The 181,664-nt window shown below is 59.1% G+C and carries 169 protein-coding genes, 2 tRNA genes, 2 rRNA genes, 1 other RNA gene, 4 pseudogenes and 1 riboswitch (2 of these 179 running past the window's edge); of the genes and pseudogenes, 95 read left to right on the top strand and 83 right to left on the bottom strand.

The window, feature by feature from the left end; translation table 11 throughout:
- The 5 genes from ACYZT6_RS22625 to ACYZT6_RS22605 form a co-directional block, all read left to right on the top strand.
- A 23S ribosomal RNA gene (locus ACYZT6_RS22625) occupies positions 1-482 on the top strand; it begins 2,410 nt to the left of the window's first position.
- 174 nt (positions 483-656) lie between these two features.
- Positions 657-772, top strand: a 5S ribosomal RNA gene (rrf, locus tag ACYZT6_RS22620).
- 147 nt (positions 773-919) lie between these two features.
- Positions 920-1,579: a paraquat-inducible protein A gene (locus ACYZT6_RS22615; protein WP_462028699.1), complete on the top strand. Its 660-nt coding sequence runs from the start codon at positions 920-922 to the stop codon at positions 1,577-1,579.
- On the top strand, positions 1,566-2,189 hold the full coding sequence (locus ACYZT6_RS22610; protein WP_462028698.1) for a paraquat-inducible protein A: 624 nt from the start codon (positions 1,566-1,568) through the stop codon (positions 2,187-2,189). Before ACYZT6_RS22615 ends, ACYZT6_RS22610 begins: the two co-directional genes overlap by 14 nt.
- Positions 2,182-4,485, top strand: coding sequence for a PqiB family protein (locus ACYZT6_RS22605; protein ID WP_462028697.1), 2,304 nt, complete (start codon positions 2,182-2,184; stop codon positions 4,483-4,485). The genes ACYZT6_RS22610 and ACYZT6_RS22605 overlap by 8 nt, the downstream gene beginning before the upstream one ends.
- Positions 4,486-4,685: 200 nt before the next feature.
- Here the strand turns inward: ACYZT6_RS22605 and mksF are convergent, their stop codons facing one another.
- Genes mksF through mksB form a run of 3 tightly spaced genes read right to left on the bottom strand, consistent with a single transcriptional unit; the run spans position 4,686 to position 9,491 of the window.
- Positions 4,686-7,526, bottom strand: coding sequence for an Mks condensin complex protein MksF (mksF, locus tag ACYZT6_RS22600; RefSeq protein WP_462028696.1), 2,841 nt, complete (start codon positions 7,524-7,526; stop codon positions 4,686-4,688).
- Complete coding sequence (gene mksE / locus ACYZT6_RS22595; RefSeq protein WP_077749032.1) at positions 7,523-8,224, bottom strand: Mks condensin complex protein MksE; 702 nt, start codon at positions 8,222-8,224, stop codon at positions 7,523-7,525. Before mksE ends, mksF begins: the two co-directional genes overlap by 4 nt.
- Positions 8,214-9,491 (bottom strand): Mks condensin complex protein MksB, encoded by a 1,278-nt coding sequence (mksB, locus tag ACYZT6_RS22590; RefSeq protein WP_462028695.1) that lies wholly within the window; start codon positions 9,489-9,491, stop codon positions 8,214-8,216. The genes mksE and mksB overlap by 11 nt, the downstream gene beginning before the upstream one ends.
- 219 nt (positions 9,492-9,710) lie before the next feature.
- Here mksB and ACYZT6_RS22585 point away from each other — a divergent pair, with 219 nt between their 5' ends.
- Positions 9,711-10,463 carry an energy transducer TonB gene (locus tag ACYZT6_RS22585; protein ID WP_462029999.1) on the top strand — a complete coding sequence of 251 codons (753 nt, stop codon included), beginning with the start codon at positions 9,711-9,713 and terminating at the stop codon, positions 10,461-10,463.
- On the top strand, positions 10,456-10,908 hold the full coding sequence (rimI, locus tag ACYZT6_RS22580) for a ribosomal protein S18-alanine N-acetyltransferase (protein WP_403028632.1): 453 nt from the start codon (positions 10,456-10,458) through the stop codon (positions 10,906-10,908). Before ACYZT6_RS22585 ends, rimI begins: the two co-directional genes overlap by 8 nt.
- Positions 10,909-11,035: 127 nt before the next feature.
- On the opposite strand, the gene ACYZT6_RS22575 is transcribed toward rimI, so the two are convergent.
- Positions 11,036-11,440 carry a serine kinase/phosphatase gene (locus ACYZT6_RS22575; RefSeq protein WP_462028694.1) on the bottom strand — a complete coding sequence of 135 codons (405 nt, stop codon included), beginning with the start codon at positions 11,438-11,440 and terminating at the stop codon, positions 11,036-11,038.
- Between the two features lie 142 nt (positions 11,441-11,582).
- Between ACYZT6_RS22575 and can the strand changes: the two genes are divergently transcribed.
- Positions 11,583-12,227, top strand: coding sequence for a carbonate dehydratase (gene can / locus ACYZT6_RS22570; protein WP_131063236.1), 645 nt, complete (start codon positions 11,583-11,585; stop codon positions 12,225-12,227).
- Positions 12,228-12,233: 6 nt separating this feature from the next.
- Here the strand turns inward: can and ACYZT6_RS22565 are convergent, their stop codons facing one another.
- The 5 genes from ACYZT6_RS22565 to ACYZT6_RS22545 all read right to left on the bottom strand — a co-directional run bounded on the left by ACYZT6_RS22565 (position 12,234) and on the right by ACYZT6_RS22545 (position 19,301).
- Complete coding sequence (locus ACYZT6_RS22565) at positions 12,234-12,758, bottom strand: SET domain-containing protein-lysine N-methyltransferase (RefSeq protein WP_462028693.1); 525 nt, start codon at positions 12,756-12,758, stop codon at positions 12,234-12,236.
- A 179-nt stretch (positions 12,759-12,937) separates the two neighbouring features.
- Positions 12,938-14,110, bottom strand: coding sequence for a hypothetical protein (locus tag ACYZT6_RS22560; RefSeq protein ID WP_462028692.1), 1,173 nt, complete (start codon positions 14,108-14,110; stop codon positions 12,938-12,940).
- 74 nt (positions 14,111-14,184) lie between these two features.
- Entirely contained in the window at positions 14,185-15,858 is a 1,674-nt protein-coding gene (locus ACYZT6_RS22555; RefSeq protein WP_462028691.1) for a J domain-containing protein, read from the bottom strand.
- An 11-nt stretch (positions 15,859-15,869) separates the two neighbouring features.
- A complete protein-coding gene (locus ACYZT6_RS22550; protein WP_462028690.1) occupies positions 15,870-17,567 on the bottom strand; it encodes a molecular chaperone HscC in 1,698 nt (565 codons plus the stop codon).
- Between the two features lie 315 nt (positions 17,568-17,882).
- Positions 17,883-19,301: a short-chain fatty acid transporter gene (locus ACYZT6_RS22545; RefSeq protein ID WP_462028689.1), complete on the bottom strand. Its 1,419-nt coding sequence runs from the start codon at positions 19,299-19,301 to the stop codon at positions 17,883-17,885.
- Between the two features lie 200 nt (positions 19,302-19,501).
- Between ACYZT6_RS22545 and ACYZT6_RS22540 the strand changes: the two genes are divergently transcribed.
- The 4 genes and pseudogenes from ACYZT6_RS22540 to ACYZT6_RS22525 all read left to right on the top strand — a co-directional run bounded on the left by ACYZT6_RS22540 (position 19,502) and on the right by ACYZT6_RS22525 (position 22,902).
- Positions 19,502-20,815: an MFS transporter gene (locus ACYZT6_RS22540; RefSeq protein ID WP_462028688.1), complete on the top strand. Its 1,314-nt coding sequence runs from the start codon at positions 19,502-19,504 to the stop codon at positions 20,813-20,815.
- Positions 20,816-20,880: 65 nt separating this feature from the next.
- Positions 20,881-21,705: pseudogene (locus tag ACYZT6_RS22535) on the top strand (PAS domain-containing protein); the annotation flags it as partial.
- On the top strand, positions 21,685-22,245 hold the full coding sequence (locus ACYZT6_RS22530; RefSeq protein WP_462029998.1) for a methyl-accepting chemotaxis protein: 561 nt from the start codon (positions 21,685-21,687) through the stop codon (positions 22,243-22,245). The pseudogene ACYZT6_RS22535 and the gene ACYZT6_RS22530, both read left to right, overlap by 21 nt.
- 57 nt (positions 22,246-22,302) lie before the next feature.
- Positions 22,303-22,902 carry a flavin reductase family protein gene (locus tag ACYZT6_RS22525; RefSeq protein ID WP_462028687.1) on the top strand — a complete coding sequence of 200 codons (600 nt, stop codon included), beginning with the start codon at positions 22,303-22,305 and terminating at the stop codon, positions 22,900-22,902.
- A gap of 11 nt (positions 22,903-22,913) precedes the next feature.
- Here ACYZT6_RS22525 and ACYZT6_RS22520 read toward each other — a convergent pair whose 3' ends face one another.
- Together ACYZT6_RS22520 and ACYZT6_RS22515 are read right to left on the bottom strand one after the other, a co-directional pair.
- A complete protein-coding gene (locus ACYZT6_RS22520) occupies positions 22,914-23,282 on the bottom strand; it encodes a cupin domain-containing protein (RefSeq protein WP_462028686.1) in 369 nt (122 codons plus the stop codon).
- Positions 23,283-23,359: 77 nt separating this feature from the next.
- Positions 23,360-24,169 (bottom strand): AraC family transcriptional regulator, encoded by an 810-nt coding sequence (locus tag ACYZT6_RS22515; protein ID WP_462028685.1) that lies wholly within the window; start codon positions 24,167-24,169, stop codon positions 23,360-23,362.
- A 153-nt stretch (positions 24,170-24,322) separates the two neighbouring features.
- Here ACYZT6_RS22515 and ACYZT6_RS22510 point away from each other — a divergent pair, with 153 nt between their 5' ends.
- Genes ACYZT6_RS22510 through ACYZT6_RS22500 form a run of 3 tightly spaced genes read left to right on the top strand, consistent with a single transcriptional unit; the run spans position 24,323 to position 26,447 of the window.
- A complete protein-coding gene (locus ACYZT6_RS22510; RefSeq protein ID WP_462028684.1) occupies positions 24,323-24,964 on the top strand; it encodes a LysE family translocator in 642 nt (213 codons plus the stop codon).
- 10 nt (positions 24,965-24,974) lie between these two features.
- Positions 24,975-26,069, top strand: coding sequence for a D-alanine--D-alanine ligase (gene ddlA, locus ACYZT6_RS22505; protein ID WP_462028683.1), 1,095 nt, complete (start codon positions 24,975-24,977; stop codon positions 26,067-26,069).
- A 33-nt stretch (positions 26,070-26,102) separates the two neighbouring features.
- Entirely contained in the window at positions 26,103-26,447 is a 345-nt protein-coding gene (locus ACYZT6_RS22500; RefSeq protein WP_462028682.1) for a gamma-glutamylcyclotransferase family protein, read from the top strand.
- 96 nt (positions 26,448-26,543) lie between these two features.
- On the opposite strand, the pseudogene ACYZT6_RS22495 reads toward ACYZT6_RS22500, so the two are convergent.
- Both ACYZT6_RS22495 and ggt read right to left on the bottom strand, forming a co-directional pair.
- Positions 26,544-26,702: pseudogene (locus ACYZT6_RS22495) on the bottom strand (transcriptional regulator); the annotation flags it as partial.
- Between the two features lie 193 nt (positions 26,703-26,895).
- Positions 26,896-28,728: a gamma-glutamyltransferase gene (ggt, locus tag ACYZT6_RS22490; protein ID WP_462028681.1), complete on the bottom strand. Its 1,833-nt coding sequence runs from the start codon at positions 28,726-28,728 to the stop codon at positions 26,896-26,898.
- Positions 28,729-28,893: 165 nt separating this feature from the next.
- Between ggt and ACYZT6_RS22485 the strand changes: the two genes are divergently transcribed.
- Entirely contained in the window at positions 28,894-30,003 is a 1,110-nt protein-coding gene (locus tag ACYZT6_RS22485; RefSeq protein ID WP_462028680.1) for a DUF2817 domain-containing protein, read from the top strand.
- A gap of 71 nt (positions 30,004-30,074) precedes the next feature.
- Here the strand turns inward: ACYZT6_RS22485 and ACYZT6_RS22480 are convergent.
- Positions 30,075-30,151 (bottom strand) — tRNA-Met (locus ACYZT6_RS22480).
- Positions 30,152-30,267: 116 nt separating this feature from the next.
- Positions 30,268-32,325 (bottom strand): methyl-accepting chemotaxis protein, encoded by a 2,058-nt coding sequence (locus tag ACYZT6_RS22475; protein WP_462028679.1) that lies wholly within the window; start codon positions 32,323-32,325, stop codon positions 30,268-30,270.
- Positions 32,326-32,648: 323 nt separating this feature from the next.
- Here ACYZT6_RS22475 and ACYZT6_RS22470 point away from each other — a divergent pair, with 323 nt between their 5' ends.
- A complete protein-coding gene (locus ACYZT6_RS22470; protein WP_462028678.1) occupies positions 32,649-33,866 on the top strand; it encodes an MFS transporter in 1,218 nt (405 codons plus the stop codon).
- A gap of 172 nt (positions 33,867-34,038) precedes the next feature.
- Here ACYZT6_RS22470 and ychF read toward each other — a convergent pair whose 3' ends face one another.
- From ychF to ACYZT6_RS22430, 8 genes are all read right to left on the bottom strand, one after another.
- The gene (ychF, locus tag ACYZT6_RS22465; RefSeq protein ID WP_461988467.1) at positions 34,039-35,139 is read right to left on the bottom strand and encodes a redox-regulated ATPase YchF; all 1,101 of its coding nucleotides are present in this window, start codon (positions 35,137-35,139) and stop codon (positions 34,039-34,041) included.
- 22 nt (positions 35,140-35,161) lie between these two features.
- Positions 35,162-35,746 carry an aminoacyl-tRNA hydrolase gene (gene pth / locus ACYZT6_RS22460; RefSeq protein WP_008153430.1) on the bottom strand — a complete coding sequence of 195 codons (585 nt, stop codon included), beginning with the start codon at positions 35,744-35,746 and terminating at the stop codon, positions 35,162-35,164.
- A 170-nt stretch (positions 35,747-35,916) separates the two neighbouring features.
- Positions 35,917-36,519 carry a 50S ribosomal protein L25/general stress protein Ctc gene (locus tag ACYZT6_RS22455; RefSeq protein WP_131059496.1) on the bottom strand — a complete coding sequence of 201 codons (603 nt, stop codon included), beginning with the start codon at positions 36,517-36,519 and terminating at the stop codon, positions 35,917-35,919.
- Positions 36,520-36,660: 141 nt separating this feature from the next.
- On the bottom strand, positions 36,661-37,602 hold the full coding sequence (locus ACYZT6_RS22450) for a ribose-phosphate pyrophosphokinase (protein ID WP_003208392.1): 942 nt from the start codon (positions 37,600-37,602) through the stop codon (positions 36,661-36,663).
- A gap of 45 nt (positions 37,603-37,647) precedes the next feature.
- A tRNA-Gln gene (locus ACYZT6_RS22445) sits at positions 37,648-37,722 on the bottom strand.
- A 36-nt stretch (positions 37,723-37,758) separates the two neighbouring features.
- Positions 37,759-38,610, bottom strand: a complete 852-nt coding sequence (gene ispE, locus ACYZT6_RS22440; RefSeq protein WP_131059510.1) for a 4-(cytidine 5'-diphospho)-2-C-methyl-D-erythritol kinase — start codon at positions 38,608-38,610, stop codon at positions 37,759-37,761.
- 2 nt (positions 38,611-38,612) lie between these two features.
- Positions 38,613-39,230, bottom strand: a complete 618-nt coding sequence (gene lolB / locus ACYZT6_RS22435) for a lipoprotein insertase outer membrane protein LolB (RefSeq protein ID WP_131059495.1) — start codon at positions 39,228-39,230, stop codon at positions 38,613-38,615.
- A 4-nt stretch (positions 39,231-39,234) separates the two neighbouring features.
- A complete protein-coding gene (locus ACYZT6_RS22430) occupies positions 39,235-40,959 on the bottom strand; it encodes a tetratricopeptide repeat protein (RefSeq protein WP_462028677.1) in 1,725 nt (574 codons plus the stop codon).
- A 182-nt stretch (positions 40,960-41,141) separates the two neighbouring features.
- Here ACYZT6_RS22430 and hemA point away from each other — a divergent pair, with 182 nt between their 5' ends.
- The 6 genes from hemA to ACYZT6_RS22400 all read left to right on the top strand — a co-directional run bounded on the left by hemA (position 41,142) and on the right by ACYZT6_RS22400 (position 46,506).
- On the top strand, positions 41,142-42,431 hold the full coding sequence (gene hemA, locus ACYZT6_RS22425) for a glutamyl-tRNA reductase (RefSeq protein ID WP_462028676.1): 1,290 nt from the start codon (positions 41,142-41,144) through the stop codon (positions 42,429-42,431).
- Positions 42,428-43,510: a peptide chain release factor 1 gene (gene prfA, locus ACYZT6_RS22420; protein WP_462028675.1), complete on the top strand. Its 1,083-nt coding sequence runs from the start codon at positions 42,428-42,430 to the stop codon at positions 43,508-43,510. The genes hemA and prfA overlap by 4 nt, the downstream gene beginning before the upstream one ends.
- Entirely contained in the window at positions 43,511-44,341 is an 831-nt protein-coding gene (prmC, locus tag ACYZT6_RS22415; RefSeq protein WP_462028674.1) for a peptide chain release factor N(5)-glutamine methyltransferase, read from the top strand.
- Positions 44,335-45,090 (top strand): molybdopterin-synthase adenylyltransferase MoeB, encoded by a 756-nt coding sequence (locus ACYZT6_RS22410; protein WP_462028673.1) that lies wholly within the window; start codon positions 44,335-44,337, stop codon positions 45,088-45,090. Before prmC ends, ACYZT6_RS22410 begins: the two co-directional genes overlap by 7 nt.
- Positions 45,083-45,874 carry a glutamate racemase gene (gene murI, locus ACYZT6_RS22405; RefSeq protein ID WP_462028672.1) on the top strand — a complete coding sequence of 264 codons (792 nt, stop codon included), beginning with the start codon at positions 45,083-45,085 and terminating at the stop codon, positions 45,872-45,874. The genes ACYZT6_RS22410 and murI overlap by 8 nt, the downstream gene beginning before the upstream one ends.
- Positions 45,875-45,987: 113 nt before the next feature.
- Positions 45,988-46,506, top strand: coding sequence for an acyloxyacyl hydrolase (locus ACYZT6_RS22400; protein ID WP_462028671.1), 519 nt, complete (start codon positions 45,988-45,990; stop codon positions 46,504-46,506).
- A 128-nt stretch (positions 46,507-46,634) separates the two neighbouring features.
- On the opposite strand, the gene ACYZT6_RS22395 is transcribed toward ACYZT6_RS22400, so the two are convergent.
- The 12 genes from ACYZT6_RS22395 to ACYZT6_RS22340 form a co-directional block, all read right to left on the bottom strand.
- Positions 46,635-46,940 (bottom strand): YkgJ family cysteine cluster protein, encoded by a 306-nt coding sequence (locus ACYZT6_RS22395; RefSeq protein ID WP_131059487.1) that lies wholly within the window; start codon positions 46,938-46,940, stop codon positions 46,635-46,637.
- A 53-nt stretch (positions 46,941-46,993) separates the two neighbouring features.
- Entirely contained in the window at positions 46,994-47,497 is a 504-nt protein-coding gene (locus ACYZT6_RS22390) for a DUF2878 domain-containing protein (RefSeq protein ID WP_462028670.1), read from the bottom strand.
- A complete protein-coding gene (locus ACYZT6_RS22385) occupies positions 47,490-48,761 on the bottom strand; it encodes a class I SAM-dependent methyltransferase (RefSeq protein WP_462028669.1) in 1,272 nt (423 codons plus the stop codon). The genes ACYZT6_RS22390 and ACYZT6_RS22385 overlap by 8 nt, the downstream gene beginning before the upstream one ends.
- The gene (locus ACYZT6_RS22380) at positions 48,748-49,563 is read right to left on the bottom strand and encodes a DUF1365 domain-containing protein (protein WP_462028668.1); all 816 of its coding nucleotides are present in this window, start codon (positions 49,561-49,563) and stop codon (positions 48,748-48,750) included. The genes ACYZT6_RS22385 and ACYZT6_RS22380 overlap by 14 nt, the downstream gene beginning before the upstream one ends.
- Positions 49,560-50,807, bottom strand: a complete 1,248-nt coding sequence (locus ACYZT6_RS22375) for an NAD(P)/FAD-dependent oxidoreductase (RefSeq protein ID WP_462028667.1) — start codon at positions 50,805-50,807, stop codon at positions 49,560-49,562. The genes ACYZT6_RS22380 and ACYZT6_RS22375 overlap by 4 nt, the downstream gene beginning before the upstream one ends.
- A complete protein-coding gene (locus ACYZT6_RS22370) occupies positions 50,804-51,586 on the bottom strand; it encodes an SDR family NAD(P)-dependent oxidoreductase (RefSeq protein WP_462028666.1) in 783 nt (260 codons plus the stop codon). Before ACYZT6_RS22370 ends, ACYZT6_RS22375 begins: the two co-directional genes overlap by 4 nt.
- The gene (locus tag ACYZT6_RS22365; RefSeq protein ID WP_462028665.1) at positions 51,583-52,005 is read right to left on the bottom strand and encodes a nuclear transport factor 2 family protein; all 423 of its coding nucleotides are present in this window, start codon (positions 52,003-52,005) and stop codon (positions 51,583-51,585) included. The genes ACYZT6_RS22370 and ACYZT6_RS22365 overlap by 4 nt, the downstream gene beginning before the upstream one ends.
- A complete protein-coding gene (gene phrB / locus ACYZT6_RS22360; RefSeq protein ID WP_462028664.1) occupies positions 51,998-53,443 on the bottom strand; it encodes a deoxyribodipyrimidine photo-lyase in 1,446 nt (481 codons plus the stop codon). Before phrB ends, ACYZT6_RS22365 begins: the two co-directional genes overlap by 8 nt.
- A gap of 20 nt (positions 53,444-53,463) precedes the next feature.
- Complete coding sequence (locus tag ACYZT6_RS22355; RefSeq protein ID WP_462028663.1) at positions 53,464-54,405, bottom strand: MerR family transcriptional regulator; 942 nt, start codon at positions 54,403-54,405, stop codon at positions 53,464-53,466.
- The gene (locus tag ACYZT6_RS22350; protein WP_462028662.1) at positions 54,405-55,367 is read right to left on the bottom strand and encodes a YbgA family protein; all 963 of its coding nucleotides are present in this window, start codon (positions 55,365-55,367) and stop codon (positions 54,405-54,407) included. Before ACYZT6_RS22350 ends, ACYZT6_RS22355 begins: the two co-directional genes overlap by 1 nt.
- 109 nt (positions 55,368-55,476) lie before the next feature.
- On the bottom strand, positions 55,477-55,692 hold the full coding sequence (locus ACYZT6_RS22345) for a TIGR02450 family Trp-rich protein (protein ID WP_462028661.1): 216 nt from the start codon (positions 55,690-55,692) through the stop codon (positions 55,477-55,479).
- On the bottom strand, positions 55,689-56,675 hold the full coding sequence (locus tag ACYZT6_RS22340) for an NAD(P)/FAD-dependent oxidoreductase (RefSeq protein ID WP_462028660.1): 987 nt from the start codon (positions 56,673-56,675) through the stop codon (positions 55,689-55,691). The genes ACYZT6_RS22345 and ACYZT6_RS22340 overlap by 4 nt, the downstream gene beginning before the upstream one ends.
- A 196-nt stretch (positions 56,676-56,871) precedes the next feature.
- Here ACYZT6_RS22340 and ACYZT6_RS22335 point away from each other — a divergent pair, with 196 nt between their 5' ends.
- Entirely contained in the window at positions 56,872-57,774 is a 903-nt protein-coding gene (locus tag ACYZT6_RS22335) for a TIGR01777 family oxidoreductase (RefSeq protein ID WP_462028659.1), read from the top strand.
- 13 nt (positions 57,775-57,787) lie between these two features.
- A complete protein-coding gene (hemH, locus tag ACYZT6_RS22330) occupies positions 57,788-58,813 on the top strand; it encodes a ferrochelatase (RefSeq protein ID WP_462028658.1) in 1,026 nt (341 codons plus the stop codon).
- A 102-nt stretch (positions 58,814-58,915) separates the two neighbouring features.
- Here the strand turns inward: hemH and ACYZT6_RS22325 are convergent, their stop codons facing one another.
- Both ACYZT6_RS22325 and upp read right to left on the bottom strand, forming a co-directional pair.
- Complete coding sequence (locus ACYZT6_RS22325) at positions 58,916-60,190, bottom strand: uracil-xanthine permease family protein (protein ID WP_131059474.1); 1,275 nt, start codon at positions 60,188-60,190, stop codon at positions 58,916-58,918.
- A 2-nt stretch (positions 60,191-60,192) separates the two neighbouring features.
- Positions 60,193-60,831: a uracil phosphoribosyltransferase gene (gene upp, locus ACYZT6_RS22320; protein ID WP_461955678.1), complete on the bottom strand. Its 639-nt coding sequence runs from the start codon at positions 60,829-60,831 to the stop codon at positions 60,193-60,195.
- 164 nt (positions 60,832-60,995) lie between these two features.
- Here upp and ACYZT6_RS22315 point away from each other — a divergent pair, with 164 nt between their 5' ends.
- From ACYZT6_RS22315 to ACYZT6_RS22300, 4 genes are all read left to right on the top strand, one after another.
- The gene (locus ACYZT6_RS22315; protein WP_462028657.1) at positions 60,996-61,553 is read left to right on the top strand and encodes a hypoxanthine-guanine phosphoribosyltransferase; all 558 of its coding nucleotides are present in this window, start codon (positions 60,996-60,998) and stop codon (positions 61,551-61,553) included.
- A 4-nt stretch (positions 61,554-61,557) separates the two neighbouring features.
- Positions 61,558-62,031 (top strand): WbuC family cupin fold metalloprotein, encoded by a 474-nt coding sequence (locus ACYZT6_RS22310; RefSeq protein WP_462028656.1) that lies wholly within the window; start codon positions 61,558-61,560, stop codon positions 62,029-62,031.
- 172 nt (positions 62,032-62,203) lie between these two features.
- Positions 62,204-62,689, top strand: coding sequence for a hypothetical protein (locus ACYZT6_RS22305; RefSeq protein WP_462028655.1), 486 nt, complete (start codon positions 62,204-62,206; stop codon positions 62,687-62,689).
- 62 nt (positions 62,690-62,751) lie between these two features.
- Entirely contained in the window at positions 62,752-63,039 is a 288-nt protein-coding gene (locus ACYZT6_RS22300; RefSeq protein ID WP_462028654.1) for a PA4642 family protein, read from the top strand.
- Between the two features lie 121 nt (positions 63,040-63,160).
- On the opposite strand, the gene mqo is transcribed toward ACYZT6_RS22300, so the two are convergent.
- Positions 63,161-64,669, bottom strand: coding sequence for a malate dehydrogenase (quinone) (gene mqo, locus ACYZT6_RS22295; RefSeq protein ID WP_462028653.1), 1,509 nt, complete (start codon positions 64,667-64,669; stop codon positions 63,161-63,163).
- A 738-nt stretch (positions 64,670-65,407) separates the two neighbouring features.
- The gene (locus ACYZT6_RS22290; protein WP_131059469.1) at positions 65,408-65,641 is read right to left on the bottom strand and encodes a hypothetical protein; all 234 of its coding nucleotides are present in this window, start codon (positions 65,639-65,641) and stop codon (positions 65,408-65,410) included.
- A gap of 205 nt (positions 65,642-65,846) precedes the next feature.
- On the opposite strand from ACYZT6_RS22290, the gene ACYZT6_RS22285 reads away from it, so the two are divergent.
- Positions 65,847-66,431, top strand: a complete 585-nt coding sequence (locus tag ACYZT6_RS22285; protein WP_462028652.1) for a YajG family lipoprotein — start codon at positions 65,847-65,849, stop codon at positions 66,429-66,431.
- Positions 66,432-66,626: 195 nt separating this feature from the next.
- On the opposite strand, the gene ACYZT6_RS22280 is transcribed toward ACYZT6_RS22285, so the two are convergent.
- On the bottom strand, positions 66,627-66,833 hold the full coding sequence (locus ACYZT6_RS22280; RefSeq protein WP_010458215.1) for a hypothetical protein: 207 nt from the start codon (positions 66,831-66,833) through the stop codon (positions 66,627-66,629).
- Positions 66,834-67,025: 192 nt separating this feature from the next.
- Between ACYZT6_RS22280 and ACYZT6_RS22275 the strand changes: the two genes are divergently transcribed.
- Complete coding sequence (locus ACYZT6_RS22275; RefSeq protein ID WP_462028651.1) at positions 67,026-67,304, top strand: hypothetical protein; 279 nt, start codon at positions 67,026-67,028, stop codon at positions 67,302-67,304.
- Between the two features lie 277 nt (positions 67,305-67,581).
- Here ACYZT6_RS22275 and ACYZT6_RS22270 read toward each other — a convergent pair whose 3' ends face one another.
- The gene (locus ACYZT6_RS22270) at positions 67,582-68,748 is read right to left on the bottom strand and encodes a 1-acyl-sn-glycerol-3-phosphate acyltransferase (protein WP_462028650.1); all 1,167 of its coding nucleotides are present in this window, start codon (positions 68,746-68,748) and stop codon (positions 67,582-67,584) included.
- 139 nt (positions 68,749-68,887) lie between these two features.
- Between ACYZT6_RS22270 and ACYZT6_RS22265 the strand changes: the two genes are divergently transcribed.
- Genes ACYZT6_RS22265 through ACYZT6_RS22255 form a run of 3 tightly spaced genes read left to right on the top strand, consistent with a single transcriptional unit; the run spans position 68,888 to position 69,999 of the window.
- On the top strand, positions 68,888-69,070 hold the full coding sequence (locus ACYZT6_RS22265) for a CPXCG motif-containing cysteine-rich protein (protein ID WP_214378625.1): 183 nt from the start codon (positions 68,888-68,890) through the stop codon (positions 69,068-69,070).
- Positions 69,071-69,079: 9 nt separating this feature from the next.
- Positions 69,080-69,340, top strand: a complete 261-nt coding sequence (locus ACYZT6_RS22260; protein WP_462028649.1) for a putative signal transducing protein — start codon at positions 69,080-69,082, stop codon at positions 69,338-69,340.
- Positions 69,341-69,375: 35 nt separating this feature from the next.
- Complete coding sequence (locus tag ACYZT6_RS22255) at positions 69,376-69,999, top strand: SOS response-associated peptidase (protein ID WP_462028648.1); 624 nt, start codon at positions 69,376-69,378, stop codon at positions 69,997-69,999.
- 96 nt (positions 70,000-70,095) lie between these two features.
- Here the strand turns inward: ACYZT6_RS22255 and ACYZT6_RS22250 are convergent, their stop codons facing one another.
- Positions 70,096-70,839, bottom strand: a complete 744-nt coding sequence (locus tag ACYZT6_RS22250; RefSeq protein WP_371916308.1) for a methyl-accepting chemotaxis protein — start codon at positions 70,837-70,839, stop codon at positions 70,096-70,098.
- A gap of 111 nt (positions 70,840-70,950) precedes the next feature.
- A pseudogene (locus tag ACYZT6_RS22245) lies at positions 70,951-71,148 on the bottom strand (HAMP domain-containing protein); the annotation flags it as partial.
- A gap of 1,360 nt (positions 71,149-72,508) precedes the next feature.
- Here ACYZT6_RS22245 and ACYZT6_RS22240 point away from each other — a divergent pair.
- Positions 72,509-73,327 (top strand): M48 family metallopeptidase, encoded by an 819-nt coding sequence (locus tag ACYZT6_RS22240; RefSeq protein ID WP_462028647.1) that lies wholly within the window; start codon positions 72,509-72,511, stop codon positions 73,325-73,327.
- Positions 73,328-73,475: 148 nt separating this feature from the next.
- On the opposite strand, the gene ACYZT6_RS22235 is transcribed toward ACYZT6_RS22240, so the two are convergent.
- From ACYZT6_RS22235 to ACYZT6_RS22225, 3 genes are all read right to left on the bottom strand, one after another.
- Entirely contained in the window at positions 73,476-74,060 is a 585-nt protein-coding gene (locus tag ACYZT6_RS22235) for a TMEM165/GDT1 family protein (RefSeq protein ID WP_462028646.1), read from the bottom strand.
- Between the two features lie 89 nt (positions 74,061-74,149).
- Positions 74,150-74,274: riboswitch (yybP-ykoY riboswitch) on the bottom strand.
- A 39-nt stretch (positions 74,275-74,313) separates the two neighbouring features.
- Positions 74,314-75,312: a class I SAM-dependent methyltransferase gene (locus ACYZT6_RS22230; RefSeq protein ID WP_131059460.1), complete on the bottom strand. Its 999-nt coding sequence runs from the start codon at positions 75,310-75,312 to the stop codon at positions 74,314-74,316.
- A 33-nt stretch (positions 75,313-75,345) separates the two neighbouring features.
- The gene (locus ACYZT6_RS22225; RefSeq protein ID WP_462028645.1) at positions 75,346-76,311 is read right to left on the bottom strand and encodes a 2-hydroxyacid dehydrogenase; all 966 of its coding nucleotides are present in this window, start codon (positions 76,309-76,311) and stop codon (positions 75,346-75,348) included.
- 301 nt (positions 76,312-76,612) lie between these two features.
- Between ACYZT6_RS22225 and ACYZT6_RS22220 the strand changes: the two genes are divergently transcribed.
- The 7 genes from ACYZT6_RS22220 to ACYZT6_RS22190 all read left to right on the top strand — a co-directional run bounded on the left by ACYZT6_RS22220 (position 76,613) and on the right by ACYZT6_RS22190 (position 87,266).
- The gene (locus ACYZT6_RS22220; RefSeq protein WP_461976691.1) at positions 76,613-77,242 is read left to right on the top strand and encodes a LysE family translocator; all 630 of its coding nucleotides are present in this window, start codon (positions 76,613-76,615) and stop codon (positions 77,240-77,242) included.
- Between the two features lie 163 nt (positions 77,243-77,405).
- The gene (locus tag ACYZT6_RS22215; protein WP_462028644.1) at positions 77,406-79,088 is read left to right on the top strand and encodes a fatty acid--CoA ligase; all 1,683 of its coding nucleotides are present in this window, start codon (positions 77,406-77,408) and stop codon (positions 79,086-79,088) included.
- Between the two features lie 337 nt (positions 79,089-79,425).
- Complete coding sequence (locus ACYZT6_RS22210) at positions 79,426-81,312, top strand: DUF1302 domain-containing protein (protein WP_462028643.1); 1,887 nt, start codon at positions 79,426-79,428, stop codon at positions 81,310-81,312.
- Positions 81,313-81,340: 28 nt separating this feature from the next.
- Positions 81,341-82,705, top strand: a complete 1,365-nt coding sequence (locus ACYZT6_RS22205; protein WP_109634739.1) for a DUF1329 domain-containing protein — start codon at positions 81,341-81,343, stop codon at positions 82,703-82,705.
- Between the two features lie 286 nt (positions 82,706-82,991).
- Positions 82,992-85,730, top strand: coding sequence for a LuxR C-terminal-related transcriptional regulator (locus tag ACYZT6_RS22200; protein ID WP_462028642.1), 2,739 nt, complete (start codon positions 82,992-82,994; stop codon positions 85,728-85,730).
- An 85-nt stretch (positions 85,731-85,815) separates the two neighbouring features.
- Entirely contained in the window at positions 85,816-86,457 is a 642-nt protein-coding gene (locus ACYZT6_RS22195; RefSeq protein WP_010458191.1) for an MBL fold metallo-hydrolase, read from the top strand.
- 101 nt (positions 86,458-86,558) lie between these two features.
- On the top strand, positions 86,559-87,266 hold the full coding sequence (locus ACYZT6_RS22190) for an OmpA family protein (protein WP_462028641.1): 708 nt from the start codon (positions 86,559-86,561) through the stop codon (positions 87,264-87,266).
- A gap of 266 nt (positions 87,267-87,532) precedes the next feature.
- Here the strand turns inward: ACYZT6_RS22190 and ACYZT6_RS22185 are convergent, their stop codons facing one another.
- Positions 87,533-87,967 (bottom strand): Z-ring associated ZapG family protein, encoded by a 435-nt coding sequence (locus ACYZT6_RS22185; RefSeq protein WP_462028640.1) that lies wholly within the window; start codon positions 87,965-87,967, stop codon positions 87,533-87,535.
- Between the two features lie 144 nt (positions 87,968-88,111).
- Between ACYZT6_RS22185 and ACYZT6_RS22180 the strand changes: the two genes are divergently transcribed.
- The 3 genes from ACYZT6_RS22180 to zapE all read left to right on the top strand — a co-directional run bounded on the left by ACYZT6_RS22180 (position 88,112) and on the right by zapE (position 91,306).
- Positions 88,112-88,741: an alpha/beta hydrolase gene (locus tag ACYZT6_RS22180; protein WP_462028639.1), complete on the top strand. Its 630-nt coding sequence runs from the start codon at positions 88,112-88,114 to the stop codon at positions 88,739-88,741.
- A gap of 24 nt (positions 88,742-88,765) precedes the next feature.
- Positions 88,766-90,121: a tryptophan--tRNA ligase gene (locus tag ACYZT6_RS22175; RefSeq protein ID WP_462028638.1), complete on the top strand. Its 1,356-nt coding sequence runs from the start codon at positions 88,766-88,768 to the stop codon at positions 90,119-90,121.
- Positions 90,122-90,211: 90 nt separating this feature from the next.
- Complete coding sequence (zapE, locus tag ACYZT6_RS22170) at positions 90,212-91,306, top strand: cell division protein ZapE (protein ID WP_131059449.1); 1,095 nt, start codon at positions 90,212-90,214, stop codon at positions 91,304-91,306.
- A 183-nt stretch (positions 91,307-91,489) separates the two neighbouring features.
- On the opposite strand, the gene ACYZT6_RS22165 is transcribed toward zapE, so the two are convergent.
- Positions 91,490-92,386, bottom strand: a complete 897-nt coding sequence (locus ACYZT6_RS22165; RefSeq protein WP_461959384.1) for a GlxA family transcriptional regulator — start codon at positions 92,384-92,386, stop codon at positions 91,490-91,492.
- A 245-nt stretch (positions 92,387-92,631) separates the two neighbouring features.
- Here ACYZT6_RS22165 and ACYZT6_RS22160 point away from each other — a divergent pair, with 245 nt between their 5' ends.
- Complete coding sequence (locus ACYZT6_RS22160) at positions 92,632-93,768, top strand: acyl-CoA dehydrogenase family protein (RefSeq protein WP_461976673.1); 1,137 nt, start codon at positions 92,632-92,634, stop codon at positions 93,766-93,768.
- A 103-nt stretch (positions 93,769-93,871) separates the two neighbouring features.
- Here the strand turns inward: ACYZT6_RS22160 and ACYZT6_RS22155 are convergent, their stop codons facing one another.
- The gene (locus ACYZT6_RS22155) at positions 93,872-94,912 is read right to left on the bottom strand and encodes an NADP(H)-dependent aldo-keto reductase (RefSeq protein ID WP_462028637.1); all 1,041 of its coding nucleotides are present in this window, start codon (positions 94,910-94,912) and stop codon (positions 93,872-93,874) included.
- A 245-nt stretch (positions 94,913-95,157) separates the two neighbouring features.
- Here ACYZT6_RS22155 and rplM point away from each other — a divergent pair, with 245 nt between their 5' ends.
- The 7 genes from rplM to ACYZT6_RS22120 all read left to right on the top strand — a co-directional run bounded on the left by rplM (position 95,158) and on the right by ACYZT6_RS22120 (position 100,045).
- Positions 95,158-95,586, top strand: coding sequence for a 50S ribosomal protein L13 (rplM, locus tag ACYZT6_RS22150; RefSeq protein ID WP_007905295.1), 429 nt, complete (start codon positions 95,158-95,160; stop codon positions 95,584-95,586).
- 14 nt (positions 95,587-95,600) lie between these two features.
- On the top strand, positions 95,601-95,993 hold the full coding sequence (rpsI, locus tag ACYZT6_RS22145; protein WP_002555064.1) for a 30S ribosomal protein S9: 393 nt from the start codon (positions 95,601-95,603) through the stop codon (positions 95,991-95,993).
- Between the two features lie 267 nt (positions 95,994-96,260).
- Positions 96,261-96,854, top strand: coding sequence for a ubiquinol-cytochrome c reductase iron-sulfur subunit (gene petA, locus ACYZT6_RS22140; RefSeq protein ID WP_007905300.1), 594 nt, complete (start codon positions 96,261-96,263; stop codon positions 96,852-96,854).
- Entirely contained in the window at positions 96,854-98,065 is a 1,212-nt protein-coding gene (locus ACYZT6_RS22135) for a cytochrome b (RefSeq protein WP_462028636.1), read from the top strand. The genes petA and ACYZT6_RS22135 overlap by 1 nt, the downstream gene beginning before the upstream one ends.
- A complete protein-coding gene (locus tag ACYZT6_RS22130) occupies positions 98,065-98,847 on the top strand; it encodes a cytochrome c1 (RefSeq protein WP_461955650.1) in 783 nt (260 codons plus the stop codon). The genes ACYZT6_RS22135 and ACYZT6_RS22130 overlap by 1 nt, the downstream gene beginning before the upstream one ends.
- A gap of 150 nt (positions 98,848-98,997) precedes the next feature.
- Positions 98,998-99,615 (top strand): glutathione S-transferase N-terminal domain-containing protein, encoded by a 618-nt coding sequence (locus ACYZT6_RS22125; protein ID WP_027922678.1) that lies wholly within the window; start codon positions 98,998-99,000, stop codon positions 99,613-99,615.
- 16 nt (positions 99,616-99,631) lie between these two features.
- Positions 99,632-100,045, top strand: a complete 414-nt coding sequence (locus ACYZT6_RS22120; RefSeq protein WP_008155980.1) for a ClpXP protease specificity-enhancing factor — start codon at positions 99,632-99,634, stop codon at positions 100,043-100,045.
- A gap of 120 nt (positions 100,046-100,165) precedes the next feature.
- On the opposite strand, the gene ACYZT6_RS22115 is transcribed toward ACYZT6_RS22120, so the two are convergent.
- The 4 genes from ACYZT6_RS22115 to ACYZT6_RS22100 form a co-directional block, all read right to left on the bottom strand.
- Positions 100,166-100,744: a BON domain-containing protein gene (locus tag ACYZT6_RS22115; RefSeq protein ID WP_462028635.1), complete on the bottom strand. Its 579-nt coding sequence runs from the start codon at positions 100,742-100,744 to the stop codon at positions 100,166-100,168.
- Positions 100,741-101,334: a phosphoheptose isomerase gene (locus ACYZT6_RS22110; RefSeq protein WP_008025961.1), complete on the bottom strand. Its 594-nt coding sequence runs from the start codon at positions 101,332-101,334 to the stop codon at positions 100,741-100,743. Before ACYZT6_RS22110 ends, ACYZT6_RS22115 begins: the two co-directional genes overlap by 4 nt.
- Positions 101,335-101,438: 104 nt before the next feature.
- The gene (locus ACYZT6_RS22105) at positions 101,439-101,801 is read right to left on the bottom strand and encodes a YraN family protein (protein ID WP_007904371.1); all 363 of its coding nucleotides are present in this window, start codon (positions 101,799-101,801) and stop codon (positions 101,439-101,441) included.
- Positions 101,801-103,612, bottom strand: coding sequence for a penicillin-binding protein activator (locus ACYZT6_RS22100; RefSeq protein WP_462028634.1), 1,812 nt, complete (start codon positions 103,610-103,612; stop codon positions 101,801-101,803). The genes ACYZT6_RS22105 and ACYZT6_RS22100 overlap by 1 nt, the downstream gene beginning before the upstream one ends.
- Before the next feature lie 175 nt (positions 103,613-103,787).
- Here ACYZT6_RS22100 and rsmI point away from each other — a divergent pair, with 175 nt between their 5' ends.
- From rsmI to lpxC, 18 genes are all read left to right on the top strand, one after another.
- The gene (rsmI, locus tag ACYZT6_RS22095; RefSeq protein WP_462028633.1) at positions 103,788-104,693 is read left to right on the top strand and encodes a 16S rRNA (cytidine(1402)-2'-O)-methyltransferase; all 906 of its coding nucleotides are present in this window, start codon (positions 103,788-103,790) and stop codon (positions 104,691-104,693) included.
- Between the two features lie 76 nt (positions 104,694-104,769).
- Positions 104,770-105,123, top strand: an RNA gene (rnpB, locus tag ACYZT6_RS22090) — RNase P RNA component class A.
- A 355-nt stretch (positions 105,124-105,478) separates the two neighbouring features.
- Entirely contained in the window at positions 105,479-105,934 is a 456-nt protein-coding gene (gene mraZ, locus ACYZT6_RS22085; protein WP_008147486.1) for a division/cell wall cluster transcriptional repressor MraZ, read from the top strand.
- Positions 105,931-106,878, top strand: a complete 948-nt coding sequence (rsmH, locus tag ACYZT6_RS22080; protein ID WP_462028632.1) for a 16S rRNA (cytosine(1402)-N(4))-methyltransferase RsmH — start codon at positions 105,931-105,933, stop codon at positions 106,876-106,878. The genes mraZ and rsmH overlap by 4 nt, the downstream gene beginning before the upstream one ends.
- Complete coding sequence (gene ftsL, locus ACYZT6_RS22075) at positions 106,875-107,168, top strand: cell division protein FtsL (RefSeq protein ID WP_462028631.1); 294 nt, start codon at positions 106,875-106,877, stop codon at positions 107,166-107,168. Before rsmH ends, ftsL begins: the two co-directional genes overlap by 4 nt.
- Positions 107,168-108,907, top strand: coding sequence for a peptidoglycan D,D-transpeptidase FtsI family protein (locus ACYZT6_RS22070; protein WP_462029997.1), 1,740 nt, complete (start codon positions 107,168-107,170; stop codon positions 108,905-108,907). Before ftsL ends, ACYZT6_RS22070 begins: the two co-directional genes overlap by 1 nt.
- Positions 108,907-110,370, top strand: a complete 1,464-nt coding sequence (locus ACYZT6_RS22065; RefSeq protein WP_462028630.1) for a UDP-N-acetylmuramoyl-L-alanyl-D-glutamate--2,6-diaminopimelate ligase — start codon at positions 108,907-108,909, stop codon at positions 110,368-110,370. The genes ACYZT6_RS22070 and ACYZT6_RS22065 overlap by 1 nt, the downstream gene beginning before the upstream one ends.
- Positions 110,363-111,730 (top strand): UDP-N-acetylmuramoyl-tripeptide--D-alanyl-D-alanine ligase, encoded by a 1,368-nt coding sequence (locus tag ACYZT6_RS22060; RefSeq protein WP_462028629.1) that lies wholly within the window; start codon positions 110,363-110,365, stop codon positions 111,728-111,730. The genes ACYZT6_RS22065 and ACYZT6_RS22060 overlap by 8 nt, the downstream gene beginning before the upstream one ends.
- On the top strand, positions 111,730-112,812 hold the full coding sequence (mraY, locus tag ACYZT6_RS22055) for a phospho-N-acetylmuramoyl-pentapeptide-transferase (protein WP_131059435.1): 1,083 nt from the start codon (positions 111,730-111,732) through the stop codon (positions 112,810-112,812). Before ACYZT6_RS22060 ends, mraY begins: the two co-directional genes overlap by 1 nt.
- Positions 112,813-112,817: 5 nt before the next feature.
- Complete coding sequence (gene murD / locus ACYZT6_RS22050) at positions 112,818-114,164, top strand: UDP-N-acetylmuramoyl-L-alanine--D-glutamate ligase (protein WP_462028628.1); 1,347 nt, start codon at positions 112,818-112,820, stop codon at positions 114,162-114,164.
- Positions 114,161-115,378 (top strand): putative lipid II flippase FtsW, encoded by a 1,218-nt coding sequence (gene ftsW / locus ACYZT6_RS22045; RefSeq protein WP_462028627.1) that lies wholly within the window; start codon positions 114,161-114,163, stop codon positions 115,376-115,378. Before murD ends, ftsW begins: the two co-directional genes overlap by 4 nt.
- A complete protein-coding gene (gene murG / locus ACYZT6_RS22040) occupies positions 115,368-116,438 on the top strand; it encodes an undecaprenyldiphospho-muramoylpentapeptide beta-N-acetylglucosaminyltransferase (RefSeq protein ID WP_462028626.1) in 1,071 nt (356 codons plus the stop codon). Before ftsW ends, murG begins: the two co-directional genes overlap by 11 nt.
- Positions 116,431-117,891, top strand: a complete 1,461-nt coding sequence (gene murC / locus ACYZT6_RS22035; protein WP_462028625.1) for a UDP-N-acetylmuramate--L-alanine ligase — start codon at positions 116,431-116,433, stop codon at positions 117,889-117,891. The genes murG and murC overlap by 8 nt, the downstream gene beginning before the upstream one ends.
- Entirely contained in the window at positions 117,888-118,844 is a 957-nt protein-coding gene (locus ACYZT6_RS22030) for a D-alanine--D-alanine ligase (protein ID WP_462028624.1), read from the top strand. Before murC ends, ACYZT6_RS22030 begins: the two co-directional genes overlap by 4 nt.
- A gap of 4 nt (positions 118,845-118,848) precedes the next feature.
- A complete protein-coding gene (locus tag ACYZT6_RS22025) occupies positions 118,849-119,718 on the top strand; it encodes a cell division protein FtsQ/DivIB (protein WP_462028623.1) in 870 nt (289 codons plus the stop codon).
- A 15-nt stretch (positions 119,719-119,733) separates the two neighbouring features.
- A complete protein-coding gene (gene ftsA, locus ACYZT6_RS22020; RefSeq protein WP_128873758.1) occupies positions 119,734-120,993 on the top strand; it encodes a cell division protein FtsA in 1,260 nt (419 codons plus the stop codon).
- Positions 120,994-121,087: 94 nt separating this feature from the next.
- Positions 121,088-122,281 (top strand): cell division protein FtsZ, encoded by a 1,194-nt coding sequence (gene ftsZ / locus ACYZT6_RS22015; RefSeq protein ID WP_007943486.1) that lies wholly within the window; start codon positions 121,088-121,090, stop codon positions 122,279-122,281.
- Positions 122,282-122,393: 112 nt separating this feature from the next.
- The gene (gene lpxC, locus ACYZT6_RS22010) at positions 122,394-123,305 is read left to right on the top strand and encodes a UDP-3-O-acyl-N-acetylglucosamine deacetylase (RefSeq protein ID WP_017340679.1); all 912 of its coding nucleotides are present in this window, start codon (positions 122,394-122,396) and stop codon (positions 123,303-123,305) included.
- 197 nt (positions 123,306-123,502) lie between these two features.
- Here lpxC and ACYZT6_RS22005 read toward each other — a convergent pair whose 3' ends face one another.
- The 7 genes from ACYZT6_RS22005 to ACYZT6_RS21975 all read right to left on the bottom strand — a co-directional run bounded on the left by ACYZT6_RS22005 (position 123,503) and on the right by ACYZT6_RS21975 (position 133,486).
- Positions 123,503-124,999, bottom strand: coding sequence for a diguanylate cyclase (locus tag ACYZT6_RS22005; RefSeq protein ID WP_462028622.1), 1,497 nt, complete (start codon positions 124,997-124,999; stop codon positions 123,503-123,505).
- Positions 125,000-125,150: 151 nt separating this feature from the next.
- Entirely contained in the window at positions 125,151-126,470 is a 1,320-nt protein-coding gene (locus tag ACYZT6_RS22000) for an OprD family porin (RefSeq protein WP_462028621.1), read from the bottom strand.
- A 195-nt stretch (positions 126,471-126,665) separates the two neighbouring features.
- Positions 126,666-126,890, bottom strand: coding sequence for a hypothetical protein (locus ACYZT6_RS21995; RefSeq protein ID WP_462028620.1), 225 nt, complete (start codon positions 126,888-126,890; stop codon positions 126,666-126,668).
- Between the two features lie 296 nt (positions 126,891-127,186).
- The gene (locus ACYZT6_RS21990; protein WP_462028619.1) at positions 127,187-128,551 is read right to left on the bottom strand and encodes a heavy metal sensor histidine kinase; all 1,365 of its coding nucleotides are present in this window, start codon (positions 128,549-128,551) and stop codon (positions 127,187-127,189) included.
- Positions 128,541-129,218: a heavy metal response regulator transcription factor gene (locus ACYZT6_RS21985; RefSeq protein WP_077044915.1), complete on the bottom strand. Its 678-nt coding sequence runs from the start codon at positions 129,216-129,218 to the stop codon at positions 128,541-128,543. The genes ACYZT6_RS21990 and ACYZT6_RS21985 overlap by 11 nt, the downstream gene beginning before the upstream one ends.
- A 9-nt stretch (positions 129,219-129,227) precedes the next feature.
- A complete protein-coding gene (locus ACYZT6_RS21980) occupies positions 129,228-132,329 on the bottom strand; it encodes a multidrug efflux RND transporter permease subunit (protein WP_462028618.1) in 3,102 nt (1,033 codons plus the stop codon).
- Positions 132,326-133,486: an efflux RND transporter periplasmic adaptor subunit gene (locus tag ACYZT6_RS21975; RefSeq protein WP_462028617.1), complete on the bottom strand. Its 1,161-nt coding sequence runs from the start codon at positions 133,484-133,486 to the stop codon at positions 132,326-132,328. The genes ACYZT6_RS21980 and ACYZT6_RS21975 overlap by 4 nt, the downstream gene beginning before the upstream one ends.
- 1,228 nt (positions 133,487-134,714) lie before the next feature.
- On the opposite strand from ACYZT6_RS21975, the gene ACYZT6_RS21970 reads away from it, so the two are divergent.
- The 3 genes from ACYZT6_RS21970 to ACYZT6_RS21960 all read left to right on the top strand — a co-directional run bounded on the left by ACYZT6_RS21970 (position 134,715) and on the right by ACYZT6_RS21960 (position 136,858).
- Positions 134,715-135,086, top strand: a complete 372-nt coding sequence (locus ACYZT6_RS21970; RefSeq protein WP_462028616.1) for a DUF6124 family protein — start codon at positions 134,715-134,717, stop codon at positions 135,084-135,086.
- A gap of 233 nt (positions 135,087-135,319) precedes the next feature.
- Complete coding sequence (locus ACYZT6_RS21965) at positions 135,320-135,577, top strand: hypothetical protein (RefSeq protein WP_462028615.1); 258 nt, start codon at positions 135,320-135,322, stop codon at positions 135,575-135,577.
- 141 nt (positions 135,578-135,718) lie between these two features.
- On the top strand, positions 135,719-136,858 hold the full coding sequence (locus ACYZT6_RS21960; protein WP_462028614.1) for a transporter substrate-binding domain-containing protein: 1,140 nt from the start codon (positions 135,719-135,721) through the stop codon (positions 136,856-136,858).
- A gap of 54 nt (positions 136,859-136,912) precedes the next feature.
- On the opposite strand, the gene ACYZT6_RS21955 is transcribed toward ACYZT6_RS21960, so the two are convergent.
- From ACYZT6_RS21955 to norR, 5 genes are all read right to left on the bottom strand, one after another.
- Positions 136,913-137,662 (bottom strand): YkgJ family cysteine cluster protein, encoded by a 750-nt coding sequence (locus tag ACYZT6_RS21955; protein WP_462028613.1) that lies wholly within the window; start codon positions 137,660-137,662, stop codon positions 136,913-136,915.
- 83 nt (positions 137,663-137,745) lie between these two features.
- Entirely contained in the window at positions 137,746-138,072 is a 327-nt protein-coding gene (locus ACYZT6_RS21950; RefSeq protein ID WP_462028612.1) for a hypothetical protein, read from the bottom strand.
- A gap of 153 nt (positions 138,073-138,225) precedes the next feature.
- Positions 138,226-138,684, bottom strand: a complete 459-nt coding sequence (locus ACYZT6_RS21945; RefSeq protein ID WP_462028611.1) for a GNAT family N-acetyltransferase — start codon at positions 138,682-138,684, stop codon at positions 138,226-138,228.
- Positions 138,685-138,711: 27 nt separating this feature from the next.
- A complete protein-coding gene (locus ACYZT6_RS21940; protein WP_461955629.1) occupies positions 138,712-139,614 on the bottom strand; it encodes a chemotaxis protein CheW in 903 nt (300 codons plus the stop codon).
- Between the two features lie 293 nt (positions 139,615-139,907).
- Positions 139,908-141,461 carry a nitric oxide reductase transcriptional regulator NorR gene (norR, locus tag ACYZT6_RS21935; RefSeq protein WP_462028610.1) on the bottom strand — a complete coding sequence of 518 codons (1,554 nt, stop codon included), beginning with the start codon at positions 141,459-141,461 and terminating at the stop codon, positions 139,908-139,910.
- Between the two features lie 156 nt (positions 141,462-141,617).
- Here norR and hmpA point away from each other — a divergent pair, with 156 nt between their 5' ends.
- From hmpA to cyoE, 7 genes are all read left to right on the top strand, one after another.
- Positions 141,618-142,799: an NO-inducible flavohemoprotein gene (gene hmpA, locus ACYZT6_RS21930; protein ID WP_462028609.1), complete on the top strand. Its 1,182-nt coding sequence runs from the start codon at positions 141,618-141,620 to the stop codon at positions 142,797-142,799.
- Positions 142,800-143,074: 275 nt separating this feature from the next.
- Positions 143,075-143,584 (top strand): disulfide bond formation protein B, encoded by a 510-nt coding sequence (locus ACYZT6_RS21925; protein WP_462028608.1) that lies wholly within the window; start codon positions 143,075-143,077, stop codon positions 143,582-143,584.
- Positions 143,585-144,397: 813 nt separating this feature from the next.
- On the top strand, positions 144,398-145,342 hold the full coding sequence (gene cyoA / locus ACYZT6_RS21920) for a ubiquinol oxidase subunit II (RefSeq protein WP_462028607.1): 945 nt from the start codon (positions 144,398-144,400) through the stop codon (positions 145,340-145,342).
- Positions 145,343-145,345: 3 nt separating this feature from the next.
- On the top strand, positions 145,346-147,376 hold the full coding sequence (gene cyoB / locus ACYZT6_RS21915) for a cytochrome o ubiquinol oxidase subunit I (RefSeq protein WP_462028606.1): 2,031 nt from the start codon (positions 145,346-145,348) through the stop codon (positions 147,374-147,376).
- Positions 147,377-147,379: 3 nt separating this feature from the next.
- Positions 147,380-148,006, top strand: coding sequence for a cytochrome o ubiquinol oxidase subunit III (locus ACYZT6_RS21910; protein ID WP_461955624.1), 627 nt, complete (start codon positions 147,380-147,382; stop codon positions 148,004-148,006).
- Complete coding sequence (gene cyoD / locus ACYZT6_RS21905; protein ID WP_084320724.1) at positions 148,007-148,342, top strand: cytochrome o ubiquinol oxidase subunit IV; 336 nt, start codon at positions 148,007-148,009, stop codon at positions 148,340-148,342. It abuts the gene before it with no gap.
- Positions 148,343-148,353: 11 nt separating this feature from the next.
- On the top strand, positions 148,354-149,241 hold the full coding sequence (gene cyoE, locus ACYZT6_RS21900; protein WP_403100034.1) for a heme o synthase: 888 nt from the start codon (positions 148,354-148,356) through the stop codon (positions 149,239-149,241).
- Between the two features lie 273 nt (positions 149,242-149,514).
- Here the strand turns inward: cyoE and ACYZT6_RS21895 are convergent, their stop codons facing one another.
- The gene (locus tag ACYZT6_RS21895; RefSeq protein ID WP_461976608.1) at positions 149,515-149,793 is read right to left on the bottom strand and encodes a DUF3077 domain-containing protein; all 279 of its coding nucleotides are present in this window, start codon (positions 149,791-149,793) and stop codon (positions 149,515-149,517) included.
- 541 nt (positions 149,794-150,334) lie between these two features.
- On the bottom strand, positions 150,335-151,747 hold the full coding sequence (locus ACYZT6_RS21890) for an aminotransferase-like domain-containing protein (protein ID WP_462028605.1): 1,413 nt from the start codon (positions 151,745-151,747) through the stop codon (positions 150,335-150,337).
- Positions 151,748-151,880: 133 nt separating this feature from the next.
- On the opposite strand from ACYZT6_RS21890, the gene ACYZT6_RS21885 reads away from it, so the two are divergent.
- On the top strand, positions 151,881-152,363 hold the full coding sequence (locus tag ACYZT6_RS21885) for a RidA family protein (protein ID WP_462028604.1): 483 nt from the start codon (positions 151,881-151,883) through the stop codon (positions 152,361-152,363).
- Between the two features lie 186 nt (positions 152,364-152,549).
- Here ACYZT6_RS21885 and ACYZT6_RS21880 read toward each other — a convergent pair whose 3' ends face one another.
- The 4 genes from ACYZT6_RS21880 to ACYZT6_RS21865 all read right to left on the bottom strand — a co-directional run bounded on the left by ACYZT6_RS21880 (position 152,550) and on the right by ACYZT6_RS21865 (position 156,398).
- A complete protein-coding gene (locus ACYZT6_RS21880; RefSeq protein WP_462028603.1) occupies positions 152,550-153,254 on the bottom strand; it encodes a hypothetical protein in 705 nt (234 codons plus the stop codon).
- Between the two features lie 116 nt (positions 153,255-153,370).
- On the bottom strand, positions 153,371-154,114 hold the full coding sequence (locus tag ACYZT6_RS21875; RefSeq protein WP_462028602.1) for a DUF72 domain-containing protein: 744 nt from the start codon (positions 154,112-154,114) through the stop codon (positions 153,371-153,373).
- A 53-nt stretch (positions 154,115-154,167) separates the two neighbouring features.
- Complete coding sequence (locus tag ACYZT6_RS21870; protein ID WP_462028601.1) at positions 154,168-155,685, bottom strand: sensor histidine kinase; 1,518 nt, start codon at positions 155,683-155,685, stop codon at positions 154,168-154,170.
- On the bottom strand, positions 155,682-156,398 hold the full coding sequence (locus tag ACYZT6_RS21865) for a response regulator transcription factor (protein ID WP_462028600.1): 717 nt from the start codon (positions 156,396-156,398) through the stop codon (positions 155,682-155,684). Before ACYZT6_RS21865 ends, ACYZT6_RS21870 begins: the two co-directional genes overlap by 4 nt.
- Before the next feature lie 152 nt (positions 156,399-156,550).
- Between ACYZT6_RS21865 and msrB the strand changes: the two genes are divergently transcribed.
- From msrB to msrA, 3 genes are read left to right on the top strand one after another with little or no spacing between them, the layout of a single operon-like run.
- A complete protein-coding gene (gene msrB / locus ACYZT6_RS21860) occupies positions 156,551-157,069 on the top strand; it encodes a peptide-methionine (R)-S-oxide reductase MsrB (RefSeq protein WP_461955616.1) in 519 nt (172 codons plus the stop codon).
- Between the two features lie 43 nt (positions 157,070-157,112).
- The gene (locus tag ACYZT6_RS21855; RefSeq protein ID WP_462028599.1) at positions 157,113-158,876 is read left to right on the top strand and encodes a cytochrome c biogenesis protein DipZ; all 1,764 of its coding nucleotides are present in this window, start codon (positions 157,113-157,115) and stop codon (positions 158,874-158,876) included.
- Between the two features lie 31 nt (positions 158,877-158,907).
- Complete coding sequence (gene msrA / locus ACYZT6_RS21850; RefSeq protein ID WP_462028598.1) at positions 158,908-159,615, top strand: peptide-methionine (S)-S-oxide reductase MsrA; 708 nt, start codon at positions 158,908-158,910, stop codon at positions 159,613-159,615.
- Positions 159,616-159,652: 37 nt separating this feature from the next.
- On the opposite strand, the gene ACYZT6_RS21845 is transcribed toward msrA, so the two are convergent.
- On the bottom strand, positions 159,653-160,666 hold the full coding sequence (locus ACYZT6_RS21845) for a sensor domain-containing diguanylate cyclase (RefSeq protein WP_462028597.1): 1,014 nt from the start codon (positions 160,664-160,666) through the stop codon (positions 159,653-159,655).
- A gap of 75 nt (positions 160,667-160,741) precedes the next feature.
- Entirely contained in the window at positions 160,742-161,647 is a 906-nt protein-coding gene (locus tag ACYZT6_RS21840) for a LysR family transcriptional regulator (protein ID WP_462028596.1), read from the bottom strand.
- Between the two features lie 102 nt (positions 161,648-161,749).
- Here ACYZT6_RS21840 and ACYZT6_RS21835 point away from each other — a divergent pair, with 102 nt between their 5' ends.
- Positions 161,750-162,925: an acetylornithine/succinylornithine family transaminase gene (locus ACYZT6_RS21835; protein WP_462028595.1), complete on the top strand. Its 1,176-nt coding sequence runs from the start codon at positions 161,750-161,752 to the stop codon at positions 162,923-162,925.
- A 52-nt stretch (positions 162,926-162,977) separates the two neighbouring features.
- On the opposite strand, the gene ACYZT6_RS21830 is transcribed toward ACYZT6_RS21835, so the two are convergent.
- From ACYZT6_RS21830 to ACYZT6_RS21810, 5 genes are all read right to left on the bottom strand, one after another.
- Complete coding sequence (locus ACYZT6_RS21830; RefSeq protein WP_462028594.1) at positions 162,978-163,178, bottom strand: hypothetical protein; 201 nt, start codon at positions 163,176-163,178, stop codon at positions 162,978-162,980.
- Positions 163,179-163,291: 113 nt separating this feature from the next.
- Complete coding sequence (locus tag ACYZT6_RS21825) at positions 163,292-163,780, bottom strand: shikimate kinase (protein WP_462028593.1); 489 nt, start codon at positions 163,778-163,780, stop codon at positions 163,292-163,294.
- A 14-nt stretch (positions 163,781-163,794) separates the two neighbouring features.
- On the bottom strand, positions 163,795-165,717 hold the full coding sequence (locus tag ACYZT6_RS21820; protein ID WP_462028592.1) for an alkaline phosphatase D family protein: 1,923 nt from the start codon (positions 165,715-165,717) through the stop codon (positions 163,795-163,797).
- Between the two features lie 152 nt (positions 165,718-165,869).
- Complete coding sequence (locus tag ACYZT6_RS21815; RefSeq protein ID WP_462028591.1) at positions 165,870-166,133, bottom strand: hypothetical protein; 264 nt, start codon at positions 166,131-166,133, stop codon at positions 165,870-165,872.
- Positions 166,123-166,914, bottom strand: coding sequence for an MlaA family lipoprotein (locus tag ACYZT6_RS21810; protein WP_462028590.1), 792 nt, complete (start codon positions 166,912-166,914; stop codon positions 166,123-166,125). Before ACYZT6_RS21810 ends, ACYZT6_RS21815 begins: the two co-directional genes overlap by 11 nt.
- 168 nt (positions 166,915-167,082) lie before the next feature.
- Between ACYZT6_RS21810 and ACYZT6_RS21805 the strand changes: the two genes are divergently transcribed.
- From ACYZT6_RS21805 to ACYZT6_RS21795, 3 genes are read left to right on the top strand one after another with little or no spacing between them, the layout of a single operon-like run.
- The gene (locus tag ACYZT6_RS21805; RefSeq protein WP_462028589.1) at positions 167,083-167,793 is read left to right on the top strand and encodes a response regulator; all 711 of its coding nucleotides are present in this window, start codon (positions 167,083-167,085) and stop codon (positions 167,791-167,793) included.
- Positions 167,790-169,130: a HAMP domain-containing sensor histidine kinase gene (locus ACYZT6_RS21800; RefSeq protein WP_462028588.1), complete on the top strand. Its 1,341-nt coding sequence runs from the start codon at positions 167,790-167,792 to the stop codon at positions 169,128-169,130. The genes ACYZT6_RS21805 and ACYZT6_RS21800 overlap by 4 nt, the downstream gene beginning before the upstream one ends.
- A 29-nt stretch (positions 169,131-169,159) precedes the next feature.
- Entirely contained in the window at positions 169,160-169,528 is a 369-nt protein-coding gene (locus ACYZT6_RS21795) for a PH domain-containing protein (protein ID WP_461976566.1), read from the top strand.
- A 138-nt stretch (positions 169,529-169,666) separates the two neighbouring features.
- On the opposite strand, the gene ACYZT6_RS21790 is transcribed toward ACYZT6_RS21795, so the two are convergent.
- The 5 genes and pseudogenes from ACYZT6_RS21790 to ACYZT6_RS21770 all read right to left on the bottom strand — a co-directional run bounded on the left by ACYZT6_RS21790 (position 169,667) and on the right by ACYZT6_RS21770 (position 175,823).
- On the bottom strand, positions 169,667-169,888 hold the full coding sequence (locus tag ACYZT6_RS21790; RefSeq protein WP_462028587.1) for a formate dehydrogenase subunit delta: 222 nt from the start codon (positions 169,886-169,888) through the stop codon (positions 169,667-169,669).
- Complete coding sequence (fdhF, locus tag ACYZT6_RS21785) at positions 169,885-172,767, bottom strand: formate dehydrogenase subunit alpha (RefSeq protein ID WP_462028586.1); 2,883 nt, start codon at positions 172,765-172,767, stop codon at positions 169,885-169,887. The genes ACYZT6_RS21790 and fdhF overlap by 4 nt, the downstream gene beginning before the upstream one ends.
- Positions 172,764-174,326 (bottom strand): formate dehydrogenase beta subunit, encoded by a 1,563-nt coding sequence (locus tag ACYZT6_RS21780; RefSeq protein ID WP_462028585.1) that lies wholly within the window; start codon positions 174,324-174,326, stop codon positions 172,764-172,766. The genes fdhF and ACYZT6_RS21780 overlap by 4 nt, the downstream gene beginning before the upstream one ends.
- On the bottom strand, positions 174,323-174,799 hold the full coding sequence (locus tag ACYZT6_RS21775) for a formate dehydrogenase subunit gamma (protein ID WP_461976558.1): 477 nt from the start codon (positions 174,797-174,799) through the stop codon (positions 174,323-174,325). Before ACYZT6_RS21775 ends, ACYZT6_RS21780 begins: the two co-directional genes overlap by 4 nt.
- Before the next feature lie 732 nt (positions 174,800-175,531).
- Positions 175,532-175,823 (bottom strand): annotated as a pseudogene (locus ACYZT6_RS21770) (DUF3077 domain-containing protein).
- Between the two features lie 154 nt (positions 175,824-175,977).
- On the opposite strand from ACYZT6_RS21770, the gene ACYZT6_RS21765 reads away from it, so the two are divergent.
- The 6 genes from ACYZT6_RS21765 to ACYZT6_RS21740 form a co-directional block, all read left to right on the top strand.
- Positions 175,978-177,192 (top strand): hypothetical protein, encoded by a 1,215-nt coding sequence (locus ACYZT6_RS21765; protein WP_462028584.1) that lies wholly within the window; start codon positions 175,978-175,980, stop codon positions 177,190-177,192.
- On the top strand, positions 177,182-178,471 hold the full coding sequence (locus ACYZT6_RS21760; RefSeq protein WP_462028583.1) for an HD domain-containing protein: 1,290 nt from the start codon (positions 177,182-177,184) through the stop codon (positions 178,469-178,471). Before ACYZT6_RS21765 ends, ACYZT6_RS21760 begins: the two co-directional genes overlap by 11 nt.
- Complete coding sequence (locus tag ACYZT6_RS21755; protein WP_462028582.1) at positions 178,468-179,748, top strand: DNA methyltransferase; 1,281 nt, start codon at positions 178,468-178,470, stop codon at positions 179,746-179,748. The genes ACYZT6_RS21760 and ACYZT6_RS21755 overlap by 4 nt, the downstream gene beginning before the upstream one ends.
- A gap of 19 nt (positions 179,749-179,767) precedes the next feature.
- Entirely contained in the window at positions 179,768-180,154 is a 387-nt protein-coding gene (locus tag ACYZT6_RS21750; protein WP_462028581.1) for a hypothetical protein, read from the top strand.
- Positions 180,155-180,282: 128 nt separating this feature from the next.
- Positions 180,283-181,116: a dCTP deaminase domain-containing protein gene (locus tag ACYZT6_RS21745; RefSeq protein ID WP_462028580.1), complete on the top strand. Its 834-nt coding sequence runs from the start codon at positions 180,283-180,285 to the stop codon at positions 181,114-181,116.
- 6 nt (positions 181,117-181,122) lie between these two features.
- Positions 181,123-181,664: the 5' portion of an LOG family protein gene (locus ACYZT6_RS21740; RefSeq protein ID WP_462028579.1), read on the top strand. Its footprint extends 19 nt past the window's final position; the window shows 542 of its 561 coding nt (coding positions 1-542); the start codon lies at positions 181,123-181,125; its stop codon lies off the right edge, out of view.

Genomic DNA, 181,664 nt, shown 5'->3' with positions numbered 1-181,664 from the left:
TCAACGGATAAAAGGTACTCCGGGGATAACAGGCTGATACCGCCCAAGAGTTCATATCGACGGCGGTGTTTGGCACCTCGATGTCGGCTCATCACATCCTGGGGCTGAAGCCGGTCCCAAGGGTATGGCTGTTCGCCATTTAAAGTGGTACGCGAGCTGGGTTTAGAACGTCGTGAGACAGTTCGGTCCCTATCTGCCGTGGACGTTTGAGATTTGAGAGGGGCTGCTCCTAGTACGAGAGGACCGGAGTGGACGAACCTCTGGTGTTCCGGTTGTCACGCCAGTGGCATTGCCGGGTAGCTATGTTCGGAATAGATAACCGCTGAAAGCATCTAAGCGGGAAACTAGCCTCAAGATGAGATCTCACTGGGACCTTGAGTCCCCTGAAGGGCCGTCGAAGACTACGACGTTGATAGGTTGGGTGTGTAAGCGCTGTGAGGCGTTGAGCTAACCAATACTAATTGCCCGTGAGGCTTGACCATATAACACCCAAGCAATTTGACTACTCGAAAGAGCATCAGATTGCGGTGTGTGAAGACGAAACGAACCGAAAGTTCGACTGTACTCACAAAAGCAGCACAAAACACCGAAAGCTATCACATACCCATTCGCTGGAGCGTGAACCTGCAAAGGCCCACGACCTGGCTACCGAATTTCTTGACGACCATAGAGCATTGGAACCACCTGATCCCATCCCGAACTCAGCAGTGAAACGATGCATCGCCGATGGTAGTGTGGGGTTTCCCCATGTGAGAGTAGGTCATCGTCAAGATTAAATTCCGAAACCCCAATTGCGAAAGCAGTTGGGGTTTTGTTTTGCCCGTAGGAAAGTACTCCTCTCGTTACAACACAAATTTGCACAGTTATTTTCGACTCATGACACTAGAATAGGTCCAACTTTTTCGGAGCCAGAGCCCTTATGCCAGATTCGGTTGACGCCCCAGGGCTGTCAGAATTACCGCTGGACGATTTGGTGGCGTGCCATGAGTGTGACTTGCTGATGCGCAAGCCCGAACTCGCCCATGGCGAGAAAGCCCTGTGTCCGCGCTGCGGTTACGAGCTCTACGCCCATCGGCACAACGTGGTGCAGCGCAGTCTCGCATTGGTCATCGCCGCTCTGTTGTTGTATATCCCGGCGAACTTTTTACCCATCATGCAGCTCAATCTACTCGGGCAATCGTCGCAAGACACTGTCTGGACCGGCGTCGTCGGTCTGTTCGATACCGGCATGCAAGGCGTCTCGGTGGTTGTGTTCCTGTGCAGCATGGGAATCCCGCTGCTTAAACTGCTCTGCCAGTTGGCCGTGCTGTTGAGCATTCGCTTTGATATCGGACGTAGCTACGGCTTGTTGCTTTATCGCATTTATCACCATCTACGCGATTGGGGAATGCTTGAGGTTTACCTCATGGGTGTACTGGTGGCGATCGTAAAACTGGCAGATATGGCAGCCATTACCGTAGGTCTGGGTTTGGCATGCTTTATCAGTTTGTTGTTGGTCCAGGTCTGGCTGGAGGTTGTGATGTCGCCTCATCAGATCTGGCAGGCTTTGTCAGGAGAGGATGCCCATGCGGGCGATTGATGCAGGCATTCTGATTTGTACCGAATGCCATGAATTGAACAAGCAGGAAGCTGACACCGACGAGCAGACCTGCACCCGTTGCGGTGCGTTGGTACACGCCCGTCGCCCAAACAGTCTGGTGCGTACCTGGGCGCTGTTGGTCACCGCAGCGATTCTGTACATCCCGGCCAACGTACTGCCGATCATGACCGTCAGCTCACTGGGGCAAGGCGATCCGAGCACCATAATGTCCGGTGTTATCCAACTGGTTCAGCACGGCATGATTCCTATCGCCGCCGTGGTTTTTATCGCCAGCATCCTGGTACCAACGTTCAAACTCGTGGGCATCGCGCTGCTGTTGTTTTCAGTACAACGCCGCCAGCCACTCTCGGCACGTCAACGAATCTGGATGTACCGCTTTATCGAGTTCATCGGCCGCTGGTCGATGCTGGACATCTTTGTGATCGCCATCCTGGTGGCGGTCGTGAATTTCGGACGGCTTGCCAGCGTCGAAGCCAATCTTGGCGCCATCGCCTTCGCCAGTGTGGTGATTTTGACGATGCTTGCCGCAGTAACTTTCGATCCCCGACTGATTTGGGATAACACGGAGTCGGACGACGACCATGACTGATTTGCCTACAGCTAAAACCCGACCGGCCTCGAACTGGTCTGCCATCTGGGTGTTGCCCCTGATCGCCTTGATCATCGGCGGCTGGCTCGGTTGGCGTGCCTACAGCGAAACCGGCATCGAGATTCAGGTGCGTTTCGAAAGCGGTGAAGGCATTCAGGCCAACAAGACTGAGGTGGTCTACAAAGGCATGTCTGTCGGCAAGGTGAAAACCCTCAAGCTCGATGACGAAGGCAGCTCAAAAGGCGTGATCGCCACCATTGAGATGAACAAGGACGTTGAGCAATACCTCAAGACCAGCACGCGCTTCTGGCTGGTCAAACCGAGCGTGACCCTGGCCGGTATCACCGGGTTGGAAACCCTCGTGTCGGGTAACTACGTAGCCGTCAGTCCAGGCGAAGGTGAACCCACTCGCAAGTTCAAAGCCCTGGCCGAAGAGCCTCCGCTGTCAGACGCCAAACCCGGTCTGCACCTCACCATCAAGGCTGATCGTCTCGGTTCGCTGAACCGTGGCAGCCCGGTGTTCTACAAGCAGATCAAAGTCGGCCAGGTCAAAAGCTACTTGCTGTCGGAAGACCAAAGCACCGTCGAACTCAAAGTATTCATCGAGCCCACCTACGCCAATCTGGTGCGCAAACACACACGTTTCTGGAACGCCAGCGGCATCAGCATCGACGCCAACCTGTCCGGCGTGAAAGTGCGCAGCGAATCGCTCGCCAGCATCGTCGCCGGTGGTATCGCGTTCGCCACGCCGGAGAACCGCAAGGACAGTCCTCCCACCGATCCGAGCCTGCCGTTCCGTCTCTACGAAGATTTCGATGCTGCCGCGGCCGGTATTCGGGTCAAGGTCAAACTGAGCGATTTCGAAGGCCTGCAAGCCGGCCGTACGCCGGTCATGTACAAAGGCATCCAGGTCGGCAACCTGAAAGCGCTGAAGGTCGATCCGGACCTGAATGCCGCCACTGCCGAATTGACCCTTGATCCGCTGGCCGAGGATTACCTGGTCGAAGGCACTCAGTTCTGGGTGGTCAAACCGTCGATTTCGCTCGCGGGTATCACCGGTCTGGAAGCCTTGGTCAAAGGTAACTACATCGCCGTGCGACCGGGCGATAAAGGGGCCGCGCCGCAACGTGAATTTGTGGCCAGACCCAAGCCGCCACCGCTGGACCTGCGTTCACCCGGCCTGCACCTGGTGTTGTTCACCGAAAACCTGGGCTCACTGGAAGTCGGCAGTCCGATACTCTACAAGCAGGTCAAGGTCGGTTCGGTGCAGAGCTATCAGTTCTCCAAGAAGAAGAAACAGCTGGTGATCGGTGTACACATCGAGAAGGAATACGAAGGTCTGGTCAATGCGTCGACACGCTTCTGGAATGCCAGCGGCATCACGCTCACGGGCGGATTGACCGGCGGAATCCAGGTCAAAAGCGAGTCGCTGCAAAGCCTGATGGCCGGCGGCATCGCCTTTGAAACCCCGGAAGCCAAGGCGCCGTTGCAGAAGCGCATTCCGCGTTTCCGCTTGTTTGCCAACCATGAGGAGGCCAATCAGAAAGGCACCGTGGTCACGATCAAGGTTGATCGCGCCGATGGCTTGCACAGCGGCACTCCCGTGAGATTCAAAGGCCTGGATGTCGGCAAGATCGAAGACGTCGACCTCAGTGATGACCTGCAATCGGTGATGCTCACCGCACGAATCACCGAAGTGCCGGAGCGTATTGCCCGGGTCGGCAGTCAGTTCTGGGTGGTCAAACCTGAGCTGGGCCTGATCAAGACCTCGAACCTCGAAACGCTGGTGACTGGCCAATACATTGAAGTGCAGCCTGCGCCGAAAAACCTCGGCCCGCAGAAGAACTTCGTCGCCTTGGCCACTCCACCGGAGTCGGCCAAACAGGAAGCTGGCTTGAGTCTGGTCCTGAGCGCCGCGCGCCGTGGTTCGCTGAAGACCGGTGTGCCGGTGACGTACCGCGAGGTCACCGTGGGCAAAGTGACGGGTTATGAATTGGGCCAGACCGCTGACCGTGTGTTGGTACACATTCTGATCGAGCCGAAGTACGCGCCATTGGTGCGCAGCGGCACGCGCTTCTGGAACACCAGCGGTTTTGGTTTTGACTACGGTTTGTTCAAAGGCGCGACGGTACGAACTGAATCCCTGGAAACACTGATACAGGGCGGCATCGCCTTCGCTACGCCGGACGGTGATCGCATGGGCAGCCCGGCGCGACCTGAGCAAACGTTTCCGTTGTTCGACAAGTTTGAAGATGAATGGCTGACTTGGGCGCCGAAGATATCGCTGGGTAAATAATCTGTTGGCGGCTGTGAGGACGCCTTCGCGGGCAAGCCTCGCTCCTACAGGGTTCGGTGTCGATCACAGCCAATCCCTGTAGGAGCGAGGCTTGCCCGCGAAGAGGCCCTCAAGTTCACTTGAAGTCTCAGGTCAGCCCACAAAAAAGGCCGCGATCCATTTGGATCGCGGCCTTTTTTATTGCCCTGAATTAAGTCAAATCAAACCGCATCCAGCTCCGGCTCATCGGCTTCAACGTTAACCACAGCCTTCACCTCATCATGCCGACGAATGTACTTCCAGTCCGCCTCATCGATGTAGATGCCGTTCGGCCCGCTGCCACCTTCCAGGTCAATCGCCACACTGGCGCAGACCTGCGGTTTCACACTCGCCAGGATCGGCACGAAGCCCAACTGTAGGCTGGTTTCCAGCAACGCCGCCTGGTTCTTCTCGTCGATGTCCGCTGCCTCGTCGAGGTAGTACGGCAGGCGCACGCGACCGGCCTGGTCGCGGTCCATCAAGTGCAGCAACAAGTACATGTTGGTCAGCGCCTTGATGGTCATCGTCGTGCCGTTTGAAGCCGCGCCGTCGATGTCGGTGTGGATAACCGGCTGACCATTGACCTTGGTGATCTCGAACGCCAGTTCGAACAAGTCCTTGAGACCGAGCTGGTTGTGGTTCGCCGCCACCAGACGCGCCAAGTACTCTTTAGCTTCTTCGTTCTTGTTGTCCTGATCGGCGCTTTGGCTCAGGTCGAACACGGAGAGGGTCTCGCCTTCTTCGTACTGGCCGGCGCTGTGGATGATCTGGTCGATGTGCTTGAGCGCTTCCTTGTTCGGCGCGAGCACGATGCGGAAGCTCTGCAGGTTGGAGACCTGACGCTTGTTGATCTCGCGGTTGAACAGCGCCAATTGATGCTCGAGGCTGTCGTAGTCGCTGCGGATGTTGCGCAGGGTCCGGGCGATGTCGGTGACCGCCGCACGGCGTGCTTTGCCCAGAGTCAGCGCTTCGTCGGTACGGTGCGCATAGGCGTTGATCAGCAATTGCAGGCGACGCTCCATATCGTCTTCGCTGTCGAACTTGGCCACGCCTTTGAGGCGGACCTGAGCGTACAGCGCCTCGATCTGGCCATCGCTGCGCTGCAAACCCTGCCAGCTGTCCTGATAGTCGTTGAGCAGTGGCAAGAGGTTGTCCATGGAATCGTCAATCGGATCCATGAACGGCGTGCCGAACGGCATGTCAGCCGGCAGCAACTGACGGCGACGCAAGGCGTCGTCGAGGGTGCGTTGCTTGGCTTCCATGTCGCCGATTTGGCGGCCGACCAACTGCAGCTTGGCCGACAGTTGCTGGACGCGTTCGGTGAAGGCGTCGCTGGAGCGCTTCAACTCCTCCTGAGCCGCTTCCATCTGCGCCAATTGCTCAAGCTTGTCGTCTTCCTCGGCGCTCAGGGTTTGCGCGCGACGGAAATCTTCCAGGGCTTTCTGCGCGTCCAGCACTTGCTGATACAGCGCTTCGGTCTGGGTTTTGCTCGCGGCGCGGTCGGCGACCACGGTCGCTTGGGTTTTCAGCTGCTTGAGTTCTTTTTCCAGACGCTCTTTCTGATCGCGCAATGCCGCACGGTCAGCCAGGGCTTGCAGCGCTGGAGGCTCGATGTGCGAGATGTCGATGGACAGGCCCGGCACGTCGAAACGCTCACCTTTGAAGCCATCGAGGATCAGCTCCAAAGATTTGACCCACTTGCCGTCCTCGTCCAGCGTAATGCCGTGCTCACCCAGCGGCAGACTGAACAGCGCACTGTTGAACAGGCGCATCAAGCGCTCGACGTCCTGCTGCGAGAACTCTTCGCGCAGACGGGCGTAGCTGTTGTTGTCGGCGTGATCGAGTTGCTGCTTCACCGACTTCAGGCGTTTTTCCAGATCCCGCAGACGTTCTTCCAGGTCTTCGGCGCTGAACTGCCGCGATTGGGCCAACGCGCCGGCCAGTTCATCGTGCGCGTCTTTAGCCGCGAGCAGTTGCTGCTCCAGCACTTTGACGTCAGTGACCAACGCGAAGCGATGCTTGAGCACCGACAACTCGCCGAGCCAGCGCTGGATGCCGGTGATTTCCCGCTCCAGACGCATCAGCTCCTGAGTGCCGCCACGCTGATCGTTTTGCAGCGCGTCCTGCTCGTTGCGGTAGTGCTCGGCCTGAATCGTCAGCTCTTCCTTGCGCGCACTGGCGTAGTCCGACCAGGTGCCGAGCAACGAATCGAGCAGCGGCGAGATCCGGTGCAGTTTGCCGCGCAGAATATTGCGCTGGGTAACGCCTGCCGCGAGGGCTTCAACCAACGGGCCGGCGGTGACCAGCGAGTTGTAGTCCTGCTCCATGCGGCGTACATCGCGGAACGCTTCTTCGCACGCGGCGATGTAATCGACGCTGCCGGAACGCAGGCTGTGTTCGAAGGCGTCGAGGAACAGCTGCTTGAGCTTGGCCGCGGTGATTTCGCGCATGTGCAGCAAGTTGATGAACAACGCGCGGAAGGTTTTCAGGCTCTGCTCGCTGGTAGAGCGCAGCGGAATCAGCGTCAGGTCCAGCGGGATCGAGGTGTGACCACCGACCAGCAAACGACGCAGTTCATCCGGCTTAAGCTCATAGGCTTTCAGGCCCTCGCGCTCAAGGTTGGTGAACAGCTCTTTCTGCCGCAGGCAGGTGTCGTTCTTCTGGTAATGCGCCAGGTCCAGTTTGCCGGCATAGGCAAAGAACTGGTGACCGAATCCACCGCCCGGGCCGCGACCGACCACGCCGATCACGTGAGGACCGTGGGGCAGCGAGACTTCGACCAGGATGTAACTGGTGTCCGAGGCGAAGTAGAAACGCCGGGATTGTTCCAGGCTGTACTTGCCGAAACTCATGTCCGACATGCGCGCCAGAATCGGGAACTGCAACGCGTTGATCGACGCGGATTTACCGAGGTTGTTCGCGCCATAAACCGACAGCGGTTCTTCCAGCGGAAACAGGCCAAGGCTGTAACCGGCGGTGTTCAAAAGGGCAAAGCGGCGAATGCCGTAGCGTTCCTTGCTCATGCGTCGGTCTCCTGTTCTTCGGCAATGGCGCGGGCCATGGCGTCTTCTTCGCTTTCTTCTTCGAAGTCACTGAGGTCCAGCGGATCATCGGTTTGCAGCAGTTTTTCGTCGCTGTCGTCATCGATCAGCACCGGAACCGGCAGCGGCAGCACGCTGTGCAGGCTGGCTGCCAGATCGCGGTCCTGCTGAACGGACAGGCAGACATCAAGGAAACGGTGCATCGGCGGCAGGAAACGGTAGATGCCGTTTTCTTCGCCGGCGAAACCGAGTTGGGTCATGCGGCGCATGATTTTTTCTTCAAGTTCTTCGACGGTCTGCACTTCGGCCTGGATGAACAGGTCGCGGTACTTTTCCAGCAAGGACGGCAACTCATCGCGGCCGAGGCTACCACCGTCGAGCACGGCGACCGGGTCGCGGCCCTGGTCGGCCAGATGCTCAACGAGGATGAAGGTGAACAGCGCCAGGCGTTGCGCAGTCTTATTCACCGCCGCCGCAGCGAGGTCCGGCACAAAGTAGTAGAAACCACGGGTGTCGCAGACCAACTCATAGCCCAGCGCCCTGAACAGCGTGCGGTACTGGTCCTGGAAGTTCGACAGCTGCGCGTACAGCTCCGGGTCGCGGCGGCTGACGTGGTAACCCTTGAACAGCTCACGAAAGATCGGCGCGAGTTGGGACAGTTCGGATAGATCAAGATGCATGGGGGTTGCTCGCAGAATCCTCGGCGGCGCTGTCGCGGGCCGAGAGCAGGGCGAAGGAGCGCAGGCTGACCTGATGCTCGTGAGTGTGGTAATCGCGGCGTTCCAGACGCTCGCGTTTGAAGCGTTTTTCCCGCGACAGGCGCGAGAACCAGTAAAGCAATTCGTCGGTCGCGCCGTCCGGTTCTTGCTCCAGCAACCAGGTCATCAGGTCCGGCATCGGCAGGGCGTCTTCGCAGCGTTCGAGCATTTCGCGAACGGTACGTGGCGCGCGCGGTGCTTCGCCTTTCTGGGTCTTGTGGGCCTTGGGAAAGCGCGCCGGTTTCGGCTCGAAACGGGCCAGCGCGTACACGTAGGCTTCGACCTGACTGGCGCTGCCGAGAAAGGTGCTTTGCGGTCGGGTGAACATCGGCATCGCGGCTTGCGGCACCGCATCGATGCCTTTGCGACGGATCGCCGACAAGGCCAGCGCCGCGCCACGGGTCACGGCGTTGTGACGGCGCGCTTCTTCACGCAGCGGCAGCAGCAATTCACGGGCGTGACGCAGGGTCAGCTGGGCGCTGGTCTGCATTTCGAGGATGCGCGCGTGGGTACGCAGCAGCATGTCGTCGTCGACCAGATGGCCAAGTCGCTGCTGCTCGGTGAGCATCTTCAGCAAGACGTTTTCGACCTTGCGCACGCCTTGCTCGAAGGCGCCGTCGGCGTTCACCAATTGAATCATCGGCTCGACGTATTCGTCCCAGGTCGCCAGCACTTCAGCGTAACGCTGACGCAGCGGAATCTGCCGGTCGCTGGTCTTGGCGCGTTCGGCGACGGCCACCAGGGCCTGTTCGTCGTTGGCGAGTTTCTTCAGAACGTCACGTACGCGCATGTCGAGCAGGCGCAATTGACGGGCAAGGTCGTGGCCGTCGCGGATGTCGAAGGCGTCCTGAATGTAACCGGCCAGGCGTTCGAGATGGCGCAAATAGGCTTCGATCTCCAGGCACAGGCCCAGACGGTGCTCACGGCGCAGGTAAGCGAGGAAGTCGTGGATCTGCGCGTTGAGCTCGAAACGGTTCGGGCTTTTCGCCACGGGAACCAGAATGTCGAGGCGGATCCACACATCCAGCAGGCTGGTGATGTCCTGCGGCGTACTGTCCAGTTGCTGGGCGGCTAACTGTGAACGCAGTTCGTTGAGGCTCAAGGTGCCTTGGTCGAAGTGCTCGCACAGTGGCTCCAGAAGTGCCCAGTGTTCAGCGAGGGCGCGCAAGACGCGCTTGGGTTCGATCATCGGAATGGCCGGCTGGTTGGCGATTAAAAGCCGCGATTGTACTGCATCGGGACCGATGCGATTCACTCTCGGGACGGGCTGTAGCTGTTTCTAAGGGAAAGAGTATCGATCAAGCGCGGGCGATCTTGAGCGAAGGGCGGTAGAATCAGCGCACTTTAGTTATCCACAAGTGGCCGACCTTTGCTAATCGAGTCCCGTCGCCGCGCCTATTTGACCGCCATGCAGGTGGTCAACTGGCTGCCGCGCACCGAATTGCCCTTTGCCGCGCCCTCGCGCCCCGAGTTGCTGGAGGTGCCTGAGCCGCTGGTCGTCGCGCCGGTGGTGCCGGCCTCTGCGCCTGAGCCCGCCGCTAAAGCTGCCGCTGCACCGGTGGTAGCGCCGACGGAACGGGTCAAGATCGAGGTGCCGCGCCCCTCGTTGGCCAGCACGCGCACGAACGCCAAGGTCGAAGAAGAGGCCGCGCCGGTCGTGGCCAAGGCGCCGGTCGTGCCGCCACCGCGTTTCTCCCTGCAATTGCTGCGCGCCGGTCGTTGCCTGCTGTTGGTCGAGTTACCCACAGGCGAAGCGTTCCAGACCCGCGATCCTGCTTATCTGTTGCTCAAGGACATGCTGCGCGCCGCAGGTCTGCCGGACAGCCCGCAGATCATCGGCGAGCCGGTGCGCTGGCCGCTGCTGGTCCGGGGCAACATGGACCAAGGCCCGGAAGCGGCTCGGGACTTCGTGCAAGGATTCCTTTCGGCCCGGCTGGAAGATGCGCCGTGCGTCTGCGTGTGGCTGATCGGCCTGCCGGCGGTGCGTTTTGCTGGTGAAGCGAACGCCGAATCCTTCAACCGTGAACTCCAGGTCGAAGGCCTGGGCCCGGTCTGGGCCCTGCCGGGCCTGGAATTATTAATGGAAGAGCCACAGCGTAAGGCTGATGTCTGGCAAGCCATGCGTCGGCTGATGGCGCGCTGGAAAGAATCGAATGAGTGACGCTGTATCGTTCCGCCCGATGACCGAGGCGGACCTCGACGCTGTACTGAAAATCGAATACGCGGCGTACAGCCATCCCTGGACCCGCGGGATTTTTCTGGATGGGCTGGGCAAGTACCAGATCTGGCTGATGTTCGAAGGTTCGCAACAGGTCGGTCATGGCGTGGTGCAGATCATTCTGGATGAAGCGCACCTGCTGAACATCACCGTCAAACCGGAGAATCAGGGCCGTGGCCTGGGTTTGACGCTGCTGGAGCATTTGATGTCCCGGGCGTATGACGCCAAGGCGCGGGAGTGTTTTCTGGAAGTGCGCGACAGTAACCGTGGCGCATTCAAGTTGTATGAGCGGTATGGGTTTAACGAGATCGGACGGCGGCGGGATTACTATCCGGCGGTGGGTGGGCGGGAAGATGCCGTGGTCATGGCCTGCACCCTGGTTGACTGAGCCATTTTAAAAGCTTCGCGGGCAAGCCTCGCTCCTACGGAATTGGTGGCGTACACAAATGTGTGATCACCACTAATCCTGTAGGAGCGAGGCTTGCCCGCGAAGGCGTCCTGACTGACATCAACGATCAACGATTACCATCCATCGGATCCCGCCGCGCCAGTTCCTCTTCATCCAGCCCATTGCCCCCGCCAATATCGTCTTCATCGACAATGCTCAGATCCCAATCCGCCTGATTGCCTTCACCGGCCTCATGAGCATCCCGCGCGCCGTCTTCACGAATCAATGTTTCCGGGCTCATGTCATCGTCGGTAGACTCATGGTCATCGGTCGAGGCGCCAGTCATGCCTGCTTCACTCACGCGTTCCCGAGGCATCAGCCGTTCGCGCTCGTTTTGCGTCAGTTCGTCGCCGATTTTCGCGCTGGGCTCTTCCTCGTCGAAATCCAGCTCATTCATTGATCCCATGCGGTCTTCGTTGTCATCGATGGGCTCGGGTTGCGCCGCATCGTACGGACGTCGTGAATCAGTCATGGCAATTCCTCATACTGTGGGCCTTACTAGGGTGGACCCACTGGGCTCCCGAGAATTCCACCGGTCATACTTGCATCAAGCGCGTGACCCCGACGGGCGGTTGTCTGTCAAACCAGCGCATCATTCTTGAGGCTTTAACAGCATGAACGAATTACAAGATCTGATTGATAACAACGAACGCTGGGCCGAAGCGATCAAACAGGAAGATCCGGACTTCTTCTCCAAGCTGGCCCGTCAACAGACGCCGGAGTACTTATGGATTGGCTGCTCCGACGCCCGGGTGCCGGCCAACGAGATCGTCGGCATGCTGCCCGGCGACCTGTTCGTCCACCGCAACGTGGCCAACGTGGTGTTGCACACTGACCTCAATTGCCTGTCGGTGATTCAGTACGCGGTCGACGTGCTCAAGGTCAAACACATCCTCGTCACTGGCCACTACGGCTGCGGCGGCGTGCGCGCCTCGATGCAGGATCGTCAGCTGGGGCTGATCGACGGATGGCTACGCTCGATTCGTGATCTGTACTACGAAAAACGCGAAGAACTGGCCGAGTTGCCGACCGAAGAAGAACGGGTCGACCGTCTCTGCGAACTCAACGTGATCCAGCAAGTGGCCAACGTCGGCCACACCAGCATTGTGCAAAACGCCTGGCATCGTGGGCAGAACCTGTCGATCCACGGTTGCATCTACGGCATCAAGGACGGCCGCTGGAAAAGCCTGAACACGACTATCAGCGGTTTTGAGCAATTGCCGCCGCAGTACCGACTGCGTCCGGTCGAGACGCTGTAAAGCCGTTCAACAGAGGCTGCGCCGACGCCAGTGGTCCAAAAACAACAGGCCGCCGGCGTTCGGCGGTTCGTCGTACCCGCGGATCCAGCCTCGGCACTCTGATGACCCGCACTGACAGGCGAACTGGCGCAGCAGTTTGTCTTCGGTCGCGGCGTAATCCATCGTCAGGTTGTCGCCTCTTTTAATATCCTTCAGTGCCCACAACCACAGCTCGCTCATGTCGAAAAAGACGTTGGGGTCGCAGGAGTGCCGCAGCAGTCCGCTGAAATGTGGGTCATAGACGTGGATGCCAGGCGCCAGTTGCCGGGTATGTCGAAGGCGATAAGGCAAGAGATGGCCTGACACGCGGCAGATTCGACTGATCCGTGGGAAATCGCGCAGGGCCGCAACGGCCACCGCCGATCCACTGGCGTTGTAGATGATTTCGAAGTCGGCCCGGGAGGGAAATCCAAGGCTCAGCGCAAGCTCTGCGAAGGGGTAGATTCCATCGGGAGGTTGCGCAACGGTCCCGTGCAGGGGATGAGGTTTCATAACGATCCTTGTCGGCAGCGCGTTGCGACTTCCAAAACTGACGATCCTGTCAGCCCTGCAACACAGGGTATGCCTCAAGATTCTCGCAATTGAAACGACGGGTCTACTGTCAGAACTGACAGGAGGAAAGTGCGCGTTTGCGCGTAAGCCATCGCTCACACGCAAACGTGCAAGGGCGATTACAGCGCAGGCACAGGGATCGCAGTCACAGGCGCCGGGGCTTGCAGCTGTTTGAGCTGGGACTGGATCGGCGTTGTCGCACACTTGGCCACGGCTTGTTCAGGCGGCAGGTTGCGGATCGAGGTGTAGAACAGCTCGCAGGTTTTTTCTTTCTGGGTCACTTGCCACGTCTGCGTGCAGCTTTTCAGCTGAACGGTCGGATCGCTCCCCGGTTTGCTGCCCATGCCGGCCTGCCAGCAGGCGGCACTCAGGTCCTGGCCCATGACTTTCAGGCCCGCAGCGTCGGCTTGGGCCTGAGCATCGTCGCCGGTGTAGCTGTCCGGGTTGGCGGCGTACCAGATGTAACTCGGGTGGTTGGAGCCCAGCACCGGCACGTTCACCCCGGCGCTCGGGCTGATGGTGGCCAGCCCCAGCACATTAACCGTCGGCCCGTATTGCTGTTTGATCCAGTTTCGCACCGGTGCGCCGAACGCAACCATCGGCAACGCCGCACCGCGGGCGTTCTGGCTGACTTCCTTGACCATGGTGGTCTGGTAGTCCTTGAAGTAGTCGTAGACGCCTTCCAGATCCTTGCCTGCACTGGCCGGCGCCGCGATGGGTGCAATGTCGATGATGGTCTGATAGCCCGGCGTCTGATCGGCGGGGATACCGTTGTCCGTCAGCAGCGTGGCCCAGCGATCAGTGGTGGCGGAGCGCAGGTAATCCTGGGCCTGAGTCAGAGAGTAATCCGGCGGGAAATGCAGCAGTTCGACGCTCTTGCGGTTTTCCAGGGCCATGCCCAAGGGCAGGAACAGGTACCAGCTGTAGGCCCACTTGCCATCAATGTTGAGTTTTTTGGCGCCGGTGTAGGCCATATCGCCCGCATTGAGCAGCGCGGACAACGGTTTTTCGTAACCTTTTGGCACACCGCTAATGTCAGCGTAGAGCTGACCGTTATCGGTTTTGACCCGCACTTTCGCGGCGCTGTAACCGTCGCGTTGCACGCTTTGGGTCAGGTAATGCTCCACGGTCTGTTCAAGCGTCCAGTTACGGAAGCAGACCACGTTGCAGTTGTTGGGGTAGGCAAACAGCCGCGTGACGCGTTCGGTGCTGCCCAGTTTCAGATCGACATTGGCGTGGGCGGCGGCGCTCAGGGTGAGGGCCGCGAGGGTAAGTCCTGTCAGTTTGAACATGCTCAGATCCTTTTCAGCGTGGGACCGCGTTGATCGCGGGCGATAGTTACTTAAGCAGATCGGCCGGCAATCGCTCATCTGAACATCAAATGAGTCAGGTGATACTCCGGAAAATACATCCGGCACACGAAGATGACGCCGACCATCACCAGCAAGAACACCAGCTGCAACGGACTGAAGTGCGCCCAATGCAACGCGGTCAACCATGGGCGCCGAGCGGCGAGTTGAGGATCAAGCTGACCGATACGGCGCTTGTGCAAGAGACCGATCAGCATAAAACCGACATAAGTCGCCATGCCCGGCCAACCCAACACAAGCCCGAACAGCAGCGTGAGGACGGCTTGCGGAATACCATGTCGCATCACCAGCCAGCGGGTATCCGGGTTCCAGTGGCGGGGGACCAGGCCCTCGGTCAGCCACAGGTCCTGGACAATGAAATGCGAGGTGTACGGCACCCACCAGCTCATGGCGGAACGGAAGAACCAGACCGGCACGCAGGCGAATATCAACGGGATGCTGATGCTGAAACCCAGGGATTTGCGCTCAGTCGGGAAATAAAACAAAAACAGCGCCAATGCGATGCCCGCCCAGACACGCACCCAGGTGCCGTCGGTGATGGGGCGCGGCAGAAACCGTCGCCAGTGAAAAACATCGGCGTGGGGCAACCGCAAACGCAATTCCGGGTAACGCCACTTAAGGGTTTGCGCAAGGTCATGACAGGCCTGCCATTCGTTTTGGCCAAAGCCATCGATCATTTTCTTCTGTTGCCCGGGCTTCATCGGGTTCATCAGCAAATGGGCGGCCTGAACGTCAGCGGCCCAAGTCCGGTTGTCTTGCGCCTTGGCCCGCAGGCTTTCGTAGAAGCTTTCCTGATTGCAGCGCTCGATCAATGCCTCCCACGTCGACGCCGGTTCCGGATGAATGCCTTTTTTATCGTCCCAGCCAAACACCTGCCCGACGCGGTCGAACAGCGGCAGGCTCCATTCGGTGTCGTTGAACAGTTGCAGGAGGATTCGCTGCCATTCCTGGCGCCGATCGAACACCTGCAGCCAGGGTTGTGCGGTGTAACTTTTGAGCAGGGTAAGAAACTCACGTTCTTTCTTGTCTTCGAGCAGTTCCTGCAACGCCTGCCGATAATCCTGCAGCAAACCGCTGGCGAGCGCGTCTCGCTGCCAATCGGTTATGTCGACGTTTTGCCAGGGCGCGAGCCAATCGAGGTGTTGGACCGCCCAGGCGGCAATCGAATTGCGCAGGCCCGGGTGATCGAAGCACAACGCAAGCAGCAACTGCTCAAACGCTCGGGCGCAGCGCTGTTGTTGCGCCTGCGCCCAGCGTTCGGACAGGTTCTGCGCCGAGAGCCCGTCGAGCAATGCACGCGCAGCCAGCTCGTCCGGCGCGATGACCGGATCGTGCAGGGGCTGGGGATTGGACGGCGCAAGGTTCAGTGAGCGAAGAGGGGGCGGACTATCAAGTTTCAACGGACGCAGGTCGAGCACATCGGACCACGCCTGGAGGTTGGCGTGATTCGGCTGTTCGATGACTTCGGCCGTTGCGACTTCAAGTTCTTCGGCGGCGTATTCAGCCCTCCATTGCGCAACACCCAGCGCCTCCTCATAAGCTTCACGCAAGCGTTGAAAGCCTTCCGGGTCTTCATCAGGCCTGAAGGTTTTCAGCAGTCGCGCATAGCTTCGCTTGACGGTGCGCGCGTCGGCGTCTTCGGGCAGTTCCAGTACAGACCAGCAATCCATGTTGCCGCTCCTTACTGCCAGAGGCCGTTGTCCAGCGTGCCCAGTTGCTGGGTCAGTTCACTGCGCGCTTCACGGATCCGGCGTTCGTCCTGGGAATCAAGCACGTGCTGAAACTGTTTGGCCCAATGACCGATCTGCTCACGCATCTGCCCCAGGCTTTCCTGATAGAGACGCTCAAGACGTGCGGTCAACACCGTGTTGACCTGCTGGTCGCGCGGATGAATCTTCAGCAGCGCCAGGCCCTCCAATCGCTGCTGAATCTCCTCGGGTGTGAGCACGCCGGGATTGTTTTCGATGACCAGCGAATGCTTGTCGCCCGTCAACGGGATGACCACCTGGGCTTCGAGCAATCCGTTATTGTCGTAGGTGAAGCGCACGTCGAGGGCGACTTCGCCGGCCTTGCGTTTCGGCACCTTGATGTCCAGCTCGCCCAGCGCGACGTTGTCTTTGACCAGGCGGCTTTCGCCCTGAAAGATCTTCAGCAGCACGTGCTCCTGATTATCTTGCAGCGTGTACACGGTTTTCACCCGGCTCACCGGCACAATGCTGTTGCGCTCGATGATCGGCAGGTAATGCCCGCTTTCATATTGCTGGCCGATCTGGGTAGTCGTCTCGATGCCCAATGTGTAGGAACAGACGTCCGTCAGCACCACTTCTTCCAGCGCGGCGGAGCGAGCTTTCAAAGCCGCCTGAATCGCCGCACCGTGGGCAACCACTTCGTCCGGGTCGAGACTGATCGAAGGGAAACGCCCAAACAGGCCGGCTGCCAGTTTGCGAATCAGCGGCATGCGCGTCGTACCGCCCACCAGCAGGATTTCATCGAGATCACTAACGCGTATTCGCGCATCTCTCAGGGCCCGTTCGATCGGTGTGCGCAGGCGTTCGAGCAACGGCGTGTAGAGTGTCGCCAGTTGAGGTTGGGTGATGGTTTGCGTCCATTGCTGGCCGTCGACCCGCAGGCTGAATTCGGCGCTGCTGTCCTGGCCCAGGGCTTTGCGCACGCGCTCGGCCTCGCGACGCAACGGCTGGATGATGCCGGCGCGGTCAGGAAAGTTATCGGTGTTGCGATGGTGCTCGAGAAAGTGCTCCAGCAGCACGCTGTCGAAATCTTCGCCGCCCAGGAAGTTGTCGCCCGCGCTGGCGCGCACCTCCATGACGCCGTCGAAGAGTTCCAGGATCGACACGTCGAAGGTGCCGCCACCGAGGTCGAAAACCAGGAACGAAGTTTCCTTATCCCGTTGGTGCAACCCATACGCCAATGCAGCAGCGGTCGGCTCGTTGATCAGTTTTTCAACCTTCAAACCCGCCAGTTCACCGGCAATGCGCGTGGCTTTGCGCTGGGCGTCGCTGAAGTAGGCCGGCACGCTGATCACCGCTTCATGCACGGTCTCGCCGAAGGCCCGTTCGACGTCTTCTTTAAGGCTTTTGAGCACCAGCGCTGAAAGCTCCTCGGGACGGAATGACCTGTCTCCCAGGCGTACTTCCGTGGCGCTGCCCATGTGCCGCTTGAACAGCGAAGCGGTCTGGCGCGGGTGGGTGTGCAAACGCTCGCGAGCGGCCTGGCCGACCAGAACGCGGCCCTGATCATCGAGACCGACCACGCTGGGGGTGAGGAACTGGCCCAGGGCATTGGGCACCAACTCGCTGGACTCCCCACGCCAGACGGCGACGAGGCTGTTGGTGGTCCCCAGGTCAATCCCTACGATCATTGAAATGAACTCCCTTTCCAGCCTGCAAAAAGTTGAAACAGATAATATTCGCGCAAGGATATTACCGGAGCAGCGGGGCGGTAAAGGAAAGTGATGGCACTGAGCTATTATTTACGACGAGACGTGGTGTAACCCTCAGACATTGACGGGTTTCGGTTCTGAATACAGCCGAATTCATAAATGTGGGAGTGAGCCTGCTCGCGATGGCGGTGTATCAGTCAACATTATTAGTGACTGATACACCGCCATCGCGAGCAGGTCGAATCGTCGCACCGTCACTCCCACATTGGTTTTGTGGTGTTTTTTAGGTTGGGATTACGGCATCACCGGCGGCGTATACGTCAGCGTCGTCCCCAGCGCCCACAGCAGGAACAGCACCAGCGGCGTGTGCACCAACAACTGCACGAATGAAAAGCCAATCAAGTCCCGCGCCTTCAGCCCGAGCACGCCCAGCAGCGGCAGCATGTAGAACGGGTTAATCAGGTTCGGCAGGGCTTCCGCCGCGTTGTAGATCTGCACGGCCCAACCCAGGTGGTAGTTCAGGTCGGTGGCCACTTGCATGACGTACGGCGCTTCGATGATCCACTTGCCGCCGCCGGACGGGATGAAGAAACCGAGGATCGCCGAGTAAACGCCCATCAGCACCGCATAGGTGTCGTGGGACGCAATGCTGACGAAAAAGGTCGAGATGTGGTGCGCGAGGGTCTGAGCGTCGGAACCTTTGACCGTGGTCATCAGCGCGGCGATCGAGCCGTAGAGCGGAAACTGAATCAGCACGCCGGTGGTGGTCGGCACCGCCCGGGACACGGCATCGAGGAAGCTGCGCGGACGCCAGTGCAGCAGCGCGCCGAGCATGATGAACAGGAAGTTGTAAGTGTTCAGGCCCGAGATCGCGCTGATCGCCGGTTTGGTCGAAAACTCGTGGAACAACCATCCCGCCGCCAGCAGCACCAGCAGAATCGTCAGCAGCGGACTGTGCTCCAGCCATTCGCCGGGACGGGTGCGCGGTTGCAGCGGCGGTAAGTTGAAACTCGGATCGACGCCGCAGGCTTCGGCGTCGCGGGCTGTGTTCGGGCCTGGCGCGGTGGCGTAGGCAATAACCAGCGAGATCACAATCAGGGCCAGCAACATGACGCCGGACTGCCAGAGAAAGATCGTTTGAGTGAACGGAATGACACCGGTGATCGACAGAATCGATGGCGGCAGGCTGGCCGGGTTGGCCTGCAATTGCGCGGCGGACGACGACAGGCCCAAGGCCCACACGGCACCAAGGCCCAGATAGGCCGCAGCACCGGCGGCGCGGTAATCCATTTTCAGGTCGGTGCGGCGGGCGAGGGCACGTACCAGCAGACCGCCGAACACCAGCGACAAGCCCCAGTTCAGCAGTGACGCAACCATGGAAATCAATGCGACCCAGGCCACGGCCGAGCGACCGTTTTTCGGGATCCGGGCCAAGCGGTCGATAAGCTTCACCGCAGGCGGAGAGCTCGCGACCACATACCCGCCGATCACCACGAACGCCATCTGCATGGTGAACGGGATCAGGCTCCAGAAACCGTCACCAAACGCCATCGCCGCATCGGTGGGTTTGGCGCCCATGAACAGGGTGGCCACTGTGACGATGATCACCGCCAACGCAGCAAATACCCAGGAGTCGGGGAACCAGCGTTCAGCAAAACTTGAGCAGCGCAGGGCAAAGCGGGCGGAGCGGGTATCTTCGATATCAGCGGCCACGGGAGTACCTCGAATTTTTATGTTTATTGTGGTCTTTGGGGCCGCAAAGGCCCGTCTGGACAGGTGCCAACAGTAAATCAATCAGTCATATTTTGTGACGAAGATTAACCAGTCTGAGACTTTGGTCTAACGGGTTGTCCGTGGGCGCGTTTGCGTAGACCATGGGCGCCTTGGTTTTTTGCCCATGCCAGAGTTCTTTCATGACTGCCGACACCCACTCGCGCCCAGCGCCGTTCAGCCGCTCGGACTACAAGACCCTTGGCCTGGCGGCCCTTGGTGGGGCGCTGGAAATCTACGACTTCATCATTTTCGTATTTTTCGCGCTGACCCTCAGCCAGCTGTTCTTCCCGCCGGACATGCCCGAGTGGCTGCGCTTGCTGCAAAGTTTCGGGATCTTCGTGACCGGTTACCTTGCGCGGCCGTTGGGCGGGATTCTGATGGCGCATTTCGCCGATCGGCTGGGGCGCAAGAAAGTCTTCAGCCTGAGCATCCTGATGATGGCGCTGCCGTGTCTGCTGATCGGGATCATGCCCACCTACGCCCAGATCGGCTATTTCGCACCGTTGCTGCTGTTGGCTTTGCGAGTCCTGCAGGGCGCGGCAGTCGGCGGAGAAGTGCCGAGTGCCTGGGTGTTCGTCGCCGAGCACGCGCCGGCCGGGCATCGCGGTTATGCCCTTGGCTTCCTGCAGGCCGGGCTGACCTTTGGTTACCTGATCGGCGCCCTGACGGCGACCTTTCTGGCACAGGCGTTCACCCCGGCAGAAATCCTCGATTACGCCTGGCGCTACCCGTTCCTGCTGGGCGGTGTGTTTGGCGTGATTGGTGTCTGGCTGCGCCGTTGGCTCAGCGAAACCCCGGTGTTCATGGCCATGCAGGCTCAGCGCGATGCCGCTGTCGAGCTGCCGTTGCGCACCGTCTTGCGTGAACATCGTTTGGCGATATTGCCGGCGATGATCCTCACCTGCGTACTGACGTCCGCGGTGGTGGTGTTCGTGGTCATTACCCCGACCATGATGCAGAAAACCTTCGGCATGACCGCCAGCCACACCTTTGCCTTGAGTGCCTTGGGCATTGTGTTCCTGAACATCGGCTGCGTACTCGCCGGGCTGCTCGTCGATCGCATCGGTGCCTGGCGCACGGTCATGCTCTATAGCTTGCTGCTACCGCTGGGTATCGGTGTGCTCTATACGTGCCTGATCACCGGCGGCCAGTGGATTGGCTTGGCGTACGCGATTGCCGGGCTCGGTTGCGGGGTGGTCGGCGCGGTGCCGTCGGTGATGGTCAGCCTGTTTCCGGCGCGGATTCGCGTCTCGGGGATTTCCTTCACCTACAACATTGCCTACGCGGCGTGGGCAAGCATCACACCGCTGTTGCTGATCGGTCTGATGCCGTGGAGCCCATGGATTTGCGTGATCTTCAGCGCGGTAATGGGCGCGGTGGGCGTGAGCAGCGCGGCGTATTTCGGTGCGCGGATGCCACGGATCGAACGCTGCCCGGCCGCTGGCGCGGCATGAATGAACGCGCAACTATTTTTGTAGGACAACCCTGAAACACTCTTCAGAAAACATCCGCAAGGCCGATGGTTAGGCTGCATGCCGCTTTCTATCCCTGTCCATCGGTGCTTTCCATGTTCAACAAACGCTTGAAGCAGGAGCTGTCGGCTCTTCGCGAAGAACTCTCCAGCCTTCAGCAAGTGAAGGAAAGTCTGGAAAGCGAGATGCTGGTCCTGACCCTGGATCCTGATGGACGGATTCAGTCGGTCAACCAGAACTTCCTCGGCGAGATGCTCTACAAAAGCAGCGATCTGATTGGCCGGCACCTCGAAGACATTGTCCCGGCCCATGTGAAATCGGACGAATTCCACCGCCGCTTCCAGACTGCGCTGACCCGTGGCGAGCACTTTGCTGGCGCCGTGCGTCTGTTACGCGGCAATGGCCAGGAAGCCTGGCTGCGCTCGATCGCGCAGCCGGTGCGGTCTTCGGAAGGTCGGATCAAGCACTTTTCGATTTACTCCAGCGACCTGACCCGCACCATCGAGGCGTCCCGCGAACATGAAAACCTGATCGGCGCCCTGGTGCGTTCGACGGCGGTCATCGAGTTCGACCTCAATGGCAACGTGCTGGCGGCCAACGAGCGGTTCCTCAGCGGCATGGGTTACAGCCTGGCGCAGATCAAAGGCAAACATCACCGTACTTTCTGTGACCCGGAAGAGTACAACAGCGCTGAATACCAGAATTTCTGGCGCCGCCTGAACGCCGGCGAGTTCGTGGCTGGCCGGTTCAAGCGTGTGGACAACCACGGTCGTGTGGTCTGGCTGGAGGCGTCCTACAACCCGGTGGTGGACGCCAACAATACCCTCTACAAAGTGGTGAAGTTCGCCACGGTGATTACCGATCAGGTCAATCAGGAGCAGGCGGTCGCCGAAGCGGCCAACATTGCCTACAGCACCTCCCAGCAAACCGATCAAAGCGCCCAGCGCGGCACCGCCGTGGTGACTCAGGCGGTGGATGTGATGCGTGACCTGGCCAGGCACATGCAAACCGCCGGCGAAGGCATCGAAGCACTGAACGAGCAATCGCTGGTGATTGGCACCATCGTCAAAACCATCAGCGGCATTGCCGAACAGACCAACCTGCTGGCGCTCAACGCGGCCATCGAAGCGGCGCGGGCCGGTGAACAGGGCCGGGGTTTTGCCGTGGTCGCAGACGAAGTCCGGCAACTGGCTTCGCGCACCAGCCAGGCCACCGATGAAATCGTTGGCGTAGTGCGCAAGAACCAGGACATGGCGCGCAATGCCGTGGCCCTGATGACCGACGGTCAACTCCAGGCTGAGCAAGGCCTGGCGCTGGCGGCGGAGGCGGGCACGGTGATCGTCGAGATCCAGGACGGCGCGCAGAAAGTGGTGAACGCGGTCGGGCAGTTTGCCAATCAACTGGCGACTTGATAACTGACCTCCTGGTGGAAATCGCTACAATCGGCGTTTTCCCCAGGAGCAGCCCTCATGAGCGTTTCCCATCGCCGTCCGGTTCCGTTGTCCAAGGCTTATCGCCTGCTCAATCACGGGCCAACCGTGCTGGTCAGCGCGGCGCATGACGGCCAGCGCAACATCATGGCCGCCGCCTGGGCCATGCCGCTGGACTTCGAGCCGCCGAAAATCGCCGTGGTGCTGGACAAGTCCACCTGGACCCGACAGCTGCTGGAAGCGTCGGGAACGTTCGTGTTGAACGTTCCCTGTGCCGCCCAGGCCGATATCGCACAAACCGTTGGCTCGACGTCGGGGCTGGAACTGACTCAGGGCCAGGGCCTGGACAAGTTTCAGGTGTACGGCCTGCAGACGTTCAACGGTGAACTGATCGACGCACCGATGCTTGAAGGTTGCGTCGCATGGCTGGAATGCCGACTGCTGCCAGAGCCCAATAATCACCAGCAATATGACCTGTTTGTGGCCGAGGTAATTGCCGCCCAGGCCGATAAGCGCGTGTTCAGCGAGGGCCGTTGGCACTTCGAAGGGCACGATGCATTACGCACCTTGCACCATGTCGCTGGCGGGCATTTCCTGACGATCGGCGACCCGGTGGACGGCAAGACTCTGCAGCCGTAAGCGCTTGCCGTTCACACCCATACGTCATTCTGCGCCGTGCGTTCGCCACCTTCGCTGCCCGTGTTCAGTACACCCTTGGGTTCGATCAGCAGCAGTTTCACTTCCTGCGCGGCAGAGGGCTTGTGCTCGACACCTTTTGGCACCACATACATTTCGCCCGCGTTCAGCAGAACGTGGCCATCGCGAAAGTCGATGCGCAGCTGCCCTTCGAGCACGATGAAGGTTTCGTCGGTATCCAGGTGATCGTGCCAAATGAAATCCCCCAGCAGTTTCACCACTTTGAACTGGTAGTCGTTCATCTCGGCGATGACCCGGGGGCTCCAGTGCGCGTCGATCCGGGCGATTTTTTCAGCGAAGTTCAGGCTTTGATAAGCGGTCATGACGCAAGCTCTCGTGGTTGATCGTGACTCCACGATAGTCAGCGCGACAGCAGGCTTCTTGTACGATTGTGCGCGGCTCAGCGGCGGTGCATTTTCATCCACCGGGCCGGCGACAGACCGTAGGTCTTGCTGAATTGCCGGGTCATGTGGCTCTGGTCGGTGAAGCCGGCGATCAGCGCGGCACTGACCAGTGACTGGCCTTGGATCAGCATTGCTCGGACCAGGTCCAGGCGGCGCATCGTCAGGTATCGATAAGGGCTGGTGCCGAACAACAGGCGAAAATCCCTCGACAGACTCCAGCGATCCCGGCCGCTGTGGTGCGCCAGTTCTTCCAGGGTCACGGTGCGATCCAGGGCGCTGTGGATGAACTCCCGCGCGCGCTCCGCCGCCACGTAGTCGAAGCGCTGGCGTTTACCGGGCGCGCCGGAGACGGTGCTCAAGGCGTGTGCCAGATCGAACAACGCGTCCTGTTCTTCCAGCGGGTCGAGCGGGTCATCCAGGCTTCGCATCAGCACATCGGTGGCGGCGAACAAGCGTGGATCAGTGGACAGGCCTGCCTTGATAAACGGCAATGGCTGACCGCCGAGTATCTGTTGGATCAGCGCCGGCTCGATGTACATCATTCGGTAGTGAAAACCGCTGTCGGTGCCGGCCTCGCCATTGTGGAGTTCATCCGGGTGCAGGACCAGGGTGCCGCCCGGCAGGCTGTGACGCCAACCATTGCGGTACTGAAAGCTCTGCACCCCGGCCAGCGTGCGGCCGATTGCATAGGTGTCGTGGCGATGAAGGTCGTAGCCGTGACCGGCAAAAAACGCCTCGATACGCTCCAGCCCGCCGATGTTGGGCGCGCGGTGAAACCAGTCGATGGGAGGCGTGTGCTTGGCCATGGTGTCGTTGTCTTGAACTCAATATAAAACACGATAACCCAGTGACCGGCCACCTGTCTGCCGGCCGATAAAACCCATGAGGCTGGTAGAAAACAACGTGTAAATGTTGCAAGGTATCGAGCATTCTCTGAAGCCACGAAGGCGCCTCACACCATGGAAATGACTCCTCTGAGCTACGCTGCACCGCTGTTGTCTCTGGCGCTGTTATGGACGGTCGCGGTAGTGACGCCGGGGCCCAACTTCTTCAATACCGCGCAATTGGCCGCCAGTTGCTCCCGCCGTCATGGCGTGGTGGCCGCATTGGGCGTGGCGACTGGCACCGTGCTTTGGGGGCTGGCGGGAGGCTTGGGCATCAAGTCTTTGTTCAGTGCAGCACCGACGCTGTACTTAAGCTTCAAGATTGCCGGTGGTTGTTACCTGATCTATCTGGGCTTGAAGCAGTTCAAGCGCACTCCGGCGGTGATGCCGGGCGACAGCGTCTCGTTGAACGGGGCGGGGCGCACGCTGCTCTCGGCTTATGGTCGGGGCTTTGTCGGCAACATGACCAATCCCAAGGCAGCGCTGTTCGTCGCGACGATTTTCGCTACGGCCATGCCTGCCTCTCCGCCGCCGATGTTGCTCGCGCTGGCCGTGCTGACGATGGCGACCTTGTCGTTCAGTTGGTATTGCAGCGTCGCACTGCTGTTTGCCAGCCGTCGGGTCGCGGGCGCCTATGAGCGTTCGCGCAAATGGCTGGATCGCTTCGCCGGCAGTTGCTATCTGTTGTTCGGCGCGCATCTGGTGGCCAATCGTTGAGGTGTATGGAATGAGCAAACTGCGGGTAGGCATTATTTTTGGTGGTCGTTCGGCGGAGCACGAAGTGTCGCTGCAATCGGCGAAAAACATTGTCGATGCGCTGGACCGGTCGCGCTTCGAACCGGTGCTGATTGGTATCGACAAGCAAGGCCATTGGCACCTCAACGACCCTTCTAACTTCCTGCTCAACCAGGAAAACCCGGCCCTGATCGCCCTCAACCAGTCCAACCGGGAACTGGCCGTGGTGCCGGGCAAGGCCAGTCAGCAATTGGTCGAAACCTCCGGCCAGGAACTGCTGGACCACGTCGACGTGATCTTCCCGATTGTGCACGGCACGTTGGGTGAAGACGGTTGCTTGCAAGGCTTGCTGCGCATGGCGGATTTGCCCTTTGTCGGCTCCGACGTGCTCGGCTCGGCGGTGTGCATGGACAAGGACATCAGCAAGCGGCTGCTGCGTGACGCCGGGATTGCGGTCACACCGTTCGTGACATTGAACCGCGCCAGCGCCGCGCGCACCGGGTTCGCTGAGGTCCAGGGCAAACTCGGCCTGCCGCTGTTCGTCAAACCGGCGAACCAAGGGTCGTCCGTAGGCGTGAGCAAGGTCAACGACGAAGCCGAGTACATGGCGGCAGTGGAACTGGCTCTGGGTTTCGATGAAAAAGTCTTGATCGAATCTGCCGTCAGCGGCCGTGAGATCGAGTGCGCCGTACTCGGCAACGAGGACGCCATCGCCAGCGGTTGTGGCGAGATTGTGGTGCGCAGCGGCTTCTATTCCTACGACAGCAAATACATCGACGCTCAAGCGGCAGAGGTCGTGGTGCCGGCCAACATCAGCCTTGATGCCAGTGAGCGCATCCGTGCCTTGGCCGTCGAGGCGTTTCAGGTGCTGGGCTGTTCCGGGTTGGCGCGGGTCGATGTGTTCCTGACCGATAGCGGCGAAGTGCTGATCAATGAGATCAACTCGTTGCCCGGCTTCACCCGCATCAGCATGTACCCCAAACTTTGGCAAGCCACCGGCATGACGTACAGCGAGCTGGTCAGCCGCTTGATCGATCTGGCGCTGGAGAAGCACAAGGCACGGCAGGCGCTGAAGATCACTCGCTAAGCGGGGCGCAACTATTCAATCAAGGATTTATGGATGAGCGATTCAACGGTGTACCTGTTTTCCTACGGCACCTTGCAGGACAAAGCCGTGCAACTGGCCAACTTCGGGCGCGAGCTGACCGGCAGTGCTGACGCAATGCTGGGTTACGAACAGTCCTGGGTGGAAATTACCGACCCTGAGGTGTTGGCCACCAGTGGCAAGACCCACCATCCGATTCTTCGTCCGGGCGGTGACAGCAGCGCGCCGATTCCAGGGATCGTGTTCCAGATTACCCCCGACGAACTGGCGGCCGCCGATAGCTATGAAGTGTCGGATTACAAGCGTGTCAGTGTGGTCCTTCAATCCGGGATTGAAGCTTGGGTGTACGTGAGCGCCTAGTTGCGTAACACGACGTTGTGCCGGCTTGATATCAGATTAGTCGGAGAGGAGATTTCCGCGTCAGCCGGATGAATTTTTTGACGCTTCTGCAGGAATCTCTTCGACCAGAAATTGCTTCGATTCATAAGCTTCGATAAGCGTGATCATGATGTCGAAATAGTCCCCTTCAGGGGTGCCTGGCTCTGGCTCATTGTCGAATAGCGCAGATACATTCCTGAGGGCTACGTGATAGTCCTCGTCGGTTTGAATGCTCATTGATTACTCCATCTCGACGGTATCGGCGTTGATCGCTTCGTACTTGCTTGTGAGGATCGACAGTTTCCCAACTCTATCGAAAAGGCAGCTTTTTGCGGATAGGAAACGGCAGCGTGAGATAGCCGATCAGGACTCATTACATGTAAAAAAGGGCCTACCTTCCGGTAAGCCCTTGCTCATTCACTCGTAGGACTCAATCCCCCAGCGCCGCCCCCTCACGCCGAGGATCGGCCCCTCCCGCCAACGACGCTTTCCCCTGTGCGTCCTTCACCCGAACAATCGCCTGGGTGCCGCTGGTCATGTCGATCTCGTTCACGCTGTGCCCTTTGTCCTTCAACGCCTGAATCAACCCGGTGCTGAACTGGCCGTCTTCGAGCTCCGTCGGGCCGTTGCGGCTGCCGAAGTTGGGCAGGTTGATGGCCGCTTGCGGGTCGAGGTTCCAGTCGAGCAGACCGATGGTGGATTTGGCGACGTATTCGATGATCTGCGAGCCGCCGGGCGAACCGAGGGTGGCGAGGAATTCGCCGCTCTGGCGATCGAAGATCAGCGTCGGCGCCATGGACGAACGAGGGCGCTTGCCGGGTTCGACGCGGTTGGCGACTTTCTGGCCGTTTTCTTCGGGGATGAACGAGAAGTCGGTCATCTGATTGTTGAGCAGGAAACCCTGCACCATCACGTGCGAACCGAACGCGGATTCGACGGTGGTGGTCATGGACACCGCGCCACCTTCGTCATCGACCGCCACCACTTGCGAGGTGGAGATGCGCAGCGGCGAGCGGTCCGGTGCGTAGGCGACCTTGATGCCCGGCGGGGTGCCGGGTTTGGCCGTGCCCATGCTGCGATCGCCGATCAGGGCGGCGCGGCTGGCCAGGTACGTCGGGTCCACCAGGCCTTTGACAGGGACGGGCACGAAGTCGGCGTCGGCCAGATAGAGCGCGCGATCGGCGTAGGCCAGTCGCTCGGCTTCGGAGATCAGGTGTACAGCTTCTGGTGTCGGTTCGGTGCCGGCGGGTTTATCCGTCCTGACCGGTTTCATTGACGCCAAGGCAAAGCGCGGATCGCGAGCCTCCAGCGCCTGGAGCGTGCCGAGGATCTGCGCCACGGCGATCCCGCCCGACGACGGCGGCGGCATGCCGCAGACCTGCCAGCGTTTATAGTCGGTGCACAGCGGCGCGCGCTCCTTGGCCTTGTAGCCCAGGAGATCGTTCAGCGACAGGCTACCGGGGTTGGCGTGGCCCTGAACCTTGGCGACGATTTCTTGCGCTACCGGCCCTTTGTACAGCGCATCCGGACCTTCTTTGGCGATGCGTTTGAACACCGCGGCCAGTGCCGGGTTTTTCAGCTGCGTACCGGCGGCTTTCGGGCTGCCATCAGCATTGAGGAAGTACGCCACCATGTCTGGCGAGCGGCGCATGGACGAGTCTGAAGCGATCAGCTGATGCAGGCGCGGCGAGATGGCGAAGCCTTGCTCCGCGAGTCTGATGGCCGGTTCGAATAATTGCGCCCACGGCAGGCGACCGTGTTTCTGATGAGCCAGCTCAAGCGCCCGCAACACCCCTGGTGTTCCCACCGAGCGACCACCAATCTGCGCCTGGGTGAAGGCCATCGGTTTGCCGTCGGCCTGTAGGAAAAGCTTCTCTGTTGCGCCGGCCGGTGCGGTTTCGCGACCGTCGTAAGTGCGCACGTTCTTGCCGTCCCACAACACAATCAACGCGCCGCCACCAATGCCCGAGGATTGTGGTTCCACCAGGGTCAGCACTGCCTGCATCGCAATCGCGGCATCAATCGCCGAGCCGCCCTGACGCAGCATTTCCCGCCCGGCTTCGGCTGCCAGTGGATTGGCCGCTGCGGCCATGTGGTTTGAGGCGTATTGGGTTTTCAGGTCGGTGCGATAACCCGAGGCGACTTCCGGTGCGACTGGCAACGTTGAAGTCGGCGGGGCGTTGCAGGCAGTGAGGGTCAGCGCGGTGGCGATCAACGGCAAGGCTGACAGGCGAAAGCGGCTCAAGTGGAAGGCTGAGAACACGTGGGGGCACTCCGTCCGTGGGAAAAGATCAGGGGACTTTATCGGCCGACAGTGCGAGGTGCAAACCACGGACTACAGCAAAGACGCTTTTGTCCTTCATGAGTCAACGGATTTTCTGTAGGGTCGAGGGAACAGACGAGCCAGAAGAATCAACAAGAGGCAGCCATGCAGACCGAGTTTCCCACCCAGCCGAGTTACCGCACTCAACGTGAGCAATTCCTCGCGGCAGCGACGGCGACCGGAGCGACACTGACCGCGTATACGCATCCACTCAAAGGGCCCTTCGGCGAGACCCTGAGCACCGATGTGGCGGTGTTGGGCGATCCGGGTGCCAAGCGACTCCTGATCGCGTTGAGCGGCACCCACGGGGTGGAAGGCTTCTATGGCTCCGGTTGTCAGATCAAGTGGATGCAGGAGTTGGGCAAGCGATCACTGCCGGCCGATGTCGCGGTGGTGATGATCCACCTGATCAACCCGTGGGGCACCGCGTGGCTGCGCCGGGTCAACGAAGACAACATCGACCTGAACCGCAATCACCTGAACTTTACGCGTCCGCTGCCGGACAATCAGGCTTACGCAGCGCTGCATGAAATCTACGCCTTCACTGAGTTGCGAGGCCCGAAGCGTGACCGCGCCGATGCTTTGCTCGACGGGCAGATTCGCGAACACGGCTGGCCGACGGTGATGTCAATTGTCGAGGGCGGCCAGCACAGTCATCCCGATGGCCTGTTTTATGGCGGGCTGGCGCCGAGCTGGTCGAACCGCACGCTGCACGAAATCATGCAAAAGCATATGTCCCACGGCGAGGTCGCGATGTGTTTCGACTTGCACACCGGTGCTGGCGAGTACGGTCATCCGATGTTGCTGACCATCACCGAGGCCGCTTATCCAACGCTTCCCGAGGCGCAGGCCATTTACGGGCCGTGGCTCTACACGTTGCTGACCGGTGCCGATACCTTGAGTGAAACCGGTGTTGCAGCCACCGCGACTGGCTACACCTCGCAGGCACTGATCAATGCGCTGCCGCAGGTAAAACTGATGCCCTTTGTGATCGAGTGCGGGACGTATCCGGGGGCGGACGTTCATCGTCATTTGCGCGATGACCACTGGCTGCACCTGCACGGCAATCCGAGTGATGCGGTGGGGCGTGAGATCAAACTGAATCTGCTGGAGCAGTTCTATCCCGCCGACAGCGACTGGCAAGCGATGGTCTGGCTGCGGACCTGGCAGATTTGGGAGCGAGCGTTGTCGGCGTTGCCGACGATCCATTCTTGATGTGCTGTTCCAGGCACTTTTCTCGAGGCATAAAAAAACGGCCTACCTTTCGGTAAGCCGTTTTTAGTACTTGGTGGCTACACAGGGACTTGAACCCCGGACCCCAGCATTATGAATGCTATGCTCTAACCAACTGAGCTATGTAGCCAAGTGGCGCGCATTATTCACCGGTAATGCAGATGCGTCAAGCGTAAATCTAAAATATTTCTCTACGCTTTCAACCGCTTATCCACCGGAGCCGAAAATTCGGACCGGGGGAGGGCGTCAACTGAGCTGAAATCTCCCGGTATTGGCACTCAGGGCCTTGCTGCCCTGGCTCAAGGTGTCCGCTGCAAGGTTCACCGCCCGCGCGCCTTCGAGCAATCTTACCGCTGCCTGATCGACCTGCTGGATGTTGCCGCTGACTTCATCGGCAGTACTGGCCTGTTCCTCTACTGCCGTGGCGATTTGCGCCAGGGTGTCGGTAACGCCTTGCACCGCGTGGGCAATTTCGCCAAGGCGTTCACCCAGGCCGGTGACCGACTGGGCATCACTTTGTGCCTGGCTACAGGCCGCTTCCATCAGGCTGACTGCCTCATTCACCGTGCTGCGCAGGCTGTCGACAGTGCCGGCGATCTGCGCCGTAGAGGACTGCGTGCGTTGCGAGAGGCTACGTACTTCATCTGCCACGACCGCAAAACCGCGACCCTGTTCGCCAGCGCGAGCCGCCTCGATCGCCGCGTTGAGTGCCAACAGGTTGGTCTGCTCGGCCACGCCGCGAATGGTGTCGACCACCAATTGAATCTGTTGGCCTTGTTCGCTGACCCGGCCGAGTGCCGCTGCCGTGTCATTCAAACGTTGGTTGAGCTGCTGAATGCTCGCCGTGGTGCGCTGGCTGTCGCGACTGCTGTCGGCCGCAATCCTTTGGGTGTGTTGAGCGCTGCCGGACGCCTGTTCACAACTCTGAGCGACCCCTTGAGAGGTCGCCGCCAATTGCGTGGCCGCAGCAGCGATCTGGCTGATCTGCAGTTGCTGCGCTTCAACTTCGCCAAGGGCACCGCTGGAATGATGATTGAGGGTGCGCACCGCATTGCTCACCTGCAAGGTTTCGTGATCGACCCCCAGCAAGCTGTTACGCAGTTGCACCACCGCGACATTCAGGGCGGTGCTGATGGCCGCCAGTTCGTCGCGCCCCTGTACCGGCACTTGCAGGCTGAGGTTGCCGTCGCGCAACGCTTCGGCCAGCAGGGTGATGCCGCTGGCGCTGCGACGGATCGAGGCCTGCAAGCAGATGAACAGGTACAGCGCCGCCAGCAGCAGGCAACCAAAGATCGTTGCCACCAGAATGAACTGGCGGATCGCCGAGCCGTGGTAGTAATCCAGGCGCTGATCCAGCGAAACCAATGACTGCTGGCGCAACGAGGCGAGGTCGGTGAGCAGGCTGTCGAGGCTGCGTTCGAACTCTTCCGGCTTGAGCTTGATGCTGCCGCCGAACACACCGTCATCGAGGACTTTCAGTTCGGCATCAAGATGCTTGAGGCTGTCGTGGTATTGCCCGGCCCAGCTTTGCAAGGCGCTGGGCAGGCGTGCTTCCAGAAGGCTGGCGGTTTTCGCCAACTGTTCCCGGGCATCGCCGATACGGCTACGCAAGTCGCGCAATTGCAGACGGCTTTGCAGGGTGAACTGCCCGGACACCACCGACGCCTGACCGACACTGGCCAGGCGGCCGACCCGTTCAATCAGGTCCGGCGCGTGTTGTGTGGAAATCTGTGTCAGCAGGTACGTTTCCAGCCACGGCGCGAGCGTCAGGCGATTGTCCATGGCGATCTGCTCGCGCAAGGCTTGCAGCGCGCTCAAGGCATTGGTGAAACGATCGTAGCCATCCGGCCACCAGCCGACGCTGCTCAGGCTTTTCGAGTCGAGGCCGTTGAGCGCGGTTTGCAGGGCCTGGTAACGGGTCAGGGTTTCGCCCTCGGCGCCTTCGGTTTTCAGCGCATTACCGAGGTCCGTGGTGGCTTGGGCGACGGCAGGTTGTACCGCGTCGAACGCGGCCATCGCGGCTAGGGTCGCAGGGGTGGGCTGGCGATTGGTTTCCGTCGCGCGCCAACGTGCAGCGCGATCACGTTGGGCGGCGAGCAGGTTATCGAGCGCATCCAGGGCCAGCAGTTGTCGAACGCCGGCACGTTCGCCGGAGATCAAATTAAGTTTGGCCCGATAGTCCTGACCGATCATCAACAGGCTGCCCGCCAGCGGCAGGATAAACAGCAGAAACAACAACTGAAATTTGCGTGCGAAGCCAAAACGCCCCAGCAATCCGATCCCCGGTGATAAAAAAGCCTGCATGCCCCATGACTCCTCTGGACACCACGCACCATTGGCGTGCGTCGGGGTCGTTGCGACCGCGACTTGTGCCCCTTTAAAAGGCCTCGAAAGTTCACCCTTGTCAGCTCTGTAGGCCGACTCTGTGGCGAAACTTCCCATTCTCGGTCCCCTTTGTAAGGGGCCGCGTTGAAGCGGATTAACAAGGCAAGATTCAGACCATGGCGTTGAGCTATCAACGACTGAATTTAGTTCGTTAGCTGGCTAAGGGGATGGCGCTGCTGCACTGAAAAATGGCACATTGACTCACCTGCCCGTGTGCACCCATCCGCTGTACGGAAATTCTCATGGCTATTACGAACGCTCAGACCGGCGCGACGTCGGCACCCGCGACTCAACAAAGCAGTCCTCTGGTCATGCGCATCATCGGCGCGGTGGCGCTGGCGCATTTGATCAACGACCTGATTCAGTCGGTGCTGCCTTCGATTTATCCGATGCTCAAGGCCAACTATGGGCTGACCTTCACCCAGGTTGGCTTGATCACGCTGACTTTTCAGCTGACCGCTTCGCTTTTGCAGCCGTGGGTCGGTTACCACACTGATCGTCATCCCAAGCCGTGGTTGCTACCGGCCGGGACGGTGTGCACGTTGATCGGCATTTTGATGATGTCGGTGGTCGGCAGCTTCCCGATGATTCTGCTGGCGGCGGGGTTGATCGGCATCGGCTCCTCGACCTTTCACCCGGAAGCTTCTCGTATTGCGCGGTTGGCCTCGGGCGGGCGATTCGGCTTGGCGCAATCGACCTTTCAGGTGGGCGGTAATGCCGGTTCAGCCTTTGGCCCTTTGTTGGCGGCGGCGATCATCATTCCTTTCGGCCAGGGCCATGTGGCGTGGTTCGGATTGTTTGCCGTGTTTGCGCTGTTCGTGCTCTATCGAATCAGCCGCTGGTACGCGAACCACTTGAACCTGTTCAAGCTCAAGCAAGGTCAGGCGGCGACGCACGGCTTGTCAAAACGCCGGGTCATCAGTGCGCTGGTGGTGCTCGGGCTGCTGGTGTTCTCCAAGTATTTCTACATGGCGAGCTTCACCAGCTACTTCACGTTCTACCTGATCGAGAAGTTCGACCTGTCGGTGGCCAGTTCGCAGCTGCATCTGTTCCTGTTCCTGGGCGCAGTGGCGGCGGGGACGTTCTTCGGTGGGCCGATTGGCGACAAGATCGGGCGTAAGGCGGTTATCTGGTTTTCGATCCTTGGCGTTGCGCCGTTCACCTTGATCCTGCCGCACGTTGATCTGTTCTGGACCAGCATTCTCAGCGTGGTGATCGGCTTTATTCTGGCTTCGGCGTTCTCGGCGATCGTGGTTTATGCGCAGGAGCTGGTGCCGGGAAATGTCGGGATGATTGCCGGGGTGTTCTTCGGCTTGATGTTCGGTTTCGGCGGGATTGGCGCGGCGTTGCTGGGGCATCTGGCGGACATTCACGGCATCGAATACGTGTACTTCCTGTGTTCGTTCCTGCCGTTGTTTGGCGTGTTGGCGATCTTCCTGCCAAGAACCCAAAAGCCTTGAACACCGCCGACCCTGTAGGAGCGAGGCTTGCCCGCGAAGCTTCTTGAGCCGGTGATGACGCCTTCGCGGGCAAGCCTCGCTCCTACAGGATTAGGTATCGCCCGGATTCAGGCACAAAAAAGCCGCGTATCAAACGCGGCTTTTTCTTGTGCGGCTGCTTCGTTCTGAAAACTTAGACGTTGAAGCGGAAGTGCATCACGTCGCCGTCTTTAACGATGTATTCCTTGCCTTCCAGACGCCATTTACCAGCTTCTTTGGTGCCGGCTTCACCCTTGTACTGGATGAAGTCGTCGTAGGCGATGACTTCGGCACGGATGAAGCCTTTTTCGAAGTCGGTGTGGATCACGCCGGCTGCTTGTGGCGCGGTAGCACCCACGCGGACGGTCCAGGCGCGGACTTCTTCGACACCGGCGGTGAAGTAGGTCTGCAGGTGCAGCATTTCGTAGCCGGCACGGATCACGCGGTTCAGACCAGGTTCTTCCAGGCCCAAGGCTTCGAGGAACATGTCTTTCTCTTCACCGTCATCCAGCTCGGCGATTTCGGCTTCGATCTTGTTGCAGACCGGAACCACCATGGCGCCTTCTTCTTCGGCGATGGCCTTGACGATGTCCAGCAGCGGGTTGTTCTCGAAACCGTCTTCAGCGACGTTGGCGATGTACATGACCGGCTTGGTGGTCAGCAGGTGGAAACCACGAATCACCGCTTTATCGTCGGCGCCCATGGTCTTCATCAGGGTGCGCGCAGGCTTGCCGAGGGTGAAGTGAGCGATCAATTGCTCCAGTAGGCCTTTCTGGACCACGGCGTCCTTGTCACCACCTTTGGCGTTGCGGGCGACTTTCTGCAGTTGCTTCTCGCAGCTGTCGAGGTCGGCGAAGATCAGTTCCAGGTCGATGATCTCGATGTCGCGTTTCGGGTCGACGCTGTTGGAGACGTGAATCACGTTCTCGTCTTCGAAGCAGCGGACCACGTGAGCGATGGCATCGGTCTCGCGGATGTTGGCGAGGAATTTGTTGCCCAGGCCTTCACCTTTCGAGGCGCCGGCTACCAGGCCAGCGATGTCGACGAATTCCATGGTGGTCGGCAGGATACGCTTTGGATTGACGATGGCCGCCAAGGCTTCCAGACGCGAATCCGGCATTGGGACGATGCCGGTGTTCGGCTCGATGGTGCAGAAGGGGAAGTTCTCGGCCGCGATCCCGGATTTGGTCAGGGCGTTGAACAAGGTGGACTTGCCGACGTTAGGCAGACCGACGATGCCGCAATTGAATCCCATGGTGTTTCCCCTCGGATTAGAGTCAGGCCTTCTGGCTGTGCAGGTTTTTCATCGCGCGGTTCCATTCACCGGCGAGAATATCCGGCAGCACGCCGAGGGCAAAGTCGATGCTGGCATCGAGTTTTTCCTGTTCGGCGCGTGGCGCACGACCCAGGACGAAATTTGAAACCATACTGGCAACGCCCGGGTGGCCAATGCCAAGCCGCAAGCGGTGAAAGGTATTCTGATTGCCCAGTTGCGCAATGATGTCGCGCAACCCGTTATGACCGCCGTGGCCGCCGCCCTGTTTGAGTTTGGCAACGCCCGGTGGCAGGTCGAGTTCGTCATGCGCCACGAGGATTTCTTCAGGCGTGATGCGGAAGAAACCGGCGAGTGCCGCGACGGCCTGGCCGCTGCGGTTCATGTACGTGGTGGGAATCAGCAGACGAACATCCTGACCCTGATGCGAATAGCGCCCGGTCAGGCCGAAATATTTGCGATCGGCCACAAGGTTTACGCCCTGTGCGTTCGCGATGCGCTCAACAAAAAGGGCCCCTGCGTTATGCCGGGTCTGTTCGTATTCGGCGCCTGGATTTCCCAGGCCAACGATCAGTTTGATGGCAGTCACGATAGGGGCCCTTCCTTGGAGTGGTGGATAACATCGCCGCGATCAGTGTGTGCGGCGAAAGTGGACGACAAGTGCTCATTTACCATTATGTAAACTCCGCGTTCTCGCCCGCTTTCTCGCTACGTTCCAGTCCGCGATGTTACTTGATCACTCCGGCATGACAGAGTGAATTACTCTGCTGCGCCTTCTTCAGTAGCTTCTGGAGCAACACGTGGAGCGTGGACGTTGGCAACAGCCTTGTCATCGCCGTGTGCAAGAGCAACAAACTCAACGCCTTTAGGGGCTTTGAGGTCGGACAGGTGAATGATCGAACCGATTTCGGCGTTAGCCAGGTCGACTTCGATGAATTCAGGCAGGTCTTTTGGCAGGCAGGTCACTTCGATTTCCGAAACAACGTGCGAAACTTCGCCGCCTTTCTTGATCGGAGCTTCTTCACCAACAAAGTGTACAGGCACGATAGCGGTCAGTTTCTGGCCAGCTACAACGCGTACGAAGTCGGCGTGCAGCACGTGGCCTTTGGCCGGGTGACGCTGCAGAGCTTTGATGATTACGTTTTGCTTGGTGCCGCCAACGTTCAGCTCGATGATGTGGCTGTAAGCCGCTTCGTTTTCGAGCAGTTTGGCAACTTCTTTAGCCAGCATGCTGATGGATTCAGGGGCTTTTTCGCCACCGTAAACTACAGCTGGAACCAGGCTTGCGAGACGACGCAGGCGGCGGCTCGCACCTTTCCCCAGGTCGGAACGCACTTCAGCATTCAGAGTAAAATCGTTCATGTTGTATCTCCAAAATAACCACATTCGCCCAAGCGGTTGCGACCAGCGCTAAAGGCGATATGGGCAAAAAAGCCCCGCCCCGACAGGAATGCCGGGGCGGGGCGCTTTTCGTCAACGAGACAGTCGAGAAGGGCAGGGCCCTTAACGGAACATCGCGCTGATCGATTCTTCGTTGCTGATGCGGCGGACCGCTTCGGCAACTACCGGCGCGATATCCAGTTGACGGATACGCGAACAGGCTTGAGCAGCAGCGGACAACGGGATGGTGTTAGTCACCACCAGTTCGTCCAGCATGGAATTTTCAATGTTTTCGATCGCCCGACCGGACAGCACAGGGTGTGTGCAGTAGGCGAAAACCTTGGCAGCGCCATGCTCTTTCAGGGCCTTCGCCGCGTGGCACAGAGTGCCGGCGGTATCGACCATGTCATCGACCAGAATACAGGTACGCCCTTCGACATCACCGATGATATGCATCACTTCAGAGTGATTGGCTTTCTCACGGCGTTTGTCGATGATCCCGAGATCCACGCCCAGGGATTTGGCAACAGCACGTGCACGCACGACGCCGCCAATGTCCGGGGACACGATCATCAGGTTTTCGAAGCGCTGATCTTCAATGTCATCCACCAGAACCGGGGAGCCGTAGATGTTATCTACCGGAATATCGAAGAAACCCTGGATTTGGTCAGCATGCAGATCAACCGTGAGAACACGGTCGATGCCGACTACGGTAAGCATGTCAGCAACGACTTTCGCGCTGATAGCCACACGTGCGGAACGCGGACGGCGATCCTGACGGGCATAACCAAAGTAAGGAATAACAGCAGTAATACGAGTAGCCGAGGAGCGGCGGAAGGCATCAGCCATCACTACCAGTTCCATCAGGTTATCGTTGGTCGGAGCGCAAGTCGGCTGAATAATGAAGACATCTTTACCGCGGACGTTTTCATTGATCTCGGCAGTAATTTCGCCGTCGGAGAACTTACCGACAGAAATGTCACCGAGAGGGATATGCAGCTGACGTACGACACGCCGAGCCAGATCGGGGTTAGCGTTCCCCGTAAAGACCATCATCTTGGACACGCGCAGTACCTAGAGGCTGAGGGTAACCTGGATGAGTATAGAAAATGGCAGGGGCGGCTGGATTCGAACCAACGCATGGCAGGATCAAAACCTGCTGCCTTACCGCTTGGCGACGCCCCTGTATCTGTTGCAACGATTACCCAGTAATCGGTTCCTTTAGAGCAGACTTTGCAGCTTGCGATGCAACATCGAAACGTTGCTTCCTTTTGCTACAAACCCTGTAAGGGTCTCTGTAAGAAGGGCCGAGACTTTATCAGCTTCAGCTTTGCTTGGGAAGCCCCCAAACACACAACTTCCAGTTCCGGTGAGTTTTGCTTCGGTAAATTTACCTAACAAATTCAATGCGTTACGTACATCTGGATAACGCCTTGCTACCACCGGCAAGCAGTCATTTCGACTGTTTCCCTTGGGAACGGGGCGCACTTTAATGGGAGAAGAGTTACGTGTCAACAACGGATCTGAAAAAATTTCTGCTGTACTTACAGAGACTTGCGGCACGAGCACGACATACCACGGTTCTTCGGGGTCTACAGGGGTGAGTTTCTCCCCTACGCCTTCGGCAAAAGCCGCGTGACCACGCACGAAAACCGGGACGTCGGCCCCCAGTGTCAGGCCCAGCGCAGCCAGTCGATCCTCATCCCAGTCCAGTTGCCAGAGGTGATTCAGGCCGAGCAACGTCGTCGCGGCATTTGAACTGCCGCCACCGATTCCCCCGCCCATGGGCAGAATTTTTTCGATCCAGATGTCGATGCCGAGCGAACAACCGGATTGCTCCTGAAGTTTTTTCGCGGCTTTGACGATCAGGTTGCTGTCGTGAGGAACGCCGACGAATTCGGTGTGCAGCTGAATCACGCCGTCGTCGCGCACGGCGAAGGTGATTTCATCGCCGTAATCGAGAAACTGAAAAATGGTCTGCAACTCGTGGTAACCGTCTTCACGGCGACCGAGGATGTGCAGCATCAAATTGAGTTTGGCCGGGGAGGGCAGCGTCAAGCGTGGTGCAGTCATGTTCACTGCCCCAGTTTGCGTGGTTGCCATTCCTTGATCACCAGCGTGACATCAAGGTCGGTGCCGTGCAGTTTGATCCGCTCGGGCAGCCAATAGCCGTTTTGCTCGGCGTAACTGAGGTATTCCACTTGCCAGCCATCCTGCTCGAGGTTGGCCAGGCGGCTGTCGGCATCCAGGGTCAGGCGACTTTTGCTGTCCGGCGCCGGAAGCCCGCGAACCCACCACGCCAGATTGGACACCGGCAGTTTCCAGCCGAGCTGTTCTTCGACCAGCGCTTCGGGAGTCGTTGCGTCATAGCGGCCCTGATTGGCCACTTCCAGCGAGACTTTGCCGGGGCGACCGGTCAAACGAGCCGCACCGCGACCCAGCGGGCCGGAGAGGCGAATATCGTAGTAGTCCTGTCGTTGCAGCCAGTACAGCGTGCCGCTGCCCGAATCTTTTGGCGCGCGGATGCCGATCTTGCCGTTGATCTGCCAGCCATCGAGGCCGGTCAACTGTTGTTTGTACTCGCGCCATTGGGCCGGGTTGCCTTGACCCTGGACCGATTCGCGGGCGCCGAAGCCCGCACAACCGGCGAGCAGGGCGATGAAGCTGAAAACAATAAGGTGGCGCAAAAACATAATCTTAAAGAGTCTCTGATCCGGTCAGGCGCTTGATGGTGCTGCGCAGGATTGGGCTGTCGGGTTGTTCCTTGAGGAACTTGCCCCAGATTTGCCTGGCTTCGCGTTGCTTGCCATTGGCCCACAGGACTTCGCCCAGGTGAGCGGCAACTTCCTGATCGGGAAAACGCTCCAGGGCCTGACGCAGGTAGCGTTCGGCTTCATCGAGATTGCCCAGGCGGAAGTGCACCCAGCCGAGGCTGTCGAGGACCGCCGGGTCTTCCGGGTTGATCAGGTGCGCTTGTTCGATCAGGGCCTTGGCTTCGGCGTAACGCGTCGTGCGGTCAGACAGGGTGTAGCCGAGGGCGTTCAACGCCATCGCATTGTCCGGGTCGCGCTTGATGATCAGGCGCAGGTCTTTTTCCATCTGCGCCAGGTCATTGCGTTTTTCCGCCTGCATGGCGCGGGTGTAAAGCAGGTTCAGATCGTCCGGGTATTTTTGCAACGCGGTTTGCAGAACCTTCCAGGCCTTGTCGGGTTGATTATTGGCAGACAAGGTCTCGGATTCGATCAGGTACAACTGAATCGCGTAATCGGGTTGCTCATCGCGTTCGGTCGCCAGACGGCTTTGGGCTTCTGCGGTCTTGCCGTTGTTGATCAGAATGTCGGTCTGGCGCAGTTGCGCGGGCAGATAGTCGTTGCCGGGCCCGACCTGGGCGTACTCGATCAGCGCGCCTTGTGGATCGTTGCGTTCTTCAGCGATACGGCCGAGGTTCAGGTGTGCCGAATCGACGTGGCTCTCCCGGGCAATCAAATCTTCCAGGTAACCCTTGGCCTCATTCCAGGCCTTGGCTTCCAGGCACACCAGCGCCAGGGAATAACGCAGTTCGTCGTCTTCCGGGTATTGCTGAACCAGGCTTGAGAACTCGACTTTGGCGTCGTCCATGCGGTCCTGTTCAACCAGCATGCGTGCATAGGTCAGGCGCAGGCGTTTGTCGTCCGGGTACTTCTTGATGCTTTTTTGCAACAGCGGCAAGGCTTCGTCGCCACGGTTAAGCCCTTGCAGCAAGCGCGCACGCAGCAGGATCGGGGCAATTTCGCCGTCGTCCGGTGGATTGTCCTCCAGCAGAGTCAACGCGCCTTTGGCGTCACCGTCCTGTTGCAGCAGCAAGGCCTTGCCGAAAATCAACTGGCTGTTATTCGGGTGGCGCAGCAATAAACGGTCAAAACTTTTCATCAAACCGTTGCGCGTGTCCTGGTCGGTATCGGCCGCGGACAGGGCGAGGAAGTCGAAATGCGTGTCGCCCTTGCCGAGCAGGACTTTCTCCATATAGGCCATGGAGTCGTCATAACGCCCGGCGCGAGCCAACTGCACGGCGGCCGCCCGTTGCGCCTCGAGATCGTCCGGGGCGTTTTTTGCCCAGATCAAAGCGGTATCCAGCGCAGCCTGATCGGCGCCCAGGTACTCGGCGATGCGGAAGGCTCGCTCGGAGATGCCCGGGTCCTGGGTATTGATGGCCTGGGTCACGTAGTTGTCCAGGGCAATGTCGAAACGATTGCGCTGGCCAGCCAATTCGGCGCTCAACAGGCTGAAGACGGTTTCTTCGCTGAATGAGCTGTAAACCTTGGGCTTTTCAGGGGCCGGAGTGCTGTCTTCGACCGGCGGCGTACCGTCCGACGAAACGGGTGCCATGACCTGGCAGCCGCTGAGGAAGACAAAAGCGAGGAGCAACGCGGAAGATCTATTCATATAGGAAGAGGACGACTAACCTGCGGTCGGATCATCATGACACAAGCCTTCGGCCAAACATAACCGAGTCTCGATGGATGCCTTTATAGAGGCAAGTCATTGGGACAATAGTCAGCGGTAGTTGTTCTGGCTCTGTCGAAGTAGGACAATTGCCGGCTTCACGTCACCATCAGCGACCTTGAATGGCCTTCCTTGCACTCGGTATCAACCACAAGACTGCGTCAGTAGACGTCCGCGAGCGCGTGGCCTTTACCCCTGAGCAGCTGGTGGAGGCCTTGCAGCAGCTCTGCCGACTCACCGACAGCCGCGAAGCTGCGATCCTCTCCACCTGCAATCGCAGTGAACTGTATATAGAACAGGATCACCTTTCAGCTGACATCGTGCTGCGCTGGCTGGCCGATTATCACCATTTGAGCCTCGAAGAGCTGCGCGCGAGCGCTTATGTGCACGAAGATGATGCGGCAGTTCGTCACATGATGCGGGTCGCCTCCGGGCTCGACTCGCTGGTGTTGGGCGAACCGCAGATTCTCGGCCAGATGAAATCGGCTTATGCCGTGGCCCGTGAGGCCGGCACCATCGGGCCGCTGCTCGGGCGTTTGTTTCAAGCGACGTTCAATGCCGCCAAGCAAGTGCGCACCGATACGGCCATCGGCGAGAACCCGGTGTCCGTGGCGTTTGCCGCGGTCAGCCTGGCGAAACAGATTTTCAGTGACTTGCAACGCAGCCAGGCTTTGCTGATCGGCGCCGGCGAGACTATCACCCTGGTCGCTCGCCATCTGCATGAACTGGGTGTGAAGCGCATCGTGGTCGCCAACCGTACCCTGGAACGCGCGAGCATCCTGGCTGAGCAGTTTGGCGCCCATGCCGTTTTGCTCTCGGACATTCCGGCGGAGCTGGTGCGCAGCGACATCGTTATCAGCTCCACCGCCAGCCAGTTGCCGATCCTCGGCAAAGGCGCCGTGGAAAGCGCCTTGAAACTGCGCAAGCACAAACCGATTTTCATGGTGGACATCGCTGTCCCTCGGGATATCGAGCCGGAAGTCGGCGAACTGGACGACGTTTACCTGTATAGCGTCGACGATCTCCACGAAGTGGTCGCCGAGAACCTCAAGAGTCGTCAAGGCGCTGCACAAGCGGCGGAAGAGATGGTCTCGGTCGGCGCCGAAGATTTTATGGTCCGCCTGCGCGAACTGGCGGCGGTGGATGTGCTCAAGGCCTATCGCCAACAAAGCGAGCGCATGCGCGACGAAGAATTGCAGAAGGCCCAGCGCATGCTGGCCAACGGCAGCAGCGCCGAAGACGTGCTGGTGCAATTGGCGCGCGGCCTGACCAACAAACTCTTGCACGCCCCGAGCGTGCAGTTGAAAAAGCTCTCTGCCGAAGGCCGCCTTGATGCGCTGGCCATGGCCCAGGAACTCTTTGCCCTGAATGAGGGCTCATCGGATAGCTTTTCGGATAAGAAACCGCAATGAAAGCGTCACTGCTCAATAAGCTGGACATCCTCCAGGACCGTTTCGAGGAATTGACCGCCTTGCTTGGCGATGGTGAAGTCATTTCCGATCAGGCCAAATTCCGCACCTATTCCAAGGAATACGCGGAAGTCGAACCGATTGTCGCCACCTATAAACAGCTGCTCAAAGTGCAAGGCGACCTCGAAGGCGCCCAGGCACTGCTCAAGGACAGCGACCCGGACATGCGCGAAATGGCCGTGGAAGAAGTTCGCGAAGCCAAAGAGCAACTGATCGACATCGAAGCCAGCCTGCAACGCATGCTGCTGCCCAAGGACCCGAATGACGGGCGCAACGTGTTTCTCGAAATCCGTGCCGGCACCGGCGGTGACGAGGCGGCGATTTTCTCTGGCGACCTGTTCCGCATGTATTCGCGTTACGCCGAACGGCGTGGCTGGCGGGTGGAAATCCTCTCCGAGAACATCGGCGAGCACGGCGGCTATAAAGAAGTCATCGCCCGGGTCGAAGGCGAGAACGTCTACGGCAAACTGAAATTCGAATCCGGCGCGCACCGCGTGCAACGGGTTCCGGCCACCGAATCCCAGGGTCGCATCCACACCTCGGCCTGCACTGTGGCGGTGTTGCCCGAGCCGGACGAACAGGAAACGATCGAAATCAACCCGGCGGATCTGCGGGTCGATACGTACCGCTCCTCCGGTGCCGGTGGCCAGCACGTCAACAAGACCGACTCGGCGATCCGCATCACGCACTTGCCGTCCGGCATTGTCGTGGAGTGCCAGGAAGAACGTTCCCAGCACAAGAACCGCGCCCGGGCGATGTCCTGGCTGTCGGCCAAACTCAACGATCAGCAGACCAGCGCCGCCGCGAACGCCATTGCCAGCGAGCGTAAGTTACTGGTCGGTTCGGGCGATCGCTCCGAACGGATCCGCACGTATAACTTTGCCCAGGGACGGGTGACCGATCACCGGGTCAACCTGACGCTGTATTCCCTCGACGAAATTCTCGCGGGTGGTGTCGAAGCGGTGATCGAACCGTTACTGGCCGAGTTCCAGGCCGATCAATTGGCAGCGATAGGTGAGTAAATGACGATCATTGCCAGTTTGTTGCGCGCCGCCGATTTGCCCGACTCGCCCACGGCGCGCCTGGATGCCGAATTGTTGCTGGCCGCTGCCTTGGGCAAGCCCCGCAGTTTTCTGCACACCTGGCCGGAACGCATTGTGCCGAGCGAAGCGGCGTTGAAATTCTCCGAGTACCTGCAACGTCGTCGTGGCGGTGAGCCGGTGGCGTACATTTTGGGTCAGCAAGGGTTCTGGAAGCTTGATCTGGAAGTCGCGCCACACACGCTGATCCCGCGCCCGGACACCGAATTGCTGGTGGAAGCCGCGTTGGAATTGTTGCCGGCAACACCGGCCAAAGTGCTCGACCTCGGCACCGGCAGCGGCGCCATTGCGTTGGCTTTGGCCAGTGAGCGTCCAGCATGGAAAGTGACTGCGGTGGATCGCGTACTCGAAGCCGTGGCCCTGGCCGAGCGCAATCGCCAGCGCCTGCACTTGAACAATGCCACCGTGCTCAGCAGCCATTGGTTCAGCGCCCTGGAAGGTCAGGGTTTTCAACTGATCATCAGCAACCCGCCTTACATCGCCTCCGCCGATCCGCATCTGGTGGAAGGCGATGTGCGCTTCGAACCGGCCAGTGCCTTGGTGGCTGGCATCGACGGGCTCGACGATCTGCGTCTGATCGTCGATCAAGCGCCGGATTATCTGGAGGCCGGTGGCTGGTTGATGCTCGAACACGGCTACGATCAAGCGGTGGCAGTACGCGATTTGCTGCTGACCCGCGGCTTTGAAGTAGTCCATAGCCGAACTGATCTGGGCGGTCACGAACGTATCAGCCTGGGGCGCCTGCCGTGCTGAATGATCAGGAGTTGTTGCGTTATAGCCGGCAGATTCTGTTGCAACACGTCGACATCGACGGCCAGTTGCGGCTGAAAGAAAGCCGCGTGTTGATCGTCGGCCTCGGCGGTCTCGGCTCACCGGTTGCGCTTTATCTGGCTGCGGCCGGTGTCGGCGAGCTGCACCTGGCGGACTTCGACACCGTTGACCTGACCAACCTGCAACGCCAGATCGTTCACGACACTGACAGCGTCGGCCTGAGCAAAGTCGATTCGGCGATTCGCCGTCTGAGCGCGATCAATCCCGAGATCCGATTGATCGCCCATCGCACCGCGCTGGACGAAGACTCCCTGGTGGCCGCCGTGGCTGCGGTGGATCTGGTGCTGGACTGCTCCGACAATTTTTCCACCCGCGAAGCAGTCAATGCTGCGTGTGTTGCCGCCGGCAAACCTCTGGTCAGCGGCGCGGCGATTCGCCTCGAAGGGCAATTGTCGGTGTTCGACCCGCGCCGCCCAGAGAGTCCGTGTTACCACTGTTTATATGGTCACGGCAGCGAAGCCGAGTTGACCTGCAGTGAAGCCGGCGTCGTCGGTCCATTGGTTGGGCTGGTTGGCAGCCTCCAGGCGCTGGAAGCCTTGAAGCTGCTGGTGGGTTTCGGCGAGCCGCTGGTCGGGCGCCTGTTGTTGATCGATGCCTTGGGCTCGCGCTTTCGTGAATTGCGGGTCAAGCGTGATCCGGGCTGCAGCGTCTGTGGTTCGAAACATGCGTGAAGCGCCTATCGGCGTGTTCGATTCCGGTGTCGGTGGGCTTTCGGTGCTGGCCGAGATCCAGCGCTTGCTGCCCAGCGAGTCTCTGCTGTACGTCGCCGACTGCGGCAATGTTCCCTACGGTGAGAAAACCCCGGAATTCATCCAGCAGCGTTGCAGCGTGATGGCTGAGTTTTTTCAGCAGCAGGGCGCCAAGGCCTTGGTGCTGGCCTGCAACACGGCGACCGTATCCGGTGTTGCGGATTTGCGCCGCGATTTCCCTGAGTGGCCCATCGTCGGCATGGAACCCGCGGTCAAACCTGCCGCTGCCGCGACCCGCAGTGGCGTGGTCGGCGTACTCGCCACCACCGGCACGTTGCAGAGCGCCAAGTTTGCAGCCTTGCTCGACCGATTCGCCACCGATGTACGGGTCATCACTCAACCGTGCCCCGGCCTGGTGGAGCTGATTGAAAACGGCGATCTGCACAGCGAGGCATTGCGTCAGTTGCTGGCCGGGTATGTCGGCCCGCTGCTCGGCGCCGGGTGCGACACGATAATTCTCGGCTGCACGCATTATCCCTTCCTAAAGCCTTTGCTTAAGCAGATGATCCCGGATGACATCAGCTTGATCGACACGGGCGCCGCTGTAGCGCGGCAACTTCAGCGTCTGTTGGCCGAGCGTGAATTGCTCGCCGAGGGGCCTGCACGTGCTGCGCAGTTCTGGACGAGTGCCGATCCGGAGCATTTCAGAAATATCTTGCCGATCCTGTGGCATACCGCTGGCGATGTGCAAAGCTTCAAGGGATAAACAATATCCTGGGGCAACGAATAATTGGGGTGAACTTCTGATTAAACGTCGACTTCTATAGCGGTGAGCAACAAAAAAAACCTTACGAAATCGTTCGGAAAAGGATGTTTCTAATGAAGCGACTATTCTGCTTGGCCGCGATTGCGGCCGCACTGATGGGGCAAAGTTTTACCGCACAGGCGGCAGGCGTGGAGTTCGCGGTCGGCCAGACCAGCGAGTCGACCATGACCTATCGGCTGGGCATGCAATTCGATTGGGACAAGAGCTGGTTGCAGAGTGATGTCGGTCGTTTGACCGGGTACTGGAGCGGCGCTTACACCTACTGGGATGGCGACAAGACCTCCAGCAACCACAGCCTGTCGTTCTCGCCGGTGCTTGTTTACGAGTTTGCCGGCCAGACCGTCAAGCCCTACGTGGAGTTGGGCGTTGGCGTTGCGGCGTTCGCCAATACCGAAGTCGAAAACAATCAACTCGGCAGTTCCTTCCAGTTTGAAGACCGCTTCGGCTTTGGCCTGCGCTTTGCGGGCGGACATGAAGTCGGGATTCGTGCAACGCACTATTCAAATGCCGGGCTCAGTAGCCCGAACAACGGTGTAGAAAGTTACGCGCTGCACTACACGATGCCGTTGTAAGACTCGGTGAGCTAAATGTGGGAGCGGGCTTGCTCGCGAATGCGGTTTAACATTCAACTTTGATGTTGACTGACAATCCGCATTCGCGAGCAAGCCCGCTCCCACAATGGATCTTCAATGATCTGAATTCAGCGATACGCCGTAGTAATCCCCTGGCGCTCTTCGATGCATTCCGGTGCGCCCATCTCGAACTCCCGGCAAATCAGCGGACGTTTTTCGTAAATGGTGCACATCATGCTGTTGCGATCCAGCGCAGCGCACCAGCCGTCATCCAGACGCAACATGACTTCCCCGCCCCAATCATCGGTATCGATAAAACGCTCGGGCACGCCCGTGTCGGTGATCAGCATGACTTCGAGCTGACAGCAGCAGGCTGCGCAGGTCGAGCACGTGACGGCCGGCTCGGTGATTTGCGTGTGGGGAATGGTTTTCATGGCGCGCAGTGTAAGGCAGTGGGTCGATGCTGTGTGAAAGGCCTGACGGACGCTTAGCGGCGGGTGTCCGTCGCCAGTCGTTGAGCCATGAAATGCAGCGCGGGAAACAGCAAGGCCCAGAGCAGTCCGATGCCCACCAGCGTGGGCACCTGACCGTAAGGAAATTGCACGTCCGCCAGTTTCCCGCCCGCGAAATACGACACCGGTCCACCCACCGCACCCAGCAGGCTGCCGAGCCACCAAGGGTTGGCGGTCCATTGCAGGCAATGGCGCAAGGTCGTTGCCAGTAACGCCCACAACAGCATCAGCCACAGCGGAATCAATGGCGCGACATCGGTGAAGTCAAACACCCCGAGCCAGCGCAACGAACTGTCGACGGTGGTGCCCAGCAGCACAACACTGAGGATCAGTCGGCCTTCATCCGCCCAGCGACTTATCCACAGCAGATGAATCACCAGAACCGCCAGCGCCACCAACAGCCACAAACTGTTGCCGCCCGCCACACAGGCAAACCAGCCGAGCTGAAACAGCGCGGCATTGGCCACCCGCTCAAGCATCGAAGCGGCCCAGCAGCGGCGCGGGCATCGCCGACGGTTTGGCCAGCAGCAACTGCGCGGTGCCGATGGTGCGCTCCAGGAATCCCCCTTCGCAGTAACACAGATAAAATTCCCACAACCGCAGGAAATAATCGTCGTAGCCCAATTCGCTCAAGCGGCCGTGGGCTCGGCGAAAATTCTCATGCCACAGGCGCAGGGTTCGGGCGTAGTGCAGGCCGAAATCCTCCATGTGCAGCAAATTCATGTCGGTGTCGCGGCTGATGACTTCCAGCATCTTCTGCACACAGGGCAGGGCGCCGCCGGGGAAAATGTAACGCTGAATGAAATCGACACTGCCCTTGGCCTGTTCATAGCGCTGTTCGCGGATGGTGATCGCCTGCAACAGCATCAAGCCGTTGCTTTTGAGCAGGTGCGCGCATTGTTTGAAATAGACCGGCAGAAAGCGATGGCCGACCGCTTCGATCATTTCGATCGACACCAGTTTGTCGTACTGCCCGGTGAGGTCGCGGTAATCCTTGAGCAGCAGCGTGACCTGGTTTTGCAGGCCGAGGGTTTCGATGCGTTGCGCGGTAAAGGCGTACTGTTCTTTTGAAAGCGTGGTGGTGGTGACCTTGCAGCCGTAATGCTGCGCAGCATAAAGCGCCATGCTGCCCCAGCCGGTGCCGATTTCGAGCAGGTGATCGCTAGGTTTCAACGCGAGTTTCTGGCAGATCCGTTCCAGCTTGTTCAACTGCGCCTGTTCCAGTGTGTCTTCGTCCGTCAGGAACTGCGCGGCGGAATACATCATGGTCGGGTCGAGAAACTGTTCGAACAAGTCGTTGCCCAGGTCGTAGTGGGCCGCGATGTTTTTCTGCGAGCCCTTGCGCGTGTTGCGATTGAGCCAGTGCAGCCCTTGAACGAAGGGGCGGCCGAGTTTCGCCAAGCCACCTTCCAGTGCATCGAGCACCTCAAGGTTGCTGACGAAAACGCGAACCACCGCGGTCAGGTCCGGCGAACTCCAATAGCCGTGGATAAACGCTTCGCCAGCGCCGATCGACCCGTTACCCGCCACCAACCCCCACGCAGCAGCGTCGAGGATATGGATCTCTCCGATCAATGGGCTGCCTGCGGTACCGAAGACATGCCGTTCGCCGTTTTCGATGACCACCAATTGCCCATGTTTGAGCTGCGTCAATTGCCGCAGCACGCCACGGCGAAGCAACGATCCGGTCAGGCCGTTGGTGCTGAGCAGATTGACTTTGGCCGAGGCACTAGAGGATTTCATGACGGCGATCCTTGGGCGGAACCATGACGGTTTGAACGCTGCCATCGGCAGCCTGATGAGCAAAAAGCGGTACGCGTTTGAGCAAAAGGCGCAGGGCCTGCCAATAGATCGCGAGGCAGGTTTTCGCCGTCATCCACGGAAAGCGCCGCAAGTAACGGTGCAGGCTGGCGCGATCCAGTGCTTCGCGTTTCAGGCTGAGCGTGGCGTCGAACAATTTCTGTTCGCCTTGCCAGTCCGCCATGTGCACGCCGAGCTTTTGCGCCGCAGGACTGAAACTCATGCGGTATTCCAGATCCGGCGGCAAAAACGGCGAGACGTAAAACGCCTTCGCCACCGCGAAATGTTGGTGGAAATCGGACAGATTCACCGGGGCCTTGGCCGGCAATACGTAGTGATAACGCTCGCGCCACGGGGTGTTGGTGACTTCGCAAAGAATCGCAGCCAGTTGCCCGTCAGCCTCATGGCAGTAGAAAAAACTCACCGGGTTGAACGACAGCCCCCAACTGCGGGCCTGGGTCAGCAGGCAGATCGAACCTTGCGGTGCATGGCCGATGGCCTGACTGACGAGTTGGCGCACCGCGTCGATCAGGCGCGTGCCGTTGCCGGTATAGGCTTTGAGGTAATCGCTCTCGCGAAACGAGAACGGGGCGAAGCGACTGTTGCCCGAGAGCGGCGACAAACCGAGCACGGCATCCTGTTCGTCGAGGTCCAGGTACAACAGGCCGATCCGGTAACGGAAGGCATGAGGCTTAGGAGCGAACCGCCGATGGGCGATCCAGCCGCTGTAGAGGGCGCTGTTCATAACACTTCGCCAAACGAGCGAGCGACGCGTAACGCGCTGACCACGCCGTCTTCATGAAAACCGTTGGCCCAATAGGCGCCGCAATAGTAAGAATGTTGCGCGCCGTCCAGTTCTTCCCAGCGGCTTTGCGCGGCGACGGCCGCCAGGCTGAATTGCGGATGGGCGTACGTGAATTTGGCGAGCACTTTGCCCGGTTCGATGCCTGCGCTCTGGTTGAGGCTGACGCAGAACGTGGTATCGCTCTGGATGCCTTGCAGGATGTTCATGTCGTAGGTGACGGCTGCCCGCGTGTGGCCCGGGCCACCGAGGCGATAATTCCAGCTGGCCCAAGCGAGTTTTCGGGTGGGCAGCAGGCGTGAGTCGGTGTGCAGCACCACTTCGTTGTCGGCGTAGGGCAGGGCGCTGAGGATTGATTGTTCGGCATCGCTCGACTTGGCGAGCAGCTTCAGGGCCTGATCGCTGTGGCAGGCAAACACCACTTTGTCGAATCGCTCGCTGCCGGCGGCACTGTGGATAACGACGCCATCCTCATCACGTTCGACACGGGTCACTGGGCAGCTGAGACGGATTTTCTCTTTAAAGGTCGCCGTCAATGGCCCGATGTAAGCACTCGAGCCGCCTTCGATCACCCGCCATTGCGGGCGATTGCTGACTGAGAGCAGGCCGTGATTCTTGAAAAACCTGACAAAAAACTGCAGCGGGAAACCGAGCATGTCTGCCATGGACATCGACCAGATCGCTGCGCCCATCGGCACGATGTAATGCAAGATAAAGCGCTCGCCGTAGCGGCCGTTTTTCAGGTAGTCGTCCAGCGTGGTGTCGATGGCGATCCGTCCTTCATCCAGGTCGCGCCGCGCTTCTTTATTGAAGCGCTGGATGTCGCGCAACATGCCCCAGAATCCTGGCGACAACAGATTTCGACGTTGGGCGAACAAACTGTTGAGGTTATTGCCGTTGTACTCCAGACCCGAGTCCGGGTCCGTCACTGAAAAACTCATTTCAGTCGGTTTGAACCCCACGCCGATCTGGCCCAGCAGGCGAATGAAATTCGGGTAGGTCCAGTCGTTGAACACAATGAAACCGGTGTCCACGGCGTAGCGCTGGTCATCGACGGTCACGTCCACGGTGTGGGTGTGACCGCCGATCCAGTCTCTGGCCTCGAACAGGGTGATCTCATGCCTGCGGTTGAGTAGGTAGGCGCTGGTCAGTCCCGAGATCCCGCTGCCGATGATGGCGATGTTCACGGCACATCCCGGATCGGCGGACTGCTGCGCACCATGCGTTTGCCGATCGCCAGTTTCACGCAGTTGGGCATTTTTGACAGCGGCCAGAGAGCCGCCATGAACAATCCCGGAAAGGCGATCTCCAGTGGACGGTTCTTGAGCTTGGCGAAGATGTGCCGGGCGGCCTTGGCCACTGGCCAACTGAGCGGCATCGGGAAGTCGTTTTTCGCTGTCAGCGGTGTCTCGACAAACCCGGGACTGACCACCGTGACTTCGATGCCTTCCGGCGCAAGATCAATGCGCAGGGATTCGAACAGGTAACGCAGCCCGGCCTTCGACGCGCCATAGGCTTCGGCCCTTGGTAGCGGCAGGTAGGTCACCGAACTGGCGACGCCCACCAGATGCGGCGCCGTGCCCTTGCGTAGCAGGGGCAACGCGGCCTCGATGCAATAGGCGCTCGCAAGCAAATTGGTGCGCACCACGTGCTCGACGATCGACGCATCGAACTGCTGAACGTCGACATATTCGCAGGTGCCGGCGTTGAGGATGACCGTGTCCAGAGAGCCCCATTCATGAGCGATTTGTTCGCCGATTTCGCGCACCGTCTGACTGTCAGTCAGGTCGCCAGGCACGACCAGCACTTGCCCGGGATAACGCTGGGACAAGACTTTCAGCACCGCTTTCGAGCGCGAGCTCACAGCCAGATGTGCGCCGGTTTTCAGTATTTCTTCGGCCAGTGAAGCGCCAATGCCACTGCTGGCGCCCGTCAACCAGTATCGCCGTGGAGGTGTAAGGCTCATCCCATTCTCCTTTTCAGCCAGGCGATCGCCCGGCCCAATACGGGTAAATGTTCGTAAAGCAGTGCCCCGGCATCGAAGTAATCCCGGTGGCAATAAACCTTGTCGCGCCAGCGCAGGTGCGAGCACCCGTCAACGCGAATCAACTGGCCACCGCTCAGGCGCGGATGGCGGTAGCTCATGACCCAGCGCAGATACCCTTCGCCTTCGCCGGTCTGGTCGAAGCCATGAAAATCGAAACGCAGTTCGCTGACGTTGGCGTAGAGCTCGGCGAAGTAATTGCGCAACTGTCCGATTCCTTGCACTTCGTGCAGCGGATCGGTGAAGCGCACGTCTTCGGTGTAGAGCTCACCGAGGCGTTGCAAATTGTCTTTGTCCAACTGGGCGAATTGCCGGGCAAAGTGCCGCAGGAAATCACTCATAAGCACCTCCTGCGCTCTGTCGCGATGGCAGGTTCTTGAACGCGGCCAAGGCCCGCTGGCGTGAGGTGCTCAGGTTGACGATTGGCGATGGATAATCCGCAAGCCCGAACAAGCCGCCGAGGTTCGCCGGGTTGTGCACGTCTTTCTTGTTCAGCCCGGCCAGTTCCGGTAGCCAGTGCTTGATGAACACGCCTTCGGCGTCGAACTTTTCCGACTGGCTCAACGGATTGAAAATACGGAAATAGGGTGCCGAATCAGTACCTGTGGAAGCACTCCACTGCCAGCCGCCGTTGTTCGCCGCCAGGTCGCCGTCGATCAAGTGGCGCATGAAAAAGCGTTCGCCTTCGCGCCAGTCGATCAGCAGGTTTTTGGTCAGGAACATCGCCACGACCATGCGCAGGCGGTTGTGCATCCAGCCGGTTTCGAGCAATTGACGCATGGCCGCGTCGATGATCGGCAGGCCGGTACGGGCTTCCTGCCAGGCCAGCAATTCTTCCGGTGCGTCGCGCCAGGCCAGGGCTTCGGTTTCCGGGCGGAAGGCGCGATGACGCGAGACCCGTGGGTAGCCCACCAGAACGTGTTTGTAGAACTCGCGCCACAGCAACTCGTTGATCCAGGTGACCGCGCCAACCTTGCCGCTTTCGAACTCGCCTTGATTACTTTGCAGGGCCGCGTGCAAACACTGGCGTGGGGAAATCACCCCGGCGGCGAGATAGGCGGAGAGCTGGCTGGTGCCGGGTTTGGCCGGGAAGTCGCGCTCGTTTTTGTAGTAGTCGATTTGTGCATCGGCGAAGGTGTCGAGGCGGCGCCGAGCTTCGGCTTCACCGGCCGGCCAGAGCTTGCGCAAGCTGTCGCTCGGCATTTCGAAACCTTCAATGCTCGACGGGATGTCGTCGCTGCTGATGTTCAAAGGATCCTGGACGGCCGGTGCAGCAACCCGTCCCGGAAGAGAGCGGTGCAGGCGTTCGTAACAGACTTTGCGGAACTGGCTGAAAACCTGAAAGTAGGTGCCGGTCTTGGTCAGCACGGTGCCCGGTGTGAACAGCAGTTGATCCAGGTAGCTAAAGAAGTCGATGCCATGAGCCTTCAGCGTTTCGGCTACCGCCGTATCGCGACGGCTTTCATGAATGCCGTATTCCTCGTTGACGTGCACCGCGTCAATGTTCAATTGCTGACACAGTTCGAGCAGAACATTCGGCGCCTCATCCCAGCGTGGGGCCCGGCGGATCAACAGGGGAATGTTCAGTTCACCCAGGGCGCGGTTCATTTCACCCAGGTTGCGCAGCCAGAAATCCACTTTGCAGGGCGCGTCATCGTGTTCCAGCCATTGTTCCGGGCTCAACAAGTAGACCGCCACCGACGGGCCGCGCGCTGCGGCAGCCGAGAGGGCGGTGTTGTCGTGTAGGCGCAAGTCGCTGCGCAGCCAGATCAATTGCATGGTGGTGTCCGCACGTTTCATTAAATAAGCCCACGCTTGACCAGTTCCTGATGAGCCGATAACGGGTCTTCAGCCAGGAACAAATCAGCGATCTCGGAAGTTCTTACACACAACTCGGCGTGGTGGATGCATACCGTTGGTCCGGCAATCATTTTTGGGCAACTGACGCCATTCAAAAGTTTCGGCAACTGCGAAAGATTCATGGCTTTGCTGGAGTACAGCAGTACGCCGCGGGCTTTCAGGTGATCGACCGCCAACGCGAGTTCGCCCGCCGGCAGCGGCCAGTCGAAGACTTCCACCGGGCAATCGGCGCTGCTGATCAGCCACGCGGTCAGCCACAGGCAAGGTTCCAGTGGCAGGTCCGAGTGATTGATCAACAGCAATGGCGCGGTGCGTAACTGACGATTGTTATGGTAGATGCGTGCGCCGAATTTGCTGCGCAGCCAGGAAAAGAAAAACACCCGCTCCATCTGCGCGCCGAACTGGCCCTGCCAGCGTTGTTCGAGTTCCGCCAGCAACGGCATCAGCAGTTGTTCGCACAAAGTGCGTGGCGGATACAGCGCCATGGCTTGATTGACGGTGTCATCAAGCGTGCGTTCATTGAGTTGGGTCACCGCTTGCAGCAACGTCTGGCCCAGCACCTGCCAATCGTTTTCGACGGCTTCGGTAAAGGCCTGAGGCGTGTCGAGCAGTTGCTTGACCTGGCTGACGGCCACGCCGCGATTGAGCCAGGTGAGGATCGTCAAGATTCGTTGCACGTGTTCGGCGGAGAATAGGCGATGCCCCTTGGGCGTGCGCTGGGGCACGATCAGCCCGTAGCGTCGTTCCCAGGCACGCAGGGTCACGGCGTTAACGCCGGTCTGCCGCGCCACTTCACGGATCGGCAACCAGCCTTCGTCCAGGGCTTTCTTGAAGTCATCGCCGAGGTCTTCCTGGGCGCTGGTGTCGATTGGGGTCTTCATCAGATTGTGTTTCGCAGGCTGAGGTTTTCCGGGTGCGGCTGAAGGTAAACCTGCTGCGCAATGTACGGATCCGGGTGTTGGCGGAAGTAATGTTTGAGCAGCGTCATTGGCACGACCAGGGGCACGATGCCGTGTCGGTACTGGCCGATGACGTGCTGCACTTCCTGCTTGTCTTCAGGGCTGATGACCTGTTTGAGGTAACCACTGATGTGTTGCAGCACATTGGTGTGAGTGCGACGTGTGGCACATTTTTTCAAAGCGACCATCAACTCACTGAAATAGCGCGGGCCGAGTTCGTCGGGATCGGTCTGGCCCATGTTGCCCAGCAGGTTGCCGAGGGTTTTGTATTGCACCGGGTTGTGGGCCATCAGCAGGTATTTGTAGCGCGAGTGGAAGTCCGTGAGGCCGCGTCGGGTCAGGCCTTCTTGCCGTAACTGCTGCCAGGCGCTGTAGGCGAACACGCGGGTGAGGAAGTTTTCGCGCAGCACCGGGTCGTTGAGGCGGCCAGCTTCTTCCACCGGCAAGTCGGGGTGCAAGGCGCAGAACGCCTGGGCGTAGATGCCGCGTCCACCACCGTCTACCGGCGCTCCGTTAGCGTGGTATACCTTGACCCGATCGAGGCCGCAGGAAGGGGATTTCTGCATGAAGATGTAGCCGCAGATATCGTTCAGTTCCGCGGCCATTTTCTGACCGTACTCGGCGAGCGGCCGGGTCACGTTGATCTCAGGGTGGACGGTGCCGACCGCCTCGGGATGGTCGGGGTCGCCTATCAGGCGGATCGGTTCGCGAGGAATACCCAGGCCAATGGCGACTTCAGGGCATACCGGGACGAAATCGAAATAGTCGGTGAGGGTGCGACTGCACAGCCGTGATTCCTTGTGCCCGCCGTTGTAACGCACCTCGGCCCCCATCAAGCAGGCGCTGATGGCGATTTTCGGACGGGTCGTTGGCTGTTCACGCATCGGAGCACCTCGAATCTAAACCTGTACAGAGTCGTGGCTCTGTACAACTTGATCTTCATCATAGATTCAAAGGTGTACAAGTCAAATTGTTTGTATAAGTTTTTTGCCTCTATTTCCAGCCGAGTATCCAGGCGTCGCTATCTTTCAGGGACTGCCAGGCGAAACGCTGATTGCGTTGGGTCAGCACCGCCTGCAACTCGACATCCAGCACCGTGCCGTCCTCATCGCGGAACAACTCGGTCACCAGAAAATGTTTTTCGCGGTTTTGCGGATGGGCTGCTGTCCATTTCGACAGCAGCAATTTACTCGGGGAAATGCGATTCACTGCAAGTGCTCATGCAAGCGGCGCGCAGCTTCCTGGCCGCTGAGCCAGGCGCCTTCGACGCGCCCGGACAAGCACCAGTCGCCACACACATACAGGCCCAGATCGGCATCGGCCAGGGCGCCCCATTCGTGACTGCTGGCGGGGCGTGCATAGAGCCAGCGATGCGCGAGGCTGAAGGTCGGGGCGGGCATGGCGCTGTGCAACAGCTCGGCAAATGCACCGTGCAATTGCTCGATCACCGCCTCCTTGGGCAGGTCGATATGTTGCCGACTCCAGGCACTGGTCGCATGCAGCACCCACGTGTCGAGGGTGTTGTCGCGCCCGGGTTTGCTGCGGTTGCGCGCGAGCCAGTCGAGTGGGCTGTCCTGCACGAAGCAGCCTTCCATGGGGGTATCCAGCGGTGTATCGAACGCCAGCGCTACCGCCCAGGTCGGCTCCATTTTCACCCCGGCGGCGGCCCCGGCGAGTTTCGGTGCGGAGGCCAGCAATGCAGTGGCTTGAGGCGCCGGCGTGGCAATCACCACGTGACTGAACGGACCATGGGTGAAGCCTTCGGCGTCTTGCAGGTGCCAGTGTTCTTCACCGCGATACACCTCGGTGATCCGGCAGGCGAAATGCACTTCCAGATCTCCGAGCAAGCCGCGAGTGATGGCGCTCATGCGTGGCGTACCGACCCAGCGCGTCTGTTCGTCTGGCGACAGGTTGAGTTGGCCGCCGTGGAAGGTGTAAAGCTGCGGTGTCCACTCGGCGACCCAGCCATTGGATTGCCAGCGCTGGACCTCGGTGACAAACCGACGGTCGCGGGCAGTGAAATACTGGGCGCCCATGTCCAGGGCACCCGCATCGCTGCGCTTGCTCGACATGCGTCCGCCACTGCCGCGGCTTTTGTCAAAAAGTTGAACGATATGCCCGACTTCTGTCAGGGCCTGGGCGGCTGAGAGCCCGGCGATGCCGGTGCCGATGATTGCGATAGGTAAAGTCATAGGGGCCTCGTTTACCTTTCTGTACAGACTACGCCGTGGTTTAAACCTGTACAATATTGTTTTTCGGTATAACTTTTAGCGTTCTCGATCTGACAGCTTGGCCTATTGTTAAACACAGAGCCTGCCCGATACCAAAGATCCCTGCTTATAAAAATAGACTAGTGAACAGGGTAAAACGCCACGCGAGGAAGAAGTCATGCACATATTGCTGACCGGCGGTACTGGTTTGATAGGACGTCAACTCTGCCGACACTGGTTGAGCCAAGGACATCGCCTGACAGTCTTGAGTCGCACGCCGGGAAAAGTCGCAAAAATTTGCGGTGCCCAGGTTCGAGGCGTTGCGTTGCTCGAGGACCTCGGACAAGAGCCGGTGGATGCAATTATCAATCTGGCGGGCGCGCCCATCGCTGACCGGCCATGGACCTCCAGACGCAAAGCCTTGCTCTGGAGCAGTCGCATCACCCTGACCGAGACCTTGTTGGCGTGGATCGAAACCCGTGAGCAGAAACCGCAGGTATTGATCTCGGGATCCGCCATTGGCTGGTACGGCGACAGTGGCGAGCGGGAGCTGACTGAAGCATCTCCGCCGTCCATCGATGATTTCGCCAGCCAGTTGTGCATTGCCTGGGAAGAAACCGCCCAGCGCGCCGAGGCCTTGGGCGTTCGGGTGATTCTGATTCGAACCGGGTTGGTGTTGTCCGCCGAGGGCGGCTTTTTGTCGCGGCTGTTGCTGCCGTTCAAGCTGGGACTGGGCGGGCCTCTGGGCAGTGGTCGGCAGTGGATGCCATGGATTCATATCAACGATCAAATCGCCCTGATTGATTTTCTTCTGCATCGCAACGACGCCAGCGGTCCTTATAATGCCTGCGCGCCTAAACCGGTGCGCAACAGCGAGTTCGCCAAGACCTTGGGCAGCGTGCTGCACCGCCCGGCGTTCATGCCGATGCCGGCCCTGGCCTTGAAAGTGTGCCTGGGCGAGTTGTCACTGCTGTTGCTGGGCGGCCAGAAGGCCGTACCGGCGCGCTTGCTGGAAGCGGGTTTCACTTTCCAGTTCACTGATCTGCGTGCGGCCCTGGACGATCTGTCCAGCCGCCTTTGAAATAGGACGTTGCATGACCGATCACGCATTGCTTCTGGTTAACCTGGGTTCACCGGCCTCCACATCGGTGGCGGATGTGCGCAGCTACCTCAATCAATTTCTGATGGATCCGTACGTGATCGATCTGCCATGGCCGGTGCGTCGCTTGCTGGTGTCACTGATCCTGATCAAGCGTCCGGAGCAGTCGGCCCACGCCTACGCGTCGATCTGGTGGGAGGAGGGCTCGCCGCTGGTGGTGCTCAGCCGTCGCCTGCAACAGGCCATGACCGCCCAATGGACCCACGGTCCGGTAGAGCTGGCGATGCGTTACGGCGAACCGTCGATTGAGACGAAGCTGGTTGAGCTGGCGGCGCAGGGCCACAAAAAAGTCACCCTCGCGCCGCTTTATCCACAGTTCGCTGACAGCACCGTGACCACTGTGATTGAGGAAGCCAAGCGGGTCGTGCGCGAGAAGCAGCTCGACCTGCAGTTCTCGATTCTGCAGCCGTTCTACGATCAGCCGGAATACCTTGATGCGTTGGTCGCCAGCGCCAAGCCTTACTTGCAGCAGGATTACGATCACTTGCTGCTGAGCTTCCACGGTTTGCCAGAGCGCCACCTCACCAAGCTCGATCCGACGGGCAAGCATTGCTTCAAGAATGAGGATTGCTGCAAGAATGCCTCACCAGAGGTCTTGGCCAACTGCTATCGCGCACAATGCCTGCGCACGGCGTCGGAGTTCGCCAAGCGCATGGGGCTGGCGAATGGCACGTGGTCGGTGTCGTTCCAGTCGCGTCTGGGTCGTGCGAAATGGATTGAACCCTATACCGAGGCGCGCCTCGATGAATTGGCCGGAATGGGCGTGAAGAAAGTCCTGGTCATGTGCCCGGCGTTTGTCGCCGATTGCATCGAGACGCTGGAAGAAATCGGTGATCGCGGGAAGGAATTGTTCCGCGAGGCAGGGGGAGAGGAGTTGGTGCTGGTGCCGTGCCTCAACGATGATCCGCAGTGGGCGCGGGCGTTAAATACCCTGTGTGAACGAGCGCCGTTGGCGCTTTAAAAGCTTCGCGGGCAAGCCTCGCTCCTACAGAGGCGTGTCGCTCAACATAACGACGCACTCTGTAGGAGCGAGGCTTGCCCGCGAAGGCATTCTCAAGGCTGACTACAACAACGGCTCATCCGCCTTCTTGTGCTTCCAGCTGTCATTCCCCGGCAGCAGCAGATTCAGCCCGATCGCCACCACCGCGCACAGCGCGATGCCTTTGAGGCCGAAGTCGTCCGGGCCAGTGCCGGTGCCGACCAGCACACCGCCAATCCCGAACACCAGCGTCACCGAGACAATCACCAGATTGCGCGCTTCGCCCAGGTCGATCTTGTGGCGAATCAGCGTGTTCATCCCCACCGCGGCAATCGAACCAAACAGCAGGCACAGAATCCCGCCCATCACCGGCACCGGGATGCTTTGCAGCAGCGCGCCGAACTTGCCGACGAACGCCAGGCTGATGGCGAAAATCGCCGCCCAGGTCATGATTTTCGGGTTGTAGTTCTTGGTCAGCATCACCGCGCCCGTCACTTCGGCGTACGTGGTGTTGGGCGGACCGCCGAACAGGCCCGCCGCGGTGGTGGCAATGCCATCGCCGAGCAGGGTGCGGTGCAGGCCGGGTTTCTTCAGGTAATCGCGGCCGGTCACGCTGCCGACGGCGATCACGCCGCCGATATGCTCGATGGCCGGCGCCAGGGCCACCGGAACGATGAACAGAATCGCCTGCCAGTTGAATTCCGGCGCGGTGAAGTGAGGAATCGCGAACCACGGTGCCGCGGCAATCTTCGCGGTATCCACCACGCCGAAATAGAACGCCATGGCAAAGCCGACCAGCACGCCGGAAATGATCGGCACCAGGCGGAAAATGCCTTTACCGAACACCGCGACGATCAGGGTGGTGAGCAGCGCCGGCATCGAGATCAGCATGGCGGTCTGGTAATGAATCAGCTCGGTGCCGTCGCCCGCCTTGCCCATCGCCATGTTGGCGGCAATCGGCGCCATGGCCAGGCCGATCGAAATGATCACCGGACCGATCACCACGGGTGGCAGCAGGCGATCAATGAAACCGGTGCCTTTGATCTTCACGGCCAGGCCGAGGAAGGTGTAGACGAAGCCCGCCGCCATCACGCCGCCCATGGTCGCCGCGAGGCCGAACTGGCCCTTGGCGAGAATGATCGGAGTGATGAAGGCAAAGCTCGACGCCAGGAACACCGGCACCTGACGCCCGGTGACGATCTGGAACAGAATCGTCCCCAGACCCGCGGTGAACAGCGCCACGTTCGGGTCGAGGCCGGTAATCAGCGGCATCAACACCAGGGCGCCGAAGGCCACGAACAGCATCTGTGCGCCAGACAGCACCGTGCGCCAGAGCGGATCGTTGAACTCTTGCTGCATGCTCAAGCGTCCTTCTGCTTGGTACCGAAGATCTTGTCACCGGCATCGCCCAGGCCTGGGATGATGTAACCGTGTTCGTTAAGTTTTTCGTCAATGGAGGCGGTGTAAATCATCACGTCCGGGTGAGCTTTTCCTACAGCCGCGATGCCTTCAGGCGCGGCAACCAGCACCATGGCGCGGATGTCGCGGCAACCAGCCTTTTTCAGCAGGTCGATGGTCGCAACCATGGAACTGCCGGTGGCGAGCATCGGGTCGATGATCATCGCCAGGCGTTCGTCGATTTCCGGAACCAGTTTTTCCAGGTAAGTGTGAGCTTGCAGCGTCTGTTCGTTGCGAGCCACACCGACGGCGCTGACTTTGGCGCCCGGGATCAGGCTCAGCACGCCTTCGAGCATGCCGATACCGGCGCGCAGGATTGGCACCACGGTGATTTTCTTGCCGGCGATTTTCTCGACCGACACGGTGCCGCACCAGCCTTCGATGTCGTAGGATTCCAGCGGCAGGTCTTTGGTGGCTTCATAGGTCAGCAGGGCACCGACTTCCTGAGCGAGCTCACGGAAATTCTTCGTGCTAATGTCGGCGCGGCGCATAAGGCCGAGTTTATGACGGATCAGCGGATGGCGGATCTCGAGGATGGGCATGGGAAAGGCTCCGGCGGCGGGCAAAAAAACCGGCCTAGATTAATCTATCCGAGGGTGTTGTCCTATAGACATACAGTACGTTAGTCCACAAACGCTTGATCTGGCCGTGCGGGATGCGTACCTTTGCCCGCTTTTCCTGAATCCCGCCACCCTTGGAGAGCGCCATGTCCGCTGATCTCGAGCATATCCGTCAAGTCATGCGAGAGGCTGACTGCCTGTACACCGAAGCTGAAGTCGAGGCGGCCATCGCCCGCGTCGGTGCACACATCAACGAACAGCTGGCTGACACTAACCCGGTGGTGTTCTGTGTGATGAACGGTGGCCTGATTTTCGCCGGCAAGCTGCTCACCCATCTGCAATTCCCGCTGGAAGCGTCCTACCTGCACGCCACCCGTTATCGCAACGAAACCAGCGGCGGCGATCTGTTCTGGAAAGCCAAGCCGGAAGTCTCGTTCATTGACCGTGACGTGCTGATCATCGACGACATCCTTGACGAAGGTCACACCCTGGGCGCGATCATTGACTTCTGCAAACACGCCGGCGCGCGCAAAGTGCACACCGCCGTGCTGATCGACAAGGACCACGACCGCAAGGCTCGCCCGGACCTGAAAGCCGATTTCGTCGGCCTGCCCTGCATCGACCGTTACATCTTCGGTTACGGCATGGACTACAAAGGTTACTGGCGTAACGCCAACGGGATTTTTGCTGTTAAAGGAATGTAAGAACATGACCGCGCCAAGCTTTCTTGATCAAACACTGTTCGCCGGGTTGGCCGAGAAAGCGGCGGCGAATCCTCGCGGGCGTCAGCATCACAACTTCCATCAGATGGAAGAGCCGTGCCATCGCATGGCGGTGGGTTTGCAACCAAACACGTATATCCCGCCTCACCGGCACTTGGGCGATAACAAGGCCGAAACCTTGTTGGTCCTCAAAGGCCGGCTCGGTTTGCTGATTTTCGATGAGTCCGGCGTGGTCGTGAAGAAACAAATCCTCGTAGCGGGTGGTGACTGTGTCGGCGTGGACCTGCCAAGTGGCGTATTCCATGGCCTGGTGGTGCTGGAAGCCGACAGCCTGATGTTCGAGTGCAAAGCCGGTCCTTATCGCCCGGTGGGTGAGGGTGAGCTTGCTCCGTGGGCTCCACGTGAAGGCGAGCCGGGTGTGGCCGAGTATCAGGCGTGGATGCGTGCGCAGTTTGATTAACATCCGCCTGTTGTAGGAGCGAGGCTTGCCCGCGAAGGCGGTGTATCAGTCAAACAGTTATCGACTGACACACCGCCTTCGCGGGCAAGCCTCGCTCCTACAGGGACCGTGCACACCGAATCACCTCGGTCAGCCATGCTAGAGTGCTCCGCCCCGCCCTTCGGAGCCCGTCATGAGCCTTTTGATCCGCAGTTGCGCCGCTCTGTTGCTGACTCTCAGCCTGCCACTGGCGGCCGCTCCGGCGCCGATGCACGCGCAGTTCCTGCCGCCTGACGACCTGACCCTGCGTGACGCAGAGCCCGAGCAGCAACAGCTGTTGCAGGTCACCGAGTATTCGGTGGTAATCGGCAGCCAGCGTCAGTCCAATCAGCAGCCGATTCCGGTCACTTCGCCATTACTGATCCGCCTCAAGGGCAAATCCTTGAACAAGGGCGCGACCATCAACCAGGTGCTGGTCAACTTCGATGGCGAAAGCAAAAGCCTGAAAAAGCCGATCTACGACGAAAAGAGCAAGACCCTGACGATGTTTTACCCGATGGCGCAGTACCGGGTGGTGATCGACTTGTTGCGCAATGACACGGTGTATTGCCAGTTCCTCAGCTACGCCAACGGCCATATCTGGGCCGATCTGCATACCGGGGCTGTTCGTCCGCGTTGAGCCCTGTGCCCGGGCAGGGGTAAACTGCCCGCCCGTGAAATGTCTGCGATCTGGAGTCGGCAATGCGTAAAGATAAGAAACAAGTGATTGGTGACGAGATCGGCGATGAGCAGATCAAGTTGTTTCTCGATTTCGAGCCGGTCGACGCCACTTCGCCGTCCCTGCACAAACTGATCAAGGCCTACCGTGGCCTGCGCATCGATGACTTCGAGCGTTTTCTGACATTCTTCGTCGAAGCCGGTCTGGACCTGGACGGCAAGGATGAGCACGGCAATGACTTCGTCGCCCTGATCAAGGATCAGCGAAATGCGGCGGATTACATTGAGTTGATCGAAAAAGCCCGCGGCTGAACCCGCTTTTGTAGGAGCCGGCTTGCTGCGGGCGGCTCCTACAGGATCAGATTTGTCGTGACGCGGCCATAAAAAAACGCCCCGCTCTCACTGAGAACGGGGCGTTTTTTGTGAGACCGAATCAAGCGTAGCTTTCAGTCTCGTTACTGGCTTCCACCAGTTCCAGCGCGACGTTGTTGTGCGCATTGATCTTGCGATACAGCGCAGCGTCGGTTTCCAGAACCTTTTCCCGAGCCGGGAAGATTTCCGCCAGCTTGGCAGCCCATTCACCAGAAGCCTTGTTCGGGAAGCATTTTTCGATCAGCTCAAGCATGATCGAAACAGTCACCGAAGCGCCTGGGGACGCACCGAGCAGGGCGGCAAGGGAACCGTCCTTGGCCGCGACCAGTTCGGTACCGAACTGCAGAACGCCGCCCTTTTTCGGGTCCTTCTTGATGATCTGCACCCGCTGGCCGGCCACTTCGAGGCGCCAGTCTTCGGCTTTCGCTTCAGGGTAGAAGCGACGCAGGGAATCGAGACGCTGTTCCATCGACTGCATCACTTCGCTGACCAGGTACTTGGTCAGGTCCATGTTGTTTTTCGCCACGGCCAGCATCGGGCCGATGTTGCCGGCGCGAACCGACATCGGCAGGTCCATGAAGGAGCCATGCTTGAGGAACTTGGTGGTGAAACCGGCATACGGTCCGAACAACAGGGACTTCTTGCCATCGACCACGCGGGTGTCCAGGTGCGGCACGGACATCGGTGGCGAACCCACCGCCGCCTGGCTGTAGACCTTGGCCTGGTGGTGTTTGACCACTTCCGGGTTGTCGCAACGCAGCCACTGGCCACTGATCGGGAAGCCGCCGAAGCCTTTGCTCTCTTCGATGCCCGAGGCCTGCAACAGCGGCAGTGCCGCGCCGCCTGCGCCGAGGAAGACGAACTTGGCGTCGACTTCACGGGAGTTGCCGCTGTTGACGTCCTTGATGCTGACGGTCCAGCCGCTGCCGTTACGCTTGAGGCTGGTCACGCGCTTGCAATACTTGACCTGGGCATCGGGTGCGCTGGTCAGGTGCTTGAGCAGTTGATTGGTCAGGGCGCCGAAGTTGACGTCGGTGCCGTTCATCACGCGGGTGGCCGCGACGACTTCGTCGGCTGGGCGGCCCGGCATCATCAACGGCATCCACTCGGCCATGGTGGCCTTGTCTTCGGTGTATTCCATGTCCGAAAACGCGTGGTGCTTGCTCAGGGTCTTGAAGCGTTCCTTGAGGAAGGAAACACCATCATTGCCTTGCACGAAGCTCAGGTGCGGCACCGGGCTGATGAACGTCTTGCACGAGCCGAAGGTGCCTTTTTTGGTCAGGTAGGACCAGAACTGCTTCGACACTTCAAACTGAGTGTTGATGTGCACGGCTTTCTTGATGTCGACGTTGCCGTCGCCAGCCTGCGGCGTGTAATTGAGCTCACACAGCCCGGCGTGACCGGTACCGGCGTTGTTCCACGGGTTCGAACTCTCCGCGGCACCGGAATCCATCAGCTCGACGACTTCCAGCTTGATCGCGGGGTCGAGTTCTTTGAGCAGTACGGCAAGGGTGGCACTCATGATGCCGGCCCCAACCAGTACTACGTCGACTGCTTCGTTATGCGCCATTTAACGCGTCTCCAAAATCTGCAGCACCAAATTGTCGGCATGGCTGCCAGGCGTTCCGGGGCGTGTCAGTGATGCCCCAGGTACTCATGGCCAGTGTCGCCATGTCCGAATCTTCGCAATTTTTCGCAACTTCGACGGATGCATGCGGCCGGGCCTAAAGAGTTACATGAACTCATCTCAGCGCGCGGCTGGCAATTCGACTTATGGTCGAGACATCCGTTTGTGCAACCAAATCCGTAGCGGACAGGCTTCAGGCTCCGGTGTTCGAGGCGTACTCGGGCCTGTGTCGTTGGGCTGTTTCAGACGCTAATGGTGCATGTTCAGACGCAAAACTATTCATTTGCTCGCCACACTCTTGTGAAGTTGTGAAAACCCGTTTTTTTCACGCTCTTTTGAAACGTGAACCTCAAAAAAGGGCTGTCCCAGCCTGGCACCGTGCCCGGATGGATTGCCGTCATGGGGTACATGACAGGCAAAACGGGCAAACAGCTCAGTTACCGAGCGTAATGACAGCTCTGCAGATTCGCGAAAAGTGGGTTTTTTGCTCAAGGAACAGCAAGCGCGCCAGCTTCACTCGATCTGTGTGGGCGGCTCTCTGTGGGCGGTGCGGGGTGCCAATACCGAAGCATTGACGATGCTGCGAGGCCCGATCAGGAGACGTCCTTATAATCGGGGGGAGATTGTATCTAAGAAACGCAGGGAAATGGACGTGTTTAATGACTTTTATTAGGCGTCTGGTCAGGTGGTCAACAGATGTTGCACCCGTGCACGTGGCTGGCGCTGGCTGACACGGGCGCTCGGGGGCAGGGGATGATGCAGCCAGTTGAGGCGGATTTCTTCAATTTCGACCCAGCCATCGCCCATCGGCTGGAGACTGCACTGCTTGAACGCCTGGCAGTGGCCATTGCGGTCGAGCAGGGCAAAGCTGCGGTGCAACGGACGTGGCGCGAATAGCGAGATGAGATAACGCATGGGGAAGTACCTTGTGGGTGACCTGCTGTGAAGGTTGCCAGCGAGCCGTGACGTGAAAGTGTATGGGCGATGACAGATGTGTGACACGAGGCGGTTTCTGGTGGGTTTGTAGGAAATTACTTCAATCATTGCGCTGCCCTAGTTAGCTGCAGTGGCGCACAGCTATACTGCGGGCCTGTTTGTGCCTGATTCTGGAGAGAAGAGCATGTTGCAACGCCTGTTGTTCGGTTTGATCACTGTGACCAGTTTGACCCTAGTCGGCTGCGCCCACAGCCCGCAACAACTGAACCCTGAACCCAAGCTGACGACTCAGCTGGCGCCGGTCGGCCATGGTCAGCCGGTGGTGGTGCGTGTGGTGGACGGTCGTCCGTCGCCAACCCTGGGCACCCGTGGTGGCTTGTACCCTGAGACCAGCGCGATCACCGTGCAGGGCGCGCAAATCCTGCCGAAGTTGCAGGCTCAGGCCGAGGCGGCCGTGCGGCTGCTGGGCTTTACCCCGACGTCGAATGCGCTGAATGCTCCGCAGTTGACGGTGACCTTGGCCGAGCTGAAGTATCAGTCGCCCAAAGAAGGCATGTACGTGACCGAGGCGACCATCGGCGCGACGTTCCGCTCTGATGTGCAGAATGCCAACCGTCGTTACAGCGGTCGTTACGGTGCGTCCCTGGATCAGCGTTTTGGTATGGCGCCGAATCAGGAAACCAACACCAAGCTGGTCAGTGATGTGTTGAGCGATGCGTTGACGCGTCTGTTCAAGGATCCGACGATTGGTCAGGTTCTCAGCGAATAACGGTTCGCGAGATTCAAAAAAGCCCGGTGCCAGCAATGGTCCCGGGCTTTTTCATGCTCACCTATTTTGCGGCTTTACGCGTTCCACCTGTAGGAGCGAGGCTTGCCCGCGAAAGCGGTGTGTCAGGCAACATCAATGTTGAATAGGAGACCGTCTTCGCGGGCAAGCCTCGCTCCTACAAGGGATCAGTGGTGGTCAGGCAGCTTGCGAATAAAAATCCAGCACACTCACACCTGTCAGCAAATCCGTCTCCGGCAAATCCGCATGTTGATGCCCACCCAACGCGCAATAAACCAGCCAGTGGCGGTCTTGAACGTTAAAGGCGAGGCTTCCTACGAGGTTTTGTTGTTCGTCACTCTGGGCGATGAGGTAGAGGCGGTCCTGGTTTTCAGCGTGCAACATGACAATTTCCGTGTCGGTTTCGAGGGCCGCCAGACTGGCGTATGCAGATGACGGTACCGTGACACAGGACAGCATTTAGTCAGATGTTTCGTTATTTGTCGGAAAGGCAGGGCAGGTGGACAGGCTTTCGGTAGAATCCGCGCCGCAATCGTCGGTTCGGCGTTTGTCACACCTGTTTTGCCGAGGTCCGTGATGTCGTTGCATTTGATTTCGCTGTTCACCAACCACCCCGCCAAGCTGATCAACCTGCTGGCCTTGCTGCTGGCGTTCCCGGGCGGCTGGCTGCTGCATGCTACTCGTCGCCGAGAACAACGCGCCATGGCCAGCCTGGCGGCCCAGCGCCAGAGCCGCCCGAGCGAAGAGCCCATCCTGGATTGGGCGACCTTGCGCATGAACCGGTTCTTCTACCGTTTCGGTTTCGCCTGCCTGGGGTTGGCGTTGCTGGTGTCGTGGATCAGCACCCGGTTTTGAATCTTTAACACCAACCCCTGTGGTGATGGAGCTTCTGTGGTGAGGAGCTGCTGAGGGGACTCTGTGGCGAGGGGACTTGTCCCCGTTGGGCTGCGAAGCGGCCCCAAACCCTGCAACCCGTTTTCCTCTGACACACCGCGCTTGCTGGATTTACGACTGCTGCGCAGCCGAACGGGGACAAGTCCCCTCGCCACAGAGTCCCCTCGCCACAATGATGTTGTGTCAGGCAAATAGAAACGGCGCCCAAAGGCGCCGTTGTCGTATCCAGTCGAAAAACCTACAGCGGCAATCCCGCTTTCACCCGGTACTGATTACGCACCGGCGTCGCATATTGCAGCACCATGAACGGGCGATGTTCCTCGGGGCAAGCCTCCAGGCGACGCCGCCATTCTTCCTGTGCCTTGGCCAGTTCGTCGGCCGCAAACACTTCGGCGGCTTTCGGCACCTGCAGTTGCGGGTCGGCGTCTTTCCACTGGGAGTAAGCCAGGTAGTGCACCGGGAACAACCGGTAGCCACCAAGGATCTGCCGGTCCATCTCGATCGCCAATTGCTTGGTGTCGTCGAACAGTTCGGTGATCGGCGCAGCGAAGTTCACATGCACCCGGCCTTTGTAGCCGGTGATGCCCTTGGCGATGCTGACGTCGTCTTCACCCGGCACTTTGGTGTAGCTGCCGGTGGTGGCGCGGATGAACAGTTCGCGGGCCTTGGCCTGGTCGCACGGGTCGTATTCGTAGCTGATCGACACGGGGCTGACGTTCAACGAGCGGATGACTTCGCCGAACGGCTCGTCCTTGCGGCTCATGTGAAACATTTTCAGGATCGCCGACTCGGTACGGTCGTCGCCGTCCTTGGCCCGGCCCTCGGCCTGGGCGATCCAGATAGAAGCGCAATCGTTGCGGATCGAGTGGTTGATGTAGGCCGACAGCAGCTGATACGCCGCCATCTTCTCGCGTCGACCGGTGATTGAACGGTGCACGATGAAGCTCTTGTTCAGGCGCATCAAATCGCTGACGAAGGGCTTTTGCAGCAGGTTGTCGCCGATCGCGATGCGCGGTGTCGGCAGGCCGGCGTGGTACACGGCGTAGTTGACGAAGGCCGGGTCCATCACGATGTCGCGGTGGTTGGCAATGAACAGGTACGCGCTGCCGGACTTGAACTGCTCGACGCCGGTGTACGTCACACCGTCCGTGGCCCGTTCGATAGTGTGGTCGACATACATCTCGACTTTATCCTGCAACGTGGCCACTGACGTGACGCCAGAGAACTCACGGCGCAGCCGATGAGCTATAAGAGGTTTGAGCGCCCAGCCGAAAGCACCGGCAAAGCGCGGGAAGCGGAAGTGGATGAGGATGTCTAGAAACGCCTTGTCGCCGAGCAGCCGGTCCAGCACCGCTGGGACTTCGCTATCGTCGTACGGTCGGATGGCATCGAATTCGCCCATCATGCTCTCTTGTTAGAAACGGCTAGGGTAAGTAAAGGTTTTGCTCGAAAACCAACGGGGCACGGTCTGAAAAGGTAGCCAGACAAAAATAGCCCTGCAAATAGACCGGCGATTATACGCACAAGTCACCTGGGAGACCGCGATGCTGGAAACTGCGCAGTATGAATGTCCGTATTGTGGTGAAGAGGTTGAGACGACCGTGGATCTGTCCGGAGGCGATCAGACCTATATCGAGGACTGTCAGGTGTGCTGTCGGCCGATAACGTTTGTGTTGCAGGTTGACGGAGAGGAATGGCATCTCGAAGTGTTCAGCGAAAATGAGTGAGGGGCGTCTATGCAGCGAATCTATGATCCGGAGAACCTGATGGAAGGTGAGTTGCTGCGAGGCATGCTGGCCAGCGAGGGCATCGAGGCGCATCTGGTGGGGCGCGATTTGCTTGGCGGGACCGGCGAATTGCCGGTCTATGGCCTGCTGGGCTTGTCGGTGGATAACGACCAGGCCGAATACGCCCGCGAACTGATCACCGCGTACAATGCCGCGCTGCCACTGCCCGGTGATGAGCCGGAGAGTTTTCCCGGCACGCTGGTCTGTTAGGCTGGCGTTCGTTTTATTGAGAGTCGTGTTGCCCCATGTGTGGACGTTATGCCCTGTTTCGCTGGAACCCCGCCTTCGCGGCCCTGCCTGGCTTCCCCGCCGATCAGCAGGCCCAGTGGAATATTTCTCCCAATGATTCGGTGCTGATGCTGCGTGCCGGCGTTGACGGTCAGCGTGAGCTGGCTCGAGCGCGCTGGGGTTTGACGCCGCCGTGGCTGACGGATCTTTCGCGCACCCCGGCCCATGCCCGGGCCGAAACCGTTGCCGAACAACCGATGTTTCGCCAGGCCCTGCGCGAACGCCGTTGCCTGCTGCCGGCCAACGGTTTTTACGAATGGCGTGGCACGACCCGCAAGCGACCGTATTGGCTGACGCCGGGGGAAGGCTCGACATTGTTTTTTGCCGCAATCTGGGAAGCGTATCCGGTGCAGGAGCAGGTGTGGTTGAGCACGGCAGTGATCACTCAGCCAGCGGCGAGTCAGCGTCGGCCGCTGATTCTGGATGCGGCGGGGCAGGAAGCGTGGTTGAATCCTGAAACGCCATTGCATACGTTGCAGGCGTTGCTGGCCAGTGAGCCCGCCGCATTGCGCGAGCGGGTGTTGGCGAATCTGGTGAATGATCCGAAGCTGAATGGGCCAGAGTGTTTGACCCCCGGTTGATTCGGCGCCTGTACCGACGCCTTCGCGGGCAAGCCTCGCTCCTACGGATCACTCTGTCCTGTAGGAGCGAGGCTTGCCCGCGAAGGGGCCCTCGGATCAGACCTTGAACTGATTGATCAACCGCCGCTGCTGCTCAGCCAGCTTGGTCAAATCCGCACTCGCCGCACTCGATTCATCCGCCCCGCCAGCCACTTCATTGGCCACTTGTCCAATGTTGATCACGTTCCTGTTGATGTCGTCAGCCACCGCACTCTGTTCCTCGGCCGCGCTGGCAATCTGCGTGTTCATGTCATTGATCACCGACACCGCCTGAGTAATGGTCTCCAAGGCCTCGGCGGCTTTCGCCGCATGTTGCACGCTTTCGTCAGTGCGGTTCTGGCTGTCCTCCATCACCCGCACCACATCGCGGGTGCCTTGTTGCAACTGCTGGATCATGGTCTGGATTTCTTCCGTGGCCTTCTGGGTTTTCTGCGCCAGGTTGCGCACCTCATCGGCCACCACCGCAAAACCACGGCCCTGTTCGCCAGCGCGGGCGGCTTCAATGGCCGCGTTCAAGGCGAGTAGATTGGTTTGTTCGGCGATCCCGCGAATGGCGGTCAGGATTGCGTTGATGTTCTCGCTGTCCTTGGCCAGGGTCTGCACGACGCCAACGGCCTTGCCGATTTCCACCGCCAGCACGCCAATCGAGTTCGACGTATCGCGCACGATTTGCATGCCCTGGGCCGCTGCCTGATCGGCATGGCTGGCGGCTTGCGCAGCCTGGGTCGCGTTGCGTGCCACGTCTTGCGCGGTGGCGGTCATTTCATGCACCGCGGTGGCCACTTGATCGATCTCGGCCATTTGCTTCTGCACGCCGATGTTGGTGCGGATCGCAATGTCGGCGGTGTGTTCAGACGAATCGCTGACGCTCTGCACCGACGTCACCACCTGGGTGATCATCGCCTGTAGTTTGGCCAGGAACGTGTTGAAGCCTTTGGCGATCGAGCCCAGTTCGTCGGCGCGGTCACTGGTCAGGCGGCGCGTCAGGTCGCCTTCACCTTTGGCAATATCGTCAAGCATCGCGACCATTTGCTTGAGCGGGCGGGCAATACCGTGGCCCACCAGCCAGATCACCAGCAAACCGATACCGGCGATCAACAAACCGACCATGGCCATACCGAAGGTGTCGGATTTGCGTTGAGCGTCCAGGTCACGCTGGAGTTTTTGCAGGTCGGCCATCACTGCGTTCAGCGGCAGTTGCAGCATCAAGGTCCAGCGCGCATCGGTCTGGCCGATGCCGAACGGCAAGTACAGCTCGATCCGGCCCTGGGCCTTGTCGACGGTGTAGGTCACTTCGCCGCGCTTGAGGTTGGCCATGTTGGCGATCTGCTTGCTGTCGAGGATGTCGCTGACCTTCTCGCCGAATTTGCTCGGGTCCTTGGTGTAGGCAACGATTCGGCCATTACCGCCGATCAGCGCCATTTCCCCTGCGCCGCTGTACAGTTTCTGATTCGCGCCCAGCAACATTTCCTGGATGAAGTTCACCGACAGATCGGCGCCGACGATGCCTTGGAAGGCGCCGTTGAGCATGATCGGTTCAATGAAGGAAGCGAGCATGACGATCTTGTCGCCGACCTTGTAGGGCGCCGGATCTATCACACAGGATTTTTTGGTTTCTTTCGAGCACAGGTAGTACTCGCTGGCGCGGACCCCGGTGGACAGGGTTTTCTGGTCATCAACGTCCACCAGTTTGTCCAGGCCCAGGGTGCCGTCCTCGTTGCGGAACCACCACGGCAGGAAGCGTCCGTTGCTGGCGTCGATGCCGACCACCTTGGTGTCGACGTAGGCTGCGTCGTTGTGGTCGAGCGCGTCTTTTTCCCAGCCTATATAAGTGCCGAGAATTTTCGGGTTCTTGACCACGTTTTCCTTGATCAGGCTGATCAACTGCTCACGGCTCAGGCTCAGCTGCGGCTGGCCATCGGCGCCCGGTGTGCCGATCAGCGCGTTGACCCGCACCAGGCCGCCGGCGATCAGCAGCGGCGCTTCGAGTTCACGCTGGATCTGGCTGACCTGGGTTTGCGCCAGAGAGGTCAGCCGCTGCTCGATCACTTGCTCGAATTGCGCCTGGGTCCGCTCCTGGACCATGTCTTGCGTCCGGGCGCCGGAAAACAGTGCGTACAGCACCAGCGCGGCGACTACGCTAAGAACGATGGCGCCGGCGAGGGCTGCCACGGAAAACTGGATCGACTTGAATTTCATGGGTGCTCCGCACGCAAGAGGACGTCTGCGGTGGTGTATCGGCAGGAGCCCGGAGGGCCATGAGCGGGGTCGGGCGAAATGGCTGTTTTGGAGTGTTGGATGTCGCAAATGAATCATTGCGGGCCGTTGTCGGCCGTGGCGGGCGTCGGTATGTGAATTTTTTCCTACGGCCATGAGAGTTTTGGCTGAAATGTGCGTCTACTCATTTGCGTAACTGGCGTCGAGACCATTCCCGCCCAGGATACGCGCCATGTTTCCAGGGAGTTTTTTGATGAACAAGACATTGGTTGTGTGTGCGCTGAGTGCAGGTTTGCTGCTTGCCGGTTGTCAGTCGGTCAATACCACCAGCGGTGGCGCCGTGGGTGTTGAGCGCAAGCAGTACATGTTCAGCATGTTGTCCACCGACGAAGTCAACCAGATGTACGCTCAGTCGTATCAAAAGACTGTCGGAGAGGCGAACACCAAAGGCGTGCTGGACAAGACCAGTAACGACGCCAAGCGCGTTCAGTTGATTGCCGATCGACTGATTGCCCAGGCGCCGGTTTTCCGCCCGGATTCGGCCCAGTGGAAATGGGAAGTCAACCTGATCAAGAGCGACGAGCTCAACGCCAACTGCGGGCCTGGCGGCAAGATCATTTTCTACACAGGGCTGATCGACAAACTGCAACTCACCGACGATGAAATCGCCGCGATCATGGGCCATGAAATCGCTCACGCCCTGCGCGAGCATGGTCGTGAGGCGATGTCCAAGGCGTACGGTATCGAAATGGCCAAGCAGGGCGCTGGCGCGTTGCTCGGTCTGGGCCAGGACAGCCTGGCCCTGGCGGACACCGTGGCGAAATACGGCATGACCTTGCCCAACAGTCGTGGCAATGAAAACGAGGCGGACCTGATTGGCCTGGAACTGGCGGCTCGTGCCGGATACAACCCGAACGCCGCGATCACGTTGTGGAACAAGATGAGCAAAGCCTCGGAAGGCGCGCCGCCGGAGTTCTTGAGCACTCACCCGGCTTCGTCCAGCCGGACGGCGGCGTTGCAGGGGGCGATTCCGAAGGTGATGCCGTTGTACGAGAAAGCGCCGAAATCCTGATAGTAGGCGTTGACGGCACTGACGCCTTCGCGGGCAAGCCACGCTCCCACAGGTTTTGTGTTGTACACAAATTTTGTGATCGACCAGAAACCTGTGGGAGCGTGGCTTGCCCGCGAAGAACGATAACGCGGTCTACCGACCTACCGCATCAAACCCACCCACTGCTCTGCATCGCCTTGTACACCGCAACAATCGCCAGGATAAAAAACGCCGACGCCGCCAGTCGACGGATCAGGGTGAGCGGCAATTTATCCGCCGCAAAGTTACCCGCCAACACCACGGGCACGTTGGCAATCAACATCCCGGCGGTGGTGCCGATGATCACCAGCCACAGTTCCGGGTATTGCGCGGCGAGCATCACCGTGGCGACCTGGGTTTTGTCGCCCATTTCGGCCAGGAAAAACGCAATCAGCGTAGTCAGGAACGGCCCGAACTTGCGGGCGGTGCCGGCTTCATCGTCGTCCATCTTGTCCGGGACCAGGGTCCACAGCGCAGTCGCGGCGAAGCTCGCTGCGAGGATCCAGTGCAACACCGCATCCGAGAAGAAACTCCCGAACCAGGCACCTACCGCGCCGGCTGCCGCGTGGTTGGCCAGGGTCGCGGCGACGATGCCGGCGATGATCGGCCAGGGTTTGCGAAAGCGGGCAGCGAGAATGAGCGCAAGCAGTTGTGTCTTGTCGCCGATTTCGGCCAAGGCAACGATTGCGGTGGGAACGAGCAAAGAGTCCAGCATCAGGGGTTTTCCTAAGGGGCGGGTCGACACGGCTATGACACGTACAGCCTTCCCGCCCCGGGTAAGGTGTTCGTGTCATAGGTCTTGTCAAACCCTGCGATCCGTCTGATGCGGACGCTTGGGTCGCATACGCCATGGTCTGTTGACCAAGTATGTTGACGTATGCCGGACGAGCATGGCGCTCGTGGGAGACTACTCCCCTAGGACGGAGCGGATTCTGCCTAGGCAAATCCGATTGGGCAAGCAGAAAGTTTTATCCGCGTTTGGCCCGGTAAATCCTGAATCCCTGGCCTTCAGCCTTGATCGCGCACACGCCAAGGTGCTCTTCGATCAGCGGTTGATACTTCAGGAAGCTGTTGGCGACAAGGCGCAGTTCGCCGCCGTTTTTCAGATGTTTGGCTGCTTTTCGCAGCAAGTTCTCGGTGGCGAAGTAATCTGTGTGGACGCCGACATGGAACGGAGGGTTGCTCAGAATTGCACTCAAACCCATCGGTGCCGCGTCGATGCCGTCACCGGTGATCACATCAGCTTCCAGACCGTTGGCGGCAAGGGTCAGGCGACTGCTGGCGGCAGCGAACGCATCCACGTCGAGCAACGTAACCTGATTGTGCGGATAACGGCGTTTCACCGCGGCGCCCAACACGCCCGCACCGCAACCGAAGTCGAGCAAGTGGCCGCTTGGCAACTTGTCCAAATGCTCCAGCAGCAACGCGCTGCCGCGATCCAGCCGACCGTGACTGAACACCCCCGGCAGGCTGATGACTTTCAGTGGACCTTCGGCCAGCGGCAATTCATACGTCTGGGCCAGGCTTTCCAGCGACTTGGCTTCTGGCGCGTTGGCCACGGTGACCAGCCAGAGCTGGCAATGCCGCGCGCTGTCGAGCTTGCGTGGCTTGCCGAACGGGTTTAGTTGCTTGGCCGCACCTTCGATGCCGCTGCGTTTTTCCCCCACCAGATACAACTCGCGACCGGCCAGGCGCGAGGCGAGGGCGTTGAGGATGTAGTCGGTCAGGTCCTTGGACTTGGGCAAAAACACCACGGCCGTCTCGAACTCACGCTCGGGTGCGTTCACACCAAAATGGCTGCGCTCGGCAAAACGCGCGTCCAGCGCCGCTTGATCGCCGGCGTGCCAGCACCAGCCGTGGGCATCAGGCAGTCGGCCCAGCAAATCGTCGGCGGGCAAACCGGCCAACAACACCGAACCCTGGAATAACTCGGCCTGACGAAGCAGTACTTCACTGCGCGGATCCATAACTGCTCCTGTGAAAAAAAGTGCCGCAGTCTATCAACTGACGACCCGCAGCGCTTTACCGCTGAAGTAGCCCTTCGCGTTTTCGGTCAACTGACCGACGATCCGCTGCCGCGCCTCGCGACTGCCCCAGGCGTTGTGCGGTGTGACAATCAGCCGTGGGATGTCGTGGGCCAGCAAGGGATTGCCGGCAGTCGGTGGCTCGACGCTCAGCACATCGGTGGCCGCGCCGCCCAGATGACCGTTGCGCAAGGCATCGGCCAGCGCCTGTTCATCGATCAAGCCACCGCGCGCGGTATTGACGACGAAAGCGCCGGGTTTCATCGAGGCCAGTTCTGGGGCGCCGATGAAGTGGCGGGTGTGTTCGTTGAGTGGGCAATGCAGGGTGAGGGCGTCGATCTGCGGCAGCAGTTCATCCAGCGGCAAGCGATCCGGCCGGGCAGGGCGCCCCGGAATCTGGCCCAGCAGCACGCGCATGCCGAATGCTTCGGCAAGTCGTGCGACCGCGCCACCCAGTTCACCATGGCCGAGCAGGCCGAGGGTTTTTCCCTCAAGTTCGACAATCGGGTAATCCAGCAGGCAGAACTGTTTCGCTTGCTGCCAGCGGCCTTCACCGACGGCTTTCTGATAATCGGCCAGGCGCGTGGCCAGGTTGAGCAGCAACATGATCGTGTGCTGCGCCACCGATGGCGTGCCGTAACCCTGGCAGTTACAGACCGTGATGCCGTGTGCGCGAGCGGCCGCGAGATCGACATTATTGGTGCCAGTGGCGGTGATCAAAATCAGCTTCAGGTCGGGGCTGGCGGCGATGGCGGCGGCGTCGATCAGGATTTTGTTGCTGATGGCCACGGTGGCGCCGTTGAGGCGTTCGATCACCTGCTCCGGCGTGGTTTGTGCGAACAGCTGCAAGTCGTCGAAGCAGTCGCGCAACGGGCTGAGGTCGAGATCGCCCAAGTCCAGGGACGGATGGTCGAGGAAAACGGCGCGGCGAGAGTTCGTCATCAACTGTACCTTTTATGCATTGAACTGAAGGCGTAATCTGCCGAGCCTACCAGATGAAACAAATGGTTACGCAGTGCACCAAATTGTTCGCGAGTTGATGAAGCAGCGACGCCCCTGTAGCAGCTGGCGAAGCCTGCGTTCGGCTGCGCAGCAGTCGTAAAACCTGAGCACGCAGTTTTTCTGAAAGACTGCGGTGCCTGATTTCACGACTGCTGCGCAGCCGAACGCAGGCTTCGCCAGCTGCTGATGATGTTGTTGCCTGGATTTTTTATTTGACCGATCTGCCCCAGAGGAGCCCCCCATGTACTGGACAGAGTTCTTGACCGTTGCCCTGATTCACTTGCTCGCCGTCGCCAGCCCCGGCCCGGATTTCGCCGTGGTGGTCCGTGAAAGCGTGACTCACGGCCGTCGCGCCGGGACCTGGACAGCGCTGGGCGTCGGTACGGCGATTTTCCTGCACGTCGGTTATTCGCTGCTCGGCATCGGCCTGATCGTGTCCCAGTCGATCGTGCTGTTCAACGCCTTGAAATGGGCGGCAGCCGCTTACTTGCTGTACATCGGCTACAAGGCCTTGCGCGCGCAACCGGCCAAACCGGTTGCCGACGATCTGCACAAGGAAGCCGGCGAACGCACGCCACGCGGCGCCTTCACCTCAGGTTTCGTGACCAACGGTCTGAACCCGAAAGCCACGCTGTTCTTCCTGTCGTTGTTCACCGTGGTGATCAACCCGCACACACCGTTAGCGGTACAGGCGGGCTACGGGATCTATCTCGCGGCGGCGACGGCTGTTTGGTTCTGCCTGGTGGCGCGGCTGTTCAGCCAGCAACGCGTGCGCGCCGGTTTCGCCCGCATGGGCCACTGGTTCGACCGGACCATGGGTGTGGTGTTGATCGCCATCGGCGTCAAACTCGCCTTCACCGAAGCGCATTAATCGCGAAGCGCCTTTCGGATAATGAAATCCCTCAAATGCTGGCGCAAAGCTAGCATTTGTATGGCTCTGCAAATCATTCCTTTGGCTGATTTGGCCGGCGTATAAGGGTTCTAGAGTGGTTGCCTCTAAAAGCCAACACCGTGCAGTCAGAAAAGGGATTCTTATGTTGCAGACTCGCGTTATCCCCCCAGCCGAAGGCGCTTACCAGTATCCGTTGCTGATCAAGCGGCTGCTGATGTCCGGCGCTCGTTACGAGAAAACCCGCGAGATCATTTACCGCGACCAGATGCGCTATAGCTATCCGACCCTGATCGAGCGAGTCGCGCGGCTGGCCAACGTGCTCACGCAAGCTGGCGTCAAGGCCGGTGATACCGTGGCGGTGATGGACTGGGATAGCCATCGGTATCTGGAATGCATGTTTGCCATCCCGATGATCGGTGCGGTGATTCACACCATCAACGTGCGCCTGTCTCCCGAACAGATCCTCTACACCATGAACCACGCCGAGGACCGCTTTGTGCTGGTCAACAGCGAGTTCGTCGGGCTGTACCAGGCGATTGCCGGGCACCTGACCACGGTCGAGAAAACCCTGCTGCTGACTGATCTGCCGGAAAAAACTGCTGACTTGCCGAACCTGGTTGGCGAGTACGAGCAGTTGCTGGCAGCCGCGAGCACGCAATACGACTTCCAGGATTTCGACGAAAACTCGGTCGCGACCACGTTCTACACCACGGGCACCACCGGTAACCCTAAAGGTGTGTACTTCACCCATCGGCAACTGGTGCTGCACACCATGGGCGTGTCGACCATCATGGGCGCCATCGACAGCGTGCGCCTGCTGGGCACCAACGACGTGTACATGCCGATCACGCCGATGTTCCACGTGCATGCCTGGGGTTTGCCGTATGTGGCGACCATGCTCGGGCTCAAACAGGTTTACCCCGGGCGTTACGACCCGGAATTCCTGGTGGAGCTGTGGCGCAAGGAGAAGGTCACCTTTTCCCATTGCGTACCCACCATTCTGCAAATGGTCCTTAACTCCAAGGCCGCGCAAGCCACTGACTTTGGTGGCTGGAAAATCGTTATCGGCGGCAGTGCGCTGAACCGCGCGCTCTACGAAGCGGCCAAGGCCAAGGGCATTCAGTTGACCGCGGCTTACGGCATGTCGGAAACCGGACCGTTGGTGTCCTGTGCTCACCTCAACGATGAGCTGATGGCCGGCACCGAAGACGAACGCACCACGTATCGAATCAAGGCTGGCGTGCCGGGGCCTTTGGTGGAGGCGGCGATCGTCGACACCGACGGCAACTTCCTGCCCGCCGATGGCGAGACTCAGGGTGAACTGGTGCTGCGTGCGCCGTGGCTCACCGAGGGCTACTTCAACGAGCCGCAGAAGGGCGCCGAGCTCTGGGCCGGGGGTTGGCTGCACACCGGCGACGTGGCGACGCTGGACAGCATGGGCGTGATCGACATTCGCGACCGGATCAAAGACGTGATCAAGACCGGCGGGGAGTGGATCTCCTCCCTGGACCTTGAAGATTTGATCAGTCGCCACGTGGCGGTACGCGAAGTAGCAGTGGTGGGCATCGCCGATCCGCAGTGGGGCGAGCGCCCGTTTGCGCTGTTGGTGATCCGCGAAGGGCATGAGATCGGGGCTAAGGAGCTCAAGGAACACCTCAAGCCATTCGTGGAATTGGGCCACCTGAGCAAGTGGGCGATCCCGAGCCAGATCGCCCTTGTTACTGAAATTCCCAAGACCAGTGTCGGCAAGCTCGACAAGAAGCGTATCCGCCTCGACATCACTGAATGGCAGGCCAACAACAGCACCTTCCTTTCGACGCTTTAAGCGTCTTCTGGCGTGCCTAAAAGGGCACGCCAGCCCCACCAAGCAAGCGCTTGGCTTGTGAAATCCGAATTTTCAGCCATCCTTGCCGTGCCGACATGTGTCGGACTGGCGAAAGGACTGTTCCAGAGTGGCCGGCAGCTGCAAATCACACTTTAGAGGGATCAAGCTCTACTACCTGCTGGCTATAGTCCGCTCAAGGATTTTTAAGAACGGAGCAAACGCACAAAACGGGGCGATGCAATTTTGGAGTGACTTCGGGACGCCTTGGCTCCTCGTCACCCACAACGTTTTTAGAAGTGCTAACTGCCATAACAATAATGCACATGGAGTAGCGTCGATGACATCAGTAAACAAGTTCTGGCGCCGGGCGAAATTGCCCCTGGCGGTCAGTCTCGCCTCTTCGCTCGCCGGGCCTGCATTCGGCGTCAGTTTCAACGTTGGTGAAATCGAAGGTCAGTTCGATTCTTCCCTCTCGATCGGCTCGAGCTGGTCTACCGAGAGCGCCAACAAGAACCTCATCGGCGTGAACAACGGTGGCCGCGGCCTGTCCCAGACCTCTGATGACGGTCACTTGAACTTCGAGAGCGGGAAAACCTTCTCGAAGATCTTCAAGGGCATCCATGACCTTGAACTGAAATATGGCGACACCGGCGTTTTCGTCCGTGGCAAATACTGGTACGACTTTGAACTGAAGGACGAGAGCCGTCCGTTCAAGGACATCAGCGACAGCAACCGCAAGGAAGGCGCCAAGTCCGCCGGCGGTCAGATCCTCGACGCCTTCGTCTACCACAACTATTCCGTTGCCGATCAGCCGGGCTCCGTGCGTCTGGGCAAGCAGGTCGTGAGCTGGGGTGAAAGTACCTTCATCGGCGGCGGCATCAACTCGATCAACCCGATCGACGTGTCCGCGTTCCGTCGTCCGGGTGCCGAGATCAAGGAAGGCCTGATCCCGGTCAACATGTTCTATGTGTCTCAGAGCCTGACCGAAAACCTGTCGGCTGAAGCGTTCTATCAGCTGGAATGGGACCAGACCGTTGTCGATAACTGCGGCACGTTCTTCTCGCAGCCGGACATCGTTGCCGATGGTTGCGACAACAACTTGCGCGTATTGAACAAGCGCTCGCAGATTCCAGCCGTTGCGTTGGGGCCGTTGGCCGCCAACGGCGTTGATGTCAACGAGGAAGGCGTCCTGGTCCGCCGCGGTGGCGATCGCGACGCTCGGGATAGCGGCCAGTGGGGCGCGTCCCTCAAGTACATGTTCGAGCCGCTGGACACCGAGTTCGGTGCCTACTTCATGAACTACCACAGCCGTGCGCCGATCTTCAGCGCCACGGGTGCGCCGCAGTCGGTCTATAACACCGCTGCTGCACTGCCAGGTCCTTTCGCGGCACTCGCGCCGCTGCTGGTGGCGGGTAACTCGAAGTACTTCATCGAATACCCGGAAGACATTCGCCTCTACGGTTTGAGCTTCTCCACCACCCTGCCTACCGGCACGGCGTGGAGCGGTGAACTGAGCTACCGTCCGAACGCACCGGTGCAGCTCAACTCCACTGACATTCTGTTCGCCGGTGTGCGTCCTCTGGGCGGCGCTCTGGGTAACGCTTCGTTGCTCTCTGCCGGCCCGGGTCAAGATCTGCACGGCTATCGTCGTAAAGAAATCACCCAGTTCCAGACCACCCTGACGCACTTCTTTGACCAAGTCATGGGCGCGAGCCGTCTGACCCTGGTGGGCGAAGTGGGCGTGACACACGTTGGCGGCCTGGAAAGCACCTCCGACGTCCGTTATGGTCGCGATCCGGTCTACGGCCCGGGTTCTTTGCCAGCCACTGGCGCTGTAGACACTTGCGTGGCGCTCAACACCAGCACCATCAACGGTGCCGGCCCGGGCACTCCGACCAACAACCGCAGCCGCAACTGCAATAGCGACGGCTTCACCACGTCGACTTCGTGGGGCTACCGTGGTCGCGCCATCTGGGAATACAACGACGTGTTCGCCGGTGTGAACCTCAAGCCGAACGTGGCTTGGTCCCATGACGTAGACGGTTATTCGCCTGGCCCTGGCGGCAACTTCGAGGAAGGCCGCAAGGCAGTGAGCCTGGGCGTCGACGCCGAGTACCAGAACACCTACACCGCGAGCCTGGCCTACACCAACTTCTTTGATGGCAAGTACACCACCGTCGATGACCGCGACTTCGTTGCGCTCAGCTTCGGCGTGAACTTCTAAGCACTGTTTTTTCAGGACGAACGCACATATGAAAATAACAAAGAGTCTGTTCCACGCCGGTGTTCTGGGGCTTTCGCTGCTGGCGACCAGCGTTATGGCGGCAGTGCCTGCCGCCGAAGCGGACAAACTGGGCAAGAGCCTGACGCCGATGGGCGCCGAAATGGCGGGCAACGCCGATGGTTCGATCCCGGCCTGGAAACCGATGGCGAAAAACGCCGGCACCGTCGACGGCAAAGGCTTCCTGTCTGACCCGTTCGCCAGTGAAAAGCCGCTGTTCACCATCACGGCGCAGAACGTCGACCAGTACAAAGACAAACTCGCTCCGGGCCAGTACGCGATGTTCAAGCGCTACCCGGAAACTTTCAAGATGCCGGTTTACCCGTCCCATCGCGGCGCGACCGTGCCGGACGCAGTGTTTGCCTCGATCAAGAAAAACGCCACCAGCACCAACCTGGTGTCCGGCGGCAACGGTCTGGAGAACTTCGAAACCGCCGTGCCGTTCCCGATTCCTAAGACCGGCGTTGAAGTCATCTGGAACCACATCACCCGCTATCGCGGTGGCAGCGTGACCCGTCTGGTGACCCAGGCCACGCCGCAGCCGAACGGCTCGTATAGCCTGGTGTACTTCCAGGATCAGTTCGTGTTCCGCGACAAGATGAAGGATTACGATCCGGCGAACCCGGGCAACATCCTGTTCTACTTCAAGCAGAAAGTGACCGCGCCGGCACGTCTGGCCGGTGGTGTGCTGTTGGTGCACGAAACCCTCGACCAGGTTAAAGAACCGCGTTCGGCGTGGGTCTACAACGCCGGTCAACGTCGCGTGCGTCGCGCGCCACAAGTGTCCTATGACGGGCCGGGTACTGCGGCGGATGGCCTGCGGACCTCCGACAACCTGGACATGTACAACGGCGCGCCGGATCGCTACGACTGGAAGCTCGAAGGCAAGAAAGAGATGTACATTGCCTCCGACAGCTACAAGCTTGACTCGCCTCAACTCAAGTACGACGACATCATCAAGGCCGGTCACATCAACCAGGACCTGGCTCGTTACGAGCTGCGCCGTGTCTGGCATGTGGTCGCCACCCTGAAGGAAGGTCAGCGCCACATCTACGCCAAGCGTGACTTCTACATCGACGAAGACACTTGGCAAGCTGCGGTGATCGACCACTACGACGGTCGTAACCAACTGTGGCGTGTGGCGGAAGCTCACTCCCAGAACTACTACAACGTTCAAGTGCCTTGGTACACCCTGGAAACCTTGTACGACCTGCAATCGGGCCGTTACCTGGCACTGGGCATGAAGAACGAAGAGAAGTCGGCCTATGACTTCGGCTTCACCGCGACCACCAGCGATTTCACACCCGCTGCACTGCGTCAGGACGGGGTTCGCTAACCTGCACTGAACAGAGGCTGCATCCTCTAAAACGCCCCGACTGGTTCGGGGCGTTTTTTTTTGCCGGGCCATCCATGCATCCGTAGGAGCGAAGCTTGCTCGCGAAGGCGTCCGTATCTACATCGCATGTTTTCAGATACACCGCGTCATCCCCGATCGCGGGCAAGCCTCGCTCCTACATTCTTTTTGTAGCCATTTGTAGCAATAACCTTCATTCCCTCTTCGTTTACCGATAGTCTGCGGACATCTGCAACGCCGCCACCCGCAATTCAAACAAGAGCCGGCCATGACTGATCTGTCCCCACTCCCGGGCCCTGCAAGCGTTGCCGTCGCGGCACTGGACGGGCGCTTTTTTCGGCCCCCGTTGCCCGACGGCCATGTGCTGCGGCCTCGTCTGTGCGAGCGCCTGAGTGCTGGCCTCGGTGGCAGGCTGTTGCTGGTCAGCGCGCCCGCCGGGTTTGGCAAGAGCTCATTGGCGGTGGAGTTCTGCCAGGGGCTGCCGGCCCATTGGCACAGTCTGTGGTTGGGGTTGAGTCCTCGAGACAGCGATCCGGGCCGTTTCCTCGAGCGGCTGCTCGAAGGTCTTCAGGATTACTTTCCGAAACTCGGCAGCCAAGCCTTGGGCCTGCTGAAAATGCGCCAACGCCATCAGCCATTCGCCTTCGAAGAATGGCTCGACGGTTTGCTCGATGAGCTGGCCATCCACCTTTCGCCAATGAAGCCTTTGCTGCTGGTGCTGGATGACTATCATCTGGCCCAGGGCCCGGTGCTCGATCGCTGCCTGCAGTTTTTCCTCAATCATTTACCCGATGGCTTGCTGGTCATGGTGACCAGTCGACAGCGTCCGGACTGGCACCTGGCGCGTTTGCGCCTGTCGCGGCAATTGCTCGAGTTGCATGAGCAGGACCTTCGACTGACCCACGATGAAGCCCTCACGTTGCTTGATCGACACAGCAGTTCCTTGCGTGGCGAGGCGCTGGAAAACCTGATCCAGCGCAGTGAAGGCTGGGTCGCCGGTCTGCGCTTCTGGTTGCTGGCTGCCTCGGAGGCGGGCACCGACGGTGCGTTGCCGCAGTCGTTGCATGGCGGGGAAGGGCTGATTCGCGACTACCTGCTCGAAGAAGTCATCGATTGCCTGCCCGCCGAAGTGCAGTCATTCCTTTACGACACCGCGCCTCAGGAACGTTTTTGCAGCGAGCTCTGCGATGCGGTTCGCGAGGCCCATGACAGTGCCGAAATTCTGCGTTTCCTTCAGGCGCACCAAGTGTTCCTGGTGCCGTTGGACGAACACGGCCACTGGTATCGCTATCACCATTTGTTTTCCGACCTGCTGCGTACCCGGCCCACCGCTCAGTCGATTGTGCCGGCCGCCAGCCTGCACCTGCGCGCCTGTCGCTGGTTCAATGCTCAGGGGTTGCTCGACGAGGCGGTGGAGCAGGCGTTACGCGCCGGGCACCTGGACGTTGCGGCGAACCTGGTGCAAAACCTCTCTGAAGAACAACTGCTCGCCGAACAGAACGTCGGCATGCTGCTGCGTTGGAAAATGGATTTGCCCGACAGCCTGCTGATCAGCACGCCGCGGTTGATCGTGCTTTACAGCTGGGCGTTGGGGCTGGCCTGTCAGCTGGACGCTGCCGAGGAGCTGGCGGCCCACTTGAGCCGCTTCCTGCCAGCCCCGTCGGCCACCGCGCAGAAGTCCATGCTGGCGCAATGGCTGGCCCTGAGCGGCATCATCGCCCGGGGCCGAGGTAATCGCGCGCTCACGCAACTCTATTGCACCGAAGCACTGGAGAGCCTGCCGGCCAAGCGCTACGGGCAACGGCTGATGTGTCTTTCAACCCTGTCCAACCTGGCGATCGCCGACGGCGACTTGTGGCGTGCACGCAGCTTGAACCGCGAGTCGCTGGAATTGGCGCAACGGGTCGGTAACCCGCTGTTCGAAGCGCTGGCCCATTACGACCGCGCGCGCGTGCTGCAAGCGCGGGGGGAAATCATGCGCTCGCTGCAAGAAGTCCGACAGGGCCTGCAACGTCTGCAAGGGTTATCCCCGCAACGGCTTTACGCCGTGCGCGCGCGCCTGACCTTGTACGAGGGCTTTTTGCTGGCTGTGCGCTTGCAACCGCAAGCCGCGCGGGCGCGTTTAAAAGCCGGGTTGAGTGAAGCCCGAGCCTGTCGTGATATCAGCGTATTGATCGGCCACTGCGTGATCGCCCGGCTGGAGGGCAGCAGCGGCGAGTTCGCCAAAGCCTTCGCCGAACTCGCCGAAGCCGAACGCCTGATGCACATCTGGGACGTGCCGCCGATCTACTATCTGGCGATGATCACTCTGGTCAAATGCGAACTCTGGCTGGCCCAGGGACGCACCGATCTGGCCGAAGCCTGGCTGGCGCGACTGGGCCAGACCTATAACGGCGAGCACGCGGCAGCGCCGCCGGAATTCCATCCACAGCTGCCGCTGCATATCGAATTGCAGCAAGCCTTGCTGGAGGTGATTCAGGGGCAGCCGATGCTGGCCGAAGGCCGTTTGAACGCGCTGCTTGAACATGGGCAGAAATCGGGACGGCAAATGCTCAGCGTGATGGCGCTGACGCAGAAAATTGCCTTGTTGCTGGCTGGCGGCCGTGAGCCAGAGGCTCGCAAGGCGCTGGTCCAGGCTCTGGAAGCGGCAACCGGCGGCGTCCTGCAACCGTTCGACGGATTGCTGGCTGAACACCCGGACTGGCTGCGCGGGCAATTGCAACTCTGTGCACAAACCGCGGTTTCGCAAAACCTTGTAGAACAACTTCCTGCCGCCGCCTCGCGTCCGGCGCTGGAGTTATCCCCAGGCGCGGAAACGCTCAGCGCCCGTGAGCTGGCCGTCCTGCGCCTGATTGCCCAGGGCTGCTCGAACCAGGAAATCAGCGATCAACTGTTCATCTCGCTGCACACGGTCAAGACCCACGCCAGCCACATCAACAGCAAGCTTGGGGTTGAGCGGCGTACGCAGGCGGTGGCGCGGGCTAAAGAGTTGGGGGTGCTGGGGTAGCGCATTTTCAAGATCTACAGGGTCCACAAGACTTGATACGGTTTTGTGCCAAAATTGCCCATCCCAGTTTTCCGAGCATGCCCAGATGTCCCAGCAGCCCACCCTGATTCGCGAAACCTTCCCCGTCGGCCCGTTGCAGTGCAACTGCACGATCATCGGCGATCCGATCACCAAAAAAGCGATCGTGGTCGACCCGGGTGGCAACCACGAACTGATCCTTGCGCGCCTCGACGCCTTGGGTCTGAAAGTGGTCAGCATCATCCACACCCATGCGCACCTGGATCACTTTCTGGCCTCCGGTCAGCTCAAAGAGAAAACCGGCGCGACCCTGCACCTGCATAAAGAAGATCAATTCCTTTGGGACAATCTGGAGATGCAATGCCAGATGTTCGGCGTGCCTTATACGCCGGTGCCGTCGCCGGACCGCTGGTTGGCCGACGATGAAGAACTGGCCTGTGGTTGCGGCGTGGCGTTGCACACGCCGGGCCATACACCGGGTTCCATGAGCTTCTGGTTTTCAGAGGCCAAGCTGCTGATTGCCGGTGACACGCTGTTTCGTCGCGGGGTAGGGCGTACGGATTTGTGGGGTGGCGATCAGGCGACCATCGTGCGGTCGATCAAGCAGCGGCTGTATACGCTCGACGAAGAAGCGACGGTCGTGACCGGGCATGGTCCGGACACGCGCCTGGGCGATGAAATGCGCGAGAACCCGTTTGTGCGGGCTTAAATGTAACCGACGGAATTTTCGTCGGCCAAAATGATCCAACGCCCGCAAAGGTTCAATGCTTTAGTCCGTTGCACCCCAGAATGAAAAATCAGGAGCTCTTCATGTTCACCAAGCAGCGTTTGATTATTGTCGCTACGGCTGTGGCCTTGCTGTCTGGCTGCGCCTCGCCTAACCCTTACGACAACCAGGGCCAGGCCGACGGTGGCTCCACGGGCATGAGCAAAACCGCAAAATACGGTGGCCTCGGTGCGCTGGCCGGTGCGCTGGCCGGTGCCGCCATTGGTCACGACAACCGTGGCAAGGGCGCGCTGATTGGCGCTGCCGTGGTCGGTGCTTCCGCTGCCGGTTACGGTTACTACGCTGATCAGCAAGAGAAGAAGCTGCGTGCCAGCATGGCTAACACCGGTGTCGAGGTGCAGCGTCAGGGCGATCAGATCAAGCTGATCATGCCGGGCAACATCACGTTCGCCACTGATTCGGCGAATATCGCCTCCAGCTTCTATCAACCGCTGAACAATCTGGCAGGCTCGCTCAAGGAGTTCAGCCAGAATCAGATCGAAATCGTCGGCTACACCGACAGCACGGGTGCCCGCCAGCACAACATGGACCTGTCCCAGCGTCGTGCCCAAAGCGTGGCGACTTACCTGACCTCGCAAGGCGTCAGCGGCGCCAACCTGTCGGCGCGCGGTGCCGGGCCGGATAACCCGATTGCCAGCAACGGTGATACCAATGGTCGGGCGCAGAACCGTCGGGTCGAGGTCAACCTGAAGGCGATTCCGGGCCAGCAGTATTCGCAACCGACCCAGTAGTGACAGCAAAAGCCTGACTGAACCCCAGGCGTAAAAGAGCCCGCCCCGATCCTCAGCAGATCGGGCGGTTTTTTTGTCGCCAGCACTGGCCCCATCGCGAGCAGGCTCGCTCCCACAGGTGACCGCGAACCGATCCAATACTCGGTCCACTGTGGGAGCGAGCCTGCTCGCGATGGGGCCAGAACTGGCGATAAAAACTTCAGAATTTAAAAAAGCCCCCGGACAATCACTCGTCCGAGGGCTTTTTCATATCGCGCAGAACCTGATTACTTCTTCAGGCCGTAATGCTCATCGAGCATGCCCGGCGCGTTCGGGGCTTTGGGGGCGTAGTCGCGAGGCGGCTCCTGATTGCGCGGTGGCGTCAGGCGTTCCCGTGGAGCCACGGCAGCGTCGGCGTGCAGGGCGGCCAGCAAGCGTTGGCGGGTCTGTTCGTCCAGGGCCAGGCGGTTGGCACCCTCGGCGAGGTGATCCTGCACTTCCTGATAGCTCGCAGTGAGTTTCTTGACCAGTGATGCAGTGCTGTTGAAGTGGGTGACCACCTCGTTCTGATAACTGTCGAAACGTTCCTGAACGTCATCCAGCTGACGTTGTGTGCTGCTCGGCGCAGCATTCGGCACCAGGCGAGCGATCAGGAAACCAATGGCGACACCCACAACCAGGGCAAGAGTCGGCAACAACCAAACTAAGAGCGAGTGTTCCACGAGTCCTTCCTCTATAAACGGCTTTGCTTTACGTTAACGGCTCGAACCTGCGCTGTATACCGCGATTCACTCGCAATAGATTGGCACAGACAATTTGCTAGACGAGTCGACCCGATTTGAGGTCACGGAGTTCCTTCCTTGCTTATGCGCGAAACCCCTGTAGTGATTGATGGCCCGGTCGGCCAACTGGAAGCCCTTTACCTCGACAATGAGCAGCCGCGCGGCATTGCGCTGATCTGTCATCCGAACCCGGTGCAGGGCGGCACCATGCTCAACAAAGTGGTCTCGACCTTGCAGCGCACCGCGCGCGACGCCGGTCTGATTACTTTGCGTTTCAACTACCGTGGCGTCGGTGCCAGCGAAGGCACCCATGACATGGGCACCGGTGAAGTCGATGACGCTCAGACCGCCGCCGAATGGCTGCGAGCCAAGCACCCCGGCTTGCCGCTGACCCTGTTCGGATTCTCCTTCGGCGGTTTTGTTGCAGCAAGTCTCGGCGGACGCCTGGAAGCGAAGGGCGAACAGCTGAAACATCTGTTCATGGTCGCGCCCGCGGTCATGCGCCTCGGCGATCAGGATCAGCTGCCACAAAACGGTGCGCTGACCCTGATCCAGCCGGAAACCGACGAAGTCATCGATCCGCAAGCTGTCTACGATTGGTCCTCGACACTCGAACGCCCCCATGAGCTGCTGAAAGTGGCAGAATGCGGACACTTTTTTCATGGCAAGCTGACCGATCTCAAGGATCTGATCCTGCCGCGCCTTTCGAATTGATTGCAGTCTGACAAGCGATTACCCATGACGACTCGTACCCGTATCCTCACCGGCATCACCACCACCGGAACGCCGCACCTGGGCAACTACGCCGGTGCCATCCGCCCGGCGATCCTCGCCAGCCGTGACAGCAACGCCGATTCGTTCTACTTCCTGGCCGACTACCACGCCCTGATCAAATGCGATGACCCGCTGCGCATCCAGCGCTCGCGTCTGGAAATCGCCGCGACCTGGCTGGCCGGCGGCTTGGACGTGGACCGCGTAACCTTTTATCGCCAGTCCGACATCCCGGAAATCCCCGAGCTGACCTGGTTGCTGACTTGCGTCGCCGCCAAGGGCCTGCTCAACCGCGCCCACGCCTACAAGGCCTCGGTGGACAAGAACGTCGAAACCGGCGAAGACCCGGACGCCGGCATCACCATGGGCTTGTACAGCTACCCGGTGCTGATGGCCGCGGACATTCTGATGTTCAACGCGCACAAGGTGCCGGTCGGTCGTGACCAGATCCAGCACGTGGAAATGGCCCGCGACATCGGCCAGCGCTTCAACCACCTGTTCGGCCAGGGCAAAGAATTCTTCACCATGCCTGAAGCGCTGATCGAAGAAAGCGTCGCCACGCTTCCAGGCCTCGACGGTCGCAAGATGTCGAAGAGCTACGACAACACTATCCCGTTGTTCAGCAGCGCCAAGGAAATGAAAGACGCGATCTCGCGGATCGTCACTGACTCCCGTGCGCCGGGTGAAGCGAAAGATCCGGACAACTCGCACCTGTTCACCCTGTTCCAGGCGTTTGCTACTCCGGCGCAGTCCGATGAATTCCGCAGCGAACTGTTGCAGGGGCTGGGTTGGGGCGAAGCAAAAAATCGTCTGTTCCAGCTGCTGGACAGTGAACTGGGCGAATCCCGCGAACGTTATTACCAGCTGATCGAGCGCCCGGCTGATCTGGAAGACATCCTGCAGATCGGTGCCAAAAAGGCGCGTTCGGTCGCCACGCCGTTCCTCCACGAACTGCGGGAAGCGGTCGGCTTACGCTCTTTCGTCGCCCAGACCCAAGTCGCTGCCACCACCAAGAAGAAAGCCGCGAAAGCTGCGCGTTTTGTCAGTTTCCGCGAGGAAGACAGCAGTTTCCGTTTCCGTCTGCTGGCGGCTGATGGCGAGCAACTGCTGCTGTCGCGCAACTTCGTCGACGGCAAAACGGCCGGCCAGGTGACCAAGCAATTGCAATCGGGTCAGCCGTTGGATGTGCGCAGTGAAGACCGCAGCTTCAGCGTCTGGCTGGAAGGCGAGTGCGTCGCCGACAGCCCGACGTTTGCCGACGACACCGAGCGCGACCTCGCCATCGAGACCTTGCGGGTTGCTCTGACGCCAGTTCAGGAATAATCAGCGGCTCGGTCCGACCAAGGGCCGATTGCCATTCTTACGGGCCGTCGCTACAGTGACGGCCCGTTTTTGTTGCCTTGCTAACGAATTATGACGCCCCTAGAACGATATCAAGCTGATCTGAAACGCCCGGAATTCTTCCATGACGCCTCGCAGGAAACTGCAGTGCGCCATTTGCAGCGCCTGTACGACGATCTGGTCGCTGCGTCGAACAACAAACCGGGCCTGCTCGGCAAACTGTTTGGCAAGAAAGAACAGGCACCGGTCAAGGGTCTGTATTTCTGGGGCGGCGTTGGCCGCGGCAAGACTTACCTGGTCGACACCTTCTTCGAAGCGCTGCCGTTCAAGGAAAAGGTCCGCACTCACTTCCACCGCTTCATGAAGCGTGTGCACGAAGAGATGAAGACCCTCGGCGGCGAAAAGAACCCGCTGACCATCATCGCCAAACGCTTCTCTGACGAAGCCCGGGTGATCTGTTTCGATGAATTCTTCGTGTCCGACATCACCGACGCGATGATCCTCGGCACGCTGATGGAAGAGCTGTTCAAGAACGGCGTGACCCTGGTCGCGACCTCGAACATCGTGCCGGACGGTCTGTACAAGGATGGCCTGCAACGTGCGCGCTTCCTGCCGGCCATCGCGCTGATCAAGCAGAACACTGACATCGTCAACGTCGACAGCGGCGTCGACTATCGACTGCGTCACCTTGAGCAAGCCGAGCTGTTCCACTTCCCGTTGGACGAAGCCGCGCATGAGAGCCTGCGCAAGAGCTTCCGCGCCCTGACACCGGAATGCACGGCCGCCATCGAGAATGACGTGCTGATGATCGAGAACCGTGAGATTCGCGCGCTGCGTACTTGCGATGACGTGGCCTGGTTCGACTTCCGCGAACTGTGCGACGGCCCGCGCAGCCAGAACGATTACATCGAACTGGGCAAGATCTTCCACGCCGTGTTGCTCAGCGGTGTCGAGCAGATGAGCGTCACCACCGACGACATCGCCCGACGCTTTATCAACATGGTCGACGAGTTCTACGACCGAAACGTCAAGCTGATCATCTCGGCTGAAGTCGAGCTCAAGGACCTCTACACCGGCGGTCGCTTGAACTTCGAGTTCCAGCGCACGCTGAGCCGTCTGCTGGAAATGCAGTCGCACGAATTCCTGTCTCGGGCGCATAAGCCTTAAACAGATTCGGCATACAAAAAGGGCCTGCAATTGCAGGCCCTTTTTTATGTCCCGAGTTCACCGCAAACCTTGTAGGAGTGAGCCTGCTCGCGATAGCGGTGTGTCAGTCACATCAAAGCTGTATGGACGGGCGCGATCGCGAGCAGGCTCACTCCTACATGGGTTTTGTATGTGGATAGAGAACTAAGCCGCTTGCTGAAACTGCTGCCGATACTGGTTCGGCGACAATTCGGTGTGCTGGCGGAACAGCCGCGCGAAGAAGCTCGCATCGTCGTAGCCGACTTCATAACTGATGGTCTTGATGCTCTTGCGGCTACCTGACAACAGCCCCTTGGCGGTTTCGATACGCAGGCGTTGCAGGTAATGCAGCGGCTTGTCGCCGGTGGCAGTCTGGAAACGGCGCATGAAGTTGCGGATGCTCATGCCGTGTTCGCGGGCGACGTCTTCGAAGCGGAATTTGTCGGCGAAGTGTTCTTCGAGCCAGTGCTGGATCTGCAGGATGATCACGTCCTGGTGCAACTTCTGCCCACCGAATCCGATGCGTCCCGGCGAATAGCTGCGCTGCACTTCGTAGAGAATGTCCCGGGCCACGGCTTGCGAGACGTTGGCGCCGCAGAAGCGTTCGATCAGGTAGATGTAGAGATCGCAGGCAGAGGTGGTGCCGCCTGCGCAATACAGGTTGTCGGCGTCGGTCAGGTGCTTGTCCTGATTGAGCTGAACCTGTGGGAATCGCTCGGCAAAGGCATTGAAGAAGCGCCAGTAAGTGGTCGCTTCCTTGCCATTGAGCAGCCCGGCCTCGGCCAGCCAGAACACTCCGGTCGCCTCGCCGCAAAGCACGGCACCGCGAGCATGTTGCTGGCGCAACCAAGGCAAGACCTGTGGATAACGCTGGCAAAGGGTGTCGAAATCGTCCCAGAAGGCTGGAAGGACAATGATGTCGGCGTTTTCCAGGCCGCCGTCCACCGGCATGATCACATCGCTGAAGCTGTTCACGGGTTTGCCGTCAGGGCTGACCAGTCGGGTTTCGAACGCCGGAGTCAGGCCCTGACCCAGTTGTTTGCCATAGCGCAGGCTGGCCAGGTGGAAGAAATCCTTGGCTTGCATGAGGGTGGAAGCGAAAACCCGGTCGATAGCCAGGATGCTGACGCGCCGCAAGGGCGTGGAGACTTGGTTAGACATAATTCAACTTTATTCTTATAGGGGAAAGTGGTCACCAGACGGCTGGATCGTCTTATTTTTTGTCTGATGTGTCCAGTGTCCTGTATCGGATGCGTGGCTTAGTCTCTGAAGGTCAACTCCTTCTAACAATTAACGACAGGTGCCGCATGATCCCCAGAACCTTGTTCAGTTCCGAGCACGAATTGTTTCGCGACAGCGTGCGAACGTTCCTCGAAAAAGAGGCCGTGCCGTTCCATGGGCAATGGGAAAAACAAGGCTACATCGACCGTAAACTCTGGAACAAGGCAGGGGAGGCGGGGATGCTCTGCTCGCATCTGCCGGAGGAGTACGGCGGGCTGGGGGCGGATTTTCTCTACAGCGCGGTGGTGATCGAAGAGGTCGGTCGTCTCGGCCTGACCGGCATTGGTTTTTCTCTGCATTCGGACATTGTGGCGCCGTACATCCTGCATTACGGCAGTGAAGCGCTGAAGCACAAATACCTGCCGAAACTGGTGTCCGGCGAAATGGTGACAGCCATTGCCATGACCGAGCCGGGTGCCGGTTCTGACCTGCAAGGGGTGAAAACCACCGCCGTGCTGGATGGCGACGAGTACGTGATCAACGGGTCCAAGACGTTTATCACCAACGGCTATCTGGCTGATCTGGTGATTGTCGTGGCCAAGACGGATCCGAAGGCGGGCGCGAAGGGCACCAGTCTGTTTCTGGTCGAGGCCAATACGCCAGGCTTCGACAAGGGCAAGCGCCTGGAAAAAGTCGGCATGAAGGCACAGGACACTTCGGAGTTGTTTTTCCAGGACGTGCGGGTGCCGAAGGAAAACCTGTTGGGGCAGGCGGGCATGGGCTTCGCTTACCTGATGCAGGAATTGCCTCAGGAGCGCCTCACTGTCGCCATCGGCGGGCTCGCGTCGGCCGAAGCCGCGTTGAAGTGGACGCTGGATTACACCCGTGAGCGCAAGGCGTTCGGCAAGGCGATTGCCGACTTCCAGAACACTCGCTTCAAACTGGCGGAGATGGCGACTGAGATCCAGATCGGCCGGGTCTTCGTAGATCGCTGTCTGGAACTGCACCTGCAAGGCAAGCTGGATGTGCCGACGGCAGCGATGGCGAAATACTGGGGCACTGACCTGCAATGCAAGGTGCTCGACGAATGCGTGCAGTTGCATGGCGGTTACGGGTTCATGTGGGAATACCCGATCGCCCGGGCGTGGGCGGATGCGCGGGTGCAGCGGATTTATGCGGGGACCAATGAAATCATGAAGGAGATTATTGCGCGGTCGCTGTAATTTGCTGTGACTGGGCTGACGCCATCGCGGGCAAGCCACGCTCCCACAGGAAATCACATACCTGTGGGAGCGTGGCTTGCCCGCGATTGGTTCTATGAATCAATCAAGGTGCAGGATTCGGGTGATCCTTGTGAATCGCCTCAATCCCCTCCAGCACTTCATCGGAAAGTTTCAGCTCGAAGCTCGCTAAGTTGCTTTCAAGTTGCTCCAGGGTGGTCGCGCCGATGATGTTGCTGGTCACGAACGGCTGCTGAGTGACAAACGCCAACGCCATTTGCGCCGGGTCCAGGCCGTGTTCACGGGCCAGTGCCACATAACGGCTGCACGCAGCTTCCGACTGTGGGTTGAAATAGCGACTGAAGCGGCTGTAGAGGCTCAGGCGACCTTTTGGAGGGCGCGCGCCACCTTCGTACTTGCCCGACAGGAAACCGAACGCCAGCGGCGAATAGGCGAGCAGGCCGCACTGTTCGCGGATGGCGATTTCCGCTAGGCCGACTTCGAAGCTGCGGTTGAGCAGGTTGTACGGATTCTGGATCGATACGGCGCGCGGCCAGCCACGGGCTTCGGCCAGGGCGAGGAAACGCATGGTGCCCCACGGCGTTTCATTGGACAGGCCAATGTGGCGAATCTTGCCGGCCTTGACCTGCTCGTCCAGCGCCTCGAGGGTGTCCTCCAGTGGCGTCAGGTTGGCTTCGATCTTGTGTTTGTAGCCCAGCTGTCCGAAGAAATTGGTGCTGCGTTCCGGCCAGTGCAACTGATAGAGGTCGATGTAGTCGGTTTGCAGGCGCTTTAGGCTTGCGTCCACGGCTTCGGTGATGTGCTGGCGGTTGTGTCGCAGGTTTTTGTCGCGGATGTAATCGATGGTGTTGCCGGGGCCGGCGATCTTGCTGGCCAGGATCCAGTCGGCGCGATCACCGCGACTTTTGAAGTAATTGCCGATGTAGCGTTCAGTGGTGGCGTAGGTTTCGGCCTTCGGCGGCACCGGGTACATTTCGGCGGTGTCGATGAAATTGATCCCGGCTTCCTTGGCCCGTTCGATCTGCGCGAAGGCTTCAGCTTCAGTGTTTTGCTCGCCCCAGGTCATGGTTCCGAGGCAGATGGCACTCACGTTCAGATTGGTTCGGCCTAGCTGGCGATAGTCCATCGGGTGCTCCTTGGGCAAAACAATCATAAAAGCAGGTTGAAATATTTTTCGCAATCTGCATAATTGCGCACCTCTTTCTGCAGTGGAAGTGATGCGCCGCCGCCGAAGAATCTTGCCGTTGAACGGACGCGCCGACCCGAGCCCCCGAAAGCGTCTGTATCCGGCTGCCTTTGACTTGTCAAAGTACGCACTATTCAGTAAGATCCGCCGTCTAATTTACAGGGCGGCCCCTGAGGCTATAAAGAATGAAAACTTTTACTGCTAAACCGGAAACAGTACAGCGCGACTGGTTTGTCGTCGACGCTGCAGGTCAGACCCTGGGTCGTCTGGCCACCGAAATCGCGAGCCGTCTGCGTGGCAAGCATAAAGCTGAGTACACTCCTCACGTTGACACCGGCGATTACATCGTCGTTATCAATGCCGAGCAGATTCGTGTAACCGGTGCTAAAACCACCGACAAAATCTACTACTCCCACTCCGGTTTCCCGGGCGGCATCAAGTCGATCAACTTTGAAAAGCTGATCGCTAAAGCCCCTGAGCGCGTGATCGAGACCGCGGTCAAAGGCATGCTGCCTAAGAACCCACTGGGTCGCGACATGTATCGTAAGCTGAAAGTCTATGCGGGCGCTGTACACCCTCATACTGCTCAGCAGCCCCAAGAACTGAAGTTTTAACGGAATAGTTCATTATGTCGGCGACTCAAAATTACGGCACTGGCCGTCGCAAGACCGCAACCGCACGCGTTTTCCTGCGTCCGGGTACTGGTAACATCTCCATCAACAACCGTTCGCTGGATAATTTCTTCGGCCGCGAAACTGCCCGTATGGTAGTTCGTCAGCCGCTGGAATTGACTGAGACTGTCGAGAAGTTCGACATCTACGTCACCGTGATCGGCGGTGGTGTAAGTGGTCAAGCTGGCGCAATCCGCCACGGTATCACTCGCGCACTGATGCAGTACGACGAAACCCTGCGTGGCGCTCTGCGCAAAGCTGGCTTCGTTACTCGCGATGCTCGTGAAGTTGAACGTAAGAAAGTTGGTCTGCGTAAAGCGCGTAAGCGTCCGCAGTACTCGAAGCGTTAATTCGCTTTCGCGTTCAAAAAGAACGCCCAGTTTCCTCGCGAAGCTGGGCGTTTTTTTATGGGCGCGATTTATCAAAGAATTGCGCTGTGACAACTTGCCACATCCGTAGAAGCCCTATACTGCAAGGCTTGGCAGTGAAGCCCCTCGGTAATTACCTTGTCAGAATTGGGGCTTTTCATTACCATTCGGCAAAATTTTTATAAGTTCAGATTTTTACTTAGTAGACGCCTGATTTAACAGGCCACAAAGCTGATGGGAGAGGACTGAATGAGCAATGACGGCGTGAATGCAGGCCGGCGTCGCTTCTTGGTAGCAGCCACATCCGTGGTGGGTGCTGCAGGAGCGGTGGGGGCTGCGGTCCCGTTCGTGGGGTCATGGTTTCCCAGTGCCAAGGCGAAAGCCGCAGGTGCACCGGTGAAAGTGAATGTCAGCAAAATCGAACCAGGTCAGCAGATGATTGCTGAGTGGCGCGGTCAGCCGGTGTTCATTGTCCGCCGTACCGAGGAAATCCTGGGGAATCTTAAAAAGATCGAGGGCCAGTTGTCTGACCCGACCTCCAAGAACTCGACACAACCGACCTATGTCGACCCGGAAACGCGTTCGATCAAGCCAGAAGTTCTGCTGCTGATCGGTATCTGCACGCACCTGGGTTGCTCGCCGACCTTCCGTCCAGAAGTGGCACCTGCGGATCTGGGCAAGGACTGGGTAGGCGGTTATTTCTGCCCTTGCCACGGTTCCCACTACGATCTGGCTGGCCGCGTCTACAAGTCGCAACCTGCGCCTTTGAACCTGCCAGTTCCCCCGCATTCCTATGAGACCGATGACATCATTGTCATTGGCGTCGATACGGAGAAAGCGTGATGAGCAAGTTCATGGATTGGGTTGATGCGCGCTTTCCCGCCACCAAAATGTGGGAAGACCATCTCAGCAAGTACTACGCCCCGAAGAACTTCAACTTCTTCTATTTCTTTGGTTCCCTGGCACTGCTCGTTCTGGTCAACCAGATCGTTACCGGTGTCTGGCTGACCATGAGCTACACCCCGTCGGCGGAGGAAGCATTCGCCTCCGTCGAATACATCATGCGCGATGTCGAGCACGGCTCGATCCTGCGTATGTTGCACGCGGTCGGCGCTTCGATGTTCTTCATCGTGGTTTATCTGCACATGTTCCGTGGCTTGCTCTACGGTTCTTACCAGAAGCCGCGTGAGTTGGTGTGGGTCTTCGGCATGCTGATCTACCTGGCGCTGATGGCTGAAGCCTTCATGGGTTACCTGCTGCCGTGGGGCCAGATGTCCTACTGGGGTGCCCAGGTGATCATCTCGCTGTTCGGTGCGATCCCGGTCATCGGTAACGACCTGACCCAGTGGATCCGTGGTGACTACCTGATTTCCGGTATTACCCTGAACCGCTTCTTCGCCCTGCACGTTGTTGCCCTGCCGATCGTGATTCTCGGTCTGGTGGTGCTGCACGTTCTGGCGTTGCACGAAGTCGGCTCGAACAACCCGGACGGCGTCGACATCAAGAAACACAAAGACGAAAACGGCGTACCGCTGGACGGCATTGCCTTCCACCCGTACTACACCGTGAAAGATATCGTCGGCGTGGTGGTGTTCCTGTTTATCTTCTGCTCGATCGTGTTCTTCTTCCCGGAAATGGGCGGCTACTTCCTCGAGAAGCCGAACTTCGAAGTGGCGAACGCCTTCAAGACCCCTGAGCACATCGCTCCGGTCTGGTACTTCACACCGTTCTACGCGATTCTGCGGGCGGTTCCGGACAAGCTTCTGGGCGTTATCGCCATGGGCGCGGCCATCGCTGTGCTGTTTGTCCTGCCGTGGCTGGACCGCAGCCCCGTCAAGTCGATGCGCTACAAAGGCTGGATGAGCAAGATCTGGCTCTGGGTATTCTGCATCTCGTTCGTGATCCTGGGTGTGCTGGGTGTTCTGGCTCCGACTCCAGGTCGTACGTTGCTGTCGCAGGTATGTACCTTCCTGTACTTCGCCTACTTCATTCTGATGCCGTTCTACACCAGGCTCGAGAAGACCAAACCGGTTCCGGAAAGGGTGACTGGCTGATGAAAAAGCTATTTGCTGTACTGATTCTTGCTGCCATGCCTGTGTTCTCGTTCGCGTCGACAGCGGGTGCTCCTGAGCTGGAAAAGGTCGACATTGACGTTTCCGACAAGGCTGCAATGCAGGACGGCGCACGTACGTTCGCCAACTACTGCATGGGCTGCCACAGCGCCAAGTTCCAGCGATACGAGCGTGTTGCCGATGATTTGGGCATCCCGCATGACCTGATGCTCTCGAAGCTGGTGTTCACCGGTGCCAAGATTGGTGACCACATGAACATCGGCATGCAGCCGGCAGACGCCAAGACCTGGTTCGGTGCGGCTCCGCCCGACCTGACCCTGGTCGCTCGCGTTCGTGGTACTGACTGGCTCTACGGTTACCTGCGTTCGTTCTATGAAGACCCGTCGCGTCCCTGGGGCGTGAACAACAAGGTCTTCCCGAACGTCGGGATGCCTAACGTTCTGGTCGGCCTGCAGGGTCGTCAGGTGGTAGGCTGCAAACAAGTTCAAATCGTCGAAGACGGCAAGAAGCAATACGATCCGCTGACCGGTACGGCTCTGACTCATGAGGCGTGTGACCAGCTGACCGTGGTGCCAAAAACCGGCACGCTGAACGCAGAGCAGTTCGACGAGAAGGTCAAGAATCTGGTGACCTTCCTGGCCTACTCGGCCAACCCGGTGAAGCTGCAGCATCAGCGCATCGGTACCTATGTGTTGCTGTACCTGGCGTTCTTCTTCGTATTCGCTTACTTGCTCAAGCGTGAATACTGGAAAGACGTCCATTGATAAAGCTGTAAGCAATTGCTGTTAATCGCACGCGCCCAGGGGCGTCTCTGAAGGTGTAACGAGTCTGGTGATCCAGACGTTACGGGAGGCGTCCTCTGGGCGCGTGCGTTTTTCCGCTTCCGATAATTTCAACAAGCGAGGAGGACCGCCATGGGCGTGACCAATCGGTTGGCCTGTTACTCCGACCCCGCCGACCACTATTCCCACCGAGTGCGCATCGTACTTGCAGAGAAGGGTGTCAGCGCAGAGATCATTTACGTGGAAGCTGGTCGCCAGCCGCCTAAACTGATTGAAGTGAACCCTTACGGTAGCCTGCCCACCCTGGTCGATCGTGACCTGGCGTTGTGGGAGTCGACCGTGGTGATGGAATATCTGGATGAGCGTTACCCGCACCCGCCCTTGCTGCCGGTTTATCCTGTGGCGCGTGCCAATAGCCGTCTGCTGATTCATCGTATTCAGCGCGACTGGTGTGGTCTGGTGGATCTGATTCTGGATTCGAAGACCAAGGAAGCAGCCCGTGTCGTCGCTCGTAAAGAGCTGCGCGAAAGCCTGACTGGCGTGTCGCCGTTGTTCGCCGACAAGCCGTTTTTCCTCAGTGAGGAACAAAGTCTGGTGGATTGCTGCCTATTGCCAATACTCTGGCGTTTGCCGATTTTGGGTATTGAACTGCCGCGGCCTGCCAAGCCGCTGCTTGATTACATGGAGCGCTCGTTTGCGCGTGAGGCTTTCCAGGCGAGTCTGTCTGGTGTCGAACGCGATATGCGCTAAGGCTTAAGGAGCCGCTATGAACTCCAGTCGACCTTATCTGGTCCGCGCGCTCTACGAGTGGATTGTGGACAACGATTGCACCCCGCACATGCTGGTCAATTCCGAGTATCCGTCGGTGCAGGTGCCTCAGGGTTTTGCCAGTGACGGACAGATTGTCCTGAACGTATCACCGGCTGCCGTGCGTCATCTGCACATGGACAACGAGGCGGTCAGCTTCGAAGGGCGCTTCGGTGGCGTGCCGCACACCCTGTACGTGCCTATTGCATCGATCCTGGGTATTTACGCCCGGGAGAATGGTCAGGGGATGGTGTTCGATCTGGAATCGCCTATGGAAGACGAGGAAGAGATTGAGCCGGATGATGATATTCCGCCACCCGACAGCGAGCCACCGCGTCCCAGCGGTCGACCCAGTTTGAAAGTGGTGAAGTAATAAAAAAGGCGATCCGCAAGGATCGCCTTTTTTATTACTTCTGTAGGAGCCAGGCTTGCCGGCGAAGGCGTCCTCGAAATCGCCTTCGCCGGCAAGCCTGGCTCCTATAGGAGTGGTGTATCAATCAATGTACTCAAACAACTTCACAATCTTCTGCACACCGGAAACGCTCTGCACCAGATTGGTAGCCTGCGCCGCTTCCTGCTTGGTCAGCAACCCCAGCAAGTAAACGATGCCATTCTCGGTGACGACCTTGATGCGCGAGCCCGGGATGTTCGGGTCGGTGAGCATCTGGGTCTTGATCTTGGAGGTCAGCCAGGTGTCGTTCTGGCGAGCAAGGAAGCCAGAGGGCGGCAGCACTTGCAGTTCGTTATGAACCTTCTTCACGCGCTGGACCGCGGCGGCAGCCTGTTCGGCCTTGGCCTTGAGGTCGGCAGTCGGTGTTTGCCCGGCGAGTAGCACGACACCGTTGAAGCTGGTGACGACGATGTGTGAATCGTTGTCCAGGGCCGGATCGGCCTTGGCGACGTTCACGCCAACCTTGGTGTCGATCAGGGAGTCGTCGATCTTGCTGCCGAAGGTGCGCGTACCGCGGTCATCTTCAATCGGCGCTTCACGGCTGGCGTTCACCACCGAAGTGCAGCCGCTGATGCCGAGGCACAGGGTCAAGGCCAGAAGGCCTAGGCGATTAGGGGTCATTCTTCACTCCCGAACAGTTGGCTGTCGATCAAATCGCAAAGGCAATGGATCGCCAGCAGGTGGACTTCCTGAATACGTGCGGTGACGTTGGCCGGTACGCGAATCTCGACGTCCTCGGGCAATAGCAGCGACGCCATGCCGCCGCCATCGCGACCAGTCAATGCTACGACAATCATTTCGCGATCATGTGCGGCCTGGATCGCTTGAATTATGTTCGCCGAGTTGCCGCTGGTGGAAATCGCCAGCAATACGTCACCCGGCTGGCCGAGGGCGCGGATCTGTTTGGAGAAGATTTCGTTGTAGCTGTAATCGTTGGCGATCGAGGTGATCGTCGAGCTGTCGGTGGTCAACGCGATGGCCGGCAGGCTCGGACGTTCGCGTTCGAAGCGGTTCAGCAGCTCGGACGAAAAGTGCTGGGCGTCACCGGCGGAGCCGCCGTTGCCGCAGGAAAGCATTTTGCCTTCATTGAGCAGGGCGTTGACCATCACCTGGCTGGCTTGCTCGATGTGCGGTGCAAGTACGTCCATCGCCATTTGCTTGGTGTCGATACTGGCCTGAAAAAGCTGGCGAATTCGGGATTGCATGTCCATCTGTGTGACCTTAATTAGCGCGGCTACTCGGCACATGAATGTGCAGCCCGCAAAGCAAAGAGCAAAAGTGTTGGGTAAAGGTGTCCGCTTCGGGGCGCACGCGATCAGCTGTCAAAGGCATTCTGCAACCAGTTCAACTGATCGAGGTTGCTGTCGATGGCAACCACGTCGAAGCGGCAGGGGGAATTGGCCCAACGCGACTCGCGCTGAAGAAAATACTGCGCGGCGAAAATCAGTTTCTGCCGTTTGCGCCCATCGATGCTGTCGAGCGCTCCACCCCATTGGGTGTTTTTTCTGTAGCGGACTTCAACGAATACTACTGTATCGCCATCAAGCATGACCAGATCAAGCTCGCCGCGTTTACACAACCAGTTCTGCGCCAGCAGGCGCAGACCTTGTTGCTGAAGATGCTCGAGCGCATGGCGCTCGGCATCCTTACCGCTTTGCTGGCGTGACCTGTCAGGCATCAGCGAGGGGTATCCGGCAGGCGTTGAACCTGACCGTTGGTGAACTGTGCCCATGGCAACTGGCGCACCACGCGCTGGTTCTGAGTCATGCCCAGACTGCCCGACTGGCCTTCAATGCGGCTGTCCGGCAGCGCCTTGAGTTGCCCCAGTCGCGGCGCCAGGCGATACGCATCCACGCCCATTGCGTACAGGCGGCCCAGGCTGCCGGCGGCTTGTGGCCATTGCGCGGTGACCTGCTTGCGCAGCGGATCATTGGCGTCCAGCAACCATGGGGTCTCGCAGAAGCGGATGCCGTTCATGTCGTTGTACTGATTGACGTCACCGCTGGCACTGAATACGTGGGAGGTGGCGTAAACCGGCACATCGCCCGCGTACTGGAAGTTCAGGGTCGGTTTGATCTGCTGGGCTTGTTGCGGAGTCGCGGCCAGGAAAATGAACTCGATGTCCTGGCGACGCGAAGGCTGGGCCGCTACCTGCGAGCCAACGGTGCTTTGCAGGCTCTTGGCGCGACCTTCGCTCTGACGCAGCTGGAACATGTCGGCAATCTGTTGTGCCAGTTGAACCGGTTGGTCAACGCGTTCGGTCGCAACGATGCTGCCGCCGTTGGCTTGCCAGTCCTGGCTGAACGCTCGCATCACACGATCGCCCCATTCGCCTTTCGGCACCATGATGGCGGCGCGGTGCAGGCCGTCGGCGCGAGCACGACGAGACACTTCGCGGGCTTCGTCTTCAGCGGCCAGACCAAACTGGAACAGCTGAGCCGGACCTTGTTCGCCTTCGCTGTAGTTCAGCGCCAGGGTAGTGATCGGCAGTTGTGGGCGAGCACTCAGCTGTTTGACCAGCGGTTTTTCCAGCGGGCCAACCACCAGTTGCACGCCGTCGGCCTGGGCCTTGCGGTAGAACTCGTCCAGAGAAGTCAGTTTCGAGCTGTCATAGAACTCAATGGCTGGCGGCTTCTGCCCGGCTTGTTGAGCCTGGTAGTGAGCGGCCATGAAGCCTTCCCGCAGTGCTTTGCCGACCGAGGCCAGCGGACCGTCTTGCGGCAGCAGCAGGGCGATCTTGCTCAGGGGTTGGCTGGCCAGTTCCTTGAGTTTGGTCAGTGGCAGAGGCAGCTGAATGGCGGCCGGGTGTTTAGGGTTCTGGGCGCGCCAGGCGTCGATAGCGGCCTGCTGCTGTTCCAGGGTGCCGGCGGTTTTCACGGCCAGCGCCAGAGCCATCCAGCCGCCGAGGTCGTCGGTGGTGGTTGGCTGCAATTGGTCGGTCGGCAGCGAGGCGACCAGGGTCCAGATCGCTTCGTGGTTTTTGCTCGCCGCTTCACCTTCGAGCATTGGCGCGATGAAAATGCGCTCCCGTGCGGCGGCCAGCGTCTGCCCGTCGGCTTCAAGGGCGCGAGCATGGACAGTGCCAGTGCGAACCTGTTGCTCGACCGGCAACTCGCCCAGGCGTTGCAGGCTCGGATGGCTCAAGGCTGTCAGCGCCGCCTTGGGCTGATTGCGCGTCATGGCCAATTCAGCCGCCAGGGTGCTGGCGAAGACTTGTTGGCCGGGCTTGAGTTGTTCCACCGGAACCTGTTGCAGGATTTGCGCGGACTGACCGGCATTACCCTGACGATAGGCCAGGTCTGCCGCGCTCAGGCGCAACAGCGCGGCTTTTTCCGGATCCTTGCTTTGAGCGGCCTGTTCGAGCAGCTGCTCGATACTGGCGTCCGGGGTCCGTGGAAGTTCGCCAAGGCTGGAAGAGGGCGAGCTGGCGCAAGCCGCCAACAAGGCAGCGAGGCAGAGGGCAGTGAACAGCCGCAGGCAAGCGATCATGTAATGTTCCTGATACTCGATCAAATTAGCGTGGAATTGTACCCAAGCGCTGGCCGGGGCGCGATGTTACTGGCGTGAATCGATCAATTTAGCTCGTGCAAATGCTGCAGCGCTGCACAGGCGCCTGAAAAACCCGAGGAGGGCGGGGCGATCGCAAGCGCCGCTACGCGCTACAATGTCGCCTTTTACCGATCATGAGGTGTGCGCTTTGACTGCTCCAGGTGCTTTGAATTCCGCTGCTGGCTCGCTTTTTGTGGTGGCGACGCCCATCGGCAACCTGGACGACATCAGTGCGCGTGCGCTGAAGATCCTGCGCGATGTCGCGTTGATCGCCGCCGAAGACACTCGTCACTCCCAGCGCTTGATGCAGCATTTCGGCATTCCCACGCCGCTGGCAGCCTGTCATGAACATAACGAGCGAGATGAAGGCAGTCGCTTTATCACGCGTTTGCTGGCGGGTGACGACGTGGCGCTGATCTCCGATGCCGGCACGCCGCTGATTTCCGATCCGGGTTATCACCTGGTCCGTCAGGCCCGTGCCGCCGGGATCAATGTGGTGCCGGTTCCAGGGGCCTGCGCTTTGATCGCGGCATTGTCCGCAGCGGGGCTGCCGTCGGACCGCTTCATATTCGAAGGTTTCTTGCCGGCCAAGGCCGTAGGCCGACGCGCTCGTCTGGAGCTGGTCAAGGAAGAGCCGCGCACGCTGATTTTCTATGAAGCGCCACATCGCATCCTTGAGTGCCTGCAAGACATGGAGCTGGTGTTCGGTCCCGAGCGTCCTGCGTTGCTGGCCCGTGAAATCACCAAAACTTTCGAAACCCTCAAAGGTTTGCCGTTGGCCGAGTTGCGTGAGTTCGTCGAGTCGGACAGCAATCAGCAGCGCGGCGAGTGCGTGGTGCTGGTGGCAGGCTGGTCGGCACCCGAGACCGAGGACGCGGTCAGCAGCGAAGCCATGCGCATCCTTAATCTGTTGCTCGAAGAAATGCCGCTCAAGCGTGCGGCGGCATTGGCGGCGCAAATTACCGGTGAGCGCAAGAATGTGCTCTATCAGGTGGCGCTGGAAAAACAGAAGGGCGAGTAAAAAACCGACGCACAGGAGTGTCCCGGGGCGTTTAGCGCTTGTTCTTCGGCCGCTCTGCCGTTAACCTTCGCGGCGGAGAGTCGATTGGACAGTCGCTGCCCTCTATGAAAATTAGGGGGGGGAGGAAAGTCCGGGCTCCATAGGGCGAAGTGCCAGGTAATGCCTGGGAGGCGTGAGCCTACGGAAAGTGCCACAGAAAATAACCGCCTAAGCGCTTCGGCGCCGGTAAGGGTGAAAAGGTGCGGTAAGAGCGCACCGCACGTCTGGCAACAGTTCGTGGCTAGGTAAACCCCACTTGGAGCAAGACCAAATAGGGTCCCAAGGCGTGGCCCGCGCTGGGGCCGGGTAGGTTGCTAAAGATGTCCAGTGATGGCCATCGTAGACGAATGACTGTTCAAGACAGAACCCGGCTTACAGATCGACTCTCCACCTTTTTTCCCCTCCCTGCTTTAATCATTGAGCAGGGCGCTGGTAGTAGCCTTTTCCCTCCTTCCAGAATCGTTGCCAGAACACTTTCGTAATACCGAAAAAATCTTACTCTTAATAAATTACTTTAACTTTCGAACGCAGCCTTCTGTGCTGATTCAAGTTATCGGACAAATTCATCTGCCGGATTGTCGTTACCCCTCCGTTTACCCTCCTAAATCTCAGTTCTGTAAGGCTTTTCCTTTAATCCGCGCCTTGACGGTGCGGTGGCCGCATTCCTATAGTGTGCGCAAGTGGCGGAAAGTGGCATGAAGTGGGTTTTTTGAGCGTAAAACGCTAATATTTGGAGAAACGCTGACGTGTTTCGCGGAGCTAACGCTATCAGTCTCGATGCAAAGGGCCGTCTCGCCATGCCGAGCCGGTACCGTGACGAGCTCGTTTCGCGTAGTTCCGGTCAGTTAATCGTCACAATTGATGCCGTTGATCCGTGTTTGTGTGTTTACCCCCTCGATGAGTGGGAAATTATCGAAACCAAACTGCGCGCACTGCCTTCGCTTCGCGAAGAGAACCGCCGCCTGCAACGTTTACTGATTGGTAATGCCGTCGACCTCGAGCTCGATGGCAGTGGTCGTTTTCTGGTTCCGCCACGTCTTCGCGAATATGCCAAGTTGGATAAGCGCGCGATGTTGGTAGGCCAACTGAACAAGTTCCAATTGTGGGACGAGGATGCCTGGGATGCGGTTTCTGCCGCTGACCTGGCTGCTATTCAACAACCGGGCGCCATGCCTGATGAACTGCGTGATTTGATCCTGTGACTATTGATAGCGGCTTTAACCACATCACCGTACTGCTTGACGAAGCCGTGGAGGCTCTCGCCGTACGTCCTGATGGCTGCTATCTGGACGGCACGTTCGGGCGCGGCGGACACAGTCGGCTGATCCTCAGCCAGCTCGGTCCCGATGGTCGGGTCCTCGGATTCGACAAAGATCCTCAAGCGATTGCCACCGGGCAAACGCTAGCGGCCGAAGACGGCCGCTTTGTCGTTGTGCAACGCAGCTTTGCCGAGCTCGGTTCGGAAGTGGCCGAACGCGGTCTGCACGGCAAGGTCAGCGGCGTTTTGCTCGACCTCGGCGTGTCTTCGCCGCAACTCGACGACCCTGAGCGCGGCTTCAGTTTCCTCAATGATGGCCCGCTCGACATGCGCATGGACCCGTCCCGCGGGATCAGCGCTGCCGAATTCGTCAACACCGCACCGGCGGAAGAAATTGCCCGGGTATTCAAGCAATACGGCGAAGAACGTTTCTCCGGCCGCATGGCCCGTGCCGTGGCCGAGCGCCGCGACATCAAGCCGTTCGAGCGCACCGCCGATCTGGCTGAAGTCCTGAAAGTCGCCAACCCGGCATGGGAAAAGGGCAAGAACCCTGCAACCCGTGCGTTCCAGGGCCTGCGCATTCACGTCAACAACGAACTGGGCGATCTGGAAGCCGGCCTCGAAGCCGCGCTGGACTGCCTGGAAGTGGGCGGCCGCCTGGTCGTCATCAGCTTCCACTCGCTGGAAGACCGCATCGTCAAACTGTTCATGCGCAAACTGGTGAAAGGCGAAGCCGACAACCTGCCGCGCAACCTGCCGGTCCGTCACGTCGCTTTCGAACCGATCATTAAAATCCATGGCAAAGCGCAGTCCGCCTCCGAGGCCGAACTCAAAGCCAACCCACGCTCCCGCAGCGCCGTCATGCGCGTCGCGGAGAAGCTGCGGTGAGCAAGCTTTTCGCCAAGCCACTGCCCGGCGGCAGCTTTTTCATGCTGCTGCTGTTTGTCGCCGTGCTCGTTTCGGCCATTGGCGTGTCGTACAGCGCTCACTGGAACCGTCAGTTGCTGAACTCGCTGTACGCCGAGTTGAGCGTGCGCGACAAGGCGCAGGCGGAGTGGGGCCGGTTGATTCTCGAGCAGAGCACCTGGACCGCGCACAGCCGTATCGAAGTCCTGGCCACCGAGCAACTGAAGATGCGCATTCCCGGCGCAGCTGATGTGCGGATGGTGGCGCCATGATGAAACTCGAAGGCGCACTGTTCCCGTGGCGTTTCCGCCTGGTGCTGGGCTTGCTCGGCGTTATGGTCGCGGCTATTTGCTGGCGCATTATCGACCTGCAAGTCGTCGACCGTGCCTTCCTTAAAGGTCAGGGCGATGCGCGTAGCGTTCGTCACATTCCGATTCCGGCTCACCGTGGTCTGATCACCGACCGTAACGGCGAGCCTTTGGCCGTGAGTACCCCGGTCACCACGCTGTGGGCGAACGCCAAGGAAATGCAACTGGCCAAAGAGAAATGGCCAGCACTGGCCGCCGCTCTGGGCCAGGATCCTAAAGCCCTGGCCGAACGTCTCGAAGCCCAGGCCAACAAAGAATTCATCTACCTGGTGCGCGGGTTGACCCCCGAGCAAGGCCAGTCTGTGCTCGACCTGAAAGTGCCGGGTGTTTACGGCATCGAAGAATTCCGGCGTTTCTACCCGGCCGGTGAAGTCACCGCGCACATGGTCGGCTTTACCGACATTGATGACCACGGCCGTGAAGGGGTCGAACTGGCCTACGACGAATGGCTGGCCGGGGTCGCCGGCAAGCGACAGGTCATCAAGGATCGGCGTGGCCGACTTATCAAGGATGTCCAGGTCACCAAAAACGCCAAGGCCGGCAAGCCCTTGGCGTTGTCCATTGACCTGCGCCTGCAATACCTGGCCAACCGCGAGCTGCGTAACGCGATCATCGAGAACGGCGCCAAGGCCGGCAGCCTGGTGATCATGGACGTGAAGACCGGCGAGATCCTCGCCATGGTCAACCAGCCGACCTACAACCCGAACAACCGTCGCAACCTGCAACCGGCGATGATGCGCAACCGCGCAATGATCGACGTGTTCGAGCCGGGTTCGACCATGAAAGCCATTTCCATGAGCGCCGCGATTGAAACCGGGCGCTGGAAGCCGACCGATACCGTCGAGGTGTACCCGGGCACCTTGCAGATTGGTAAATACACCATCAAGGACGTATCCAAGAGCGAAGGTCCGGTACTCGACCTGACTGGCATTCTGATCAACTCCAGTAACGTCGGCATGAGTAAGGTCGCGTTCGATATCGGCGGCGAAACCATCTTCCGCCTCGCGCAGAAAGTCGGCCTCGGCCAGGACACCGGCCTGGGCTTCCCGGGCGAGCGCGTCGGCAACCTGCCGAACTACCGCGAATGGCGCAAGGCTGAAACCGCCACGCTGTCTTATGGCTACGGTATTTCCGTGACAGCGATCCAGTTGGTCCACGCCTTCTCGGCCCTGGCCAACAATGGTCGCCTCGCGCCGCTGACCCTGATCAAAACCGACAAGGCGCCGCAAACCACACAGGTATTGCCGGAAGCTGTCGCGAAAACCATGCAAACTATGCTGCAACAAGTGATCGAAGCCCCGCGCGGCGTATTCCGTGCGCAAGTGCCGGCGTATCACGTGGGCGGCAAATCGGGTACCGCGCGTAAAACGTCGGTCGGCACCAAAGGCTACGCCGAGAATTCCTACCGTTCGCTGTTCGCCGGCTTCGGCCCGATGAGCGATCCGCGCTACGCCATCGTGGTGGTGATCGATGAACCGACCAAGGCCGGTTACTTCGGTGGCCTGGTATCGGCACCGGTGTTCAGCAAGGTGATGTCCGGGACGCTGCGCCTGATGAACATCACCCCGGACAACCTGCCGCCGACTCAAACCGCTAACGCTACACCGGTCGTTCCGCTGAAAGCCAATGGAGGGCGCGGCTAATGTCTCTGAGCCTGAACAAGATTTTTGCCCACGCCGGCCGCGATCTGTTGATTCGCGAGCTGACCCTGGACAGCCGCAACGTGCGGGCAGGCGATCTGTTCCTCGCCGTCCCTGGCGGCAAGTACGACGGTCGCGCGCACATCGCCGATGCCTTGCAACGCGGCGCTGCCGCCGTGGCGTATGAAGTCGTAGGCGCTACCGTGTTGCCAATCACTGATGCGCCGCTGATTCCGGTCAAAGGCCTGGCGGCGCAGCTGTCGGACATCGCCGGTCGCTTTTATGGCGACCCGAGCCGGCACCTGAACCTGGTCGGCGTAACCGGCACCAACGGCAAAACCAGCGTGACGCAATTGGTCGCGCAAGCCTTGGACTTGCTCGGCCAACACTGCGGCATTGTCGGCACCCTGGGCACCGGTTTCTACGGCGCGCTGGAAAGCGGCCTGCACACCACGCCGAACCCGATCGCCGTGCAAGCGACGTTGGCTGACCTGAAAAAGGCCGGTGCCAAAGCCGTGGCCATGGAAGTGTCTTCCCACGGTCTCGATCAAGGCCGTGTGACGGCGCTGGCGTTTGATGTGGCGGTGATGACCAACCTGTCGCGCGATCACCTGGATTACCACGGCACCATGCAAGCCTACGGCGAAGCCAAGGCCAAGCTGTTTGCCTGGAACGATTTGAAGTGCCGGGTGATCAATCTCGACGACGAGTTCGGCCGCCAACTGGCTGCGGACAAGCGTGAGTCGCGCCTGATCACCTACAGCCTTGAAGATTCGAGCGCCTACCTCTATTGCCGTGAAGCGCAATTCACCGACGAAGGCGTGCGCGCGACGTTGGTCACGCCACAAGGCGAGCACCACTTGCGCAGCACCTTGCTCGGTCGTTTCAACCTGAGCAACGTGCTGGCAGCGGTCGGCGCCTTGCTTGGCCTGGACTACGCGCTGGACGAAATCCTCAAGGTCCTGCCGAAACTCGAAGGCCCGGCCGGTCGCATGCAGCGTCTGGGCGGCGGTACCCAGCCATTGGTGGTGGTCGACTACGCCCACACCCCGGATGCGCTGGAAAAAGTATTGATGGCCCTGCGTCCACACGCCAAAGGCCGTTTGTTGTGCCTGTTCGGCTGCGGCGGTGATCGTGATCGCGGCAAGCGTCCGCTGATGGCGGAAGTGGTCGAGCGTCTGGCCGACGGCGTGCTGGTGACCGATGACAATCCGCGTACTGAAGACCCGGCAGTCATTTTCGATGACATCCGCGCCGGTTTTACCGCTGTGGATAAAGTGACCTTCGTCGCCGGCCGTGGTCAGGCGATTGCCCAGTTGATCGCCAGCGCTTCGGCGGATGACGTGATTGTCCTGGCCGGCAAAGGTCACGAGGACTATCAGGAAATCAACGGCGAGCGTCACGACTTCTCCGATCTGGTCGAGGCCGATCACGCCTTGACCGCGTGGGAGGTGGCGCATGCTTAAAGCCTTGAAACTGAGCGAACTGACCGTCGCACTGAATGCGAAATTGATCGCGGCCGATGCCACGTTCGATGGCGTCAGCATCGACAGCCGCGCAATCAAGCCAGGCCAGCTCTTTATTGCGCTGACCGGCCCGCGCTTCGATGGTCATGATTATTTGAACGACGTGGCCAGTAAAGGCGCCGTCGGTGCGTTGGTCGAGCGTGAAGTCGCCGACAGCGCACTGCCGCAATTGCTGGTCAAAGATACCCGCGAGGCGTTGGGTCAGTTGGGCGCGATAAACCGTGCGGCGTTTACCAGCCCTGTCGCGGCGATCACCGGTTCCAGCGGTAAAACCACGGTCAAGGAAATGCTCGCCAGCATCCTGCGCACCCGCGGTCCGGTACTGGCGACCCGTGGCAACCTGAACAACGACCTCGGCGTCCCGCTGACCCTGCTCGAGCTCGCGCCGGAACACACCGCCGCCGTGATCGAACTCGGTGCTTCGCGTCTGGGCGAAATTGCCTACACCGTCGGCATGACCAAGCCCCATGTGGCCGTGCTCAACAACGCAGGGACCGCCCACGTCGGTGAGTTCGGTGGGCCGGAAAAAATCGTTGAAGCCAAGGGCGAGATCATTGAAGGACTGGATGCCGATGGCGTCGCCGTTCTGAATCTTGACGACAAGGCGTTCGACATCTGGAAGACCCGCGCGGCCGGTCGCAAAGTCCTGACGTTCGCCCTGAGTAATGTCAGCGCCGACTTCTACGCCAGCGACCTGGATCGCGATGCGCGCGGTTGCCCTGCCTTCAACCTGCACAGTCCGGAAGGTGTGGAACGGGTTCAACTGAACCTGCTCGGCACCCATAACGTCGCCAATGCCATGGCCGCCGCCGCTGCCGCCCATGCCTTGGGCGTATCGCTGTTCGGCATCGCCACAGGTCTCGGCGCGGTGCAACCGGTCAAGGGGCGTACCGTCGCGCAACTGGCCACCAATGGCATGCGCGTGATCGATGACACGTACAACGCGAACCCCACCTCCATGTGCGCCGCCGTTGATATACTCGCCGGCTTTTCCGGCCGCACCGTTCTGGTGCTCGGAGATATCGGCGAACTGGGCGATTGGGCGGAGCAGGGCCACCGCGATGTGGGCGAGTACGCCCGTGGCAAGGTTTCTGCGCTTTACGCCGTCGGGCCACTGATGGCTCACGCCGTGAACGCTTTCGGTCCCCAGGCCTTTCACTTCAGCACTCAAGCTGAGCTGATCAAGGCCCTGGGCGCCGAGCAAGACACAAACACCACCATTTTGATCAAGGGCTCGCGCAGCGCTGCGATGGAAAACATCGTCGCCGCTTTGTGCGGGTCCAGCCTGGAGAAACATTAATGCTGCTGCTGCTAGCGGAGTATCTGCAACAGTTCTACAAAGGCTTCGCGGTCTTTCAGTACCTGACCCTGCGCGGGATCCTCGGTGTGCTGACCGCGCTGGTTTTGTCGCTGTGCTTTGGCCCGTGGATGATCCGCACGTTGCAGAACCGTCAGATCGGTCAATCCGTTCGTAACGACGGTCCACAATCGCACTTGTCCAAGTCGGGTACCCCGACCATGGGCGGCGCACTGATTCTGTCGTCCATCGGTGTCAGCACCTTGCTCTGGGCTGACTTGAGCAACCGTTATGTCTGGACCGTGTTGCTGGTGACGTTGCTGTTCGGCGCTATCGGCTGGGTCGACGACTATCGCAAGGTGATCGAGAAAAACTCCCGTGGCTTGCCGAGCCGCTGGAAATATTTCTGGCAGTCAGTGTTCGGCCTCGGCGCGGCGATCTTCCTTTATATGACCGCCGCCACCCCGGTGGAAACCACCCTGATCCTGCCGATGCTCAAGGACTACAGCATTCCGCTGGGCATAGGCTTCGTGGTCCTGACCTATTTCGTGATTGTCGGCTCGAGCAACGCGGTCAACCTGACCGATGGCCTCGACGGTCTGGCGATCATGCCGACGGTCATGGTCGGCGGCGGGCTGGGGATCTTTTGCTACCTGTCGGGTAACGTGAAATTCGCTGAATACTTGCTGATCCCGTACGTACCGGGCGCCGGTGAGCTGATCGTGTTCTGCGGTGCCTTGATCGGTGCAGGCCTCGGTTTCCTCTGGTTCAACACCTATCCGGCGCAAGTTTTCATGGGCGACGTCGGCGCACTGGCGCTGGGCGCGGCTCTTGGCACCATCGCGGTGATCGTCCGTCAGGAAATCGTCCTGTTCATCATGGGCGGCGTGTTCGTGATGGAGACCCTGTCCGTCGTTATCCAGGTTGCTTCTTTCAAGTTGACCGGTCGCCGTGTGTTCCGCATGGCACCGATTCACCACCACTTTGAACTCAAGGGCTGGCCCGAGCCGCGCGTGATCGTCCGTTTCTGGATCATCACCGTGATTCTCGTATTGGTCGGCCTTGCCACCCTGAAGCTGAGGTAGAACGAGTGTCTCTGATCGCTTCTGACCACTTCCGCATCGTTGTCGGCCTCGGCAAGAGCGGCATGTCCCTGGTTCGCTTCCTGGCGAACCGGGGCACGTCGTTTGCTGTGGCCGATACGCGGGACAATCCACCGGAACTGGCCACGCTCAAGCGTGACTATCCGCACGTGGAAGTGCGTTGTGGCGAGCTGGACGTCGAATTCCTGTGCCGTGCCGACGAGCTCTACGTGAGCCCCGGCCTGGCGCTGGCGACCCCGGCCCTGCAGGCTGCCGCCGCCCGTGGCGTGAAATTGTCCGGTGACATCGAGCTGTTCGCGCGTAACGCGAAGGCGCCGATTGTCGCCATCAGCGGTTCCAACGCGAAAAGCACCGTCACCACCCTGGTTGGCGAGATGGCTGCGGCGGCCGGCAAGCGTGTCGCTGTCGGTGGCAACCTCGGTACGCCGGCGCTGGATTTGCTCAGCGATGACGTCGAGCTGTACGTGATGGAGCTGTCGAGCTTCCAGCTCGAAACCACCGATCAACTCAACGCCGAAGTGGCGACCGTGCTCAACGTCAGTGAAGACCACATGGACCGCTACAGCGGTCTGCCGGCTTATCACCTGGCCAAGCACCGGATCTTCCGTGGTGCGAAGCAGTTTGTGGTCAACCGTCAGGATGCCCTCAGCCGTCCGCTGATGGGCGAGGGCCAGCCATGCTGGACCTTCGGTTTGAGCAAACCCGATTTCAAGGCCTTCGGGATCCGCGAAGAAGACGGCGAGAAATTCCTCGCCTTCGAATTCCAGAACCTGATGCCGGTACGCGAGTTGAAAGTTCGTGGCGCCCACAACCAGTCCAACGCCTTGGCGGCATTGGCGCTGGGCCACGCCGTCGGCCTGCCGTTCGATGCGATGCTCTCGAGCCTGCGCACCTTCGCTGGGCTTGATCATCGCTGCCAATGGGTCCGTGATCTGGATGGCGTGGGCTACTACAACGATTCCAAAGCCACCAACGTCGGCGCCGCACTGGCGGCCATCGAAGGGCTGGGCGCGGACATCGACGGCAAGGTCGTGCTGATCGCCGGTGGCGATGGCAAGGGCGCCGAGTTCAATGATCTGCGTGATCCGGTGGCGGCCAACTGCCGCGCCGTGATCCTGATGGGTCGCGACTCCGACAAGATCGGTGAGGCCATTGGCGATGCCGTGCCGCTGATCCGCGCCGCTTCGCTGGTCGAAGCCGTCGCGCAGTGCCGCGCCGCTGCGCAACCGGGCGACGTCGTGCTGCTGTCGCCGGCCTGCGCCAGTTTCGACATGTTCAAGAATTACGAAGACCGTGGTCATCAGTTCGTCCGCGCCGTGGAGGAACTGGCATGAGCCTGCTCAATATCATCAAGCCTTATCCGTCGCCGATCATCACCGGGCGCGGGATCGATCTCGACTTCCCGATGCTCGCCGGTTGCCTGGCCTTGATCGGCCTCGGGCTGGTCATGATTGCATCGGCCTCGACCGAAGTGGGGGCCGTGCAGTCGGGCAGTGCCCTGTACTACATGATTCGCCACCTGATCTACATCGTGCTGGGCCTGGGTGCCTGCATCGTCACCATGATGATTCCGATCGCCACCTGGCAACGCCTGGGCTGGCTGATGCTGATTGGCGCGTTCGGTTTGCTGGTGATGGTGATCATCCCGGGGATCGGCCGTGAAGTGAACGGTTCGATGCGCTGGATCGGCTTCAGTTTCTTCAACGTCCAGCCGTCCGAGATCGCCAAGGTGTTCGTGGTGATCTACCTCGCCGGTTATCTGGTGCGTCGCCAGAAAGAAGTGCGGGAAAGCTGGATGGGCTTCTTCAAGCCGTTCATCGTTCTGCTGCCCATGGCCGGTCTGTTGCTGATGGAACCGGACTTCGGCGCCACCGTTGTCATGATGGGCGCCGCGGCGGCGATGCTATTCCTCGGCGGTGTCGGGCTGTTCCGTTTTTCCTTGATGGTGGTCCTGGCGGTCGGGGCGGTGGTCCTGTTGATTCAGGTGCAGCCGTATCGAATGGCACGTCTGACCAACTTTGCCGATCCGTGGGCCGACCAGTTCGGTGCCGGCTATCAGTTGTCTCAGGCATTGATCGCGTTTGGTCGCGGCGAATGGCTGGGCGTTGGCCTGGGCAACAGCGTGCAGAAGCAGTTCTACCTGCCGGAAGCCCACACCGACTTCGTGTTCTCGGTCCTGGCCGAAGAACTGGGTGCCATAGGCTCCTTGTGCACGGTCGCGCTGTTCGTCTTCGTGTGTGTACGTGGCATGTACATCGGCTATTGGGCCGAGAAGGCCAAGCAGTTCTTCGCCGCCTACATCGCGTACGGCTTGTCGTTCCTGTGGATCGGCCAGTTCCTGATCAACATCGGGGTGAACGTCGGCCTGCTGCCGACCAAGGGCCTGACCCTGCCGTTCCTCAGTTATGGCGGCAGTTCGTTGGTGATCTGCGGTGCCTGTCTCGGCTTGTTATTGCGCATCGAGTGGGAGAGTCGAACCCACCTGGGCAGCGAAGAGATGGAGTTCCATGAGAGCGACTTCGTCGAGGAGCCGAACCATGGGCGCTAACGTCTTGATCATGGCGGGCGGTACCGGTGGCCACGTGTTCCCGGCGCTGGCCTGTGCTCGCGAATTCCAGGCCCGCGGTTACACCGTGCACTGGCTCGGAACACCACGTGGCATCGAGAACGATCTGGTGCCGATGACCGGGATCGAGCTGCATCGGATCAATGCCAGCGGGTTGCGCGGCAAGGGCAAATTGTCCTTGCTCAAGGCTCCGTTCATGTTGCTCAAATCCGTCTGGCAGGCGCGGGCGATCATTCGCCAGCTGCGGCCGGTGTGTGTGGTCGGCTTCGGTGGTTATGTCACCGGTCCTGGCGGCGTTGCAGCCAAACTGGCCGGCGTGCCGGTGATCGTTCATGAACAGAACGCCGTGGCCGGTACCGCCAATCGGTTGCTGGTGCCGTTGGCCGCCCGAGTCTGTGAAGCGTTCCCCGACACCTTTACCCTGTCGGACAGCCGTCGGACCACCGGTAACCCGGTGCGCACCGAGCTGTTCCTCGAAACACAGCGCCCCGTCCTGGCGGGTCGCAAGGCGCGTTTGCTGATCCTGGGCGGAAGCCTGGGCGCAGAGCCGTTGAACAAGTTGCTGCCTGAAGCCCTGTCGCAAGTCGCCCCCGACCTGCGCCCGGAAGTGTTCCATCAGGCCGGCAAAAACCACGATGAAGTGACTGCAGAGCGCTATCGCGCGGCTGGCGTCGAGGCGCAAGTGCAGCCCTTCATCAAAGACATGGCCCAAGCCTATGGCTGGGCCGACCTGGTGGTGTGCCGCGCAGGCGCATTGACCATCAGTGAACTGGCTGCCGCCGGTCTGCCCTCGATGCTGGTGCCTTTGCCCCACGCGATCGACGATCACCAGACCCGCAACGCCGATTATTTGGCCCGTGAAGGCGCTGCCTTCCTGATGCCGCAAAGAACGACTGGCGCAGCGGATCTTGCCGCACGCCTGACAGAGGTCCTGATGCAACCACAACGACTCAACGACATGGCCACCGCGGCACGCCGCCTGGCCAAACCCGATGCAACCCGTAACGTGGTCGATACCTGTCTGGAGGTGGCCCATGGTTGAGAAACAGAAAGCCATGCCGCAACCGGAAATGCGCCGCATCCGTCGCATCCACTTCGTCGGTATCGGCGGCGTGGGCATGTGCGGCATCGCCGAAGTGTTGCTGAACCTGGGCTATGAAGTGTCCGGTTCCGACCTTAAAGCATCGCCGGTGACCGAGCGTCTCGAATCCTTTGGCGCGCAGATCTTTATCGGCCACCGTGCCGAGAACGCCGCTGCTGCCGACGTGCTGGTGGTGTCGAGCGCCGTGAACACGTCCAACCCGGAAGTCGCCACCGCTCTGGAACGCCGTATCCCGGTGGTGCCACGCGCCGAAATGCTGGCTGAGCTGATGCGCTATCGCCACGGCATCGCCGTCGCCGGTACGCACGGCAAAACCACCACCACCAGCCTGATCGCTTCGGTGTTCGCGGCCGGTGGCCTGGACCCGACGTTCGTCATCGGTGGCCGACTGAATGCCGCGGGCACCAATGCCCAGCTCGGCACCAGCCGTTACCTGATCGCCGAAGCCGACGAAAGCGACGCCAGTTTCCTGCACTTGCAGCCGCTGGTGGCCGTGGTCACCAACATCGACGCCGACCACATGGCGACCTACGACGGTGACTTCAACAAACTGAAGAAAACCTTCGTCGAGTTCCTCCATAACCTGCCGTTCTACGGTCTGGCGGTGGTGTGCCTGGACGACCCGGTGGTGCGTGAAATCCTGCCGCTGGTGAAACGCCCAACCGTCACCTATGGCTTCGGCGATGACTGCGACGTGCGCGCCATCAATGTACGCCAGCAAGGCATGCAGACCTTCTTCACCGTGCTGCGTCCTGAACGCGAGCCGCTGGATGTCTCGGTGAACATGCCGGGCAACCACAACGTATTGAACGCGCTGGCCACTATCTGCATCGCCAGCGACGAAGGCGTCAGCGATGAAGCCATCGTCCAGGGCCTGTCCGGGTTCCAGGGTGTCGGCCGACGCTTCCAGGTCTACGGCGAACTGCCGGTAGACGGCGGCAACGTGATGCTGGTCGACGACTACGGTCACCACCCGACCGAAGTCGCGGCCGTGATCCAGGCCGTACGCGGTGGCTGGCCGGAGCGCCGTCTGGTGATGGTTTACCAGCCGCACCGTTACAGCCGCACCCGCGACCTGTACGACGATTTCGTCAATGTACTGGCCGACGCCAACGTCCTGCTGCTGATGGAAGTCTACCCGGCCGGTGAAGAACCGATTCCGGGCGCCGACAGCCGCAAGTTGTGCAACAGCATTCGTCAGCGCGGTCAGCTCGACCCGATCTACATCGAGCGTGGCGTCGATCTCGCGCCGCTGGTCAAGCCGCTGCTGCGTGCCGGCGACATCCTGCTGTGCCAGGGCGCCGGCGATATCGGTGGTCTCGCCCCGAAACTGTTGGCCAGTCCGCTATTCGCGGGTGCTGTTGCCGCGCCGACTGTGGGGAAGTTGAAATGACTGCTGCCTACGCCAACCTCGTCTCCACGATTGCGCCGAAAGATTTCGGTCGCGTCGCCGTGCTGTTCGGCGGCAAGAGTGCCGAGCGTGAGGTGTCCCTGAAGTCGGGTAACGCTGTGCTCGACGCACTGCTGAGCGCCGGTGTGGATGCGTTCGGCCTCGATGTGGGCGATGACCTTCTGCAGCGTTTGCTGAACGAAAAGATCGACCGCGCCTTCGTCATCCTCCACGGTCGTGGCGGTGAAGACGGCTGCATGCAGGGCCTGCTCGAATGCCTGGGCATTCCGTACACCGGCAGCGGCGTTCTGGCGTCGGCACTGGCCATGGACAAGCTGCGGACCAAACAGGTTTGGCACAGCCTCGGCATCCCGACACCACGCCATGCGGTACTGAGTTCCGAAGCCGATTGTATTTGCGCTGCGACGGAACTGGGCTTCCCTTTGATCGTCAAACCGGCCCATGAAGGTTCAAGTATCGGTATGGCCAAAGTGAGTTCCGCGTCGGAGTTGATCGACGCCTGGAAAGCGGCCAGTACCTACGATTCGCAAGTGTTGGTCGAGCAATGGATTCAAGGTCCGGAGTTCACCATCGCCACCCTGCGTGACCAGGTGTTGCCACCGATTGCACTGGGCACCACGCACAGCTTCTACGACTACGACGCCAAGTACGTGGCTTCCGATACCCAGTACCGGATCCCGTGTGGCCTGGACAGCAACAAAGAAAAAGAACTGATGGACCTCACGGCGAAAGCCTGTGAGGCGCTGGGTATCGCCGGTTGGGGCAGGGCAGACGTGATGCAGGACGCCGACGGGCAGTTCTGGTTCCTCGAAGTCAACACCGCACCGGGCATGACCGATCACAGCCTGGTGCCGATGGCGGCCCGTGCTGCCGGTCTGGATTTCCAGCAATTGGTTCTGGCGATTCTGGCCGCAAGCATTGAGCCACGAGGTTAAGACCATGCAAGGCGCACAGCTGAGACATCAGCCCCCTCCAGTACCCGGCCGCAAGCCGGTGCCGCGGGGTGCCAGCCGAATGGTGGCCAAAGAGCCGATGTCTGCGCGCCTGCCGAAAGCCAATTTTGGCTTTCTGAAAAGCCTGTTCTGGCCGGTGCTGTTGGTTGCGCTGGGGTTCGGTACATACGAAGGCGCACAGCGTTTGTTGCCGTACGCCGACCGGCCGATCACCAAGATCAACGTGCAGGGCGATTTGAGTTACATCAGCCAGCAAGCGGTGCAGCAGCGGATCGCCCCGTACGTGGCGTCGAGCTTCTTCACCATCGATCTTGCGAGCATGCGTACCGAACTTGAAACGATGCCATGGATTGCCCACGCCGAAGTGCGCAGGGTGTGGCCGGATCAAGTGGTGATCCGCCTGGAAGAACAACTGCCGGTGGCCCGTTGGGGCGATGAATCGCTGTTGAACAACCAGGGTCAGGCCTTTACCCCGCGTGAGCTGGCGAACTACGAGCACTTGCCACAGCTGTTCGGCCCACAACGGGCTCAACAGCAAGTGATGCAGCAATACCAGGTGCTGAGCCAGATGCTCAGGCCGTTGGGCTTCTCGATTGCACGCCTGGAGTTGCGTGAACGAGGCAGCTGGTTCCTGACCACCGGCGCCGGCAGCGCTGGCCCGGGGATCGAACTGCTGCTGGGACGCGGCAAGCTGGTGGAAAAGATGCGCCGCTTCATTGCCATCTATGACAAGACGCTTAAAGAACAGATTACGAACATTGCGCGCATCGATCTGCGCTACGCCAACGGCCTCGCTGTTGGGTGGCGGGAACCTGTAGCGCCCACGATAGCCCAACCCGCTGTCGCGAAGAATTAAGAAGAGGCAGGACCCATGGCAAACGTGCAAAGCGGCAAAATGATCGTCGGTCTCGATATCGGCACCTCCAAGGTGGTGGCGCTGGTCGGCGAGGTTTCGGACGACGGCACGCTGGAAATCGTCGGGATCGGCACTCATCCGTCCCGTGGCCTGAAGAAAGGCGTGGTGGTGAACATCGAGTCCACCGTGCAATCGATCCAGCGCGCGATCGAAGAAGCGCAGCTGATGGCCGGTTGCCGGATCCACTCGGCGTTCGTCGGCGTGGCCGGCAATCACATCCGCAGCCTGAACTCCCACGGCATCGTGGCGATTCGTGATCGCGAAGTCAGCGCCGCCGACCTTGAGCGCGTCCTCGACGCGGCCCAGGCCGTGGCGATCCCGGCTGACCAGCGCGTGCTGCACACCTTGCCGCAGGATTACGTGATCGATAACCAGGAAGGCGTTCGTGAGCCGCTGGGCATGTCGGGCGTACGCCTGGAAGCCAAGGTTCACGTGGTGACCTGCGCCGTCAACGCTGCGCAGAACATTGAAAAATGCGTGCGTCGCTGCGGTCTGGAAATCGACGACATCATTCTCGAGCAACTGGCGTCCGCGTATTCGGTCCTGACCGACGACGAGAAAGAGCTGGGCGTGTGCCTGGTGGACATCGGCGGCGGCACCACCGACATCGCAATCTTCACCGAAGGCGCGATCCGTCATACCGCCGTGATCCCGATTGCGGGCGATCAGGTGACCAACGACATCGCCATGGCGTTGCGCACCCCGACCCAGTACGCCGAAGAAATCAAGATTCGCTACGCCTGCGCCCTGGCCAAGCTGGCCGGTGCCGGTGAAACCATTAAGGTGCCAAGCGTTGGCGACCGTCCACCGCGCGAGCTGTCCCGCCAGGCCCTGGCCGAAGTGGTCGAGCCGCGTTACGACGAGCTGTTCACGCTGATCCAGGCCGAACTGCGTCGCAGTGGCTACGAAGACCTGATCCCGGCCGGCATCGTGCTGACCGGCGGTACTTCGAAGATGGAAGGCGCGGTCGAACTGGCCGAAGAGATCTTCCACATGCCGGTCCGCCTGGGCGTGCCCCATGGCGTCAAGGGCCTGGATGACGTGGTGCGCAACCCGATTTATTCCACCGGCGTTGGCTTGTTGATGTACGGCCTGCAGAAGCAGTCCGACGGGATTTCGTTCTCGGGCATCAGCAGCCGCGACAGCTACAGCAATGAAGAACCGAAAGTCGCCTTGCTCGATCGCTTCAAGAGCTGGGTACAAGGCAACTTCTGACGAAGTAGCGCCAAGCGGCAAGTTTCAAGCGACAAGCAGCAAAAGCAATACAAGCAGTAGGCGAAAAAACTAGAGAACGTAAAGGAGAGGGAAAATGTTCGAACTCGTAGACAACATCCCCGCAAGCCCGGTAATTAAAGTTATCGGTGTTGGCGGAGGCGGCGGCAACGCCGTCAACCACATGGTCAAGAGCAACATTGAAGGCGTTGAGTTCATCTGCGCTAACACTGATGCCCAGGCGCTGAAATCCATCGGCGCGCGGACCATCCTGCAACTGGGCACCGGCGTGACCAAAGGTCTGGGCGCCGGCGCCAACCCTGAAGTAGGTCGTCAGGCCGCTCTCGAAGACCGTGAGCGCATTGCCGAAGTCCTGCAGGGCACCAATATGGTGTTCATCACCACAGGCATGGGCGGTGGTACCGGTACCGGTGCTGCGCCAATCATTGCCGAAGTGGCCAAGGAAATGGGGATCCTCACCGTTGCGGTGGTGACCCGTCCGTTCCCGTTCGAAGGCCGCAAGCGCATGCAGATCGCCGACGAAGGTATTCGTCTGCTGTCTGAAAGCGTTGACTCGTTGATCACCATTCCCAACGAGAAGCTGCTGACCATCCTCGGTAAAGACGCCAGCCTTCTGTCGGCTTTCGCCAAGGCCGACGATGTACTGGCCGGTGCCGTTCGCGGTATCTCCGACATCATCAAGCGTCCAGGCATGATCAACGTCGACTTTGCCGACGTACGGACCGTGATGAGCGAAATGGGCATGGCGATGATGGGCACTGGCTGCGCCAGCGGTCCGAACCGTGCACGTGAGGCCACCGAAGCGGCCATTCGCAACCCGTTGCTCGAAGACGTGAACCTGCAAGGTGCACGCGGCATCCTGGTGAACATCACCGCCGGTCCTGACCTGTCCCTGGGTGAGTACTCCGACGTGGGTAGCATCATCGAAGCCTTCGCTTCCGAGCACGCGATGGTCAAGGTCGGTACCGTTATCGATCCGGACATGCGCGACGAGCTGCACGTGACTGTGGTTGCCACCGGTCTGGGCGCGAAAATCGAGAAGCCTGTGAAGGTCATCGACAACACCGTTCACACTTCCATGGCCTCCCAGCCGCAACAATCGGCGCCCGCTCGTCAGGAACAACCGGCGGTAAACTACCGTGACCTGGACCGTCCGACCGTCATGCGCAACCAGGCTCAGGCCGGTGCTGCGACTGCCGCGAAGATGAATCCGCAAGATGATCTGGATTACCTGGACATCCCGGCTTTCCTGCGTCGTCAGGCTGATTGATGGAATGTATCAGGGCTATGAAGGTGATTGGTGTTCAGCAAAGGTCTGGTCTGCTATTATCGCCAGCCTTTGTTGATACCAGTTCGCAATTTGCGCTGAAGCGGCCCAAGCCATGATTAAACAACGCACACTGAAAAATATTATCCGTGCCACAGGTGTAGGCCTGCACTCCGGGGAGAAGGTATACCTGACCCTCAAGCCCGCACCTATCGACACCGGCATTGTGTTTTGTCGTGCCGACCTCGACCCTGTGGTGCAAATTCCTGCCCGCGCGGAAAACGTTGGTGAAACCACGATGTCGACCACATTGGTCAGTGGTGACACCAAAGTGGATACGGTGGAGCACTTGCTCTCGGCCATGGCTGGCCTGGGCATCGATAACGCCTACGTCGAGCTCTCCGCGTCTGAAGTCCCGATCATGGATGGTAGCGCTGGACCTTTCGTATTCCTGATTCAATCGGCCGGCCTGGAAGAACAGGACGCACCGAAGAAGTTCATCCGGATCCTGCGGGAAGTGACAGTGGAAGACGGCGACAAGCGCGCCACTTTCGTCCCTTTCGAAGGCTTCAAGGTGAGTTTCGAGATCGATTTCGATCACCCGGTTTTCCGTAACCGCACACAAAGTGCAAGCGTGGATTTTTCCAGCACTTCGTTCGTAAAAGAAGTCAGCCGCGCCCGTACCTTTGGTTTCATGAGTGACATCGAGTACCTGCGCAAGCACAACCTCGCACTCGGCGGCAGCGTTGAAAACGCTATTGTGGTCGACGCGGATGGTGTACTGAACGAAGACGGCCTTCGCTATGAAGACGAATTCGTGAAGCACAAGATCCTCGATGCAATTGGTGACCTCTACCTGCTGGGCAATAGCCTGATTGGTGAGTTCAAGGGCTTCAAGTCCGGACATGCATTGAACAACCAGCTGCTGCGCAAGTTGATTGAGCAGACAGATGCTTGGGAAGTCGTGACTTTCGAAGACGCCAGCACTGCACCGATCTCTTACATGCGTCCCGTTGCGGCCGTGTAAGTAAAAAAACCTCTCTAGTTTTTAAAGGCTGCCTTCGGGTGGCCTTTTTTTATGCCCTGATTTTGCGGTGACTAGACTGGCCCCTTCGCGGGCAAGCCTCGCTCCTACAGGTACGAGGCGACCACGGAAGTTGGTGCAACGCAGTCGTGTAGGAGCGAGGCTTGCCCGCGAAGAGGCCAGTAGTGACACCAAAGATTTCAGGCAGAAGCAACCACCCGATTCCGCCCACCTTCCTTCGCCTGATACAGCGCCTTGTCCGCCGCAAACAGCAAACTCTCCAGGCTGATATCAGTCTCCGTCGTCCAGGTGCTGATCCCGATACTGACAGTCATCGGCAAAGCGGCACCCTCAACCAACGGCAACTGCTCGACCGCCTTGCGAATGTATTCAGCAATCTGCCGCGCACCCGCGCCATCGGTTTCCGCCAGGATCACCGAAAACTCCTCGCCGCCGTAACGGGCAGCCAGGTCCGCCGGTCGTCGGACATGGTTGCTGATGACGTTGGCCAAGGAGCGCAGCGCTTCGTCGCCGGCCTGATGGCCATGGCGGTCGTTGAAGGCCTTGAAGTGATCGGCGTCAATCATCAGCAGCGACAACGGCTGGCCCGACCGTTGGGCGCGAAACCATTCATGGCGCAGGGCCTGGTCCAGCGTTCGGCGGTTGGCCAGCCCGGTCAAGGCATCGGTGGCCGCCAATTGTGCTAACTCCTGCTCGGCATTGTGGCGCAGGCGCAGTTCACGGCAGAACAGCCAGGTCAGCCAAAGCAGGCTGATGCACAGCGCAATCGTCGCAACGCTGACCACCACCGCCGTGCGCTTCCACGAAGCAAACACTTCATCGCTGGAGAGGGCAACGATGACGATCAACGGCAAGTTGCCCACCTTGGAGAACGTGTACAGGCGTTCGTCCTTGTAGCGACTTGAAACACTGGTGAAGCTGCCGTCGCCTTCTTTGACGATGCGCTGGAAGTTGGGGCGGTCGCTGAAGTCCTTGCCAACCAGCTCTTCGGCCAGGCGGGGTTCCTGGGCCAACAGAATACCGTCCGAGCTGATCAGGTTGACCGTGCTGTCACGACCGATACTCAAGCTGTTGAACAATTGATCGAAGTAACTCAAGCGCATGGCGGCTTCGGCCACGCCGAGGAATTCGCCCTGTGAGCCGCTGACCCGGCGACTGAAGCTGATCCGCCATTCATGTTCAGCCTGCCTGGCGCGGAAGGGACGGCTGATAAACATGCCCGGGTCGCGATTGTTTACGTGGGACTGAAAGTATTCACGGTCGGCATAATTGCCCTTCCTGGGCTCCACCGAGGCTGAGTCGGCGATCACGTCGCCCTTGTTGTCCAGCAACAAAATGTCGCCCTTGTACGGCGCGGCAGTGGCGCGGTCAAACAAGGCCAGATGGCGAATGGCGGGGGACACTTGCTTAAGGTCTTCTCGCTGCGAGGCCGCGATCAGGCCCAGCAAGGACAGGTCATAGAGTTCGACATTGCGCAGTACGTCGGCGTCGATCAATTGCACGATGTTGGACGCCGAGCGCGTGGCAGACAGTTCTGCATTGACGCGCTCTCGCACCAGCAGGAACGCGACGATGCTCAGTATTGCGATCACCAACAGCAAACTGCCGAGAACCAGAAGCCGTTCCGACCGGGTCGAACGGATCGGATCGTGAGGTTTTGTGTTGCTCACACTCATGGCTCTGGCTTCTGCTGAAAAGGCGTTATGAAAGTATTACTGCAAGCATCATCGGGCAGAACCCCGGGAGCCGTTTGCGTTCAGGGCGCCTGTATAAGTCCCTGATAAACAAAAGGCCAGCAAAACGTGCTGGCCTTATGTTTATTCAAGCTTAGAAGACATTGAGCGGGTAGTCGACGATCACCCGGTATTCATCGGTGTCTTGGTCCCGCGCGCCGTAGCCATTGCCGCCACGGTTGGTGGCCCATTGCAAGCGAACCGCCAGATCCTTGGCCTTGCCGCCCTGGACCACGTACTTGAGATCGATGTCACGTTCCCAGTGCCTGGCGTGTTTGCCGTCGGCGCTGTACCACGAGGCGTAACCGCGGCTGTCCGGATCGACTTTGGTCAGGTCCAGCTTGCCCCGGGAGTACGACAGCGCCGAGGTCAGGCCGGGCAGGCCGAGGCCAGCAAAGTCGTAGGCGTACTTGAGTTTCCACGAGCGCTCGTTCGGGCCGTTGAAGTCCGAATACTGCTGGGAGTTGTCGAGAAAGACGCTGTCGCCCTGGCTGATGTAGTCGAACGGCGTGTTGCCGTTGACCCGCTGATACGCCGCGGTAACGCTGTGATTGCCCACGCCGACGGTGAAATGCAGGCTGTAGGTGTTGTTGTCGATGTTGCCCAGCAGTGCATCGCCGGTGTCTTGCGTGTGATAGAAGTGCAGGCCCGGGTTGAGGCTGACCAGGTCGTTCAGCGCGTAGGTGTAATCCAGGTCGTAGTAGTACTGGTTCCAGATGTCCTTGAGTTCGGAAGCATAGAGGCTGCTGGTCAGCCCCGGCAGACCGCTCCAGGCCACGCCGGCCCAGTTCAGGTGCTGACTGTCGTCACCGTCTGCCAGGCTGCCGTAGGAGGTGCCGATGCGGGTGTGACCGCTCTGGTTGTACGGCTTGGTGAAACTCGCCTGGCCGCCTTCGATCAGGAAACCGTCGAAGCTGTGGTTGGTCAGGCTGACGCCACGAAAGGTCTGCGGAAGCATGCGAGTCTCGCCGCCCGCAATCACCGGGTTGGCGAGGAACAGGTCGCCGGCCTTCAACTCGGTATCAAAGGCGCGCATTTTCAACGTGCCGCCCGCCGTCGAGAACGACCCTGGCGCTTTGCCGTTGCCATCGCTGATCGGCAGGATGCTTGAGCCGTCCGTGCCGCCACCGCCATCGAGCTTGAGCCCGAGCATGGCGTGGGCATCAACGCCGAACCCGACGGTGCCTTGGGTGAAACCCGATTCAAAGATGCCCAGGAAACCCTGGCCCCATTCGATGTTGTCGTCCGTCTGCTGCAGACGGTTACGGTTCATGTAGTAGTTGCGGGCATTAAGGTTGAGGCTTGAACCTTGCACAAAACCTTCGTGGCTGGATTCGTCGTCGGCGTGGGCGGCGGGGGGCATCGTTGCGGCGATTGCAATGAACAACGGGGTGAAGCGGAGAGGGAAACGCACTTGCGGTAAAGCTCCTTGGGTCAACTAAGCACTTCATAGTCCTGAAGTGCAAAATGTTTCTTGTCAGGGAAGACGAGCCGGACGGCGTTTAAAACACAACGAAAAAAAGCCGCTGATAGCAGCGGCCTTGAAGACAACTTTTCGAAGGGAAGAGCCGATGAAAAGTGTCGAGGGAAACGGAGCGGATACGCGGGATCAGCTGTCTTTCTCAACCCGTGGCTGGGTCGTAGACGTGGACGCTTGAGGGATTTGCGCAGCGTCCTGGGCCTTGGCGGTCATTTCGCTCTGATGCTCTTCATACGCTGCGGCGCGCGCCGTATTTTGCGCGACGAAGGCCGGCGATTCTTCAGCCATGGCGAACGGGGACAGGAACAAAGAGGACAAAACGAAAGCGCTGGCAATACCCATAGTGTTGGACATTTTTAAAACCTTCTTGCTTGGCAAGTGCTGTTTGGTGCGGCAAAGATAAGGGGGATTGGAGAGGGGAAAAAGAGCGGATTCATGAAAGGACTGTTGCGCTAAAAGCAACAGTAGCCAGGTCGACGGCGGACATGTAGCAGCTGCCGAGCAGCGCGAGGCTGCGTTCGGCGACGAAGTCGTCGTAAACCCTGAATACGCGGTCTACCTGACAGACCGCATCGCCTGATTTTACGACGACTTCGTCGCCGAACGCAGCCTCGCGCTGCTCGGCAGCTGCTACAGGGACCGGTGCAGGGTTAAACGGGGAGATGGATACCGAAGGTATTCATGCCATGGTCGCTGCGCACAAACACATCCCCGCCATGCATCAACGCAATCGCCTTGACGATCGCCAACCCCAGCCCATGGTTGTTCCCGCTGTTGCTGCGCGACGCATCCACCCGATAAAACCGCTCGAACAACCGCGACAAATGCTCGCTGGCAATCGGCGATCCAGGGTTCGCCACCCCGATGCTCACCTGATGCTCCTCAACCTCGATCCGCACCTCGATCACCTGCCCGGGCTCGGTGTGCTGCACCGCGTTACTCAGCAAATTGATCAACGCCCGGCGCAGATGAGCGATCTCGATCCGAACCTGCGCATCACCACTGACCTGTACCTGAACCTGCGCGTCTTCAAGAATGAAATCCAGATATTCCAGGGTCGTGGCCACTTCATCGGCCAGTGAGGTGGAGGTCAGTTTGGTCGCCTTGCTGCCCTGGTCCGCACTGGCAAGAAACAGCATGTCATTGATGATCGAACGCAGCCGTTCCAGCTCTTCGAGGTTCGACTGCAACACTTCAAAATAATGTTCCGCCGAGCGTCCGCGGGTCAGCGCGACCTGGGTCTGGCCGATCAGGTTGGTCAGGGGCGAGCGCAGTTCGTGGGCGACGTCGGCGTTGAACGACTCAAGGCGCGAATAGGCCTGCTCGACCCGTTCCAGGGTCGAGTTGAACGAATTGACGAACTGATTGAGCTCCGGCGGCAACGGCGACAGGCGCAAGCGCCCGGAACGCAACGGCGGCGCCAGTCGCTGGGCCTCTTGAGACAACTTGATCAAGGGCTTGAGCCCGATCCGCGCCACCCAATAACCCAGCGCCGAAGCCAGCAGCACACCGACAACCGCCAGGCTGATCAGCGCGATCAGTAAATGATGCTGCGTCTGCAAAAACGTCTCGGTGTCGATGCCGATCATGAAGCGCAGCGGCGGTCGCTGGTCCTTGGCCGGGAACTGGCTGACCAGCACTTTCAGCGGATAAGGCTGGTCCGGCAACATCATGTCGCGCATCCCCAGCGGCCCTTCGGCAAAGGCGCGGATCTGCGGCGTCAGGTTGCCGTATTCGTAGTGCGGATCGCCGCTGATGATCCAGAAACTGATGCGCTTGTCTTCTTCGCCCAGCAGCTTGAGTTTGTTGTTGATCTTCACCCAATGCTCGGGCGTGCCGTAACGCCCGACCGTGGATTCGAGCACGCTGTAACGCGCGTCCAGCTCTGCTTCCGGCAGCAAACCCAAACCTTTATCGACCTGCTGGTACAAGGCCCAGCCGATCAACAGAAACACCAGCAGCGCCACCAGCGTGAACATTCCACTGAGGCGCAGGGCAATCGAGTTACTGGACACCGCGGCTCTCCAGCACATAACCCATGCCGCGAATCGTGTGCAGCAGTTTTTCGTCGAAAGGCCCGTCGAGCTTGGCCCGCAGGCGTTTGATCGCGACTTCGACGACGTTGGCGTCGCTGTCGAAATTAATGTCCCAGACCATTTCGGCGATGGCGGTTTTCGAAAGGATTTCACCTTGCCGACGGGCCAGCACGCTGAGCAGCGAGAACTCCTTGGCGGTCAGGTCGAGCCGGGTGCCGGCGCGGGTGGCCTTGCGGCTGATCAAATCTATCCACAGGTCGGCGATGCTGACTTGCACCGGTTCATGACCGCCACTGCGCCGGGTCAACGCTTGCAGGCGCGCCACCAGTTCGAGGAACGAAAACGGTTTGCCAAGGTAATCGTCGGCACCATCGCGCAGGCCTTTGATGCGGTCTTCGACGCGCTCGCGGGCGGTGAGCATGATCACCGGGGTTTGCTTGCGCGCACGCAATGCGCGCAGTACGCCGAAGCCGTCGAGGCCCGGCAGCATGACGTCGAGGACGATCACCGCGTAGTCGCTTTCCAGCGCCATGTGCAGGCCTTCGACGCCGTCGCGCGCCAGGTCCACGGTGTAACCCTGTTCCGTCAGGCCGCGGTGCAGATAGTCCGCGGTTTTTTCTTCGTCTTCGATAATCAGAACGCGCATGACCCCGCCTCAGTCTGTGGTTGCCAGCGCCGGCATCGGTGCGGGTTTGGGCTTATGGAAAAGCCGCTCCAGCCACAAGTATATGACCGGAGTGGTGAACAGCGTCAGCGCCTGGCTCACCAGCAAGCCGCCGACCACCGCGATCCCCAGTGGCTGGCGCAGTTCGGCGCCGGTGCCGTAACCGAGCATCAGCGGCAGCGCGCCGAGCAGGGCGGCGAGGGTGGTCATGATGATCGGCCGGAATCGCGTGATACAGGCCTGGTAAATCGCCTCTTCCGGCGGCAGGCCGCCCTTGCGTTGGGCTTCGAGGGCGAAATCGATCATCAGGATGCCGTTCTTCTTCACGATCCCGATCAGCAACACCAACCCGATCAACGCCATGATCGAAAAGTCCTGGCCGCAAATCCACAGCATGATCACCGCCCCGAGCCCAGCCGACGGCAGGGTCGAGATGATGGTCAGCGGATGCACGAAGCTCTCGTAGAGCACGCCGAGAATGATGTACACCGCCACCAGCGCCGCCAGAATCAGCCACGGCTGGCTGGCCAGCGAGCTCTGGAATGCTTGCGCCGCGCCTTGGAAGTTGCCGCTCATGGCCGCCGGCATGCCGATATCGACCTTGGCCTGGTTGAGCATGATCACCGCATCGCCCAACGCCACACCGGGCGCCAGGTTGAACGACAAGTTGGCGGCCGGGAACATGCCGTCATGGGCGATGGAGAGCGGCCCGACCGTCGGCGCATCGAACTTGGCCAGCGCCGACAGCGGCACCATTTCCCCGCTCAGCGGTGAGCGCAGGTAGAAATAATTGAGGCTTTCGGCCTTGCCGCGTTGCTTGGTGTCCAGTTCCAGAATCACGTTGTACTGGTTGATCTGGGTCTGGAATTCATTGATCTGCCGCTGGCCAAACGCGTCGTACAGCGCTTCATCGACATCACTGGCGGTCAGGCCGAAACGCGCCGCGGCGCTGCGGTCGATACTGATGTGGGTGATGCTGCCGCCCAGTTGCAGGTCGTTGGAAATGTCGCGGAACGCCGGGTTGGCGCGCAGTTTTTCCGTCAGGCGCTGGGTCCAGGTACTGAGGGTCGCGCCGTCGTTGCTCTTGAGCACGTATTGGTACTGCGCGCGGCTCGGGCCAGAGCTGAGGTTGATGTCCTGGCCGGCGCGCAGGTAGAGGACGATGCCCGGAACTTTCATCAGTTGCGGACGGATCCGGTCGATGAACTGGCTGGCCGAGACGTCGCGGTCTCCGCGTTTTTTCAGGGAAATCCAGAATCGGCCGTTGGCGATGGTCTGGTTACTGCCCGAGACGCCCACTGAGTGGGAAAGCGCCGCGACTGCCGGATCCGCCGCGACGATTTCGGCCATCGCCAGGTGTTTTTTCACCATGTCGCCGTAGGAAATATCGGCGGCGGCTTCGGTGGTGCCGAGGACAAAACCGGTGTCCTGCACCGGGAAGAAACCCTTGGGGATAAAGATGTAACCGGCAATCGCCAGGCCCAGCGACAGGCAGAACACACCGATCATCAATTTCTGGTGGGCGAGGGCGCGGCGCAGCAGTTTTTCATAGCCGGTCAGCAAGCGTTCGCCGAATGTGGGTTTGCTGTGGGCGTGGTGCACCGGCGCGCGCATGAACAGCGCGGCCAGGGTCGGCGCTAATGTCAGCGACACCACCACTGAAATCATGATCGTCGAGGTGGCGGTCAGGGCGAATTCCTTGAACAGCCGCCCGACCACACCGCCCATGAACAGCAGCGGGATGAACGCCGCCACCAGCGAGAAACTGATCGAGACCACGGTGAAACCAATCTCGCCGGCGCCCTTGATCGCCGCCTCGCGCATGCCGTCGCCGGCCTCGAGGTGACGGTGAATGTTCTCCACCACCACAATCGCATCGTCGACCACAAACCCCACGGCCACCACGATCGCCACCAGCGTCAGGTTGTTCAGGCTGAAGCCCATGATGTACATCAAGGCGAAACTGGCGATCAGCGAAACACCCAACACGGCGGACACGATCAGGGTCGCCGACCACTGGCGCAGGAACAGCGCCATCACCGCCACCACCAGCATGATCGCGATCAGCAGGGTGACTTCCACTTCATGCAGCGAGGCGCGGATGGTCTGGGTGCGGTCGACCAGCACCTTGACCTGCACCGAAGCCGGCAGCATGGCTTCGAGGCCGGGCAGGGCGGCCTGGATGCGGTCCACGGTTTCAACGATGTTGGCGCCCGGTTGCCGGGAAATCACCAGGTTCACCCCCGGTTTATCACCGGCCCAGGCTTGCACGTAGGCATCTTCCGAGCCGTTGACGACTTTGGCGACGTCCTTGAGGTGAACCGGCGCACCGTCCTTGTAAGAAACGATGAGTTGGCTGTATTCCTCGGGGTGGAATAGCTGGTCGTTAGTCGACAGTGTCGAGATGCTCGACTCACCGTACAACGCACCTTTGGCCAGGTTGAGGCTGGTGTTCTGGATCGCCAGACGAATGTCCGCCAAGGTCAGGCCGATGGCTGCCAGTTTGTCAGCGGAGGCTTGAACGCGGATCGCCGGACGTTGCTGACCGGTGATGTTGATTTGGCCTACGCCGTCGATCTGACTGATCTGACGCGAGAGCAGGGTTTCCACCAGATCGCTGAGTTCGGTACCGGGCATTTGCGTCGAGTTGACGCTGAGGATCAGCACCGGGCTGTCGGCCGGGTTGACCTTGCGCCATGTCGGCAGGGTCGGCATGTCTTTGGGCAGTTTGCCGGCAGCGGTGTTGATCGCGGCCTGAACTTCCTGGGCCGCGGTGTCGATGCTTTTGTCGAGGGTGAATTGCAGGGTCAGGTTGGTCGAGCCGAGGGCGCTGCTCGAGGTCATCTGGGTCACGCCGGGGATGGCGCTGAATTGCACTTCAAGCGGTGTGGCCACCGACGACGCCATGGTCTCGGGGCTGGCGCCGGGCAATTGCGCGGCGACCTGGATGGTCGGGAATTCGGCTTCCGGCAGCGGCGCAATCGGCAGGCGCGGGAAGGCGATGACGCCGAGCAATACCAGGGCAAAGGTCAGCAGGATCGTCGCCACCGGATGATCGATGCACCAGGCAGAGACAGAACCATGGCCCTTCATGGCTTCGACTCCGATTGCACCACTTGCGGCGGCTCGGTCAGCACCTGCACGGTCGAGCCGGGTTTGAGCCGCGATTGGCCGTCACTGACCAGCACGTCGCCCGGTTTGACGCCTTTGATGATGTCCTGGCCGCTGCCCTGGTAGACCATTTGTACGGTGACGGTTTCGACCTTGTCGCCGTTGACCCGGTACACGAAGTGTTGGTCGAGGCCGCGCTGTACGACGGTGGGCGGGACCACCAGCGCATCTTTATCCAACGCTGTCTGAATTTTTACCGTCACCAGCAGCCCCGGCCAGAGTTTCTGCCCGGCATTATTGAATTCAGCCTTGGCGCGGATGGTCCCGGTGTTGGCGTTGATCTGGTTGTCGATCAAGGTCAGGTGCCCTTCGCCCAGCAGGTTGCCGGTTTCACCGTCGGTGTCGGCGCCGATGTAGGCCTTCACTTGTGCGCGTTGTGGGTCGCCGATCAGGCCTTGCAGGGTGGGCAGCATTTGCTGCGGCAGGGAGAACTCCACGGCGATCGGGTCGATCTGCGTCACCGTGAACAAACCTACGGTGTCGGTCATGCGCAGGAAATTGCCTTCGTCCACCGTGCGAATACCGACACGACCGGTGACCGGAGAGCGAATCTGTGTGTAGGAAAGCTGCACTTGGGCGGCGTCGATTGACGCTTGATTGCCTTGGGCGGTGGCCTTGAGTTGGTTGACCAGGGCTTGTTGCTGGTCGTAGGTCTGTTTGGAGACGCCGTCGTCGACGCTTAGCAGTTTGTAGCGCTTGAGGTTGACCAGGGCGACTTGCAGTTGCGCCTGGCTTTCGCCGAGTTGTGCCCGGGTCTGGTCGAGGCTGGCGCGGATCGAGCGGTCGTCGATGGTGGCGAGCAGGTCGCCTTTGTTTACCAGTTGGCCTTCTTTGACCAGGATTTTGGTGAGGATGCCGTCGATTTGTGGGCGAACGACCACGCTGTGCAGGGACAGGACTGAGCCGATGCCGCTGACGTAGCGGGGGACGTCTTTTTCGGTGACGCTGACGACTCGGACCGGGATTGCGGTGGGCGCGGCGAGTTTGGCGGTGGCGGGTTTGGTGAGGTACCAAATGCCCAGCGCTGCCAAGGCGATCAGCAGACCTGCGATGAGGGCGGTTTTTTTCTGAATTCGCATGCGAGTGGGGTGCCGGGCTGGGTGGTCGGGAGTGGGGTCAGGTTTGTACCTTCCTTTATAAACCTGTTCGCTGGTCAGGAAGGTGACTGCTAACTGACGGCGCTGACAGTTTGGGGCTTTAGTCTGTGATGTTTTTGACCTTGGCGGCCTGACAGCCGACCAATCTCTTTGAGGTGTACATATCCATTTCTGCGGTAACGGCCGCTTATGGTTTCGCCCTTACGGCGAGTCCCTTTTGTCAAACGCCACAAAAGGAACCAAAAAGTCTCGCCCCAAGCGTCCGGCCCCTCGCTAAGGCTCGGCGTACCTTCGCTCCGGTATCCATCCGGGGACACTGCCCTCCGGTTGGCTTCGCTGCACCTACATGCAGCGTGTTCGACTGCGTCGAACGGCGCTGCGCGCCACTCCCCGGATGAACACCTCCACTCAGCCTCCCGAAAGGGGCGGGCAGATCAAAATCAAAAGCAGGCGAGCTAACGCTCGGCCTGTTGAGTGGTGAAGAGCGAAGCGTGTACACCGATCTATTGTGGGAGCTGGCCTGCCAGCGATGGCGGCCTGGCAGCCGACCAATCTCTTGCAGATACGCACCAAACCCTGTGGGAGCTGACCTGCCAGCGATGGCGGCCTGGCAGCCGACCAATCTCTTGCAGATACGCACCAAACCCTGTGGGAGCTGACCTGCCAGCGATGGCGGCCTGACAGCCGACCAATCTCTTGCAGATACGCACCAAACCCTGTGGGAGCTGGCCTGCCAGCGATGGCGGCCTGACAGCCGACCAATCTCTTGCAGATACGCACCAAACCCTGTGGGAGCTGGCCTGCCAGCGATGGCGGCCTGACAGCCGACCAATCTCTACGCTCCGCGTGGGAATGCCGCCCGGGACGCTCCGCGTTCCATTTTTGTGTTGAAAGATGTGTAAAAAACACAGCGTTTTCCCACGTATTTTTCAGGTTGCCGGGTAGGAAGCGTGTTCTCTAACCTCTGGCTGTCGCTGAAAACTCAGCGACCGGGAGTGAGATTCCGGCTGAACAATTGGAAACCAGCGCAAGGCCCCCCATAATTGCCGCCAGCTTATCCGCTGCCGCAAGTTTTTTATGGCGGCTGTGTGCGGGCAGACTTCGGTCTGGCCGGGTTCCTTTTGCCGGTAATCTCACACCGCACATAGCTGCCACCTCTGCTCCGAGTGAGATCGGAAATTGATGGCTCCAACATCAAAAGGAAATTTGCATGGATAAATTAATCCCCGATCCACCCATCGACACCACCACTTCCAGCGACGAGGTCACTCCGACCGAAACGCTCATCAAAGACCGCGAAGCCATAAAACGCGCTCTCGATTACTACCTCGATCCACCCGAGCAATACGCCGCAAAACCCCGCTGCCCCAGCACCATGTTTATGGTGGTTCCCGATATTGATTCAGAAAGCCTATTGGCCCATGCCTGTGAGTCTTTGGCGTCGGCGAGTGTGATGAGCAGTGATTATGCGGCGAATCTGGTGGGGCCGCAGCGCCATACGGTGTTGGCGATTCAGCAGGTCATCATGCTGGCGGAGTTGGCGGTGAATCGGGTGTTGGATAGGGTTGAGCTTCCGGCGTAGGTAGCGTTCGGTCAGGTTGACCGCGTTATCGTTCTTCGCGGGCAAGCCTCGCTCCCACAGGTACAGCGGTGTCCTTGTAGGAGCGAGCCTGCTCGCGATTGCTGTGTGTCAGTCAACACAAAACCCGACGGACTCGCTTGCGGCGTGAAGCTTGCGGCTCTGGACACAGGTATACTGCCGCCTTTCGCGGCTCGCTGACCGGGCCCGACTCTTTTGCATCACCCGGAGCTTTCATGACTTCCCCGACACAACCGCCGGTTGCCGACGCTTTGAGCGACGACCAGGCAGACCTGCCAGACAGCGTCGACTCCAGCGCAGACAGCGAAGCCAAAGCCGCGATCCCGGTGTTCAAGTTCCCGTTCAAGCCGGGTGATTTGGCCGCCGCGAAGAACGCCAGCCAGCCTTGGTACAAGAATGGCGCGAAGAATGGCCATACCAAGACGCCAGGGGCTGCGCCTCCTGGTACTCGTCGTTCGATGGGCAAACGTTGATCGTCGGACGGCTTGTCGCTCGGTAATTGTTCCTTCAGTCATTGAGACGGTTCCCACAAGGATGAGCGATTTGTCCTCTGGGAAGTTCGGTAGCCATTCATCAAGAATTCATGCCCATGAATCCTTGATGAAGGCCACCCGATGTCTCTGCTCAAACCCCTATCTCTGCTGTCACTGATGGCGCTGGTAACCGGCTGCGCATCTTCTGTAGTCGATCCACAGATCCGTTTCGGGGTCGAAGCCCTGGTTCCCCCGTTCGAAAGTCGTAACGACAAAGGTGAGCTGGTCGGATTGAACATCGAGTTGGGCAACGCACTGTGTGCAGAACTCAATTCCCGATGTGTCTGGGTCGATCAGGATTACGCCACCAACCTTCAGGCCCTTGAAGCCAGGCGTTTCGACGTGATCATGCCGATGACAGCTACGCCGGCGCGTCGCGAGCGGGTCGATTTCACCGATAATCTCTACCCGTTGAGCAACCGCCTGGTGGCGCGTAAAGGTGCAACGTTGCAACCGGATGTGCAATCGCTCAAGGGCAAGCGTGTCGGCGTCCTGGCTGGCACCAGCCGTGAAGCATTCGCCAAGACCCGTTGGGCGGCAGCGGGCGTAACGGTGCGCAGTTTTCAATTCAACGATCAATTGATTGCCAGCCTGCTGGCAGGTGAGATCGATGCCACCTTGCAAGATTCCATCGAAATCACCCAGTCGCTATTGAACCTGCCGCAAGGACAGGCGTTCGATTTTGCCGGTCCCGCCCTTGACGATCCGATGCTGGGCAATGGAGTCGCCATGGCTGTACGCAAAAGCGACACTGCACTGCGCGATAACCTGAACGCAGCGCTTGGGCGTCTTAAGCAAAATGGTCAGTACCAGGCGATTACCCAACGTTACCTGCCACCGGCTGCACCGGCCTTGCCACGCTACTTTCCTAATAACGAAGGCCTGGCATTTTCCGATGCGGTACAGCTCGGCAATACCGTTTACTTCTCCGGCGTGATCGGTCTGGGGGCGGATGGTGAGTTGGTGAAGGGCGGCATCCGGGCGCAGACGGAACAGGCCATGGAGAATTTGAACACCGCAGTGCAGCGTCAGGGTTTGTCGCTGACTCAGGTGGCGAAATGCACGGTTATCCTTGCCGATATCAAGGATTTCGCTGCCATGAATGCCGTATATCGCAGTTATTTCCCGGCGGACCGCTTACCCGCTCGCACGACATTTGCCGGCAAGCTGGTCGCTGACGCGAAGGTCGAGGTGGAATGTCTGGTAATGGCGGCCAACTAACCGTTTAAGAGCGAGCCACTGCGCGATGCGATTGCGCAGTGGCAGCACGGCATTTCAAGCCGCCCGCAACGAAATAAACGCATAGTTCACCGGCGCTTCAGTCGCCACTTGCGCCCCAGCCGCCTGCACTTGCCCGGCGATATCGTCGCCTGATACATGAAACTGCCAATCACTGTCGGTGCCCGTCAGCGGTTGTCCTGCAAGTTGATCGATAACCATGGCAAACGCATTCATATCCGGCAGGTAAGCCGTAAACCCATCCCCCTTCAACGCTGTAGTCCGAATTCCCAGAAGCCCGCAAATCGCATCCTTGGCCTGAATGTCATCGCGATCCGCCTGACGTGAGCGCTGGATCAATCCTGCCAGTTCCTGATCCACCAGCTCACCACCGATGATCAAGTCCGGTCCCTGTTCCCACGACTCGGGCGGGCATTCCTTCACCGCAGTGTTCAGTGCAATGTGCGGATTGATTTCCATCGGGTAGATGCGGCATACCAGCGGGCGGCGTTCGTAGATGCGGCAGAGGTTGTCTTCGTCAAGATTCCGGCAGGGACCGACGTTGTAGGCGGCAAAGGTGATCGCCACGTACGCCTCGGACGTGCCGCTTCGAACCACCACTGATCGACGTTCGGCGTGGTCCCGTTGCTGCACGGGCAGGCCCAGGCCGTTGCCCAGAAAACCTTCCACCAGCACGATCACCTGACCGCCATCAGCCGCCCACATGCGGGCTTCGGCCAGGGTCAGTGGCACGTGGTGGTCGTTGCAGCATTTGCCGCAACCTACGCAGGAAAATGTCGTATTCATTGAGCGATCGGTCGCTTCCGAGGGCATGAAACGGCGCCAGAAAGACACCGCAAAGGCGCGTTTCGAAGCAAGTTATGCGCCAGTCACTGAGCTTTGGCGGTGGGGCGGATGGAGTCCCATTCGGTCACGTAGGCGGTTTTGGTCTTTTTGTTGTAGAGACACAACTCGGTGCCTTGCTGGCCTTTCATGTGTTTTTGCGGGTATTGGCCTTGCAGCAGGAGCGCGGTGTAGCCGACTCGGTCGTCGAACTGCGCAGCGGTGCCGACGGGTTTAGCGTTTTTCAGGCCGCTGGCTTTGGTGCAGCTGGCGAGCACGGCTTTGTCGTAGGCGGCCCAGGCGTCGGGGCTGGAGGCGTGGGCCTGGGTGGCGAGGGCGGTGAGGCAGAGGAGGGTCAGGGTTGCGGCTTTCATGGTTCAGGCATCCTTGGGCATTGAGTTGGCCGAGGGGTGGAGTATGCCTGATGGTTTTGTATTGAATGTGTCGGCCTCTTCGCGGGCAAGCCTCGCTCCTACAGGGACCGCGCATGACCTGTAGGAGCGAGGCTTGCCCGCGAAGGCGGTATATCAGGCTGGAACAGGCTCCCTGCGGACCACATACATCCCGGCACTTTCATACAACCGCTGCGCCCGAAGGTTGTCTTCCAATACCTTCAAATCTACAAAACCTTCCCGGCGTTCCCGAAACACTTCGAACGCATGCAGCAGCAACGCACGACCCAACCCAAGGCCCTGAGCCCGAGAATGCACCACCAGGTTCTTGATGTACGCGCTGGTCCAGCACTGGCATACACCCACGATACCTTCGGCATCCAGCGCAATAAAACACAGGCTCGGATCGTATTCAGGATCGGTCTCGAACCGCTGTTGCCAGACATCCAGTGCCGGCACACGACCACCACCTTCCCGATAACCCAGTTCCATCAAACGATGAACAGCTTCAGCCAGCTCGGGGCGGTATTGGACGAGGTCTATTCCCTGAGGCCAAGTGATCGCAGGCACAACCTCCGCGAGGTTACGCCGCATCAAAAAGCAAAATGCCTCGGCCAAGACTCAGTGACCTTGTTCGGCGACGGCTTTGGCCGCCTCGATCAGGCATCGGGTCAGTTCCGGTGAGGAGAACTTGGTCAGCACCGCGTTGGCCCCGGCCAGGCGCGCTTTCTCGCTGTTCATCGCACTGTCCAGAGACGTGTGCAGCAGCACATAAAGGTGCGAGAAGTCTGGCGTCTCGCGCAGGGTGCGGGTGAAGGCATAGCCGTCCATCTCCGACATTTCGATGTCCGAGACGATCAGGTTGATCTGCTGCGCCGTGCCTTGCAGGTCCAGCAGACAGTCGATGGCTTCTTTGGCGCTGCGGGCGGTGTGGCATTGCAGGCCGAGGTTGCGCAGGGTGTGCACCGATTGCTGCAGCGCGACCTGGCTGTCGTCGACCACCAGAATCCGCGCGTTGCCCAGCACTTCGGCGTCTTCCATGCTCAGTTCGGTTGGGGCCGTTTCGATCTGCGCCGGGGCGATGCCGTGGATGACCTTTTCGATGTCCAGCACTTGCACCAGGGTGCCGTCGACCGAGGTCACGCCGGTGATGTACGAGCGCACGCCGCCGGAGCCGAAGGGCGGCGGGCGGATGTCGGTGGTCAGGCAGTGGACGATCTTGCTCACGGCCTGAACGTGCAGGCCCTGCTTGGAGCGGCTGACGTCGGTGACGATCAGGCAGCCACCGTTCGGGTCTTCCAACGGCCGCTCGCCAATGGCGCGGCTGAGGTCGATCACCGACAGCGAGGCACCGCGCAGGGTGGCGATGCCTTTGACGTGGGGGTGCGACTCCGGCAGCTTGGTTAGCGGCGGGCAGGGGATGATTTCGCTGACTTTCAGCAGGTTGATTGCCATCAGCTTGCCGCTGCGCAAGGTAAACAGCAGAAGCGAAAGTGAGTCTGCGCGGGCTTTTGTGGTGGACATAAAAACCTTCTGTGGAAAAAGGTGATGGGCGAGTAAAAAGTCGCCAAAAGCTATCGATGCCGGGTTATCGACTTGTTGGGGGCAGGCTTTAGGGACATTCCCCGTCCATTGGTCCAATACGGAATTTTGTGGCAAAACACACAACCTGTGGCGAGGGGGTTTACCCCCGTTGGAGTGCGAAGCGCTCCTCGCTTTTTTCCGATAGAACCACATCGTCAGTTTTACGACCGCTTCGCGGCCGAACGGGGGTAAACCCCCTCGCCACAGGGATTGTGCAAGCCTTAATGATTGCGCTATTTCATCCCTAATCGCTTGGCCATCCGCCCAAGATTCGCCCGGTCCAGGCCTAACTCGCGTGCCGCGCTCGCCCAGTTGTCGTGATGCCGTTCCAGGCAAGCGCTGATCAATTGTCGCTGATAATTTTCGGTGGCCTCGCGCAAATCTCCCGCGACCAACGCGACGGGGCTGGCAGCCGGTTGCTCGGTGGCGGCGATTTCAACGCTGCCAGTGGGCAAGTCCAGATCCGCCGCACTCAAACTGAGAATCTTCGGCCGTTCCTTGCAATTACCCAGCGCCTTCAACGCGCTGCGACCAATCAAATGCTCCAGCTCCCGCACATTCCCCGGCCAACCATACGCCAGCAATGCCGCCTGTGCGTCGCTGTTCAATCGCAGGCTGTTAAGGCCCATCCGCGAGCGGTTCTGTTCCAGGAAGTAACCGCTGAGCAGCAACACGTCCCGCCCGCGATCACGCAGAGCCGGCACCAACAGCGGGTAAACACTCAGGCGATGATAGAAGTCGGCGCGGTAGCGGCCGCTGCGCACTTCTTCGGCCAGGTCACGGTTGGTCGCTGCGATCAGGCGCACGTCCACCTGATGCTCTTTATCCGAGCCCAAGCGCTGCAACTGACCGCTTTGCAGCACCCGCAACAACTTGGCTTGCACGGTCAGCGACAACTCACCGACTTCATCGAGAAACAGTGTGCCGCCATTGGCCAGTTCGAACTTGCCGCGCCGATCGTTCATGGCGCCAGTAAACGCGCCGCGCACGTGGCCAAACAATTCGCTTTCCACCAGCGTGTCCGGCAGGGCCGCGCAGTTGAGGCTGATGATCGGTTTATCCGCCCGAGGTGAGGCCGCGTGAATCGCCTGTGCCACCAGTTCCTTGCCGACCCCGGTTTCGCCGGTGATCAGCACGGTCAGGTCGCTGCCGCCCACCAGACTGATCTCTTCCACCAAGCGTTTATGCGCCTTGCTCTGGCCGATCATCTCGCGGTTCTGCTGGCCGCTGGCCTGACGGTAGACCTCGGCGCGTTGATGCTCGTCTTCGGCGCGATTGGCCAGGCGTTCGATGCGCTCGGCGGCGTTGACGGTGGCTGCCGCGAGGCTGGCGAAGGCTTCCAGGGCGTCCAGTTCGATGGGTTCAAATTGCTCTGGGTCGAGGGCGTCGAGGGTCAGCAGACCCCATGGACGCTCGTCGATAAACAACGGGCAGCCCATGCAGTCGTGGACTTCCAGGTGATCGTCAAGACCATCCACCAGTCCGTCGTAAGGGTCCGGCAAGTCGCTGTCGGCGGCGAACCGCGTCGGGCCGGGACTGCTGAGCAAGGCTTCGAAGCGCGGGTGTTCGCTGACTTTGAAGCGTCGGCCCAGGGTGTCGGTGCTCAACCCGTCGACGGCCAGCGGCACCAGCCATTCGCCGTCAAGGCGCAGGAGGGCGGCGGCATCGCAAGGGAGCAGGGCGCGCATGGCTTCGAGCAGGCGTCGATAGCGCTCGCCTTCGGGGAGTTCGCGGGACAGGTCGGAGACCAGCGGCAGTAGGGCGGTGAGCAATGATTTTGCAGTCATAGTGACTCCGTGTAGTCGGTATGACTATATGTCAGTCTGTGTCGATATGACTACTCTGTTTATAAGCTGTTGATTTTAAAAGTTTAAATTATTGGCATGGAAAGTGATAAGCATAGGGCAATCAGTTAGTAACCCAAGTAGCCCAGGAGTCACTTTATGCTTAGCGTTCAAGACCGTGCCATCGTCAAATCCACCGTGCCGCTGCTGGAAAGCGGTGGCGAAGCGCTGATCACTCACTTCTACCGCATGATGCTCTCCGAATACCCGGAAGTCCGCCCGCTGTTCAACCAGGCACACCAGGCCAGCGGTGATCAGCCACGCGCCCTGGCCAATGGCGTTTTGATGTACGCGCGCCACATCGATCAGCTCGACCAGTTGGGCGACCTAGTGGCCAAGATCATCAACAAACACGTGGCTCTGCAAATTCTTCCGGAACATTACCCGATTGTCGGCACGTGCCTGCTGCGCGCCATCTCCGAAGTACTGGGCGACGAAATCGCCACCCCTGAAGTGATGAGCGCCTGGGGCGCGGCCTACGGTCAGTTGGCCGAGATCCTGATTGGCGCCGAAACCAGCATCTACGATCAAAAGGAACAGGCGCCCGGCGGCTGGCGCGGGGCGCGGGAATTCATCGTCGCGGCCAAGGTCGAGGAAAGCGCGGAAATCACCTCGTTCTACTTCGAACCTGCTGACAAAGGCGCGATTCTGGCCGCTGAACCGGGCCAGTACATCGGCATGAAACTGATCCTCGACGGCGAAGAGATTCGCCGCAACTACTCGTTGTCGGCTTTGCCCAACAAGGGCCAGTACCGCATCAGCGTCAAGCGTGAAACCGGTGGCCGCGCTTCTAACCACTTGCACGATCAGCTGCATGTCGGTTCAAGCATTCAGCTGTTCCCGCCGTCGGGCGAGTTCACCCTGACCGCCAGCGACAAACCGCTGGTGCTGATCAGCGGCGGCGTGGGCATCACCCCGACCCTGGCGATGCTGGAAGCGGCGTTGGCGACCGAGCGGCCGGTGCACTTTATCCACTGCGCGCGCAACGGCAGCGTTCACGCCTTCCGCGACTGGATCGATGGTTTGGCCGAACGTCATCCGCAACTCAAACGCTTCTATTGCTACGCAGAAGATGACGGCATGAGCCCGGCAGCGCACAAGGTCGGGTTGTTGAGCCGCGAGCAACTGGGCGAGTGGCTGCCGGAGCAGCGCGATCTGGACGCTTACTTCCTGGGGCCGAAAGGGTTTATGGCGGCGATCAAGCGTCACCTGAAAGCCTTGGGTGTGCCGGAGAAGCAGAGCCGTTACGAGTTCTTCGGGCCGGCTTCGGCACTGGAATAAGCTGTGCGGCTCGGGAGACCAAGTCGCCTTCATCGCGAGCAGGCTCGCTCCCACACTTGACCGAGTTCTCTCAAAGGAATGCGGTCGAATGTGGGAGCGAGCCTGCTCGCGATTGGCCGCACCACGGTCTTCCTTCGTAAAAATCCTTCGAAAGTTAATCCGTTCTTAACCGGTTTATCGTCTATTCCCCGATCACCACCGAAGCGCGCCGGGCTCTCAAAGGTTGGAGCCTGCGTGTAGACTTCCGGGCAATCGATCTTTACAAGGGAAACGCGATGAGCGAGGAAACGATGCGGTTGGGACGTGAACGGCGCTATCTGGTGTTGCTGGGCATCATCTGCCTGGCGCTGATCGGTGGCGCGTTGTACATGCAAATTGTGCTGGGCGAGGCACCGTGCCCGCTGTGCATCCTGCAACGTTATGCGCTGTTGCTGATTGCGCTGTTTGCCTTCATTGGCGCGGCGATGCGCAGCCGTCGCAGCATCACGGTGCTGGAAACCCTGGTGGTCATTTGCGCACTGGCCGGCGTCGCGGTAGCCGGGCATCACGTCTACACCCAGTTCTACCCGGCGGTCAGCTGTGGGATTGATGTGCTGCAACCGATAGTCGACGGCCTGCCGCTGGCGAAGATCTTCCCGCTGGGCTTCCAGGTCGACGGCTTCTGCTCCACGCCGTACCCGCCGATCCTCGGTTTGTCACTGGCGCAGTGGGCGCTGGTGGCGTTCGTGCTGATCGTGGTGCTGGTGCCGCTGCTCACTTCGCGTAACCGCAAAGCGCTGCGTTGAGGCTATTCGCCGTACCGTTGAGTCAAACCTGAAACGCCCCGGTCCTCATCAAGAGGACCGGGGCGTTTTGCATTTCAGGGCCGGCGTAAAAAGTTCGTGATGTGCGGCAGCGAAGGGTGCGACACATGTGCGACATGTTGTCACAGCGAGGCTGTCGCAAGGCATTTCAAGTCGCTTGATCGGTGCATAGCCAGGCAACGAAATTGGTCTATTTAGGCGTCCACCGATTCAAAGGCTATCGAGCGCAAGCAGGCAGTTTTAACAGGGGCTGGCGAATCGCCAGAGCCCTTGTCTGATAGGGGCTAGGGCATCGCCGAAGTGTCTGCGTGAGCATTGATAGCTGTCTGAACTGCGCGCTGTAGACCTACAAATTTTGGTGTTTTTGTTGAGAATGAATTTCGATAAGATGCCGAACTTTTGCAAAACCCGTTAATGATTGTTGCTGGAATGGATAAAAATTATTTCGGGATGAGACATGGTTTATGAATCGTTACATATCTACAATCGCCCGCACTGAATTCCGGCACTGCTCACCTTGAGCAGGAAACAGGGCGTCGAGGAGCTTGAACGCTTCGTGCGACTCCCCGGTGTCGGAGCCTTCCAACTATCCGCACCAAATGGAATTGGTCTGTAACAAGGCCTTTGACCACGAATTCGAATAAGAACTTACCGCTAGCCCAGGATTTGTCGAACAGCGTCTGACGCGCGACGGGCAGCCCTTATTCAATCCAAGAAAATGCCAACCCTTGGCAGGGTGAAGTGTTGGCGATCAAAACCCAACTGCATTGCGCAAGCTGCTTTAGAGGTCGTGAGATGAGTAAAAACAGGTACCCCAGGCTACTAGGCTTATTGCCGCTGCTCGGCACGTTGTTGCTGTCAGGCTGCAACATGACCTTGCTCGATCCCAAGGGCCAGGTTGGCCTGGACGAGCGAAACCTGATCATCACCGCAACGCTGCTGATGCTTCTGGTCGTGGTACCGGTCATCGTCATGACCTTCCTGTTCGCCTGGAAATACCGCGCGTCCAACCAGGATGCCGTCTACACACCGAAGTGGTCGCACTCCACCAAGATCGAAATCGCAGTGTGGACGATCCCGGTACTGATCATCATTGCCCTGGGTTACATCACCTACAAGTCGACCCATGCGCTGGATCCTTACAAGCCGCTGGAATCCGACGTCAAGCCGATCACCATTGAAGTGGTCGCGCTGGACTGGAAGTGGATGTTCATCTATCCGGAGCAAGGCATCGCCACCGTCAACAAGATCGTGTTCCCGGCGCACACGCCGATCAACTTCAAGGTGACTTCGGACTCCGTGATGAACTCGTTCTTCATCCCGGCCTTGGGTGGCCAGATCTACGCGATGGCCGGCATGCAGACCAAACTGCACCTGATCGCCAACCAGAACGCTGAAATGGACGGTATCTCCGCCAACTACAGCGGCGCTGGTTTCACTGGCATGAAATTCAAGGCTATCGCAACTTCCCAGGAAGATTTCGACGCCTGGGTAAGTGAAGTCAAAAAGGCACCTAAACAGCTTGAAGAAGCTGAATACGCAGCCCTTTCCAAGCCGAGCCAGAACAACCCAGTCGAGCTCTACTCCTCGGTCACTCCGAACCTGTTCCAGATCATCGTCGACAAGTACGAAGGCATGAAAGCGGGTCCGAAGGTCAAGCACGAGAAGAAAGAGAAAGAAGTGGCCGCTACGCAAGGAATGGACATGAACGCGCATTCAGCTGCCGGGGCAGAGGAGTAAACGATGTTTGGTAAATTAAGTTGGGAAGCGGTCCCGTTCCACGAACCGATCGTGATGATAACCATCGCCATGATCGCGCTCGGTGGTCTGGCGCTGTTCGCTGCAATCACTTATTTCAAGAAGTGGACCTACCTGTGGACCGAGTGGCTGACCTCGGTCGACCACAAGAAAATCGGCGTGATGTACATCATCGTCGCCATGGTCATGCTGCTGCGTGGTTTTGCCGACGCCATCATGATGCGTACCCAGTTGGCCATGGCCACCGAGGGTTCGCCTGGCTACCTGCCGCCTGAACACTATGACCAGATCTTCACCGCCCACGGCGTGATCATGATCATCTTCATGGCGATGCCATTCTTCACCGGCCTGATGAACCTTGCAGTGCCGCTGCAGATCGGCGCGCGTGACGTTGCCTATCCGTTCCTGAACTCCTTGAGCTTCTGGCTGCTGGTATCGGGCGTGGTGCTGATCAACCTGTCCCTGGGCGTCGGCGAATTCGCCAAGACCGGTTGGGTTGCCTATCCGCCGCTGTCGGGCCTGCAATACAGTCCGGGCGTGGGGATGGATTACTACATTTGGGCGCTACAGCTATCCGGGTTGGGTACGACGCTGACGGGGGTCAACTTCCTGGCCACCGTGCTGAAAATGCGTACCCCGGGCATGAAGCTGATGGACATGCCGATCTTCACCTGGACCTGCACCTGGGCCAACGTCCTGATCGTGGCTTCGTTCCCGATCCTGACCGCTACCCTGGCACTGCTGACGCTTGACCGTTACATGGATTTCCACATTTTCACCAATGAACTTGGTGGCAATCCGATGATGTACGTCAACCTGTTCTGGGCCTGGGGTCACCCCGAGGTGTACATCCTGATTCTGCCGGCATTCGGGATCTTCTCCGAAGTCATCTCGACCTTCACTGGCAAGCGTCTATTCGGCCACCACTCGATGGTCTACGCATCGGGGGCGATCTCGATCCTGGGCTTCATGGTCTGGCTGCACCACTTCTTCACCATGGGTTCGGGTGCCAGCGTCAACGCCTTCTTCGGTCTGGCGACGATGCTGATTTCGATTCCGACGGGGGTGAAGCTATTCAACTGGCTGTTCACCATTTACCAGGGCCGTCTGCGTTTCACCAGCCAGGTTCTGTGGACCCTGGGCTTCATGGTGACCTTCGCCATCGGCGGCATGACCGGCGTATTGCTGGCCATCCCGGGTGCTGACTTCGTTCTGCACAACAGCCTGTTCGTGATCGCTCACTTCCACAACGTGATCATCGGCGGCGCGGTATTCGGTTACATCGCAGGCTTTGCCTTCTACTTCCCGAAAGCGTTCGGCTTCAAGCTGCACGAAGGTTGGGGCAAGGCAGCGTTCTGGTTCTGGATCTCGGGCTTCTTCGTCGCGTTCATGCCGCTCTATGCACTGGGCTTCATGGGCATGACCCGTCGTCTGAACGCCACCACCAACCCTGAGTGGGTGCCTTACCTGTACGTGGCCATGTTCGGTGCGGTGATGATCGCTGTGGGTATCGCTTGCCAGCTGATCCAGCTCTACGTGAGCGTGCGTGATCGCAACAAGCCAGAAAACATGTGCGAACACGGCGACCCGTGGAATGCCCACACGCTGGAATGGTCGACCTCGTCGCCACCACCGTTCTACAACTTCGCTGTGCTGCCAAAAGCCGAAACCATCGACCCGTTCACCGAAGCCAAGGAAAACGGCACCGCGTACCAGGCACCTGCCCGTTACGAGCCGATCCACATGCCAAACAACACCGCGACCGGTGTGGTCATGGGCGCTCTGTTGACCGTGTTCGGTTTCGCGATGATCTGGCACATCTGGTGGCTGGCCATCGTTGGCCTGGTTGGCACCGTGGTCTACTTCGTGATCCACGCTGCACGTGATGACCAAGGCTACATGGTGCCGGTCGAGACAATCGAACGCATCGAAGCCGAGCAGCACAAGCGTCTGGTAGCGGCCGGGAAAGTTCCAGCCACCGCCACCCGTGTTGAAACCTCGTTGGAACAGGCTTAAACCATGTCGAACTTAGTGACCAATGCTGGACACACCCATGTCGATGGACATGGGCACGATGACCATCACCACGACTCGGGCGAGATGACCGTATTCGGTTTCTGGCTCTACCTGATGACCGACTGCATTCTGTTTGCGTCGATCTTCGCGGTGTACGCGGTACTGGTTAACAACGTAGCGGGTGGCCCGTCGGGCCACGACATCTTCGAACTGCCCTACGTGCTGGGCGAAACCGCTCTGCTGTTGTTCAGTTCGATCACCTACGGCTTCGCCATGCTGGCGTTGTTCAAGGGCAAGAAGAACCAGGTGCTGGGTTGGCTGGGCATGACCTTCCTGTTCGGCGCCGGCTTCATCGGCATGGAGATCAACGAGTTCCACGTACTGATCTCCGAGGGCTACGGCCCTAGCCGCAGCGGCTTCCTGTCCGGGTTCTTCACCCTGGTCGGCACCCACGGTCTGCACGTGACCAGCGGTCTGATCTGGATGGCGATCATGATGTACCAGGTGCAGAAAAACGGCCTGACGGCGACCAACAAGACCCGTCTGAGCTGCCTGAGCCTGTTCTGGCACTTCCTGGACGTGGTGTGGATCTGCGTATTCACCGTTGTTTATCTGATGGGGACTATGTAAATGGCTAACGCTCATTCCCACGATAGCCACGACGCCGGCCACGGCAGCGTCAAGTCTTACGCTATCGGTTTCATTCTGTCGGTGATCCTGACCGTCATTCCTTTCGGCCTGGTGATGTACCCGTCGCTGCCGAAGTCGCTGACTCTGTGGATCGTACTGGCTTTCGCCGTTATCCAGGTGCTGGTGCACCTGGTGTACTTCCTCCACCTGGACCGTTCGGCCGCGCAGCGTAACAACGTGATTGCGTTTGTTTTCGCCGCGATCGTGATTGTCCTGCTGGTTGGCCTGTCGCTGTGGATCATGTTCAGCATCCACACCAACATGATGGCGAAGTGAGGTAAGTCCGAATGTCCTTGAAGCACTTTATCCAAATCACCAAACCGGGGATCATTTTCGGTAACGTGCTTTCAGTGGCAGGCGGATTTTTCCTGGCCTCGAAAGGGCATGTCGATCTGGCCATTTTCCTGGCCGCAATGATCGGCACATCCCTGGTAGTGGCTTCCGGTTGCGTGTTCAACAACTGCATCGACCGCGACATCGACTTGAAGATGGAACGCACCAAGAATCGGGTGCTGGTCCAGGGCTTGATCTCCCTGAAGCTGGCACTGATTTTCGCGACCGTCCTCGGTGTTGCCGGCGTTGCGTTGTTGTACAAGGTGGCTAATCCGCTGGCCGCGCTGTTCGCGGTGATCGGTTTCGTCATCTACGTCGGCTTCTACAGCCTGTACCTCAAGCGCAAGTCGGTTCACGGCACGCTGGTGGGCAGTCTGTCGGGCGCGATGCCGCCAGTGATTGGTTACGTCGCTGTGACCAACAGCTTCGACATGGCCGCACTGACGTTGCTGGTGATGTTCAGCCTGTGGCAGATGCCGCATTCCTACGCCATCGCGATCTTCCGCTTCAACGATTACCTGGCCGCATCGATTCCGGTGTTGCCCGTGAAGCGCGGGATTCAAGTGGCCAAGAAGCACATCCTGCTCTACATCCTGGCGTTCCTCGTAGCGACCTTGATGCTGACCTTCAGCGGCTACGCCGGCATGAGCTACCTCGCCGTCGCCGCGGCCATGGGCATGTACTGGTTGTACATGGCCTGGACCGGCTACAAGGCAGTGGATGACACGGTCTGGGCACGCAAGCTGTTCGTGTTCTCGATCTTCACCATTACCGCGTTGAGCGTGATGATGTCGCTGGACTTCAAAGTGCCGAGCGAGTTGTTGCTGACGTACGCGCCTTAAGCGTCGGATGCTGTAAATAAAAGCCCCGCCCTTCGAGAGAAGAGGCGGGGCTTTTTTTTGGGTGCCTTTCTGGTGGACCGTGTTGCCCCAATCGCGAGCAGGCTCGCTCCCACATTTTGATCGGTGTTGCGTCAGATGCTGAGTACGACGCTGAACCCCTGTGGGAGCGAGCCTGCTCGCGAATGTTTTCCTGCGCTTGAGCTGAATTACAGGAAACCGACGCAGATCGGAGTGAAAAGCCCCGCCTCTGATCGAAGAGCGGGGCTTTTTCGTTTACGCGCGGTTGTTACACGGTGCGCCAAGCACCTTCATCACGTCATCGATAATCGCCTTACTCATGTCCTGCAAGTAATGCGACGCCCAGGCATGTCTGTCGGTGTCGCGGACCATGGCAGCATCGGAGGCGAGGAGTTTGGAGATGTGGAGCAGGTCGGAGGCGTGAGAGAGGGCTTCGATCACTGGGACGCCGGCGTTGATGCGGAACAAAGATTGGTTGGCGTGGAAGGAAAAGTGGGTGAGGCCGATGGTTTTCAGATCTTGAGGGTTGGTCATTGAGTGTCACCTCCGGTGGTCGGGCGGGGGTGGGGGATGAGTGGTGGAGCAGAGGGATTGATTTTGTTCATTGAGCAATTCCTATATGTCAGTGGAGCTGCCCCGATCGTTATCAGGCGAAAGGGTGGCAGCTGTGCGCAGGCTGATAACCGGGAATATAGGAAACCGGCAGACCCGAAGGTCTCCCGCGCACAGCCGCCATTGCACGAAATGCAGGCATAAAAAAAGCATGCAATCGTGATTGGAGCGCTGAGGCGTCGATATATTACCCGGGTTATCAGGCCCGGTCGCTGAGTTGGCAGCGACGATCTGAAGTTAGCGTGCGGTGTTGGGTGCCGCAATCGTAGCGATCTGGTGGCTGGGAATGTCATGCCGCCAGCAAACGTTTCGTTGAACGCATGTTTTGTGGCGAGGGAGCTTGCTCCCGTTCGGCTGCGCAGCAGTCGTAAAGCCTGCCAGGGCGGTGTGTCTCATGAAATGCAGGGGAGTGCTTCGCACTCCAGCGGGAGCAAGCTCCCTCTCCACACAAGTGGTGAGGTGGTTACGCTTTGTAATAGTCGAGCAATCTAAAGAACCGCTCGCGCACCTGCGGGCTATCACTGTGGGCGACGTTGAAACGCAGGAAGCTGCTGGCATCGGCGGCTTTACTCAGCAAGGTGCCGGGGGCAAGGACGAAGTCGTTTTCCAGGCCTTTGCTGGCCAGCGTTTCGGCATGCAATTCTTCGGGCAATCGTGTCCAGATAAACAGCCCTTCACCTGGGATCGATGACACTGAGCAACCAGCCTCTACCAGCCATCTCGTCACGCGACTGCTCGATTCATACAGGCGATCAACCGTGCGCCGGGTGTGTTTGGCGTAGCTGCCATTGCTGAGCATGGTGCAGGTGATCTGCTCCGCCAGTTCCGAGGTGACGCCACCGCAGGCCAGCTTCAAGGTGATCATTCGTGCGGCCAGTTGCGGCGATAACGCGGTATAGCTGACCCGGCTGTTGGCGGTCAGGGTCTTGGAGAACCCGGACACGTAACTGACATTGTCCAGACCGCCTGCGGCCAGGCGCGGGGTGCGCCGTTGCTGGATGTCGCCGTACAAGTCATCTTCGAGGATGTGCACGCCGTAACGGTGGCTCAGCTCCAGCAGGCGATAAACCTGGGCGGCGGAGAACGAGTGCCCGGTCGGGTTGTGCAGCGTGCTGTTGGTCATATAAAGCACAGGGCGATGAGCAATCAGCAACTGCTCGAACGCTTCCAGATCCAGCCCGTCGCAATCGCGGGAAATGGTGATGACCTTGGCGCCGTGCAACGCCAGATTGGTGTGCATGTTGAAGTAACACGGATCGTCGAGCAGCACCGTGTCGCCAGGTTTTATCAACAGGCGCATCAGCAGGTCGATGGCTTGCACGGTGTTGGCGGTGGTGATGATCTGCTCGACCGGCACTTCGATGCCGACGGTCGACAGCTTGACTCGCAACGCCTCGCGCAACGGTCGGTAACCACCGACTTCACCGTATTCGCCCATGCGCAGTGCGGTCGCGCGAAGGGTGCTGCGCACGGCTTTGAGCAATTCGTCAGCGGGCAACCACGAGGCGGGCAGAAACCCGCAGCCGGGGCGCAGCGCGCCATTGTTCAGCAGCAAGGCGCGGCGGACCCGGCTGAGGGTGTCTTGGGGTTGCAGGTCGGGGCCGGTCGCACTGTGGGGTTGGCTGCTTGGGCGGTGAATGTAATGCCCCGAGCCTTGGCGTGAGACCACCAGCCCCTTGGCCCGCAATCGGTCGAGCGCGTCGACCACCGTGGATTTACCCACGTTCATCAACTCGGAAAGTTCGCGAATCGGTGGCAACTTGGCCCCGTGAGGCAGGCCACCCTGGCTGATGGCCAAAGACAACTGATCGACGATCTGCTGTACCAGCGGCACTCCAGGCTGGAACTCGATGGCGGCGATGACGGCGCGCTGCATTTTACTGGTCTCCCTGGCAGTAAAGTTCGCTGGATTCTATACGAACTTGCTCTGATCAAAGCAAGCGTCTGTCTCTACCATCATCTGCGCGTTTGCATGATTGATTAAGAGGGTTCAGTTAATGAGTAATCAAATGAGTCGCGACGAACGCTTCCTCGCGATGGCAAAAGAACTCGGCTTTGATATCTACGACGAGAACTCTGCCGGCGGGCATTACGCGCCGCTGCTTCGGTACGATGATGAACTGTATGTCAGCGGACTGGTACCGCGGATGAATGGCAAAATCCAGTACCCCGGCCGGGTGGGACTGGAACTTAATCTGGCCGATGCTCAAGAGGCGGCTGGCATCAGCGCGATACGCGGACTTGCACTGATCCGTGAGGCCATCGGGTCGCTGGATAACGTCAAGGCACTGCTGCGCATCACGGTCTATGTGAAATCCACGTTCGACTTTGTGGACCTTAGTGACGTGGCCAATGGCGCGTCCGATGTCTTCACGCATGTGCTGGGTGACGCGGGTAAACACACCCGAACGACCGTCGGTGTTTATCAGCTGCCGAAGAACGCTCCGATCGAAGTGGATATGATTGCGGCTCTGTATCCGTCAGCGCGGTAATCTTTCGGACATACCTGCTTTTGTGGCGAGGGAGCTTGTCGGAACGCCGCACCGTCCCGCTTGAGTGCGCAGCACTCACAAGAGTCGGCATTGTTGCCGCATTTTTGGGGCCGCTACGCAGCCCAGCGGGAGCGAGCTCCCTCGCCACAGGTTTCTTATTGACTGAAGGCTTTCAGGTTGATCGTGTTACTGCGCGGCGATGCTGTAGCCGTCGAACGCGGTTTGCTGCTGAAGTGCGGTGATGATGTTCTTGCGGTTGACCGCGTGTTCGGCTCCGGTGTTGTCCAGGAACGTCTCGCTTTCAATTACCGCGTCATCGCCTTCGCCGACGAAGGTCAAGCCGAGGAATTCCAATGCTTCGCGGTCAACGTTCAGGCTCGAACGTGGAGTGCGCAGCGGCAGCGTGACGCTTATGCCGTCCTTGCTGATGGTGAACACTTCGAGGTCTTTTTTGGCGCGAGCCACCTTGCTCTTGCCGGTGCTCGGGTTGCTGATGGCCTGGTGGGTCTGGTTCAGCACCTTCAATGCCAGGCCATAGACGATTTCCTGAAAGGCCGGGTCGTCCTTGAAGCTGGAAAGAATACGGCTGATCGGGAACTTGCTGCTCAGGTCTTCAAGCGCGGCAATGTCGGACGCTTCGGCGTCTTTCAGTTGTTTGAGCTCGCCCATCAGTTCATAGGCTTTATCGTCGTCGAAGCCGTCGTGAGCCTGGCGAATCGCGACGCGCAGTTCGCGGATTTGGTCGCTTTCCCGGGTGGATTGAAAAGCGTCCAGGACCATCTCGCTGATGGTCTTGGCCTGTGGCACATGGTGTGAAAGATTGATGGAGTTTTCGTATTCCGCTTTGGACGACAGGGTGACTACGGATTCAGCGGTATTGGAATCGGACATTGAAATTTCACTACTTCTTTTAACTTGGGTTTAGGCGAGAAAGCACGGAGCCTTTTCAGGCCGCCTAATCTATTGGACCTGACCTGAGTTGTCACGGATGAACAGATGGTTTGTCATCATTTTTGGCGGGAAGGCGTCATTCGCTGAAGCTCCAGCGCATTGGCCGTCGCCGCGCCACTGGCGGTGTTGTCGAAGATGCACCAGGCGGGAGTGCCTTGCGCACAGGATTGTATCGTTTGAGCCAGATCCTCAAGCCATGGCAGTTCGTAACTCGAGTAGTAGATTCGCGGTGATCCGTGCAATCGGTAGTAGCCGATGCCCGGCCAACCTCCGGGCACATCGCCATTGGGCAGCGGCGAAGGATCGGCAGCCACTTGGCCGATTCGATGTTCAATCAGTAGCGCTTGCGCCTCAGGTGTTTGCCAGCTGACATGCCTCGGTTCAAGCACTGCAAACCCTCTGTAGTGCGAACGAAATGTGGTGAAGAAGGTTTCGGCAGTTTTGACATCGAACGATAAGGAGGGCGGGATCTGGATCAGCAGGCACCCAAGCTTCTGGCCCAAGTGGGAGCATTGCTCGATAAAGTTGTCGAGCAACTTCGTACAATCCAGCAAGCGAGTTTCGTGGGTGATCTGCTTGGGGACTTTGACTGAAAACCGAAAGCCCTCCGGCACACTCTCGGCCCATCGTGCGTAGGTTGCCGGGCGGTGAGGCCGGTAGAACGAGCTGTTGATTTCCACGCACGTCAGTTGTGCCGCATACCGTTGCAGGTGAGTGCCTGCGGTGGGAAATGCCTTCCACTGTTCGCGTGGGAGGCTCGATCCAGCGCAGCCGATATACAGGGGCGTTGTGGCAGTCATCAGTGTTTTTTCACCTCGGTATCGGGTTCAAAACTGTGACCACACAAACCGGGCTATTTCCCCATCGAATTCAGGTTTATCGAGCGAACGGCCCATTGTTCTGCCGTTTGCTCATCCACCGGCAAGGAGAAGCGGAAGGTCGCACCGCGCCCCGGAACGTCGATCAACTGGATCTCGCGACCGTGCAGCTGCAGGATCCGATGCACGATCCGCAGCCCCAGCCCGCCATCGCGCCGGGCACCGCCAATGTTGAATGGGCGCAGGAACAAGCCTTCGCGCAATTGGGGCGCGATGCCGGGGCCGGTGTCGCTGACGGTCACTTCGATAAAAGCCCCTTGAGGTCGTAGGCTCAATTCGATTTCTCCACCCTGGGGGGTATCGCGCAGGGCGTTGTCGAACAGGTTGGTCAGCACGCGCTCGATCAGTCCCAGATCGGCGCAGGCGGCTGAAACGTTAGGCGCGAAGGTCGCCTTGAGTTCGATCTGGCGTGCTTCGGCGGTGAGCTCGAATTTCTGGAAGATGTCCTGCACCAGATCGGTCAGGGAAAAACGCTCCAGCACCGGTTGCACGAACCCGTGTTCCAGCCGCACCAGTTCGAGCAGCGATTGCGCCAGGCCGCCAACCTTGCGGCTTTGATCCAGGGCGATGCCCAGATAACGACGACGGTCGGCGGGGGACAGCGTGGCGTCTTTGAGCGACAGGGTTTCCAGATAACCGTGCAGCGAGGCCAACGGGGTACGCAGGTCGTGGGAGATGTTCGCGACCAGTTCGCGGCGTTCCTGATCCTGGCGAGTCAGCGAGCGCCATTGTTCGCTGAGGCGGGTTTGCATCTGGCGGAAGGCGGCGTCGAGTACGGCTATTTCATCGTGGCTCGACGTTTTTTCTACCGGGTCCGATGCGGGCGGTGTGGAGGGGACGCCATCGATGTCGAACTGGCTGACTCTTTCGGTCAATCGACGCAACGGTCGGGTGATCAGGGCAAATGCCGTGAGGCCGGCGATCAGGCACAACAACGCCACCAGCCCGATGGACAACAGTGCGGTATTGAGCGCGGCGCTGGTGGCACCGCGTTCGGCGAAGCGGTCGTGTTCTTCACTGAGCAACACGACATAGAGGTAGCCTGCCGGTTTGCCGTTGACCTTTAGCGGCGCGGCGCTGAACACCTTGCGACCCTCGACGCTGCGCGGGTCGTCGCCGAGAATCGGCAGCGTATCGCCTTTGAGCAAACGCTGGATCGGTGCCAGATCGATTCGCTCCCGGCGTATCCGGCCGTCGGGGGCGGCGCTGCCGACAATTTGCCCCTCGGTATTGAGCAGATAGACCTCGACACTGGGATTGACCAGCATGAGTTTGCTGAACAGTTCGCGCACGGCATTGGGCATCAGGCCGTTAGTGTCCATCAGCACGGTGTCGCGGGCGATGTGCTGGGCGAGATCGCGCGAAAGCCCTTGAACCACTTCCAGTTCATGCATCTTGTTGGAGCGCACTTGCATCCAGGCCGATGTGCCACAGCACACCAGCAACAGGACGGCGAACACCAGGGACAGGCGTTGTGTCAGGGTCAGCCTCATGGCTGCTCCTCCTTGGCCGCGAACTTGTAGCCACGACCCCACACCGTGAGGATGCGCGCGGGTTGTGCAGGATCGGCTTCGATTTTGGCCCGCAGGCGGTTGATATGGGTGTTGACCGTGTGTTCGTAGCCTTCGTGGCTGTAGCCCCAGACTGCGTTGAGCAGGTCCATCCGAGAGAACACCTTGCCAGGCTGTCGGACGAAGAAATACAGCAGGTCGAATTCCCGCGGCGTCAGGTCCAGGCGGCGACCGTCGAGAGAGACGTCGCGGGTGATCGGGTCGATGGACAGGCCGTCGGTGGTCAGGCTGCCGGCGTCCATTTTCAGGTTGCGGGCCATGGCGTCGACTCGTCGCAGCAGAGCTTTGACCCGGGCGACCAGTTCAAGCATGGAAAAAGGCTTGGCCAGGTAATCGTCGGCACCGAGTTCCAGCCCCAGGATCCGGTGCATTTCGCTGGAGCGGGCGCTGGTGATGATGATCGGTGTATAGCGGGCCATTGCCCGCGCCCGCCGGCAGATTTCCAGGCCGTCGACACCGGGCAGCATCAGGTCGAGGATCAGTGCGTCCCAGTTTCCTTGCTGCAGCAGTCGCATGCCTTCATCACCATCGGCGCAGTGCACCACCTCGAACTGCTCATCGCGTAGATGCAGGCAGATAAGGTCGGCGATGTGCAGGTCGTCCTCGACCACCAGGACACGTTTGGTCTGTTCCATAAAGCTCAATCCTTTGTAGCGCAATGGGCACATTGTGCGGGTTTTCCTCGGGGCGAGTTATCACGAATTGTTTAACTGCCCGTGAGGATTTGGCGATCAACCCAAGCCTAGGCTGTGTTCCCTATCAGGCATCTGGAATTTTGGAGAAGGCCATGTTTTCACGGCGACAGTTTCTTGTAGCGAGCGGCGGGCTGGGCGCTGCAGCCCTGGTGATCGGTGTGTTGCCAAAATTTGCCGCCCGTACTGCGCTGGTCAGCGACGCCAGTGCGTCGGAGGTGTTCGAGGTGACTCACAGTGACAGCGAATGGCGCGCCATGCTCAGCGCCGAGCAGTACGAAATCCTGCGGGAAGAGGGCACCGAGCGCGCCTACAGCAGCCCGCTGAACAACGAGCATCGCGAGGGGACCTTCGCCTGTGCCGGTTGTGATCTGCCGCTGTTCTCTTCCGACACGAAGTTCGACAGCCGCACCGGGTGGCCCAGCTTCTGGGCACCACTGGAGAAGGCGGTGGCGACTCGCCAGGACCGATCCTTCGGCGTGCTGCGCGAGGAAGTCCACTGCCGCCGCTGTGGTGGTCACTTGGGCCATGTCTTCGACGACGGACCCAAACCCACCGGCCTGCGTTACTGCATGAACGGTCTGGCGATGACCTTCGAGCCCCAGGCAGCGTGATCCATGGGCACTTCCTTTCACTCACTTCTTGCAGGTCGATGCTATGTGGCTTCTGGTTCTCGCTTATCTCGGTGGTGTGCTGACGATTGTCAGCCCGTGCATTCTGCCGGTATTGCCGTTTGTCTTCGCTCGCACCGGGCAGCCGTTTATGAAAAGTGGCTTGCCGCTGCTGGCGGGGATGGCACTGACCTTCGCGCTCGTCGCCTCGTTGGCGGCGGTGGGCGGCGGCTGGGTGGTGCAAGTCAATCAGTACGGTCGCTGGCTCGCGTTGCTGTTCGTGGCACTGTTCGGGCTGACGTTGCTGCTGCCTCGATTGGCCGAGCGCCTGACGCGTCCCCTGGTGGCGGCCGGCAGCCGACTGTCGGAAGCCGCGGGTGCCGATGCTCGTCCGCGTCCCGGCGCTTCGTTCCTGATCGGCGTCGCCACGGGTCTGCTCTGGGCGCCTTGCGCCGGGCCGATTCTGGGTCTGTTGCTGACCGGGGCGGCGCTGCAAGGGGCAAGCATCGCCACCACGCTGCTGTTGCTGGCTTACGCCGCGGGTGCCGCAACCTCCCTCGCCGTGGCGTTGTTGCTGGGCGGTAAAGTCTTTGCGGCGATGAAGCGCTCGATTGGCGCGGGTGAATGGGTACGCCGGGGCTTGGGCGCGGCGATGTTGGCCGGTGTGGCGGCTATTGCCCTCGGGCTGGATACCGGGATTCTGGCGCGGGTTTCGACAGCTTCCACTGGCGGCATCGAGCAGGCGTTGGTTAGCCGGTTGGCCGGTAAGTCACCGAACAACAGCGGAGCGATGATGGCCGCTGGCGGGGCGATGAAAATGTCGGCGAAAGTGCCGGGCGCATTGCCGATTGAGGGCAACCTTCCGCCGCTGGACGGTGCCGTGCAGTGGCTCAATTCACCCCCTCTGACCGCACAGGCATTGAAGGGCAAAGTCGTGCTGGTGGATTTCTGGACTTACTCCTGCATCAACTGCCTGCGCACCTTGCCGTATGTGAAGGCCTGGGCCGAGAAGTACCGCGATCAAGGATTGGTGGTGATCGGCGTTCATGCACCCGAATTCGCCTTCGAGCGTGATGTGGGCAACGTCACCAAAGCCATGAAGGACCTGGGCATCACCTATCCGGTGGCGATCGACAACGACTACAAGATCTGGCGAGCTTTCAACAACGAATACTGGCCTGCCCACTATTTTGCCGACGCGCAGGGGCGCATTCGTTATCACCACTTCGGTGAAGGCGAGTACGCCGAATCGGAACGCGTCATCCAGCAGTTGCTGCGTGAAGCAGGCGCCACAAAAGTCGCCGACGGGCTGATCAATGCCGATGCCACAGGGGTTCAACTCGCCCCGGACATGAATGAAGCCCAGTCGCCGGAAACCTATGTCGGCTACCAGCGTGCGGAGCACTTCGTGCCTGAAACAGGTTTGGTGCCAGACAAGGTGTCGGCGTACAGCACTCCGCCGCAACTGGCACTCAACGATTGGGGGCTGGACGGTCAATGGAACGTCGGTTCGGAGCGCGCGACCTCAAGCGCGCCGGCCAGCCGCATCGTCTACCGCTTCCACGCTCGCGATTTGCACCTGGTGCTGGGCCCCGGCGCAGACGGTAAGCCGGTGCGCTTCAAAGTGCTGATTGACGGAAAAGCCCCCGGCGATGCCCACGGCACTGACGTGGCGCCCGACGGCAGCGGCAGTGTCACCGAGCAACGGCTGTATCAATTAGTGCGCCAGAACGGCGGTGTGACGGACCGAACCTTCAGCATCGAGTTTCTCGATCCGGGTGTATCGGCGTATGCCTTTACGTTCGGGTGATAGCCCTTTCATTTGTTCAGGAGTCAGACTCATGAAAACCCCCTATACCTGGCGCCGTACCTTATTGGGTTTGGCGGCTGCCGGCGTCATCGGCCAATGCTCGGCGTTCTCTTTCGGTGCTGCTGAAGACGCGGTCATCATTCCGCCGCCTGCCCTGGATGAAACCACCCAGGCCCACAGCGAAACTGCGGTCTTCGCCGGTGGTTGCTTCTGGGGCGTCCAAGGGGTGTTCCAGCACGTTAAAGGCGTAAAAAAAGCCGTCTCAGGTTACGCCGGCGGTGAAGCGAACACAGCCCAATATGAGCGCGTCAGCGATGGCGATACCGGTCATGCGGAATCGGTCGAGGTCACTTTCGATCCGTCGCAGGTCAGCTACGGCACCTTGCTGCAGATCTATTTCTCAGTGGCCCACAACCCCACAGAGTTGAACCGCCAGGGCCCGGACAGCGGCACGCAGTATCGGTCGGCGATTTTCCCTGCGAACGCTGAACAGCAGCGCGTCGCCCAGGCCTACATTGCCCAGCTCGACGCCGCCCGTTCGTTCAACAAGCCCATCGTGACCAAGCTGGAAACCTACAACGGTTTCTACCCGGCAGAGGAGGAACATCAGGATTTCCTGACCGAGCACCCGACCTATCCATACATCGTGATCAACGACCTGCCGAAAGTGGCGCAACTGAAGCAACTGTACCCGGATCGTTATCAGGAGAAACCGGTGCTGGTGAAGGAGGGGATGTGAAGAGCAATTTGGCTCTCGCGGGCATGCAGGAGGTTACTCATCCCGAAATCACATTCTTGCCCGCGATCTTCGACCGATACAACGCCTGATCCGCCCTCGCCAGAAGACCGGTCTGTTGCTCTTCTTCAAAGCGCTGGACCACGCCAAAACTCATGGTCACCTGAAACTCTCCCACAGGTGGCAGGCTCGACAGGCCGTGGCGGATTTTTTCGGCGATGGATCTGGCGTTGGTCAGCGAGGTATTGGGCAGGATGAGGATAAACTCGTCGCCGCCCCAGCGCGCCAATAGATCGCCTTCGCGCACGCTGCGTTCCACACTCTCGACGACCTGAATCAACGCCGCATCTCCCAAAGCATGGCCGTAGTAATCGTTGATGTTCTTGAAGTCATCGATGTCCATGGCGATCAGTGACAGCGGCTGCCGAAAGCGCTGGGCACGGTCGCATTCTTGGGGCAGGGCTTTTTCCAGGCGATAGCGATTGGCGATCGATGTCAGCGCATCGGTTTCCGCCAGTTTGCGGTTTTCTTCAAGTTGAATTTGCAGCTGCTGATTGACCCGCGACAATTCCCGGGTGCGTTCTTCGACGATGGCTTCCAGGGATTGATTGCGCCGTTCCATCTCCTCGAAGAGACGTTTCTTGTCTTCGATACTGCGGTGCGCGCCGACCATCCGCGCCACCGATCCGTCGACATTGCGCGCCAGCACGTAGCCGCGATCCTCGATCCAGGTATAACTGCCATCCTGCTTGCGGCAGCGATACTCGGCTTGATAGCCCGGCGCGCGTTGATTCAGGTAATCATCAAACACTGTCATCACCCGCGGGTAATCGTCGGGGTGAATCACGTTTTCCCAGGTAAACACGGTGTTGTCCAGGGAGTGAGCTTCGTAGCCGAGCATTTCGTACCACCCGGGATTGCGGTAGACGAACCCGGTGTTGGCGTTCCAGTCCCAAATGCCGTCACTGACCAGTTCCAGAATGGTGTGCAGCATGTCCTCGTTCAAATCCGACACATTGAATTTCAACGGCTCGATATTCGATGCTTCACCCATCACCGCTCTCCCTGCTGCACTGATATCAAAGTGACCCGTCAATCGGGGAGATTAGTGCATGGCGTATTGCCCCGGCTAGTGCTTGGCCCACAACTGCATGGCGAAGTCGACGAAGCGACGTAATTTGGGCAAACGGTAGCGATCCTGGGCGTATACCAAATGCATCGGTCGGCTCGGCAGTTGATAGTTCTGCATCAACGCCACCAGTTTTCCATTCAGCAAATCCTGCTCGACCAACGCGTCAGGCAACATCACGACACCCATCCCGGTTCGAGCGGCCTGATGCAGCCCAGCCGAACTGTTGATCAGCATCGGCCCTCTGACGGCCACCATCACTTCGCCTTCCGGCCCGCTCAGGCGCCACTGTTTTTCCACGGATTGCCAGTCATCGCCGACCGGATAGGCAAAGGACAAGCAGTCGTGATGTTGCAGGTCTTCGGGTTTTTCCGGTGTGCCTCGGCGCGCCAGATAGTCCTTCGAGGCGCACATGGTCAGCGTGTAGTCGATGAGCGGACGGGCGATCAGGTTGGACGGCTCAATCGCGCCCAAGCGAAACGCCACATCGAGGCCGTTCTCGAGAAGGTCGGGTCGCCCATTGGTGAGCACCACGTCCAGTTTGACTTGCGGGTAGCGCAGGGTGAACTCGCTGAGCGCTGGCGCGAGCTTTTCAGTGCCGAAGGTCAGTGGGGCAGTGATGCGCAAGATCCCGCTCGGCGTGTCCTGGCTCTGCTCGGCCAGGCGCTCGGAGTCGGCCACCAAGCCCAGCACCTCCAGACAGCGCTGGTAATAGGCAGAGCCGAATTCCGTCAGCCGTTGGCGCCGTGTCGTACGGTTCAATAAGCGCACACCCAGGCGTTGCTCCAGCGCGCGAAGGTGATTGCCGACCATGGTCGTGGACATTTCGCACTGCTGCGCAGCCGCAGTCATGCTGCCGGCTTCCACTACTCTTACGTAAACCGTCATTGCCTGGAACAGATCCATTATCAAGCCCAGCTTTAAGATGATTGAAGTGTTACAGCGTTTATCCAGCTCAGGTGGCTAACCATACTGCAAAAACACCGCCAATTGATGGAGCTTGATGTCATGACCGCCGCCTGCCTGATGACCACTTACCAACCTCTGGCCCTGAGTTTCAGCAAAGGTCTGGGCACCCGACTTTGGGATCAGGCGGGTCGTGAGTATCTGGATGCGGTGGCGGGTGTTGCGGTGACCAATGTCGGCCACTCTCATCCCAAAATCGTGTCGGCGATCAGCGAGCAGGCCGGGCTGCTGTTGCACACCTCCAATCTCTACAGCATCGACTGGCAACAGCAGTTGGCGCAGAAACTGACAAAGTTGGCGGGCATGGAACGGGCGTTCTTTAACAACTCCGGTGCCGAAGCCAATGAAACCGCGCTGAAACTCGCGCGACTTTACGGCTGGCACAAAGGCGTCGAGCAGCCGCTGGTGGTGGTCATGGAAAACGCTTTCCACGGCCGGACATTGGGCACCTTGTCCGCCAGCGACGGCCCGGCCGTGCGTTTGGGATTCAACGAGTTGCCCGGCGACTTCGTCAAAGTGCCCTTCGGTGACCTCAATGCGCTGGCAAAGGTGCAGCAAGCCCATGGCGCGCGCATCGTGGCGATTCTGATGGAGCCGATTCAGGGTGAAAGCGGCGTCCAGTTGGCGCCTGCCGGTTACCTGAAAGCCGTGCGCGAACTGTGTAACCGGCGCGGCTGGCTGATGATGCTCGACGAAATCCAGACCGGCATCGGTCGTACCGGCCATTGGTTCGCCTTCCAGCACGAAGGCATCGTCCCGGACGTCATGACCCTAGCCAAAGGCCTCGGCAACGGCATCCCCATCGGCGCTTGCCTGGCCCGGGGCAAAGCCGCCGATCTGTTCACCCCCGGCAGCCATGGCAGCACCTTCGGCGGCAATCCGCTGGCGTGCCGGGTCGGCTGCACGGTGCTGGACATCATCGAAGAACAGGGCCTGCTGGAAAACGCCAGACTGCAGGGCGAACGTCTGCTGGCCAGATTGCGTGCCGAACTGGCGGACGACCCGAACATCCTGGCAATTCGTGGTCAAGGCCTGATGATCGGCATCGAACTCAAACAGCCGATCCGCGACCTGACCCTGATCGCCGCACGGGATCACGGCTTGCTGATCAACGTGACACGGGGCAAGACCATTCGCCTGCTGCCGCCGCTGACGATTGATGAGCGGGAAGTGGAGATGATTGTCAGAGGGGTTTGTCGGGCAGTGAGCGCAGCCTGAAATATGTATCTCTGTGGGAATTGCCGTGCGTGCGCCGAGCCTTCGACAGTTCCTACAGGGTCTGAATCTCCGCCAGCGTAATCAGTCGTCTTACAGAGGTTTGTCCTGCACGAAGATTATCAATCGACTTGAGTAGACGTTCAGCGTTGGCTATGGAACTCAGAAGATAAGTTGTTTCATCGGGTGCTTCGGAGTCGCCCAGCGCGATCTTTCCACTTTCTTTGCGACTTGCTGAATGCTTGACGGTTTGCATTGGTTTCTCCCCAATTGATAGCGATGGATGCTGAGTATCCATCGACTAGCCAAGGGATGTTTCCGAGACCGATGTAATCCCGATCCGATTTGCCTACGAGATGAATCGGGACGCTACAGAGTGTTCACGAACGCCAAGATTTCACTTCGACTCATAAGTTTGATCTTTGAACCACTGAACGCTTCAAACAGACGCTGGTGTGCGGAAAACCCACTGGAGTCCTCGCGAATACGATAACTGCCAGCCCATTCCAGCAACGCAATCAGCAACCCGTCGTTGTCCGGTCTGTTTTCTCGCAGGCGAATATTGGCGATGCAGTTTTCATCGTCAACACACAGCCAGACAAGCGCTGTTGCTCTGTGGATAAGTTCGCTGACGATCCAGCCGTAAACACCCTCGATCACCCAGCACTCTTCATCGGCCAGCACCCGCGCCATGCCCAATGCTTCGGGTCGAGGCCGGGCGATGCTGCGTTCGTCTGACGCCCAGTGAACCTGATCAAGATCGATCCACGGCACGTGAAGTTGCTCGGCCAATCGTTTTGCCAGCCAGCTTTTGCCTGAGCCAGAGTTACCGATGATCAGGGTTCGGGTGAGGTCCATGGTGACTCACACTTTCAGTTGTCATTCTCAGGCGCAACCATCCGCGTCTTCGGCGCACCATTCGAGTTGTGCTGATAAATTTCCTGGGGTTGTCCTTTCTCATTGAAGAACACTTGGCCGATTCCCGCCGAATTCCACAGCCGTTCACCCGCTTCAGCATGTTCAGGGGTGTGCGGGATGATGCGCATGCGTCGGCGTTTGGTCAGCCAGTTGAGCGGCGAGCGCGGTGAGTAGAGCCAGCGGTTGAGGCGATCGAACCACTCGAGCAGCGCGGGCGGGAATTCGTTTTTGATGCCGCTGCTGGTGATTTGCCAGATTCGCGGGCCGGCCTTGCGGTGTCGGATCAGGACTTCGTAGACGAAGGAATAATGCACATCACCTGACAGCACCACGTAGTTACCGGGCGTACGCGAGTGTCGGAAAATGTTCAGGATCACCTGCGCCGCGCCACGATGGGCCATCCAGTTTTCCGCGTCGACCAGCAGCGGATAACCGCACCAGCTGAACACTTTTTGTACGGTTTCGATCAGTTTGACGCCGAAGATCGGCGCCGGCGAAACGATGATCGCCGACGGATGATCCAGCAGTTCCTGCTGCAGTTCGCTGAGGGCTTCCCAGTCCAGCAGACCTGAGGGTTGCTTGAGGTTCATCTCGCTGCGCCAGCGTCGGGTGCGGGTGTCGATGACGACCAGCGCCGGGGTGGTCGGCAGCACGTAATGCCAGTGCTGAAAAACCAGCAGCTCATCAATCAAAGCGTCCTGGACGTCGCTGTCGAGATAATGATCGTGCCCCGTGGCACTCAATACGCAGGCTTTTTCCAGGACAGCGCCAAACGCATCCGGGTTGTTGCCCCAACCCTGGCACAGCATGTAGGCGAGCAACGCGTTGCCGATGATGCGCTTGGAGAACGGATGGCCGTATGCCGTTTCCTCCCATTGGGCGGAAAGATTCCAGTCATCGGTGATGTCATGGTCGTCGAAAATCATCAGGCACGGCAGATGCGCCATCGCCCGCGCGACACCGCCCAGCCCCGCCTTGAAGTCATCGATGCGCGTCTGCTCGAGGGCATAACGTTTGCGCCTTTCGGGCGTCAGCGCGGGTGGTTGTGGCGCGATCAGCGTCCAGGGAGTCGGCGACCAGACCAGCAGGTACATGGCCATGACTTCGGCGAACGTCACCAGATGGTTGTCGGCACTGCTGCTGGTAAAAATCGGCTTGCGCGCCCCGCCGAAAAATCGCTCGCGCAAGGTTTTGTTGCTCTCAAGCGCCGGTAACAAATCCGCACGATGGTAATAACTGGCAGGGTGCTCGTAGAGCTTGGCGCTGTCGCTGACCACCGCCCCTTCGAGGCGTTCTTCGAACAGCTCAAGTCGCTCGATCAGGGCATGGATTGCCCGCAACATCGGGCCGGCGACGTCGTCGGCGTACACCTGATCGCCGCTCATCATCAGCAGGGCCGGGCGGTCCGTCGCGGCATGCTCCGTCGCCAGAAAACGATCGACGCACAGCAAACCGTCGGCGGCCGGGTGGTGAGGTTTGCGGCAGGAACCGTGCAGCAACTGATCGATGCGCGAACGCAAAACAAAGTTCGGGCAACGGGCTTCGCCGTACAGCAGATGAGGCGCCCAATCGGCAATGCCTTCCAATGCGTCATCTATCAACAGGTCATAGTCGATCCGGGTGTCGCAGGGCAGGGCGGTCGACAGCGGCACATCGATCAGATGAACGAAGGCATGCTTGCCAATCGGGATGACCGTGCATTGCCCGGCATCAAGGCGAATGTCGCCAACACCCTGCAGGCGCAAGGTCAGCGACAAGGCCCGGGTTCCCACCAGCCAGAGCACCAGGCGCGTGGGCTCCAGACGCCGCAACAGCGGGCCGGCGAGGACCGGTGGCAGAGAGCGGTGGCCGTCGGGGAATGGCGAAGACATGGGCATGCAGGTTCAAGACTCTTGGTGCACAGAGCGCGCGATGATAGCGCAGCCAGCGCCCAGGATTATCTGATGGCCAATGGCTTTCTGCTGAATCTGTAACAAGCGATGATCGATTCGGCATCACCCACACCCATAAAAGGATTGATGGCGCTTCATCAAGGCAGCGAAAGGCTCTCCGCTGTCATGACACTCGTTTCCCCATTGGCCACCAGCCAGCGAAACAGCTCGCTCACCGACACCGTATGACTGCGCTCGATCCAGCGCACCACCGCCGGGCCGTAGTGTTCGGTGTAGCGGCTGAGCACCACTTGGCGGCAGTCCGGCGACAGGCGCAGGGTGATTTCCCGGCAGTGCAGATTGGCTGCGTCGTCCCGGATCATCCGTTGTTGCAGAATCAGGTTATTGCCTTCAGAAACCATCGGCCGGTGCTCCTGTGCATTGAGGTTTGGTGTTCTGCGGCGAGCCTTGTTTGCCATCAACCACGTAAGCGGCTCGATGCTCGGCGACCACATTGCGCAGGGCGCTGTAATAATCCGGCAGTTTTTGCAGGCTGTCGGTCAGCGGTAACGCTTCTGCTCGACCATCGACGATGCCGCCGACCGTGTTGATGGTGGACAACGTGTCCACGGTATCGCTGTTGCTGCCGAACGGATCGACCACAAAACTCAGCACTCGCCCGGCCGCATCGCGGCTGTTCGAAGTGCCGAACAATGGCAACTCGACAATCGGCCCGTTGCCGATGCCCCACACGCCGAACGTCTGGCCAAAGTCCGAGTCGTGACGCGGGATGCCGGCCATGCCGGAGACATCGATCAAGCCCACTACGCCGACCGTGGTGTTCAGCGCGAATCGCCCCAAGGTGTTGACCGAGCGCATCGGGTTGCCTTGCAGCAGGTCATTGATAAAGACCTTCGGCTCGCCAAAGTTCGCCACGAAGTTATGCACACCCGTCTGAAAAAAGTCCGGCAAGTAGCGATAACCGCGAGCGACCGGCGCCAGAGCGTAATCGTCGACCACCCGATTGAACGCGAAGACGCCGCGGTTGAACGGTTCTGCCGGGTCGTCCACCGAATAGCTGATTTCGGCGCAGGTCACGGTGGTGGGCGAGGGCGGTTGACTGCTGCACCCCGCCAGCCCTGCGGCGAACACGGCGATCGAAGTGTTGCGGGCCAGCCAGGGAGCACATTTGAAAGGCAACATGGACGCGAGTCTCGGGGGAGGAATTCGCCGAGATGCTGAGCCCCGAGCCTTGCGCAAAGATGTCTGGTTTATTGCGGCGTTGACGTTTTATTGCAGGATTGAAATATATGACGTGCTGCCCTGAATGGTTTTAGATGGCGGTTCCATTCGCCCCTCAAGTGACCTCCGGTGAACAGCCTTCTAATTGTGGACGACGACCTTGAAGTCCTCGATCTGCTGAAAAAATTCTTCGTGCAGCACGGCTACAGCGTCGAAGTCGCCACCGACGGCGCGTCGCTGTGGGCGGCCATCGAGCGACAGCCGCCGGACCTGATCATTCTTGACGTGATGTTGCCGGGGGACAGCGGGCTGATCCTGTGTCAGCAATTGCGGATTCGCTACGCCATGCCGGTGATCATGCTGACCGCCATGGGCGAACTCAGTGACCGGGTCGTCGGCCTCGAACTGGGTGCCGATGATTACCTGACCAAACCCTTCGACGCCCGTGAACTGCTGGCCAGAGTGCGCGCCGTGTTGCGTCGCGTAGACGAGCGCCGCCCGGTGGTGCAGGAACGCCCACGGCCATTGATCGACTTCGCCGACTGGCATCTCGACGTCACCCGCCGTGAACTGCGCTCGCCGGACAACGTGATGATCCCGCTTTCGGCCGGCGAGTTCGACTTGTTGCTGGTCTTCGTCGAACACCCCCAGCGCATCCTCACCCGCGAGCAGTTGCTGGACCTGGCGCGGGGGCATTGCCATGACGCGTTCGACCGCAGCATCGATGTGCAAGTCAGCCGCCTGCGACGCAAACTCGAATCCGACAGCAAACGCCCGGCGATGATTCGCACCGTGCGCAATGGCGGCTACCTGTTCACCCCCTGCGTGACCCGGCGATGAGCTGGCTGAAGCGGATTCGCCGGGACACGGTGGCGCGCTGGATCGCTTTGACGATCATTCTGGCCATGGTCATTTCACTGGCGCTCAACGGACTGTTTATTCAACTGGCCGGCGTGTGGGCGCGCCCGCCGCTGACCGAAACCGGGTTGCTGGATAAAATGGCCGCCATCACCCGCATCATCCAGGCCGCCCCGGCACCACTGCGCAGTCAACTGGCGCAATCCGTCAGCGACGAAGGCTTCACCGTCAGTTGGCACCTTGATCGGCGCGAGCTTAATCTGCCGACGGTGCAGGATCTGGATTCCGAAGTCGGCTCGACCGTTCTGCAGCCGTTGCTCAAATTTGCCGGTCGAATCCTGGTCTATGAGCCGGCGGACTGGACGGAAAACTCGACGGACGCGCATTACGCGCTGCTGATCCAGCTGCCGGATGCCTCCTGGCTGATGTTCGCCGCCCACTCGCGCAATTGGGGCCTCGACGATACGCCACGCTATCTGATCGTCATCCTGCTGGTGCTGATCTCCACGACGCTTGTCACACTGATTGCCACCCGCCGCCTCGCCACACCCTTGCAACACTTCACCGAGGGCGCCCGGCGTTTCGGCGTGGACTTCCGCGCGCCGCCCATCGAACCCCTCGGCCCCCAGGAAATCCGTCAGGCGATTCTCGCCTTCAACGCCATGCAGGCTCAGCTACAACACTTCATCCGCGACCGTACCCAAATGCTCGCCGCCATCTCCCACGACCTGCGCGCGCCCCTGACACGGATGCGCTTGCGCGGTGAATTCATCGAAGACAGCGAGCAACAGCAGCGACTGTTTCGTGATGTGGATGAAATGCAGGCGATGATCAATTCGGCGCTGGAGTTCTTCCGGGATGATGCCCGGCTTGAGCCGGCGACCCACTTTGATCTGGCGGAGTTGCTGCAAACGTTGCTCGATGATTATCGGGATCAGGGCATCGACATTGCGTTCAACGGGCCGCTGCGGCTGGTGTATTTCGGGCGACCGTTGGGACTGAAGCGGGTGATGACCAATCTGCTCGATAACGCGATCAAGTACGCCAGTGAGCCGGCGATTGAACTGATTCCTGCTGCCGGGGAAGTGCGGATCAAAGTACTGGATCGTGGACCGGGGATTCCTGAGTCGAGTCTTGAACAGGTATTCACGCCGTTCTTTCGCCTGGAAGGATCGCGTAACAAAAGTACCGGGGGAGTCGGGTTAGGATTATCGGCGGCGCGGGCCATTGTGTTGGAACATGGCGGGGAACTGAAACTGCGTAATCGGTCGAAGGGCGGGTTGGTAGCGTTGGTGGTGTTGCCCGTGCATCCGGCTTAGATGTTCATTTGAACGACAGGGAATGACAGATGATTGATTTCAACAACAAAGGCTTCTTCAAACTCAAGCAAAACGACGAATACGCTGAACGCGTTACTTCGCTGTTATTGGATGGGGAGCAGGTGATCGACTCCTACAAATCCATGCGCGATGGCGTGGTGTTTACCAACAAGCGGATCATCGCGGTGAACGTGCAGGGCCTCACTGGCAGCAAGAAAGACTTCACCTCGTTGCCGTACAAAAACATCGTGGCGTATTCGGTGGAAACGTCCGGGACGTTTGATCTGGATTCCGAGTTGGAGATTTATTTTTCGTCGTTGGGGAAGGTGAAGTTCGAGTTCACCGGGAAGACATCGATGGTGGAAATTTCAAAGCTGATCTCTCAACATCTGCTCTGAACACACAACCCCTGTGGGAGCGAGACCGGCTTGCCGGCGAGAGCGTCAGTACCGTCAACATCAATGCTGAATGTACTGGCCTCATCGCGAGCAGGCTCGCTCCCACAGGTTTTTAGCTAGTCTCAAGTTCGTGTGAACCTAAGCCTCCCAACCCGCCCCACTGACCGCCGCTCGCGCCAGAGGATGCAAATCCGCCCCTTGATGTTCCGTCTGCCAGGCCAGCAATTCCTTACGCATGCCGGGCGTCCAGTACATCTTCAGATGATTACGCACACCGAGCACGGCCTGTTGCTGGTCCGGTTCGGTGGCGAAGTACTGGGCGATCTGGTTGACCATCTTGATCAGATTCTCCGTACTCATCGGCGTACCTCCGCTTTTGCGCCACGTGCCTGACGGCGATCCTTGAGCAAACGGTCCTGTTCGTCGCTGAATTCCTGATAGCGTTTTTGCCACTCCGAAGGGTGGTAGACGCGGCTGACTTCCACGGCGGTGACCTTGTACTCAGGGCAGTTGGTGGCCCAGTCGGAGTTGTCGGTGGTGATGACGTTGGCCCCCGATTCAGGGAAGTGGAAGGTGGTGTACACCACGCCCGGGGCGACCCGTTCGGTGACCCGCGCACGCAGTACGGTCTGCCCGGCGCGGCTGCCGATGCCGACCCAGTCACCTTCGTTGATGCCACGGCTTTCGGCATCGGTCGGGTGGATTTCGAGGCGGTCTTCATCATGCCAGGCGACGTTTTCGGTACGCCGGGTCTGGGCGCCGACGTTGTACTGGCTGAGAATGCGCCCGGTGGTCAGCAGCAGCGGATAGCGGTTGTTGACCTTCTCCTCGGTGGGCACGTAGCCGGTGAGCATGAAGCGCCCCTTGCCGCGCACGAATTCCTCGATGTGCATGGTCGGCGTGCCGTCCGGGGCGGCGGCGTTGCACGGCCATTGCAGGCTGCCGTGGCTGTCCAGTGCGGCGTAGCTGACGTTGGTGAAGGTCGGCGTCAGGCTGGCGATTTCATCCATGATTTCCGATGGATGTTTGTAGTTCATCGGGTAGCCCAAGGCATTGGCCAATGCCACGGTGCCTTCCCAGTCGGCCTTGCCGCCCAGGGGCTCCATGACTTTACGTACCCGCGAGATGCGCCGCTCGGCGTTGGTGAAGGTGCCGTCTTTTTCCAGGAACGAACTGCCCGGCAGGAACACGTGGGCTAACCGGGCGGTTTCGTTGAGGAAAATGTCCTGCACCACCACGCATTCCATAGCCGACAGCGCTGCGGTGACGTGCTGGGTATTCGGATCGCTCTGAGCGATGTCTTCGCCCTGGCAATACAAACCCTTGAAGGTGCCGGCCAAGGCCGACTCAAACATATTGGGAATGCGCAGGCCCGGGTCAGATTGCAAGGTGACGTTCCAAGCCTGTTCGAACTGCGTCCGTACCACCTCGTTGGAGATGTGCCGGTAACCGGGCAGCTCGTGTGGGAACGAGCCCATGTCGCAAGAACCCTGAACGTTGTTCTGTCCGCGCAGCGGGTTCACGCCGACGCCTTCGCGGCCGATGTTGCCGGTGGCCATGGCCAGGTTGGCGATGCCCATGACGGCGGTGCTGCCCTGGCTGTGCTCGGTGATGCCCAGGCCATAATAGATCGCCGCATTGCCAGCGCCCGCGTACAGACGGGCGGCGGCACGGATGTCGGCAGCGTCTACGCCGCAAATGTCGCCAAGCACTTCCGGCGAGTTTTCCGCGCGGCTGACGAACTCACTCCAGCGGGCGAAATCACTGCCCTCGCAACGGGCGTCGATAAAGGCTTGGTCTTGCAGACCTTCGGTGATGATCACATGGGCCAACGCATTGAGCATGGCGACGTTGGTGCCCGGGCGCAGGGCCAAGTGCAATTCGGCACGGGCATGCACCGAGTCCACCAGATCAATGCGTCGTGGGTCGATGACGATCAGTCGAGCGCCTTCACGCAGGCGGCGTTTGAGCTGGGAGGCGAAAACCGGGTGGGCATCGCTGGGGTTGGCGCCCATCACCAGGATCACGTCGGCCTGCATTACCGAGTCGAAACTCTGGGTGCCGGCAGACTCGCCCAAAGTTTGTTTCAGGCCATAACCAGTCGGCGAGTGGCAGACCCGTGCACAGGTGTCGACGTTGTTGTTGCCGAACGCGGCGCGCACCAGTTTTTGCACCAGGTAGGTTTCTTCGTTGGTGCAGCGGCTGGAGGTGATGCCACCAATGGAGTCGCGGCCATACTTCTGCTGCAACCGACGGAATTCGCTGGCGGCGTAAGTCACCGCCTCATCCCAGCTGACTTCCTGCCACGGGTCGTTGATGTTTTTGCGGATCATCGGCTTGGTAATGCGATCCGGGTGAGTCGCATAACCCCAGGCAAAGCGCCCCTTGACGCAAGAGTGGCCGTGGTTGGCCTGACCGTTCTTGTCCGGAACCATGCGTACCAGCTTGTCGCCCTTCATCTCGGCGCGGAACGAGCAGCCCACGCCGCAATAGGCGCAGGTAGTGATTACGCTGCGTTCAGGCTGACCCAGTTCGACCACGCTTTTTTCCATCAGCGTCGCGGTCGGGCAAGCTTGCACACAGGCGCCGCAAGACACGCATTCCGAGTCGAGGAAGTTCTCGCCACCGGCTGCAGCGACCCGGGATTCGAAACCGCGTCCGGTAATGGTCAGTGCAAAGGTGCCTTGGGTTTCTTCGCAGGCGCGCACGCAGCGGTTGCAAACGATGCACTTGCTCGGGTCGTAATCGAAGTAGGGGTTGGACGTGTCCTTCACGTCGGCTAGATGGTTGTCGCCTTCATAGCCGTAGCGCACTTCGCGCAGGCCAACCTGACCGGCGACGGTTTGCAGCTCGCAGTTGCCGTTGGCCGAACAGGTCAGGCAGTCCAGCGGGTGATCGGAGATGTACAGTTCCATGACGTTGCGGCGCAGGGTCGCGAGCTTCGGCGTCTGGGTGTGCACACTCATGCCTTCAGTGACCGGCGTGGTGCAGGACGCCGGGTAGCCGCGCATGCCGTCGATCTCCACCAGGCACATGCGGCAGGAGCCGAAGGCTTCCAGGCTGTCGGTGGCACACAGTTTCGGAATGGTGGTGCCCAGCAGCGCAGCGGCGCGCATCACCGAAGTGCCTTCAGGTACGCTGATGCTGCGGCCGTCGATGTTCAGCGTTACCTGCACGTCGCTGTCGCGGGCCGGGGTGCCCAGATCGATATCGGTTTTCGGGTCGAAGAGAGAAATCATTGCTCGGCCTCCGAGGCTTGCAGACCGAAGTCGGCGGGGAAGTACTTGAGGGCGCTGATGACCGGAAAGGGGGCCATGCCGCCCAAGGCGCACAGCGAACCGTATTGCATCGTGTCGCACAGGTCTTTGAGGATGATCACTTGCGCATCGCGATCGCTCTGGTCCGGCGCGGCCAGCATCCGGTCTATGACCTCCACGCCCCGGGTCGAGCCAATGCGGCAGGGCGTGCATTTGCCACAGGATTCCTCGGCGCAAAATTGCATGGCGAAACGGGCCATTTGGGCCATGTCCAAGGTGTCGTCAGCCACGACCACACCGCCGTGACCGATCATCGCGCCGATGCCGGCGAAGGCCTCGTAATCCAGTGGTGTATTGAATTGCGATGGGGGTACCCATGTGCCGAGTGGGCCGCCGACTTGCGCGGCCTTCAGCGGCCGGCCACTGGCTGTCCCGCCGCCGTAGTCTTCCACCAGTTCCCGCAGAGTCAGGCCAAAGGCCCGTTCCACCAGCCCGCCCTGACGAATATTGCCCGCCAGTTGGAAAGGCATAGTGCCCAGGGAACGGCCCATGCCGTAATCGCGGTAGAACTGCGCACCCTTGGCCAGAATCAACGGCACCGAGGCCAGAGTCAGCACGTTGTGTACCAGCGTCGGCAAGCCGAAGAGGCCTTTCAAGGCGGGGATCGGCGGCTTGGCGCGGACGATCCCGCGCTTGCCTTCGAGCGAGTCCAGCAGCGCGGTTTCTTCACCGCAGATATAAGCGCCGGCACCGACCCGCACTTCCATATCAAAAGCCTGACCGCTGCCGCCGACATTTGCGCCGAGGTAACCGGCGGTCCGGGTGATGTCCAGCGCCTGGCGCAGGATTGCAACAGCGTCCGGATATTCCGAGCGCACATAGATGTAGCCGTAAGTGGCGCCGACGGTGATGCCGGCAATGGCCATGCCTTCGATTAGCAGGAAGGGGTCGCCTTCCATCAACATGCGGTCGGCGAAGGTGCCGGAGTCGCCTTCGTCGGCGTTGCACACGATGTACTTTTGCGCCGCTTGGGTAGCGCGCACCGTGCGCCATTTGATCCCCGCAGGGAATGCCGCACCGCCACGGCCACGCAGGCCTGAATCGAACACCTCCGTTGCGGTATGCTCACCGCCAACGGTCACGGCCCTTGTTAAACCCTCGAAACCGCCGTGGGCCCGGTAATCGTCCAGCGACAGCGGCCGGGTAATACCGGCGCGGGCGAACAGCAGGCGTTGTTGAGTCTTCAGATAAGGCAATTCTTCCACTAGGCCCAAGGCCAGTGGATGCGCGAGCGGCTCGCCTTGCAGGGCTTCGAGCACGGACGGCACATCGTCTGCGGTCAGCGGACCGAAGCCGATCCGGCCTTGCGGGCTGTCCACCTCCAGCAGCGGTTCCAGCCAGTACAGGCCACGCGAGCTGGTGCGCTGCAGCTCCAGGGGCAGATTGCGTTCCTTGGCCTGAGTGATTAGCGCTGTGGAGACCTCATCGGCACCCACTGCGCGGGCTAGCGAATCAGTGGGCAGATAAAGAGTCGGCATCATGCGTCCTCCCGGCAAGCGTCGAGCAAGGCATCGAGACGCTCAGCACTCAGGCGCGCATGCACCTGGCCATCCAGCTCCAGAGCCGGCGAGCAAGCGCAAGCGCCGAGGCAATACACCGGCCGCAAACTGATGCTGCCGTCGGCACTACTGCCGTGATCATCCAATTGCAAGCGTTCACGCAACTGCGCAGCAAGCGCTTCGGCACCACGGCTCTTGCAGGACTCAGCCCGGCACAGCCGCAGGATATGCTTGGCCGGCGGCGCGGTACGGAAGTCGTGGTAAAAACTGATCACCCCGCGAACCTCCGCCTGACTCTGATTGAGGGCGTGGGCAATCTCGGGGATGGCGGCATCGGGGATGTAACCGATGCGTTCCTGAATATCATGAAGAATGGGCAACAGTGCACCCGCAGAGCCCTTGTGGCGCTCCAGCAGGGTGTTGACCACAGGCAGGTGCAAACTCTCATCAGGCATTCAGCAATCCTCACGGTCACGGACAAACCAGGCGGTTGTCGGTCGTCCGAAAGTGTCGGCTGCGGCACTCACACCACGTCACGGAATCGTGGCAATTTCAGGCCGGTGGCCAGGGCACCCTGAGCGGGCATCTTGTTGTGCCCGACGCGGTCTTCGCCGCACCTCTACTGGGCATAAAGGGCAGCTTGCCACGGCGCTTTTGATTGAACTGCACCAAAGCGACGTGTTCGGTTCTGCCTACGACTATCCATTAAGTCTAGATGAGAGCCGCGCGGGGCGTTTACTCACTGGCTTAATGCCCTGGGGGCTTGTCGATGGGGGATGTATAGCAAGCATTGCAGGTGAGAAACAGCATCAGATTCGTGGGCAATTCAGGGAGCAGATGCGTTGATCTATCCCGCTATAAACCGAAAGCCGTCCACCCCGAGCCAAATAACAAAAAGCCCCGAAAAACCTCGAGGCAAATCCAATGTCCCAGCCACCCCACAAAACCCCTGTGGGAGCCAGCCTGCTGGCGATAGCGCCAGCCCAGCCACCATCAATGCTGAAGATGCACCGCAATGACAACCCAGCCACCTAGTTGGGCCAAATAATGCCCGTCAGCTCACCACAATCCCTGTGGGAGCGGGCTTGCCCCGGGCGGCGTTCCGACGAAAGCGCCAGCCCAGCCAACGTAAATGTTGAATCAACTGCCACCATCACAAGCCACCCACACCCCACAGGCCTCAAACACTAAGCTTCAGCCTTAAACCCCGCCCGCTTAGAAGCCAAATCATTGTCCCGTTCCCGATTCAACACCTTCGCCACATCATCAACCACCGCCTTACCCATCGCCGTCAAACAATGCGCAGCCCAGGCGTGACGGTCGGTGTCTGTGGCGTAGGCAGCATCTTCATTCAGCTTCTTGGCGAGAAACAGAAAGTCAGAAGCCATGGATAACGCATCACCGAGGGGAACGCCCGCGAGTGACAGGGAATAGGGCTTGATCCGCTGATACGTGTTTGTAGAGGAAGCTTCCAGGAATACACCCGAAACTACAGACAGCGAGACTGCAATCCAGCAAACTGAACCACGAAACGCGCGTTCTTTTGGTCGGCTGGGTATTGGGATAATGAACCGCATCTTGCTTTTTGAAATAGCTTCCAGAAAAGCTCGGTTTGGGAAAAGGGAATTATTGAATGTCTGACTTTACTGAGATGAAGACCTGCGTTGCGATCATTGGTGGAGGTATGGCTGGAGCATTGGCTGCGGTAAGACTGGGCATGCTGGGGGTTGAGTACATTATTATTGATGAACCCCTTCCTGCTGCCGATGAAAAAATTGGCGGCTTTGCTCGCTTTTCTGGAGCGAAATTTTCTCTTCCTCCCGCTGGGCTTGGTCTTGTGCCTATAGCGGGAACCCTGGAAAACCTTCAGTCAGTAATAAGTCAAATATTGATCGTGTTGGGGTTGCAGCAAAAGCAGGCTGCGGTTTCAACTGATACATCACGATGCGCGTCTGAAATAAAAGAGTTACGGAAATATGATTCGATAGTTCTTTTGCCTGATGAAATTGAATCGCTACTTAATAAGCTTGAATTACTTGTTTCTTCAAAAGGGTCAGTAGTATATGGGCGGGCGACTGAGTTTGTAGGTGGATCTCGAAGCTGGCTAGTCAAAGTTTTAAACTCTGGGGGGCACGTTCTTGATATTAAATGCGAGAGTGTATTTTACTCAGCTGGAAGGCTTTCAAATGGATTGTTATTAGATGCGGGTGCTCAGCCAACAGATGGCAAAGGTATAGATGTTGGTGTGAGAGTTGAGTTTCTAAATAAAGATGCGTTACAAAACCTGCGAGCCATGGGGCCGGATGCTAAAATAATAAAAGGGGCATGTCGAACATTTTGCTTAAACTCGCCAGGTCATATTTACCGGTATGAACATTCTGGGATAAGTATTCCTGGAGGTGTTGTCGCTGAACAGGCGGTGTTGACCGCAAATGTTGGTTTATTAATGAGGTTGAAGAATAAATCTGGATTTTTAAGAGATGTATGGCCGACCCTAAAAGAACTTGATAGCGTTTTTAGAGATAGTAGCAAAATTATTTTTTCTGGTGGGACTAAGTTTGGTCTGCAGCCAGTGATGCGTAACGTCTTTGGAGACAAGATCGCTTCTGAGATTGAAGGTTTTGCTGAATATCTGATAGATGGAAACTTGTGGGATAAAAGCTACGATTATCGAATTCACTTGCCTTTGCTTGATTGGCATTGGTCTACGTTTGCTATCGCTAATTCGCATCAGACGACAGTACCTGGATTGTATGCGTTAGGTGATAGCTCCGGTCATGCTAGAGGGTTATTGCAAGCGGGAGCTTCTGGGTGGCTCGCAGCAGAGGAGTACGCAAATGCTTGCTAAACGTTCTTGGGATCCGCTATATGGTCGTATTGAAATGTCAGATTTTGAGTTTGGATTGTTGAATCTGGCAGAAGTGCAACGACTAAGATATGTTCGCATGTGTAATATTAACTCTATGCTGATAACTGGCGCGTCGGAAATATCGCGCTTTGAACATATAATCGGAGTTATGTATTTAGCAAAACAATGGGTGCTCTCCCATGGTGTCCCAGAAAGTGAAGGCAAAGACTTTGTAGCCGCCGCGATCTTACATGATATGCAAACTGGGCCGTTTGGGCATTCAATGCAATATGTGTTGGAAGATAATGAGTTAGACTCAGAATTTTTACATGATGACCTTTCTCACGGTTTGAAAGCAAAATACTATCAGGAACTACTGGCGGGAGCCTCTTTTTCAGGTAAGCCTTTCGGAGCGCAAAGATATCTGGCTGAGCGATGGGCTAACGTAGCTAGCTTAATCCGTGGAGGTGGAGATTTAGGTCCCTTAATCGCCGGGACAATGGATTTAGATAATATAGATAATGTGATAAGGCTAGCTTATCATGTAGGTATAACAGAGCAATCTGATCTGAAAATTCCGCTGGAACTGGCATCAAACTTAAGTGTCTCTGGTGGAATTATATCGCTTCCCAATAAGTGTATAAAAGTAGTTGAGAGATGGCAAGAGATTAGAAGTAGGCTATATACTTTGTTATTATTAGATTGGGCTGAGTTTTCAGCTAAAGCAATGTTGACAAAGATCATTGAGCGAGCTGCTCATTATGAGTTGATTGGTGCTGATTCATGGATACTTACAGATCATGAGTTTCTGGATCGACTAGAGCGTACTGCCTTAGGCGAGTCGCAAGAAGTTAAAGAGTTGGTGTCTCGACTTAAGTGTGGGGATCTATATCAGCCAATAGTATTACTTTCATCTGATGGGGTTGAGCAGTATGCAAGACTTTCAACAATAGAAAGTAAAGGTCGGTTAGAGAAGGAAATTATAAAAAACTTCAAAGGGAAAGCGGCAAAAGTATTGGTGCATTTTATTCTTGATAATGGAAAAACTCAGCGAAGCGTTACTTTTTTTTCTGAAGATGATTTTTGTGTAAAAGAGGTTGGGGCTAATACTCATCGCGTTTTGGCAGGTTTATTTGTAGCCAATTCTATTTCAGAGCAGGATCGTCAGGCCATGCGTTCTATGTTTGTAACGGCTCTTTCGGGCGAAGGCCTGCACAATATTACAGAACTTGATGATCCGATGGGATCGTCCTCGCATGAGCAAGCAACTCTCTTATGATTTCTCATAAAATTAAGCGTCAGCTTGAACTTGTTGATTGGGACTTTACTAAGCATCTTCCCGGAACAACTAAAAGTATACATTGGTATCCTGGGACTTATCCTGCCGATGTGCCGACAACAATAATCCAGGCCCTTTCCGGGTCTGAGGATTTAGTATTTGATCCTTATGGTGGTGTCGGTACCACAGTGCTGGAAGCAATTCGACAGGGGCGGAAGGGATGGGCTGTGGAGGCCAATCCTATTGGGTCCTTAGCAACATATGTTGCCGGAGGTCTAATACTGTTAAAGTCAGTTGACTCTAAGCTAGTGCCCTTGGTTTTTGAGTTTCTTCGCGAAAGTCTAATAGGGCTTGAGCAGGATCGCGGAAAAGCTATGCCGGGCCTGCTGGAGCGAGATAATGGTTTTTTAGAGCAGATAAACTCAATTATAAGCTCCGCAGTTAGTCCGGGTCCTGAGCATTTTATAGAGAACTTTCAAGCCAGTCCATGTCTTGAGAGTCTGGTTGATTGGTTTGAAAAAACAACGTTGGAAAAACTTATAAATATAAATGAGCTGGCAGGAGAGGCCGAGTTTAGAGGGTTTCCTGGGCTGATTGTAAAGGCAATGCTTTCCTCTATTTTGCGCTCTTGCTCATCGCAAATAAAAAGCTGGGGGCATATAGCTGACAATGTAAAACCTAAAGAGTTTGTCGCTAAGGATGTCTATGCGTTGGCGCGAAAGTGGTTAACCAAATTTGAATCAATGGTTAGAAATACAGACGTAAGTCTAGGCGATTTTGAACCGGAATCTGGTGTTAGACTTTTCGTTTCATTGCACAGTTGGGGCGATAATGGCTTACCCGCGATTGTACCGCCTCAGTTATCTTCGTTAATGGTCACAAGCCCACCCTATGCCGGTGCTATTGATTACACCTTAGCGCAACGACTTTCGCTATATATGTTTGGTTTTGCCGATGATAGTGTTTCTTCGTTGTGTAAAAGAGAGATCGGGGCTCGCCGTAAGAGGTTTATGTCGACTTCTACAGAGACCTGGGCTCGAGAGTTGCAAGAAGCGCTAAAAAAACAAGTTGAGTTAATAGCACAGCCAGGCTTTGCAGCTTTTGTCTTGCCTCATAAAGACGCAGGACGCGATTTAGGCACGCAGTTGCTTACCGATTGCCTTTTTGAATCTGGGTGGCAAAGAATTATTGAAGTTGATAGGTCCATTCGGCAGGGAAGGGCAAGGCAATCTTGGACATCGATCAAACGTGAAACTTTACATATATTTGGCAAATAAGAATTTCTGAGGATCAAGGATGCGAACTCTAATTGTATTGGTCGGTGTGCAAGGGGCGGGAAAAACTACATTGCTTAACGATTTAGAGTTTGGGACGGTTTTAAAGCCTTCTACCTCTCGAAAACCACGAAATAATAATGATAAGGAATATCACTTTGAAAATGTGCCATGGGTTGACAGTGATTTTGCGTGGACAATAAGTTATAAGGGGTGTAGTTATGGAATGAGGTTGTCGGAACTAGATGCTATTCAGGATGTTGGAATTACTGTATTTCAACCCAGTAGTCTCGCTTCTCTTAGGGCTTCTGCTGCTTGTGATAATTTCGAAGTTGTGACAGTGGGGTTAGATACAATATCTAGTTTGGCAGAGCAAAAGCGTCGTGTCGGGGGGGGGCAAACCGTTTAGCCACTCAGACACAACTAGACACAGAAATACAAGATGTTAGGCAGTGCGATGTGGTTCTTTCTGGGAACCAGGATCACGTAAGGACGGCATTTGTAGAAATAGTTAAACTGTTAGGGGGACGAGGGGGAGTGCTTGGAAAAGCTTCTATCTCGAGTTTAATTAATGCCGGCGCATTACTAAAAAATACAGTGGGTGAAAATGTTGAAATTGCCAGTTACGATCTGAGGCTTGCGGATAAGTATTGGTGTCAAGGCGATTACCATATTCTTTCGTTGGAAAAACCGACAGCTGAAATACCACCATATTCTTTTGTACTAGTGCAAGCGGTAGAGGAGGCAGTGTTGCCTCGATTTATTACGGGTACTTTTGATCTTCGAGTGAAGTTGTTTTTTTCAGGAGTCATACTTTCAAATGGACCGCAGGTAGACCCTGGGTACAGAGGGTCACTTTTTTGTATGCTTTACAATGCGAGCGGAACCCCTGTGGGCTTAACGCGCGGGCAGCATTTTGCTACGATACAATTTCAAACGCTCTCATCTAATTCTGCTGGTTATGCTGCAAGTTATCAAGGTAAGGTTGATTTTACCGACTTTCTAAATGGAAGCGATTCTATTAAGCCCGGGGGGCAAATAATCGAATATATTGACAATAAATATATTAGTATTGAGAGTAATTATCGAGACTCTCGAAATTGGTTTTATGTAATTGTTGGTATTGTTGCCGCAGCTGTTTTGGCAGTGACTGCGCTGGCTTATAATCAAGTTGATAAAATGGCTGCTGCTACTGAGAAGTCTAACTCTGCAACTGAAAAGGCGAGTGCAGTAGTTGAGTCTGCTAGCAAAAAAGAACTGGAGTTTAAAGCTTCTTCAAAGCTGCATTCGGAAGAAATCAGTAAGCTGCAGCGGGAACTGCTGGATCTAAAGTCTCAATTGGAAACCAAAAATCGTCCTGCAAAGAGATAAAGTACGGTGAAGAAATTTAAACTGGGTGTTTTGGGTGGCGCTAGCCGCAAAGGTGGTAGTAGATACTTCAAAGTTTCCGAAAAATTTGCTCGATTTTGCTCTGATAATTCCTTCGAGGTGATTAGTTGTGGGGCGAGTTCGGGGGTTGTTGGAGTGTTTGTTAAAGGCTGTGCCGACTTAGGCGTTGTTCAAAGTGCTATTGCTTTGCAGTGCGAGTCTGAGAATGTAGACTCGAGGATTTTGGTTGTTTCTTACGTTGACGATATTGCAATGCGTAAGAAATTAATTCTTTTGGAGTCTGATCTAATAGTTGTGTTGCCAGGTGGGCTTGGCACTTTTGATGAGGCGATTGGGTATCTTTCAAGTTATAAGGCTGGTGAGCATAAAACTCCAATTTTTTTATGTAATCAAGATGGGTTTTATGAGCCGCTTTTGAAAGTGTTTGAACAGTTAATAGATGAGGGTTTTTTGGCGGCTGGTTTTGCTTCCGAAATAAAAACTTTTGATGTGGAAAGCTTTTCCATAGTTGGCGATTTCGCGACTGATTT

It is taken from the genome of Pseudomonas sp. RT6P73, from assembly GCF_054897715.1.
The sequence above is the reverse complement of the archived record's forward strand: the minus strand, read 5'-3'. Positions and strand labels throughout refer to the sequence as shown.

Excerpts from the sequence above, each read along its gene's own strand:
- ACYZT6_RS22065 (WP_462028630.1), top strand. The coding sequence starts at position 108,907 with ATGTCTCTGAGCCTGAACAAGATTTTTGCCCACGCCGGCCGCGATCTG.
- ACYZT6_RS22155 (WP_462028637.1), bottom strand. The coding sequence starts at position 94,912 with ATGGACTATCGCCAGCTAGGCCGAACCAATCTGAACGTGAGTGCCATC.
- hemA (WP_462028676.1), top strand. The coding sequence starts at position 41,142 with ATGGCCTTCCTTGCACTCGGTATCAACCACAAGACTGCGTCAGTAGAC.
- murC (WP_462028625.1), top strand. The coding sequence starts at position 116,431 with ATGGTTGAGAAACAGAAAGCCATGCCGCAACCGGAAATGCGCCGCATC.
- ACYZT6_RS22290 (WP_131059469.1), bottom strand. The coding sequence starts at position 65,641 with ATGCGTTATCTCATCTCGCTATTCGCGCCACGTCCGTTGCACCGCAGC.
- ACYZT6_RS21925 (WP_462028608.1), top strand. The coding sequence starts at position 143,075 with ATGAGCGAGGAAACGATGCGGTTGGGACGTGAACGGCGCTATCTGGTG.
- mksF (WP_462028696.1), bottom strand. The coding sequence starts at position 7,526 with ATGAGCAAGGAACGCTACGGCATTCGCCGCTTTGCCCTTTTGAACACC.
- ACYZT6_RS22115 (WP_462028635.1), bottom strand. The coding sequence starts at position 100,744 with ATGACCCCTAATCGCCTAGGCCTTCTGGCCTTGACCCTGTGCCTCGGC.
- zapE (WP_131059449.1), top strand. The coding sequence starts at position 90,212 with ATGACGCCCCTAGAACGATATCAAGCTGATCTGAAACGCCCGGAATTC.
- ACYZT6_RS22210 (WP_462028643.1), top strand. The coding sequence starts at position 79,426 with ATGACATCAGTAAACAAGTTCTGGCGCCGGGCGAAATTGCCCCTGGCG.
- ACYZT6_RS21880 (WP_462028603.1), bottom strand. The coding sequence starts at position 153,254 with ATGTCCGATTCCAATACCGCTGAATCCGTAGTCACCCTGTCGTCCAAA.
- msrA (WP_462028598.1), top strand. The coding sequence starts at position 158,908 with ATGAAAACCCCCTATACCTGGCGCCGTACCTTATTGGGTTTGGCGGCT.
- ACYZT6_RS22455 (WP_131059496.1), bottom strand. The coding sequence starts at position 36,519 with ATGAACGATTTTACTCTGAATGCTGAAGTGCGTTCCGACCTGGGGAAA.
- ACYZT6_RS22550 (WP_462028690.1), bottom strand. The coding sequence starts at position 17,567 with ATGATCGTAGGGATTGACCTGGGGACCACCAACAGCCTCGTCGCCGTC.
- ACYZT6_RS21940 (WP_461955629.1), bottom strand. The coding sequence starts at position 139,614 with ATGTCCACCACAAAAGCCCGCGCAGACTCACTTTCGCTTCTGCTGTTT.
- ACYZT6_RS22380 (WP_462028668.1), bottom strand. The coding sequence starts at position 49,563 with ATGAACAGCGCCCTCTACAGCGGCTGGATCGCCCATCGGCGGTTCGCT.
- petA (WP_007905300.1), top strand. The coding sequence starts at position 96,261 with ATGAGCAATGACGGCGTGAATGCAGGCCGGCGTCGCTTCTTGGTAGCA.
- ACYZT6_RS21845 (WP_462028597.1), bottom strand. The coding sequence starts at position 160,666 with ATGGGTGAAGCATCGAATATCGAGCCGTTGAAATTCAATGTGTCGGAT.
- hemH (WP_462028658.1), top strand. The coding sequence starts at position 57,788 with ATGACCGATCACGCATTGCTTCTGGTTAACCTGGGTTCACCGGCCTCC.
- phrB (WP_462028664.1), bottom strand. The coding sequence starts at position 53,443 with ATGCAATTGATCTGGCTGCGCAGCGACTTGCGCCTACACGACAACACC.
- ACYZT6_RS21965 (WP_462028615.1), top strand. The coding sequence starts at position 135,320 with ATGACTTCCCCGACACAACCGCCGGTTGCCGACGCTTTGAGCGACGAC.
- ACYZT6_RS21750 (WP_462028581.1), top strand. The coding sequence starts at position 179,768 with ATGCGAACTCTAATTGTATTGGTCGGTGTGCAAGGGGCGGGAAAAACT.
- ACYZT6_RS22605 (WP_462028697.1), top strand. The coding sequence starts at position 2,182 with ATGACTGATTTGCCTACAGCTAAAACCCGACCGGCCTCGAACTGGTCT.
- ACYZT6_RS21825 (WP_462028593.1), bottom strand. The coding sequence starts at position 163,780 with ATGGACCTCACCCGAACCCTGATCATCGGTAACTCTGGCTCAGGCAAA.
- ACYZT6_RS21955 (WP_462028613.1), bottom strand. The coding sequence starts at position 137,662 with ATGAATACGACATTTTCCTGCGTAGGTTGCGGCAAATGCTGCAACGAC.
- ACYZT6_RS21815 (WP_462028591.1), bottom strand. The coding sequence starts at position 166,133 with ATGGTTTCTGAAGGCAATAACCTGATTCTGCAACAACGGATGATCCGG.
- ACYZT6_RS21960 (WP_462028614.1), top strand. The coding sequence starts at position 135,719 with ATGTCTCTGCTCAAACCCCTATCTCTGCTGTCACTGATGGCGCTGGTA.
- mksB (WP_462028695.1), bottom strand. The coding sequence starts at position 9,491 with ATGATCGAACCCAAGCGCGTCTTGCGCGCCCTCGCTGAACACTGGGCA.
- ACYZT6_RS22355 (WP_462028663.1), bottom strand. The coding sequence starts at position 54,405 with ATGAAGACCCCAATCGACACCAGCGCCCAGGAAGACCTCGGCGATGAC.
- upp (WP_461955678.1), bottom strand. The coding sequence starts at position 60,831 with ATGCCCATCCTCGAGATCCGCCATCCGCTGATCCGTCATAAACTCGGC.
- msrB (WP_461955616.1), top strand. The coding sequence starts at position 156,551 with ATGTTTTCACGGCGACAGTTTCTTGTAGCGAGCGGCGGGCTGGGCGCT.
- ACYZT6_RS22500 (WP_462028682.1), top strand. The coding sequence starts at position 26,103 with ATGAGCGATTCAACGGTGTACCTGTTTTCCTACGGCACCTTGCAGGAC.
- ACYZT6_RS21890 (WP_462028605.1), bottom strand. The coding sequence starts at position 151,747 with ATGCAGCGCGCCGTCATCGCCGCCATCGAGTTCCAGCCTGGAGTGCCG.
- ACYZT6_RS21855 (WP_462028599.1), top strand. The coding sequence starts at position 157,113 with ATGTGGCTTCTGGTTCTCGCTTATCTCGGTGGTGTGCTGACGATTGTC.
- ACYZT6_RS22175 (WP_462028638.1), top strand. The coding sequence starts at position 88,766 with ATGACGACTCGTACCCGTATCCTCACCGGCATCACCACCACCGGAACG.
- ACYZT6_RS22395 (WP_131059487.1), bottom strand. The coding sequence starts at position 46,940 with ATGAAAACCATTCCCCACACGCAAATCACCGAGCCGGCCGTCACGTGC.
- ACYZT6_RS22225 (WP_462028645.1), bottom strand. The coding sequence starts at position 76,311 with ATGACGAACTCTCGCCGCGCCGTTTTCCTCGACCATCCGTCCCTGGAC.
- ACYZT6_RS22575 (WP_462028694.1), bottom strand. The coding sequence starts at position 11,440 with ATGACTGATTCACGACGTCCGTACGATGCGGCGCAACCCGAGCCCATC.
- ACYZT6_RS22195 (WP_010458191.1), top strand. The coding sequence starts at position 85,816 with ATGTCCCAGCAGCCCACCCTGATTCGCGAAACCTTCCCCGTCGGCCCG.
- ACYZT6_RS21980 (WP_462028618.1), bottom strand. The coding sequence starts at position 132,329 with ATGAAGGGCCATGGTTCTGTCTCTGCCTGGTGCATCGATCATCCGGTG.
- ACYZT6_RS21780 (WP_462028585.1), bottom strand. The coding sequence starts at position 174,326 with ATGATGCCGACTCTTTATCTGCCCACTGATTCGCTAGCCCGCGCAGTG.
- murG (WP_462028626.1), top strand. The coding sequence starts at position 115,368 with ATGGGCGCTAACGTCTTGATCATGGCGGGCGGTACCGGTGGCCACGTG.
- ACYZT6_RS22310 (WP_462028656.1), top strand. The coding sequence starts at position 61,558 with ATGACCGCGCCAAGCTTTCTTGATCAAACACTGTTCGCCGGGTTGGCC.
- cyoB (WP_462028606.1), top strand. The coding sequence starts at position 145,346 with ATGTTTGGTAAATTAAGTTGGGAAGCGGTCCCGTTCCACGAACCGATC.
- hmpA (WP_462028609.1), top strand. The coding sequence starts at position 141,618 with ATGCTTAGCGTTCAAGACCGTGCCATCGTCAAATCCACCGTGCCGCTG.
- prfA (WP_462028675.1), top strand. The coding sequence starts at position 42,428 with ATGAAAGCGTCACTGCTCAATAAGCTGGACATCCTCCAGGACCGTTTC.
- ACYZT6_RS22120 (WP_008155980.1), top strand. The coding sequence starts at position 99,632 with ATGAACTCCAGTCGACCTTATCTGGTCCGCGCGCTCTACGAGTGGATT.
- ACYZT6_RS22430 (WP_462028677.1), bottom strand. The coding sequence starts at position 40,959 with ATGAATAGATCTTCCGCGTTGCTCCTCGCTTTTGTCTTCCTCAGCGGC.
- ddlA (WP_462028683.1), top strand. The coding sequence starts at position 24,975 with ATGAGCAAACTGCGGGTAGGCATTATTTTTGGTGGTCGTTCGGCGGAG.
- ACYZT6_RS22470 (WP_462028678.1), top strand. The coding sequence starts at position 32,649 with ATGGCTATTACGAACGCTCAGACCGGCGCGACGTCGGCACCCGCGACT.
- ychF (WP_461988467.1), bottom strand. The coding sequence starts at position 35,139 with ATGGGATTCAATTGCGGCATCGTCGGTCTGCCTAACGTCGGCAAGTCC.
- ACYZT6_RS22125 (WP_027922678.1), top strand. The coding sequence starts at position 98,998 with ATGGGCGTGACCAATCGGTTGGCCTGTTACTCCGACCCCGCCGACCAC.
- ACYZT6_RS22400 (WP_462028671.1), top strand. The coding sequence starts at position 45,988 with ATGAAGCGACTATTCTGCTTGGCCGCGATTGCGGCCGCACTGATGGGG.
- rplM (WP_007905295.1), top strand. The coding sequence starts at position 95,158 with ATGAAAACTTTTACTGCTAAACCGGAAACAGTACAGCGCGACTGGTTT.
- ftsA (WP_128873758.1), top strand. The coding sequence starts at position 119,734 with ATGGCAAACGTGCAAAGCGGCAAAATGATCGTCGGTCTCGATATCGGC.
- ACYZT6_RS22275 (WP_462028651.1), top strand. The coding sequence starts at position 67,026 with ATGTCGTTGCATTTGATTTCGCTGTTCACCAACCACCCCGCCAAGCTG.
- cyoA (WP_462028607.1), top strand. The coding sequence starts at position 144,398 with ATGAGTAAAAACAGGTACCCCAGGCTACTAGGCTTATTGCCGCTGCTC.
- ACYZT6_RS22285 (WP_462028652.1), top strand. The coding sequence starts at position 65,847 with ATGTTGCAACGCCTGTTGTTCGGTTTGATCACTGTGACCAGTTTGACC.
- ACYZT6_RS21790 (WP_462028587.1), bottom strand. The coding sequence starts at position 169,888 with ATGAGTACGGAGAATCTGATCAAGATGGTCAACCAGATCGCCCAGTAC.
- ACYZT6_RS22610 (WP_462028698.1), top strand. The coding sequence starts at position 1,566 with ATGCGGGCGATTGATGCAGGCATTCTGATTTGTACCGAATGCCATGAA.
- ACYZT6_RS22280 (WP_010458215.1), bottom strand. The coding sequence starts at position 66,833 with ATGTTGCACGCTGAAAACCAGGACCGCCTCTACCTCATCGCCCAGAGT.
- ACYZT6_RS22300 (WP_462028654.1), top strand. The coding sequence starts at position 62,752 with ATGCGTAAAGATAAGAAACAAGTGATTGGTGACGAGATCGGCGATGAG.
- ACYZT6_RS22305 (WP_462028655.1), top strand. The coding sequence starts at position 62,204 with ATGAGCCTTTTGATCCGCAGTTGCGCCGCTCTGTTGCTGACTCTCAGC.
- ACYZT6_RS22565 (WP_462028693.1), bottom strand. The coding sequence starts at position 12,758 with ATGAAACCTCATCCCCTGCACGGGACCGTTGCGCAACCTCCCGATGGA.
- fdhF (WP_462028586.1), bottom strand. The coding sequence starts at position 172,767 with ATGATTTCTCTCTTCGACCCGAAAACCGATATCGATCTGGGCACCCCG.
- ACYZT6_RS21995 (WP_462028620.1), bottom strand. The coding sequence starts at position 126,890 with ATGTCCAACACTATGGGTATTGCCAGCGCTTTCGTTTTGTCCTCTTTG.
- ACYZT6_RS22385 (WP_462028669.1), bottom strand. The coding sequence starts at position 48,761 with ATGAAATCCTCTAGTGCCTCGGCCAAAGTCAATCTGCTCAGCACCAAC.
- mqo (WP_462028653.1), bottom strand. The coding sequence starts at position 64,669 with ATGGCGCATAACGAAGCAGTCGACGTAGTACTGGTTGGGGCCGGCATC.
- ACYZT6_RS22555 (WP_462028691.1), bottom strand. The coding sequence starts at position 15,858 with ATGGATTGCTGGTCTGTACTGGAACTGCCCGAAGACGCCGACGCGCGC.
- ACYZT6_RS22390 (WP_462028670.1), bottom strand. The coding sequence starts at position 47,497 with ATGCTTGAGCGGGTGGCCAATGCCGCGCTGTTTCAGCTCGGCTGGTTT.
- cyoD (WP_084320724.1), top strand. The coding sequence starts at position 148,007 with ATGGCTAACGCTCATTCCCACGATAGCCACGACGCCGGCCACGGCAGC.
- ACYZT6_RS22515 (WP_462028685.1), bottom strand. The coding sequence starts at position 24,169 with ATGGCCAAGCACACGCCTCCCATCGACTGGTTTCACCGCGCGCCCAAC.
- lolB (WP_131059495.1), bottom strand. The coding sequence starts at position 39,230 with ATGTTTTTGCGCCACCTTATTGTTTTCAGCTTCATCGCCCTGCTCGCC.
- ACYZT6_RS21975 (WP_462028617.1), bottom strand. The coding sequence starts at position 133,486 with ATGCGAATTCAGAAAAAAACCGCCCTCATCGCAGGTCTGCTGATCGCC.
- ACYZT6_RS21765 (WP_462028584.1), top strand. The coding sequence starts at position 175,978 with ATGTCTGACTTTACTGAGATGAAGACCTGCGTTGCGATCATTGGTGGA.
- ACYZT6_RS22180 (WP_462028639.1), top strand. The coding sequence starts at position 88,112 with ATGCGCGAAACCCCTGTAGTGATTGATGGCCCGGTCGGCCAACTGGAA.
- can (WP_131063236.1), top strand. The coding sequence starts at position 11,583 with ATGAACGAATTACAAGATCTGATTGATAACAACGAACGCTGGGCCGAA.
- ACYZT6_RS22510 (WP_462028684.1), top strand. The coding sequence starts at position 24,323 with ATGGAAATGACTCCTCTGAGCTACGCTGCACCGCTGTTGTCTCTGGCG.
- ACYZT6_RS21950 (WP_462028612.1), bottom strand. The coding sequence starts at position 138,072 with ATGAAAGCCGCAACCCTGACCCTCCTCTGCCTCACCGCCCTCGCCACC.
- ACYZT6_RS21820 (WP_462028592.1), bottom strand. The coding sequence starts at position 165,717 with ATGCCCATGTCTTCGCCATTCCCCGACGGCCACCGCTCTCTGCCACCG.
- ACYZT6_RS21795 (WP_461976566.1), top strand. The coding sequence starts at position 169,160 with ATGATTGATTTCAACAACAAAGGCTTCTTCAAACTCAAGCAAAACGAC.
- ACYZT6_RS21985 (WP_077044915.1), bottom strand. The coding sequence starts at position 129,218 with ATGCGCGTTCTGATTATCGAAGACGAAGAAAAAACCGCGGACTATCTG.
- ACYZT6_RS22105 (WP_007904371.1), bottom strand. The coding sequence starts at position 101,801 with ATGCCTGACAGGTCACGCCAGCAAAGCGGTAAGGATGCCGAGCGCCAT.
- ACYZT6_RS22220 (WP_461976691.1), top strand. The coding sequence starts at position 76,613 with ATGTACTGGACAGAGTTCTTGACCGTTGCCCTGATTCACTTGCTCGCC.
- ACYZT6_RS22130 (WP_461955650.1), top strand. The coding sequence starts at position 98,065 with ATGAAAAAGCTATTTGCTGTACTGATTCTTGCTGCCATGCCTGTGTTC.
- ACYZT6_RS22005 (WP_462028622.1), bottom strand. The coding sequence starts at position 124,999 with ATGAGTGTGAGCAACACAAAACCTCACGATCCGATCCGTTCGACCCGG.
- mraY (WP_131059435.1), top strand. The coding sequence starts at position 111,730 with ATGCTGCTGCTGCTAGCGGAGTATCTGCAACAGTTCTACAAAGGCTTC.
- ACYZT6_RS22135 (WP_462028636.1), top strand. The coding sequence starts at position 96,854 with ATGAGCAAGTTCATGGATTGGGTTGATGCGCGCTTTCCCGCCACCAAA.
- ACYZT6_RS22230 (WP_131059460.1), bottom strand. The coding sequence starts at position 75,312 with ATGGATCCGCGCAGTGAAGTACTGCTTCGTCAGGCCGAGTTATTCCAG.
- ACYZT6_RS21870 (WP_462028601.1), bottom strand. The coding sequence starts at position 155,685 with ATGAGGCTGACCCTGACACAACGCCTGTCCCTGGTGTTCGCCGTCCTG.
- ACYZT6_RS22215 (WP_462028644.1), top strand. The coding sequence starts at position 77,406 with ATGTTGCAGACTCGCGTTATCCCCCCAGCCGAAGGCGCTTACCAGTAT.
- ftsZ (WP_007943486.1), top strand. The coding sequence starts at position 121,088 with ATGTTCGAACTCGTAGACAACATCCCCGCAAGCCCGGTAATTAAAGTT.
- ACYZT6_RS21945 (WP_462028611.1), bottom strand. The coding sequence starts at position 138,684 with ATGCGGCGTAACCTCGCGGAGGTTGTGCCTGCGATCACTTGGCCTCAG.
- ACYZT6_RS22160 (WP_461976673.1), top strand. The coding sequence starts at position 92,632 with ATGATCCCCAGAACCTTGTTCAGTTCCGAGCACGAATTGTTTCGCGAC.
- murI (WP_462028672.1), top strand. The coding sequence starts at position 45,083 with ATGCGTGAAGCGCCTATCGGCGTGTTCGATTCCGGTGTCGGTGGGCTT.
- ACYZT6_RS22200 (WP_462028642.1), top strand. The coding sequence starts at position 82,992 with ATGACTGATCTGTCCCCACTCCCGGGCCCTGCAAGCGTTGCCGTCGCG.
- ACYZT6_RS21800 (WP_462028588.1), top strand. The coding sequence starts at position 167,790 with ATGAGCTGGCTGAAGCGGATTCGCCGGGACACGGTGGCGCGCTGGATC.
- ACYZT6_RS22235 (WP_462028646.1), bottom strand. The coding sequence starts at position 74,060 with ATGCTGGACTCTTTGCTCGTTCCCACCGCAATCGTTGCCTTGGCCGAA.
- ACYZT6_RS22335 (WP_462028659.1), top strand. The coding sequence starts at position 56,872 with ATGCACATATTGCTGACCGGCGGTACTGGTTTGATAGGACGTCAACTC.
- ACYZT6_RS22585 (WP_462029999.1), top strand. The coding sequence starts at position 9,711 with ATGCAGGTGGTCAACTGGCTGCCGCGCACCGAATTGCCCTTTGCCGCG.
- ACYZT6_RS22370 (WP_462028666.1), bottom strand. The coding sequence starts at position 51,586 with ATGAGCCTTACACCTCCACGGCGATACTGGTTGACGGGCGCCAGCAGT.
- ACYZT6_RS21760 (WP_462028583.1), top strand. The coding sequence starts at position 177,182 with ATGCTTGCTAAACGTTCTTGGGATCCGCTATATGGTCGTATTGAAATG.
- ACYZT6_RS22260 (WP_462028649.1), top strand. The coding sequence starts at position 69,080 with ATGCAGCGAATCTATGATCCGGAGAACCTGATGGAAGGTGAGTTGCTG.
- rimI (WP_403028632.1), top strand. The coding sequence starts at position 10,456 with ATGAGTGACGCTGTATCGTTCCGCCCGATGACCGAGGCGGACCTCGAC.
- rsmI (WP_462028633.1), top strand. The coding sequence starts at position 103,788 with ATGTCGCCTTTTACCGATCATGAGGTGTGCGCTTTGACTGCTCCAGGT.
- ACYZT6_RS21895 (WP_461976608.1), bottom strand. The coding sequence starts at position 149,793 with ATGACCAACCCTCAAGATCTGAAAACCATCGGCCTCACCCACTTTTCC.
- ftsW (WP_462028627.1), top strand. The coding sequence starts at position 114,161 with ATGAGCCTGCTCAATATCATCAAGCCTTATCCGTCGCCGATCATCACC.
- ACYZT6_RS22270 (WP_462028650.1), bottom strand. The coding sequence starts at position 68,748 with ATGATGGGCGAATTCGATGCCATCCGACCGTACGACGATAGCGAAGTC.
- ACYZT6_RS22560 (WP_462028692.1), bottom strand. The coding sequence starts at position 14,110 with ATGTTCAAACTGACAGGACTTACCCTCGCGGCCCTCACCCTGAGCGCC.
- ACYZT6_RS22070 (WP_462029997.1), top strand. The coding sequence starts at position 107,168 with ATGAAACTCGAAGGCGCACTGTTCCCGTGGCGTTTCCGCCTGGTGCTG.
- ACYZT6_RS22240 (WP_462028647.1), top strand. The coding sequence starts at position 72,509 with ATGAACAAGACATTGGTTGTGTGTGCGCTGAGTGCAGGTTTGCTGCTT.
- ACYZT6_RS22520 (WP_462028686.1), bottom strand. The coding sequence starts at position 23,282 with ATGACCGCTTATCAAAGCCTGAACTTCGCTGAAAAAATCGCCCGGATC.
- ACYZT6_RS22525 (WP_462028687.1), top strand. The coding sequence starts at position 22,303 with ATGAGCGTTTCCCATCGCCGTCCGGTTCCGTTGTCCAAGGCTTATCGC.
- ACYZT6_RS21840 (WP_462028596.1), bottom strand. The coding sequence starts at position 161,647 with ATGGATCTGTTCCAGGCAATGACGGTTTACGTAAGAGTAGTGGAAGCC.
- cyoE (WP_403100034.1), top strand. The coding sequence starts at position 148,354 with ATGTCCTTGAAGCACTTTATCCAAATCACCAAACCGGGGATCATTTTC.
- rpsI (WP_002555064.1), top strand. The coding sequence starts at position 95,601 with ATGTCGGCGACTCAAAATTACGGCACTGGCCGTCGCAAGACCGCAACC.
- prmC (WP_462028674.1), top strand. The coding sequence starts at position 43,511 with ATGACGATCATTGCCAGTTTGTTGCGCGCCGCCGATTTGCCCGACTCG.
- ACYZT6_RS22205 (WP_109634739.1), top strand. The coding sequence starts at position 81,341 with ATGAAAATAACAAAGAGTCTGTTCCACGCCGGTGTTCTGGGGCTTTCG.
- ACYZT6_RS21970 (WP_462028616.1), top strand. The coding sequence starts at position 134,715 with ATGGATAAATTAATCCCCGATCCACCCATCGACACCACCACTTCCAGC.
- ACYZT6_RS22030 (WP_462028624.1), top strand. The coding sequence starts at position 117,888 with ATGACTGCTGCCTACGCCAACCTCGTCTCCACGATTGCGCCGAAAGAT.
- ispE (WP_131059510.1), bottom strand. The coding sequence starts at position 38,610 with ATGACTGCACCACGCTTGACGCTGCCCTCCCCGGCCAAACTCAATTTG.
- ACYZT6_RS22350 (WP_462028662.1), bottom strand. The coding sequence starts at position 55,367 with ATGCGTGAACAGCCAACGACCCGTCCGAAAATCGCCATCAGCGCCTGC.
- ACYZT6_RS21810 (WP_462028590.1), bottom strand. The coding sequence starts at position 166,914 with ATGTTGCCTTTCAAATGTGCTCCCTGGCTGGCCCGCAACACTTCGATC.
- norR (WP_462028610.1), bottom strand. The coding sequence starts at position 141,461 with ATGACTGCAAAATCATTGCTCACCGCCCTACTGCCGCTGGTCTCCGAC.
- ACYZT6_RS21830 (WP_462028594.1), bottom strand. The coding sequence starts at position 163,178 with ATGCAAACCGTCAAGCATTCAGCAAGTCGCAAAGAAAGTGGAAAGATC.
- ACYZT6_RS21910 (WP_461955624.1), top strand. The coding sequence starts at position 147,380 with ATGTCGAACTTAGTGACCAATGCTGGACACACCCATGTCGATGGACAT.
- ACYZT6_RS21885 (WP_462028604.1), top strand. The coding sequence starts at position 151,881 with ATGAGTCGCGACGAACGCTTCCTCGCGATGGCAAAAGAACTCGGCTTT.
- ACYZT6_RS22265 (WP_214378625.1), top strand. The coding sequence starts at position 68,888 with ATGCTGGAAACTGCGCAGTATGAATGTCCGTATTGTGGTGAAGAGGTT.
- ACYZT6_RS21755 (WP_462028582.1), top strand. The coding sequence starts at position 178,468 with ATGATTTCTCATAAAATTAAGCGTCAGCTTGAACTTGTTGATTGGGAC.
- ACYZT6_RS21875 (WP_462028602.1), bottom strand. The coding sequence starts at position 154,114 with ATGACTGCCACAACGCCCCTGTATATCGGCTGCGCTGGATCGAGCCTC.
- ACYZT6_RS21835 (WP_462028595.1), top strand. The coding sequence starts at position 161,750 with ATGACCGCCGCCTGCCTGATGACCACTTACCAACCTCTGGCCCTGAGT.
- ACYZT6_RS22100 (WP_462028634.1), bottom strand. The coding sequence starts at position 103,612 with ATGATCGCTTGCCTGCGGCTGTTCACTGCCCTCTGCCTCGCTGCCTTG.
- ACYZT6_RS22475 (WP_462028679.1), bottom strand. The coding sequence starts at position 32,325 with ATGCAGGCTTTTTTATCACCGGGGATCGGATTGCTGGGGCGTTTTGGC.
- ACYZT6_RS22255 (WP_462028648.1), top strand. The coding sequence starts at position 69,376 with ATGTGTGGACGTTATGCCCTGTTTCGCTGGAACCCCGCCTTCGCGGCC.
- ACYZT6_RS22190 (WP_462028641.1), top strand. The coding sequence starts at position 86,559 with ATGTTCACCAAGCAGCGTTTGATTATTGTCGCTACGGCTGTGGCCTTG.
- ACYZT6_RS21865 (WP_462028600.1), bottom strand. The coding sequence starts at position 156,398 with ATGGAACAGACCAAACGTGTCCTGGTGGTCGAGGACGACCTGCACATC.
- ACYZT6_RS22250 (WP_371916308.1), bottom strand. The coding sequence starts at position 70,839 with ATGGCCGAGATCGATCAAGTGGCCACCGCGGTGCATGAAATGACCGCC.
- mksE (WP_077749032.1), bottom strand. The coding sequence starts at position 8,224 with ATGCATCTTGATCTATCCGAACTGTCCCAACTCGCGCCGATCTTTCGT.
- ACYZT6_RS22110 (WP_008025961.1), bottom strand. The coding sequence starts at position 101,334 with ATGGACATGCAATCCCGAATTCGCCAGCTTTTTCAGGCCAGTATCGAC.
- ACYZT6_RS22485 (WP_462028680.1), top strand. The coding sequence starts at position 28,894 with ATGCAGACCGAGTTTCCCACCCAGCCGAGTTACCGCACTCAACGTGAG.
- ACYZT6_RS22340 (WP_462028660.1), bottom strand. The coding sequence starts at position 56,675 with ATGACTTTACCTATCGCAATCATCGGCACCGGCATCGCCGGGCTCTCA.
- ACYZT6_RS22365 (WP_462028665.1), bottom strand. The coding sequence starts at position 52,005 with ATGAGTGATTTCCTGCGGCACTTTGCCCGGCAATTCGCCCAGTTGGAC.
- lpxC (WP_017340679.1), top strand. The coding sequence starts at position 122,394 with ATGATTAAACAACGCACACTGAAAAATATTATCCGTGCCACAGGTGTA.
- ACYZT6_RS21775 (WP_461976558.1), bottom strand. The coding sequence starts at position 174,799 with ATGCCTGATGAGAGTTTGCACCTGCCTGTGGTCAACACCCTGCTGGAG.
- ACYZT6_RS22325 (WP_131059474.1), bottom strand. The coding sequence starts at position 60,190 with ATGCAGCAAGAGTTCAACGATCCGCTCTGGCGCACGGTGCTGTCTGGC.
- ACYZT6_RS22025 (WP_462028623.1), top strand. The coding sequence starts at position 118,849 with ATGCAAGGCGCACAGCTGAGACATCAGCCCCCTCCAGTACCCGGCCGC.
- ACYZT6_RS22540 (WP_462028688.1), top strand. The coding sequence starts at position 19,502 with ATGACTGCCGACACCCACTCGCGCCCAGCGCCGTTCAGCCGCTCGGAC.
- ACYZT6_RS22615 (WP_462028699.1), top strand. The coding sequence starts at position 920 with ATGCCAGATTCGGTTGACGCCCCAGGGCTGTCAGAATTACCGCTGGAC.
- ACYZT6_RS22315 (WP_462028657.1), top strand. The coding sequence starts at position 60,996 with ATGTCCGCTGATCTCGAGCATATCCGTCAAGTCATGCGAGAGGCTGAC.
- ACYZT6_RS22060 (WP_462028629.1), top strand. The coding sequence starts at position 110,363 with ATGCTTAAAGCCTTGAAACTGAGCGAACTGACCGTCGCACTGAATGCG.